158 protein-coding genes, 5 tRNA genes and 1 pseudogene are annotated in these 190,979 nt (G+C 69.7%); 91 read left to right on the top strand and 73 right to left on the bottom strand.

All coding sequences use genetic code 11. The features are described 5' to 3' along the window. A pseudogene (locus KAH28_RS07585) lies at positions 1-377 on the bottom strand (hypothetical protein); the annotation flags it as partial. Between the two features lie 181 nt (positions 378-558). On the opposite strand from KAH28_RS07585, the gene KAH28_RS07580 reads away from it, so the two are divergent. From KAH28_RS07580 to KAH28_RS07560, 5 genes are all read left to right on the top strand, one after another. Next, the gene (locus tag KAH28_RS07580; RefSeq protein ID WP_290575381.1) at positions 559-2,166 is read left to right on the top strand and encodes a SulP family inorganic anion transporter; all 1,608 of its coding nucleotides are present in this window, start codon (positions 559-561) and stop codon (positions 2,164-2,166) included. A gap of 64 nt (positions 2,167-2,230) precedes the next feature. Beyond that, complete coding sequence (locus KAH28_RS07575) at positions 2,231-2,710, top strand: acyl-CoA thioesterase (protein WP_290575380.1); 480 nt, start codon at positions 2,231-2,233, stop codon at positions 2,708-2,710. 62 nt (positions 2,711-2,772) lie between these two features. Next, the gene (locus KAH28_RS07570) at positions 2,773-3,210 is read left to right on the top strand and encodes a cupin domain-containing protein (RefSeq protein WP_290575379.1); all 438 of its coding nucleotides are present in this window, start codon (positions 2,773-2,775) and stop codon (positions 3,208-3,210) included. A 355-nt stretch (positions 3,211-3,565) separates the two neighbouring features. After that, positions 3,566-5,755, top strand: a complete 2,190-nt coding sequence (locus KAH28_RS07565; RefSeq protein ID WP_290575378.1) for a TonB-dependent siderophore receptor — start codon at positions 3,566-3,568, stop codon at positions 5,753-5,755. 31 nt (positions 5,756-5,786) lie between these two features. After that, on the top strand, positions 5,787-6,446 hold the full coding sequence (locus KAH28_RS07560; protein WP_290575377.1) for a class I SAM-dependent methyltransferase: 660 nt from the start codon (positions 5,787-5,789) through the stop codon (positions 6,444-6,446). A 56-nt stretch (positions 6,447-6,502) separates the two neighbouring features. On the opposite strand, the gene KAH28_RS07555 is transcribed toward KAH28_RS07560, so the two are convergent. Together KAH28_RS07555 and KAH28_RS07550 are read right to left on the bottom strand one after the other, a co-directional pair. After that, positions 6,503-7,423: a hypothetical protein gene (locus KAH28_RS07555; protein WP_290575376.1), complete on the bottom strand. Its 921-nt coding sequence runs from the start codon at positions 7,421-7,423 to the stop codon at positions 6,503-6,505. Then, positions 7,420-8,742 (bottom strand): glycosyltransferase, encoded by a 1,323-nt coding sequence (locus KAH28_RS07550; protein WP_290575375.1) that lies wholly within the window; start codon positions 8,740-8,742, stop codon positions 7,420-7,422. The genes KAH28_RS07555 and KAH28_RS07550 overlap by 4 nt, the downstream gene beginning before the upstream one ends. A 190-nt stretch (positions 8,743-8,932) precedes the next feature. Between KAH28_RS07550 and KAH28_RS07545 the strand changes: the two genes are divergently transcribed. After that, the gene (locus tag KAH28_RS07545) at positions 8,933-9,541 is read left to right on the top strand and encodes a pyridoxal 5'-phosphate synthase (RefSeq protein ID WP_290575374.1); all 609 of its coding nucleotides are present in this window, start codon (positions 8,933-8,935) and stop codon (positions 9,539-9,541) included. A gap of 49 nt (positions 9,542-9,590) precedes the next feature. Here the strand turns inward: KAH28_RS07545 and KAH28_RS07540 are convergent, their stop codons facing one another. The 5 genes from KAH28_RS07540 to KAH28_RS07520 all read right to left on the bottom strand — a co-directional run bounded on the left by KAH28_RS07540 (position 9,591) and on the right by KAH28_RS07520 (position 15,684). Further along, positions 9,591-10,799: an HlyD family efflux transporter periplasmic adaptor subunit gene (locus KAH28_RS07540; protein WP_366918143.1), complete on the bottom strand. Its 1,209-nt coding sequence runs from the start codon at positions 10,797-10,799 to the stop codon at positions 9,591-9,593. After that, on the bottom strand, positions 10,796-13,159 hold the full coding sequence (locus tag KAH28_RS07535) for an ABC transporter permease (protein ID WP_290575384.1): 2,364 nt from the start codon (positions 13,157-13,159) through the stop codon (positions 10,796-10,798). The genes KAH28_RS07540 and KAH28_RS07535 overlap by 4 nt, the downstream gene beginning before the upstream one ends. Beyond that, positions 13,159-13,818, bottom strand: a complete 660-nt coding sequence (locus tag KAH28_RS07530) for an ABC transporter ATP-binding protein (protein ID WP_366918146.1) — start codon at positions 13,816-13,818, stop codon at positions 13,159-13,161. The genes KAH28_RS07535 and KAH28_RS07530 overlap by 1 nt, the downstream gene beginning before the upstream one ends. A 77-nt stretch (positions 13,819-13,895) precedes the next feature. After that, the gene (locus KAH28_RS07525) at positions 13,896-14,792 is read right to left on the bottom strand and encodes a cation diffusion facilitator family transporter (RefSeq protein ID WP_290575371.1); all 897 of its coding nucleotides are present in this window, start codon (positions 14,790-14,792) and stop codon (positions 13,896-13,898) included. A gap of 97 nt (positions 14,793-14,889) precedes the next feature. Next, positions 14,890-15,684 carry a Crp/Fnr family transcriptional regulator gene (locus tag KAH28_RS07520; RefSeq protein WP_290575370.1) on the bottom strand — a complete coding sequence of 265 codons (795 nt, stop codon included), beginning with the start codon at positions 15,682-15,684 and terminating at the stop codon, positions 14,890-14,892. Positions 15,685-15,840: 156 nt separating this feature from the next. Between KAH28_RS07520 and KAH28_RS07515 the strand changes: the two genes are divergently transcribed. Next, on the top strand, positions 15,841-16,833 hold the full coding sequence (locus KAH28_RS07515) for a zinc-dependent alcohol dehydrogenase family protein (RefSeq protein WP_290575369.1): 993 nt from the start codon (positions 15,841-15,843) through the stop codon (positions 16,831-16,833). 8 nt (positions 16,834-16,841) lie between these two features. Here the strand turns inward: KAH28_RS07515 and KAH28_RS07510 are convergent, their stop codons facing one another. From KAH28_RS07510 to KAH28_RS07500, 3 genes are all read right to left on the bottom strand, one after another. Further along, the gene (locus KAH28_RS07510) at positions 16,842-17,261 is read right to left on the bottom strand and encodes an Hsp20/alpha crystallin family protein (protein ID WP_290575368.1); all 420 of its coding nucleotides are present in this window, start codon (positions 17,259-17,261) and stop codon (positions 16,842-16,844) included. A 114-nt stretch (positions 17,262-17,375) separates the two neighbouring features. Next, complete coding sequence (locus tag KAH28_RS07505; RefSeq protein ID WP_290575367.1) at positions 17,376-18,011, bottom strand: response regulator; 636 nt, start codon at positions 18,009-18,011, stop codon at positions 17,376-17,378. Further along, complete coding sequence (locus KAH28_RS07500; protein WP_290575366.1) at positions 18,008-19,534, bottom strand: PAS domain S-box protein; 1,527 nt, start codon at positions 19,532-19,534, stop codon at positions 18,008-18,010. The genes KAH28_RS07505 and KAH28_RS07500 overlap by 4 nt, the downstream gene beginning before the upstream one ends. Positions 19,535-19,664: 130 nt before the next feature. On the opposite strand from KAH28_RS07500, the gene KAH28_RS07495 reads away from it, so the two are divergent. Both KAH28_RS07495 and KAH28_RS07490 read left to right on the top strand, forming a co-directional pair. Further along, positions 19,665-20,600 carry a universal stress protein gene (locus KAH28_RS07495; protein ID WP_290575365.1) on the top strand — a complete coding sequence of 312 codons (936 nt, stop codon included), beginning with the start codon at positions 19,665-19,667 and terminating at the stop codon, positions 20,598-20,600. Positions 20,601-20,627: 27 nt separating this feature from the next. Continuing rightward, a complete protein-coding gene (locus tag KAH28_RS07490; RefSeq protein WP_290575364.1) occupies positions 20,628-21,515 on the top strand; it encodes a universal stress protein in 888 nt (295 codons plus the stop codon). 33 nt (positions 21,516-21,548) lie between these two features. Here KAH28_RS07490 and KAH28_RS07485 read toward each other — a convergent pair whose 3' ends face one another. The 4 genes from KAH28_RS07485 to KAH28_RS07470 form a co-directional block, all read right to left on the bottom strand. Further along, positions 21,549-22,262 carry a DUF2470 domain-containing protein gene (locus tag KAH28_RS07485; protein ID WP_290575363.1) on the bottom strand — a complete coding sequence of 238 codons (714 nt, stop codon included), beginning with the start codon at positions 22,260-22,262 and terminating at the stop codon, positions 21,549-21,551. 11 nt (positions 22,263-22,273) lie between these two features. Next, a complete protein-coding gene (locus tag KAH28_RS07480; protein ID WP_290575362.1) occupies positions 22,274-23,587 on the bottom strand; it encodes an HmuY family protein in 1,314 nt (437 codons plus the stop codon). Continuing rightward, positions 23,584-25,707, bottom strand: coding sequence for a TonB-dependent receptor (locus KAH28_RS07475; RefSeq protein WP_290575361.1), 2,124 nt, complete (start codon positions 25,705-25,707; stop codon positions 23,584-23,586). Before KAH28_RS07475 ends, KAH28_RS07480 begins: the two co-directional genes overlap by 4 nt. Before the next feature lie 261 nt (positions 25,708-25,968). Then, the gene (locus KAH28_RS07470; protein ID WP_290575360.1) at positions 25,969-27,219 is read right to left on the bottom strand and encodes a cation:proton antiporter; all 1,251 of its coding nucleotides are present in this window, start codon (positions 27,217-27,219) and stop codon (positions 25,969-25,971) included. Between the two features lie 114 nt (positions 27,220-27,333). On the opposite strand from KAH28_RS07470, the gene KAH28_RS07465 reads away from it, so the two are divergent. From KAH28_RS07465 to KAH28_RS07455, 3 genes are all read left to right on the top strand, one after another. Then, positions 27,334-28,725, top strand: a complete 1,392-nt coding sequence (locus tag KAH28_RS07465) for a dicarboxylate/amino acid:cation symporter (RefSeq protein WP_290575359.1) — start codon at positions 27,334-27,336, stop codon at positions 28,723-28,725. 431 nt (positions 28,726-29,156) lie between these two features. Next, complete coding sequence (locus KAH28_RS07460; RefSeq protein ID WP_366918145.1) at positions 29,157-30,029, top strand: MBL fold metallo-hydrolase; 873 nt, start codon at positions 29,157-29,159, stop codon at positions 30,027-30,029. A 154-nt stretch (positions 30,030-30,183) separates the two neighbouring features. Beyond that, positions 30,184-30,678 (top strand): hypothetical protein, encoded by a 495-nt coding sequence (locus KAH28_RS07455; RefSeq protein ID WP_290575357.1) that lies wholly within the window; start codon positions 30,184-30,186, stop codon positions 30,676-30,678. 164 nt (positions 30,679-30,842) lie between these two features. Here KAH28_RS07455 and prpF read toward each other — a convergent pair whose 3' ends face one another. The 4 genes from prpF to KAH28_RS07435 form a co-directional block, all read right to left on the bottom strand. Beyond that, on the bottom strand, positions 30,843-32,021 hold the full coding sequence (gene prpF / locus KAH28_RS07450) for a 2-methylaconitate cis-trans isomerase PrpF (protein ID WP_290575356.1): 1,179 nt from the start codon (positions 32,019-32,021) through the stop codon (positions 30,843-30,845). Between the two features lies 1 nt (position 32,022). Continuing rightward, positions 32,023-34,620 (bottom strand): Fe/S-dependent 2-methylisocitrate dehydratase AcnD, encoded by a 2,598-nt coding sequence (acnD, locus tag KAH28_RS07445; RefSeq protein WP_290575355.1) that lies wholly within the window; start codon positions 34,618-34,620, stop codon positions 32,023-32,025. Between the two features lie 226 nt (positions 34,621-34,846). Continuing rightward, positions 34,847-35,389 (bottom strand): YiiD C-terminal domain-containing protein, encoded by a 543-nt coding sequence (locus KAH28_RS07440; protein WP_290575354.1) that lies wholly within the window; start codon positions 35,387-35,389, stop codon positions 34,847-34,849. Positions 35,390-35,709: 320 nt separating this feature from the next. After that, positions 35,710-35,786, bottom strand: a tRNA-Met gene (locus KAH28_RS07435). A gap of 197 nt (positions 35,787-35,983) precedes the next feature. Between KAH28_RS07435 and KAH28_RS07430 the strand changes: the two genes are divergently transcribed. From KAH28_RS07430 to KAH28_RS07405, 6 genes are all read left to right on the top strand, one after another. Further along, positions 35,984-36,799 (top strand): sulfatase-like hydrolase/transferase, encoded by an 816-nt coding sequence (locus tag KAH28_RS07430; protein WP_366918144.1) that lies wholly within the window; start codon positions 35,984-35,986, stop codon positions 36,797-36,799. Positions 36,800-36,869: 70 nt separating this feature from the next. Then, positions 36,870-45,536 (top strand): type I polyketide synthase, encoded by an 8,667-nt coding sequence (locus KAH28_RS07425; RefSeq protein WP_290575352.1) that lies wholly within the window; start codon positions 36,870-36,872, stop codon positions 45,534-45,536. Positions 45,537-45,539: 3 nt separating this feature from the next. Then, the gene (locus tag KAH28_RS07420; RefSeq protein WP_290575351.1) at positions 45,540-50,504 is read left to right on the top strand and encodes a type I polyketide synthase; all 4,965 of its coding nucleotides are present in this window, start codon (positions 45,540-45,542) and stop codon (positions 50,502-50,504) included. A 43-nt stretch (positions 50,505-50,547) separates the two neighbouring features. Continuing rightward, positions 50,548-52,152, top strand: a complete 1,605-nt coding sequence (locus tag KAH28_RS07415; protein WP_290575350.1) for an alkaline phosphatase family protein — start codon at positions 50,548-50,550, stop codon at positions 52,150-52,152. A 9-nt stretch (positions 52,153-52,161) separates the two neighbouring features. Continuing rightward, positions 52,162-52,464 carry an acyl carrier protein gene (locus KAH28_RS07410; protein WP_290575349.1) on the top strand — a complete coding sequence of 101 codons (303 nt, stop codon included), beginning with the start codon at positions 52,162-52,164 and terminating at the stop codon, positions 52,462-52,464. Then, complete coding sequence (locus tag KAH28_RS07405; protein ID WP_290575348.1) at positions 52,461-53,330, top strand: alpha/beta hydrolase; 870 nt, start codon at positions 52,461-52,463, stop codon at positions 53,328-53,330. The genes KAH28_RS07410 and KAH28_RS07405 overlap by 4 nt, the downstream gene beginning before the upstream one ends. Here the strand turns inward: KAH28_RS07405 and KAH28_RS07400 are convergent. Then, the gene (locus KAH28_RS07400) at positions 53,327-54,112 is read right to left on the bottom strand and encodes a CatB-related O-acetyltransferase (RefSeq protein ID WP_290575347.1); all 786 of its coding nucleotides are present in this window, start codon (positions 54,110-54,112) and stop codon (positions 53,327-53,329) included. The two genes, KAH28_RS07405 and KAH28_RS07400, sit on opposite strands and share 4 nt — an antisense overlap. A 359-nt stretch (positions 54,113-54,471) precedes the next feature. Between KAH28_RS07400 and KAH28_RS07395 the strand changes: the two genes are divergently transcribed. Both KAH28_RS07395 and KAH28_RS07390 read left to right on the top strand, forming a co-directional pair. Continuing rightward, a complete protein-coding gene (locus KAH28_RS07395) occupies positions 54,472-55,386 on the top strand; it encodes a PHB depolymerase family esterase (RefSeq protein ID WP_290575346.1) in 915 nt (304 codons plus the stop codon). Between the two features lie 105 nt (positions 55,387-55,491). Further along, positions 55,492-56,574 carry an IS630 family transposase gene (locus tag KAH28_RS07390; RefSeq protein WP_290575345.1) on the top strand — a complete coding sequence of 361 codons (1,083 nt, stop codon included), beginning with the start codon at positions 55,492-55,494 and terminating at the stop codon, positions 56,572-56,574. Here the strand turns inward: KAH28_RS07390 and KAH28_RS07385 are convergent. The 13 genes from KAH28_RS07385 to KAH28_RS07325 form a co-directional block, all read right to left on the bottom strand. Continuing rightward, the gene (locus KAH28_RS07385; RefSeq protein WP_290575344.1) at positions 56,571-57,479 is read right to left on the bottom strand and encodes a sulfotransferase; all 909 of its coding nucleotides are present in this window, start codon (positions 57,477-57,479) and stop codon (positions 56,571-56,573) included. The two genes, KAH28_RS07390 and KAH28_RS07385, sit on opposite strands and share 4 nt — an antisense overlap. Next, on the bottom strand, positions 57,469-58,962 hold the full coding sequence (locus KAH28_RS07380; protein WP_290575343.1) for a hypothetical protein: 1,494 nt from the start codon (positions 58,960-58,962) through the stop codon (positions 57,469-57,471). The genes KAH28_RS07385 and KAH28_RS07380 overlap by 11 nt, the downstream gene beginning before the upstream one ends. Next, positions 58,959-61,304, bottom strand: a complete 2,346-nt coding sequence (locus KAH28_RS07375) for an HlyD family efflux transporter periplasmic adaptor subunit (protein WP_290575342.1) — start codon at positions 61,302-61,304, stop codon at positions 58,959-58,961. Before KAH28_RS07375 ends, KAH28_RS07380 begins: the two co-directional genes overlap by 4 nt. A 2-nt stretch (positions 61,305-61,306) precedes the next feature. Continuing rightward, positions 61,307-62,656, bottom strand: coding sequence for a TolC family outer membrane protein (locus KAH28_RS07370; protein ID WP_290575341.1), 1,350 nt, complete (start codon positions 62,654-62,656; stop codon positions 61,307-61,309). 79 nt (positions 62,657-62,735) lie between these two features. Beyond that, positions 62,736-63,929, bottom strand: coding sequence for a cyclopropane-fatty-acyl-phospholipid synthase family protein (locus KAH28_RS07365; protein ID WP_290575340.1), 1,194 nt, complete (start codon positions 63,927-63,929; stop codon positions 62,736-62,738). A gap of 95 nt (positions 63,930-64,024) precedes the next feature. Continuing rightward, on the bottom strand, positions 64,025-65,119 hold the full coding sequence (gene ychF, locus KAH28_RS07360) for a redox-regulated ATPase YchF (RefSeq protein WP_290575339.1): 1,095 nt from the start codon (positions 65,117-65,119) through the stop codon (positions 64,025-64,027). Positions 65,120-65,128: 9 nt separating this feature from the next. Beyond that, on the bottom strand, positions 65,129-65,719 hold the full coding sequence (gene pth / locus KAH28_RS07355; RefSeq protein WP_290575338.1) for an aminoacyl-tRNA hydrolase: 591 nt from the start codon (positions 65,717-65,719) through the stop codon (positions 65,129-65,131). Between the two features lie 21 nt (positions 65,720-65,740). Next, a complete protein-coding gene (locus tag KAH28_RS07350; protein ID WP_290575337.1) occupies positions 65,741-66,409 on the bottom strand; it encodes a 50S ribosomal protein L25/general stress protein Ctc in 669 nt (222 codons plus the stop codon). A gap of 127 nt (positions 66,410-66,536) precedes the next feature. Continuing rightward, entirely contained in the window at positions 66,537-67,490 is a 954-nt protein-coding gene (locus KAH28_RS07345; protein ID WP_290575336.1) for a ribose-phosphate diphosphokinase, read from the bottom strand. A gap of 98 nt (positions 67,491-67,588) precedes the next feature. Continuing rightward, positions 67,589-67,663: transfer RNA gene (locus tag KAH28_RS07340), tRNA-Gln, on the bottom strand. Positions 67,664-67,685: 22 nt separating this feature from the next. After that, entirely contained in the window at positions 67,686-68,573 is an 888-nt protein-coding gene (gene ispE / locus KAH28_RS07335) for a 4-(cytidine 5'-diphospho)-2-C-methyl-D-erythritol kinase (protein WP_290575335.1), read from the bottom strand. Continuing rightward, complete coding sequence (lolB, locus tag KAH28_RS07330; protein WP_290575334.1) at positions 68,570-69,184, bottom strand: lipoprotein insertase outer membrane protein LolB; 615 nt, start codon at positions 69,182-69,184, stop codon at positions 68,570-68,572. The genes ispE and lolB overlap by 4 nt, the downstream gene beginning before the upstream one ends. Next, positions 69,181-70,983, bottom strand: coding sequence for a tetratricopeptide repeat protein (locus KAH28_RS07325; RefSeq protein ID WP_290575333.1), 1,803 nt, complete (start codon positions 70,981-70,983; stop codon positions 69,181-69,183). The genes lolB and KAH28_RS07325 overlap by 4 nt, the downstream gene beginning before the upstream one ends. Positions 70,984-71,107: 124 nt before the next feature. On the opposite strand from KAH28_RS07325, the gene hemA reads away from it, so the two are divergent. The 10 genes from hemA to KAH28_RS07275 all read left to right on the top strand — a co-directional run bounded on the left by hemA (position 71,108) and on the right by KAH28_RS07275 (position 81,401). Then, positions 71,108-72,364 (top strand): glutamyl-tRNA reductase, encoded by a 1,257-nt coding sequence (gene hemA / locus KAH28_RS07320; protein ID WP_290575332.1) that lies wholly within the window; start codon positions 71,108-71,110, stop codon positions 72,362-72,364. 41 nt (positions 72,365-72,405) lie between these two features. Beyond that, positions 72,406-73,494 carry a peptide chain release factor 1 gene (gene prfA, locus KAH28_RS07315; RefSeq protein ID WP_290575331.1) on the top strand — a complete coding sequence of 363 codons (1,089 nt, stop codon included), beginning with the start codon at positions 72,406-72,408 and terminating at the stop codon, positions 73,492-73,494. Further along, complete coding sequence (prmC, locus tag KAH28_RS07310) at positions 73,491-74,336, top strand: peptide chain release factor N(5)-glutamine methyltransferase (protein ID WP_290575330.1); 846 nt, start codon at positions 73,491-73,493, stop codon at positions 74,334-74,336. The genes prfA and prmC overlap by 4 nt, the downstream gene beginning before the upstream one ends. A 38-nt stretch (positions 74,337-74,374) precedes the next feature. Next, a complete protein-coding gene (locus KAH28_RS07305) occupies positions 74,375-74,788 on the top strand; it encodes a M67 family metallopeptidase (protein ID WP_290575329.1) in 414 nt (137 codons plus the stop codon). A 56-nt stretch (positions 74,789-74,844) separates the two neighbouring features. Further along, entirely contained in the window at positions 74,845-76,548 is a 1,704-nt protein-coding gene (locus tag KAH28_RS07300) for a proline--tRNA ligase (protein WP_290575328.1), read from the top strand. Further along, on the top strand, positions 76,514-77,098 hold the full coding sequence (locus KAH28_RS07295; protein ID WP_290575327.1) for a transglycosylase SLT domain-containing protein: 585 nt from the start codon (positions 76,514-76,516) through the stop codon (positions 77,096-77,098). The genes KAH28_RS07300 and KAH28_RS07295 overlap by 35 nt, the downstream gene beginning before the upstream one ends. An 89-nt stretch (positions 77,099-77,187) precedes the next feature. Next, complete coding sequence (locus KAH28_RS07290; RefSeq protein ID WP_290575326.1) at positions 77,188-79,560, top strand: penicillin acylase family protein; 2,373 nt, start codon at positions 77,188-77,190, stop codon at positions 79,558-79,560. Between the two features lie 162 nt (positions 79,561-79,722). Beyond that, a complete protein-coding gene (locus KAH28_RS07285) occupies positions 79,723-80,448 on the top strand; it encodes an outer membrane beta-barrel protein (protein ID WP_290575325.1) in 726 nt (241 codons plus the stop codon). A 12-nt stretch (positions 80,449-80,460) separates the two neighbouring features. After that, positions 80,461-81,072 (top strand): NAD(P)H:quinone oxidoreductase, encoded by a 612-nt coding sequence (gene wrbA / locus KAH28_RS07280; RefSeq protein ID WP_290575324.1) that lies wholly within the window; start codon positions 80,461-80,463, stop codon positions 81,070-81,072. Next, on the top strand, positions 81,069-81,401 hold the full coding sequence (locus KAH28_RS07275) for a DUF2069 domain-containing protein (protein WP_290575323.1): 333 nt from the start codon (positions 81,069-81,071) through the stop codon (positions 81,399-81,401). Before wrbA ends, KAH28_RS07275 begins: the two co-directional genes overlap by 4 nt. Here KAH28_RS07275 and KAH28_RS07270 read toward each other — a convergent pair. Beyond that, positions 81,396-82,067: a DnaA/Hda family protein gene (locus KAH28_RS07270; protein ID WP_290575322.1), complete on the bottom strand. Its 672-nt coding sequence runs from the start codon at positions 82,065-82,067 to the stop codon at positions 81,396-81,398. The two genes, KAH28_RS07275 and KAH28_RS07270, sit on opposite strands and share 6 nt — an antisense overlap. A 2-nt stretch (positions 82,068-82,069) precedes the next feature. Continuing rightward, on the bottom strand, positions 82,070-83,116 hold the full coding sequence (locus tag KAH28_RS07265) for an AI-2E family transporter (protein WP_290575321.1): 1,047 nt from the start codon (positions 83,114-83,116) through the stop codon (positions 82,070-82,072). Between the two features lie 154 nt (positions 83,117-83,270). Between KAH28_RS07265 and purM the strand changes: the two genes are divergently transcribed. Genes purM through KAH28_RS07250 form a run of 3 tightly spaced genes read left to right on the top strand, consistent with a single transcriptional unit; the run spans position 83,271 to position 85,737 of the window. Further along, on the top strand, positions 83,271-84,305 hold the full coding sequence (gene purM, locus KAH28_RS07260; RefSeq protein ID WP_290575320.1) for a phosphoribosylformylglycinamidine cyclo-ligase: 1,035 nt from the start codon (positions 83,271-83,273) through the stop codon (positions 84,303-84,305). Then, on the top strand, positions 84,302-84,961 hold the full coding sequence (gene purN / locus KAH28_RS07255) for a phosphoribosylglycinamide formyltransferase (protein ID WP_290575319.1): 660 nt from the start codon (positions 84,302-84,304) through the stop codon (positions 84,959-84,961). Before purM ends, purN begins: the two co-directional genes overlap by 4 nt. Positions 84,962-84,963: 2 nt before the next feature. Continuing rightward, positions 84,964-85,737, top strand: a complete 774-nt coding sequence (locus KAH28_RS07250) for a DUF3108 domain-containing protein (RefSeq protein ID WP_290575318.1) — start codon at positions 84,964-84,966, stop codon at positions 85,735-85,737. 3 nt (positions 85,738-85,740) lie between these two features. Here KAH28_RS07250 and KAH28_RS07245 read toward each other — a convergent pair whose 3' ends face one another. The 4 genes from KAH28_RS07245 to KAH28_RS07230 all read right to left on the bottom strand — a co-directional run bounded on the left by KAH28_RS07245 (position 85,741) and on the right by KAH28_RS07230 (position 88,845). Further along, positions 85,741-87,090: an MBL fold metallo-hydrolase gene (locus KAH28_RS07245; RefSeq protein ID WP_290575317.1), complete on the bottom strand. Its 1,350-nt coding sequence runs from the start codon at positions 87,088-87,090 to the stop codon at positions 85,741-85,743. Between the two features lie 73 nt (positions 87,091-87,163). After that, complete coding sequence (locus tag KAH28_RS07240; RefSeq protein ID WP_290575316.1) at positions 87,164-87,553, bottom strand: S4 domain-containing protein; 390 nt, start codon at positions 87,551-87,553, stop codon at positions 87,164-87,166. Positions 87,554-87,563: 10 nt separating this feature from the next. Next, positions 87,564-88,310 (bottom strand): phosphoadenylyl-sulfate reductase, encoded by a 747-nt coding sequence (locus KAH28_RS07235; protein WP_290575315.1) that lies wholly within the window; start codon positions 88,308-88,310, stop codon positions 87,564-87,566. Between the two features lie 91 nt (positions 88,311-88,401). Continuing rightward, positions 88,402-88,845 carry an FxsA family protein gene (locus KAH28_RS07230; RefSeq protein WP_290575314.1) on the bottom strand — a complete coding sequence of 148 codons (444 nt, stop codon included), beginning with the start codon at positions 88,843-88,845 and terminating at the stop codon, positions 88,402-88,404. A 101-nt stretch (positions 88,846-88,946) separates the two neighbouring features. Here KAH28_RS07230 and mltF point away from each other — a divergent pair, with 101 nt between their 5' ends. Continuing rightward, a complete protein-coding gene (gene mltF / locus KAH28_RS07225) occupies positions 88,947-90,299 on the top strand; it encodes a membrane-bound lytic murein transglycosylase MltF (RefSeq protein ID WP_290575313.1) in 1,353 nt (450 codons plus the stop codon). A gap of 164 nt (positions 90,300-90,463) precedes the next feature. Further along, the gene (locus tag KAH28_RS07220; RefSeq protein WP_290575312.1) at positions 90,464-91,861 is read left to right on the top strand and encodes a metallophosphoesterase family protein; all 1,398 of its coding nucleotides are present in this window, start codon (positions 90,464-90,466) and stop codon (positions 91,859-91,861) included. Positions 91,862-91,867: 6 nt separating this feature from the next. On the opposite strand, the gene KAH28_RS07215 is transcribed toward KAH28_RS07220, so the two are convergent. Next, positions 91,868-93,202, bottom strand: a complete 1,335-nt coding sequence (locus KAH28_RS07215) for an MFS transporter (protein ID WP_290575311.1) — start codon at positions 93,200-93,202, stop codon at positions 91,868-91,870. A gap of 154 nt (positions 93,203-93,356) precedes the next feature. On the opposite strand from KAH28_RS07215, the gene KAH28_RS07210 reads away from it, so the two are divergent. Next, positions 93,357-93,662 (top strand): hypothetical protein, encoded by a 306-nt coding sequence (locus tag KAH28_RS07210; RefSeq protein WP_290575310.1) that lies wholly within the window; start codon positions 93,357-93,359, stop codon positions 93,660-93,662. Positions 93,663-93,723: 61 nt separating this feature from the next. On the opposite strand, the gene KAH28_RS07205 is transcribed toward KAH28_RS07210, so the two are convergent. The 4 genes from KAH28_RS07205 to KAH28_RS07190 form a co-directional block, all read right to left on the bottom strand. Continuing rightward, on the bottom strand, positions 93,724-94,569 hold the full coding sequence (locus tag KAH28_RS07205) for a PHP domain-containing protein (RefSeq protein WP_290575309.1): 846 nt from the start codon (positions 94,567-94,569) through the stop codon (positions 93,724-93,726). Positions 94,570-94,632: 63 nt separating this feature from the next. Beyond that, positions 94,633-96,843 (bottom strand): PQQ-dependent dehydrogenase, methanol/ethanol family, encoded by a 2,211-nt coding sequence (locus KAH28_RS07200; protein WP_290575308.1) that lies wholly within the window; start codon positions 96,841-96,843, stop codon positions 94,633-94,635. A gap of 77 nt (positions 96,844-96,920) precedes the next feature. Then, positions 96,921-97,595, bottom strand: a complete 675-nt coding sequence (locus KAH28_RS07195) for a glutathione S-transferase (protein ID WP_290575307.1) — start codon at positions 97,593-97,595, stop codon at positions 96,921-96,923. A gap of 26 nt (positions 97,596-97,621) precedes the next feature. Next, entirely contained in the window at positions 97,622-98,677 is a 1,056-nt protein-coding gene (locus tag KAH28_RS07190; protein ID WP_290575306.1) for a M14 family zinc carboxypeptidase, read from the bottom strand. A 101-nt stretch (positions 98,678-98,778) separates the two neighbouring features. Between KAH28_RS07190 and KAH28_RS07185 the strand changes: the two genes are divergently transcribed. Beyond that, positions 98,779-99,684, top strand: coding sequence for an alpha/beta hydrolase (locus tag KAH28_RS07185; protein WP_290575305.1), 906 nt, complete (start codon positions 98,779-98,781; stop codon positions 99,682-99,684). Positions 99,685-99,729: 45 nt separating this feature from the next. Further along, positions 99,730-100,953 carry a saccharopine dehydrogenase NADP-binding domain-containing protein gene (locus KAH28_RS07180; protein WP_290575304.1) on the top strand — a complete coding sequence of 408 codons (1,224 nt, stop codon included), beginning with the start codon at positions 99,730-99,732 and terminating at the stop codon, positions 100,951-100,953. Between the two features lie 16 nt (positions 100,954-100,969). Here the strand turns inward: KAH28_RS07180 and KAH28_RS07175 are convergent, their stop codons facing one another. Further along, positions 100,970-101,980 (bottom strand): AraC family transcriptional regulator, encoded by a 1,011-nt coding sequence (locus tag KAH28_RS07175; protein ID WP_290575303.1) that lies wholly within the window; start codon positions 101,978-101,980, stop codon positions 100,970-100,972. 97 nt (positions 101,981-102,077) lie between these two features. Here KAH28_RS07175 and KAH28_RS07170 point away from each other — a divergent pair, with 97 nt between their 5' ends. The 4 genes from KAH28_RS07170 (at position 102,078) to KAH28_RS07155 (ending at position 106,421) form a co-directional block, all read left to right on the top strand. Further along, positions 102,078-102,989, top strand: coding sequence for a sterol desaturase family protein (locus KAH28_RS07170; RefSeq protein WP_290575302.1), 912 nt, complete (start codon positions 102,078-102,080; stop codon positions 102,987-102,989). A 27-nt stretch (positions 102,990-103,016) separates the two neighbouring features. Beyond that, positions 103,017-104,606 carry an FAD-binding oxidoreductase gene (locus KAH28_RS07165; protein ID WP_290575301.1) on the top strand — a complete coding sequence of 530 codons (1,590 nt, stop codon included), beginning with the start codon at positions 103,017-103,019 and terminating at the stop codon, positions 104,604-104,606. 60 nt (positions 104,607-104,666) lie between these two features. Beyond that, a complete protein-coding gene (locus KAH28_RS07160; RefSeq protein ID WP_290575300.1) occupies positions 104,667-105,743 on the top strand; it encodes an aldehyde reductase in 1,077 nt (358 codons plus the stop codon). Between the two features lie 75 nt (positions 105,744-105,818). Next, positions 105,819-106,421, top strand: coding sequence for a hypothetical protein (locus KAH28_RS07155; protein WP_290575299.1), 603 nt, complete (start codon positions 105,819-105,821; stop codon positions 106,419-106,421). 3 nt (positions 106,422-106,424) lie between these two features. On the opposite strand, the gene KAH28_RS07150 is transcribed toward KAH28_RS07155, so the two are convergent. Next, positions 106,425-106,889 carry a thioesterase family protein gene (locus KAH28_RS07150; RefSeq protein WP_290575298.1) on the bottom strand — a complete coding sequence of 155 codons (465 nt, stop codon included), beginning with the start codon at positions 106,887-106,889 and terminating at the stop codon, positions 106,425-106,427. Positions 106,890-106,936: 47 nt separating this feature from the next. Between KAH28_RS07150 and KAH28_RS07145 the strand changes: the two genes are divergently transcribed. Beyond that, positions 106,937-107,587 carry an arylesterase gene (locus KAH28_RS07145; RefSeq protein WP_290575297.1) on the top strand — a complete coding sequence of 217 codons (651 nt, stop codon included), beginning with the start codon at positions 106,937-106,939 and terminating at the stop codon, positions 107,585-107,587. 33 nt (positions 107,588-107,620) lie between these two features. Here the strand turns inward: KAH28_RS07145 and KAH28_RS07140 are convergent, their stop codons facing one another. From KAH28_RS07140 to KAH28_RS07130, 3 genes are read right to left on the bottom strand one after another with little or no spacing between them, the layout of a single operon-like run. Further along, the gene (locus KAH28_RS07140) at positions 107,621-108,403 is read right to left on the bottom strand and encodes a TIGR01458 family HAD-type hydrolase (protein ID WP_290575296.1); all 783 of its coding nucleotides are present in this window, start codon (positions 108,401-108,403) and stop codon (positions 107,621-107,623) included. Positions 108,404-108,453: 50 nt separating this feature from the next. Then, entirely contained in the window at positions 108,454-108,825 is a 372-nt protein-coding gene (locus tag KAH28_RS07135; RefSeq protein WP_290575295.1) for a DUF2237 domain-containing protein, read from the bottom strand. A 19-nt stretch (positions 108,826-108,844) separates the two neighbouring features. Next, a complete protein-coding gene (locus KAH28_RS07130) occupies positions 108,845-109,393 on the bottom strand; it encodes a gamma carbonic anhydrase family protein (RefSeq protein WP_366918142.1) in 549 nt (182 codons plus the stop codon). A gap of 88 nt (positions 109,394-109,481) precedes the next feature. Between KAH28_RS07130 and KAH28_RS07125 the strand changes: the two genes are divergently transcribed. After that, a complete protein-coding gene (locus KAH28_RS07125; protein WP_290575293.1) occupies positions 109,482-110,270 on the top strand; it encodes an SDR family NAD(P)-dependent oxidoreductase in 789 nt (262 codons plus the stop codon). Here the strand turns inward: KAH28_RS07125 and KAH28_RS07120 are convergent. After that, positions 110,212-111,717: a PLP-dependent aminotransferase family protein gene (locus tag KAH28_RS07120; protein ID WP_290575292.1), complete on the bottom strand. Its 1,506-nt coding sequence runs from the start codon at positions 111,715-111,717 to the stop codon at positions 110,212-110,214. The two genes, KAH28_RS07125 and KAH28_RS07120, sit on opposite strands and share 59 nt — an antisense overlap. A gap of 93 nt (positions 111,718-111,810) precedes the next feature. On the opposite strand from KAH28_RS07120, the gene KAH28_RS07115 reads away from it, so the two are divergent. Together KAH28_RS07115 and KAH28_RS07110 are read left to right on the top strand one after the other, a co-directional pair. Further along, the gene (locus KAH28_RS07115) at positions 111,811-112,083 is read left to right on the top strand and encodes a hypothetical protein (RefSeq protein ID WP_290575291.1); all 273 of its coding nucleotides are present in this window, start codon (positions 111,811-111,813) and stop codon (positions 112,081-112,083) included. A gap of 4 nt (positions 112,084-112,087) precedes the next feature. After that, positions 112,088-112,705, top strand: coding sequence for a class I SAM-dependent methyltransferase (locus tag KAH28_RS07110; RefSeq protein WP_290575290.1), 618 nt, complete (start codon positions 112,088-112,090; stop codon positions 112,703-112,705). An 18-nt stretch (positions 112,706-112,723) separates the two neighbouring features. On the opposite strand, the gene KAH28_RS07105 is transcribed toward KAH28_RS07110, so the two are convergent. From KAH28_RS07105 to KAH28_RS07095, 3 genes are all read right to left on the bottom strand, one after another. Beyond that, on the bottom strand, positions 112,724-113,263 hold the full coding sequence (locus KAH28_RS07105; protein ID WP_290575289.1) for a DUF4334 domain-containing protein: 540 nt from the start codon (positions 113,261-113,263) through the stop codon (positions 112,724-112,726). A gap of 53 nt (positions 113,264-113,316) precedes the next feature. Next, positions 113,317-116,790 carry a methylmalonyl-CoA mutase family protein gene (locus KAH28_RS07100; protein WP_290575288.1) on the bottom strand — a complete coding sequence of 1,158 codons (3,474 nt, stop codon included), beginning with the start codon at positions 116,788-116,790 and terminating at the stop codon, positions 113,317-113,319. A 101-nt stretch (positions 116,791-116,891) separates the two neighbouring features. Next, a complete protein-coding gene (locus KAH28_RS07095) occupies positions 116,892-117,698 on the bottom strand; it encodes an ion transporter (RefSeq protein ID WP_290575287.1) in 807 nt (268 codons plus the stop codon). Between the two features lie 145 nt (positions 117,699-117,843). Between KAH28_RS07095 and KAH28_RS07090 the strand changes: the two genes are divergently transcribed. Both KAH28_RS07090 and KAH28_RS07085 read left to right on the top strand, forming a co-directional pair. Then, positions 117,844-119,283, top strand: coding sequence for a dihydrolipoyl dehydrogenase (locus KAH28_RS07090; protein ID WP_290575286.1), 1,440 nt, complete (start codon positions 117,844-117,846; stop codon positions 119,281-119,283). 164 nt (positions 119,284-119,447) lie between these two features. Then, positions 119,448-119,861, top strand: a complete 414-nt coding sequence (locus KAH28_RS07085; protein ID WP_290575285.1) for a sulfur transferase domain-containing protein — start codon at positions 119,448-119,450, stop codon at positions 119,859-119,861. A gap of 28 nt (positions 119,862-119,889) precedes the next feature. Here the strand turns inward: KAH28_RS07085 and KAH28_RS07080 are convergent, their stop codons facing one another. From KAH28_RS07080 to KAH28_RS07065, 4 genes are all read right to left on the bottom strand, one after another. Continuing rightward, on the bottom strand, positions 119,890-122,160 hold the full coding sequence (locus tag KAH28_RS07080; protein WP_290575284.1) for a TonB-dependent receptor: 2,271 nt from the start codon (positions 122,158-122,160) through the stop codon (positions 119,890-119,892). Between the two features lie 61 nt (positions 122,161-122,221). Next, positions 122,222-122,506, bottom strand: coding sequence for a hypothetical protein (locus KAH28_RS07075; protein WP_290575283.1), 285 nt, complete (start codon positions 122,504-122,506; stop codon positions 122,222-122,224). Between the two features lie 121 nt (positions 122,507-122,627). Further along, on the bottom strand, positions 122,628-124,163 hold the full coding sequence (locus tag KAH28_RS07070; protein ID WP_290575282.1) for a protein adenylyltransferase SelO: 1,536 nt from the start codon (positions 124,161-124,163) through the stop codon (positions 122,628-122,630). Between the two features lie 7 nt (positions 124,164-124,170). Further along, the gene (locus tag KAH28_RS07065; protein WP_290575281.1) at positions 124,171-125,370 is read right to left on the bottom strand and encodes a PQQ-dependent sugar dehydrogenase; all 1,200 of its coding nucleotides are present in this window, start codon (positions 125,368-125,370) and stop codon (positions 124,171-124,173) included. Positions 125,371-125,535: 165 nt separating this feature from the next. Between KAH28_RS07065 and KAH28_RS07060 the strand changes: the two genes are divergently transcribed. Further along, positions 125,536-125,724 (top strand): PLDc N-terminal domain-containing protein, encoded by a 189-nt coding sequence (locus KAH28_RS07060; RefSeq protein ID WP_290575280.1) that lies wholly within the window; start codon positions 125,536-125,538, stop codon positions 125,722-125,724. Beyond that, positions 125,721-126,674, top strand: coding sequence for a hypothetical protein (locus tag KAH28_RS07055; protein WP_290575279.1), 954 nt, complete (start codon positions 125,721-125,723; stop codon positions 126,672-126,674). Before KAH28_RS07060 ends, KAH28_RS07055 begins: the two co-directional genes overlap by 4 nt. 21 nt (positions 126,675-126,695) lie before the next feature. Here the strand turns inward: KAH28_RS07055 and KAH28_RS07050 are convergent, their stop codons facing one another. The 7 genes from KAH28_RS07050 to KAH28_RS07020 are packed head-to-tail and all read right to left on the bottom strand — an operon-like array spanning position 126,696 to position 138,688. Then, a complete protein-coding gene (locus KAH28_RS07050) occupies positions 126,696-127,112 on the bottom strand; it encodes a tetratricopeptide repeat protein (protein ID WP_290575278.1) in 417 nt (138 codons plus the stop codon). Next, positions 127,109-131,149, bottom strand: coding sequence for a cellulose synthase subunit BcsC-related outer membrane protein (locus tag KAH28_RS07045; protein WP_290575277.1), 4,041 nt, complete (start codon positions 131,147-131,149; stop codon positions 127,109-127,111). The genes KAH28_RS07050 and KAH28_RS07045 overlap by 4 nt, the downstream gene beginning before the upstream one ends. Next, on the bottom strand, positions 131,146-132,303 hold the full coding sequence (gene bcsZ, locus KAH28_RS07040) for a cellulose synthase complex periplasmic endoglucanase BcsZ (protein WP_290575276.1): 1,158 nt from the start codon (positions 132,301-132,303) through the stop codon (positions 131,146-131,148). The genes KAH28_RS07045 and bcsZ overlap by 4 nt, the downstream gene beginning before the upstream one ends. Then, complete coding sequence (gene bcsA, locus KAH28_RS07035; RefSeq protein ID WP_290575275.1) at positions 132,296-136,633, bottom strand: UDP-forming cellulose synthase catalytic subunit; 4,338 nt, start codon at positions 136,631-136,633, stop codon at positions 132,296-132,298. The genes bcsZ and bcsA overlap by 8 nt, the downstream gene beginning before the upstream one ends. A 53-nt stretch (positions 136,634-136,686) precedes the next feature. Beyond that, the gene (locus KAH28_RS07030) at positions 136,687-137,130 is read right to left on the bottom strand and encodes a hypothetical protein (protein WP_290575274.1); all 444 of its coding nucleotides are present in this window, start codon (positions 137,128-137,130) and stop codon (positions 136,687-136,689) included. After that, positions 137,127-137,624, bottom strand: a complete 498-nt coding sequence (locus KAH28_RS07025; protein WP_290575273.1) for a hypothetical protein — start codon at positions 137,622-137,624, stop codon at positions 137,127-137,129. Before KAH28_RS07025 ends, KAH28_RS07030 begins: the two co-directional genes overlap by 4 nt. Before the next feature lie 50 nt (positions 137,625-137,674). After that, positions 137,675-138,688: a 2-dehydropantoate 2-reductase N-terminal domain-containing protein gene (locus tag KAH28_RS07020; protein ID WP_290575272.1), complete on the bottom strand. Its 1,014-nt coding sequence runs from the start codon at positions 138,686-138,688 to the stop codon at positions 137,675-137,677. 167 nt (positions 138,689-138,855) lie between these two features. On the opposite strand from KAH28_RS07020, the gene KAH28_RS07015 reads away from it, so the two are divergent. From KAH28_RS07015 to KAH28_RS06955, 13 genes are all read left to right on the top strand, one after another. Beyond that, the gene (locus KAH28_RS07015) at positions 138,856-139,692 is read left to right on the top strand and encodes an outer membrane lipoprotein-sorting protein (RefSeq protein ID WP_290575271.1); all 837 of its coding nucleotides are present in this window, start codon (positions 138,856-138,858) and stop codon (positions 139,690-139,692) included. 3 nt (positions 139,693-139,695) lie between these two features. Then, positions 139,696-142,419, top strand: coding sequence for an MMPL family transporter (locus KAH28_RS07010; protein WP_290575270.1), 2,724 nt, complete (start codon positions 139,696-139,698; stop codon positions 142,417-142,419). Between the two features lie 81 nt (positions 142,420-142,500). Then, entirely contained in the window at positions 142,501-143,346 is an 846-nt protein-coding gene (locus tag KAH28_RS07005) for an NAD(P)-dependent oxidoreductase (RefSeq protein WP_290575269.1), read from the top strand. Further along, complete coding sequence (locus KAH28_RS07000; protein ID WP_290575268.1) at positions 143,343-143,879, top strand: GreA/GreB family elongation factor; 537 nt, start codon at positions 143,343-143,345, stop codon at positions 143,877-143,879. Before KAH28_RS07005 ends, KAH28_RS07000 begins: the two co-directional genes overlap by 4 nt. A gap of 13 nt (positions 143,880-143,892) precedes the next feature. Next, positions 143,893-144,381 (top strand): hypothetical protein, encoded by a 489-nt coding sequence (locus tag KAH28_RS06995; RefSeq protein ID WP_290575267.1) that lies wholly within the window; start codon positions 143,893-143,895, stop codon positions 144,379-144,381. A gap of 108 nt (positions 144,382-144,489) precedes the next feature. Beyond that, on the top strand, positions 144,490-144,690 hold the full coding sequence (locus tag KAH28_RS06990; protein WP_290575266.1) for a DUF2061 domain-containing protein: 201 nt from the start codon (positions 144,490-144,492) through the stop codon (positions 144,688-144,690). A gap of 94 nt (positions 144,691-144,784) precedes the next feature. Further along, positions 144,785-145,567 carry an SDR family oxidoreductase gene (locus KAH28_RS06985; RefSeq protein ID WP_290575265.1) on the top strand — a complete coding sequence of 261 codons (783 nt, stop codon included), beginning with the start codon at positions 144,785-144,787 and terminating at the stop codon, positions 145,565-145,567. Positions 145,568-145,622: 55 nt separating this feature from the next. Continuing rightward, positions 145,623-146,483, top strand: coding sequence for a DUF3450 domain-containing protein (locus tag KAH28_RS06980; protein ID WP_290575264.1), 861 nt, complete (start codon positions 145,623-145,625; stop codon positions 146,481-146,483). Next, positions 146,480-147,847, top strand: a complete 1,368-nt coding sequence (locus tag KAH28_RS06975) for a MotA/TolQ/ExbB proton channel family protein (protein WP_290575263.1) — start codon at positions 146,480-146,482, stop codon at positions 147,845-147,847. Before KAH28_RS06980 ends, KAH28_RS06975 begins: the two co-directional genes overlap by 4 nt. Continuing rightward, positions 147,840-148,394, top strand: coding sequence for a MotA/TolQ/ExbB proton channel family protein (locus KAH28_RS06970; RefSeq protein WP_290575262.1), 555 nt, complete (start codon positions 147,840-147,842; stop codon positions 148,392-148,394). The genes KAH28_RS06975 and KAH28_RS06970 overlap by 8 nt, the downstream gene beginning before the upstream one ends. Beyond that, positions 148,391-148,798 carry a biopolymer transporter ExbD gene (locus KAH28_RS06965; RefSeq protein WP_290575261.1) on the top strand — a complete coding sequence of 136 codons (408 nt, stop codon included), beginning with the start codon at positions 148,391-148,393 and terminating at the stop codon, positions 148,796-148,798. The genes KAH28_RS06970 and KAH28_RS06965 overlap by 4 nt, the downstream gene beginning before the upstream one ends. A gap of 5 nt (positions 148,799-148,803) precedes the next feature. Beyond that, a complete protein-coding gene (locus KAH28_RS06960; RefSeq protein ID WP_290575260.1) occupies positions 148,804-149,487 on the top strand; it encodes an energy transducer TonB in 684 nt (227 codons plus the stop codon). Further along, positions 149,466-152,054: a DUF1329 domain-containing protein gene (locus KAH28_RS06955; RefSeq protein WP_290575259.1), complete on the top strand. Its 2,589-nt coding sequence runs from the start codon at positions 149,466-149,468 to the stop codon at positions 152,052-152,054. The genes KAH28_RS06960 and KAH28_RS06955 overlap by 22 nt, the downstream gene beginning before the upstream one ends. A gap of 3 nt (positions 152,055-152,057) precedes the next feature. Here KAH28_RS06955 and KAH28_RS06950 read toward each other — a convergent pair whose 3' ends face one another. Further along, positions 152,058-152,522: a hypothetical protein gene (locus tag KAH28_RS06950; RefSeq protein ID WP_290575258.1), complete on the bottom strand. Its 465-nt coding sequence runs from the start codon at positions 152,520-152,522 to the stop codon at positions 152,058-152,060. 202 nt (positions 152,523-152,724) lie between these two features. Between KAH28_RS06950 and KAH28_RS06945 the strand changes: the two genes are divergently transcribed. The 4 genes from KAH28_RS06945 (at position 152,725) to KAH28_RS06930 (ending at position 156,362) form a co-directional block, all read left to right on the top strand. Next, positions 152,725-154,056, top strand: coding sequence for an AarF/ABC1/UbiB kinase family protein (locus tag KAH28_RS06945; protein WP_290575257.1), 1,332 nt, complete (start codon positions 152,725-152,727; stop codon positions 154,054-154,056). A gap of 115 nt (positions 154,057-154,171) precedes the next feature. Next, on the top strand, positions 154,172-155,533 hold the full coding sequence (locus KAH28_RS06940; protein ID WP_290575256.1) for a DUF1329 domain-containing protein: 1,362 nt from the start codon (positions 154,172-154,174) through the stop codon (positions 155,531-155,533). 74 nt (positions 155,534-155,607) lie between these two features. Then, on the top strand, positions 155,608-156,108 hold the full coding sequence (locus KAH28_RS06935; RefSeq protein WP_290575255.1) for a DUF2505 domain-containing protein: 501 nt from the start codon (positions 155,608-155,610) through the stop codon (positions 156,106-156,108). Positions 156,109-156,125: 17 nt separating this feature from the next. Next, positions 156,126-156,362: a DUF2970 domain-containing protein gene (locus KAH28_RS06930; RefSeq protein WP_290575254.1), complete on the top strand. Its 237-nt coding sequence runs from the start codon at positions 156,126-156,128 to the stop codon at positions 156,360-156,362. Positions 156,363-156,395: 33 nt separating this feature from the next. Here the strand turns inward: KAH28_RS06930 and mutS are convergent, their stop codons facing one another. Then, the gene (mutS, locus tag KAH28_RS06925; protein WP_290575253.1) at positions 156,396-158,939 is read right to left on the bottom strand and encodes a DNA mismatch repair protein MutS; all 2,544 of its coding nucleotides are present in this window, start codon (positions 158,937-158,939) and stop codon (positions 156,396-156,398) included. Between the two features lie 86 nt (positions 158,940-159,025). Between mutS and KAH28_RS06920 the strand changes: the two genes are divergently transcribed. The 7 genes from KAH28_RS06920 (at position 159,026) to KAH28_RS06890 (ending at position 165,396) form a co-directional block, all read left to right on the top strand. Next, positions 159,026-159,511, top strand: a complete 486-nt coding sequence (locus KAH28_RS06920; RefSeq protein ID WP_290575252.1) for a CinA family protein — start codon at positions 159,026-159,028, stop codon at positions 159,509-159,511. A gap of 39 nt (positions 159,512-159,550) precedes the next feature. Next, the gene (gene recA / locus KAH28_RS06915) at positions 159,551-160,576 is read left to right on the top strand and encodes a recombinase RecA (protein WP_290575251.1); all 1,026 of its coding nucleotides are present in this window, start codon (positions 159,551-159,553) and stop codon (positions 160,574-160,576) included. Further along, positions 160,551-161,027 carry a regulatory protein RecX gene (locus KAH28_RS06910; RefSeq protein ID WP_290575250.1) on the top strand — a complete coding sequence of 159 codons (477 nt, stop codon included), beginning with the start codon at positions 160,551-160,553 and terminating at the stop codon, positions 161,025-161,027. Before recA ends, KAH28_RS06910 begins: the two co-directional genes overlap by 26 nt. A gap of 83 nt (positions 161,028-161,110) precedes the next feature. Next, positions 161,111-163,741: an alanine--tRNA ligase gene (alaS, locus tag KAH28_RS06905; protein ID WP_290575249.1), complete on the top strand. Its 2,631-nt coding sequence runs from the start codon at positions 161,111-161,113 to the stop codon at positions 163,739-163,741. Between the two features lie 2 nt (positions 163,742-163,743). After that, positions 163,744-164,979, top strand: a complete 1,236-nt coding sequence (locus KAH28_RS06900; RefSeq protein WP_290575248.1) for an aspartate kinase — start codon at positions 163,744-163,746, stop codon at positions 164,977-164,979. A 43-nt stretch (positions 164,980-165,022) separates the two neighbouring features. Continuing rightward, entirely contained in the window at positions 165,023-165,220 is a 198-nt protein-coding gene (csrA, locus tag KAH28_RS06895) for a carbon storage regulator CsrA (protein ID WP_290575383.1), read from the top strand. A gap of 83 nt (positions 165,221-165,303) precedes the next feature. Then, positions 165,304-165,396, top strand: a tRNA-Ser gene (locus KAH28_RS06890). A gap of 289 nt (positions 165,397-165,685) precedes the next feature. Here the strand turns inward: KAH28_RS06890 and KAH28_RS06885 are convergent. Beyond that, positions 165,686-166,543 carry a DUF4382 domain-containing protein gene (locus tag KAH28_RS06885; RefSeq protein WP_290575247.1) on the bottom strand — a complete coding sequence of 286 codons (858 nt, stop codon included), beginning with the start codon at positions 166,541-166,543 and terminating at the stop codon, positions 165,686-165,688. Between the two features lie 112 nt (positions 166,544-166,655). On the opposite strand from KAH28_RS06885, the gene pilB reads away from it, so the two are divergent. The 7 genes from pilB to tadA all read left to right on the top strand — a co-directional run bounded on the left by pilB (position 166,656) and on the right by tadA (position 172,797). Beyond that, positions 166,656-168,392: a type IV-A pilus assembly ATPase PilB gene (gene pilB / locus KAH28_RS06880; protein ID WP_290575246.1), complete on the top strand. Its 1,737-nt coding sequence runs from the start codon at positions 166,656-166,658 to the stop codon at positions 168,390-168,392. 138 nt (positions 168,393-168,530) lie between these two features. Beyond that, entirely contained in the window at positions 168,531-169,748 is a 1,218-nt protein-coding gene (locus KAH28_RS06875; protein WP_290575245.1) for a type II secretion system F family protein, read from the top strand. A gap of 2 nt (positions 169,749-169,750) precedes the next feature. Then, a complete protein-coding gene (locus tag KAH28_RS06870) occupies positions 169,751-170,605 on the top strand; it encodes an A24 family peptidase (RefSeq protein ID WP_290575244.1) in 855 nt (284 codons plus the stop codon). Then, positions 170,602-171,252, top strand: coding sequence for a dephospho-CoA kinase (gene coaE / locus KAH28_RS06865; protein ID WP_290575243.1), 651 nt, complete (start codon positions 170,602-170,604; stop codon positions 171,250-171,252). Before KAH28_RS06870 ends, coaE begins: the two co-directional genes overlap by 4 nt. 57 nt (positions 171,253-171,309) lie before the next feature. Next, positions 171,310-172,083 (top strand): cell division protein ZapD, encoded by a 774-nt coding sequence (gene zapD / locus KAH28_RS06860; protein WP_290575242.1) that lies wholly within the window; start codon positions 171,310-171,312, stop codon positions 172,081-172,083. Further along, entirely contained in the window at positions 172,080-172,289 is a 210-nt protein-coding gene (locus tag KAH28_RS06855; RefSeq protein ID WP_290575241.1) for a DNA gyrase inhibitor YacG, read from the top strand. The genes zapD and KAH28_RS06855 overlap by 4 nt, the downstream gene beginning before the upstream one ends. Before the next feature lie 7 nt (positions 172,290-172,296). Continuing rightward, positions 172,297-172,797: a tRNA adenosine(34) deaminase TadA gene (gene tadA, locus KAH28_RS06850; RefSeq protein ID WP_290575240.1), complete on the top strand. Its 501-nt coding sequence runs from the start codon at positions 172,297-172,299 to the stop codon at positions 172,795-172,797. Here tadA and KAH28_RS06845 read toward each other — a convergent pair. From KAH28_RS06845 to clpB, 3 genes are read right to left on the bottom strand one after another with little or no spacing between them, the layout of a single operon-like run. Beyond that, positions 172,786-173,193, bottom strand: coding sequence for a YeeE/YedE family protein (locus KAH28_RS06845; RefSeq protein ID WP_290575239.1), 408 nt, complete (start codon positions 173,191-173,193; stop codon positions 172,786-172,788). The genes tadA and KAH28_RS06845 overlap by 12 nt on opposite strands. After that, positions 173,190-173,630 carry a YeeE/YedE thiosulfate transporter family protein gene (locus tag KAH28_RS06840; protein WP_290575238.1) on the bottom strand — a complete coding sequence of 147 codons (441 nt, stop codon included), beginning with the start codon at positions 173,628-173,630 and terminating at the stop codon, positions 173,190-173,192. Before KAH28_RS06840 ends, KAH28_RS06845 begins: the two co-directional genes overlap by 4 nt. Positions 173,631-173,672: 42 nt before the next feature. Continuing rightward, positions 173,673-176,309: an ATP-dependent chaperone ClpB gene (clpB, locus tag KAH28_RS06835; RefSeq protein WP_290575237.1), complete on the bottom strand. Its 2,637-nt coding sequence runs from the start codon at positions 176,307-176,309 to the stop codon at positions 173,673-173,675. 125 nt (positions 176,310-176,434) lie between these two features. Between clpB and KAH28_RS06830 the strand changes: the two genes are divergently transcribed. Beyond that, complete coding sequence (locus tag KAH28_RS06830; RefSeq protein WP_290575236.1) at positions 176,435-177,172, top strand: LOG family protein; 738 nt, start codon at positions 176,435-176,437, stop codon at positions 177,170-177,172. Between the two features lie 6 nt (positions 177,173-177,178). Here the strand turns inward: KAH28_RS06830 and KAH28_RS06825 are convergent, their stop codons facing one another. Beyond that, entirely contained in the window at positions 177,179-177,415 is a 237-nt protein-coding gene (locus KAH28_RS06825) for a hypothetical protein (RefSeq protein WP_290575235.1), read from the bottom strand. 178 nt (positions 177,416-177,593) lie between these two features. On the opposite strand from KAH28_RS06825, the gene KAH28_RS06820 reads away from it, so the two are divergent. From KAH28_RS06820 to KAH28_RS06805, 4 genes are all read left to right on the top strand, one after another. Further along, complete coding sequence (locus tag KAH28_RS06820; RefSeq protein WP_290575234.1) at positions 177,594-179,066, top strand: nodulation protein NfeD; 1,473 nt, start codon at positions 177,594-177,596, stop codon at positions 179,064-179,066. Positions 179,067-179,075: 9 nt separating this feature from the next. Continuing rightward, positions 179,076-179,861 (top strand): slipin family protein, encoded by a 786-nt coding sequence (locus tag KAH28_RS06815; protein WP_290575233.1) that lies wholly within the window; start codon positions 179,076-179,078, stop codon positions 179,859-179,861. Positions 179,862-179,907: 46 nt separating this feature from the next. Continuing rightward, positions 179,908-179,983: transfer RNA gene (locus KAH28_RS06810), tRNA-Ala, on the top strand. A gap of 50 nt (positions 179,984-180,033) precedes the next feature. Then, entirely contained in the window at positions 180,034-181,257 is a 1,224-nt protein-coding gene (locus KAH28_RS06805; protein ID WP_290575232.1) for an acetylornithine/succinyldiaminopimelate transaminase, read from the top strand. Here the strand turns inward: KAH28_RS06805 and KAH28_RS06800 are convergent. Further along, positions 181,254-182,039 carry a general secretion pathway protein GspB gene (locus KAH28_RS06800; protein ID WP_290575231.1) on the bottom strand — a complete coding sequence of 262 codons (786 nt, stop codon included), beginning with the start codon at positions 182,037-182,039 and terminating at the stop codon, positions 181,254-181,256. The two genes, KAH28_RS06805 and KAH28_RS06800, sit on opposite strands and share 4 nt — an antisense overlap. A gap of 1 nt (position 182,040) precedes the next feature. Beyond that, positions 182,041-183,801, bottom strand: a complete 1,761-nt coding sequence (locus KAH28_RS06795) for an AAA family ATPase (RefSeq protein ID WP_290575230.1) — start codon at positions 183,799-183,801, stop codon at positions 182,041-182,043. A gap of 160 nt (positions 183,802-183,961) precedes the next feature. Between KAH28_RS06795 and KAH28_RS06790 the strand changes: the two genes are divergently transcribed. From KAH28_RS06790 to KAH28_RS06775, 5 genes are all read left to right on the top strand, one after another. Then, positions 183,962-185,173, top strand: coding sequence for a site-specific integrase (locus KAH28_RS06790; protein WP_290575229.1), 1,212 nt, complete (start codon positions 183,962-183,964; stop codon positions 185,171-185,173). Between the two features lie 3 nt (positions 185,174-185,176). Continuing rightward, a tRNA-Arg gene (locus KAH28_RS06785) sits at positions 185,177-185,252 on the top strand. Positions 185,253-185,805: 553 nt separating this feature from the next. Beyond that, positions 185,806-186,444 (top strand): helix-turn-helix domain-containing protein, encoded by a 639-nt coding sequence (locus tag KAH28_RS17445; RefSeq protein ID WP_366918141.1) that lies wholly within the window; start codon positions 185,806-185,808, stop codon positions 186,442-186,444. A gap of 54 nt (positions 186,445-186,498) precedes the next feature. After that, the gene (locus KAH28_RS06780; RefSeq protein WP_290575228.1) at positions 186,499-187,872 is read left to right on the top strand and encodes a conjugal transfer protein TraH; all 1,374 of its coding nucleotides are present in this window, start codon (positions 186,499-186,501) and stop codon (positions 187,870-187,872) included. Between the two features lie 4 nt (positions 187,873-187,876). Next, a partial coding sequence (locus KAH28_RS06775; RefSeq protein WP_290575227.1) for a conjugal transfer protein TraG N-terminal domain-containing protein occupies positions 187,877-190,979 on the top strand: 3,103 nt, incomplete at its 3' end.

Here is a 190,979-nt window from a genome sequence, read left to right as displayed (position 1 = left end):
TTTACGATCCGGTTGTATAACGCCACGTCATCGCTAACCTTAACATAATACGTTGCCATCTCCACAAGTCGCTCCAAATGGAGGATCGGAGCCCAGCTCGTCGTTGCCTCATTGGAGTAATCGATATCGGTCCAATATCCTCCACTGTTCCAATCGGTCGCATGAATATTAGAGGTATTAAGATCCGCCCGCATTCTGCCCATAATCACATCAAAATCATCCGCTTTGGCAATCGGGGCTAGCCATCCAATGGCCAGGGCCAGAAGCACCAGAAATCTCGCATACCGTTTATCAACGATATTCATGTGCGGAAACATGGAAGTGCCCTTGGCAGATACGCGTATCGAAAATTTATTTAGCATGTCAGTTATTTCCATTTCTCCTTTCCTCTTTACACTGCCGGATGTCAAATGTCCAACCTTGCCGCCTTCTGCATGGCTCCTGCGAAATGAAGGTAGGATACGAATTAATTCTTGAAAGGGGTCGCAATCAAAAGGGATTCTGGGATAGTCCGCCGCGTTTTACCCTTAGCAAACGACGAATAACCGGAAATTTCCCATGCACAAAACCAACAAGCTATTCAAACTTGCGATCGAGCGGCCCCGCAATGTAAAGAACGACATCCTTTCGGGGCTCACCGTAGCGCTTGCCCTGATTCCCGAGGCCGTGGCCTTTTCGTTTGTGGCGAAGGTTGACCCGAAGGTTGGGCTCTATGCCGCCTTCATGATGGGGCTCATTACCGCAATCTTTGGTGGCCGGCCCGGCATGATTTCCGGCGCCACCGGCGCGGTCGCCGTAATTTTCGCCCCGTTGATGTTGGGCCTCTACGGGGAAGGATTGACCACCGAAGCCGCCACGGGCTACCTCTTTGCCGCCGTCATCCTGATGGGCATCATCCAGATGCTGTTTGGTGTCCTCAAACTCGGCAAGTTTATCCGCCTCGTGCCGCATCCCGTCATGCTCGGCTTCGTGAACGGGCTGGCCATTATCATTTTTAAGTCGCAGTTCGAGATGTTCTACGAAGGGCACGGCGAGGAAGCGCATCTGCTGGCACAAACCCCGTTGCTGATTATGTGCGGCATGATTACTGCCACCATGCTCATTAGCTTTTTCCTTCCGAAGCTCACCAAGGCCATCCCCGCAACGCTCGTGGCGATCGTCACCGTCACCGTGGTTTCGATTCTACTCAAACATTTCGGCATTCACGAATCCCGCACCGTACTCGATTTTGTGCAGGGCATGGATCCCACCAAGGAAACCATAGCCGCCTCGTTGCCCACCTTTGCCATTCCGAAGGTTCCCTTCAACTGGGAAAGCATTAAGCTGATCCTGCCGTTCTCCGTGCTCGCGGCCGCCGTCGGCCTGATCGAGTCGCTGATGACACTCACGCTGGTAGACGAAATCACCGAAACGCGTGGGCGCGGCAACAAGGAGTGCATTGGGCAGGGACTGGCCAATCTGGTCAACGGCTTCTTCGGCGGCATGGGCGGCTGCGCGATGATCGGCCAGAGCATGATCAACGTCGGCAACGGCGCGCTGCATCGGCTCTCCGGCGTGGCGACGGCGCTGTTCCTGCTGTCCTTCATCCTGTTCGGCTCGGCGCTCATCGAGCGCATTCCGCTCGCCGCGCTGATCGGCGTGATGTTCGTGGTGGCCGAGAAGACCTTCGAGTGGGGCAGCTTTCGCCTCTTCGGCAAGGTCCCGCGCGCGGATGTGCTGGTGGGCCTGCTGGTGGCCGCGGTCACGGTGGCGGTGGACCTTGCCGCGGCGGTGGTGGTGGGCGTCATCGTGTCGGCGCTGGTGTTCGCCTGGGAGCACGCCAAGCAGGTGCGGGTGACCGCGCGCGAGACCGCCGATGGCCGCAAGGTGTACGACGTCGAGGGCACGATCTTCTTCGCCTCGGCCGCGGGCTTCCAGGAGCAGTTCGTGCCGCGCGACGACCCCGACCGGGTCGAGATCGACTTCCGCAACGCGAAGCTGATGGATCATTCCGCCATCGAGGCCGTCAACGGCCTCGCGGAGCGCTACCAGCGGGCGGGCAAGCATCTGTCGCTGCGCCATCTCAGCCCGGACTGCACCGAGCTCATGGACAAGGCCCGGCGCATGATCGTGGTCGACTACCACGAGGATCCGCGCTACCGCGTGGCCGACGACAAGCTTGCCTGAGGGCCGGCCGCATCCCGCGTCACCGCTGCACTACTACCGACCGACCCCGTTCGAGGAGCACGCCGTGCGCAGCACCATCCGAAGCCTTCACGGTCTGACCCGGCCGCAGCTCGGCCTCCGCGAAACCCTCGTGCTGGACATGCGCGTCTGGCCGGGTGATCTCAACATCGGCCTGCACATGGACAACGTGCGCTACCTGCAGCTGATGAACGAGGCGCGCAACCTGTTCTTCCAGCGCACCGGCATCCGCCGCGTGTGCCTGCGCCGTCGCCTGGGACTGCCGCTGGCGTCCTGCGACATGCGCTATCGACGGCCGCTCCACGCCGGCCAGCGCTACCGGCTGTCCACCCGCATCGTGGACTGGGACGAGCGGCGCTTCGAGATCGTCCAGCGCTACGAGCGCAAGGGCGAGCTGATCGCGGAGGGGCACTTCCACAGCGCATTCACCCAGGCCGGGAAGGTGGTGGCACCGGCCGACGTGTTCGCCGCGATCGCGACCGCACCGGCGCCGGCGACGCAGCCCGGCGCAGCGCCGGAGGGCTGACGGACCGCGGATGGCACGGCTCTGGCGTGCGGTAGCGGACACCGTCGCCAGGGAGCCCGATCATGCGCACGCCGTTCCGCCTGTCCGCCGCCGTCCTGTTGCTGTTCGCGCCCGGCTGGGCCGTCGGCGAGCCGGCCATCGAGGTCATCCAGGCCGAATCGCAGCCCTGGTACGAGGCCGAGGACCGCGCCGTCGCCCGCGAGCTGGCGAGCCCGCGCAACTCCCGGGCGCGCGAGATGAGCATCGCCGAGATCCGCGTGCCGGCGGGCGTGGCGGTCAGGCCGCACCGGCACGACTGGGAAGAGACCTACCTCGTGCGCGCCGGCAGCGGCGTCATGATGCTGGAGGACGCCGAGCGCGCCGTCGGCGCCGGCGACAGCATCGTCATCCGGCGCAACGAGTGGCACGCCATCCGCAACACCAGCGAGGGGAGCGACCTCGAGCTGATCGTCGTCTGCACGCCGGCCTGGCGCGCGGACGGGCTGGTATTCGAGCGCTGACGGACCGGCGCCGTCCGGCGCGCTGGCGTACGGTGGCGGCACGCCGGGAATCGTCCCGGTGTCGGGCAGGGCGCCGGCACGCCCTTCTGGTGACGGGAGAACGGGAGAATGGGCATGGAAGCTTTCGGCATCCTCGGCTTCGTCTTCGGGCTCATCGCGTTCGCGCGCGTCGCGACGCTGGAGAAGCGGCTGCGGCGGAACGGACTGCTGGGCGAGGGCGAGTAGCGCGCGCCGGTTCGGCCGTCAGGTCGCCGGACGGGCGCGGGAGCGGCCTGCGGGCGGCATCGTCTGCACGAAACGCAAACGAGAAGATGACGCATTATCATGCGCGGCTGATTCGAACGCTGTGTGCGCCATGCTGTCCAATTCCCGACCGGCCGGATCGTCTCCGGCACTGCTCGCCCTTGCCTTCGCCGCCTGCGCGGCCACACTCTCCGGCCCGCTGTCGGCCCAGCTCGATGCGTCCGCGGAGGCGGATGCCGGTGAGACCGAGGGCGACAACATGGACGAGATCGTCGTCATCGGCGGCGAGTTCCAGCGCTACTCGGCGATGAAGGCCGACGCGCCGATCATGGAAACGGCGCGCTCGGTGTCCATCGAGACCCAGCTGGACCTCCGCAACAAGGGGGCGCTCGATCTCGTGGACGCCTATCTCTACAGCGCCGGCGTCTTCGGCGAGACCTACGGCTATGCCACGCGTGGCGACTGGGTGAAGGTGCGCGGCCTGGATGCGCCGGAGTATCGCGACAGCCTGCAGGCGCTCTTCGGCAGCTACAACAACACGCGCCCGCACCCCTACGCGCTGGAGCAGGTGGAGGTGCTCAAGGGGCCGGCGTCGGTGCTCTACGGCCAGGGCTCGCCGGGCGGTCTGGTCAACGTGGTGAGCAAGCGCCCCCGCACGGACATGCAGTCCGAGGTCTTCCTGCGCTACGGCAACCGCGACCGCTGGGAAACCGGTGCCGACATTGGCGGTTCGCTGACCGCGGACGACACGCTGCTCTACCGGCTCATCGCCGTCGGACGCGACAGCGACACGCAGGTCGACTACATCCAGGACGACACCGCGCTGTTCGCCCCCTCGCTGAGCTGGCGCCCGTCGGAGCGAACCGAGATCACGCTGCTGGGCAGCTTCCAGGAGACCGACAGCCGGGCCGGCGCCCAGTTCGTGCCCATCGCCGGCACCCTGCGGCCGGCCCCGAACGGGCGCTTCATCGATGACAGCGCCTTTCTCGGCGAGCCGTCGTTCGACCGCTACGACACCCGCAAGAACTCGGTGACGGTACTGGCCAATCACGTCTTCAACGCGGTGTGGTCGCTGGAGACCACGGCCCGCTGGACGGCGGGCAAGGCCGACTACAACCAGGCGTGGCCGTCCTTCATCGGCGGCGACCGCTATGTGCGCAACCCCGACGGCAGCCTCTACGGCGACGGCCGCGTGCCGCGCACCTTCTACACCAGCGATGCCGAATCGAACCAGCGCGCCGTGGACACGCGCCTGCACGCCGACTTCACGCACGGCGCGGTTCGGCACGAGCTCATGATGGGCGTGCAGTACCAGCACGTGACCACCGAGAACGACAGCGCCAACCTCTACGCCTACGGTTACGATCCGGCGACCGGGCAGCCCGACGACACGGTCGGCGACACCTTCTGGATCGACCTCTTCGACCCCACCTACGGCAATGTGCCGTCGCAGGCGGCTTTCGACGCGGCGTTCACGGACGGGCCGGAAGCCACCACCCGCGACCTCGGCGTGTACGTGAACGATCAGGTGCATGTCGGCAATCTGCGCATCACCGGTGGCGCGCGCTTCGATCAGGTGCGCACCGACGACGGCACGCAGGAGCAGGACGAGACCGCGGTCAGCTACAGCGGCGGTCTGCTCTACACCTTCGCCAACGGCATCGCGCCCTACGTCAGCTATGCCGAATCCTTCGAGCCGGTGCTCGGGGTCGACAACGTCACGCAGCGCGCACTGGAGCCGCGCGAGGGGCGCCAGTACGAGGCCGGCATCAAGTACCGCGCCAGCGGCTTCCCGCTGCAGGCGACGCTGGCGGCCTTCGACATCAAGCAGTCCAACCTCGCGACCCCCGGCGGCCTGCCGGACGCGCCGTCGCAGCAGGAGGGCGTCGCCAACGTCGAGGGCGTGGAACTGGAGACGCTGACCCGCTTCGGCGATTTCACGCTGGAGGTCAACGCCAGTCATCTCGATACCGAGAACGCCAACGGCTTCCGCTTCGCGTCCATTCCGTCCGACCAGGCTTCGGCGTGGCTCGGCTACCGCGTCGGACCCGATGTCCGGGGCATCCGCGCCGCCGCGGGCGTGCGCTACATCGGCGAGAGCCGCGACGGCGCCGACAACGTGCGCACGCCGTCCTACACGCTGGGCGATCTGATGCTGGGCTACGGCTTCGGGCGCTGGGATGTCAGCCTCAACGTCCGCAACGTCACCGACAAGGAGTACCTGGTGAGCTGTCTGGCGCGCGGCGACTGCTACTTCGGCGAGCGCCGGCAGGTGGTTGGCACCATCCGCTACGCGCTCTAGGCTCGGCGCACCGCACACCGAGGGCGCTCCCATGTCCAGCCGCACCATCCAGGTCACCGACACGCTGCACCGCTACCTGCTCGAACACTCGCTGCGCGAGCCGGATGTCCTGCAGCGCCTGCGCGCCGAGACCGCCGGCATGGCCGAGCGCAACATGCAGATCAGTCCCGAGCAGGGGCAGTTCATGCAGATGCTGCTGCGGCTGATGGGCGCGCGGCGGTGCCTGGAGGTCGGCACCTTCACCGGCTACAGTGCGCTGGCCATGGCGCTGGCGCTGCCGGAGGACGGGGACGTCGTCACCTGCGACCGCAGCGCGGAGTACACCGCGGTCGCCCGGCGCTACTGGTCCGAAGCCGGCGTCGACGACCGCATCGCGCTCATGCTCGGGCCGGCCGCCGAGTCGCTGGCCACCCTGGAGGCGCGCGAGGGCGGCGGCTACGACTTCGCCTTCATCGACGCCGACAAGACCGGCTACGCCGACTACTACGAACGCTGTCTGCGACTGCTGCGGCCGGGCGGCCTGATCGCCGTCGACAACACCCTCTGGGACGGCCGCGTGGCCGACGACGACAACCCCAGCGAGGACACCATGGCGCTGCGCGCCTTCAATCGCGCCGTGCACGCCGACGAGCGCGTGGATCTCTCGCTGGTCCCCATCGGCGACGGGCTGACCCTGGCGCGCAAGCGCTGAGCGTCAGGCTACGGGGAGGCAGGACACGTCCGCCAGCGACGTGGCGAGCCGGTCGGCTACCACGAACCCTTCAGCGTGACCGTGCCCTGGCAGTAGCGATAGCCGTCGCCGGCCGGGCCCGCGTCGAGGCCGCCGGAGTTCATGCAGGCCGCGCGGCTTTCCAGGCCGACGTGATCATTGAACCATCCCCGCCAGACGAGCTCTGCGTGGTAGAGCGCCTTCTGCTCCCCCCGGTTGACGCGCTGGGTGCCGCCCCCCAGCTCGATCGACACGTACCAGCGGTCCCCCAGTACGGGGCGGCGGTAGGTGCCGAGGAGCAGGTGCTCGTCCATGCGGCGCGGCGAGAAGTAGCCCGCGGCGTCGAAGTCCGAGCGCAGCAGACGCGATCGCAGCTCGACGAGCCAGCGCTGATCGGCGGTCGGCTCGATGAGCAGGCGGCCGACCGCGATGCCGCGTCGGTTGTCGTCGCCGAGCCACTGGCGGGTATAGCCGCCCACGAGCGTGATGCCCCGCCAGGGACCGAGATCGAGGGAAACACCCGTGCTGCGCAGGTCCCACCGACGATCGATGGCCGCGAGCGTGTCGATGATGCCGCGGCTGGCCGAGAGCTCGAGGTACAGGGGTGCCCGGAAGTCGTGCGTCAGCAGGGCCTCCCCGAGCAGCGGCGACCAGCGGGAGCCCGAGAGCTGGGTTGCCCGCGCGCGCAGCCGGGTGGCAGTGTCCGGTCGGTGCTCGACACCGACGCGGGCGAGTCCGAAGGCGGTGCTGTCGCCCGGTTCGTGGAGATGCCAGTAGCCCAGGCCACCGTTGACGGCGGTATCGCCGTCGCCGATCGCGGTGCTGCCGTCGGCGGTCACCCGGTACTGGGTGGCGCCGTCGCTGTCGTCGCTGACCCATTGCTCCATCGCCGGTTCCATGGCGGCGGCGGGCGCCACCAGTGCCAGCGCGAGCAGCAGGGTCGGGCGCATGTGGATCACCAGCTCTTCCTGAAGTTGAGAAATTCGGAGAAGTAGCCGGCGAGGCTCGCGGGCGAGAGGATCATCTGATAGGCCAGCACGTAGCCTAGAAACCCCATGACATTGCGCCGGACGTGCAGTCCGGCGGTGCGGAACACGCGATGCTGCTTGGCCAGCATCACCAGGCTGATGGACAGCGCCAGCGGGATCAGCAGCAGCGTCAGCAGCCCGACCACGGCGTAGAACTGGAAGAACACCGCCGCGATCACGCCGGGCAGGAAGACCAGGAAGTACACCAGGTCGAGATAGGGGAACAGCAGGTTGAGGTAGATGAAGGGCAGGTTGAGGCGCGGACGGATCAGCACGCCCGGCCATTGCCGGAATGCCTCCATCAGGCCGCGCGCCCAGCGCTTGCGCTGACGGATGTAGGCGCCGAGCGTCTCCGGGACGTTGGTGAAGGCGAAGGCGTTCTCGGCGTAGCCGACCCGATAGTCGTGGCTGATCAATCCCCAGGTCAGCACGATGTCCTCGCCGACCGTCTGCGTCCAGCCGCCGATCTCCTCGAGGCGGGCCTTGTCGTAGATCGAGAACGCCCCCTGCGCCACCATCGTGCCCTGGTAGAGCGACTGCACGCGCTTCACCACGGCGATGCCCTGGAAGTAGTCCCACTCCTGCATGCGGGTGACGAGGTTGGTGCGCGAATTCCGCACCAGGATGGTTCCGGCCGTGGCGGCGGTATTGGGCGGACTGTTGATGTGGTTCAGCGCGATGTTGCGCAGCGCGTCGCGATACAGATAGGTATCGGCATCGAGCGATACGACGTGTGCGAATCGGGCTTCGGCAAGGCCGGCGTTCAGCGCATTGGCCTTGCCCCCGTTCCGCGGCATGCGGAGCACGCGCAGCGTCATGGCCGGCGGAAGGGCATCGCCGGACGCGCATGCCTCGGTCCGTGCGACGGTGGCATCGGTGGAGCCGTCGTCGATGACGATGATCTCGATCGCAGCCGGGTAGTGCTGCGCGATCACCGAGCACAGCGTTTCCGCGATGTGCCGCTCTTCGTTGAAGGCGGCGATCAGCACGCTGAGCGGCGGCGGGTCGGTGACGCGCCATTGTGTCGGACGCCGGTCGAGCAGCATGCTGCCGAGCATGAAGGCGTTGGCGAACCCCGGGATCAGGGCGATGCCGGCGACGGCGATCCAGGCGCCGGCAGTGCCGACGAGTGCCGTCAGGTCCGCGATCCAGGGCAGCGCCAGCCAGGTGCTCACGCCGCACCAGGTCACCGCGAAGCCCAGTGAGAGGAACAGCTTGTAGCGGACCTGGAGGTAGAAGCGATGGGACACGGGCGAAACGGGATCTCGGTAGATCGCACGATCAGGCAATGGCTTTCCGTGGCACCGCTGCCGGACTCGTCGCCCCGGGCCGATACCGGGAGTGTGACCGCGGTATCGTGGCTGCGGGCTGACGCTGATCAATGCGTGCCGCAGAGGATAGCGGTACGGTGCCTGCAACGGTTGCTGGAACGAGGTGCGGATGGCGGAGAGCACACCCCCGGAAGGACCGCTCGCCGAGGCGATGGTGCGCCTGCGCGGGCTCATGGACCAGGCCTTCAGCCAGGGCGAGAAGGAGATCACCAGTGCATCGCTGGCGACCGCCGATGCGCACGGACGGGTCTCCATCCGCACCATCTTCATCGCCCATACCGAGGACGACGGTCTCGTCTTCTTCGCCAGCCGCAACAGTGGCAAGGGCATCCAGATGGCCGAGAACCCGCGTGTGGCGCTCTGCTTCTTCTGGCCGGTGATGCAGGAACAGGTCACCGTGGAGGGGCAGGCGGACGTTCTGGACGAGGCGGAGTCCGACCGCTACTGGCGCTCGCGCCTGCGCGACGACCAGCTCGGTGCCTGGGTGTCCGAGAGCACGCGGGATGCGGTCGCGGAGGCGAAGCCGCGCGAGAATCTCCGGGAGATGAAGCACCGCTTCCGCGAGGAGCGCGTGCCGCGCCCGGACGCCTGGCGCGCGTACCGCATCCGTCCCGACTACATCCGCTTCTGGGCCACCGGCTGGCACCGCGTGCACAAGCCGGTGCGCTATCGGTGCGACGCCGACGGGCAGTGGACAGTCAGCGAGGAATCGCTCTGAGGGCACCGCTGCGCGTGCGATGACATCGCGGCGGTGGGGCCGGCCGGGGTCAGGACGCGTTCGCGACCGCCACGCGGGTTCCTTCGGAGAGCCGGTCCCCGGGATGCGTGATCACCATGGCGCCTTCGCGCAACCCTTCCAGGATCTGCGTGTGCAGCCCGCTGCGGCGGCCCGTGGACACCGTGCGCATGCGGGCGCGGCCATCCTCGACGGCGAAGACCCGCCATCCGTCGTCCTGGCGGAACAGCGCGCTGGTGGGAATCTGCAGCACGTCGTCGCCTTCCCAGAGGATGAAGCGTGTCTCGACACGGTAACCGTCGCCGAGCCGCTGCCATTGCGCCCGCGGCGATTGCAGCTCGACCCAGACCGGCACGCGCTGCTCCTCGACGCCCAGTGCGGAGATGCGCGTGAAGCCGGAAGGCTGGACCCGGCTCACCGTGCCTTCCAGGGGGGCATCGCCGCCCCAGTGATCGATGACGACGCGCATCCCCGGGGCGACCCGCACCGCGTCGGTGGACAGCAGGTCGGCGCGGACCTCCAGCCGATCGAGCGCGCCCAGCTCCAGCAGCGCCTGACCGGCACTCACCGGGCCGGCGCTGACGCGGTGGCGTCGCAGGATCACGCCCGCAACCGGGGCCTGCAGATCGACAGTGGGCCGGTCCGGGGAGGCGTGCTCGCCATCGGCGACATCGACCAGGACGCGTGCCGCCAGCAGCTCGTGGCGCGCGGTCTCGACATGGCCGCGCGCCGCGCGCACGGCCGAACGCGCTGCGTCCTGCTGCGTCCGCATTCGGTCGAGCGCCGCGCCGGACACGCTGCCCCGCTGGAAAAGGTCGGCGTTGCGCCGGTATTCCGACTCCGCGAAGGCGCGCTCGGCTTCGCGCGTCTCCAGGGTGGCGCGGGCACTTTCCAGACGGGCCTCGGCAGCGGCGACCGCGTCGCGTGCCTGCTCGCGCGCGCGGCTGTCGAGTGCCGGCGAGGGCAGTGGCTCGAGCTGCGCCAGCCGGTCGCCGGCAGCGACCCGATCGCCGACCTCCAGTTCGATGCGCCGGAGGTAGCCGCTGATCGGTGCGGCGATCTCCCAGGGGTTGCGCAGCAGGGTCCGTGCTTCCTCCTCGATGCTCTCGACGAAGGGAGCGCGCACGACGGTGGCCGTGCCGACCTCCACCGGCGCGGGCCGGAACGCGACCGCGAGGAGCGCCATCGCCGGAACGATCGCGATGAGGATCAGAAGGTGTCGTCGCTTTCGCATCGTCATTCAGCCGTCTTCAGGGCGGTGAGCATGTCCATGGCGCGCAGCCGCTGCACGACCAGCGCAATGGACATGGAAAAGGCGAGTCCCACGCCGAGCGCCGAGAACGCGAGCGCCTGGCGGGAGATGATGAAGGGCACGCGGAACAGCTCGGTGCTCATGGCCGTGGTCAGGAGCCACGCCAGGATCGCCCCGAGTACCCAGCCCAGCGGGATGGCGAGCAGGGTCAGCAGCGCCACTTCGCCGATCACGATCCACGCGGTTTCCCCGCGCGTGAAGCCGAGCACGCGCAGGGTGGCGAGCTCGCGGCCGCGTTCGGCGAATGCGATGCGCGCGTTGTTGTAGACCACCGCGAAGGTGATCGAGCCGGCCAGCAGCAGCAGCACGCCCATCATGATCAGGACGGTGTCCGCGATGTAGCGGCGGATCTCGCCTTCGGCCTGTGCCACCAGGCCGATGCCGGCGATGCGCGGAATTTCCCACAGGCTGGCGGTGAGCGCGTCCTGCCGCGATTCGTCGATCAGCAGCCAGGCGCCGGAAATGGCCGGGCCCTCCCGCATCACGCGGTTCAGGGCCCGCCGCTCCATGTAGGCACCGAGGCCGACCGGTTCGCTCACGGTGGCGGCCAGCGTGATCGGGATCGTCCGGCGCCGCCCCTCCAGTGTTTCGAGGATCAGCCGCTCTCCGGGCTGCACGCGCAGATAGTCGGCGAGATGGTCGGTCATGACCAGACCCTCCGCGGGGAGCGCCATGGTCGCGCCGTGCCGGTCGATGAGGCCGCGCAGCCGGGGCCGCGCGTCCATGCCCTGCACGGCGATCTGGTAGTCGCGCGTGGCGCTGCGCAATCGCGCCGGAACCGCCCGGAAGGGCTCCACGTGCAGCACGCCCGGCTCGTGGCGGAGCTCGCCGACCGCGCGCGCGGGCGTGGGCTCGGTGAAGCTCAGCACCACGTCCATCTTCTGCACCAGCCGGTACTGGACGTCGATGAGGTGATCGACCGCCCCGAACTGGTAGCTGCCCACCAGCATCAACGCCGCCGAGAGGGCGACGCCGGTCACCGACAGTCCGGCCTGGACCCGGTGCCGGGCGAGATTGCGGAGAATGATGCGGGTCGACTGGTCGAGCCAGCCCGCCAGGCGCGTGGTGGCGAAGCGGCCGCGACGGAATCGCTCCGGCGCGGGCGGGCGCATCGCCACCGCCGGCGCCAGCACCACCGCCGAGCGCACGGCCCGGAAACTGCCCAGCGCGGCCGCGGCGGCGGCCACGCTCACGCCCAGTGCCACGACCCAGGGCTGCAGCCGGAGACGCATGTCGGGGAAGCGGAAGTACTCGGTATAGACGCCGGTCAGCGCATCGGCAGCCCAGGCGCCGAAGGCGACGCCCAGCGCCGAACCCATGGCGACGATGGCTGCAGTGAGCAGACCGTAGTGCAGCGCCAGCTCGTGATTGCGGTAGCCGAAGGCCTTCAGCAGCGCGATCTGCTGGCGCTGGGTGCGCACGATCCGGCCGACGAGCATGTTGAGCAGGAAGGCGGAGACGGTCAGGAAGATCGCGGGCAGGGCCACTGCCATGGTGCGCAGCTGGCGCAGCTCCTCGCTCAGGAAACGGTGAGAGGTCTGCTGCTCGCGGTCCCGGGCGCCGAGCGCGCCGTAGCGCTCCAGGATGCGGTCGAGCGCATCGATCACCGGCTCGGCGGAGGCACCGGCCTGGAGCGTCAGCGCGACATCGTTGAAGGCGCCGTCCATGTCGAGGGCGTTGGCGAGCGCCCGCCGGTTCATCCAGAGCACCGCGAATCGCTCGTAGTCGGGCATGAGATCGGCCGGGCCGATCTGGTAGATCCACTCCGGGGACAGGGCCACTCCACTGACGGTGAGCGTTTCGAGGCGACCGTTGATGATGGCCGCCAGCCGGTCGCCGGCGTGCAGATCGTGCGCTTCGGCGAAGGGCTCGCTGATCACGGCACCGTCCCGGCTCAGCGGGAGCGGCAGAGTGCCCTCGCGCAGATGCAGGCGATTGACTCGCGGCTGGCGGCCGTCCGGCAGCGAGATCAGCTGACCGCGCACCGGGTCGCCGAACCCCGGGACCTCGATCCGGACCGCAGCGGTCACGCGTGTCTCGACCAGGTTCACCCCGGGAATGGCATTGATGCGGTCCGCCACCCCCTCGGGCGCCCGCTTGAGCGTCGCGAACACCTCCGCGAAGTCGTTCTCCCGGTAGAAGCGGTCCCGGCTCTCCGCGATGGTGTCGAGGGTGGTGACCGCGATGATCAGCGTCATCACGCCGCCGGCGATGACCACCGCGATGGCCGCCGCCTGGCCGCGCAGCGCGGCGAGATCGCGCAGGAGCTTGCGGTGGAGGGCGTGCATCACCAGTGCAGCTGCTCGGGCGTGACCCGGTTCGCGTTGACCTGCACGTCCGCGACGCGGCCGTCGCTGAGCCGGATGACGCGATCCGCCATCTCGCCGATGACCATGTTGTGCGTAATGATCACCGTGGTCGTGCCCAGTTCGCGGTTGATGCCGGCGATTGCCTGGAGAACGCGGATCCCGGTCTTCGAGTCGAGCGCGCCGGTGGGTTCGTCGCACATCAGCAGGGTCGGGCGCTTGGCAATGGCGCGCGCGATGGCGACGCGCTGCTGCTCGCCGCCGGACATCTGGGAAGGGAAGTGGTCCATGCGCGCTTCCAGTCCCACCATGGTCAGCGCGTCCTCGGGCCGCATCGGATCGCGCGCGATGTCGGTGACGATGGCCACGTTCTCGCGCGCCGTCAGGCTGGGAATGAGGTTGTAGAACTGGAACACGAAGCCGACGTGGTCACGCCGGAAGGCCGTCAGCGCCCGCTCGGAGGCCGTCGCCAGATCGGTGTCGCCGTAGCGCACCGAACCGGCACTGGCGTTGTCGAGGCCGCCGAGAATGTTGAGCAGGGTGGATTTGCCGGAACCGGACGCGCCCAGCATGACCACCAGCTCGCCGGCGTGCAGGTCGAGATCGACGCCGCGCAGCGCGCGGATCTCGACCTCACCCATGGTGTAGACCTTGGTGACATCGCGTACCGAGAAGACCACCGGGCCGCCGGTCGTGGCGCCATCCGCCCCGGAGGCGGTCACTGCGGGTCGCCGGGAACTGCCTCCCGTCCGGCGTCGATGCCCACGAACACCTCGCCGACGCTGTCGATGTCCGCCCGGAGACCGTGCCGCACCGCAACGCATATGGCGTGGGCCTCGCCGGCGGTGATCGCCGGATCGATCCGCACGCGGATCGTCACCAGCGTGCGCGGTCCCATCCGGCGGGTCCGCAGATCGGAGATTCCCAGGACGCCGTTGACGCGCAGCGCCGATGCGCGGATGCCCGCGAGACCGTCGGCATCGAGCCCGGTATCGACCAGCTCGCGCCCGGCCTCCCATCCCAGGCGCCATCCGATCGCGCCGATCATCAGGGCCACCACCAGTGCCGCCACGCCGTCGAGCCAGGGCAGGCCCGCCATGGCGCCGAGAACCCCGAAGATCACCACCAGCGAGGAGAGCGCGTCGCTCCGGTGATGCCAGGCGTTGGCGCGCAGCATCTCCGACTCGGCGCGCACTGCGACGCGCGCGGTGCCCTGGTAGACGCCCTCGTTGGCGACGACCGAGAGCACGGCCACCGCCAGCGCCAGCCAGCCCGGATCGCCGTGCTGATCGGCGAGCAGCAGCCGCAGGACCGCGTCGTAGGCGAAGCCCCCGGCGACCAGCAGCAGGATGGCGGCCAGCGCCAGCGTCGCCGCGGTCTCGAAACGCGCGTGGCCGAAGGGGTGATTGCTGTCGGGACCGCGGGCGCCGATGCGCGCGGCGCCGAGGATCAGCCCGTCGCTGGCGAGGTCGGAAAGGGAGTGCACGCCGTCGACCACCAGTGCCTGGGACTGCCCGACGACACCGCCGACGATCTTCACCACCGCCAGCACGGCGTTGACCGCCGCCGCCACGATGGTGATGCGGCGCTTCTCGCGATAGGCGTCAACGGGCATTGCTGGTGGCGCTCCCCCGGCGGCATCCGGCCCCGATCGCGGCCTTTCCGGAGCCTGCCTGCAGCGCCGGTCGGTAGCAAGTGCCGCGGGCATCGGGCTATGCGGCGCGACGGGCGAATGCGTCCTCGTCCACCGGGGACGGCAGGGCCACCGCGGCGGCCAGCTCGGCGAGCGCGGCCTTGTCGTCGATGAGGATGCGCTGCCGGTCGGTCCGGATGAGGCCCCGTGCGGCGAAGCGCGTGATGACGCGCGACACCGTCTCCGTCGCCAGGCGCAGGTAGTTGGCGATGTCGCGCCGGGTCATCGGCAGCTGGATGGCACCCGAGGGGGCGGCCGGCAGCCGCGCCTGCATGTGGAGCAGGAAGGCGGCCACGCGCTCGTCGGCGGTGTTCTCGCCGGCGAGCGCCTGCGCCTCGGCCAGGGCGTGGCTCATGCGGCGCGTGAGCCGGCGCATGAGCAGGGGCGTGCGCTCCATCATGGCCAGCACGCCATGGCTGGGCAGCGCGCATACCTGCGACGGCGTCACCGCCACGGCGCTCACCCGGTGGTGGGCGGTATCGAGCGTATCGATGCCGATGATGTCGCCGGGCAGATATAGCGCGCGCACGCGCTCGGAACCGTCGCGGTCGATGGTGCAGGTCTTGATGCAGCCGGAACGCACGAAGTAGAGCGTGTCGGCGGCATCACCGGCCTCGAACAGGGCGGTACCCGGCGCGCGGAGCGTGCGTCCCGGCAGCATCATGTTCCGCCAGTCTGCGAGCGTGTCGCTGTCCGCGCCCCGTACCAGGCAGCGCGCGTGCACCGGGCAGAAGTGGCAGTCGGGCGATCCGCCGCGGCCGGCGGTGGCGCATGCGGTGGAACGAAGGCTCGGGTCGGTGCTCGTTGCGGACATGGCGGTTCTCCCTGAAGACGGCGTCAGGTTCGCTCACCGGTGGCACGGCCACTATCCGGTATTCCCGAAGGCCCGATGTGGAAACTACGTAGTGCGCTTGCCAAGCGCGGTCGGCGCCGGCTACAACGAAGGCCGACGACATCTTCGGGAAGCGCCATGCAGGCTATGGTTCTCGAGCGGCCGGGCACGCCGCTCACGCTCCGGGATCTGCCGGATCCGGAACCGGGCAGACAGCAGGTTCTGGTGCAGGTCCACGCCTGCGCGGTCTGTCGCACCGATCTCCACGTCGCGGACGGTGAGCTGCCCGATCCGGTACTGCCGATCATTCCCGGACACGAGATCGTCGGCCGGGTGGCGGCGGTCGGACCGGATGTCGACCGCTTCCGTCCCGGCGATCGGGTCGGCATTCCCTGGCTCGGCTGGACCTGCGGCGAGTGCCACTATTGTCACGGTGGGCACGAGAACCTGTGCCCGGACGCGCGCTTCACCGGCTATCAGCTCAACGGCGGTTACGCCGAGCGCGTCGTGGCGGACCAGCGCTTCTGTTTTGCGCTGCCCGATGCATACGACGACGTCGCCGCCGCGCCGTTGCTCTGCGCCGGCCTGATCGGCTACCGCGCACTGATGATGGCGGGCGAGGGGCACCGCCTCGGCATCTACGGCTTCGGCGCTGCTGCGCACATCGTTGCCCAGGTCGCGGTGCACCAGGGTCGCCACGTCCACGCTTTCACGCGGGCCGGCGATCGTGCCACGCAGCATTTCGCGCGCGGCCTCGGCGCGATGTGGGCCGGGGGCTCCGACGAGGCGCCGCCCGAACCGCTCGATGCGGCGCTGATCTTCGCCCCGGTCGGCGAGCTGGTGCCGCTGGCACTGCGCGCGCTGGTTCCGGGTGGACGCGTGGTGTGCGCGGGCATTCACATGAGCGATATCCCGTCCTTCCCGTACGCCGATCTGTGGATGGAGCGCAGCATCTGCTCGGTGGCGAATCTGACGCGTGCCGACGCGGATGCCTTCCTGGCGCTGGCGCCGCTGGTGCCGGTACGGACGACTACCCGGACTTACGCGCTGGCGGATGCCAATCAGGCACTCGACGATCTGCGCAGTGGCAGGCTGTCGGGCGCGGCCGTCCTCGTTCCCGGCCGCGCCTGAGGACACCGTCAGCCGACCGCGATCCGCTTCGGCCCGGCGTGTGAGATCTCGGTCTTCGGCAGGGTGACGCGCAGGACGCCGTCCCTGCACTCAGCGGCGACTTTCTCCTGCACGACGTTCTCGGGCAGGTTGAAGCTGCGCTCGAAGCGGCCGTAGAAGCGTTCGACGCGATGATGCTTCTCGCCCTCGTCCTTCTTCTCGTGCTTGCGCTCGCCGGCGATGGTGAGCACGCCGTTGTCGACATTGACCTCGATGTCCTTGCGATCCATGCCGGCCAGCTCGGCGGTGATGGTGTAGGCCTTGTCGGTCTCGCTGATGTCGACCGTCGGCAGCCAGGCCTCGTCGGCGAAGGTGCGTGCCGGCGCGCGGTTCTGTCGGGCGAAGAGCTGATCGAGCTCGCGGAAGGGATTCCAGTGCGTGAGTTCCATGACGCTTTCTCCGTATCGGTTGCGCGCCGCCAACCACGGCGCCGGCATCACGGTCTTCCCATCGGGGCGCGGCCGCATTGATCTGGATCAAGCGGGACGCCGGATCATCCGCCGCTACTCGGCGGCGGGCAGGGCCTCGCGCACCACCAGCATCATCTGCACCAGCTGGGCGAGGGAGCGCGCATCCATCTTGCGCATCACCTGCGCCCGGTGCTGCTCGACGGTGCGCTCGCTGATGTCGAGCTCCAGGGCAGCGGCCTTGTTCGCCTGACCGTCGACCAGGCGCCAGGTGATGTCGCGCTCGCGCGGGGTGAGCAGCTCGTAGCGCTGCAGCAGGGCTTCGCGCTGCGCCAGCCGCGCCCGCGTCTCGCGATCCTGGTCGAGGGCCCGCTGCACGCGGCGGATGAGCTCGTCGTCGTTGAACGGCTTCTGCAGGAAATCCACGGCGCCGGCGCGCATCGCCTCCACCGCCATCGGGACGTCGCCGTGGCCGGTGATGAAGATGATGGGCAGGAAGCAGCGTCGCCGGTTGAGCTCCTTCTGCAGCTCGAGGCCGCTCATCCGCGGCATGCGCACATCGAGCAGCAGGCAGCCCGGGCTGTCCGGATCGTAGGCCTCGAGGAAGGCCGTGGCACCGTTGTGGACGGTCGAGCGGATGCCCACCGATCGCAGCAGGAGCGCGATGCTGTCGGCGACCGGTGCCTCGTCGTCGACGATGAACACCGTGCTCTGGTCGGTCTCGTTGCTCATGGCGTGCCTTCGCTGGAATCGGTCGGGAGCGTGAGACGGAAGGTGGTGCCCCCGCGTGCATTGATCTCGAACCGCAGCGCGCCCTGATGGGCGGCGACGATGGAGTGGCAGATGGACAGGCCGAGGCCGAGGCCTTCCTGCTTGGTGGTGTAGAACGGCTCCCCGACATGCCCGGCGGCATCGTCGGCGATCCCGGGCCCGCTGTCCGCCACCGCCACCTCGACGGTGTCGGCACGATGGCGGGTGATGATCTCGATGCGATCGTCGCGCGAGCGCTCGAGCATGGCGTCGATGGCGTTGCGAAGCAGGTTGAGCAGCACCTGCTGGATCTGGATGCCGTCGGCCTGCACGGCCGGCAGGTCCGCGTCCAGATCGAGCACCAGCTCGAAACCCGCCTGGCGGATCTCGGGCTCGCACAGCGGCACCACCTCCCGCACCAGCGCGCTGCAGTCGACGTGCTCGCGCACTTCGCCGCGCTTGCGCAGCAGGGCCCGCAGACCGCGGATGACCTGTCCGGCGCGCTCGCCCTGATCGGCGATGCGGGAAAGGATGTCCTGCAGTTCGTCCGACGACACCGAGTCGGCCGCCACCATCCGGCGCGAGGCATGTGCATAGCTAACGATGGCGCTGAGCGGCTGGCCGAGCTCGTGGGCGATGCCGCTGACCATCTCGCCGAGGGTGCCGAGACGACCGACGTGAGTCAGACGCGTGCGCAGCTCTTCCGCCTCGCGCGTGGCGCGGAGGAGCGGGCCGCGGTCCATCAGCGCGACGATGACCATCAGCGGGGTGTCCTCGCTGTCGCTGTCGCGCCCGACGGCGGCGTGCATGTGCACGTGGATGGTCCCGCCCTCGGCGTCGACGAAGCGCAGCGGGCGCCGGGCGCTTCCGCCGTCGCGCACCAGCGACGTCAGGATGCGTTCGCCGTCGATACGATCGTCATCGTGCATGAGCTCAGCGATGGGGCGGCGCAGCAGCGCCTTGTCCGTCATCCCGAACAGCGCGCAGCAGGAATCGTTGACTTCCAGGAGGGCGCCCGCAGCGTCGGTCACGACGAAGGCCATTGGCGCGTTGGCAAAGATCAGGCGCAGCTCCTGCGCCTGACGGCGCAGCCGTGCCTCCTGCCGCTTGCGCACGGTGATGTCCCGCAGGATGCCGACGAAGCCGCTGCCCTGCTGGCTGACGAACTCGCCCACCGACAGCTCGATGGGAAAGGTGGAGCCGTCCTTGCGCTGCGCGGTGACTTCGCGTCCGATCCCGATGATGCGGGCTTCTCGGGTACGCCGGAAGCGTCCGATGTACTCGTCGTGCGCCGAGCGATCCGGATCCGGCATCAGCATGCTGACGTTGCGGCCCAGCACCTCGTCCGGCGTGTATCCGAAGAGGCGCTCCGCGGCGCTGTTGAAGCGGGTGATGCGCCCCTCGGGCGTGATCAGCACGATGGCGTCGACCGCTGCGTCGAGCAGGGCGTCGAAGCGGTCCTGGGCGGCGCTCGGGGTGTGCGGGGCGTCGGTGCGGGCGGCCATGACCGAAGTCTAGCGCGGTCGCCCCGGGATTCGGCGGACCGCTACGCACCATTGATCCAGGTCAACGCCGGCGCGCGCACCAGGCCGGACACTGCCGCGCAGAGCCCATCACGTCCGGGAGTCCGCCCGCATGCCCACGTACCACCGCATTCTCGTCGCGACCGATCTCTCGCGCACGGCCGCAGCCGCACTGTCCGTGGCGGCGCGCATCGCCCGTCGCGACGGCGCCGAACTCCACGTGCTGCACGTTCGGCTGGCGGTGAACGATATCGTGAACACGCTGGGACCCGACAAGGGCGCGCCGCAGGACGTGCTCGGCGATCACGCGGTTCGTGCCTGGATCCGCTCCGCCGGTTGCGATGGCGAGGTGCAGGCCACGCGCGTGCTCTCCGGCGGCCTTTCGGCCGCGCCGCAGATCGTCCGCTACGCGCAGGAGCAGGGCATCGATCTCATCGTCATGGGCAGCCACGGCCGTTCCGGTGCCGCGCTCGCGGTGCTCGGCAACGACGCCCAGGCGGTGCTCCGGCAGGCGGACTGCTCGGTGATGGTGGTGCGGCCGGACATCCAGCGGGAAACGCTGCGCCGGATCCTCGCGCCGGTGGATCTGTCGGCGCACTCGGCCGCGGCGATGCGGCGCGCCGCCGACATCGCTGCACAGAGCGGTGCCGCGCTTGAGGTCCTGCTGGCGGTGGAGCCGCTTGCCCTGCCGCCGTTCATCGCGCCGGTGCTCGACAGCGCCCAGAACACGGAGAATGCGCGCAACGCGCTCGCCGCGTTCGTGGGGGAGGCACACCTGCCGGTCGCCGCGCGCCGCGTGCTGGTCCAGGGTGTGGCCCATGCCGCCATCGTCGAGCATGCCCGCCGGCAGGAGACCGATCTCATCGTCATGTCGCATGCCGGCCTGAGCGCGATCGAGCGCCTCTTCCTCGGCAGCGTGACCGAGCGGGTGCTGCGCACGGCGCCGTGTGCGGTGCTGGTGCACCGCGAGGCCGAGCATGCCGCGGTCGTGCCGGCGGGCACTGCGCGGCCGGAAGGCGCGGCGGCAGCCGTCCAGCACCCCACCTGAACGACGCATCCGCCCCGGGAGCATTCCATGGCCCTCTACCAGCGCATTCTTCTCGCCACCGATTTCTCGCCGCATTCGCGTCGCGCGATGGCGCTGGCACGGACGCTTGCCCGCGCCAGCGGCGCCGAGCTGCACGTGCTGTACGTGAACGTGCTCTCCTCGCTGCATACCGAATACCGTGGCCTCGCCGCGACCGACGAGTACACCCGCACGCTGATCGCCGCTGCCGAGGAAACGCTCCACGGCATTCCCGACGCCCGGCGCCTGGTCACCCGACGGGTGGTTCGCACCGACGAGTCCCCCGCACGGGCCATTCTCGAGTACGCCGGCGAGCAGGGTGCCGATCTCATCGTGGTCGGCAGCCGCGGTCTGGCCGGCATCAAGCGCGTGCTGCTGGGCAGCGTCGCGGCGAAGGTGGTGCATGCCGCGACGGTGCCGGTGCTGGTCGCCGGACAGGGGGCCGGTGCGGCCGACGACACCGAGGAGGCTCCTCTGCGTCATTTGGTGGTGGCCACCGATCTCTCGGACGCATCGCGCCCGGGCGTGCTGCACGCGGCCGACATTGCCGTGCAGCACGGTGCGCGCCTGACGGTCGTCCACGTACTGGTGCCGGCGACAGTGGATCCCTATGACCCGGGCGCGCCGGTGCCCAGGACCGAGCCCGACAGGGCACGGGCGTCGCTGGCGCAGTTCATCGCGGAGCTGGAATTGCCGGTCGATGCCGAGCAGGACGTCGCCATCGGCCCGGCCGATGCCGAGATCGCCGCTGCGGCCGTACGGCACGAGGCCGATCTCCTGGTGGTCGGCAGCCACGGCCGCTCGGCCGTGCAGCGCGTGCTGCTGGGCAGCGTCGCGGACAAGGTCGTGCGCGTTTCCGCGTGCCCGGTGCTCGTCCATCGGCCGCGCCCGGTGTAGCGGCCGGGCGTCCGCCCGAGCGCCGGCCGGCGCTCAGGCGCTCGCGCGCGCCTGCTGTGCCATGGCCACCAGCGCCTTGCGCACGTCGGTGGGTGTGGTGGCGGGGGCATCGAATTCGAAGCGCAGCATGCGCTTGCCGACGAAGAGCGCGAAGCCGTGCGTGTCCACCGCCGCCATGCGCGGGTCCTGCTCGCCGCAGTCGACGCCGATCATGCGGCAGTAGTCGCGCATGGCGTCGACGTGGTCCTCGTTCATGTGCCGGACCATGTGCGCTTCGGCCTCCGGCGCGAACTCGGCGCCGGTCAGCACGTCGCCGGGCTGATACCAGTGGATGCGCCCGAAGCCGCCGATGTAGCGCAGGCGGGTGGGCGTGATCCGGTAGAACGCGAAGTCGTGCGTGCGGTGATAGTCGGTGGCGTGCGGAAAGCGCCGGTAGTAGCGCTCGGCGACGCCGTCATCATCCGTCGGTCGGGCTTCGCCGACGATGGTGAGACGACCCGTTTCCTGCACGTCCGCACCGCCCTCGAGGACGATCAGCGAGACGCGCGGGTCGGCGTGCAGATTGCGCGTGTGCTCGGCGATGTCGCTGATCAGGATGACGGGTGCGCCCTCGGCGTCCGGGGCGAAGGTCACCACCGAGCCGAAGGGGGCGCCGTCCAGTCTGGCGGAAAGGGTGGAGAGAACGCCCTGATGGCTGCTGGCGTAGAGCAGGCGGGCGGCATCGCGGTCATGGGTCTCGTCGGACATGGTGGTGCTCGTCAGGGCGCCGCAACGGGCGCGTACTCGATGCGGTACTGGGCCGATTCGCCGTTGTCATCGTAGTAGGCGCGCACGCGCAGCTTCCAGAAGTTGCCGTCGCGCCCGCGCAGTACGTACACGACGTCCCGGGGGTAGATGTGATGGATGCCTTCGCCGTCGTTGCAGAAGCTGGAGTAGTAGTACCAGCCGTAGTCGCCGGCGCCCGGGCCGCAGCCGGCGCCGTGCTGCGGGTCGGCGGGCGGGTAGGTGACGAAGGCGAGGGCGTCAGCGGTGTCGGCGTGCCACTCGGCATCGGCATCGGCATCGGCCGCGGCGATGGCAGCCCAGTCCGCTGCCTCGCGATCGTCCAGCGCGACATCGGCGGGGCCGGACGCGCCGCCGTTCATGCGGATGTCGGTGCGCTGCAGCGCCAGGTCCCAGCCGGGGTCGCCGGCCGGATCGGCGGGTGCCACCTGCTGGGCATTGGTGAGATCGAGATGGACCCAGACATCGTCGGCCGCGGCATCGACCACGGCGATGGTGCTGTCGGCACCGTCCTCGAAGGTGGCCCTGCCCAGGGGCGCGACGCCACCGCTGCCGCCGCCGCCGGGGGCGCTGCAGTCGTCGCCGGGAATCTCGGCGATGGCGAACTGCGGATGCCCCGGCACGCCGTCGCGGGTGAAGCCGGTCATGCGCAGCTTGTAGGTGCGGCACTCGACCGTGCTCAGGAAGTAGGCGACGTTTTCGCGCGCAGTGATCGTGCTGCCCTGCAGCCGGCCGGTGTCGTGGTACCAGCCGTGGTCACCGGCGCCGGTGAGCGGGTTGGCCCGCTGGTCGGCCTCGGGATGGGTGGTCATGGCGTAGTCGGGTCCCGAGGCGAAGGGGCCGCCGGCGGCGTCGGTGGTGTAGGACACCGCGCTGCGCGGAGGCGCCTCCGCGGCGTCGTCGAAGGGATAGGGCGTGCCGTCGTCCACGCGGTCGCCGTAGACGGTCACCGGGTCGCCGGTGGGCGGCGAGCCGGACGCGCCGCCGTTGAGCTTGATGTCGCTGCCCCGGAAGGCGATGTCCCACGCATCGGAGCTTTCCGGTGCCGACGGCGTGACCTGGGTCTGCGTCTCCAGGTCGATGTAGACCCAGTTGCTGCCGGTGGCGTCGATGGTACCGACGTAGTGGGTGCCGTCGGCGCGGAAGCCGGCCTGTGCGCCACCCGGGCCGGGCAGCGCTGCATCCGGTCCGCCGTTGCCGTCGTCACCGCTGTCGTTGCGTGGCGAGATGTCGCTGCCGCAGGCGGCGAGGACGAGTACGGTCAGTGGCCAGGCGTGGCGTGCTTTCATCGGAACAGTTCCTTGCGCAGCTCGAGATAGACGGCGCGCGGCTGGATGGGCAGGAAGCGGGGATCCCCCTCGTCGAGCAGGTTGTCGACGCCGACGGCCAGATCGAACCACTGCCATCCGTTCCACTCGGCACGCAGCGCGAACAGCGCATAGGGATCGGCGGTGCCCGTCGGCGTCGGCGCGCCACCGGTGTCGATGTCGAGGCCGAACCGGCGCTCGCCGACCCAGACACCGCGCACGCCCAGCGCCCAGCGCTCCCGCTCGAAGCGCGCGGCGGCATTGACGCGGTGTTCCGGCCGGCCGCTCAGCGGCTCGCCGGTATCGCGGTCCTCGGCGTCGACATAGCCGTAGCCGAGACGCAGCGCCAGCGGTCGCCACGGCTGCCATTCGGCCTGGATATCGCCGCCGGTGATGCGGGCGCGGGCGACATTGCGATAGCTGAACAGGATGGGCGGGCCGTCCTCGATCTGCACGATCTCGATCAGATCGTCGACGTCGTGATGGAAGACGCTCAGCGACAGCGACGCGGTATCGGCGGGATACCAGATGGCGCCCAGGTTGTAGCCGTTGCTGCGTTCGGGCTCGAGGTCCGGATTGCCCTCGACCCGGTAGCCGACGCCGGGGTTGTCGAAGCGCAGCAGCAGCTCGCGGAAGCTGGGGGCGCGGTAGCCCCGGCCGTAGCCGGCGCGCAGGACCCAGGCGTCGGTCAGGTCATAGCGCAGGTTGAGCTTCGGCGACCACTGGCGGCCGAACTGCGAATCGCGGTCGTGGCGCAGCCCCGGCACCACGGTGAGGCGGCCGTCGAGCAGGCGTATCTCGTCCTGCACGAACAGTGCCTGGCGGTCGCGTTCGCCGGTCTGGTCGAGGCGGTCGGCGTCGAGCTCCTCGTACTGGTGCTCGGCACCGATGGAAACGCGATGGCGGCCGATGCGGTGATCGAGCTGACCGCCCACGGTGTAGAGGTCGTCGTAGGTGCGCTCGTCGACATCGTCGGCGTCGGTGCCCGGCACCTCGGATACGTACTGGTCGTAGAAGCGCGTGTAGTAGGCGTCCAGCCGCAGGTCGGTATCACGACCGAGGGCGATGCGGGGCGACAGGGCGGCGCGAAGCTCCTCGGTGCGCTTGCGCACCTCGGTGAGTGCGCTGCCGGTGCCCGGGTCGAGGCGCTCGGTGTCGTCGAGGGCGTAGTCGAAGCGCGCATCGATGGTGACGGTGTCGGTGGCGTCGAGCTGCTGGTGCGTCGAGAAGTACCGGCCGTCGGCCTCGGGGCCGTCGGTGGCGGGGGTCGAGGCATCGAGATCGAAGGATTCGCGCGTCACCGCGCCGCCGCTCACGCTGCCGCGCCAGGCGCCCCGATTCCATCCGAAGTCGCCGTAGGCTTCCAGGTTCTCGTCACCGTCGCCGCGCACGGTCAGGCTGGCGCCATCACCGCCCGAGCGGGTGATGATGTTGATCACACCGCCGAGTGCGTCACTGCCGTATAGCGCGGAAGTCGGGCCGCGCACGATCTCCACGCGCTCGATTGCGGCGGTGCGGAATCGCGTCAGATCCAGTGCGCCGTCGATGCGCCCGACGACGCGCAGGCCGTCGATGAGCACGAGGACATGCTCGGACGACAGGCCCTGGATCTCGATGTCGACGCTCTTCCCGCGGCCGGCGACCCGCGCCACGTGCAGGCCGCCTTCGCGTTCGAGCAGCTCGGCGAGATTGCCGGCGCCCGATGCGCGGATGTCCGCGGCCGTGATCAGGCGGACTTCGACCGGGCTGTCCACGATGCGGTGCGCGGTGCGCGTGCCGGTGACCACGATGGTGTCCAGGGTGCCGACGTCGGCGGGCTGCGCCTCGGGCGCGGCCGGCGGGGGCGGGGGATCGTCCTCCGGAGCGCGCACCGAGATGGTGGCGGGCAGGCGGGCCGAGGGCGCCTCGCCGACGGCACCGACGCGGGCCTCACCGTCGACGATGCGGCCCGACAGCCCGGTCCCGGCCAGAAGCGTGCGCAGTGCGACGCCGGGCGCGAAGGTGCCGGTCAGCGCGTTGCCGCGCTGCCCGCGTATGGCGTCCGGCGCGTAGTGAAGCGGGATGTCGGTGGTCGCCACGAAGGCGGTCAGTGCCTCGCGCATGGGGAGCGCGGGCTGATCGAAGCGATGAGTCGGTTCTTCCGCAGCGTGCGCGGATGCCAGCAGCACCGTCGCGAGGGCGGCCGCGGCAGCCGGAAGAAGAGGAAAGCGCGTCCGCATGCTGTTCGAGCGTTACCGGGTTCGCCGTGCGCGGGCACGGGCGCAGGTGCGAGAACGAGCGCACGGAACGCGCTCGCCAAGAATGATGCGAACCATTATCACTCACGATTGAAGAAAATACGAGCCCGGCCGGCGCGTGATGGCCTAGTCGCGGGGACGTTGCAGCCGGCGCGGGATCCAGGTGGGGCGCCGCTTCCGGGCCGGAAGGACCTGCTCGTGCCCGGTGCCGCCGCGTTCCGACCGGCGCACCGCCGCGCGCGTACCGACCGGCCCGGTGAGCTCGAACACGATGGTCGCGAATACCACGGTGCTGACGAGGCGTGCGCCATCGGGGAGCTGCTCGGCGGCCACCAGGGCGAGGCCCAGCGCGACGCCCGCCTGCGGCAGCAGGGCGACGCCGAGCCATGCGGCTTCGCGTCCGGGCAATCCCGCGCGGCGGCCGCCGAGCCATCCGCCCAGCACCTTGCCCGTGGTACGCAGCGCGATGTAGGCAATCCCGAGCCCGCCCGACAGCAGCAGCGCCTCGAGCTCGAACGATGCCCCCGCGAGCAGGAAGAAGATCACGAGGAAGGGCTGCTCGATGTTCTCGATCTCGTGGAAGGGGCGCTCGTGGTGGCGTGCCAGGTTGGCGATGACGCCGCCCACGACGACGGCCGCCAGGATCTCCGAGACACCGAGATAGTGCGCCGAGGCGGTCGTGATGAGGACGATCGCCAATGCCTCCTCCAGGCTCGGTCGGCCGGGTTGGATGCGGCCGCTGAGCGCGGCGGCCGGGAGGCCGATCGCGGCTCCGAGGGCGATCGCGCCGCCGATCTCGAAGAGCGCCTCGCCGAGCGCGAATCCGGCGCCGCTGCCGGTGGCGAAGCTGAGCGCGAGGCCGAAGGCAGTGAGCGCCACTACGTCGTCGATCGCGACCACGCCGACCAGCAGGCGCGAGAAGCGCCCCGAAGCGCCCAGCTCGTGCACCACCGCGACGGTCGCGGCCGGCGCGGTGGCGGTGCCGATGCCCGCCAGCACCAGCGCCACCGGTACGTCGAAGTCGAGCAGGATCAGGCCGCCCGCGATCAGTGCGAAGGTGACCGCCGCCTGGCCGATGGCCACGATCACGACCGTGCCGCCGACGTCGCGCAGGCGCTCCCGCGTGAATTCGCCGCCGATCAGGAAGCCGATCATGACGAGGGCGAAGCTGGAGACGATGGGGAACCAGGTCGCCCGGGCATCGGGCAGCAGATCGAGCCCCACGGGGCCGATCGCTACCCCGAGGCAGAGCAGGATGGTGACGCCGGGCAGGGGCGTCCGCCGGCCCAGTGCTTCCGCAGCAAGGCCGACGAGCAGCAGGACCCCGAGCGTGAGCTCGGTGATCACGAGGTCGGAAGCCGGGGGCCAGTCGATCATGGTGTGGGCATGGTCGGAGTGCGGCGTGGGCGCGGACGCTGATCTGGATCATGGGCGCGGGCCCGCTATTCTGATGAGCTATCGCGGTATCCACTCCCGTTTCGACGCTGCGCCATGGCGACGCCTCTTGAGCATATCCATCCCCGCAATCTGAAGCATCTCGCCGACCGGCTGCAGGGCCTCGTGCGAACCCGGCTGTGGGCACAGGTTCTGGTCGGCATGGCGCTCGGCATCGCCGTGGGCATCGCGATCGGCCCCTCGTTCGGATGGCTGGCGCCGCGGACCGCTTACGTGGTCGGCGAATGGCTCGCGCTGCCGGGACTGCTCTTCCTGGCGCTCATCCAGATGATCGTGGTGCCGCTCGTGCTCAGTGCCATCGTGTGCGGCATAGCCGCGACCGCTGATCCCGGGCAGTTGCGCCGCGGCGGCCTGTGGCTGGTGGTGTACTTCGTGGTGACCTCGATCATCGCGACCTCGCTCGGCATCGGGCTGGGACTGATCATCGAGCCGGGAAGCTTCATCGCGGCTCCGGTCGGGGCAGCCGACGCGATTCCCGAGGTGAGTGGCGAGGCACCGGTAGTCGCCTTCGACGCCTTCCCCTCGCAGCTGGTCTCGATCTTCCCGAGCAACGCCCTCGGCGCCATGGCCGACGGCCAGATGCTGCAGGTCGTGATGTTCGCGGTGCTGATCGGCGTGGCGCTGGTGTCGCTGCCGGCGGCCACGGCCAGGCCGGTGCTCGATTTCCTTTCCTCGCTGCAGGCGCTGTGCATGACCGTGGTGGGCTGGGCCATGCGCCTGGCGCCGCTGGCCGCCTTCGGTCTCCTGGCGCGTCAGATGGCCGGTACCGGTCCGGCCGCGCTGCTCGGGCTGGGTGCCTACATCGGCGCCGTTCTGCTCGGGCTGCTCTGCCTTCTGGTGCTCTACGCCGTGATCGTGCGGGTGCTGGGCGACGGACGGCCGCTCCGTTTCCTGACGCAGAGCGGCGAGGCGCAGCTGCTGGCCTTCTCCACGGACAGCTCGGCCGCGACCATGCCGGTGACCATCCGGGTGGCAGAGGAGCGGCTCGGTGTGCGGCCGTCGGTGGCGCAGTTCGTGATCCCCATCGGCGCCACCGTCAACATGGGAGGCACGGCGCTGTATCAAGGTCTCGCGACCGTATTCATGGCGCAGGTCTACGGCATGGATCTGCCGCTGGCGGCACTGGTCGCGCTGGTCGTCACCGCGCTGGGCGCTTCCATCGGCACTCCCGCGACGCCGGGCGTGGGCATCGTGGTGCTGGCCAGCGTGCTGACCAGTGCCGGGGTGCCGGTGGCCGGGCTCGGCCTGATCCTGGGCGTGGATCAGCTCCTCGAGCGCTTCCGCACCGTGCTCAACGTCAGCGGCGATCTCGCCGCATGCACGGTAATGGAGCGCTGGCTGGGCGGCGGACCCGCGCCGGGTGCGGAGCAGCACGACCTCCCGGCGGTCGATGGCCCCCGGCTGACCGGATCCGGCCCGGCCGATTGATCGTGGTGCGCGCGTTGATCCAGATCAACGCACGCGGCATCACCCGTTCCTAGGATGGTTGCGTGCGGTCGGAGTGCCGGCCGGTATCGACAGGAGTTCCGGATGGGATGGGTCGCGAACAGCTTCGGTGACGTGGGGGCACGCTCGAAGGGTTTGCGCATCCGGATGCTCGGCCCGCGCTCCCCTCGCAACGGCTGGCATCCGCTTCCCGCGGAGATCGGAGTGACGACCCTGGACGCGGATGCGAGAGACCGCGCGACGGGTACCACTGCCAGTGCCGCCCGGAACAGCGCGGAACGCAGGGGGGTGCACCTGGTGCACCCGGCCGGTCCGGCCGCTCTCCGGACCTCCGCGACGATATCCGCCGTCTCCGACCGCGCACCTCATCACCCGCGCACCGATGCGTGGTCCCGTCGAAGCGGAGCGGCATGATGCGGAAGCCCACCATCGACCCTCTGTTCGATCCTGCCACCTTCACGATGAGCTATGTGGTGGGGGACCCGGAGACCGGCGTGTGCGCGGTCATCGATCCGGTTCTCGACTACGATCCGGCCAGCGGCCGCACCGCCCGTCGCAGCGCGGATCAATTGATGGACATGGTGCGGGCGCGCGACTACCGGGTGGCGTGGATCCTCGAGACGCACGCCCACGCCGATCACCTGTCCGGCGCGCAGGTGATCAGGGAGCGCCTCGGCGGCAGGATCGCCATCGGGGAGCACATCCGGGCGGTCCAGGCGCGTTTCGGGCCACTCTTCGATTTCGGTCCGGATTTCGCCACCGATGGCTCGCAGTTCGATCACCTCTTCGCCGACGGCGACGCCTTCACCATCGGCGGCATCGAGGCGACGGTGATGCATACGCCCGGCCATACGCCGGCCTGCGTCAGCTACTGCATCGGCGACGCATGCTTCGTGGGCGACACGCTCTTCATGCCGGATTACGGCACCGCGCGGGCCGATTTTCCCGGCGGGGATGCCCGCACGCTGTTCCGGTCCATCCAGCGGCTGCACGCGCTGCCCCCGGAGACGCGGCTGTTCATGTGTCACGACTACCAGCCGGGCGGCAGGGCCGTGCGCTGGGAGACGACCGTGGCGGACAGCCGCGCCGACAACCGGATGGTGCGCGACGGCGTGGAAGAGGATCTCTTCGTGGAGCATCGCAATGAGCGCGACAGCACGCTGCGGGCACCCGCGCTCATCCTGCCGTCGCTGCAGGTCAACATCGCGGCCGGCCGTCTGCCGGAGCCCGAGGGCAACGGCATCCGTTATCTGCGCATCCCGCTCGATCAGCTCGGCAGCGGCTGAGCATCGCGGAGCGGGGCCGGGATTCATCGGAATCCGCTGATCCAGCCGGCCCCGACGTTCATCGGTGCGGGTATGCCGTGGTCGCGCACGGCCTGCAGTCTCGTCCCGACGTCCCGCCGTGGGAGGCGGCCAGGCGGCGTCGGGCGAGAGCGCAATGGCGGAAAGGCAATGCAAGGGGTGGCGCCGCGCAGCGTCGGCGGGGGTGGGAGCGCTGGTGATGGCGGCCGCGGCTGCAGCGAGCACGCCGGCCCATGCCGAGCAGCGCAGCATGTATGCCGCGATGGCTTACAACAGCGGCATGCTGGGGGTGCGTCTCCTTCTGGACGATGACCGCCGCGGCGCCCGGCTGCTGGACCGCGCCGCGGTCAACGGCGATGCCGCCGCACAGTTCAACCTGGGCGTTGCCTATGCCCAGGGCCGCATGACCGGACAGCCCGACCCGCAGTCGGCACTGCTCTGGTACAGGCGCGCCGCGGAAGCGGGATATGCGCGCGCCGCCTACAACGCGGGCGCCATCTTCGCCAATGGCGATCTCGGTACTGTCGACATGGACCGCGCCGCGGTCTGGATGCGCACGGCGGCCGACCTGGAGCACGAAGGCGCCAGGCGCTGGCTGGAACGCGCCGAGGGCTATCGCTGCTACTGCTGATCGGGCGCGGCGCATGCCCGGTCGGAGCACGGGGTCGGCCGTGTCCGGTGGCCACGAGCCGCAGTGGACGCCGCAGGTGCGGTCGCGGACAGCGGTGGCGCGCCTCCCGGTGCGCGATCCCGTCCGGGAGCCGCCGAAGCCGCGGCCGGTGACGTGTCCCTGCGCTAGAAGGTATCTCCGGGAACGCGCACCCAGCCTTCCATCAGCACGCGCGCCGAGCGGCTCATGATGGCCTTGGTCGCACTCCACTGGCCGTCGATCTGCTTCGCCTCGGCACCGACGCGGAGCGTGCCGGAGGGATGGCCGAAGTGCACCGAGGTGCGCTCGCCGCCGCCGGCGGCCAGGTTGACCGTGGTCCCCGGAACCGCGGCGGCCGTGCCGATGGCCACGGCGGCGGTGCCCATCATGGCGTGGTGCAGCTTGCCCATGGACAGCGCGCGCACGTTGAGATCGATGTCACCGGCCGCGATCTGCTTGCCGCTGGAGGCCGTGTAGCCGGCCGGCGGCGCGACGAAGGCGACCTTCGGCGTGTGCTGGCGGTTGGCTGCTTCCTCGACCTTGTCGATCAGCCCCATGCGCACCGCGGCGTGGGCGCGGATGGTCTCGAACATCGCCAGCTGCTCGGCGTTCTCGTTGATTGCCGGCTGCAGCTCGGTGCCGGTATAGCCGATGGCGTCGGCGTCCACGAACACCGTTGGGATGCCGGCGTTGATCATGGTGGCGCGCAGCGTGCCGACGCCCGGCACCTCCAGATCGTCGATGACGTTGCCGGTGGGGAACATGGCGCCTTCGCCGTCGGCCGGGTCCATGAACTCGATGGCGACCTCGGCGGCGGGGAAGGTCACGCCGTCGAGTTCGAAGTCCCCGGTTTCCTGCACGGCGCCATCGGTGATCGGAATGTGCGCGACGATGGTCTTGGCGATGTTCGCCTGCCAGATGCGCACCGTGCAGTGCCCGTCGTCGGGGATGCGCGCGGCGTCGATGAGCCCGTTGTTGATGGCGAAGGCACCCACCGCCGCGGTCAGGTTGCCGCAGTTGCCACTCCAGTCGACGAAGGCCTTGTCGATGGAGACCTGGCCGAACAGGTAATCGACATCGTGATCCGGACTGTTGCTCTTCGACAGGATGACGGTCTTCGACGTCGACGAGGTCGCCCCGCCCATGCCGTCGATCTGCTTGGCGTAGGGGTCCGGGCTGCCGATGACGCGCAGCAGCAGCTTGTCGCGCGCCTCCCCGGGCACCTGCGCGGCTTCGGGCAGGTCCTGCAGCCGGAAGAACACGCCCTTGCTGGTGCCACCGCGCATGTAGGTGGCGGGAACGCGGATCTGCGGTGCGTGCGGCATGTCAGGCGGCCTGTTCGGATTCGAGGAAGTCCTGCGCGAAGCGCTGCAGCACGCCGCCGGCCTCGTAGATGTGCACTTCCTCCTGGGTGTCCAGACGGCACGTCACCGGCACTTCCAGCGCCTCGCCATTCTTGCGGTGAATGTGCAGCGTCAGCGTCGCGCGCGGTGCGGGGGTACCGGATACATCGAAGGTCTCGCTGCCGTCGATGCCCAGCGTCTTGCGCGTGGTGCCTTCCTGGAACTGCAGCGGCATCACGCCCATGCCGATGAGGTTGGTGCGGTGGATGCGCTCGAAGCCCTCGGCGACGATGGCCTCGACGCCGGCCAGGCGCACGCCCTTGGCGGCCCAGTCGCGCGAGGAGCCCTGGCCGTAGTCGGCGCCGGCGATGACGATGAGCGGCTGCTTGCGCTCCTGGTAGGCCTCGATGGCCTCCCACATGCGCATGACCTTGCCGTCCGGCTCGAGCCGCGTCAGCGAGCCCTGCTTGACCTCGCCGTCGACCACTGCCATCTCGTTGATCAGCTTGGGATTGGCGAGCGTGGCGCGCTGGGCGGTGAGGTGGTCGCCGCGGTGCGTGGCGTAGGAGTTGAAGTCCTCCTCCGGCAGGCCCATCTTCGCCAGGTACTCGCCGGCGGCGCTGTCCGGAAGGATGGCGTTGGACGGCGACAGGTGATCGGTGGTGATGTTGTCGCCCAGCACGGCCAGCGCACGCATGCCCTTGAGCGAGGGCGCGGTGGCCAGCTCGCCCTCCCAGTAGGGCGGGCGGCGGATGTAGGTGCTCTGCGGACGCCAGTCGTAGAGCGGGCTGATCTTGTCGCCGTCGACGATCTTGAAGTTGAACATCGGCTCGTAGACCGTGCGGAAGTGTTCCGGCTTCACCGCGCTCTTCACCATGGCGTCGATCTCGTCGTCGCTCGGCCAGATGTCCTTCAGCGTGACCGGATTGCCGTCGGCGTCATGGCCGAGCACGTCCTTCTCGATGTCGAAGCGCGTGGTGCCGGCGATGGCGTAGGCCACTACCAGCGGCGGCGAGGCCAGGAAGGCCTGCTTGGCATAGGGATGGATGCGGCCGTCGAAGTTGCGGTTGCCGGAGAGCACGGCCACCGAATACAGATCGCGGTCGATGATCTCCTGCTGGATGTCGGGGTCCAGCGCGCCGCTCATGCCGTTGCAGGTGGTGCAGGCGAAGGCGACGATGCCGAAGCCGAGCCGGTTCAGCTCGTCCTGCAGGCCGCACTCCTCCATGTACAGCTTCACCGCCTTGGAGCCCGGCGCGAAGGAGCTCTTCACCCAGGGCTTGCGGGTGAGCCCGCGCTGGTTGGCGTTGCGGGCCAGCAGGCCGGCGGCGATGACGTTGCGCGGGTTGGAGGTATTGGTGCAGCTGGTGATGGCGGCGATGATGACGGCGCCGTCCGGCATGCTGCCGTCCTCGGGCAGCTCGACCTTGCCGGAGATGCCGGCCTTGGCCAGGTCCGCGGTCGACACGCGCGCATGCGGCCGCGACGGGCCGGCGAGGTTGCGCGTGACGCTGGACAGGTCGAAGCGCAGCACGCGCTCGTACTCGGCGCTGGTCAGGTCATCGGCCCACAGGCCGGTGTGTCTGGCATAGCGCTCGACCAGATCGACCTGTTCCGGGGTGCGACCGGTCAGCTTGAGATAGTCGATGGTCTGCTCGTCGATGTAGAACATCGCAGCGGTGGCGCCGTATTCCGGCGTCATGTTGGAGATGGTGGCGCGGTCGCCCAGCGACAGGGCCGAGGCGCCCTCGCCGAAGAACTCCAGATAGGCCGACACGACCTTCTCGTTGCGCAGGAACTCGGTCAGGGCCAGTACGATGTCGGTGCTCGTCATGCCGGGAGCCGGCTTGCCGGTGAGCTCGACCCCGATGATGTCCGGCAGGCGCATGTAGGACGCGCGCCCCAGCATCACGCTCTCGGCCTCCAGGCCGCCGACGCCCACGGCGATGACGCCGAGGGCGTCCACGTGCGGGGTGTGGCTGTCGGTGCCGACCAGCGTGTCGGGGTAGGCCACGCCGTCCACTGCGTGCACGACGGGCGACATCCGCTCCAGGTTGATCTGGTGCATGATGCCGTTGCCCGGCGGCACCACGTCGACGTTCTCGAAGGCCTGCTTCGTCCAGTCGATGAAGTGGAAGCGGTCCTCGTTGCGGCGGTCTTCGACGGCGCGGTTCTTCTCGAAGGCGTCCTCCTCGAAGCCGGCGTGCTCCACGGCCAGCGAGTGGTCGACGATCAGCTGGGTCGGCACCACCGGGTTCACCTTGGCCGGATCGCCGCCGCGCTCCGCGATGGCGTCGCGCAGGCCGGCGAGGTCGACCAGCGCCGTCTGGCCGAGGATGTCGTGACAGACCACGCGCGCCGGAAACCAGGGGAAGTCGAGATCGCGCCGGCGCTCGATGAGCTGCTTCAGCGCGTCGGTCAGCATGGCCGGATCGCAGCGCCGCACGAGATTCTCCGCCAGCACGCGCGAGGTGTAGGGGAGGGTGTCGTACGCGCCCGGCTTGATGGCGTCGACGGCGGCGCGCGCGTCGAAGTAATCCAGATCGGTGCCGGGCAGTGCCTTGCGGTATTCGGTGTTCATGACCATTGCGATTCAGCGTTCCTCTATAGATGCCGTGCCGACCGGTCGTCAGCGCGGTGGCCTGCGGCGGCAGCCGCGGCGCGGTGAATGGGCGCAGGCACTGACGCTCGTCACTCGGAGAATGTGACGCGGGCGTACGGGCCGCATTCGGCGGGGCGCAATCTTGCCATTAAAACGCTCCGCGCCGGTAACCGCGCGGCATATGCGCGGTCGGCGATACCCCTGCTCAGCGCCTGCGGGGGCGCATCTGATAGGTGGCGCGGCTGTGTGCCACCGCCTCGCCGCGGGCGTCGGTCAGCGCTCCCCGCAACTCGAAGTCGGCGCGCCCCTCGGCGAGGGTCTCGGCCTCGATGCGCTGCGCCTCGGCCGGATCCAGGGCAAGCTCGACCGTGACATCGGTCTTCGCCGCCCGCTCGAAGCGGAGATCGAGCTCCGTGACAATGGGAATGAAGCGGCGCATGCCGAAGGTAGCCAGCATCAGCGGGCCGCCGGGAAACTCCGCAAGCGTGAACAGTGCCCCTGCATACATGGTGCCGATGTGATTGACGTTGCCGCGCAGCGGCATGCGGCAGACGACCCGACCCGGCTCCAGCGCGACAACCCGGACCCCGCTGCGCCGCACGAACGGGATCACCAGGCGGGAGAAATGCTTGAGCAGCAGCGGCTGCACCTTCTCGTCGACCGCCCGCTCGATATCCGCAACCGGCACACCCCAGTCACCGGCGCGCGCCACCGCCTGCTGCAGCCCCACCTGCAGTTGTTCCCGCATTGCCATTCCCTTCGATCTCCTTGCCGGCTCCGGGAGCCGTCATCCGTGCCATCGGTAGCGGTGCCGGCCCGGCGCCGGAAAGCCGTGCCGGACGGGCGCCGCATCGCCTCGAGCGACCATTATGCGCAACCCGGCCGACCCGGCAGCCGCCCGGATGAATGGTGCAGGGGGATCGCGCCCGTCTCCGGACGCCAACGATGCGGCGCCACCGCGAGTGAGGGGCAAACGTCGCGCGTGCCGGGAGCGGGCAATGCCGCGCGGCCTCTGCGGCACGCGAACCGGCTTCCGGAAGCGCGTGCGGCGAGGGCTTCGATAAGAGGTGGTAGCAAGGGCGGGGCTCGAACCCGCGACCTCGGCATTATGAGTGCCGCGCTCTAACCAGCTGAGCTACCTTGCCGAAGGGCCGCGATTCTAGCCAAACGTGGCGGCGGCCGCCAGTGGCGGCGGATGGATGGCGGGGCGCGGCACGCGGTGTGCATGACTGCGCAGGAATATCGGCGAATCCCTACACCGGGGAAGGGTTACTAGCGTTATCGTGGGCACCCCGTGGTAGGCTCTCAATCGACCGTTCAGTCGGAACCTTTCTCATTCGTGATCCCGAATAATCTCGTATACATCGTCATGGACAGCTGCCGTTTCGACAGCTGGCAGCGTGCAAGGACGCCGAGCATGGACCGGCTCGGCGAGGGGGCGCGGCGCTATTCGTATGCGTCGTGGACCTCACCTTCGCACTACACCTATCTGATGGGCATGATCCCGCACACGTCGCCGCGCGGTGTGTTCGCGTCCGAGGTCTACAAGAACGACTTCGCGCTGTGGGTCGATCGCCTGGGTATCGACGGTCTGTCCTTCAAGAGCTTCGTCCCGCAGCTGTCGCTGCCGCATGTGCTGCAGGAGCAGGGCTACCGGACGGTTGCCCGGGTGTCGCTGCCGGTGCTGAACCCGCAGTCGCACCTCAACCGGCACTTCGACGACTACAAGCTGATGGACGACCACAACGACTTCGCCGGCATGGTCGAGGGCATGGCCTTCGATGAGGACGAGCCGTCGTTCTACTTCTGCAATCTCGGGGAGACGCACTATCCCTACATGCTCGACGGCGACAGCCTGCCGCACATCTCGGGCGTGCACGGGGTGTTCAAGCGCATGGATGACGAGCTCGGCGCACAGGCCGACGACCGCTTCTTCGACGAGACGCAGATGCACGATCTGCACGCACAGCAGGTGAAGACGGTCGAGCACGTCGACGGTGTGCTCGATGCGCTGATCAGCAAGGCGCCGGTCAACACGCATTTCATCGTCACCGCCGATCACGGCGAGTGCTTCGGCGAGGGCGGTTATTTCGGGCACGGCCCGATCAATCACGAGAAGGTCATGGAAGTGCCCTTCCTAGAGGGCAAGAAGCGCTAGCACGGCGGGTCCGGCGGCGCGCGCGATATTGCATTTTCCGCCCGTATTCGACGGGGATGAGGTTAAGATCATGACGGAACGCAGCACGTTCGACGTCATTGCTTTGAATCCGGCGGGCTGGTCGCATCCCGGCGTGGCCGTTTCCGCAGCTCGCGCCGGCGCCGTCGGTGTCATCGATTGCGAGTTCGCCGGGGACGCCGCCCATGCCGCAGCCCTGTTCGCGCGGCTGGTGGCGGAGAGTGCCCACGGCGGCATCGGCATCAGGGCGGTGCCGGAGACGGCCGACCTCGCGCGGGACATGCTCGCCGCGGCGCCTGCCGACCGGCCCCTGACGATCATCGCCGGCGGACCCGGCGAGGACGCCGTGAAGCTGGCCCGCGCGCTGCGCAAGGCGCGCGGCGAGGGCAATCCCGGCGACCGGCTGCTGCTGGAGGTCACCCACGCCGACGTCAAGCTGGGGCAGCTCAAGCCCGACGGCCTGGTCGCCAAGGGTTTCGAGGCACCGGGCTGGGGCGGTGAGGATTCCAGCTACATCCTGGCGCAGAAGCTGCTGGCCCGGTCCAGCCTTCCGCTGCTGGTGCGCGGCGGCATCGGTCCCCATGCCGCGGCGGCCCTGCGCGCCGCCGGCGCCGCCGGCGTCGTGCTGGACGATCAGCTGCTGCTCTGCGACGAGGCGCCGCTGGAGACCGACCTCAAGAAGGAGATCGGCCGTCTCAACGGTTCCGAGAGCCGCAGCCTGGGTGAGCTGCTGCATGCCCCGTGCCGCGTCTACGCGCGACCGGGCAGCGAAACGATCGACAATGCGCAGAAGCTGCTGAATCAGGCCGAAGCCGACGATGCCGCTCCGGCGGCCTGGCGCAAGCAGCTCGCGCCGCTGGTCGGCTGGGACGACGGGCAGCTCCGCCCCATCGGGCAGGGCATCGGCGTGGCGGCTGCCATGGCGCAGCCGCGCGTGGCGCGCGTCATCAAGGCGATCCGCAAGCAGAGCTTCGCTTCGCTGCGCATCGCGGCGCAGCAGCGTCATCTGGACGAGGACGCACCGCTGGCGCAGTCGCACGGCACGCGCTATCCACTCGTGCAGGGTCCCATGACGCGGGTGTCGGACAGCGCGCAGTTCGCGGCGGATGTCGCGGGCGGCGGCGCTTTGCCGTTCCTGGCACTGGCCCTCATGCGCGGCGAGCAGGTCGACGAGCTGCTCGCCGAAACCGCCGAGAAGGCGGGCGATCTGCCGTGGGGCGTGGGCCTGCTCGGCTTCGTGCCGCAGGCGCTGCGCGACGAGCAGTGCGAGGCGGTCTGGAAGCACAAGCCGCCGTTCGCGCTGATCGCCGGCGGGCGGCCGGACCAGGCGGCGCAGTTCGAGTCGCGCGGCATTCCTGCCTATATCCATGTGCCGGCGCCGCAGCTGCTCAAGATGTACTACGAGCAGGGTGCGCGTCGCTTCGTCTTCGAGGGGCGCGAGTGCGGTGGCCACATCGGTCCCATCGCCAGCTTCCCGCTGTGGGAGCAGATGATCGCGGCGCTGCTGGAGGCGGTCAGCGAGAAGGACGCCCACGAGGTGCACGTGCTCTTCGCCGGCGGCATCTCGGACGATGTGTCCGGCGCCATGCTCTCGGCGCTGACGGCACCGCTCGCCGAGCGCGGCATCCGCGTCGGCGGCCTGATGGGCACGGCGTACCTGTTCACGAAGGAGATCGTCAGCAGCGGCGCGGTGGTGCAGGGCTTCCAGGACGAGGCGCTGGCCTGCCGGCACACCGCGAGCCTGGAGACGGGGCCGGGGCATGCCACGCGCTGCGTCGATACCGCCTTCGCGCGCGAGTTCCACGAGCGCCGGCGCGAGCTCATCCGTGCCGGCCAGCCGGCCGAGGAAATCCGCGATGCGCTCGAGGATCTGAACCTCGGCCGCCTGCGGCTGGCCTCCAAGGGCCGCACGCGCAACGACGCCGGCGAGATCGTCGAGATCGATGCCGAGCAGCAGAAGACCGACGGCATGTACATGATCGGCCAGGTCGCGACCATGCGTGATCGGGTCGTCTCCGTCGCCGATCTGCACGAGACGGTCAGTGCCGCGGGAACGCGGCGCCTGGTCGACCTCGAATCCGCGGTCGAGGCGCGCGTGCAGGCCGCGGCGCCGTCGGACGTGGCGGTGGTCGGCATCGGCATGGTCATGCCCAGCGCCGACGACGCCGACACCTTCTGGCACAACGTCATGCAGAAGGTCAGCGTGGTGCGCGAGGTGCCGCGCGAACGCTGGGACTGGCGCCTGTACTTCGATCCCGATCGCGAGGCGCGCGACAAGATCTACTCGAAGTGGGGCGGCTTCCTCGACGAGATCACCTTCGATCCGCTGCGCTTCGGCATTCCGCCGCGCTCGATGAAGTCGATCGACCCTATGCAGCTGCTGTCGCTGGAAGCGACCGCGCGTGCGCTGGCCGATGCCGGCCTCGACGAGGACTTCGATCGCGAGAACACCTCGGTGATCCTCGGCGCCGGCGGCGGCGTCGGCGACCTCGGCATGCAGTACGGCGTGCGTTCCGAGCTGCCGCGCTTCGTCGAGATTCCGGACGATGCGGTCTGGGAGCGCCTGCCCGAGTGGACCAACGAATCCTTCTCCGGCGCGCTGCAGAACGTCGCGGCCGGGCGTGTCGCCAACCGTCTGGATTTCGGCGGCCTGAACTTCACCATCGATGCCGCCTGCGGCTCCTCGCTGGCCGCGGTCACGCTGGCCACGCAGGAGCTGGAGACCGGGCGCTCCAGTGTCGCCATCGCCGGCGGCGTGGACACCGTGCAGGGGCCGCACGGCTTCCTGTGCTTCGCCAAGACGCAGGCGCTGTCGCCGCAGGGCAAGGCGCGCACCTTCGACAAGAACGCCGACGGCATCGTCATCTCCGAGGGCGTGGCGCTGGTCGTGCTCAAGCGCCTGGCCGACGCCGAGGCCGACGGCGACCGCATCTACGGCGTCATCAAGGCCGCCGCCGGCTCGTCCGACGGCAAGGCGCTGGGCATGACCGCGCCGCGGCCGGAAGGCCAGATGCGCGCCCTGGACCGGGTGTACGCCAAGGCCGGCTTCGGTCCGGGCTCGGTGGAGCTGGTCGAGGCGCACGGCACCGGCACACTGGTCGGCGACCGCGCCGAGGCCGAGACCATCACGCGCACCTGGGCCGACTACGGCGCGCCGCCCAAGAGCGTGGCGCTGGGCTCGATCAAGACCATCCTGGGGCACACCAAGTGCGCGGCCGGCGTCATCGGCCTCATCAAGGTCGCGCTGGCGCTGCACCACCGGGTGCTGCCCGCGCACGTCGGGGTCGAGGATCCCATCGACGCCATCGGCTCGCCCGACTCGCCGGCCTATCTGCTGGACAACCCGCGGCCGTGGCTCCGTCATCCGGACCATCCGCGCCGTGCGGGTGTCTCCGCCTTCGGATTCGGCGGCACCAACTTCCACGCCGTGCTCGAGGAGTACCGGGGCGGTTACGCCGTGCCGGAGCCGGCCGGCGCGCGGCAGTGGCCGTGGGAGCTGTTCCTGTTCCGGGCCGGCGATCGCGATGCGCTGCGCACCCAGGTCGAGAAGCTCGACAAGGCGCTGGCCGCCGGCGACGAGCTGCCCGTTTCCGAGATCGCGCACACCCTCGCCGCCGAGGCGGAGAAGGTGCGCGATGCCGCCTGTGCGGCGGCCTTCGCGGCCGACAGTCACGCCACCCTGCGCAAGCAGGTGGCCGGGCTGCGCGCGCATCTGGCCGAGGGCGCGGCGCTGCCGCCGGGCACGGTCTGCAATCTGGATCGCAAGCCGCGGCAGAAGATCGGCTTCGTGTTCCCGGGGCAGGGCGCCCAGTCCGTCGGCATGGGATGCGAGGCCGCGCTCTACATCGACGAGCTGCGCGACGCCGTGGAGCGCGCCGGCAGCGTGCTCGCCGACACCTTCGAGCGCCCGCTGGCCAAGCTGATGTGGCCCGAGGCCGCCTTCAGCGACGCCGAGCGCGATGCGCAGCAGAAGGCCATCACCAACACCCGCCACGCGCAGCCGGCCATCGGCACGCTGTCGCTCGGCTATCTCGACTTCCTGCGCCGGCTGGGCGTGACGCCGGCGGCCGTTGCCGGCCACAGCTACGGCGAGTACACCGCGCTGCACGCTGCCGGTGTCATCGATGCCGACGACTTCCTGCGCCTGTCCGCCGCGCGCGGTGCCGCGATGGCCGATGCCGCTGAGGGTGCCGACGGCGCCATGGCGGCCGTGCAGGCTTCGCGCGAGACGGTCGCGTCCCTGATCGAGGGCGGCGGCCGGGTCTGGATCGCCAATCACAATGCGCCCGAGCAGGTCGTGATCTCGGGCGAGGCGTCGGCGGTCGATGCCTGCATCGAGAAGGCCAAGGCGCGCGACATCCGTGCCACCCGGCTGCCGGTTTCCGGCGCCTTCCACACCGAGCTGGTCGGCAGTGCCCAGGGCCCGCTCAGCGCCGCCATCGACGCCGCACAGTTCGGTGCGCCGGCGTGCGCGCTCTACGGCAACAACGGGCAGGCCTATCCGGATGACGCCGGCGCCATCGTCGCGCAGCTGAAGGGCCATCTGCTGTCGCCGGTGGAGTTCGTCGGCGAGATCGAGGCGATGGCGGCCGATGGTGTCGACTGCTTCATCGAATGCGGCCCACGCGCCATCTGCGCCGGCATGATCCGCGCGACGTTGCCCGGCAGCGATGCCGCCGTGATCAGCATGGACGGTACCGGCGGCGGCCTGCGCGGTCTGCTCAACGCACTGGCCGAGATCACCTGTGCGGGTGTCGATGTTCCGGTCAGTGCGCTCTACGAGAAGCGCGGCATCGCCAGGCATACGCTCGCACAGCTGCCGGCACTGCTGACGCCGCCGCAGCTGGCGCCGACCACCTTCTTCCTCTCCGGTGGCTGCGCGCGTCCGATGAACGACGAGCAGCGCCGCGCCAACACGCTGCCGGCGCTGCTGCTGGAGGACAAGGAGGCCGCGCTGGAGCGCGCCGCCGCCGAACGCCAGAGCCAGGCCGCGCCCGCGGCCCCTGCGCAACCCGAAAGCGCTCCGGCAGCCGCGCAGGCTCCGGCAATGCCGCAGCCGCAGGCTGCCGCCGCGCCGGTCACCAGCCAGTTCGGTCAGGAGGCGCTGGTCGCCTATCAGCAGACCATGCAGCAGTTCCTGGCGCTGCAGGAGCAGGTGATGACCCGGGCACTGTCGGGTCAGCCGGCGGCGACGTCCGGCCTGCCCGCGCAGATGCCGGCCATGCCGCAGCCGCAGGCGCCCGCCATGGCGCCGCCGCAGCAGGCGGTCCCGCCGCAGGCGGCGCCCGCGATGCCCGCCGCCGATGCCGCGCAGTCCGCGCCGACGGCGCCCGCACCGGTCGCGGCCGCGCCGGCGGCACCGGCCTTCGACGCGAAGGCAGCGCTGCTGGCGCTGGTCGCCGACCGCACCGGTTATCCGGAAGAGATGATCGATCCGGAGGCCGATCTGGAAGCGGACCTGGGTGTCGATTCGATCAAGCGGGTCGAGATCGTGGGCGCCTTCGCCAAGGAGGCACCGCAGGCCATTCATGACGCCATGCAGGCGGACATGGAACGCTTCACGCGTGCCAAGTCGCTGCAGGCGGTGCTCGACGCGCTGCCCGAGATCGCTGCCGCACCGGCAGCTGCGGTTACGGCAGCGCCGTCGGCTGCCGTTTCGGCGGCGCCGGCCTTCGATGCGAAGGCGGCGCTGCTGGCGCTGGTCGCCGACCGCACCGGCTATCCGGAGGAAATGATCGATCCCGAGGCCGATCTGGAAGCGGATCTGGGTGTGGACTCGATCAAGCGGGTCGAGATCGTGGGTGCCTTCGCCAAGGAGGCACCGCAGGCCATCCACGACGCCATGCAGGCGGACATGGAACGTTTCACGCGGGCCAAGTCGCTGCAGGCGGTGCTCGATGCGCTGCCGGCGATGGAGGCGGCCGCGCCCGCGGCGCCGGCCGGTGCCGCCGTCGCGGTCGATACCGCGGCTGCCGCCGACTTCGACGGCAAGGCCGCGCTGCTCGCCCTGGTGGCCGACCGGACCGGTTATCCGGAAGAGATGATCGACCCTGAAGCCGATCTCGAGGCCGACCTCGGCATCGACTCGATCAAGCGCGTCGAGATCATCGGCGCCTTCGCCAAGCAGGCACCGGCGGCGATCCACGACGCCATGCAGGCGGACATGGAGCGCTACACCCGCGCCAAGTCGCTGCAGGCGGTGCTCGATGCATTGGCCGAGGTGCCCAGCGGGGCGGCGCCGGCTGCCGCGCCCGTCGCGGCCGCTGCACCGGCCGCCGCGAGCGCGCCCGCGGATGCCGAAAGCGACGGGCCGCTCGGGCGCTACGTCATCCGGCCGCGCGAGATCGCGCCGGTCGGCGAGCGTGCAACGCTGTCGGGCACGGTGCTCGTGCTCGGCGAGGACGAAGGCGGTGCGCATGCCGCTGCGCTGCGCGCGGAGCTCGACAAGGCCGGCCTCGTCGCCGTGTTCTCGACGGCCGGGGACGAAGCGGGCATTCGCGACGTCGTGGCGGGCATCGACGGCCCGGTCGCCGGCGTCATCCTGCTGCACGGGCTGCGCACGGCAGACACGGACGATCTCGTCGCGCAGCTCGCTGCCGGCCGGCCGGCCGTGACGGCCACCTTCGCCTGCCTGCGCGCCTTCGGCGAAGCGGCATCCGGTCTGCGACTGGTGGTCGCCACGCGTCTCGGCGGCACGCTGGGGCGCGATGCCTTCTCCGACGGTCCGGCGGTCGCCGGCGGCGTCGTGGGGCTGCTCAACTGCGCCCGCCGCGAGCTGCCCGATGCCCATCTGATGCCGGTGGACTTCAACGGCCAGACGCCGGAGAGCGTCGCGCGGCTGCTGCTCGACGAGCTCGCCAGCACCGAGGCGCTGCCGGAAGTGGGCTATGTCGGTGATGCGCGCTACACCTCGGCCACGGTGGCCGAGCCGCTGCAGGACACGCGCTTCGCGCCGCATCTGGAGCCGCAGGGCGACTGGGTGGTGCTGGCCACCGGCGGCGCCCGCGGCATCACGGCCAGCATCCTGCGCGAGATCGCGCAGCCCGGCATGACCATGGTGCTGGCCGGCCGCAGCGCGCTGCCGGAGGCCGAGGCCGACGATCTGGCGGCGGCGTCCGACGAGGCCGCGCTCAAGAAGGTGATGGTCGAGCGTGCCAAGGCGCAGGGCGAGAAGCCCAAGCCGGCCGAGATCGACCGTGCCGTTGCACGCGTGCTCGCCGACCGCGAGATCCGTGCCGCGGTGGCCGGTCTCGAGGCGGCGGGCGTGACCGTCGACTACCGTGCCGTGGACGTGCGCGACGCCGACGCGGTCGCGGCGCTGGTCGGCGAGATCTACGCCACCCATGGTCGCCTCGACGCGGTTGTTCACGGCGCCGGGGTCATCGAGGACAAGCTGCTCGCCGACAAGACCGAGGAATCCTTCGCGCGCGTGTTCGCGACCAAGGTGGACTCCGCCGTCGCGCTGGTGCGCGCGGTCGATCCCGAATCCCTCAAGCTGATGGTGATGTTCACCTCGGTAGCCGGACGCTACGGCAACCGCGGGCAGGCCGACTATGCGGCCGCCAACGAGGCACTCAACCGCATCGCCTGGCAGCTGTCGCGGCAGTGGAGCCAGGTCCGCGTGGTCTCGCTGAACTGGGGACCGTGGGACGCGGGCATGGCCACCGACGCCGTCAAGCAAGCCTTCCGGAGTCAGGGAATCATTCCGATTCCGCTCGCCGACGGCTGCCGCTACTTCCTGCAGGAGATCGCCTACGGGCCGCGCCACGAGGTCGAGATCGTCGTCGGCGACGGTCCCTGGCAGCAGGGCGAGGGCGGCGCACCCGCCGCGGCCCGGCCGCTGGGCGCGCTGCCCATGGTGCGCTCGGAGCTGAAGATGGGCGCCGGCGGCGCGCTCGAGCTGGATCAGGCGATCTCGCTGCAGAGCGATCCGTGGCTGGTGGACCACCAGCTCGACGATACCGGCGTGGTGCCGGCGACCATGGCGGTCGAGTGGATGGCCGAGGTCGCGGAGGCGGGCTGGCCGGGCTGGCGCGTCGCCGAGATCAACGACGTCCGCGTGCTGGCCGGTATCCGGCTGCTGGACTGCGAGCCGCGCCAGCTGCGCGTGCGGGCGCGGGCATCGAGCCATTCCGACGCGGCGTCGCAGGTCCTGAAGCTGGAGATCGTCGATACCGGCAACAAGAACCGGGTCTGCTACCGCGCGTCGCTGCGCATTGTCGAGCGGCTGCCGGATGCCGAAGCGGCGCCGGCAGTGGCCGACCTCGGCGAGGTCAAGCTGCTGCCCGCGCCGGAGGCCTACGACCGGCATCTGATCCACGGGCCGCGCTTCCATCTGCTGCAGGATGCGCTGCGCATCTCGGATGTCGGCATCGATGCGCCGGTTGGGGTGAGCACCCCGCGCGGTCTGGACATCGCCGGCGACGAGTGGGTGCTGGATCCGGTGCTGATGGACTGCGTCGCGCAGCTCGCCTGGCTGTGGTCGCGTCACCGCTTCGATACCTCGGCGCTGCCCTCGGCCTTTGCCAGCATCCGCCGCTATGGCGCACCCGCCGCGCCGCAGCAGCTGCGCCTGGTGTGGCGCGCGCGGAGCGACTCCACCGCCGAGTACACGCACTACGATGCCTGGGTGATCGACGAGCAGGATCGCGTGCGGCTGGTCTTCGAGGACGCCGAAAGCACGGGCTCGAAGGCGCTCGGCCGCATGGTGAGCGGCTGACCGATGGCCGCAACGCCCGCCGACATCGCGATTGTCGGCGTCGCCGGGTGCTACCCCGGCGCCGCCGACGCGCGCGCGTTCTGGCGCAACATCCTGGACAAGGTCGACGCCGTCGGGCCGGCGGATGCTGACTGGACCGGCCCCTACCTGGATCCGGACAGCGGCGACAGCGACCGCATCTACACCAACCAGGGCGGATTCCTGCGCGATCTCGCGACCTTCAATCCGGCCGACTTCGGGATCATGCCGTCGTCCATCGACGGCGGCGAGCCCGATCACTATCTGGCCCTGAAGCTGGCGCAGGATGCGCTGACCGATGCCGGCTACCGGCGCGGCGGCTACGAGCCGGAGCGCGCCGGCGTCATCCTGGGGCGCGGCACCTACATCAACCGCGGCTACACCACCGTCATGCAGCACGGCATGGCGATCGACCAGACGCTGGAGGCACTGAAGACGGCGCGGCCGGATCTCACCGCCGCGGATCTGCAGGCGCTGCGGCGCTCGCTGCGCGCGCAGCTGCCCGCCTTCAACGCCGAGATGGCGCCGGGCGTCATCCCCAACGTCACCACCGGGATCATCGCCAACCGGCTCGACCTGATGGGGCCGAACTACATCATCGACGCGGCCTGCGCCTCGTCGCTGATCGCCGTCGAGCTCGCCGTGCGCGAGCTGCATTCGGGGCGCTGCGACATGGTGCTGGCCGGCGGCGTGCAGGCGCACACCGCGCCGCAGCTGTTCATGGTGTTCTGCCAGCTCAACGCGCTGTCGCGCGGCCGCATCCGCCCGTTCTCGACCGAGGGCGGTGGCACGCTGCTGGGCGAGGGCGCCGGCATGCTGGTGCTCAAGCGGCTGGCCGACGCCGAGGCCGCCGGCGACCGCATCTATGCCGTCATCAAGGGGCTCGGAACCTCCAGCGACGGTCGCGCGCGCGGCCTGCTCGCGCCGCGGCCCGAGGGCGAGGTGCTGGCGCTGCGCCGCGCCTACGAGGCGGCCGGCGTCGACCCGGCGTCCGTGGGGCTGATCGAGGCGCACGGTACCGGCATCCCGATGGGCGACAAGACCGAGGTCGAGTCGCTGGCCGAGGTCTTCGGTGCGCGCGAGGGCCACGCGCCGCGCGTCGCGCTGGGCTCGGTGAAGTCCAACATCTCGCACTGCATCCCGGCGGCGGGCAGCGCCTCGCTGATCAAGAGCGCTCTGGCGCTGCACCACAAGGTGCTGCCGCCCATGCTCTGCGACGAGGTCGATCCGAAGCTGCAGATCGAGCGCACGCCGTTCTACATCAACACCGAGACGCGTCCCTGGGTGCACGGCGGCAGCGCGCCGCGCCGCGCCGGCGTCAACGCCTTCGGCTTCGGCGGCATCAACGCGCATGCCGTGCTCGAGGAGTACCGCCCGTCGCGTGCGGAGGCGCAGATCTCGGTGTCGCCGCAGTGGGAGATGCCGTCCGAGGAGCTGCTGCTGTTCGCTGCCGCCGGTCACGATGCGCTGCTGCAAGCCGTCGATGACACGGTGGCACGCCTGCGCGCCGAGCCCGGCGTCTCGCTGGCCTGCGTGGCGCGGGCGCTGGCGCAGCGCGCTGGCGCGGCCACCGACGCCGAGGCGGGCCGCCATCGTCTGGCGATCGTGGCCGCGGACGTCGACGCCGCCCTCGGCCAGCTCGGCAAGGCGCGCGAGCGGCTGGCCGACGGCAAGGGCAGCTTCCATACCCGCAACGGCCAGATGTGCGCCGGCGACCAGCCGCCCGCGGGCAAGCTCGCCTTCGTCTTCCCGGGCGAGGGCGCGCAGTACGCCGGCATGCTGGGCGACCTCGTGGTGGCCTGGCCGCAGGTCCGGGAGTGGCTCGACTTCCTCGACCGCATCTTCGCCGAGGGCCGCGACTACCGGCCCAGCGACGCCATGATGCCGCCGCCGACCGGCCTGAGCGCCGAGCAGCGCGAGGCGCTGGACACCGCGCTCTACGACATGGACCTGGGGTCCGAGTCGGTCTTCGCCAGCAGCCAGGCCTTCGCGGGACTGCTCGCGGGGCTGGGCATCCGGGCCGACATGATGGTGGGTCATTCCACCGGCGAGAACAGCGCGCTGGTGGCCTCCGGTGTCATCCGGCCCGAGGACCGCGAGGCGCTCGCCGGCATGGCCTTCGAGCTCAACCGCGTGTACCGGCGTGTCGAGGGCGAGGGCAAGGTGCGCCACGGCAGCCTGCTGACCGTCGGCGCGCTGGGGCAGGATGAGCGCAACGCCGCCATCGCCGAGCTGTCCGACCGGCTCTGGCTGGCGATGGACAACTGCCCGAACCAGGCGGTGCTGTTCGGCGACAAGGCCGATATCGAGCAGGCCCACGCGGCACTGACCGCGGCCGGCGGCATCTGCTCGGAGCTGCCCTTCGGCCGCGCGTACCACACGCCGCTGTTCGCGCCGGTGGCGGAAGCCTTCGTCGACTACTACGCGAGCATCGACGTGACCGCGCCCGAGACGCCGCTCTACAGCTGTGCCAGCGCGGCGCGCTTCCCGGCCGAAGCGGACGCCATCCGCGCGCTCGCCTGCGGCCAGTGGACCGCCCCCGTGCGCTTCGTCGACACGGTGCGCCAGCTCTACGCCGACGGCGCGCGCACCTTCCTCGAAGTCGGGCCCAGCGCCAATCTCACCGGCTTCGTCGGCGACATCCTGCGCGAGCACAGGGACGCCGTGGCGCTGTCGTGCAACAGTCGCCGGCAGCCCGACAATCGCCACTTCCTCAGCACGCTGGCCCGGCTGTGGAGCCTCGGGCACACGCTGCGACCGGAGGCCCTGTTCGCGCATCGCGGACTGCCGGAGATCGATCTGGATGCCGCGCCCGAGGCCGCGAAGCCGGGACCGACGCTGAACCTGTCGATGCCGTTGCTGCGCTTCACGGCGGACATGCTGCCGGCTATGCCCGAGCCCGAACCGGCGCCGGCACCGGCGCCTGCGCCGGCACCCGCGGCACCGGATACGACAGCCGCGGCCGCGCCGGCGTCGCCGGCCGGAACGCCGGCACCCGCAGCATCGCCGGCACCGCCACCGGCCGCGCCGGAGGATCCGCGCACGGCGTGGATCCAGAGCCACTTCGCGCTCATGCAGCAGTTCCTCGAGAATCAGCAGCGCGTGCTGGCGGTCGCAGCCGGCGGCGCGCCCGCGGGCACGGCTGCGCCGGCCACCGCCGCGGCGCAGCCCGCGACGCCGGCCGCTGCAGACCGCCCGGACCCCTTCCCGCTGCTGGGCGAGGTCGTCGAGGAGAGCGCCGAGCAGCTCGTCATCCGGCGCGTCTGCACGATGGCGAAGGATCCGTACCTGGCCGACCACACGCTGGGCGGGCAGCCTTCGCTGCACGACGGGACGCTGCTGCCGCTGCCCATCGTGCCGTTCACGTTCTCCATGGAGACGCTCGCCGAGGCCGCCAAGCGCATGGCCGGCGAGGGCGCGCGCTTCGTCGGCATCGACAACGCCCGCGGCAGCCGATGGCTGGCGCTGGAAGGCGAGTCGCTGGCGCTGCGCATCGTGGTGACGCCGGGCACCGAAGCCGGCACCTACTCGGGGCGCATCTTCGCGGAGATTCCGGGAGCGCGCATGGACGGCGGCATGCTGGTGTTCGAGGGCATCGTCCGCTTCGCCGAAGCGCTGCCGGCCGCGCCGGAGCCGATCGCCTGGACCTCGGGCGAGGGGCGCGCCGCGGTCAACAATCCGGACGGCGAGCTCTACGACCGCGGCATGTTCCACGGTCCGCGCCTGCAGGGCGTCCGGCGCCTGCTGCGCTGGTCGGACGAGGCCATCGAGGCCGAGATGGAAGTGCTGCCCGCGCACGATTATTTCGCGCATACCACGCGGCCGGAGTTCCAGTTCGACGCCGCGCTGCTCGACGCCGCCGGTCAGCTCGCGGGCTTCTGGATCAGCGAGAAGTTCGGCTGGAAGCACAACGTGTTCCCGTTCCGGGTCGGCTGCTTCCGCGTCCATGCACCGACGCCGCCTGCCGGGACCCGCCTGATCGGGCGCGCGACCATGCGCATGAGCAGCGAGTCCACGCTGGAGGCCGAGGTCGACATCATCCTGCCCGACGGCACGCTGCTGGCGCGGGCCACCGGCTGGGAGGATCGCGAGTTCGAGGTGCCGGACCGGCTCTACCAGTACCGACTGAAGCCGACCGAGCGCTTCCTGTCGTTACCGGCCGTCATGCCCTTGCCCGAGGGCTGGTTCGCGCGCCACGTGCCGGCGTTCCCGGAGCATTTCCTGGACGGTGGCGGCGGCATCTGGAAGCACGGCCTGGCGCACATGGCGATGAACGAGACCGAGCGCGCCCAGTTCTATGCGCTCCCGGCCTCGGGCAAGCGGCGCGAGGAGTGGGTGCTCGGGCGCTTCGCGGCCAAGGAGGCCGCGCGCGACTGGATCGCCGCGCACTACGGCCTGCAGCTCGCCAATGCCGATATCGAGGTCACCACCGACGAGGCGGGCGCGCCGTCGCTGCGCTGCCCGCTGGTGGGCGACCGTCCGCTGCCGTCGATCAGCCTGGCGCATTCGCGCGGGCATGCGGTGGCCTGCGCGGTGCCGCCCGGACTGACGGTCGGCATCGACTACCAGGGCCTGGAGCGCGTGCGCTTCGAGGATGTCGTCTCCGGCGCGCTCGCGCCCGCCGAGCAGGCGCTGCTGCCGGCGTCCTCGCCACAGCGTGACGCCGCCGTGGTAGCGTTCTGGGTCGCCAAGGAGGCAACGGCGAAGGCTCGCCGGACCGGGCTGGAAGGCACGCCGCTCGACTGGCACGTGATCGGCGCCACGCTCGACGAGCGCGGCAATGGCACGGTCCGGGTGGAACATCACGGGCAGCAGACGGCCGTGCTCGTCGTGCGCGTATCGGACACCGCCATCATGGCGGTGGCCGCGGATGCGGCCCGGCCGGCCGCCGCGCCGCTGCTCGGAGCGGTGGCGCCGGCGAGTGGCGAAACGGCCGCAACCTTGCATTAGTCAACCACGTACGTCTCATTCTCAGCCCCCGCGGAAGGCAGGCATGTCCAAGACTTCGACGTTGTTCATCGGCCTCGACGGTTGCACCTACACCGTTCTCGACCATCTGGTCAGCGACATCCCCGGCACCGGGGTGGTGATGCCCTTCATGAAGAAGCTCATGGACGAGGGTGCGCGCGCGAAGCTGCGCAGCACGCCCAATCCACTGACACCGCCGGCCTGGACCTCGGTGCAGACCGGGCGCGGACCCGGCGTGCACGGCGTGTTCGATTTCATCCGCTCCGAGGACAAGGGCGGCGAGGTCTACTGGACGCTGTACGACAGCCGCGACATCGACGCCGAGACCATCTGGGCGCTGGCCTCGCGCCAGGGCAAGACGGTGGCCGCGCTCAACTTCCCGCTCACCGCGCCGCCGCCGGACGGCGTCAACGGCTGCACGGTGCCCGGCTTCATCCCGGCCAAGCACCTGCGCCGCAACACGCATCCGCGCGAGCTGTTCGAGCGCATGAAGCAGGAGATTCCCGGCTTCGACCCGAAGGAGCTGGCGTGGGACTTCGAGGCCGAGAAGCAGGCCATGGAGGCCCTCGACGAGGATGACACCGAGGCCTGGGTGCGCTACCACCTGCCGCGCGAGGAGCAGTGGTACAAGGTCGCCGACTACGTCCTGCGCAACGAGCAGCCGGACCTGATGGCGATCATGTTCGACGGCGTCGACAAGATCCAGCACCAGGCCTGGGAGTTCCTCGATCCGGCGCTGCTGCCCGAGGAGCCAACGGCCTGGCAGGCGCGCATGCGCGACGTCTGCGTCGAGTACTTCCGCAAGCTCGACGGCTTCATCCAGTCGCTGGTGGAGACCGCCGGCCCCGACGTGCAGGTCTACTTCGCGTCCGACCACGGCTTCACGGCGACCACCGAGGTACTGCGCATCAACACTTGGCTGGGCGAGAAGGGCTACCTGACCTGGGCCAAGTCGGATGACTCGCCGCAGGCCATGCGGCGCGAGGCTTCCGATTTCGCCAACCTCGACTGGGACAAGACCGTTGCCTACTGCCGGACGCCGTCGTCCAACGGCATCCACATCCGCGTGGCGCGCAACCCCGGCGAGGCCGGCATAGCGCCCGAGGAGTACGAGCGCTTCCGCGACAAGCTGATCGAGGATCTCGAGAGCATCCGCAACGACGACGGCGAGCAGGTGGTCACCGATGTCCTCAAGCGCGAGGAATGGTTCCCCGGCGCCCACATGGACAAGGCCGCGGACCTGACCCTGGTGCTGCGCGATCACGGCTTCGTGTCGATCCGCAACTACTCGCCGGTGGTCGTGCCGCGCGAGCGTCCGCAGGGCACGCATCATCCGGACGGCATCTTCATGGCGTGGGGCCAGGGCATCAAGGCCGCCGGCATGACTCCGCGCCGCCGCATCGTCGACGTGCCCGCCACGCTGCTGTACAGCATGGGGCTCTCCGTGCCCGAGGACGTCGAGGGCAAGGTGCCGAAGCCGTTCTTCGACGGTGCATGGCTGGAGTCGCATCCGGTTACCATCGGCGCCGCGACCCTGGCCTCCTCGGGACAGCGCGAGATCGAGGAGATGGACGACAACGAGAAGCAGCAGATCATCGAGCAGCTGCAGATGCTCGGCTACATGGAGTAAGGACGCGTCATGAGTACCGCCACCGACACCAGCATTCCGCCGGAAGCCATCCTGGCGCGACTCAAGGACGTGCTCGAGGACTTCATCGAGGACTGGGACACCGAGCTGGACGCTCCCATCGGGCGCGAGACCATGCTGCTCGGCGACCTCGAGTTCGAGTCCATCGACATCATCCAGCTTGTCGTCGCCATCGAGGAGGCCTTCGGCAAGCGCAAGCTGCCCTTCGAGCAGCTGCTCATGAAGGACGGGCGCTACGTCGACGACCTCTCGGTCGGCCAGATCGCGGACTTCCTGCACCAGCAGTTTTCATGAGCTTCCTGCAGGCCGGCGACGCCCGGCTTGCCTGGCAGCAGATGGGCGAGGGGCCGGACGTCGTGCTGGTGCACGGCCTCGCCACCAACCGTGCGTTCTGGTATGCCTCGCTGGCGCAGTCGCTGCGCGATCGCTATCGCGTGACGCTCTTCGACCTGCGCGGTCACGGCTACTCCAGCCGCCCCGCGAGCGGCTACAGCGCCACGGCCATGGCGGCGGATCTGGCCGCGCTGGTGGACGGTCTGGCGCTCGCGCCGGCGGCCGTGATCGCCCACAGCTACGGCGGTGCGGTGGCGCTCGAGTACGCGCTGTCCGCGCCCGACGCGGTGCGCGGACTCGTGCTGATGGATGCACGCATCAACACGCTGCAGCCGCGCCAGTGGCTCAGCGACGGCGGCAAGCTCAGCGCCTTCGACAAGGAGATGGCCGCCGCCGACGGACGCGACTGGGAGTCCGAGCCGCAGCTGGGGCTGACCTTCCTGGAGTCGATGGCACGGCTGCGCGTGGAAGGCTACGAGCCGCAGAACCGCGACATCTTCACGCCCTTCGGTCAGGGCAAGAGCGGCCTGCGCGGCGCGCGCGCCTTCTGTCGCCTGATGGACGAGACCACGATGCGCGAGGACGCCCTGGTCCCGGGCGCGGACCGCGACGCCATCGCCGGATTGCGGATGCCGCTGCAGCTGCTCTACGGCGGCAATTCGCACAATCTGCCGAGTGGCGACGCGCTGGCGGAGTGCGTGCCGCAGTCCGAGTACCACCGGCTGCCCAATGTCGGCCACTTCTTCCCGCTGAGCCATCCGGAGATGGTGACGCCGCTGGTGAGGGCCTTCCTCGAGCCGCTCGACGGTGCCGCGGCGTCGGTCTAGGCCGCGGCGTCGTAGAGCGGCTCGTCGACCCGCTCGATCCGGAAACGACCGCCGTCGAGCGGGGTCACGCGATAGGCGTCGGGCTGCAGTGTCGCCAGTCGACCATCCGCGGCGGCCTCCTCGAAGTAGGCCAGCGTGTGCTCGACCCGCGAGAAGTCGACGCGATGCTTGTGGGGGGCGAGGTCGTAGCGCCACCATTCCAGTTTCATCATGCGCTCGACGATGTTCTCGCTGAAGCGCAGGCGTCGCACGCAGGCCGGTGACCCGAAGACGATGCTGTAGGGCGGCACGTCGCGCGTCACGACGGCACGTGCGCCCACTACCGCGCCGTCGCCGATGGTCACGCCGCGGCTGACGAAGGCGCCGGCGCCGATGTAGGCCTCGTGGCCGATGGTGGTCACGCTCGGCACGCCCGCCGCGTAGTGCACGGCCTCGCTGCCGTCGGGTGCGAGGCGCTCGAACTCCGGCTGCTCGTACATGCTGGGCAGCTCGTTGGGACGGGTGAAGGCGAAGGGGTGGTTGCTGAACCAGTCCTGGGGGTGCTCGGGCGGCCCCAGGATCACCGACTCGCCGATCTGGCCGTAGCGGCCGACACGGCACCGGTACATACTGGTGGTCATCAGGCCGTTCACCAGCGTGAACGCGCCCACCGCACAATCCTTGACGCGACGCGGGTCGAAGATGAACGCTGGCCGCTCGTACAGCAGGGCGCCCTTGATGGTCCTGCCTTCCACGACGCTCAGGCCATGACGCTTGAGCGCATCCGGTCCGCCGATTTCCATTCCGACCCCTGTCCGACTGGCGTCCCCGTTGTGTGTCGCGTATTTCTTTTTATGGGCCATAAGTTAGCCGCCGTCCGGCGTGCGACTAATGGCGAAACGGCGCGACCTTTGTAGGGAATTATCAATTACGCATGCGTAATGCGCGGTCCTCACGCATCAAGGGGCCCATCTGCCGCGCAAACGTGGTGGCGGATGGCGAGGGGACGACGGGTTCAGCTGGACGACAGGGTGCGATGCCGCATCATGTGACTGATCGACTGCGGAATCGGGCACCCGCAGGTCGCTACGGTATGCCCCGCCCTCGGACCTTCGTGATGCTGGTAGGCTCCGGGGGCATTGATCGGCCTGGAGGCTGCTGCATGACCACCACGCGTACCAAGCTTGCCGGATTCGGATCCCTTCTCTGCGCGGCGCTGCTGGTCGGAGCATGTGCGATGAACAGCGCCCCTGCGCGCGCCGCCGACGCCTGCGCGGAACGCGGCAGCGCCACCGAAGGTTCGCTGAAGCACGGCGGACGCGATCGCACCTATCGGCTGTTCGTGCCTTCCGGCGGTGGCAGCGAGCTGCCGCTGGTGGTCGCCATGCACGGTGGCTGGGGCACCGGCGAGAGAATGGCGGAGCAGACCGGTCTCGACCGTGCCGCGAGCAAGCACGGATTCGCGGTGGTCTATCCCGACGGCGTATGGCGGTCCTGGAATGCCGGAAGCTGCTGCGGCAAGGCGGCATCCGGCAAGGTCGACGACGTCGGCTTCATCCGCTCGCTGGTCAAGGAGCTCGGCGGCTCCTCGTGCATCGACGATTCGCGCGTCTACGGCACCGGGTTCTCCAACGGCGCCATGCTGACCAATCGCATCGCGTGCGAGGCACCGGATCTGTTCAACGCCATCGCGCCGGTTTCCGGTGGGCCGATGAGGGACAACTGCCCCGAGAAGCCGGGCGTGCCCGCGCTGCTGATGGTCGGTCGCGAGGACGAGCGCATCCCCTGGAACGGCGGGGTGTTCGACGAGACCTACCGCCCGTCGATCGCGGAGCAGGTCAAGGTGCTGGCCAAGCGCAATCGCTGCGAAGACGCCCAGGCCAAGGTCGCTGGTACCTCCGATCTGTGCGAGCGCCGGTCCAGCTGCGCCGGCGGCACCGTGCGCTGGTGCATCATCGACGGCGTCGGCCACCAGTGGCCGGGCGGGCAGACCATCCTCAAGCTGATGCTCGGTCCCAACCGCGATGTCCTGGACGCATCCGACACTATCCTCCGCTTCTTCAAGGAAGCTGACTGAGGTGCGGCGCGCGGGCCGCGCCTGCGCCTAGTGTAACGTCCCAGAAGAAACTTCTCTTCCATTTCGCGGTCTAAGGGGCATCCTTTGGCGGATTGGGAGTGCGGGATGGCGAGAGCGAGAAGGTCGCTGGACATCACGGGCGAGGAGCGCGAGCAACTGGACGCGATTGCGGCGTCACGCAGTTTGCCGGCGGCGCTGGTCCGTCGGGCAAAGATTGTGCTGTTGACCGAAGACGGGTTGAGCGATCGCGAGGCGGCGCGGCATCTGGATATTTCGCAGCCGACCGTGAGTCTTTGGCGACGTCGGTTTCGCACGGGCCGGATTGCCGGCCTGCATGATGAGATGAAACCGGGGCGACCGCGTACCCAAGACGATGATCAAGTCGCGCAGTTGCTCAACACCGTTCTGTCGACGCAGCCTGACGCGGGCACGCACTGGAGCGTACGCACGCTGGCGGATTCCACCGGCATGAGCAAGAGCACCGTGCAACGCTACTTGGCGCTGTTCGGTGTGCAACCCCACCGCTCCCAGTCATTCAAGCTGTCGAACGACCCCTTCTTCATCGAGAAGGTGCGTGACATCGTCGGCTTGTACCTGGATCCGCCGCACAACGCCATGGTCTTGTGTGTCGATGAGAAGAGCCAGTGCCAGGCGCTGGAGCGGACTCAGCCGGTACTTCCTCTGGGCCTGGGGTATGTCGAGGGCGTTACTCACGACTACGTTCGCCACGGGACGACAACCCTCTTCGCGGCGCTTGATGTGGCCACCGGCGAAGTCATGACGCAATGCAAGAAGCGCCACCGACATCAGGAATACCTGTCGTTCTTGCGGCACATCGATCAGAACGTCCCCGCCAACCTGGATATTCATCTCGTCGTCGATAACTACGCAACCCACAAGCACCCGAAGGTCAGGGCCTGGCTGGCCAAGCGCCCGCGTTACCACGTTCATTACACCCCCACCTATGCGTCCTGGCTCAACCAGGTCGAACGCTGGTTTGGGCTGATCACGCAGAAGGCCATTTGCCGCGGATCCTTCAAAAGCGTTCCAGATCTGGTCAAGCGCATTGAGAGGTACGTCGAGCACTACAACACCAACGCGCGCCCTTTCGTTTGGACCGCAACGGCGCAATCCATCATCGACAAGATCGAACGTGTTTGCAAAGTTATTAATGGGACAACACACTAGCGCAGGCCGAACTCGCGCGCCAGCGTCCGCACTTCGGGCGCGAAGCCGACGCCGTCGTCGCGCCAGCTCAGTGGCGCCGACAGATCCGCGACCGGCGCCAGCCGTGGCGCGAATCCGGGCGATGCGTAAAGGCCTGTATCGACCCCTCCGGGCGCCTCCGCCGGACCGGGATGGCAGAAGGGCGAGCGCTCTGGGCGCAGCATGTCGGCCGTGCCGCTTTCCATCGCCGGCCAGCCCAGCCAGTCGACCAGCGCGTCCAGGTGCGGCTCCGGGTCGCGCGCCAGGGCATGCCAGTCGATGCGGCGGTAGCGCGCCGGTGGCAGCGCTTCGCAGGCGCGCCGGATGGTGAGATGGATGCGCAACCAGGCGAGCTGCGGATCGAGCACGGCGCGGTCGTGCCCGGGGCCGAAGTCGTGGTAGTCGGACGGTATGAACCAGGCCTGGCGCTGCGCGTCGACCATGCGTTCGCAGTCGGGCACGGGGTGGTGCACAAGGTGGATGATGCGCGTATCCGGCAGCGCATCGAGCAGGCGTTCGAGCTCGACGATGCGCCAGACCGCGTCGGTGTCGAAGGTGACCATGGCGGCGGGCGCGAGCCGATCGGCGAGCTCGCCGGCCAGCCCCGGCAGCGGCCGGTCTTCGCGCCGGAAGAGCCAGTGGTCCGCATCGGCGATGGCCTCGGCATCCTGTCCACCGAAGCAGTGGAACGCGATCGCGCGTCGCCAGCCGTCGGTGAGCGGGGTGCTGCCGCGCTTCTCCAGCACACCCAGGGCGTGGGGCGTGGTGGCGCTGCCCAACCGCAGTGCCGGCACGAAGGCGCCCGCGGGGTGCCCGCCGAGCATGGCCCCGAGGCGTGCCGGATCGGGGCCCGGCGTGCCGAGGACGATGACCGGTTCAGGCCGCACGGTGGTCCGCTGCGGCAGCGTGCCGGCCGAGATAGATCTCGCAGCCGCCGCGCGGATTGGCGGCGTACTCCCAGCCACTCTCCCGTTCCATCGCCATCATTGGCCCGAAGACGTTGGCGGTGCCGACGAACAGGCCGTGCGGGCTGGACGCGAAGGTGCGCACCCCCCAGTTGTACTTGTTCCCGAAACCGCTGCGGGTGACCGGCTCCCAGCGCAGGCCATCGGGCGAGCGCCACAGCCCGAAGCCGCCGAAATGGCGGTTGACCTGCTCGGTTCCCCAGCGGTGCAGCTGCACCAGGGTATCCTCGGGCCAGACGTGCGTGGGCAGGTAAGGCAGCATGTTGGCCCAGTTGAGCGTGCCCATGTAGAGCCAGCCGTCGTGCACGCACATGCGCCAGAAGTAGCCGGTGAACAGGTTGTCGAAGCCCGGCGAGTAGCCCGAGAGCGGCACCTTGGCGCCCTCCGGCGTGATGCGGGCATTGCCGATGAGCAGTTCCCAGCTGTCGTCCGGCCAGACGCGGATCAACTCCGACGCCGCCGGGCCGATGTCGAAGCGGCGGTGGTAGCCGCCGTTGGCAACGCCGCTGCAGACGTAGAGCGCGCCGTTGAAGGCGCACATGGCGCCCAGTACCTCGTTGTGGACGCCGCGATAGGCACCGCGCTGCAGCACCCGCTTCCAGCGATAGGGCGGTCCGCCCTCACCGTCGGTCTTCCAGAGCTCGAAACCGGTGAAGGGGTTGACCGTTCCGGCGTACAGATGATCGTTGAAGGTGCCCATCTCGAACACCGTTACGTTCGCCAGGTTGCCGAAACCGTCCTCGCTGGCGGCGTGCCATTCGCCCGACCGAAGATCGTCGGCGGCGTAGATCACGGAGGTGCTGCTGACGCTCTCCTGTGCCTGAGCCGTGATCCCGGGATTGGAACCGGTGGGGGTCGTGTGCAGGCGCCCCTTGAAGGGCTGCAGCGTCCGGAACGAGCGGACCGATTCATCCCACGGCGGCCGCGGAACCGAATGGAACGTTTCGCCGTCCTCGCTGCGCAGGATGTCGGGCGGCTCGGTCATGATCGGCGCCCAGGTCGACACGTAGATGCAGGGATGCGGGTCGCCGGGTGCCTGGTGCACGGTCATGCCGCGGTAGCCCACGTAGCGCGGCACCAGGCGCTGGTTCCGGCCCTCCGACCAGGGGGCGCGGTATATCCGCTCCCACAGGTCCGATTCGGGGGTGTAGCGCCATATCTCGGCCCGCCGGTCGACGTCGTAGAGGTCGGCAGGGCAGTGCACCGGCCACGGCTTGAGATCGGGCAGCGGGCTGGTCGCGCCGATCATCGCGAAGGCCGCGCGCGTGGTGCCGACGAACAGGCGGCCGCGGAACCACGCCATGCTGTGCGCATAGTTGTTGTAGCCGTCCCCGAATCCGGACGGCGCGGTCAGGCGGAAATCCTCGGCCCGCAGGCCCTCCGGCTTGCTGCCGCGCAGCCTCACGGCAGCCAGGACCAGACCTGGACGGTGACGAAGCGCACCAGCGCGCGGGTGAACACGACGATGGCGGGGTAGCGCTGTCCCTCGATCTTGGCCTGACCCGTCATGCCGGGCAACACGGCGCCCCCGGTGTCGTGCAGCTCGGCGCGGACGCGGATGACGTGACCGTACTCGCTGTCCTCCGCTGCAGGGGCGATATGCGTGACCCGGCCGCCGACCGTGTCGACCGGCTGCGACCATACGCGCAGTCGCACCGGCGCGCCGATCTCGACCTCCTCGGCCGACGCTTCGGGCAGCAGGATCTCGGTGAGCAGGGTCTCGGTGTTCTCGATCTCGGCGATCAGGTCGCCCCGTTCCAGGTACATGCCGCGCGCGAACAGCAGATCGCCGGAGACGATGTGGCCGTCGATCGGTGCGCGCAGGCGCGCATCCTCGACCTGCTGCTGGTTGTACGCGAGCTGGGCACGGGCGCTCTCCAGCTCGGCCTCGAGCGCTTCGATGTTCTCGTCCCGGGTGCCGCTCTTGACCAGGGTCAGCGAGGCCTCGGCCTCTGCGAGCTCCTGCGCGCGCACCGCCGCGTTGGCGAGGGCGGCCTCGTGATCCTGCGGCGAGATGGCCTTCTGCTTGAATGCACGCTCGGCGCGCCGCGCCTCGGCCTTGGCGTAGGTGTAGCGCTCGCGCGCGGTCGCGACGCGCTGCTCGGCGGTGGCGACCTCCTCGTCGCGCGCACCGGCCTCGGCCAGCCGCAGCTGGGCCTCCAGACGTGCCACGTCGGCGCGGCTGCGCGCGACCTGGGCCTGGAAGGCCTCGTCGCCGAGCTGCACGATGACGTCGCCCTCGGTGACCGCGTCGCCCTCAGCCGCGAGGACCTCGCGCACGTCACCGGGCAGCGTCGCGCGCACCTCGGCGCGGTCGTAGGGCAGGACGGTGGCGCGGCCCGCCGGCTCGAAGCGGTACGGCCACATGGCGAGGATGGCGAGCAGCCCGATCAGCAGCCACTGCCGCGCGGAGGGCGCCTTCGGCGCGGCCCGCGCCGCGCGCAGACCGCCGCCGATGTGACCGCGCTTCGAGCGCACGCGCCGCACGCTGTTCCAGAGCAGGAACGCGAACACCGCCGCGAACACGAGAACGCCGGTGCCGCCGTACCCGCCCGCGATCCAGCGTCCCGGATAGAGCAGGATGAGAACCACCACCGCCGCGATCCACAGGAAGGAGGCGAGGCCGTACAACGCCAGCGCGCGGCCGTTGCGCACCTGCTGGGTGGCCCACGGCCGCTGGAAGCCGAACAGGCGGATGATGGCCTGCTCGCGCAGGTCGGGCATGCCGAGCCGGTGCGCCAGCCAGTGGTAGCCGTCGAGCCTGGCGAGCGGGTTGAGCCGCAGCAGCAGCACGATGAGGCTGACCACGGTCAGCCCGAGGAAGATGACCGGCAGATAGGTGGCGCCGCCATGCGTCAGGAACCAGCCCAGCATCGCCCCGAGCAGCAGCCACAGCACGGCCAGCGGTGCGGACAGGATGACCCGTACCCGGTCCTTCCGGTCGACCCGCTCCGCCGGGCCCTCGGTACTGGTGTAGAGCGAGGGCACGATGCCGCCGACGAGGCGGATGCCGAAGCCGGGCCATTCCCCGCTCGCGCGGCGGATGGTGGAGGCGCGAGCGCATTGCGTCAGCACGTTGACGAGCACCGCAGCGGTGAGCGCGTTGATCAGGAGCCTGAGCGGCTGTGCCAGCTCCAGCGCATCGCGCGCGGCATCCCAGCGGTTGGTCCACAGCCCCCAGAGCCCGCCGACGGCGAGCAGCGCCATGAGCAGGGGCAGCAGCGGAATCCACAGGGGCCAGCTCAGCAGATGGCCGAGGCTGCCGGCGATGCGCGCGGGCAGGGATACCGCCAGTCCGACACCCTCGCCACGATGGCTCGCCTGGCTGCCGCCGACACCGCCCACTCGGCCGTAGCCGGAGAGCGTGCCGGGCATGGTGGACGAGGGCACCGCCTCGGCGTCGCGCTCGTCGGCATCCCAGGCCGACGCGTGCTCGCGCCGGGTCTGCGGCGGTACCGGGAGGGGCTCCTCGGTGCCCGGTTCCAGGAGACCGGCGATGGACAGCTCGTTGGCGAAGGCCTCCAGCTCGCCGGTACTGACCTCGCGCGCCAGTCGCGTGGTTGCCGACTCGCGGCGCTGGGCGGCGTCCTGATAGCCGTCGAAGCACTCCGCGACCTGCAGCTCCCAGGGCTCGAGGCGGAAGCTGCGTCCGCGTTCCGGGACGTACACCCGGACGAACGGACCCTCGGCATCGTGACCACGATCGGCAACGGTGCCGGTGAAGCGGCGGAAACGCGGCTTGTCCATGCCTATTGAAGCGTCCGGTTGAGATTCTCGAGGTCGGTCACCGTGACCACACCGGCGGCTTCGCGCAGGCGCAGGAGACCGAGAAGATAGTTGTAGCGTGCGCGCGAGAGGTCGCGCTCGGCGCTGAAGCGTGCGCGCACGGCACCGAGGTAGTCGGCGGCGGTACGCGAGCCGACCTCGAAGGCGACCTGCGCCGAGGCTTCGGCGGAGCGCGCCGAGTCGACCGCGCGCACCAGGGCGTTCGCGCGGGAGTGCGCGCTCCGGGCATTGAGGAAGGCGGTGCGGGTGGCGAGACGCGCGTTGGAGCGCGCACCGTCGGTGGTGTGGGCCTGCGATTCGGCGCGCGCCTGCGCCTGCCGGACGCGGGAGCTGATCATCCCGCCTTCGTAGAGCGGAATGGTGAGCATCAGGCCGATGCGCGAATCCTCGTCCTCGCGCTCTCCGGTGACGCCGTCATCGGCGTCGAAGTAGAGGTGCGAGCCCACCAGGTCCAGGGTCGGCAGCCGCGCCGACCGGGCAATGGTCGTGTCCAGTTCGGCCAGTCGAAGGCCCACCGTGGCGGCGAGCAGGTCGAGATTGTGCTGGTCCGCCCTGGCGAGCCAGCTCTGCAGGTTCTCGTTCTCCATAGGCGGCAGATTCGCGTCCTCGGGAAGCGCGGCGATGCGCTCGATGCTGCGGCCGGTCAGCAGCTCCAGTCGCGTCTGCGCGATCTCCACCGTGTTCTCGGCGGCGATCTCTTCGGCGAGGACGCTGTCGCGCTGCGCCTCCACGGCCTGAAGATCGGTTTCGGCGATGAGACCGGAATCGAAGCGGCCCTGCGTCTGCTCGTACTGCCGCTCGATGGCGGCCTTCTCGGCACGGATGAGGGTGAGATCGTCCTGCGCCGACAGCATGCCGAAGTAGGCCTCGGCGGAGCGCACCATGAGATCGTGCCGTGCGGCGGTGAGGCGCAGTCGCGCACGACTGACCTCCAGCTCGGCGCGATCGAGTCCGAGCAGCAGCTCGCGGCGGTAGATCGGCTGCAGCAGCGACGCGCCGTAGGCGTAGCGGTTGTAGATGTCGTCGCGCTCGACGTCCTGCACGCCGTAGAAGTTGCCGTCGATGGATCTGCGGATGCGGTTGTACTGTCCCTCGAGGCTCAGGCGCGGGAGCAGGCGGGCAAGGGCCTGCGGCTTGGCCTCGGCGGTGGCGCGATACTCGTCCAGCGCGGCCTGATAGCGGTGATTGTTGTCCAGCGCGGCACGGTAGACCACGCGCAGATCGTTGGGCGCGCCGTCGGCGTTGATCTGGGCTGCGAGCGGTCCGGCCAGAGCTGCCAGCAGGAAACCGGACAGGAGGCAGCCGCCACGCATGGCGGCTCGCGGGTGAATCCGCATCGTGGAACCGGGGGAACTTGGAAAGCTACGAGTTGACGGGATTCGCGGGAGGCTGTCAACCCGCTGAACTATCGGAAAAAAGATATGCGCGTGTCAGTGGAATGCGGGCCTGGTCGCGGGTGAGCTGAAGATGGAACACCTCCAGACCGCCCCAGCGGAAGGTGCCCTCCGACGCCTGCAGGTAGAAGCGCCACATCCGGCAGAAGCGTTCTCCCATGATGCGCGCGATCTCGGCCCGGTTGTCCTGGAAGCGCCGGTGCCAGTGGGCGAGGGTCTCGGCGTAGTGCAGACGCAGCACCTCGAAGTCGGTCATCACCAGCCCGCTTCGTTCCACGGCGGGCATGACCTCGGAGGCGGCGGGGATGTAGCCGCCCGGGAAGATGTACTTGCGGATCCACGGGCTGCCCTCGTCGGGCCGGTGCGCACTGCCGATGGTGTGCAGCAGCGCCACGCCGTCGGGTGCCAGAAGCTCGCGCACGCGCGCGAAGAAGGTGTTGTACTGCGGTCGTCCGACATGCTCGAACATGCCGATGCTGACGACGGCATCGAAGGTGCCGCGGGTCCTGCGGTAGTCCTCCAGCCGGAAGGTGACCCGGTCCTCCATGCCGGCTTCGCGCGCCCGCTGCTGAGCGACCTCGAGCTGACGCTCCGAGAGCGTGATGCCGGTGACGTGGACATCGTGGTTGCGGGCCAGGAACAGCGCGTTGCTGCCCCAGCCGCATCCGATGTCGAGCACGTGCGCGCCCGGCCGAAGGTCGAGCTTGCGCGCGATCAGGGCGCACTTGGCTTCCTGCGCGGCCTCCAGCGACATGTCCGGGTCGGGGAAGTAGGCGCAGGAATAGTGCAGTTCGCGGTCCAGGAAGAGGCGGTAGACCGGCGTATCGATGTCGTAGTGATGGCTGATGTTGCGGCGCGCGCTTATCGCCGTGTTGAGCTCGCCGAGGCGCGCGCGCACGATCCGGAGCTGGCGGCTGGCGCTGGACAGCAGGCCGTTGGCGTTGCGGATGGCCACCTCGATGACCGGCAGCAGCTCGTCGTTCTCGGGTTCCCACAGGCCGTCGACATAGGCTTCCGGAAAGCGCATCCGCGGGTCCTTGAGTACCCAGCGGAGCGCCGCTTCCGATGCAAAGCGGATCCGGGCCCGCGGCGCGCCGCGGCCGATGGTGACGGACTTGCCGTCGGGGAGATCAATATCCAGGCTGCCGGCCGTGAGCTTGCGCGACAGCCATCCCAGAACGAGCGGCGTCATGCGGTTGATTCCCTGTGACCCGGGAAAAAGCTAGCGCCGTACCGGCGTGCTTGCAAGCGTCGCCCGTGGCCCGCGGCACGCGCCGCGGCGGGTGCTCAGACGTTGAAGCGGAAGTGCATGACGTCGCCTTCGGCGACGTGATAGTCCTTGCCCTCGAGCCGCCAGCGGCCGGCATCCTTGGCGCCGGCCTCTCCGCGATGCGCGACGAAATCGTCGTAGGCGACCACTTCCGCGCGGATGAAGCCCTTCTCGAAGTCGCTGTGGATCACGCCGGCGGCCTGCGGCGCGCTGGCACCCCGCCGGAAGGTCCAGGCGCGGACCTCGGTCTCGCCGGCGGTGAAGAAGGTCTGCAGGCCGAGCAGCTCGTACGCGCCGCGAATGACGCGGTCCAGCCCCGGTTCCTCGAGCCCGAGGTCGGCGAGGAATTCCGCGCGATCGTCGTCGTCGAGCTGGGAGAGCTCGGCCTCGATGCCGGCGCATACCGGTGTGACCACCGCACCCTCGGCCGCGGCATGGTCCCGCACGCGCGCGAGCAGCTCGCTCTCGTCGTGGAGGCCGGCCTCGTCGACGTTGGCGATGTACATCAGCGGCTTCGCCGTGATCAGGAAGAGCTCGCGGAGCCACGGTCGCTCGGTGTCGTCGACGGCGAGCGTGCGTACTGGATGGCCGGCGTCGAGGTGGTCGCGCACGCGGGTGAGCAGGTCGGCCTTGGCGCGGGCGGTCTTGTCGCCCGACCGGGCCACCTTGACCACGCGGTCGAGGGCGCGGGTCACGGTGTCGAGGTCAGCGAGCGCCAGCTCGGTGCTGATCACCTCGATGTCGCGGATGGGATCGACCGAGCCCGAGACATGGATGATGTCGTCGTTCTCGAAGCAGCGCACGACGTGCGCGATGGCGTCGGTCTCGCGGATATGCCCGAGGAACTGGTTGCCGAGCCCTTCGCCCTGGCTGGCACCGGCAACCAGGCCGGCGATGTCCACGAACTCGACGGTGGTCGGGACGACCTTCTGCGGGCGCACGATGTCGGCAAGCGCCTGCAGCCGCGGATCGGGCACCGTCACCACGCCCACGTTCGGATCGATGGTGCAGAAGGGGTAGTTCTCCGCGTCAATGGCGGCGCGGGTGAGGGCGTTGAAGAGCGTGGACTTGCCGACGTTCGGCAGGCCGACGATGCCGCAGCGGATGGCCATGCGGGTTCCCTAGATGCGTGCCGGGTCGGTGTGGAGCTGCGTGCAGGCCCGGTCCCAGCCCTGGCTGAGCAGCGTGTCCAGTGCCTCGGCCGCGCGCACCAGAGCGTCGCCGATGGCGCGCGACTGTTCCGGAGTCGGCTTGGCGAGGACGTAGTTCATCACTTCCTGCTGTTGGCCGGGGTGGCCGATGCCCACGCGCAGGCGCAGATAGTCGGGACCGCCCAGGTGACGATGGATGTCGCGCAGGCCGTTGTGCCCGCCATGACCGCCGCCGCGCTTGAGGCGCGCGGCGCCGGCCGGGAGGTCGAGATCGTCGTGCACCACGAGGATCTCATGCGGCGCGATCTTGTAGAAATCGGCCAGCGCGCGGACCGACTGCCCGCTGCGGTTCATGAATGTGGCCGGCTTGAGCAGCCATATGTCCTGGCCGTCCGCCTGCAGACGCGCGGTCTCACCGGAGAATCGTGTCTCCTTCTTCCAAGGTGCGCCGACATGCTGCGCGAGCGCGTCGACGAACCAGAATCCCGCGTTGTGGCGTGTGGCCAGGTAGCCGGCCCCGGGGTTGCCGAGGCCGGCGATCAGACGAATGGGCTGCGTCATGCCGATGCAGTCCGGACCGGATCAGTCCTCGCTGTCCTCGTCCTTGGTCTCGTCCTCGGAAGCGTCTTCGCCCTCCGGCGTCTCGCCCTCGGCTTCCTCGTCCTCGTCCTTCATCTTGCGCGGAACGTGAATCGAGGCCACTGCCGAGTCGTGCTCGTGCTTGAGGTCGTAGAGCTCGACCCCCTTGGGCAGCACGAGATCGGAGAGGTGCACGGTCTCGTCGACATCGAGCTTGGAGACGTCGACCTCGATGTACTCCGGCAGGTCACCCGGGAGACACTCGACCTCGACGTCGTTGAGCAGATGCTCGAGCACGCCGCCGCCGGTCTTCACGCCGGGCGCGGTTTCCTCGCCCTCGAAGTGCAGCGGGACGCGCACGCGGATGGCATGGTCGGCCTGGACGCGCTGGAAGTCGGCGTGCAGCACCTGCTGACGGGCCGGATGACGCTGCACGGCCTTGATGACCACCTGCTCCTTCTTGCCGTCCACGTCCAGCGTGAGGATGTGGGAATAGAAGGCCTCGTAGCCCATCTGCCGATAGATTTCCTTGTGCTCGACAAGGATGGACTGGGGCGGCTTCTCGCCGCCGTACACGATGGCGGGCGTCCAGCCGGTCTTGCGCAGACGGCGGCTCGCACCCGTTCCTTGCGCATCACGCGACTTCGCCACCACGACGAATTCGTCACTCATGGTTTGGCTCCAAAAGGGGAAGAGGCCCTGACGGCCCGCGACCAGGCCACCAGGGGGCGCGCAGTGTAGAGGAAGCGCCGGTGACACGCCACTGCGCGCGGGTCCGCGGGGCCCGCGCAGTGGAGCGCTAGTCGGAGTACAGCGAGGAGACCGACTCCTCCGCCGAGACGCGCCGGATGGCCTCGGCCAGCAGCGCGCCGATGGAGAGCTGTCGGATCTTGCCGCTGGCGGCGGCGCGCGTGCCGAGCGGGATCGAGTCGGTGACCACCAGCTCGTCGATGGTGGAATTGCTGATGTTGTCCACCGCGGCGCCGGACAGCACCGGATGCGTGACATAGGCCACCACGCGGAGGGCGCCGGCCTCCTTGAGGGCGTCGGCGGCCTTGGCAAGCGTGCCGGCGGTGTCGACCAGGTCATCGACCATGACGCAGGTCTTGCCGCGGACGTCGCCGATGATGTTCATGACCTGCGATTCGTTGGCACGCGGACGGCGCTTGTCGATGATCGCGAGGTCGGCGTCGTCGAGCCGCTTCGCCACCGCCCGCGCACGCACCACGCCCCCGACATCGGGCGACACGACGACCACGTTGTCGTACTTCTGTCGCCAGATGTCGCCGAGCAGCACCGGCGAGGCATAGACATTGTCCACCGGGCAGTCGAAGAAGCCCTGGATCTGGTCGGCGTGCAGGTCGACCGTCAGCACGCGATCCGCGCCGGCGGTGGTGATGATGTCGGCGCAGACCTTGGCCGAGATCGGCACGCGCGTCGAGCGCGGGCGGCGATCCTGCCGCGCGTAGCCGAAGTAGGGGATGACGGCGGTGATGCGGCCGGCGCTGGCGCGCTTGATGGCGTCGCACATCATCACCAGCTCCATCAGGTTGTCATTGGTCGGCGCGCAGGTCGGCTGGACGATGAAGACATCGCGACCGCGCACGTTGTCGTGGATCTCGACGCTGATCTCGCCGTCCGAGAAATTGGCCACCGTCGCGCCGGCGAGCGGCAGCTTGAGGTGTGCGGCGACATCCTTGGCAAGCGCCTTGTTGGCGTTGCCGGAGAAGATCATCAACTGGCCGTCGGTCATGCCTGGTGGATTGTCCGTGCGTTGTGCGGAAGGGCCGACGCCATCGCGCGGATCGCGCAATCGGAAAGGCCGCGCGCACGCGCGGCCAGTTCGTCGGATGGTTGGGGCGGATGGATTCGAACCATCGCATCACGGGATCAAAACCCGTTGCCTTACCGCTTGGCTACGCCCCATCGGAATGTCATTGCCGCGTCATTATCGCCCGACAGGGGGTGGGCTTGCCAGACGCAGCGGTGAACGGTTGGTGGCGCGGACCACCAGCGTGCGCGCCCCGGCCGGCATCCGCGACTGGGCGATGCGCGCGGCGGCGCGCTCGTGGAATGTCGCGTAGCAGGCGCTGCCGGTGCCGCTCATCGCGACCGGAACGCCTTCGCAGGCCCCCGCGAGTGCCTTCATGGCGTGGTCGACCTCGGGTGCGAGTCGTCGCGCCACCGGCTCGAAGACGTTGCCGCACCGGCCGGACGTGAAGTCGGCCATGGTCACCGGGGGGCAGTCGCGGCGCAGTGCCGGATCGCGGAATGCGGCGGCGGTCGCCACACCGGCTCCCGGCAGCGCCAGCAGCAGCCAGGGTTCGTCGGGCGTCTCGTCTCGCAGCACCTCGCCGACGCCTTCTGCCCAGCAGGCATGGCCGTGCACGAACACCGGAATGTCCGCGCCGAGCGCAAGGCCGAGTGTGGCGAGCTCGGGCGACGACAGGTTGCAGCCCCACATCGTGTTGAGTGCCACCAGCACGGTCGCGGCATTGCTCGATCCGCCGCCCAGCCCGCTGCCGGCCGGTATGCGCTTGTGGATGGTGATATCGGCACCGAGCCGCGCCCCGGTGGCGTCGCGCAGGGCGCGCGCCGCGCGCTGCGCGAGATCGGCCTCGGGCGGCACGCCGGGCGGCGCTCCCCGGCCGGAGATGACGCCGTCGTCGCGCGGCGCGATGGTCAGCTCATCGCCCCACTCGAGGAACTGGAAGAGCGTCTGCAGGCGGTGGTAGCCGTCGTCGCGGCGTCCGGTGATGTGGAGGAAGCGGTTGATCTTGGCGGGCGCCGGCCATCGCGCCGCTCCGAAGGCACCATCGGCGAGATCGTCGCTCACGGTGCGCCGCGCGTCACGCGCTGCCAGCGATCGACGCGGAGCAGTACATCGAGATCGTCATCGCCGGACAGGCGCATGCGCGCGGGCAGGGCGGTGCCGTCGACGTCGGTGTAGTCGATGAACGCGATGGTCCAGCCGCCCTGGGTCAGTTCGGCCAGACGCCCGTCGGCATTGAAGGAATAGCTCGCGGCCGTGCCCGGCATGGGCAGCCCGATTGCCCAGTAGCGCAGCCCGCCGATCGGCAGCTGCCAGCCGAGATTGCGCTGCATCCAGGGGCCGGGGGCGTCCGTCTCGATGGTGCCCTCGCCGGTGCGGATGCGGACCGCGGAAGGGGTTCCGGAAAGCGCCACCGCACCCGAGCCGAAGGGACCGCTGGCGCGCGCCGAGAAGCGCTCGCCGTCCTGTCGCCAATGCAGCTGGGCGCTCGCGATGCTGCCGGTGCTGAGGCGGCCGCTGAGCGTGAAGGCGGCGACGTCGGCGATCGCGGCACGGTGCTGGAGCCATTGCGCGCTGCGGTCGGCATCCGGACGGACCGCCACCGGAGCCGGCGGCGCGCAGGCCGTGACCAGCGCGAGGGCGGCGACGGCGGGCAGCAGCCGGAGCCGGTTCACGGGGTCAGGCGCTCGACGGTCTCGCGCAGCGTGGGATGATCGGGATGCTCGGCAAGTGCCTCGTCCCATACCGAACGGGCGCGCTCGCGCCTGCCGAGGGTCCACAGCACCTCGCCGAGGTGTGCGGCCACTTCCGGGTCCGGATAGTCGCCGTGCGCGCGTTCGAGATAGGTCAGCGCCTCTTCGGCGTGGCCCTGCTTGAACAGCACCCAGCCCATGCTGTCGATGATGGCCGGATCCTCGGGCGACAGTTCCAGGGCGCGGCGGATGTAGTCCTCGGCTTCCTCGAGCCGTTCGCCGCTGACCGCCAGCATGTAGCCCAGCGCGTTCAATGCGGCTGCGTTGTCGGGGTTGTCGTCGATGATCGCGCGGAGCTCCGCTTCCGCGGCATCGGGCGCGCCGTCCTGCTCGAGCGCGAGCGCATAGGTGTAGCGCATCTGGGTGTCGCGCGGGTAGGCCGCCACGCCGCTTTCGAGCAGGTCGACGGCGGCCGAGAAGGCGCGCTCGCGCACCAGCAGCTCGCCCTCGGCGCGCAGCAGCCGGGCCGCGAGCCCGGGATTCTCCTCGCGGAGCCGCTCAAGGCGCTTGCGCGCCTCGGCGATGCGCCCGGCTTCGGCGTCGATGCGCGACAGGCGCAGCCCCGCGCGCAGTGATTCCCCGGCGTCGGCGGCGCGCCGGTACCAGTCCGCTGCGGTGGCCGGATCGGCCCGGTCCTCGGCGAGCATGCCGAGCTGCAGCGCCGCCTCGGCACGATCGCCGTCCTCGCTCTGCCAGACCCGCTCGAGCGCGTCGCGCGCCGCCGGGTCATCGCCCTGTTCGCGCGCCACGGTGCCGAGCGCGAGCAGGGCGTCGCGATCATCCGGGCGCGACTCGAGGAGCACGCGGAGCTGCTCGCGCGCGGCAGCCGGTGCGCCTGACTGCCGCAGAAGCTCGGCGAAGCTCCTGCGGATGGCGAGGGGCTCCTGTGCATCGGACAGGCGCGACTCGACCGCCTCGACGGCGTCCTCGACGCGGCCTGCGCGCAGCAGTGCCCCGGCCAGCAGCAGCAGTTTCTGGTCGCCCAGCGCCTCGTCGGTCTGGTCCAGCGCGCGTTCCGATGCCGCGGCGGCTTCGTCGAAGGATTCGAAGGAGAACGCCAGCAGGCCGAGGGCGTATTCGGCGTCCGAACGCTCGGCCGGGGTGACGGCGTACTGCTCGACGGCCTCGCGGACGAGCGACAGCGCCAGGTCGCGGTTGGACTCGATGTCGCTCAGCGCGCGCGCCATTGCCTGAAAGACCGTGTCGGGTCCCTCGTGCGTCTCGACGAGACGCCCCAGGTGGCCGCGGGCGGCCTCGGCGTCCCCGGCCTTCACCGCCAGACGGAGCAGCAGGCCGTGGCTCTCGGGAGTCGACTCGCCGGAGGTCTTCCACAGGCGGCCGAGTTCGAGTGCGAGATCGTCGCGGCCGGCGGCCAGTGCCTCGCGGATGCCGTGGCGGGCGATGGTGGGATGGTTGTAGATCGCGGCCGCGTCGCGCAGGGCCAGTGCCGCGGTCTCGTGCTGTCCGCGGGCGCCGGCGATCTCGCCGAGCAGGACCTTGCGGTAGAAGCGGCTCTGTGTGCTCTCGGCGGTGTCCTGCCGCTCTGCGACGGGGGCGCGCAGCACGTCGCTGAGCAGTTCGCCCTCGTCATCGGCGGGTGTCGGTGGCGTCGCGTCGCGCGCGCCGGGAAGGCTCGCGCAGCCCGCGAGGAGCAGCACGGCGGGGCCCGGCAGCCAGCTGGCGGCCCTGACGCGTCGATGGGAGCGGCGTACGCTTTGCATGCCCGGAGGATACCGGAGAAGCTGCGCGGCACGCGCCGGTGCATGGCACGGCACTGCGACGGCGGCGGACAGTTGAGCGGTCCGCTTCAGTGCCGGACAATACGCGCTCTCAGCAGGAATCGCCATGGCCCTGATCGCGCTCGGTTTGAGCCATCACAACGCCCCGGTGGAAGTGCGCTCGCAGCTCGCCTTCACCGAGTTCGAGGCACCGGACGCGCTGGCGCGTCTCCGGGCACGCGAGGGCGTGCGCGAGGCGGCCCTGCTGTCGACCTGCAATCGCACCGAGGTGCTGGGCGTGCTCGACGCCAGCGCCGAGGACATCGTTCCGGAATGGTGGGCGGCCGAGCGCGGCGTGCGTCCCGAAGATGTGCGGAGCCATCTGCGCGTGCACCGGGATCTCGCTGCCATCCGGCACAGTCTGCGGGTGGCATCCGGTCTCGATTCGCTGGTCATCGGCGAGCCGCAGATACTCGGACAGATGAAGCAGGCCTACGCCATGGCCGAGGAGACCGCGACCACCGGGCCCATCCTGTCGCGCCTGTTCCAGCACGCCTTCGCAGTGGCCAAGTTGGTGCGCAGCCAGACCGAGATCGGCGCGCACCCGGTGTCGGTGGCCTACGCGGCGGTGCAGATGGCCAAGCGCATCTTCACCGATCTCAGCGAGCAGACCGCGGTGCTGATCGGTGCCGGCGAAACCATGCAGCTGATCGCGCGGCATCTGCGCGCGCAGGGCGTGACGCGCATCATCGTGGCGAACCGCACCATCGCCAGGGCCGAGCATCTGGCGCGCGACGTGCACGGCTATGCCATCGCGCTGGCCGATCTGCCGGAGCGTCTGTCCGACGCCGATCTGCTGGTGGCCAGCACCGCCAGCCGCGATCCGGTGGTGGGGATCGACGCGGTGCGTCACGCGCTGCCGCGCCGTCGCCACAAGCCGATGTGCATGATCGATCTCGCCGTGCCGCGCGATATCGACGCCCGCGTGGCCGGTCTGGACGACGTCTTCCTCTACACCGTCGACGACCTGCGCCAGATCATCGCCCGCAACATGGACCTGCGCCAGCAGGCGGCCGAGCAGGCCGAAGCACTGGTCGCCGACCGCGCCGACGCTTTCAACCATTGGCTCGAATCGCGCGAGGTCGCCGGCACCATCCGCGCGCTGCGCGCCAGCAGCGCCGAGCAGCGCGACGATGTACTGGCGCGCGCCCGGCGCCGCCTGGCGGCCGGCGAGGATCCGGAGGCGGTGCTCGAGTACGCCACGCGCATGCTGGCCAACCGCCTCGCGCACGCCCCGTCGCGCGCGCTGCGCACGGCCGATCCGGTCGAGCAGGCGCTTCTCAAGTCGGCGGCGCGTAAACTCTTCGACCTTTCCGAAGACTAGCCTTCCGGCCGGGGCGCTCAGCGCCGACCGGCCCCGACTGCATGAGCCCGAATCTCCTCGACAAGATCCGTCGTCTCGCCGACCGCCGCGAAGAGGTCGCCGCCGAGCTGTCCGACCCGACCGTCGCCGAGGACGCGCAGCGCTTCGCGCGCCTCGGGCAGGAGTACGCGCGCCTGGAGAGCCTGTCGGAGCACTACGCCGAATGGCTGCAGCTGGGCGAGGAGGCCGACAACCTGCAGTCGCTGCTCGACGACCCCGAGATGGGCGAGATGGCGCGCGAGGAGCTGGATGCCGCGCGCGACCGACGCCAGGCCGTCGAGCAGGAACTGCTCGGCTTCCTGGTGCCGCCCGACGCGCGCGACGCGGCCAACGTCTTCCTCGAGATCCGCGCCGGCACCGGCGGCGACGAGGCGGCGCTGTTCGCCGGCGATCTCTACCGCATGTACGCGCGCTACGCCGAGGCGCAGGGGTGGCAGGTCGAGATCCTGTCGGCCAGCGAGGGCGAGCACGGCGGCTACAAGGAGATCATCGCGCGGGTGGCCGGCGCCGGCGTGTTCGCGCGCCTGAAGTTCGAGTCCGGCGGCCACCGCGTCCAGCGCGTGCCCGAGACCGAGGCCGGCGGCCGCATCCACACCTCCGCCGCAACGGTGGCGGTGATGCCCGAGCGCGAGGAGATGGAGGCCATCGAGATCAACGCCAACGATCTGCGCGTGGATACCTATCGCTCGTCCGGCGCGGGCGGCCAGCACGTCAACAAGACCGATTCCGCCGTGCGTCTCACGCATCTGCCCACCGGCATTGTCGTCGAGTGCCAGCAGGAACGCAGCCAGCACAAGAACCGCGCCCGCGCCATGGCACTGCTGCAGGCGCGCCTGGAGGAGGCCGAGCAGTCCCGCCGCGATGCCAGCGAGGCCGCCACCCGTCGCAAGCTCGTCGGCAGCGGCGATCGCTCGGAGCGCATCCGTACCTACAACTTCCCGCAGGGGCGGGTGACCGACCACCGCATCAATCTCACGCTCTACCAGCTGGAGCGCGTCATCGCCGGCGATCTCGATCAGGTCATCGAACCGCTGCGCACCGAGCACCAGGCCGATCAGCTCGCCGCGCTCGCGGACAGCGACGGCGCATGATGGGCGACGGCCCTAGCGAAACCGTCGGCCAGCTCCTCAGGGCCGCGCGTGATCGACTGGGCGCGCGGTCGGAGAGCGCGGGACTCGACGCCGAACTGCTGCTGGCCGCCGCGCTCGGCAAGCCGCGCTCCTTCCTCTATGCCTGGCCCGATCACGTGCCCACCGCCAGCGTGCGCGAACGCTTCGATCACGCGCTGACCGACCGCCTGGAGGGGCAGCCGGTGGCCTACACGCTCGGGGTCAGGGAGTTCTTCGGCCTGGAGCTGGCGGTCTCGCCGGCGGTGCTCATTCCGCGTCCGGATACCGAGCTGCTGGTCGAGCACGCGGTCGCGCACATCGATGCGGGGCACGCGGTGGCGGATCTCGGCACTGGGAGTGGCGCGATCGCGCTGGCGGTGGCGCACGAGCGTCCCGGTGCGCGCGTGCTGGCCACCGATGCCAGCCCCGCGGCCCTGGCGGTCGCACGCGCCAACGCGCGCCGGCTCGACCTGCGCGTGGACCTGGTCGCGGGCGACTGGTGCGCGCCGCTGGCGGACGCCAGCGTCGACTGCCTGCTCTGCAATCCGCCCTACATCGCCGAGGGTGATCCACACCTCGCGGCGCTCTCGGCCGAACCCGCGTCGGCGCTGGTATCGGGCCGCGACGGGCTCGACGCGCTGCGCGCCATCGTCGCGCAGGCGCCGCGCGTGCTGCGGCCGGGCGGGCGCATCGTGCTCGAGCACGGCTTCGAGCAGGCGGCGGCGGTGCGTGCGCTGCTCGCGGAGGCCGGCTTCCGGGACATCGACAGCGAACGCGACCTCGGCGGTCACGAGCGCATCAGCTTCGGGCGGCTTCGCGACTGACGCCGCCGCAACACGATCCAGACGAGGAAACGGAGGAGATGACCGAGACCGTGACGCTGCCGCGCAGCACCGCCATCCAGCTCATGCAGCAGGCGCAGAACCGGCCCGAGGAGGAGGTCTGCGGCCTCATCGCCCGCGGCGATGACGGCTGGCGGGTCTACCCGGTGGCCAATGCTGCCGCCGATCGCACGCGTACCTTCGACATGGAGGCGCAGGCGCTGGTGCGTGCCCAGCGCGCCATGCGCGAGCGCAGCCAGACCCTGTGGGGCATCTACCACTCGCATCCGCAGGCCGCGGCCGAACCCTCGGCCGCCGACCTAGAGCAGGTGGGCTATCCGGAAGCCGTGCAGATCATCATCTCGCTGGACATCCGCGGCGTGCTGCAGCTGCGCGCCTGGCGCACGGACGGGGCGGGTGCGCGCGAGCTGCGGCTCGAGGTCCGCGACGACTGATCCGCGGACCGGCGCCGCTACAATGCAGTCCCATTTGCCGTAGAGCGCTGCCTTCCATGCGACTGTCCCGAATGCTGGTGCCGACGAGCCGCGAGACCCCGGCCGAGGCCGAGCTCGTCTCGCATCAGCTCATGCTGCGCGCCGGGCTCATCCGGCGGCTGGGCTCCGGGCTCTACACCTGGATGCCGATGGGCCTGCGCGTGCTGGCGCGCATCGAGGCCATCGTGCGCGAGGAGATGGACCGTGCCGGCGCCCAGGAAGTGCTCATGCCGTCGGTGCATCCCGCCGAGCTCTGGCAGCAGAGCGGGCGCTGGGACGCGATGGGCCCGGAGCTGCTGCGCATCAAGGATCGGCACAAGCGCGACTTCTGCTACGGCCCGACGCACGAGGAAGTGGTCACGCAGCTGGTGAAGCAGGACGTGCGCTCGTGGAAGCAGCTGCCGCTGAACCTCTACCAGATCCAGACCAAGTTCCGCGACGAGATCCGGCCGCGCTTCGGCCTCATGCGGGCGCGCGAGTTCGTCATGAAGGACGCCTACTCCTTCCACGTCGACGGCGATGACCTGGCGCGCGAGTACGCCAACATGCGCGCCGCCTACCAGCGCATCTTCGAGCGCTTGGGCGTCGACTACCGGGTGGTGCAGGCCGATACCGGCGCCATCGGCGGTACCGCGTCCGAGGAGTTCCACGTGCTGGCGAGCGCCGGCGAGGATGCGCTGGCGGTGTCCGACGGCAGCGACTACGCCGCCAACGTCGAGGCCGCGGCCTGCGGCGCACCGGGGCCGCGTCCCGACGCGGCGGCGGAATGCGCCGAAGTCGCTACGCCCGGCAAGGCCACCTGCGAGGACGTCGCCGAGCTGCTCGGGATCCCCCTGGAAACCACCATCAAGCTGCTGGTGGTGGAGGGCGCCGACGGCGGTCTGGTGGCGCTGGCGCTGCGCGGCGATCACGAGCTCAACGACGTCAAGGCCGAGAAGCATCCGAACATCGCCGCGCCCCTGAAGCTCGCCGAGCGCACCCGCATCGCGGAGGTCTTCGGCTGCGAGGCCGGTTATCTGGGCGTGCGCGGTTGCCCGATCCCGGTGATCGCCGACCATGCGGCAGCCGCGCTCGCCGATTTCGTGTGCGGTGCCAACAGGGTGGACTACCACCTCACCGGCGTGAACTGGGGACGCGACGCCGCCGAGCCGGCGGTCGCCGATCTGCGCAACATCGTCGAGGGCGATCCCAGTCCGGACGGCCGGGGCTGCATCCGGTTGCTGCGCGGCATCGAGGTGGGCCACATCTTCCAGCTCGGCGACAAGTACGCGCGCGCCATGGAGCTGAGCGTGCTGGATGCCGAGGGGGCGTCGATCACGCCGGTCATGGGCTGCTACGGCATCGGCGTGTCGCGCATCGCGGCGGCGGTCGTCGAGCAGTGCCATGACGAGCAGGGCATCCGCTGGCCGCAGAGCATCGCGCCCTTCGAGCTGCTGATCTGCCCGATCGGCATGGACCGCTCGGATGCCGTGCGAGAGGCCGCCGAGAGCCTGTACGCGGCCGCGGATGCCGCCGGCATCCGCGTGCTGCTCGATGATCGCGGCCTGCGTCCGGGCGTCATGTTCGCGGACAGCGAGCTCGTCGGCATTCCGCATCGTGTCGTCATCGGCGACAAGGCGCTGGCCGACAATGCCTTCGAGTACCGCCGCCGCACCGAGGCCGATGCCGAGCGCATCGCCGCCGACAATGCGACCGTTCTGGCGCGCGTGCGCGCTGGCTAGCGCGCTGCTCGCGCTGGTCGGCGCGCCGGCCTTCGCCGAGCGCGCCGACCAGCGCGAGGACCCGGCGCTGCGTGCCGCCCTGGCCGAGGCGGTGGCCGAGGCCGAGAGCTTCGAGCATCGCTTCGACGCCGAGGTCTGGCTGATGGACATGGCGCAGCGGCTGCGTCCGCGCATGCCCGATCGCGAGGATCGCCTGAGGCTGCTGCGTCTGGTGCATGCCGAGGCCAAGCGCGCGGACGTACCGCCCGAGCTGGTGCTGGCCGTCATCGAGGTGGAGTCCGGTTTCGAGCGCTTCGCGATCTCCAGCGCCGGTGCGCGCGGGCTCATGCAGGTCATGCCGTTCTGGCTCGACGAACTTGGACGCCCCGAGGACAACCTCTTCGACATCGCGACCAATCTGCGCTACGGCTGCACCATCCTCGCGCACTACCTGGACGTGGCCGACGGCCAGTGGTACCCGGCGCTGGCGCGCTACAACGGCAGCTTCGGGCAGGCCTGGTATCCGGATCGCGTGTTCGCGGCGCTGGAGGCGCGCTGGTACGCGCAGTGATGCCGGAAGCGGCCACTGGCCGGCCCGGCGGATGCGTGGCAAGGTAGCCGTGGAGAGAGCCCGCCACGCGGGCCGCGGGGAGACACATCATGCTGCGCTGGATCGGGCGCCTGCTGGCGCTGGCGGTGACGCTGGTGGTCGTGGTGACGGCCGCGACCGGAATCCTGCTCTGGGCGAGCCTGCCGAAGCACGAGGGCGAGCGCCGTCTGCCCGGCCTGGGCGAACGGGTCCTCGTCGAACGCGACGCGCTCGGCGTTCCCACCATCAACGCGGCCACCCGCCTGGATCTGGCACGCGCCACCGGCTACGTCCACGCTCAGGAGCGCTTCTTCCAGATGGATCTGGCGCGCCGCGGCGGAGCGGGCGAGGTTGCCGCGCTGGTCGGCAAGGCGGCGCTGCCGTTCGACCGCCGCCGCGCCATCTATCGCTTCCGGGCCCGCGCGCGCGATCGGATGCTGGACCTGCCGCAGGCACAGCAGGATCTGCTCTATGCCTACGCCGATGGCGTCAACGCCGGCCTGGCGGATCTCAACGCGCAGCCCTTCGAGTACCTGCTGCTGCGCGCGGCGCCCGAGCCGTGGACGGCCGAGGACAGCCTGCTGGTCGCGGCATCGATGTACTTCGTGCTCACCGACGAGCGCGCCGAGCGCGCACTGCGCCTGGAACGGCTCGAGGCCGCGACGCCGCCGGCGCTGCACCGCTATCTGGTGCCGGAGACGACACCGTGGGATGCGCCCCTGCTCGGCGAGCCCGGGGCGCTGCCCGAGCCGCCCGCGGCGGATGCCTACGATCTGCGCGCCATGCCGCCCGCCTGGTTCGAGGGCACGCCCGCGGCGATACGACATCTCGCCGGGCTCGGCAGCAACAGCCTTGCCGTGTCGGGGGGTCACACGGCGGATGGTCGCGCGCTCGTGGCCGGCGACATGCATCTCGACCTCGGCGTGCCCAATACCTGGTTCCGGGCCCGCATGCGCGTGCCGGCCGACGATGCGGAGACGGGGCTCGATCTCAACGGCGTGACGCTGCCGGGCCTGCCGTTCCTGATCGCGGGCAGCAACGGGCGCGTGGCCTGGGCGTTCACCAACAGCTACGGCGTCTGGTCGGAGCGCATCCGGCTCCGGCGTGACGGGCAGGGGAATGTCCTCGGACCGGAGGGTCCGGTGCCGGTCACCGATCACCAGCACCGGATCACGGTCGCCGGCGGCGGCACGCACACCGTGACGGTGCGCGAGACGCCGTGGGGGCCAGTCCTGCCGGGCGACGATGCCGGTCCGGCGCATGCGCTGCGCTGGTTGCCGCTGGTGCCCGGCGTCCTGAATCTCGACATCATGGCCATGGAGCGCGCCGAAGGCATCGAGGAAGCGCTGGCGGCGCTCAACGGCGCCGGCATTCCGCCGCAGTCGGCACTGATCGCGTCGCGCGACGGCCGCATCGCCTGGACCATCGCCGGACGCATGCCGCGTCGCGCCGGGCCGGCTCCGCAGCGACCGGTTCCGTCGACCGCGCCGCGTCCGTGGCAGGGCTGGCTGGACGATGACGCCTATCCCCGCATCGTCGATCCGCCGGGCGGGCGGCTGGTGGCGGCCAATGCCCGCCTGGTGGACGGCGAGGCCCTCGCCATGATCGGGGACGGCGGCTACGCATTCGGTGCGCGCCAGCAGCGTCTGCGGGAACTGGTGAACGATGCCGATGCCCCGGTCGCGCCCGCCGATGCCCTCGCCATGCAGGGCGATGTGCGCAGTCGCTATCTGGACGCGTGGGCGGCGGTGCTGCGTGCCGCGCTCGACGATCCGGCGGCGGCGTCCCACGCCTGGGCGCCGGAGGTGCGTGCGGCGCTGGACGGCTGGGAGGCGCGGGCGGTGGTCGACGATCCCCTCTACCGCCTGGTCCGCCTGTGGCACGACGCCACGCACAACCGGGTCATGCACGCACTGACCGCGCCGGTGCGTGCCGAACATCCCGGTTTCGCCATGCACGGCTTTCCGGTCGCGCAGGCTGCCGTTCTCGACCTGGCGCGCCGGCAGCCGCCACACCTGCTCGATCCGCGTCACGACAGCTGGCCCGCTTTCCTGCTTGCGGTGATGGACGGCGTCATCACCGCCGACGCCGAGACCGGTTCCGTCGACTGGCGCGCCCGATCCTGGGGCGACAGCAACCGTCTGGCGATGCGCCATCCGCTCAGCGGGGCGCTCCCCGGTCTGCACCGCCTGCTGGACATGCCGGAGCGTGCACTGTCCGGCGACAGCGATGTGCCGCGTGTCCAGGGCCCGGGCTTCGGCGCGTCGCAGCGCATGGTCATCACGCCCGGCGACGAGGCATCGAGCCTGTTCCACATGCCGGGCGGGCAGAGCGGGCACCCGCTGTCGGCACACTACCGCGATGGTCATCGGGCCTGGGTCGAGGTCGCGGAGACGCCGCTGCTGCCCGGCGAACCGGTCGCGCGACTCACGCTGCGGCCGTGACGTCGGCGCTCGCGGATGTGAAATGCAGTCGCTTGCTTTAGGCTTACGGCATACTCGCGCCGGCAAGGGGGTCCCGTTGGTCAACGGGGCAACACGCGCCGGTGCCGGTCGTGGTTTCCGGGGATCATCAGAACTAGATTCAGTAGTCGAACGGGAGGTTTCATGCGCAGCTTGATCAATGTTTCGGCCGTCGCGCTGCTCGCGGCCGGTGTGGCAACGCCGGCCATCGCGCAGGACGAGGGAGGGGGCATGTCCCCGTTCTCGTCGATCGATGCCTATCTGATGCATTCGACCATCGACAACGACACCAGCGCCACCGGCATCGATGACAGCGAGATCGGCGCCGGCATGCGCCTGCGTCTCGGTCTCGGCGACTGGATCTTCCTGTCCGGCGGCTTCCAGAGCGTGCGCGTCAACAATCCCGAGCTGCAGAACGGCAATACCGGGCAGGGCGATCAGACCCGCCGCTTCCGCGAGCAGTACTTCGAGGGCGGCCTGCGCTACGGCTTCGGCGAGCGCGACACCGTCACGGTATTCGCCACCGTCGGCGACTTCCGCGCCAAGTGGAGCGGCGATGTCGTGGTCGGTTCGGCCAGCGAGGACGGCTCGGGCCTGATCTACGGCGGTGGCGTGCAGTGGGCGGTCGTGCCCGGGTTCCAGGTGAACGCCAGCTACCGGCGGTCCGACGAGTTCGATGCCGGGGACTTCGACGAGATCACCGCGGGCGGTGCGCTGCAGATCTCCAACTCGTTCGCGCTGGTGGCGGAATACCGCATGGCCGGCTTCGAGATCGAGGATGCCGAGAACGGCGGCGACCTGCAGTTCGACGATATCCGTCTCGGCATGCGCTTCAGCTTCCAGGGCGCGCAGTCCGACAGCTTCTACTAGGCGCGTCCGGCCGTGCCGTCGTCGCCGTCATGCGCGCTGCTGGTGCTGTTCTACTCGCGCAACGGCGGCACGGCCCGGCTGGCGCGTGAGGTCGCGCGCGGCGTCGACAGCGTGCGTGGCTGCAGCGCGGTGCTGCGCACCGTGCCGCCGGTGTCGCCCTCGACGGAGGCGGTCGATCCGCCCGTGCCGGACGATGGTCCTCCATATGCCGAGTTGACCGATGTCGAGCGATGCGACGGGCTCCTGCTCGGCAGTCCGACGCGCTTCGGCAACATGGCGGCGCCGCTGAAGCACTTCCTCGACGGCACGTCCGCCCAGTGGCTGTCCGGAACGCTCGCCGGGAAGCCGGCGGGCGTGTTCACCTCGACGGCCAGTCTGCACGGCGGCCAGGAGAGCACGCTGCTCTCGATGATGATGCCGCTGCTGCATCACGGCATGGTCATCGCCGGGCTGCCGTACAGCGAGCCTGCGCTGAGCGCCACGCGCAGCGGCGGGACGCCCTACGGCGCGTCGCACTGGGCGGGCAGCGAGGGCCGCGATCTCGACGATGACGAGGCCGCCCTGGGGTATGCGCTCGGCGCCCGCGTGGCCGGGCTGGCGCAGCGACTGGCGGATCGGCGATGACCCCCTCCCGGATACCGTGGCTGCTGAACCTGCTGCTGGTTGCCGGTACGCTGGCGTCGCTGGCGGCAGCCGGCCCGGTGGGCTGGTTCGGCATGATCCCGCTGGTGGCGATGCTGCCGTGGCTGCTGCGGGCGCGGCGCTACGTGCACGCGCTGCTGAGCATGGTGATCGTGCTCTACATCGGCGTGGGCCTCGCATTCCGCGATACGCCGGCGGGCATGGCGCTGGCCTGGTGCGGTGCGGGGGTGTTCCTCGCCGCCATCGCCTTCGTGCGCATGTCGGCGACCGAGGCGCGCCGGGCGCAGGCGCGGGAAGGCTCGGCGCTATAGCGCGCCGCCGAGGACACTGCGCGCGAAGGGCGCGCTGACGCGTCCGCGCTTGGCGGCCAGCGCGGCGATGTCGAGCCGCTCCAGTGCAACTTCCAGGGCGCCCGGGTCGCGTCGGAGATGACGCAGCATCCAGTCCACCGCGGCATCGGCCAGCGCCAGACCGCGCTGCTCGGCGCGCAGTCGGAGCCAGTCGCGCAGCGCCTGTTCGTCGAGCGGCCGCAGCCGGTAGAGGGCGCACTGCGTGAGTCGGGTGCGCAGATCGCGCAGCAGATCGGCGAGCGCTCCGGGCTCGTGACGTGCGCTCAGCACTATCGGCAACCCGGCGGCGGCGCGCGCGTCGATCACGCGCAGGAGCGCAGTCGCGGCCTCGTCCCGTCCGCCCAGGCAGTCGACATCATCGATGCCGAGCCAGCTGGCGGCTTCCGCGCCATCGAGGATGTGGGGTGTCTCGGCGAGGGACAGGCCCGACAGGCACAGGGCCCCGGGCCGGGCGCGCGCCCGTGCGCGCAGGAGGTGGCTCTTTCCGACACCGGCGGGGCCGGTGAGGAAGAGCGCGCCGCGTTCGCTGCGCAAGGCGTCCAGCGCGGCCGCATTCGATCCCACGACGAAGTCCTGCAGGCTCGGCGGACTGCGCCGCGCCACCACCAGGGGCAGCTGCTCGGTCACGCTCAGTCGTCTGCGGCGGGCGGGTCGGCGCTGGCGCCGGCGTAGATCGGGCTCTGCAGCCAGCGGGCCTTGGCGTGACGCATCATGACCGCGATCGCGGCGGAAGCGGGCAGACCGAGCAGGACGCCGACGAAGCCGAAGAGCTGCCCGCCGGCGAGCACCGCGAAGATCACGGCCACCGGGTGGAGCCCGATGCGGTCCCCGACCAGCGTGGGCGTCAGCAGGGCCGTTTCGAGGACCTGGCCGACGCCGAACACCAGCAGCACCCACAGGATGGGCAGCAGGGCCTGTTCCTGGAAAAGCATCGCGATCACGGCCGAGATGAGCCCCACGAAGAGGCCGAGATAGGGCACGAAGCTGACCACGCCGGCGCTGATGCCGATGAGCAGCGCCAGATCGAGGCCCACCAGCCACAGTCCGGTGGTGTAGATCAGCGCCAGTGCCGCCATCACCAGCAGCTGGCCGCGCAGGAAGCCGGCCAGCACATCATCGGTCTCGGTGGCGATCTCGCGCACCTTGCCCACCACCGAGCGCGGGATCATGCCGTCGATCCATGCCACCAGGCGGTCCCAGTCGCGCAGCAGGTAGAAGGTCACCACCGGCACCATCAGGACGTTGACGAACAGGGTCAGGAGCGCGCCGCCCGACTGCGTCGCCTTGAGCAGGACATCGCGGGCGATGCTGCCGGCCTGCTGCCAGTTGTCGCGCACCAGGCCGCGCAGGCTCTCGCTGTCGATGCGGCCGCCCTCGGGCAGGACCACGCCGATCGCGGGCAGCGCGGTGTCCTGGAACCATTGCAGGTATTCCGGCAGGCGCTGCAGGAATACCTGCACCTGCTGCTGGAGCATCGGCACCAGCAGCGCGAGCACCAGCAGCGACCCCAGCGTGATCGCCGTGAACACGACCACCACGCCGCCGGTGCGCGAGAACCGCATGGCCTCCAACCGGTCGACCAGCGGATCGCCGAGATAGGCCAGGGCCCCGCCCAGCACGAACGGCAGCAGGATCGGGGCGAGCAGCCACAGCAGGACCAGTAGGCCGATGCCCACGCCCAGCCAGATCCATGCTTCGGTACGCTGCGAAATCGGGTTTGCGGACATACTGGCGGGCGGAAGGCGCGGCAACGAAGCGCGCTGCCGCAGGTGGGACGCGCCTGCAATAATAGCGCTCCCGATCGCTTTCTTCCGCAGCCGTGCGGCCCTCATGAGCAATAGCCCGCTGACTTACCGTGATGCCGGTGTCGATATCGATGCCGCCGACGCGCTGGTGACCGACATCAAGCGCCTGGTCGCGCCCACCCGGCGCCCGGAGACCATCGGCGGCGTCGGCGGTTTCGGCGCGCTGATGCGGATTCCGGCCGGCTACCGCGATCCGGTGCTGGTATCCGGCACCGACGGTGTGGGTACCAAGCTCCGCCTCGGCATCGACTCGGGCCAGGTGCGCGGACTCGGCGTCGACCTGGTCGCGATGTGCGTCAACGACATCCTCTGCCTGGGTGCCGAGCCGCTCTTCTTCCTCGACTACTACGCCACCGGCAAGCTCGACCGTGCCACTGCCGCTGAGGTGGTCGCCGGCATCGCCGACGGCTGTGTGCAGGCAGGTTGCGCGCTGATCGGCGGCGAGACTGCGGAGATGCCGGGCATGTACGGCAGCGGCGACTTCGATCTTGCCGGTTTCGCGGTCGGGGTCGTCGAGGGCGACGCGATCATCGACGGCAGTCGGCTCGTGCAGCCCGGGCACGTGCTCATCGGCCTGCCGTCGTCGGGCCTGCATTCCAACGGCTACTCGCTGGTGCGCGCCATCGTCGCGCGTCAGGGAGCGGGCCTCGATGCGCCGCTCGGCGAGAGCACGCTGGGCGCGGCGCTGCTCGCGCCCACGCGGATCTACGTGCCGGCGGTGCGCGCCCTGATGGCATCGGTGGCGGTGCACGGCATGGCCCACATCACCGGTGGCGGCATCACCGACAACGTCCCGCGCTTCCTGCCCGACGACTGCGAGGCGGTGATCGATGCCGCGAGCTGGGAGCGCCCGGCCATATTCGACTGGCTTGCCGAGCACGGCGGCGTCAGCGACAGCGAGATGCTGCGCACCTTCAACTGCGGCATCGGCTTCGTGCTGGCGGTGGCGGCCGACGATGTCGACACGGCGCTGCGCGTGCTGCGCGATGCCGGCGAAGCGCCGACCGTCATCGGCTCGGTGCAGGCAGCCGACGGGAAGCGGGTGCGCTACACCGGATGACGGCACGGCTGTGCGTGGTGGTTTCCGGCCGCGGGCGCAATCTGCGCGCACTGCAGGCCGCATGCGATGCCGGCGCCATCGACGGCCGCATCACGCGCGTCATCGGCAATCGGCCGGACGCGCCGGCACTGGCCTTCGCGCGCGAGGCGGGCCTGCCGGTGCAGGTGGTGGACGACCGCGCCCATGCCGATCGCGGCGCCTTCGACCGCGCGCTCCGGGCGGCGATCGCCGACGCGGCGCCCGACTGGGTGCCGCTGGCCGGCTTCATGCGCATCCTGGGTGACGAGCTGGTCGAGGCCTTCGCCGGGCGCATGCTCAACATCCATCCATCCCTGCTGCCGCGTCATCGCGGTCTGCACACCCATCGCGCCGCGATCGCGGCGGGCGATGCCGAGCACGGCGCCAGCGTGCACTTCGTCACCGGCGAGCTCGACGGTGGCCCGCTCATCATTCAGGGGCGATGCAGCGTCGAGGCGGAAGATGACGAGCAGAGTCTTGCGCGGCGTGTGCTCGAGACCGTGGAGTTGCGCATCTATCCGCAGGCCGTGGCGTGGGCCTGCGCCGGGCGCCTCCAGTGCCGCGACGGTCACGCATGGCTCGACGGTTCGGCGGAAGGCATGCCGAAGACCATGGACGATCTGGAACAGGATTTCTGAGCATGCGCATGCAACGATGGGTTCAGGCGGCGACGCTGGCCGCGGCAGCGGTGGGGCCCGCCGGTGCCGCCGGCGGCGGTGGCGTCTCGGTCGGTGCGGCCGGCGATGCGGTCGACATGCTGCCCACCTTCAAGGCGGTGTACGCGGCCACCTGGAACGGCATCAAGCTGGGCGAGATCACGCTCGAGCTGGAGCGCGAGGGGACCTACTGCTACCGCTACCAGTCGCACGCCCGGCCGCGCGCCATGGTGCGCATGTTCTACGGCGAGCCCGCCGAAACCAGCCATTTCTGCCTCGTCGACGGCGCGGTCAAGCCGGTGCGCTTCCGCTTCGATCACGGCGACGACAGCTACGAGCTCGATTTCGACACCGTCGACAGCGTCGTGCGCGGCGCGGGCGAGACGCGCGAGCTGCCCGACAATGCCCAGGACCGCTTCGGCATGCATCAGGCCGTTCGCGCCTGGATCATGCGGCAGGCGCCGGAACCGCCCGCGGGCGACTTCACCTTCTCGATGGTGGAGGACGACCGCATCGCCGAGTACACGCTGCGCGTGACGGGCGAAGAGTCGGTGAAGGTGCCCGCCGGCAGCTACGACGCATTCCTGCTGGAGCGCATCGATCCGCGCCGCATCGGACGATTCTGGGTGGCGCCGGGTGCCGACTACATGCCGGTGAAGGTCGAGAACGGCAAGGACGGTGATGTCCAGCTCACCATGGAGCTGCTGCGCTACACCCCGAAGGACGATGCGCCCGAGGCGTCGGCCGGCGAGAGCTGACGCTCAGGTCCCGTCGGCGGTCGCCTCCAGGCGGCCCTCGTCGCGCAGCTTCTCGAGGTGCGCGTTGATGTTGAGCCGGGCGAGCGGCATGAGGAACGCCGGCGTGTCGGCGCCGTAGATGGTCTCCAGCATGGCGTCGACGTCGGCCCCCCCGGCGTGCAGCGCGAGCACCTGCGATTCGCGCTGACGGCGATGGGCGAGCGTCTGGGCCAGCTTCCAGGTGCCGCCCATGGCCATCCCGTGGGACGGCACGATGACCGCCGGGTCGAGGTCGATCACGCGCTCCAGCGAGCGGAAGTAGGCGGCCATGTCGCCCTCGTCGCCACCGACCACCACCGTGCCGATGCCCTGGATGAGGTCGGAGACCACGCACCAGGCGCGCGAATCGGGCAGCGGCGCCAGCTGTCCGGCGTCGTGGCCGGGCACCGCGATGACGCGCACCGGTTCCGTCATCCAGCGGCCGATGGTGTCGCCTTCGGCGAGCTCCCGGACGGTGATGCCGTCGAACCAGTCGGTACCCTCGCGCGCCGCGATGCGCGTGCGCGTATCCGCCGAGCAGAGCAGCGGGACGCCGCGCTCGCGGGCCAGACGGTTGGCGCGCTCGTTGTGGTCGGGATGATGATGGGTCAGCATCACTGCATCGAGCGGCCAGGGCGCCACCGTGGCGTGCAGGCGTTCGAAGGCATCCTCATCGGCCGGTGAGGGATCGACCAGGATGCCGCCGCTGTCGCCATCGACGATGTAGAAGCAGTTGGTGTGCTGCGCCGGCGGGATGGTCTTCGAGTGCACGGCCAGGATGCGCAGGCCCGCCACCGGCTCGTACCAGGCGGTGGCGCCGTCGCTTCCGAAGCGTTCGCGGAAGTCGGGCGCCGCGGGCTGCTCGGCGTCGCTGGCCAGCGCCTCCAGCACCGCCAGGGTCGGGGGCGCGCACAGCAGCCGGCCGCGCCGCCACTGGTTCAGCCATTCCTCGGGCGTGCGCCAGTCGGTCTCGGTGATCTCGTCCGCCTGCAGGGCGAGCGCCGGCTCGACGCGCAGCGTGATGCAGTAGAAGCGGGTCGCGAAGCGGTGCGGCGCGAAGCGCGGCGTGGTCGCACAGCCGAGTTCCGCGATGTCCGCCACCTGATGGTCGGCCAGCATGCCGGCGATATCGACGCCGATCTCTTCGTGGACTTCGCGCACCAGCGCGCGCTGGAGCGCGAGCGCGACGTCCTCGTCGTCGCGTCGGTCCTCGGGGTCGACCTTTCCGCCCGGGAACGCCCAGTATCCGGGGAAGGCCTTCAGCTGCTCGTGGCGCCGCGCCAGCAGGACGCGGCCCTCGTGGAGGATGACGCCTGCGGCGGCGTCGTGGATCACCGATGACATGCGGAGCGGGAAAGCGTGAGGGCGGACGGAGCAGGGTAACGCACGGGCGATACCGGGCGGTTGCTCATCGGCCCTTGAGATTCTGCAGGGCGCGGCGCTGCTTCTTGTCCGGCCGGCCCGTCGGTGTCGGGGCCCGGCGTGCCCGGCGGTCGAGGCGCTCCTGTTCGCGTGCCGCCGCGCTCTCGGCGAGCTCCTCGTAGAGCTGCTGGGCCTCCGGGGCGCCGCGACGCTGATCAGACAGGCCGCGCACCACGATCTCGAAGGTTTCGTTGCCGCGCCGTATGCGCAGGCGGGCTCCGCTGCGCACCTGCTTGCCGACCTTGGGGCGCTCGTCGTCGTAGCGCACATGACCCGCCTCGATGGCCGCCCGCGCCATCGAGCGGGTCTTGAAGAAGCGCGCGGCCCAGAGCCACTTGTCGAGGCGGACGCTGCCGCCGTCGTCACCGTCGCTCATGATGTCGCGGTCAGAGGTGCAGCCCGCACTCCGTCTTGGCCTTGCCCTGCCAGCGTCCGGCGCGTCCTTCGCCCTTGACGGTGCAGTGCACGCAGCCGATCGACTGATAACCCTCCGCCACCAGCGGATGGAAGGGCAGGTCGTGCTCGGCGATGTAGGCGTCGCGCTCCTCGCGCGTGACGTCGATCATCGGGTTGAACTTGAGGATCCCGCGGCGCCACTCGAATATCTCCATGCCGGCGCGATTGTCGGTCTGCCAGCCCATGAGGCTCGACACCCAGACATCGTACTCCGGCTTGGCCGCCTCCAGCGGCTCGACCTTGTTGACCGCGCAGCAGAAATCCGGGTCGCGCTCGTAGGTCTTGTCGTCGCGCGTGAACTGGTGCTTCCAGTCCTCCGCGCTCAGCGAGAACACGTCCAGGCCGAACAGCTCGGTCAGGTAGTCCTTGTAGGCCAGCGTTTCCGGGAAGTGGTACCCGGTATCGATGAAGGCGATGCGCTGCTCGGGCCGGACGCTGTGGATGATGTGCAGGAAATACGCCGAGGTGGCGGCGAAGGACGACGTCACCAGCACGCGGCCCGGCTCGAAGTCCTTGTACAGTCGCTGCAGGCGCTCGCGGAAGTCGAGCGGCGCATAGTCGGCGTTGAGCTGCGCGATGCGCGCCTCGCTGGGCGCGGAGCGCGACGGATCGGCCCCCGCGGTGCCCGGATGCACGGTCGGCGTGTCGCTGACGCTCTGGATGGCTTCGAATCCCATGCCGCGTATTGTAGGGATATGCGCCGGCTTTAAAACCGAACGGGCGCAATATCTTTATTGTTATGCCGTCAGGGAATGATGGCGCGCCCGCTCAGTCGCCGGGCGGGTCGCGCCGGTCGACGCGTTCGCGGACCACGACCTCCTCGAACTCGCCCTCGATGATGACGGGCTCGCGCAGGTCGGGGCGGGCGCGCCGCACACCGGCATCGGCGGCTCGCGAGGCGGGCGCGCGCAGCCAGGGCAGGAGAAGCACGAGCCCGATGGCATCCGATATCGGCCCCGGAAGGATGAGCAGGGTGCCGGCCGCGAACAGGAGCAGGGTGTCGAGCAGCGTGCGCGTGGGCAGTTCATTCTGCGCCATCGCCGTCTGGATGCGCTGGATCGCGCGCCACCCGCTGCGCCGCATGATGATCACGCCGAGCGCGACGGTGGCGAGGAACCAGAGCAGTACCATGCCACCGCCGATCGCATCGGCGATGCGGGCGGTCAGCAGGATCTCCAGCACAAGCCAGACGATGACGAACAGAAGGGGCATGAGGGCCTCGTTCAGCGAGTTGAACAGCGTAGCAATAGCGCTGGACAAGGGATAGCACGGTGCTAGGGTCGGGGCGTGTCTGAACGGGGGAATCGCGCATCATGCAACGAAGGATCTTCTGCCTCGCAGTGTCGCTGGCGGGGACCGTTGGCCTCCCGGCCTGCGGGGGTACCGGCGAGGCTGGCCTGGCCCCGCCGTCGGAGACCGGCACGCTGCGCGTCGTGACGCGCAACGCGCCGACCGCGTACGTCATGAACGCTGCCGGCAGCCCATCGGGCCCCGAGCACGATCTCGTCGCGGCCTTCGCCGGGGAGCGGGGATGGGACGTGACGTGGCAGGTGGAGATATCGACCGGTGACGTGCTGACCGCGCTCGAGCAGGGCGATGCCCACATCGCTGCCGCCGGCCTGACGCATACGGCGTCCCGGGATGCGCGCTTCCACGGCGCCGGGATTTACCACCGGATCACCGAGCAGCTCGTGTGCCAGCGCGGCAGCGTCCGCGCCGATGCCGTCGATGATCTGCCCGCCGATCTCCGCATCGTGGTGGGCGAGGGCACGGCCTACGCCGAATCCCTGGAAGCACTGCTGACCGGCGACGATGCCCCGGCCTTCGAGACCGACGACAGCCGGGGTACGGAGCGCCTGCTGCAGCGGGTCGCCGAGGACGGCGGGTTCTGTACCGTGGCCGATTCCACCATCGTGGCGATGAACCGTCGCGTCTTTCCGGCACTCGATGTCGTGCTCGATCTGGGGGTGCCGCGCCAGCTCGGCTGGTACAGCGCGGACGAGGGGATGGCGGCCGAGGCCGCCGCGTGGATGGCCGGCGAGACCGGCGCACGGGCGGTCGCGACCATCGACGAGCGCTACTACCAGTACATTCCGGAATTCGACTTCGTCGACATGCGTGCGCTCAAGCGGCGCATCGACTCTCGGCTGCCGGACTACCGCCGCTACTTCGAGAAGGCTGCGGCCAACACCGGTCTGGCGCCGGACCTGCTGGCGGCGCTGTCGTATCAGGAATCGCACTGGGATCCGGAGGCCAGGAGTCCGACCGGGGTGCGCGGCATCATGATGCTGACCCGGCGCACCGCGAAGGCGCTGGGCGTGGAGGATCGACTGGACCCCGCACAGGCCATCGACGGCGGCGCGCGCTATCTCGCCGATCAGCGCGAGCGGTTGCCGGAAGCCATCCCCGAGCCGGACCGCAGCTATCTGGCGCTGGCCGCCTACAACGTTGGCCGCGCGCATCTGCTGGATGCGCGCAAGCTGGCCCGCGATCTCGGCCGCGATCCGGATTCCTGGGCGCACATGCGCGAGGTGCTTCCGCTGCTCACCGAGCCGCGCTACTACAAACAACTGAAGTACGGATACGCGCGCGGTCACGAGCCGGTGCATTACGTCCAGCGCATCCGCAACTACCGCGACGTCATCGCCTCCGGACTAGAGCGGTAACCGGCGGCGCGGCTGTCACGGAAGCGTCACGCGCGGTCCCGACAATCCCCCACCTTTCGGTGCGGGGATCCGCCATGACGCATGGGGCAGGAGGGCCGTTCGGCCGCCGCCAATTCCTTCTCGCCGGCGCTTCTGCCGGTGCCACGGCAGTCCTGCCCGGACTGATGGCGGGTTGCGGCGGCGGCGGTGGCGGAGAGAGCGGCGACGTGATCGCGGCGGTCAACGGCGCCGCGCACGACGCGGGCGGCATCAGCGCAGACGGACTGGCGCTGCCGCGCGGCATCCACGCCAGCTTCAGTGCCGATCCGCGCAGCACCCGCACGCTCACCTGGTTCACCGACACCGGTTCCGACCCGGGCAGCATGGTGGAGTACGGGCCGGTGACGCCGGACATGGATGTGGAAGCGGTGCAGGGCGCTCCCTTCCCGGCGCGCACCGACGGCACGGTCGATCCGGTCCACGGCGTCGATGCCCTGACTCACCGCGTCACCGCCAGCGGGCTCGATCCCGCGCTCCCCGTGCGCTACCGCGTCGGCGCGCCGGGCGCGTGGTCGAGCGTCCGGGTGCTGCCCGCCGCTCCCGCCGCGCCGGATCGCTTCCGCTTCTGCCACTTCGGGGACTCCGGGGTCACGGCACCGGCCGGCTGGGTGCGCGACGGGGTCATGACCGTGCAGCCCGATTTCGTGATCATCGCCGGCGACCTTTCGTACGCCGACGGCGATCAGCCCGTGTGGGACGAATGGTTCCAGCAGATGCAGCCGCTGATGGCCACCGTCCCGGTGATGGCCAGTCCCGGCAATCACGAGAACAAGGATGCCAACGGGCGCGGCTATCTCTCGCGCACGACCCATTTCGAACCGCCCGGCGCCCGCGGCTGGTACAGCTTCGACTACGGCCGCATGCACTTCGTGGCGTCCACGGGGGGCGCGTTCGCGGCGGATCTGCGCCTGCCCGCGGAGATCCTCTGGCTCGAGCAGGACCTCGCGCGCGCGGCCCTGCGCCGCGCCGCGGGCGAGATCGACTTCATCGTCTTCTTCAACCACTTCACCATCTGGACCGACCAGGAAGGGCGCAGCCCCAACGATCCCCTGCTGGTCGTGCTCCTGGAGCAGATCCTGCTGCGCTACGGCGTCGATCTGGTGGTGGTCGGGCACGATCACATCTATCAGCGCTCGCACAAGATGGCGTACGGACGACCGGCCGAGAACGGCTACGTCCAGATCACGCAGGGTGCCGGCGGGAAGTCCATGCGCGGCTTCGACCCGATCAGTGAATGGTCCGCGTCCGCGGAACGCCGCTACAGCTTCTGCGAGTACGACGTCGAGCCGGAGCGCGTCATGCTGCGCACCTGGGCCGTCGACGACACCGCCAACGAGCGGGCCGGCGGACTCGAACTGATCGACGAGCTCAGCATCGGCCTGCGCAACCTGGTGTTCCGCAACCGGGCCGCGGCGTCACCGCGCGGGTCGGCCGAATTGCTGCCCGACATCGAGGCGATCCGGCGCAACACGCTGGCGCGCAACCGGCGCGATTGCCCGGCGGACGGCCACACGCACCGCTGAACGCGATCAGCTCCGTGGTTCGCGCCAGCGCGTGGCGACGGCCTCGCCGCGGTCGGTATCGACGCGGGCCGTTACCACCAGCGCTGCCGCGAACAGCAGCACGCAGAAGACGATGGCATCGGCGAGACCGAACACGGCCTGGATGATGCCGAGCCCGACCATCCCGAACACCGCGGCGAGCTTCGCGACCATGCCCCATATGCCGAACATCTCGGCCGCCTTGCTGCGCGGTGTCAGCATGCCCACCAGCGCGCGGCCGGCGGACTGGCTGGAGCCCAGGCTGAGACCCGACAGCACGCCCGCGAACAGGAAGACGTACTGCGCTTCCCAGGCAACCCCGAAGAGCGTGTTCGCCACCGCCGCGACCGTGGGGGTCTGCCAGATCGCGACGATGGCCGCGATCCACAGCGCGAGCGTGGACAGATAGACCGCCTTCGCCCCGATCCGGCTCTGCAGGAAGCCGAACGCGATGGCGCCCACCGTGGCGGTGATCTGCACCGTTACGAACATCGCCACGCGCACCGACTCGTCCCAGCCGATCACCTGCGCCCCGTAGATGAACGCGAAGCTGATGACGATGTAGATGCCTGCCATCACGAAGAAGATGGACAGCATCAACAGGCTCAGGTCGCGGAAACCGCCGAGCCCGCGCAGGGTCGCGCGCACGCGGCTCGTGCCCAGCGCCAGCCAGGACGTGCCGGGCACCGGTGCGCGCCGGCGCCCGCGCTCGCGCACGAACGCGAAGGTGGGAATCGCCGCCAGCAGGAAGAAGACCGCCGCGAACGGTCCCACCCAGCGCACGGTATCGAAGTTCTCGACGCTGACCTCGCCGAGGAACGCCAGGGCGAAGGCGGTACTGACCAGGCCGCCGACATAGCCCATGCCCCAGCCCAGGCCCGATATCCAGCCCAGCGAGCGCGCCGGGCCGAGACCGGGGAGGAAGGCGGACACGAAGCTCTCGCCGACGCCGTAGAAGAAGTTCGACAGCACGATGAGCAGCACGCCCAGCCAGGCCATGCCCGGCTCCACGAAGAAGAGCAGGGCGGTGGTGGCGACGGTGCCCAGATAGCTCGCGAACAGGAAGCGCTTGCGCGTGCGCGTGGCGTCCATGATGGCGCCCGCGATCGGCGCCGCCACCACCACCATCAGTGAGCTGGCGGCCAGCGCCAGACTCCACAGCAGGTTGCCCATGCGGTAGTCGGGGGCGTCACCCACGATCACGCGCGTGAAGAGATCGCCGTAGATCACGGTGATGATCAGGAGGGTGTACGCCTGATTGGCGAAGTCGAACATGCCCCAGCCGACGATCTCGCGGGCGGGGGCCAGCTTGCGCGTGACCATGGGAAGGGGTCCTAATAGGGCGCGGGCAGCGTGCGGCGTCCGGTCAGGACCGGTTCACCGAGCGCTGCTAGCTTAGCGCTTGTCCCGCAAAGGGACAGTCCGTCGTCCGGCGGACTGCTGAACAACCACGCAACACGATTCGAGGGAGGTCACGATGTCGATTCATACCATTACCACGCGCGCTCTTCTGCTTGCGGTTCTCGGGCTCTTCGGTCTCACCGCCTGTGGTGGCGATGATTCCGCCGAGCCGTCGGAAACCATGGAAGAGGCCGGTGACGCCATTGAGGAGAGCACCGATGACATGCACGACGGTGCCGAGGAAATGGGCGACAGCATGGGGGACGCCATGGACGAGACCGGCGACGCCATGGAAGAGGGCGTAGAGAACGTCGAGGAAGGCGCCGAGGAAATGGGCGAGAGCATGGAAGACGCCATGGACGGGGACGACAGCACCAACTGATCATTCCCTCGGGCGTAGTGCCCCCGGGCGGGCGGATCCGACGCGGTCCGTCCGCCCTTTTTCATGCTGGCGGCATCGGCATCGGCCAGGCCGGCAGCGCCCACACCGGCGTCAGATCGGGTGGCAGCGGTGGCAGTCCGCCGAGCCGGATCCAGCGCTGATCGGGGTCATGGAAGTCCGATCCGGCGCTGGCGGCCAGGCCGAGGCGGCGACAGGCCGCGACGATGCGACCGCGGGCGGTGTCGATCGGCGCCGCGGTGCTGATCTCGGCGGCGTCGCCACCGGCGGCCGCGAAGGCGGCCAGGGTGCGCTCCCGGCGCGCGTGCGTGCCCCCGTAGCGGAGCGGGTGGGCGAGCACGGCGATGCCGCCGGCGGCGTGGATGGCCGCAACCGCCTCGGTGCAATCCGGCCAGTCGATGCGCCCGGCCGCCGCGCGTCCGTCGGCCAGATGGCGACGGAACGCGCTGCGCATGTCGCGCGCCACGCCGTCGGCCACCAGCAGCCGCGCGAAGTGCGTCCGGGTGAGGCCGTCGTGCCCGGTCAGCTCGCGGCAGCGCGCGAGCGGATCGCGCACGCCCGCAGCCGCGAGGCGCTCGGCGATGCGTTCGGCGCGTGCCGAGCGGCGGCGCGCGATATCCGCCAGCAGATCGAGCAGCGCCGGCGTATCCGGGTCGATGCCGAGCCCGACGACGTGAACGTTCTCGCCCGCCAGGGTGCACGACAGCTCGCTGGCATCGATCAGGGCGAGATCGTGTGCTTCGGCGGCCGCGCGAGCCTCGGCAAGACCGCGCACGGTGTCGTGGTCGGTGAGGGCGACCGCGCGCAGCCCGGCGCCGGCCGCCCGCGCCATCAGCGCGGTCGGGCTCAGCACGCCGTCGGAGGCGCGCGAGTGCAGGTGCAGATCCACCCACCCGCAATCGCGCTTCGGGTCCGGGACCGGTGACGGCGCGCTCACGGCGTCAGCCGACCCTCATCCGGCGGCGTTCTTGAGCCACTCGAGCAGGCTGACGATGCCGCTGACCACGGTTGCGGCGAAGCTGTAGGCGGCGCTCTTGATGGAGCCCCAGAGGGTGCCCTCGTTGCGGCGCCGGTCCAGTTCCTGATGACCGAGCTCGATGAGATAGGCATGGATGGCCATGGCTTCTTCCTCGTCGAGCGTATCGGCGAAACCGGGCATGCCCTCGTCGGCCTGCGCGCCACCGAGCACGATGCCGAGGAAGTTCCGGTGCGTGGTGGCGTCCATGGTGCGCAGATCGGCGATGTTGGGGTGGCTGATCCCGCGCGGGCCGTGGCAGTAGACGCAGTAGTGATGGTAGAGCGCATTGCCTTCATCGAGGGTGTCGCTGCTCGCCGTCGATTCCGGCGGCTCGGGTACGCGCTCCTGGCGGCGCACCGGCGGCAGCTGGCCGCCCGCGTCCAGCTTGAAGGTCATCAGGCGACCCTGCGTGGAAGGTGCCTCCAGCGTGTTGCTCGCGAATCCGAAGGACATGCCGAAGGCGCCGCCCCAGCCGACCAGGATGCTCACGTACTGCTCGCCATCGATGGTGTACGTGACGGGCGAGCCGATGATCCCCTGCTGGGCGTCGAAGGACCAAAGGATGTCGCCGCTGGCGGCATCGATGGCGCGCACCTGACCGCGGCCGGTGCCGTCGAAGACCAGACCGCCGCCGGTGCACAGCGCGCCGCTGTTCCACGGACTGCCGGCATCGGCACGCCAGACGGCTTCCTGCTTGATCGGGTCCCAGGCGAGCAGGAAGCCCGCTGCCATCGCCGACCCCACCTTGCTGACCAGCTCGGCGTCCATCCATGGCGGCACGGTGATGTCCTTCATCACATCCATGCCGACGTTCCAGAACTCGGGCTCGTACTCGAAATCGGCGTCGGCGCGGTACACCATCGCGAGCTGGCGTGCCGGGATGTAGACATAGCCGGTGTCCCGCGAGTAGCACATCGGCTGCCAGTTGTGGCCGCCCATGGGCGAGGGGAACTGGTAGACCGGGCCGTCGCTGTAGTCGTTGTCGGTCTCGATCGGGCGCCCGGTCTGCATGTCGATGCCCTCGGCCCACGACACCGGCACGTAGTTCTCGGCCGAGATCAGCTCGCCGGTGGCGCGATCCAGCACGTAGAAGAAGCCGTTCTTGGGCGCCTGCATGATCACTTCGCGCTGCTCGCCCTCGATCTCGAGGTCCGCGAGGATCAGGTGCTGGGTGGCGGTGTAGTCCCAGCCGTCGCCGGGGGTGGTCTGGTAGTGCCAGACGTATTCGCCGGTGTTCGGATCCAGCGCCACGATCGAGGACAGGAACAGGTTGTCGCCGCCCGACGGGCTGCGCACGTGCTTGTTCCAGGGCGTGCCGTTGCCGACGCCGATGTACAGCAGGTCGAGCTCCGGGTCGTAGGCCATGGAGTCCCAGACCGTGCCGCCGCCGCCGATCTCCCACCAGGGGCCGCCGCCCCAGGTTTCGGCGGCCCTCTCGAGGATGGGGTTCTCAAAGGGCTCGTCCGGGTTGCCCGGCACGGTGTAGAAACGCCACAGCATCTCGCCGGTCTCGGCATCGTAGGCGCTGATGTAGCCGCGTACGCCGAGCTCGCCGCCGCCGTTGCCGATGAGCACCTTGCCGTTCACCACGCGCGGGGCGCCGGTGATGCTGTAGGGCCGCTCGAGATCGACGGTGAGCTTGTCCCAGATCACCGAGCCGTCCTCGGGGTCGAGCGCGATCAGGCGCCCGTCGATGGTCCCGACGTAGAGCCGGCCCTTCCAGACCGCCATGCCGCGATTGACCACGTCGCAGCACATGTACTTCGCGCGCGAGCGGTCCACGTCCAGGTCGTTGCGCCAGATCACCTTGCCGGTGCGGCCGTCGACCGCGATGACCTCGCTGTAGGTCCCGGTGAAGTAGAGGATGCCGTCGATGACCAGCGGCGTGGCCTCGAGCCCGCGCTTGGTGCCGAGATCCGTGTACCAGGCCAGGCCCAGACGGTCGACGGTCTCGGTGTTGACGGCATCGAGCGGACTGTACCGTTCCTCCGCGTAGTTGCGGCCGTGGCTGATCCAGTTCCCCGGCTCACTGTCGGCGGCCATGATGCGCGTGCCGTCGACATCCAGTGACGCCGGTGCACCGACGGTGAAGGCGCACAGCAGGAAGCCCGCGCAAGACCGCAACGGAAGGAAGGAACGTGCCATCGAGTGTCTCCTGAGCCGGTTGACCGCGACTTTTATGAACAGCTGTTTATTTTAACGCAACGCCGTTGCAGCGACGTTCACGAAAGCAGGGCGTAGGGCCCGCCCTTGTCGAGCGCGCGCTGGTAGGCGGGGCGCGCCCGGGCGCGTTCCACGAAGTCCGCAATGGCGGGGCGCGCCTTGCCGCCGTCCGTGGTGGCGCGCGCCGCGGCGGCCTCGAGCGGAAAGCTCATCAGGATGTCCGCGGCGCTCCAGTCGCTGCCCACGAAGTGCCCGGTGGCGGACAGGCTGGACTCGATGTAGTCCAGATGCAGATCGAGCTGGGGGCCGAGGAAGCGCGTCATGAAGTTCGATTCGATGCCGCGCATCAGCGGCCGCATCAGGCGCGGTGCCTGCTTGGGCAGCTGGCTGAAGACCAAGCGCATAACCAGCAGCGGCGCGATCGAGCCTTCCGCGTAGTGCAGCCAGTGCCGGTAGCCGAGGTGCTCCGCGGTGCCGGGTGCCGGCGCGAGGGTGCCGTCGTCGAAGCGTTCGACCAGATACTCCACGATGGCGCCGGACTCGGCCACGACGGTATCGCCGTCGGTGATCAACGGCGACTTGCCGAGCGGATGGACCTGCTTCAGCTCGGGCGGTGCCAGCATGGTCTTGGCGTTGCGGTTGTAGCGGCGGATCTCGTACTCGGCGCCGAGCTCCTCAAGCAGCCAGAGGATGCGCTGCGAGCGCGAGTTCTCCAGGTGGTGGACGACGATCATGCTCTCTCCCCGTTGTGAATCGCCGGTCAGTGTGCCGGTTTCGGGCGATCGGCGTACCAGTGGTCGAGGGCGGCGCGTTCGCTGTCCCGGCGCGCCTCGCCGCGCGGCACCCAGTGCCGGTGGGAGCGCGCCGCCTGCACCAGGAATTCGAGAAGCGTGGTGTGCTGGCGCAGGATGCGCCGATGCCGGTGCGGCGAGAGCGGATTGAAGATGCCGAGCAGACTGAACAGCTGCGAAGGCGACTTCTTCACCCAGAGCCAGGACCCCATCTCCAGCGTGAGCGGGAGAAAGAGCGGTGCATGCGCGCGCTCGCGGCTGCGCAGGTAGAGGTGGTCCCAGAGATCGCCGTGCGTGGTGTAGCGGTTGGCCTGCGGCTCGATCAGGTAGATGCTGTGATACGGATGCGCGTCGCGGAAGCGGCAGCGCAGCGCGTAGATCTCGGCGAGGCACTCGATGGGCGCCAGGGTGTGCGCGTAGGGGAACCACAGGCGATCGCGGGCACCGAAGCCGGAGTGGCAATCGAGGCTGAGCGCGAAGGGCTGGCTCAGCAGGCGCGATTCGACCACATCGCACACCGCGCGCGCCTCGGGTGCCATGCCGGCATCGCGTGCACCGCGATACCACGGCAGGTGCGTCGACAGCCGCTGTCCGCCGAGCAGCAGTGGCGTGCGGTCGCGGGCTTCCACCGGCGCATTGCGCATCAGGTCGATGCCGTCGGGGTTGCTGCGCCGGCCGGCCCGCATGCCGCCCGGGTTGACCAGCGGCATGAAGACCAGCCGCAGGTGCTGCAGCGTTTCCTGCAGACCCGCGTCCCAGTCGAGCCGCTCGACGAGACCCTGGAGGAAGGCGAGCACCACCTGGCTTCCGATGCGCTCGACGCCGTGCACGCCTCCGAAGAAGCCGATCGCCGGCGCATCGGGCGCCGTGCTGCCGAGCTCGACGCAGTGCAGGGGGAGGTCGTCGCGGTCGACGTGCGCGACGATGTCGGCACGCAAGTGGCGGGCGCCGCGCGCCAGCAGGTACTCGAGGTGGTGCAGCTCGGGGAGGGTCCCCGCGCGCTGCAACGGGGACAGGTGCTTCACCGCATTCGCCATTGCTTGCCGGTGTGCGCATCATAGCGGCGCCGCTTGATGGGGCGGTTACAGGCCTGCATCCCGTTGCGCGGCATGCGCGTATAACCCCCATGACCCGATCCCCGCTCCCCCGCGGCGCACGCTCTGCGCTCGCCCTGATCGTCGCGCTGGCCCTGGCGGCCTGCGCGACCCACATCAACCGTCCCGCAGCCCGGTCAACCGCCGCCCCGGACCGTTTCACCTACAGCGTCGATGTCCAGCGCCGCTATACCCCGCCGGACTGGCCCGAGACCCTGTACGCGGACCTCTACCGGCCGGAGGCGCCGGGAGCGCGCCCTGCGGTACTGCTGGTCCACGGCGGCGGCTGGGAAGGCGGCGAGCCGGACGACATGCGCGGCATTGCCGAGCGGCTGGCCGAGGCCGGCTTCGTGGTGATGAATGTGGCCTACCGCCTCGCGCCGGCGTATCGCTTCCCGGCGCCCCTGCACGACCTTCAGGCGGCGGTGCGCTGGCTGCGGACCCACGCCGGGGAGCTCGGTGTCGACAGCGCGCGGATCGCGGGCTTCGGCTACTCCGCGGGCGCCCATCTGGTGGCGCTTCTGGCCCTGGCGCCGGCGACGCCGGCGCTCGATGCGCCGCACGGCGGTCCGGATACCCGGCTGCAGGCGGTCGTCGCCGGGGGAACGCCCACCGACCTGCGCAAGTTCGACGGCGGCCGTCTGGTGCCGCAGTTCCTGGGCGGCACGCAGGCAGAGGTCGCCGATCGCTATGCGTTGGCGTCACCGGCGGTCCATGTCACCCCCGAGGCACCACCGTTCTTCCTCTATCACGGCGGCAGCGATCTGCTGGTGTCCGTGGATCACGCCGAGGATCTGTTCGAGCGTCTGCAGGCGGCTGGGGTCCCGGCCGAGTTCTTCCGCATGCATCTGCGCGGTCACATCGCTGCCTTCCTGACCGACGGTACCGCGCTTGAGCGCGCCATCGGGTTTCTCGACCGAACCCTGCCGCACCGCTAGGCATCGGCCATGCACAATGACGCGCTCACCCCGGGGGAGCGCGTCATGCCGCGTTACGACATCGTTGTGTTCGGTGCCACCAGCTTCGTGGGCCGGTTGGTCTGCCGTCATCTGCTGGCACGGCACGGAGCGCAGGGAGAACTGCGCTGGGCGATGGCCGCCCGCTCGCGCGAGCGTCTCGAGGCCGTGCGTGCCGAGCTCGGCCCGGACGCGGCCGCCGTGCCGCTGGTGATGGCGGATTCCGGCGACGAAGTCTCGCTGGGCGCGATGGTGGGGGCGACCCGGGTGGTGCTGTCGACGGTGGGGCCCTATGCGCTCTACGGATCGCTGCTGGTACGCCTCTGCGCCGAGCAGGGCGTCGACTACTGCGACCTCACCGGCGAAGTGCCGTGGATGGCGCGCATGCTGGCGGCACACGGCGATACCGCGGCGCGGAGCGGGGCACGCATCGTGCACTGCGCCGGCTTCGACTCGGTGCCTTCCGATGTCGGCGTGCACGTGCTGCAGCGCGAAGCGGCCACGCGTCTGGGAGCGCCCTGCACGCGCGTCGGGATGCGGCTGAAGGCGGCGAGCGGCGCCTTCTCCGGCGGCACCGTTGCCAGCCTGCTGAATGTGCTGCGCGAGGCCCGTGCCGACGACGAGACCCGCGCGCTGCTGGCGGATCCGTATGCGCTCTGCCCGCGCGAGGGCCGCCCGTCGACCGAGCAACCGGAAGTCGGCCTGACGGCGCGCGATGCCCTGTCCGGTGGCTGGATCGCGCCCTTCATCATGGGCGCCATCAATACCCGCGTGGTGCACCGCTCGCACGCGCTGCGCGCCCACGCCTGGGGTGCCGACTTCCGCTACGACGAGGCGGTGATGACCGGAGGCGGCGTCCGGGGCTGGATGGGCGCTGCCGGCATGGGCGCCGGTCTCGGTGGCTTCATGGCGGCACTGTCGGTGCCGCCGACGCGCTGGCTGCTGGAGCGCTTCGTGCTGCCGGCGCCTGGGGAGGGGCCGTCCCCGGAAGCGCAGGAGCGCGGCTTCTTCGACATCCGCCTGTTCGGCCTCACCGCCGACGACGCATCGCTGCAGCTGCGTGTCACCGGCGACCGCGATCCGGGCTACGGGTCGACCTGCAAGATGATCGGCGAGGTCGCGGTGGCGCTCGCCGACGGCATCGGCGAGTACCCGGGCGGCGGCTTCTTCACGCCTTCCGTGGCGCTCGGCGATGCGCTCGTCGAGCGCCTGGAGGCGCACGCCGGCATGACCTTCGAGGTGATCGACTGAGCCGACGGCTGCCGGCTCACAGACCCGCGCGGTAGCGCAGCGGGCTGCAGCCGCTCCAGCGACGGAAGGCGCGCGTGAAGGCGCTCTGCTCGGAATAGCCGAGCAGGTGCGCGATCTCGCCCAGCTGAAGCCGGCGGTCGGCGAGATGGTCGCGGGCAAGCTGGTAGAGGCATTCGTCGCGCAGGACCCGGAAGCGCAGGCCCTCGGCCGCCAGACGCCGGTGCAGGCTGCGCGTCGACAGGTGCAGGCGGGCGGCGACCGCCTCGGCGCCGGCGTTGCCGTCGTGCAGCAGGGCGGGGATCAGCGCGCGGATGCGGTCGCTGAGCTCGCCGCGCGGCGGCAGGTGGGCGAGCTGTCGTTCGGCCTGCTCGCGCAGCAGCGCCAGCAGATGGGGGTCGGGACTGCGCAGGGGCAGGCTCAGCCAGGATGCGGGCACCAGAACGCGGGTGGCGTCCTGCGCGAAGCGGACCTCGCATCCGAGCACGGCCTCGTACGGGGCGACATCGGGCGGCCGCGGATTGACGAAGTCGATGCGCCCGGCGGCGAGATCGGCGCGTCCCGTCATGTCGCGCGCCAGCTGGACCAGTGCGGTGATGGCGGTCTCGTCGACCAGCGCACCCGGTCTTCCGTTCTCGGTACCCCATTCCAGCACCAGATGACGGTCGATCGCGCGCACGCGCAGCGGGCTGACGTCGTAGAACAGGCGCTCGAACTCGCGCAGCCGCTGCAGCGCCGCGCCCAGATGCGGGCATGCGAGCAGGACATAGCCCATCAGTCCGAAGTGCGAGGGCGTCACGCGGCGGCCCAGGTGAAGGCCGAGCAGCGGATCGTCGAGGCGGCCGGCGGCGTGCTCGAGCATGGTCTTCCAGCGCGCCACCGGGAATCGCGTCGGGGTTTCGGCGTGCCCGGACGGCGCCGGCGCACCAAGCGCGTGCGGCGCATCGATGCCCTGCTCCGCGAGGTAGTCGTAGAGCAGCAGCACGTAGCTGTTCGGTATCGCGCCGCGCAGCGGCTCCGGAGCGGTCATGGCGCAAAGTGTCAAAAATCGGGCCGGCCGGGTCAATCCCCGGCGGTCGCGATGGCGCATAGTGCCGACGAAGCGTGATAGCGAGGAGACCCCACGCATGGAAGCCATCATCGATCAGGTGCACGCCCTCCTGGGACCGCACGTCGACTGGAAGCAGGTGCTGCTCACCGTGATGGTGCCGCTGTTCCTGGCGGCATTCGGCATCGAGTACGCGGCGATGCGCGCGCGCGGACGGACCGAGTCCTTCGAGTGGCGCGACATCCTCACCAATCTCGGCCTGGGCGGCAGCTACCAGATCTTCGAGAGCATCGCGCATCTGCTGGTGACCGGCGCGGCCGTGGTCTGGCTCTACCAGTTCCGGCTGTTCGACATTCCGGTGGATGCCTGGACCATCCTGCCCATCTTCATCGGCGTGGAGTTCTGCTACTACTGGTTCCATCGCGGCAGCCATCGCATCCGGTGGTTCTGGAGCGCGCACGTCGTGCATCACTCCAGCGAGCGTATGAACATGACCACCGCCATGCGCCAGAGCCTGCTGTACTCGATCACCGGCTGGTGGCTGTTCTTCATGCCGCTGGTGCTGCTGGGCGTGCATCCGGCGGTGGTGTTCTTCCTCTACGGCGTCAACCTGACCTACCAGTACTTCGTGCACACCGAGGCGGTCGGCAAGCTGCACCCCTGGATCGAGTACTGGTTCAACACGCCCAGCCATCACCGCGTGCATCACGGCAAGAATCCGCAGTACATCGACCGCAACTTCGGCGGCGTGCTGATCTGCTTCGACCGCTGGTTCGGCAGCTTCGAGCCCGAGGACGAGAAGGTCGTCTACGGCATTCCGCGCCAGATCCGCAGCCACAACATCCTGACGCTGAACTTCCACGAGTTCCGCGACATGTGGCGCGACGTGCTGCGCCCCGGGCCGCTGACGCAGCGTCTCAAGCACCTCTGGAAGCCGCCCGAGTACGTGCGCCCCGCCGATGACACCGCATCCCGCCCTGCGGCATCCTGACGCTGCCGCGGCACGGGCGGGGAGACCATGACAACGAAGACGCGCAACCCCACCGGCTGGGGCTATGTCGAGGACGCGCTGGATGCGCGCGAACGCAAGGCGCTGGTGCCGATGGCCGGCGCGCTGTTCGGGGGCGCGCTCCCCGATGCGGCGCCGGCCCCGCCGGCCGCGGACATCGCGCTTCCGCGCACCCGCGTCGCGGTGCCGACATCGCTGGCGGACACGGTCAGCGACGACCACGCCGCGCGCGTGCTGCATGCGCGCGGCCGCAGCTTCCCCGATCTCGTCGATCTGCGCGGCGAGCACCTCGGGAACGTCCCCGACGCGGTGGCGACGCCGCGCGACGAAGGCGAACTGCTGGCGGTGCTCGACTGGTGCGACAGCCGGAACCTGGCCGTGATCCCCTTCGGCGGCGGTTCCAGCGTGGTCGGCGGCGTGACGCCCGAAGGAACCGACGCCTTTCCCGGCGTCGTCACGCTGTCCCTGCAGGCGATGAACGCCGTGCACGACATCGATGCCCGCGCCGCCAGCGTGCACGCCGGCGCCGGCATCCTCGGGCCCGATCTGGAGACTGCGGTGAAGGCGGAAGGGCTCGCGGTGCGCCACTTCCCGCAGTCTTACTTCCACTCCTCGCTGGGCGGCTGGGTGGCGACGCGCGGCGCCGGGCACTTCTCCACCCAGCACGCCAAGATCGAGGACCGCGTGCAGGCACTGCGCATGGTGCTGCCGGACGGGCGTGTCGCCGAGACCCGACGCCTTCCCGCCGGCAGCGTCGGGGTCGACCCGAATCGTCTGTGGTGCGGTTCCGAAGGGACCCTCGGCATCATCACGTCGGCGTGGCTGCGCTGCGTGCGGACGCCGACGGCGCGCGACGGCTGCGGCATCGCCTTCGAGCGCTTCGAGGACGCCCTGGAGGCCGCGCGCACCATGCTGCAGGCAGGGCTGTATCCGACCCAGCTGCGCATTCTCGACCCCTACGAGCACATGGTGTCGCGCATGATGGCCGGCCGCAGCGCGCGCGGCGCCCTCATGGTGCTGGCCTTCGAGTCGGCTGGGGCGCCGGTGGCGCCGCTGATGGCGGCTGCGTGCGATATCGCCGCGCAGCACGGCGGAGCCGCCGAAGCGCGCGACGGCGACGAAGCGACCGGTGACTGGAAGAACACCTTCTTCCGGCAGCCCTACCTGCGCGACGCCATGCTCGACCACGGCGCACTGCTCGACACCTTCGAGACCGCCGTCACCTGGTCACCGGTGCCGATGGCCTACCACGGCATCCGGCAGGCCGTGCTGGATGCGCTGGGCCGCGAGTGCGGGGGCGGGGCGGTGACCTGCCGCGTGACGCACGCCTACCCGGACGGCTGCTGCCTGTACTTCGGGTTCTTCGCCGCCGGCGAGCGCGCGGCGCTCAAGTCGCAGTGGCAGGCGGTGCGGGACGCCGCCGCCGAGGCGGTCATCGCGCACGGCGGAACCGCATCGCACCACCACGCCATGGGCCGCCTGCACCGGGGCTATGCCCGCGCCGAGCTGCCCGAGGCCTTCATCGATGCGCTGCACGGCGCCCGCGCCCGGCTGGATTCGGCGGGGCGCATGAACCCGGGATTGCTGCCGGCGCCCTGACAGCGCCGCGCACCGGGGTTTAATATTGCACTGCACAAATTCCTGCGCGAGCGCAGTGCCATGACCGAGATCGATACCGAGGCTCCCGTCTGCGTCACCGGTGCGTCCGGATACATCGCCGGATGGATCGTGCGCTATCTGCTCGAGGCCGGGCATACCGTGCACGCCACCGTCCGCAATCCGGCCAAGCCGTCGGCGGTGGCGCATCTCGAGCGCATCGCCGCCGAGACGCCGGGCACCCTCCATCTCTTCGCCGCCGACCTCAACACGCCGGGCAGCTTCGACGCCGCCGTGGCGGGCTGTCAGCTGGTCATGCACACCGCGTCGCCGTTCGTGCTGAGCGGCTACCGGGACGCCGAGTCCGCGCTGGTGCGGCCGGCCGTGGAAGGCACGCGCAACGTGCTGGCAGCGGTGGACCGGACCCCGTCCGTGCGTCGCGTGGTGCTCACCAGCAGCGTCGCGGCGGTGTTCGGCGACAACATCGACATCCGCGACACGCCGGCGGGCGTGTTCACCGAGGCGCAGTGGAATGCCAGCAGCAGCGTGCGCCACAACCCCTACCAGTACTCCAAGGCCGCGGCCGAGCGCGTCGCCTGGGACATCTGCGCCCGACAGGACCGCTGGGACCTGGTCGCGATCAACCCGGCGATGGTGTTCGGCCCGTCCCTCACGGCCAGCAGCCAGTCGGGCAGCATCGACACGCTGGTGCAGCTCGGCGACGGCCGGCTGCGCGACGGCGTGCCGCGCCTGAGCATGGGCGTGGTCGATGTGCGCGACGTCGCCCAGGCACACCTGCTGGCCGGATCCCGGCCGGATGCGGAAGGGCGCTACATTCTCTGTGCCGGCACCCGCACGATGCTGCAGATGGCGACCAACCTGCGCTCGCGTTTCGGTGACCGCTACCGCTTCCCGCGCCGCGAGCTGCCCAAGTCGCTGGTGTGGCTGGTCGGTCCGCTGAAGGGGCCGGTGACGCGCCGCTTCGTCACCCGCAACGTCGGCATCCCGCTGCGCTTCGACAGCGGCCGCAGCAAGGCGCTGGGGATCCGCTACCGCGAGCCCGAAAAGACCATCGCCGAGCACTTCGAGCAGGCCGTGCGCGACGGTCTGCTGAGCCGCGATCGCAGGGCGGCTGCCTAGCCGGCTCCTGCAACACGCGCGTCATGCCGGCGTGACAGGCTTGCAACCGGGCTTTCACGAACAGGTAGACGCGTCATGCGCGCGAAGGATCCCACTGCCGCGCGAGCGCGCGGCGAAGGCTGGCTGCATTTCCGCAAGTGGTTGCGGCACGGTCGCTCGGTGGCGGCGCTGACGCCTTCGGGACGGGCACTGGCAGTCGCCAGCTGCGGACGCATCGACGGCGAGCGGCCGCAGGTCATCGTCGAGCTGGGCGCCGGCACCGGCGCGGTCACCCGGGCCGCCGCCGCACGCATGCACCCGGACAGCCGCCTGATCGCGATCGAGCAGGATCCGGACTTCGCCCGGATGCTCGATGCCTCGGTTCCGGGAGCCGAGGGGGTGTGCGGCTCCGCCGAGGATTTCGCGGGCGTTCTGGATGCGCGCGGGATCACCGCTGTCGACGTCGTGCTCAACGGGCTGCCCACGCCGAGCCTGCCGGCCCCGGTGCGCGACCGCATCTACCGCGATCTGTCGTCGATGCCGGGTCGACCCTGGGTATCGCAGATCACGGTGATGCCGTGGGTGTTCCAGCGCTTCTACCGCGGCTTCTTCGAGGAGGTCAGCTTCGAGCCGGCCTGGGCCAACCTGCCGCCCGGCGGCGTCTATCACTGCCGCGGCCTGCGCGTCGGCGCGGCCTGAGGCTCAGCCGCCGGCCGCTCGGCGCCAGGCGGCGAGATCGGTCTCGATGCCCGGCGCGCCGGTCTCCAGCGCTGCGCGGAAGGCGTCCGGCACGGCGCGCTTGCGCAGGGCCGAATCGACCACCACGTAGACGGTTTCCGCGCTGGCCAGGGCCGCCCCGTCGTCGGCGCGGGCGAAGTCCACGCCGAGCCGGAACGAGGTGTTGCCGATGTGCGCCGCGCGCACGGCGGCGGCGATGACATCGTCGAAGCGCGCCGGTGCCCGCCACTCGATGGTCTGGCGCACCAGCTGGTAGTCCAGCCGGCCGGCGACGAAGTCGTCCCCGAAGCCGAGCGCGCGCACGAACTCGGTGACCGCCACCTCGACGTACTCGCCGTAGCGGGGGTTGAAGACCACGCCCTGCGCGTCGCACTCGGCGTAGCGGACGCGCAGCAGGCACCGGAAGGGGTCAGCGTCGGCGCCGGTCATCGGATGGATGCGTGCACGGCACGTTGCCGTGGGGGATGATCACAGGCATGAACATCATTCTGCGTCAGATGGCTGCAGGATGCCGGCGCGCGGTGCCGGCGCTGCTGCTCGGCCTGCTCGCGGGCTGCGGCAGCGGCGGCGGATACGACGGCCCCGATCTCCCGCCCCTGGCACCGGATGCGACCGTGCTCGCGTTCGGCGACAGCCTCACCTACGGCACCGGCGCCGACCGGGACGAGGCCTATCCGGCCCAGCTCGCGAGCCTGATCGGCCGCGAGGTGGTCAACGCCGGCATCCCCGGCGAGACCACCGGCGAGGGGCTGGCCCGGCTGCCGCGCACGCTGGAGGCGGTGCGCCCGGCGCTCGTGCTCCTGTGCCTCGGCGGCAACGACATGCTCCGGCGCCAGAGCCGGAGCGCGATGGACGCCAACCTGCGGGCCATGATCGATACCGTCCAGCGCCGCGATATCCCGGTCGTGCTCATCGCGGTGCCCGCCCTGCAGGGCTTCTCGCTGCAGCCCGAGCCGATCTACGGTGTGATCGCCGACGACCACGACCTGCCGCTGGAGAACGACATCCTCGCGGAGGTGCTCGCCCAGGACGGGCTCAAGTCGGATCGCATCCACCCTAATGCGCGCGGCTATCGGCGCATCGCGGAGGCGCTCGCCGATCTGCTGCGTGCCGCCGGAGCGGTGTAGGCAGACGCCGGTCGGTGCCACTGCCGGGCCGGGCTATCGCGCGCGATCGTTCGCGAGGCCCAGCCAGCCCGGCAGGGCGGCGATGCTGTCGATGATCGCGTCGGGCCGCACCTCCGAGCGCGCGACCAGCGTGTCGCGGTACTTGCCGGTGCGGACCAGTACGCCGTGCATGCCGGCACCCTGCGCGCCGCCGATATCGCTCTCGATGTCATCGCCGACCACGATCACGTGCGCGGGGTCGACGCCCATGTCACCCGCGGCGAGCGCGAAGAAGGCGGCATCGGGCTTGCCGACCACCGTGGCCGCGCGCCCGGTCGCCGCTTCCAGCGCGGCGACATAGGCGCCGATGTCCAGGCGCAGTCCGTCATGGGTCTGCCAGTACCGGTTGCGGTGCAGCGCCACCAGTTCCGCGCCGGCCATCAGTGCCCGGAACAGGCGCTCGAGGAGGGCGTGATTCCAACGCTCGCCGATGTCGCCGATGAGCACGCAGTCGGCATCGTCTCCGTCCGCTGCGCCGAAGGCGCTGAACTCGGGCCGGATGGCATCCGCGACCGCGAACAGCACCCGGCGCGCGCCGCGCGTCTCGAGGTAACGGCGCGCCGCGGACACGGCGCTGAAGATGGCACGGTCCGGGATATCCAGCCCCATCGCGCGCAGGCGCTCACCGAGCTGCGCGGCGGTGCGGGTGCTGGTGTTGGTGACGAAGCGGACGGGCAGCCCGGCGTCGTGCAGCTGCTCCAGCGTTCGCCCGGCACCCGGCAGGGGCGCGTCGTCGACGTGCAGCACGCCGTCGATATCCAGGAGGACGCCTTGCACGGAATCGTCGGGCTTCATGCCCGCGTTGACGCAGGAAACGTACCAGCGCGCTACTGCAGCGCGTGCCGGCGAAGCGTGTCGATGTCGATGACCGTCAGCGTCTCGATGCTGCACGCTTCCAGCACCACCGGTGGCGCGACGCCGGCGGCCTCGGCCTCGGCCCAGCGCGCGGCGCACAGACACCAGCGGTCACCGGCGGCGAGGCCGGGGAAGTCGAACTCGGGGCGCGGTGTGGCGAGGTCATTGCCGCGTTCGCGCGTATAGGCGAGGAACTCCTCGGTGAGGATCGCGCACACCGTGTGCAGGCCCGGATCGCCCGGTCCGGTGCGGCAGCTTCCGTCGCGGTAGGCGCCGGTCACCGGATTGCGGCAGCACTCGGCGAGGGGGCTGCCCAGCACGTTGTGCCGGGATCTCTGACTCATGGGCAGTGCTCCGGGTCGATCAGCGGGGCGCGATCGCGCGCAGGCCCGCGAGGTAGCGGCGACCGTTCTGGGCGTAGTGCGCCGCGGAAGCGGCGATGTTGCCGCGGTCCTGTTCGGTGGTTTCGCGTACCACCTTGCCGGGTGCTCCCATGACCAGCGAGTTGTCCGGGATCTCCTTGCCCTCGGTGATGAGCGCGCGCGCCCCGATGATGCAGTTGCGGCCGATCCGGGCGCCGTTGAGGATCACCGCGCCGATGCCGATCAGTGTGTTGTCGCCGATCGTGCAGCCGTGCAGCATGACCATGTGACCCACGGTGACGTCGCGTCCCACGTGCAGCGGGAAACCGGGATCCGCGTGCAGGACGCTGCCATCCTGGATGTTGCTGTTCTGGCCGATGCTGAGCGTGTCCGCATCGCCCCGCAGGGTGCAGCCGAACCAGACGCTCGCGCCGGCGGCGAGGCGCACATCCCCGATCACGGCCGCATTCTCGGCGACGAATACGCCCTCTTCGGGGCACTGCGGCGCGATCTCGTCGATGCTGTAGAGCAAGACCGGTCTCCTTCCCATGTCGAGGGCGCACTATGCCGGCACGCCGGCGGCGCCTCAAGCGCGGCTGCTGCGGCATCATGGCGCCGGGTGCACGAGGAGACGCGACATGACCGCTCTTGCCGGCAGGACGGTATGGGTGACGGGCGCATCGGGTGGCATCGGCGAAGCGCTCGCGCTCGCGGCCGCCAGACGGGGCGCGCGCCTCGTGCTGTCGGCGCGGCGCGAGGACGAGCTCGCGCGCGTGGCCGCCGGCTGCGGCGAGCACGCCGAGTGCGCGGTCCTGCCGGTCGATCTGCTGGCCTTCGATGCCGAGGCTGTCCGCCGGCAGGCCGAGGATCTGCTCGGCCCCGTCGACATCCTGATCAACAATGCGGGCGTCTCGCAGCGCAGCCTGGTGCGCGATACCGACATGGCGACCTATCGGCATCTCATGGAGCTGGACTTCTTCGCGGTGGTGGCGCTGAGCCGGGCCGTGCTGCCCGGGATGGTGGCGCGGGGCGGGGGGCACATCGCGACCGTCAGCAGCGTGGTCGGCCACATCAGCTCGCCGCTGCGCAGTGGCTACGCGGCCGCCAAGCACGCGCTGCACGGATTCTTCGATGCGGCCGCGGCCGAGTACTGGGACGAGGGCGTGCGCTTCACCATGGCCTGTCCGGGCTTCGTGCAGACCCAGGTATCGGTCAACGCGCTGACCGGCGACGGCCGTCCCAACGCGCGCATGGAAGCGGGCACCGCCGGCGGCATGCCCGCCGCCGCGTGTGCCGAGCGCATACTGTGCGCCGTCGAACGCGATCGCTACGAAGTGCTGATGGGGCGCGAGCGCGCCTATGTCCATCTCAAGCGCTGGGCGCCGGGCCTTTTCGCGCGTCTGCTGCGCCGTGCCCGGATGCAGTGAGGCGGGCGTTCTCGGCGAGCATGCGGTCCGCCAGGTCGCCCAGGGCCGCGAGCGCGTCGGCCATCGCGGAGGACCATGGATGCCCCAGGCTGAGCCGGATGCAGTCCCGGAAGCCGCCCGTGGCCGAGAAGGCGAATCCGGGCATGACGACGATGTCACGGGCCATCGCGCGCTGGTAGAAGGCGTATCCGTCGAGCGCGTCGGGCAGCTGCAGCCACAGCAGGAATCCGTGCACGCCGGGTGCAATCCGGGTGCCGGCGGGAAAGCGACGGGCGATCAGGTCGAGCGCGCGCGCCCGGGTATCGCCGAGGGTGTGCACCATGCGGCGCATGTGCTGCTCGTAGCTGGCTTCGCGCAGGCTGAGTGCCAGCGCCTTCTGGTTGAGCAGTGGAGCGCCCCATGACTGTGCGATGCGGTCGCGCAGCACGGCGTCGTGATGGGGGCCGGCGATGATCCAGCCGACCCGCAGACCGGGCGCGAGCACCTTCGAGAAGGAGCTGCAGTAGATCACCGTTCCGGTCTGGTCATGGGCCTTCAGCGCGCGCAGTCCGGCGCCGGCGTGGCGGGCATACTCGCCGAAGACATCGTCCTCGATGATGGTGACGCCGTATCGCGCGGCGAGCGCGACCAGTTCGCGCTTGCGGCTCTCGCGCATGCACGCCCCCGTCGGATTCTGGACATTGGCCGACAGCACCAGGGCGCGCGGCGGTGCGCTCGCGCACATCGCCGCGAAGGCGTTTGGGTCCAGCCCTTCGGTCGGATCGGTGGGCAGCTCCCGGATACGCAAGCCGCAGCTTGCCGCGGTCATCAGCAGGCCGTAGTAGGTCGGCGATTCGAGCGCAACGAGATCGCCGGGCGAGGTGACGGCGCGCAGCGCCAGCGCCACCGCATCGGCAGCGCCGCCGGTGATGGTGATCGCGTCCGGGTGCACGGTGCAGCCCGCGTGCGCCATGCGCCCGGCGATCGCGGCGCGCAGCTCCGCGAGCCCCTGCCCGGAGAGGCCGCCCAGCAGCGTTTCTCCCTCGCTGTGCGCCAGACGGCCGATGCGCCGGGCGATGGCGCGGAGTGGCAGGAGCGTCGGTGCCGGCACCGCCTCGCCGAAGCTGAAGCCCCGACCTCGTACTGAGCGGGACAGGATGTCGCCGATCAGGCCCTCGATCGCCGGTATGCGATCGTGCTGCGGCGGTTCGGAACGCGCCGGTGCCGGCAGTCGGGCGGGGTGGCGCGCGAAGTGTCCCGACTGCGGGCGCACCGTCACGTAGCCGTGCGACTCCAGCAGGCGCATGGCCGCCAGCGCCGTCGTCATGCTGACACCCTCCTGGCGGCTGAGACGCCGCACCGACGGCAGTCGCTCGCCGGCGGCGATGGCGCCGTCATCGATGGCGGCCGCAATGCGGCGCGCGATGGCCGCGAAGCGGGTGGCGCCGTCGAACTGTTCCGGTGGCATTCGGCGAATCTGTATCTGTTCCGGTTCGGGCCGCTCCGGGAGACTACGCCCGCCTTTCGTCGATGGAAAGGCGCACGCATCGGAGAGTCCGCCATGATCCAGGCACTTCCACGCCTGCCGTCCCTTCGCTCGATCGTCCTCCCGCGCGGTGTGCGCGGGCGACAGGCGGGTGCACTGCGCGCGCCCGCGCGCGACACGGTCATCACCGTGCTGGTCGCACTGGCTGGCGCGGTGCTGCTGGCGCTGGCCGTTTCGGCCCTGTCGGTGGCCGGATGCCGGCGTGGCGCGGTGTCATACTTCCACACCGCGCAGCCGTGCAGCTCCGCGCCTTATGGCCCGGCCGCGCGCTCGATACGCTCGGAGTGATCGCATGAACCCCTATGACCGATACATCCTTCCGGCGCTGCTCGACGGCTGCTGCGGCATGAAGGCGATCCAGCGCCAGCGCGCCGCGCTCATCCCGCGCGCGCGGGGACGGGTGCTGGAGATCGGCATCGGCACCGGCCGCAACTTTCCGTTCTATCAGCCGCAGGCAGTCGAAGCGCTGGTCGGCCTCGATCCGGCCGAGCAGATGAACGGCAAGGCGCGCAAGCGGGCCCGGGCGGCCGGCATGGCGGTGGAACTGATCTCGGTCTCCGCCGAGGGCATTCCCGCCGACGACGACAGTTTCGACACGGTCGTGTGCACCTTCTCGCTGTGCACCATTCCCGACCCGGTGGCCGCCCTCAACGAAATGCGACGGGTGCTGCGGCCCGGTGGCGACCTGCTGTTCAGCGAGCACGGCCTGGCGCCGGATGCCTCGGTTCAGCGCTGGCAGCACCGACTGACGCCGGCGTGGAGCCGAATGGCCGGCGGCTGCCAGCTCGATCGCGACATTCCCGGGCTCATCGCCGAGGGCGGATTCGCCGTGCGCGACATGGACGCGCGCTATCTGAAGGGGCCGAAGCCCTGGACGTACGTGCGCACCGGGAGTGCCCGCGCCGCCTGACGTGGCGCGGCCTGCCGGTCAGTAGCGGTCGCGGCGCAGCAGGAAGAACAGGGTCTGATCCATGCCCTTCATGTCCATGGCGCCGAGCACGGTGTCGTCGTCCACCCTGCGGAAGACGTCGTGGATGGGGCGCTGGTCGTAGCACATGGTGGCGCTGACCTTGCCGCGGTACTCGGTCATGCGCAGGCGCGCCTTCGACGTGCTGGTGGCGAGAAGGCCCTGCGTGGCGCGGAACAGCTTCGCCGAGACATCGTTGTTGAGCTGCGGGAAGCGCAGGCCCAGGGCCAGCGGCATCAGGGCAGGGTTCAGCTTGCGGATCCCGCCGGACCCGGTGTGGAAGAGCAGGGGGTGGACGTTGTCGGCATCGACGAACTCCTTGCCGTACCAGCCGAAGCGTTCCAGCACGCCGTCCAGGGCATGCCCGGTGGTGAATCCGTCCCCGCGCCAGCAGCCGATCATCGACGCCGCGTCGACCGGGTCGAGGCGGTCGTAGAGTTCGAAGGCGGCCTCGGTCGATTCGCGACCGGTTCCGAGTTCAGCGACTGCGTCGAATGCCATGGCGTGCTCCGCGAAGATCCGGCGGGCGCCGCAGCGCCCATACCGGACGGATGTTACATGTTGCGGCGGTATTCGCCACCGACGTCGTAGAGGGCGTGGCTGATCTGACCGAGGGAGTGGTACTTCACCGCCTGGATCAGGCTCTCGAAGGTGTTCCGACGCGCAGCGGCCGTCTGCTGCAGTGCGGCGAGAGCATCCCCGGCTACTGCGTTGCGCGCTTCCCGGAAGGCCTCGACATTGCGGATCTGGTCGCGCTTCTCCTCCTCGCTGGAACGGATCAGCTCGATCTCGGTGGTGATCTCGCCGCCACTGTCCCTGGCCAGGAAGGTGTTGACGCCGACCAGCGGCAGCGAGCCGTCGTACTTCTTGTGCTCGTAGACCATCGACTCGTCCTGGATCTTGCCGCGCTGGTACATCGTGTCCATGGCCCCCAGCACGCCACCGCGCTCGCTGATCGCCTCGAACTCGCGGTAGACGGCCTCTTCCACCAGATCGGTCAGCTGGTCGATGAAGTAGCTCCCCTGCCAGGGGTTCTCGCACTGGTTGACGCCCAGCTCCTTGTTGATGATGAGCTGGATGGCGACCGCCCGGCGCACCGATTCCTCGGTAGGCGTGGTGATGGCCTCGTCGTAGGCGTTGGTGTGCAGGCTGTTGCAGTTGTCGAGCAGCGCGTACAGCGCCTGCAGCGTGGTGCGGATGTCGTTGAACTGGATCTCCTGAGCGTGCAGTGATCGCCCGGAGGTCTGGATGTGGTACTTCAGCATCTGGCTGCGCGCGGAGCCGCCGTAGCGCTCCTTCATCGCCCGCGCCCAGATGCGGCGTGCGACGCGGCCGATCACCGAATACTCCGGGTCCATGCCGTTGGAGAAGAAGAACGACAGATTGGGCGCGAAGTCGTCGATGGCCATGCCGCGCGCCAGGTAATACTCGACGATGGTGAAGCCGTTGGAGAGGGTGAAGGCGAGCTGGCTGATGGGGTTCGCGCCGGCCTCGGCGATGTGGTAGCCGGAGATGCTCACCGAGTAGAAGTTGCGCACCCTGTGATCCACGAAGTACGCTTGGATGTCGCCCATCATGCGCAGCGCGAACTCGGTCGAGAAGATGCAGGTGTTCTGTGCCTGGTCCTCCTTGAGGATGTCGGCCTGCACGGTGCCCCGCACGGTGGACATGGCCTCGGCCTTGATGCGCGCGTAGGTCTCGGCGTCGACCACCTCGTCGCCGGTGACGCCGAGCAGGCCGAGCCCGAGCCCGTCGTTGCCCGCCGGCAGGTCGCCGGAGTACTGCGGCCGTGCGCGCTCCGCGTAGATCTCGGCGATCCGCTTCTCGGCCGCTTCCCAGCGCTTCGGGTCCTCGCGCAGGTACTTCTCGACCTGCTGGTCGATGGCGGTGTTCATGAACATCGCCAGGATCATCGGCGCGGGGCCGTTGATGGTCATCGACACCGACGTCGTCGGTGCGCACAGATCGAAGCCCGAGTAGAGCTTCTTCATGTCGTCGAGCGTGGCGATGGATACGCCCGAGTTGCCGACCTTGCCGAAGATGTCGGGACGCTCGGCCGGATCCTCGCCGTACAGCGTCACCGAATCGAAGGCGGTCGACAGGCGCGCCACGTCGTTGCCCTGCGACAGGTAGTGGAAGCGGCGGTTGGTGCGCTCCGGCGTGCCCTCGCCGGCGAACATGCGGATGGGGTCCTCGCCGCTGCGACGGTACGGGTAGACCCCGGCGGTGTAGGGGTAGGCGCCGGGCAGGTTCTCGCGCATCAGGAAGCGCAGCTGCTCGCCCCAGTTGCCGGTCCGGGGCGCGGCGATCTTGGGGATCTGCTGGTGCGACAGCGATTCGCGGTAGTTCTCGACCTTGATGGTCTTGTCGCGCACCTTGTATTCGTTGACGGGATCGGTGACGGCCTTGTAGCGCTCCGGCCAGCTGCGCAGCGCGTCCAGCGCCTCGGCATCGAGGCTGTCGAGGGCGTCCTGGTAGCGTTGCCGCAGGGTCTGCAGGCCGGCGTCGTCGCCGCTGGCGAGCAGCCTGTCCTTGGGATAGGCGTCGAGCGGGGCGGGCAGCGCCGGGTCCTCGAGGTCCGCCAGCACGGCGTGGAAGTGCTGCGCGCGATCGGCCGCTTCCACCTGTTCCTCGATGCGGGCATTGACCGAGCGGCCGGATTCGGCGATCTCGGCCAGGTAGCGGTTCCGCGCGGGCGGGATCAGGACGGTCTCGCGCGGTTCCTTCAGTTCGGTGTTGACGTCCGGGGTCCACTCGTCGGCATCGAGCTCGAGCTTCTCGCGCAGCAGCCGGCAGAGGTTGGCGAACATCCAGGTCACGCCCGGATCGTTGAACTGGCTGGCGATGGTCGGATAGACCGGCACCGCGTCGTCGGCCAGCGAGAAGGCGACGCGGTTGCGCTTCCACTGCTTCCGGACGTCGCGCAGCGAATCCTCGGCGCCGCGGCGGTCGTACTTGTTGAGCGCGATCAGCTCGGCGAAGTCGAGCATGTCGATCTTCTCGAGCTGGCTGGCCGCGCCGTAGTCGCTGGTCATGACGTACATCGGGAAGTCGACCAGATCGACGATCTCCGAATCGCTCTGACCGATGCCGGCCGTTTCCACGATCACCAGATCGAAGTCCTGCGCGCGCAGGTAGGCGATGGCGTCCTGCAGCACCTCGGTGGTTGCGGCGTGGGCGCGGCGCGTGGCCATCGAGCGCATGTAGATGCGTGTCGAGCGCAGGCTGTTCATGCGGATGCGGTCGCCGAGCAGCGCGCCGCCCGACTTGCGGCGGGTGGGGTCGACCGCCAGCACCGCGATGCGCTTGTGCTCGAAGGCGCCGAGGAAGCGGAGCAGCAGCTCGTCGACCACCGACGACTTGCCGGCGCCGCCGGTGCCGGTGATGCCCAGCACCGGCGTCTTGCCACCGGCGAGCTGCCACTGCTTGTGGAGCTGGCCACGCTGCTCGTCGTCGAGCGCGAAATCCTCGATCGACGACAGCGCTGCCGCGAGGCCGAAGTCGTCGTCGGCGCGCTTGGCGAGCGCATCCGGATCGGGCGCCTCGAACTTGCGCGCGGCCCGTGCCGCCTGTGCGCGCGCGACCAGGTCGTCGATCATGCCGTCGAGGCCCAGCTTGGCGCCGTCGTTGGGGTGGTAGATGCGCGCCACGCCCTTGCCGTGGAGCGCATCGGCTTCCTCCGGCGTGATGGTGCCGCCGCCGCCGCCGAAGACCTTGATGTGCCCGGCGCCGCGGGCCTCCAGCATCTCGACCATGTAGGCGAAGAACTCGTTGTGCCCGCCCTGGTAGCTGGACAGCGCGATGGCGTCGGCGTCCTCCTGGATGGCCGCGCGCACGATGTCCTCGACCGAGCGGTTGTGCCCGAGATGGATGACCTCCGCGCCGCGCGCCTGGATCATGCGGCGCATGACGTTGATGGCCGCGTCGTGGCCGTCGAAGAGGCTGGCGGCGGTGACGACGCGCAGCGGGCTCTGGTCGACCGCCTGCTGCGGGGCGCTGTCAGGGGTACGGGCTTGCTTCTGGGACATGGCGGGCACTCAAAATGAATCCGGATTCACAAAAGTGAGTATGCCTGCCGGTGCCGTGGCCGTCCACCGCCGAACGGCTTAGACGCGCCGCCGGGGCGGCGTCAGCCCGCGGGGTCGTCGGCTGCGTTGCTGCCGCGGCGGGCGGCGTCCTCGGCGACGTCGCGCTGGTGGATCGCCTCGCGGATCTGGTCGAGGTTCTCGCGCAGGATGTCCGCCACCAGCTGATCGGTACGCGGATCGTTGAGCACCTCGAGCACCACGTTGAGCGTGGTGTCGGCGCTGACGCTGGCGACATCGCGGTAGAAGGGCAGCTTCGACAGGTACCCCGTGCGCGAGTCGTCGGCCACCTTCTCGAGGATGGTGGTGACCAGGGTCTGCCGGTTGCCCTCGATGGCGCGCGCCACGTTCCGCGTGTAGTGCCCCTTCTGCAGCACCTCCGCGACCTCGCCGATGACCGCCACCGTGATCGGCCGCTTGATGACACCGATGATGGTGTTGGAGAAGCGCCGCACCAGCCGGTAGACGAACTCATCGCCGAGCGCCCGGTCGGCCGCGCGGCCGAGGCGCGACAGCAGGATCACCACCCGTATCACGCGCAGCAGGCGCAGTCCGCGCAGTGCCGGGTCCGACACCGGGATCATGCCCAGCACCTCGTACCAGCGGTGCAGCGGGAAGTTCGCCGGCCACCCGGCTTCGCGCCAGCGGTAGAGGAACTCGATCAGGAAGATGCCGCAGACGACGTAGTCCCCGATCACGATCCATCGCATGGTCTCGGGTGACACGTCGCCGAAGGTGGCCCAGCTCAGCACGGCCACCGACAGCACGGCGAGCGCCAGCATGGCCCAGTCGACGATGCGTACCCGCTCGCGCCCGAAGACGGCGTTGAAGCTGGGATCCTGGCTCGACATGGTGTGGTCTTGTTGCTCTTTGTGCGGCACGCTAGGCCCGCGCCCGACGACGGTCAAGCGCCGATCGCTCGCGTGGCGGCCGCGGCCGGCTGCGGCGGCGCCCCACGCGGAAGGCTTCCGCGCATCTTCTGGAGGGATCATCGGCATGACCGTACGGCAATGCGATGTCGCCATCATCGGCGCGGGAACATCGGGCATGGGCGCCTACCGCGCGGCCCGCGCGCACAGCGATTCGGTGCTGCTCATCGAGGACGGCCCCTACGGCACGACCTGCGCGCGGGTGGGCTGCATGCCGTCGAAGCTGCTCATCGCCGCTGCCGGGGCGGCGCACGGTGCCCGCGAGGCCGGCGGCTTCGGCATCGACGTGGACGGCGTGACCGTGGACGGCCCGGCGGTCCTGCGCCGGGTGCGATCCGAGCGCGACCGCTTCGTCGGCTTCGTGCTCGACGCCATCGAGGGGTTTCCGGAAGCCGACCGCATCCGCGCACGTGCACGCTTCGAGGCTCCCGGCGTGCTCGCCCTGTCTGACGGCAGCCGGATCGAGGCGGGGCGGGTGGTGATCGCCACCGGCAGCACGCCGCAGCGCCCGGGTGCGCTCGGCGCGCTCGATGCGGCGCGCGTGGACACCAACGACACCATTTTCGAATGGCCCGATCTCCCGGAATCGGTGGCCGTGTTCGGTACCGGGGTCATCGGACTGGAGCTCGGGCAGGCGCTGCACAGGCTGGGGGTGCGCACGCGCATCTTCGGCCGCAGTCGCCGGATCGCCGGGATCTCGGACCCGGAGGTGGCGGACTGCGCGCGGGGCGTGCTCGAGCGCGAGCTCGATCTCGCGCTCGGCAGCGAGCTGCTCGCGATCACCGATGAGGGCGACCGCTTCCGCGTCCGGTGGCGCGCGGACGACGGCGAGCACGAGGACACCTTCGCGCGGGTGCTGGCCGCCACCGGCCGGCCGCCCAATCTCGACGGCCTCGGGCTCGAGGCGGCCGGCATAGCGGTCGATGGTCGCGGGATTCCGCTGCACGACGCGCACACCGGTCAGTGCGGGGACCAGCCCGTGTTCATCGCCGGCGACGTCAACGGCGACAAGGCGCTGCTGCACGAAGCGGCGGACGAGGGGCGCATCGCCGGCGACAACGCGGGACGCTGGCCGGATGTCCGCCCCCACGCGCGTCGCACGCCGCTCGCGGTGGTGTTCTGCGAACCCCAGGTGGCGTCGCTCGGCATGTCCTTCGTCGGCATGTGCGAGAGCGGCATCCGTTTCGCGGTCGGCCAGGTCGATTTCACCGGGCAGGGGCGCTCGCGCGTGATCCGCGAGAACGCCGGGGTGCTGCGGGTCTACGGCGAGCACGACAGCGGCCGCCTGCTCGGCGCCGAGATGATCGGTCCGCGTGCCGAGCATCTGGGGCACCTGCTGGCCTGGGCAGTCCAGTCCAGGATGACGGTGCAGGAAGCCATCGCCATGCCGTTCTATCATCCCGTCATCGAGGAAGGCCTGCGCACGGCCTTGCGCGATCTCGCGCATGCCCTGGCGCAGGGGCCGGCACCGGTCGCCGGGTGCAGCGTGTACGGGCCGGGTGACTAGCGTCCCCGCGACCCCGCAGGGTGGTCGTGGCGAGCGGCCTGTCCGGGGAGGCGGCGATGCCGAATCGATGCCGTCCGAGGGAGCGCCCTCGGGCGCATCGCACGGCCATAAAGTTGATACTTCAGGTGAGAATGATGCTCAAGAGTCTTGATTTACCGAATGAAATGCGCGTCTCTGACACGATGCTGTCGGCGGGCCAGCCGGACGCGCTGCAGTTCCGGGCCGCGGCCGAGGCCGGCGTGCAGCACGTCATCAACCTGCGCCCGATCCAGGAGCAGGGCGAGGACCAGGCGCCGATGATCGAGGCGCTCGGCATGCAGTATCACCTGCTGCCGATCGCGAGCCAGAACGATCTCAACCCGCAGACCGTGGCGATGCTCGACGGCATCCTGCGCGAGGTCGGCGATGCGCCCACCGTCTTTCACTGCGCGTCCGGCAACCGCGTGGGCGCGCTGCTGGCACTGCACGCGGCGTGGCACGAGGGCAGGGACGTCGAGAGCGCCCTCGAGATCGGCCGGCGCGCCGGCCTGACCAAGATGGAACCGATCGTGGCGCAGCTGCTTCAGCAGGGGCAGTAGCCGCGCCCGATCGCTTGCCGTCGGGACCTCAGTCCCCGGCGGCGAACTCGAAGCGCAGACCGACGAACAGCGATCGACCGGGCCGCGGCGCCACGTCCTTCAGGAAGGAGGTGGCGTCGCGCTGGGTCTCGTCGAGCAGGTTCCGCCCGCGGGCGTACACCGTCATCGTCCCGGCCGCCGTGGGCACCGCGTAGCCGATATCGGCGGAGAGCTCGCTGTAGGCCGGTGTCGCGGTCTCAAGCGGCGCCGTGCGGTCCTGCTCCGTGACGCGGGTGAGCGCGACATCGAGCGACACCGCCCCGACGCGGGCATCCGCGCCGATGCCGAAGCGGGCGGGCGTGATTCGCGGCAGGTTCTCGCCGCTGTCGCGCAGCCGACCGCGCACGAGATCGCCGAAGGCGCGGATGCCGAGGCCGCGGCCGGCGTCGTCGATCAGCACGAAGCGGGTCTCGGCCTCAGCGCCGTAGAGCTCTGCACCGCTCTGTGCATAGTCGAGCAGCAGGAACTCGCCCTCCGGATCGAAGACGCCCTCGGCATTGACGCGATCGGCCTCGCCGTCGCTCGCCGGGTTGCCGCTGCCGTCCGCGTTCAGGCCGTCGTCGACTTCATGCGCGTAGATGTAGTCGTCGATCCGGTTGTAGAACGCGGTCAGTTCCCAGGTCCAGCGCCCGTCGTCGCGCCCGAGGCTGACATCGATGTTGTTGGCGGTCTCGGGGTCGATATCCTCGTCGCCGCGCTCGAAGGCCGAGGTCGCGATGTGCGGACCGAAGGCGTAGACCTCCTCGATTGCCGGCGCGCGCTCGGCGCTCTGGGCATTGACGCGCAGATGGAGATGCTCGGCGACGAGGAATGACGCGCCGGCCGACAGGCTCACCGTGGTGAAGCGGGTCCGGAACTGCGGGCCCTCCGGATCGTGGCGCGTGCGGTCCACCCGCGCGCCGAGCTCCAGGCGGTGTGCGCCGAACCGGTAGCCCTCGACCAGGAACAGGCCGGCTGCATCGGTCTCGGTGGGGGCGACGAAGGCCTCTTCGCCGATGGCGTCGTAGTCGCGCTGGCGCAGCTGCAGGCCGGCGACGCCGACCCAGTCGCCGATGGCGACGTGCTCGAGCTCGAAGCGCGCCTCGGTCTCGGATACGTCGAAGGTGGTGCCGACGGCGCCGCCGGGCTCGATCTCGCGATGCTCGTAGTCGTTGACGCCGATGCGCGCCTCCGCCCGCGCGACACCGGGGAGCGGTGCGCGCAGCAGGCCGCGCAGATCGACGCGGGTCTGCTCGAGATCGATGCGGACGCCGTCGTGGTCGTGCGCCTCGTGCTCCTCGTGCGCCTCGTCGTGCGTATCCTCCGCGTGGGCTGCCTCGTCCTCGTGCGCTTCCTCGTCGCCGTGGCCGTGACCGTGTCCGGGCACCCCGTAGTCGGTCGTGAAACGGCTGACGGCTGCGCCGATCATGCCGCGCTCCGCGGCCCAGGCTGCCGAAACGCCGACACGCTCACTGGTCAGGCTGCTGTTGTCGAGCACGCCGCGCGCGCCGGATTCGGTCGCCTCGTCCGCGTGCTCGTGCTCGTGCTCGTGCTCGGCGTGCTCGTCGTGGTCCTCCCCGGCGTGCTCGTCATGATCGTGTGCATCATGGTCGGCGCCGGCGCGCTCGGCGAAGCCGGGAATCTCGAAGTCGTCGGCGTCGCGGCGCGAGTAGCTGGCGCCGAACTGCCAGTTGCCGACACCGTAACGGCCGCGCAGCGCGCCGCTGGATTCATCGGCGTTGTCGCCGTAGGAGAGGTCCCCGCGCAGATGCAGTCCGGGCGTGACGGTATCGGGAAGACGGTCGTCGACCACATTGACGATGCCCGCCGATGCCGAGCCGCCGTAGATGAGGGTTGCCGGGCCCTTGATGACCTCGATCTGGTCGGCGGTGAGCGGGTCCACGGCGACGGCGTGGTCGGCGCTGATCGCGGAAGCGTCCATGGTGCTGATGCCGTTGCTGAGCACCTGCACGCGCGCACCGCTCTGGCCGCGGATCACGGGACGGCCGACGCCGGGTCCGAACGAGGCGTTGGCAATGCCGGGGCGGTCGGCAAGCACATCGCCGATGGTGCCGCGGCGGCGACGGTCGAGCGCATCGCCGGCGAGCAGGTCGACCGGCTGGACGAGCTCCTCTGCGCTGTGGCGGAAGGGACTGGCGGTGACGACGATCTCGTCGAGCTCGGCGGGTGACGCGCCGTCATCCGCGCCGTGGAGCGGGAGCGGCAGAAGCTGGGCGGCCAGCGCAACGGCTGACGCGCCGAAAGCGGAATTTCGGGACATGGTCATCGATCACGGATGCGGTGAACGCACTGCCGCCGGTGGCGGCAGGTGGCGGCTGGAATCAGGCCGCGTGCGTCGGGGGACCGCGGATCGACAGGTGGCAGCGCGGGGCGGCGGGCCGCTCGCGCCGGCGCTGCATGCCGGGCGCTTCGGCCACGTGGCGGTCGCAGGACGCGACCGGTACGGCGGCGATGCCGGGTGCATCCAGCCGCTTGGCATGCAGACAGACTTCGCACAGCGGTTCGTCGGCAGCGCCCAGATGCTCGGTGGCGTGCGCAAGCGCCAGCCATTGCCCAAGCACCAGGGCAATGGCGAGGATCAGGGTCCTGATCGGGCGCGACGGCATGGCGGTGTGCGAGTGCTCGGCTGGGCACGGGCGCCCGAGGACACGCCGTGCGGGGCATTGACGTTACAGCATGATAGGACGATGACGCTGCACTGCACCATAGCGGCGCGGGGCGCGCCGGTCAGGAGGAGCAGCTCACGCTGAGACCGGCGGCCCAGTCGGGCGGTGGCGCGTCCAGATCCGCGCATTCGGGCTGCTCGTCGAAGGGGCGGCGCAGGCAGTCCAGCAAGCGATCGAGTGGCGCCGGGTCACCGGATTCCGCTGCCGAGATGGCGTGCTGGGCCAGCCAGTTGCGCAGCACGAAGCGCGGGTTCGTGCGGCGCATGCGGTCGCGGCGGGCGTCGTCGTCGCTGTGCTCCGCCCGCAGGCGTTCGCGATAGCGCGACAGCCACCCGGTGGCCGCTTCGTCCTCGCCCAGATGGTCCGCCAGCGGATCGCCCCCATCGATGCGCAGGTCGGCGAGGGCGCGGAAGGTGCGCGCGAAGTCGGCGTCGCTGGCCTCCATGCGTTCGAGCAGGTCATTGACCAGCGCGTCGTCGCCGTCCCGCGCCTCGCGCAATCCCAGCTTGTCGCGCCAGATGGCGAGCGCGGACGCGGAGTAGGCCGATGCGAACGCGTCGAGAACGGGTTGCGCGAGCGCGATGCGCTCGTCGTTGTCCGCGCCGTCGTCCGCCACCAGGCTCAGGCAGGCGGAGATCATGCGCGCGCAGTTCCACTGCGCGATCGCCGGCTGCCGGGCGTAGGCGTAGCGGCCCTCGTGGTCGCTGTGATTGCAGATGTGGGCGCGGTGGAAGCGCTCCATGAAGCCGTAGGGGCCGTAGTCGATGGTCAGGCCCAGGATCGAGAAGTTGTCGGTATTCATCACGCCGTGGCAGAAGCCGACGCCCTGCCACTGCGCGACCAGGCGCGCGGTGCGCGCCACGATGTCCGACAGCCATGCCCGGAAGCCTTCCGGCGTCGGCTCGAGATCCGGCCGGAAGCGGGCCAGGGCGTGCGTCGCGAGGGCGCGCAGATCCTCGGTGCGCCCGGTGGCAGCGAGGTATTCGAAGTGGCCGAAGCGCAGGTGACTGGGCGCGACCCGATAGAGCACCGCGGCGCGCTCGACGGTTTCGCGCTGCACCGGCGTGTCGGAGCCCACGATGGCCAGTGCCCGGGTGGTGGGAATGCCCAGCGCGTGCAGGGCCTCGCTGGCCAGGTATTCGCGCACGGTCGAGCGCAGGACGGCACGGCCGTCGGCGAAGCGCGAGTAGGGGGTGGGGCCGGCACCCTTGAGCTGGAGTTCCTGATCCTGTCCCCGGTGGTCGCGCAGGGTGCCGATGATGGTGGCGCGGCCGTCGCCGAGCTGCGGCACGAAGATGCCGAACTGGTGGCCGGCGTAGACGCTCGCGAAACCGTCCGTGCACGCGGCGGCGTCGCCGCCGCCCGCGGTTGCCGCCAGCGCATCGCGCGTTTCGGGGCCGTCCTCGATGCCGAGGTCGGCCGCCAGCTCGGTGTTGAGGTGCAGCAGCCGCGGCGCGTCGAGCGGCTTGATGGGGACCTGCGCGCCGAAGGCCGGCGCGCCCTCGGCATCCCTGAAGGTCGCGATGGCCGGCGGCGCCAGTCGCCGGGGCCAGCCGGTGGTCATTGCGTCGGGTTCACTGATCGGGGTCGCGGGCATGGTGACGCTATCCGCTGCGGACGAGGCGTACCACCTTACCGTTCGGCGCGTCGGTAAGGATGACGATCGCGCCGTCGGGCGCCTGCGTGACGGACCGGATGCGGCCCAGCTCGTTGACAAGGACACGGTCGGTCTCGACCAGCGTGCCGGTATCGCGGTTCCACTCCAGCCGCGAAAGCAGCTGGTAGGCCAGCGCGCCGACCAGAAGATCGCCGCGCCACTCGGGGATCGCCGCATCCTGATCGACGAAGACCATGCCGCTGGGCGCGATCGACGGATCCCAGTACAGCTGGGGCTGGGCGAGGCCCTCGGCGGCCTCCGGACCGATCTCGCCGCCCCGGTAGTGCTCGCCATAGGTGATCTCGGGCCAGCCGTAGTTCGTGCCCGCGACCAGGATGTTGACCTCGTCACCGCCGCGGGGGCCGTGCTCGTGCGTCCAGACCGCGCCGCTGTCGGGATGCAGCGTCATGCCCTGGATGTTGCGGTGGCCGTAGGTGAAGACCGCAGCATCGGCATCCTTGCGGTCCGCGAAGGGGTTGCCGGGCGCGGGCGCCCCGTCGGTGGTCAGTCGCAGCACCGTGCCGATGTGGTTGCGCAGGTCCTGGACGGCGGCGTTGTCCGCAGCCTCGCCGATGCCGCGGTCGCCGACCGCCACGTAGAGGTAGCCGTCGCGGTCGAAGACCATCCGCCCGGCGAAGTGGCGGCCACCGGGATGACAGGCGTCGGCGACCAGGATGTCCTCGGCGTCCGCCAGGCTGGCGCCATCACCCTTGTCGACCAGCTTCGCGCGGGTTACCGCCGTGGTCGCGCCTCCGCCCGGGCAGCGCCGGGCGTAGGAGAGGTAGATGCGGTCGTTCGCGGCGAATGCCGGATCCAGCGCGATATCCAGCAGGCCGCCCTGGTTCTCCGCGAACACTTCGGGAACGCCTCCGACGGGCTCGCTGACGTCGCCTGCGGGACGCACCACGCGCAGACGGCCGGGGCGTTCCGTGACCAGTGCGCGGCCATCGGGCAGGAAGGCGATGCCCCAGGGGTGTTCCAGGCGGTCGGTGATTGTCTCGGCGGTGATGCCGTCGGGCAGAGGCGCTTCCTGTCCGTCCGCGTGGGTAGGGGTTGCGCGGTCGTCGGTGACACCGGGCGCCGTGTTGCCGCAGGCCGTTACCAGGAGCAGCGGCGGGAGAACGAAACGTGCGGAGAGTCGGGTCATGGCACCGCGAACGGTCGGTGGGCGGGCCGCGACTGCCAGTCGGCAGGCGGGTGTTCCCCTAATAGACAACGGTTGTCCGTCGAAGTGCGGTATCGCGCGCGACCAACGGCATGGACAGCGCGTCGGGTACGGTTATGCTGGCGCGACCATAGGGAGAAGCGAAGCATGTTCGACAATCTGGGCCTCCTGGGTATCATCCATCTGGTGGTCGTCATCTGGGCCGTGCTGCACATCGTGCAGAGCACCTCCGACACGCTGCCGAAGGCGCTCTGGATCGTGCTCGTGCTGGTGCTGCCGGTCCTGGGCGTCATCGTCTGGTTCTTCTTCGGACCGCGCGGCAGGCGGATGGCATGAGCGTGCTGCACCGACGCACTGCCGGGTTCGTGCTCGCCGCTTCGCTGATGCTGGCCGGTTGCGGCTCCGAGAGTGATCGCATCGACGTCGATCTCGACGGCAGCGGGGAGAACGCGGTCGCCGGCATCTACCGGGTGACGCTGTCCTCGACCACGGGCAATTCGCGGGACGAGGACTGGCTCTTCCTGCTGGCGGCTCCGCAATCGACCGTCGAGCCGGTCGCGCGCATCGCCGGATACGATCGGAACGATCCCCAGCGCATCATGGTCGGGCAGTACCGCCAGGGCGTCGGCCAGACGCTCACCGGCGCGCTGCGCTTCTACGACATCGTCACCGAGGAGATCGAGGAGCCGTCCGAGGACCCGGAAGTCGAGGAGCCGGTGATCACCGAGATCGAGGTACGACGCACCCGGTCGCTCACCCTCAGTGGCGTGTTCGATCCGCGCAACACGCTCGATGCCACCTTCACCGGCCAGAGCGAGGACGGCGACAGCGTCGGCGACGGCCGTGTCTACGGCGAGTATCAGGAGCGCGCCTACGAGCGCCTCAGTTCGGTCGCGGCCATCACCGGCGACTGGCGGCGGCAGGACGAATTCGGCTTCGATGCAGTGACCTTCAACTACGGCGGCGATACCGGGGTCTTCGGTCTGGCGCCCGATCCGGTCTCGGGATCGCAGTGTCGCTACGACGGCCGCTTCTCGCTGATCAACGCGCGCTTCAACATCTACGCGATCAGCATGGATCAGAGCGGCTGCGGCACCACCGATACGCCGGGCGGCACGCCGCCGCTGCGCACCATGCAGGGGCTGGCGACCCTGCGGGACATCCCGGTGGGCGAGGATCCGGAGGACGCCCGCGAGATGCTCATGATCATGGGCTCGGCGCCTTCGCTCGACGACGGTCTCGCCGAAGGGCGGGTCTTCCGGCTGGAGCGCAGTACCGGACCCTGAGCCGCTACGGTCGCGCCGGCCTCAGGGCCAGAGCGCAGGCGGTGGCGGCGGGATGCGGATGGGCTCGCCTTCGTCGTCGCGGCGCTGGCGGCGCTCGACGTCGCCGGCCTGCACCAGGCGCGCCAGCCACTGATCGGTGGCGCGCAGGTTCTGCTCGATGGCGGGGTCACCCGGTGCCAGGCGCGCGGCCCGGCGCAGCAGCGACTGCGCGCGCTCCCAGTCACCGCCTTCGGCGTAGGCGACGGCGAGGTTGTTGAGCACGACCGGGTCGAAGGGATTGCGTCCCAGGGCCTGCTCGAGCTGCGCCACGGCCCGAGCGATCTGGCCGTCGGCGAGCAGCTCCGCGCCGGTCGCCGGCGTTCCGGATGCCGCGGCGGCGCCGTTCGAGAACGCCAGCGCCAGCAGCATGGCGCCGGCCGCATGCCGGAATCGCGTCATGATCCGCTCCAGTTGTAGTACGCCGGGAGCAGGCGGGGTGCATCCGGCACACCGATCTGCTCGCCGAAGAAGTAGCGCAGGAAGCCCGAGAACTGGTATTCGGTGTAGTCGCGCGCGTTGTCGCTGGCGATGGCACCGCCGACGAAGAAGCGGCTGGACAGCCGGTACTCGAGGCTGCCGCCGAAGGCGTAGCCGAGGCCGCTCTGCGAGCCGCTGGGGTATCCACCGACCAGCGCGCTGTCGGGATTGATGTCGATCAGGTCCTCGATCTGGTCCTGCAGGTCGGCGTTGTTGGGGAACAGGGGCGCGCCGTCCTCCTCGAAGCTCTGCAGGCCGACGGCGCCGTGGATGCGCCACACCATGCGGTCGTGATGCCCGGTCAGCTCGACCGGGACGCCCACCGAGAGGAAGGTCTGCGGCGAGAAGTAGCCGCCGTGACCGAGCGTGAAGTGGCGGCGGTTCTTGTCGTAGAAGAAGGTGGTGATGTTGATGCCGTAGGTCAGTGACAGCGCCCGCGCCCGCAGCGCACGGAAATAGGCGCCGCCGCCGAGCTCGAAGGCGTTGTTGTCGTCGGTGTTGCGGCCGTCGTAGTAGCTGAAGCCGCCGTTGACGTAGATGCCGAAACTGTCGAGGTCGTAGGCGAGGTCGACGCGCGCCTTGCTGCGGTTGACGGCACCGAAGTTGACCCCGCTGAGCGGGTCGCGCGTCCCGGCGTAGCTCAGCACGCTGTCCGACACCGGGCGACGCGAGAGCGACAGGTCCAGCTTCCAGCGCCCGAAGCTGGGGCCCCAGTAGAGGCCGCCGCTGAGGCGCTCCTCGGCGAAGCCGAGCGGCGTGCTGCCGATGTCGGCGTGGAAGCTGCCCATCCGGTAGGTCACGCCGGCCGCGATGCCGCTGTCCTGCTGCGCGAGGTCGAGGTCGTCGGGACCACCCTCGATCAGCGCCAGGGTGCCGAAGCGCAGGCGCCGGTCGCCCTCGACCTCGCCGCCGTCAATGATCACCGGCACCACGCGCAGCCCGAAGCGGCCTGCGCTGGTTGCCGACGACTGCAGCTCGAAGGGCGTTTCGATATTGAACAGCCGCGACAGTCCGTCTTCTCCGTCGCGGACCCGGCTGTGCAGGCCACCGCCGGCCCAGCCGCTGGTCGATGCGCGGAGGCGGGAGATCGCGCGTCGGCGCGATCGCTCGGGGTCGTCCGGGTCCGCCATCGCCGCCCGCGCCGGCGTATCGTCCGGCTCGGCTGCCGGGCGGGGCGCGCGCGTCAGTCGATCGGCGGCGCGCAGCCGCACGCTGTCCCGGCTGTCGTCCGGCGCCGCGACCGCGGGGCGCGGCCCGGAGCGCTGCAACGCGCTGCTGCTGCGCAGCGACTGCGGCACGGCATTGCCGTCACCGCCCTCGTCGGCGGGCGGTACCGGTCGAGAGAAAGGGCCGGGGCGTGGGCGCAGCACGCGTTCGGGGGCGTCGGGGTTGCGGCCCTCCATGGCGTCGCGTACCGGTCGCGGCAGCAGCGGTTGCGCGCTGTCGGCCTCCGAAATGGTGGCGAGACGCGGCGGTTGCAGGAAGGCATCGCCGTCCGGCCGGCGCGCCCGACGGTCCGCGGCGCGCTCGTAGTAGCGCAGGGCGCGGCCCTGGTTGCCGCGCGCTTCGGCCAGTCGCGCCGAGAAGGTGTCGAGGGCGGCATCCTCCGGACGCGCGTCACGGGCGTCGGCGATGGCGGCCTCGGCCGCTTCCAGCTCGCCGGCTGCCAGCAGCGCATTGATGCGCGCGTCCACGAGATCCGGGCCCGGGTCCGGCGTCTCGGTCAGCAAGCCCTCGTAGATCGCCAGCGCCTCGTCGTGGTCGCCCGCGGCCTCGAAGATGCGTGCCAGCGCCATCTGCACGCGCGACTCCCGCGGCCGGCGCCGCACGACGTCGCGCATGACCTCGTAGGCCTCGGCGAGGTCGCCGCGCTGGCGCGCGCGGTCCGCGAGGCTGATGCGGAAGCCGACGATGAGATCCTCGAGCTGGGCCGACTGGGCCGGGCTCAGATCCTGGCGCAGCAGATACTCGGCCTGGGCCTCGAACTCGGCGCGCTGGCCGAGCTCGAGTAGCAGACCGGCATACTGCAGCCGCTCCCCGATGCTGCCGGGCTGGTCGGCGAAGGCGCGTCGCAGATAGCCGAGCGCGCGCGCCGGGTCGCCGAGATCGGCCCAGCCTCCCGCGAGCAGGCCGGCGAACGCCGGGTCCTCGGCGGCGGCGGCGTCGGCCTTGCTCATCGCCTCGAAGGCGAGCGCGAAGTCGCCGGCCTGGCGGGCGATCCCGGCGCGCTCGACCTGGTACTGCACCCAGGCGCGCCGCTGCAGGGTCCGGGCATCCCGGTCGCGCGCGCGCGCGGGCAGCGTCTCCAGCGTGCGCAGGACTTCCAGCCAGCGTCCGGCGTCGGCGAGGGCGTAGGTCTGCGCGACGGTGACCTCGGGCAGGTCGGGGTGCGACTGGACCAGTCCCTCGATGAGCTGGTCGGCGGCGTCGGCCTGATCGGTGTCGCGCAGGATGCGCGCGAGGTCGAGTCGCGGCCACGGCGAGTCGGGGTCGAGCGCGATGGCTTCGCGCAGCAGGCGCTGGGCCCGATCGCGCTGGCCGGCCGCGTCGGCCTCGGCGGCACGCTCGCGCAGAGCGCGGGCGCGGGCCGGGGCGACCGCGGCCGCGACATCCGGCGGGCCGCCGGCGGCCAGGCGCTCGGCCTCGTCGAGCCGGCCGGTCTGGATCAGGATGCGCGCCAGCAGCGCGGTGGCGTCGGCATTGCCGGGGCGCGCCTCGAGGACGGCGCGGGCCATGGCCTCGGCCTCGTCGACGTCGCCGATGCGCAGCAGCGCGTCGGCGTAGGGCAGGCGCAGCGTGGGGTCGGCGTCGGCGGGCGCTTCGACGAAGGCCTGCCGGAAGCGCTGCACGGCAACCGCGTCGTCGTCCTGCTCGAGCGCGCTCTGGGCGCTGCGGAAGCGCAGGAAGAAGCGCGCGCTGCGTGCGGCCTCGCGCCACCGCGAGGCGGTGCCGGGCTGTGCGCGCATGGCCTGTTCCAGCAGCTCGAGCGCCGGCTCGAGCTGATCGCGGCGCAGGCGCACGAGGCCGAGCCCGCCGAGGGCATCGGCGTTGCGCGGCTTGTTCTCCAGCACGCCGGCGAAGTGCTGCTCGGCGTCGTCCAGGCGGCCTTCGTCGAGTGCCGAGAAGCCGGCGCGGATGACGGCATCGCGCTCGGCCTGACGCGGATCCGGGCGCTGCTGGACGAGACCGGCCCGCTTCTCGGCGACGGTGTCGTCGCGTCCCACCGCTTCCAGGTAGCGATCGAACAGCGGGAGGTCGGCGGCCCGGGCATCCAGCCAGACCAGCGCCTGGCGCCAGGCGCGCCCGGCCTGTTCGCGCAGCATGTTGCGCTCGTACAGATCAGCCAGACTGCGGATGCCGGTGCGGCGCGTGGCTTCGTCGTAGGTCTGCACGCGCGCCCGCGCCAGCGTGAAGCGCGGGTCGCCGGGATTGCCCGCCTCCAGGGTCTCGAGTTGCTCGAGGGCGACCGCGCGCTGATCCGGGATCCCGGCCAGGACCTCGTGGTACTCGCGCGACAGCTCGGCGCTCGGCGGCGCGCCGTCGAAGGCCTCGCTGTAGGCATCGAGGGCGGCCTCGGGGCGGTCGTTGCCGGCGAGCTGCCGGGCTTCGGCGAGCAGGTCGGGGTCGACCGCGTCAACCGCGTCGCGCTCGCGGTAGCCGCGGAGCCAGCGCGATTCGGGATTGAGGGATTCCAGCCGGTCGGCGAGTTCGGCGGCCTGCTCGGGTTCGCCGGAGGCCTCCAGCAGTGCCGCGAGACGGCCGAGGGCCTCCTCGTTGTCCGGATCGGCGGCGAGCACGCGGTCCCATGCGTCGCGGGCGCGACCGGGCTGATCGCGCTGCTCCCAGTAGCGCGCCTGCTCGGCAAGCTGGCGCACCGCGGCATTGCCGTCCTGGGCGGCAGCAGGCTGCCAGTTCCCCGCGAGGCAGCAGCAGAGCAGCAGTGCGGTGAAGCGTTTCATGAGGTCTCCCAGGCCGGTATCAGGCTTCCGTCGGCACGGAACCGGAAGCGGCCCTCGCGCACGCCGGTGGCGAACAGCGCGAGCATCTGATCGTAGTAGCGCGCCGGCCGGCCGTAGAGGCCGCGCACGCGCTGGTTCTCGGCGCGCGCCGCGAAGCGGTCGGCGATGTCGCCGTGGCCCATGCCTTCGAGCCAGGCGGCCGCCACCAGCTGGAAGCCCGGCGGCCCCTCACCGGACAGCGCGGCGCTCGCGACATCCCACTTCTCGGGCATGAAGCCGTTGCCGGCGATGATGCGGACCGCCGGAATGAGCGATCCGCGCATGCGGTCGAGGATGGGCAGTCCGGGGACCTCCATCGCCGCCCACAGGAACACGCGGACGGCGTCGTAGCTGCCGCGCGTGCCGTGTTCCGGATCGGGCCGGTAGCCGCCTTCGCCCAGCTGCACCCAGTCCGGGGGCAGGCCGTTGGGCGCGATCACGTCGAGCGCCTGCACCGACTCGGCGAGGATGGCCGCCCAGGGCCCGTCGGCATCGTGCTGCGCCAGATAGTGCAGCTGGAAGGGTGGTACGTAGCTCGGGTTGAGACGCGCGGTACCGTCCGAGACAAAGCCCTCCGGGCCGGGCAGCAGCACCTGCCGTGCATCGATGACGGCGGTCTCGCGCTCGCGCACCATCGCCAGCAGCCGCTCGGCGAGCTCGCGGTACTCGGGACGTTCCCAGAGGCGCGCGGCCTCGAGCAGGCTGTAGGCGATGAACAGATTGGCGTCGGAGGCCGGATTCGGGTCCAGGATCTGCCAGTTCCCGGTCTCGGGATGCTGGCCCCAGAGCCAGGCCGGCAGGTGCTGGCCGAGGTCGCCGCCCGCGAGGTTGTCCTGCGTCCACTCGAGGATGCGGGAAAAGCGGGCGCGATCATTCGCCACGAGCGCGAAGAACAGACCATAGGCCTGCGCCTCCGACACGGTCCGCGCGTTGTCGGTCCAGTCGACGACGCGGCCGTCATCCTGGATGAAGCCGTCGGCGAAGCGATCCCACAGCGGCCAGCCATGACTGCGGCCGTCGCCTTGGAACAGCGTCAGCGCACCCGCGGGAACGCTGGCCAGCAGGATCATGGCGGCAACGGCGGCCCGGCATGCACGCAGGACGGCTTCAGGCATCGCCTTCCAGCCGTCGACGCGCCCGACCGCGCAGCAGGACGCGCAGCACCCAGATCGCGAGCAGTCCGACGAAGGCGAGCAGCAGCAGCATGACCCACGGGCGCTCGCCGACCCAGAAGCGCACGGCCCAGTCGAGCGGCATGGTGCCGACCGCGTACTGCGGGCCGAGCAGATAGGACGACACGCTCTCGCCGTCGGCGAGGCTGACGTCGCCGCCCATGAACTGGGCGCGGCCCGGATCGAGCAGGATGCGGGCAGTGTCCATCACCGAGGCGCGCGAGCCCGACGTCACCATCACCACGCTGCGGCCGCTCGCGAACGGCGATTCCGCGGCGACGATGGCGCCCAGCCGGTTGCCGGCGCTGTGCACCACGCGGGCGGCGTAGGTGCGCGCGGCTTCCGGATCGCGGCCGTCCATGCGCGCGAACATCTGCTCCAGCGGGTCGGCGCGCTGCAGGTTGACCTCGTCGCCCTTCATGCGCAGCGGCAGCGGGATCTCGGCACCACTGGTCGCGGAGAGCCGCTCGCTGCCGCCGACATAGAGCAGGTCGCGGTCGTAGTCGTTGTCCAGCGCGGTCTCGGTGAGCACCTCCGCGCGCGACAGCACGGCACCGGTGCTGCGGCCGAGGAAGCCGGCGAGGGTGAGCGCGGCCGACAGGTCCTCGGCGACCGGGTCGCGCGGCAGCACGAAGGCCATCTCCGCGCCGTCGGCGTGGCGGGTGAAGGGGAAGCCGCCGTCGGCGAACAGCGCCAGATTGGGCAGTCGCGCGTAGTAGGCGTGCCGCGGGAATTCGACATCGAGCCCGCGATCCACCGAGGCGCGGAGCAGCGCCGGGTCGAAGACCTCGCAGTACTTGGTCTGCCCGCGGATCAGGTCGAATTGCAGCGCCAGCTGATTGCGGTACTCCAGCGCCGATGTCGGGAGCTGGGTGCGGATGTCGCGCTCGACCGCCCGGCCGGAGTCGTCATGGATCCGGACGTCGTCGATGAACTGGCCGTTGAGGCGGATGCCGAGCATCGAGCGGTCGCTGATGCCGGCGCCGGCGCGCGCGGTCAGGTCGAGATCGATGAAGCTGGCCTCGGCGAAGAACAGGTGCGGCGCGAGCCGGAACTCGAATCGCAGCGCCGCGGGCGACAGGCCGGACGCCGACAGGCCGCTGCGCGCGAAGGGCTCGAGGGGGATGTCGTCGCCCGGCGACAGCCAGCGCGGCGCCTGGTTGGCGGGCAGGGGCTTGGGGGGTGTGAAATCGGTGACGCGCGCGCTCGTGCCGCGCATCGATACCTCGCCGTAGGCCAGCGCCTGTGCGGCACGCCGCAGGCCGGCCGCGTCGCGCGCGCTGATCAGCAGGACCTGGAGCAAGGGGTTGTCGGGATGCTCGACCACCCGGATCTCGGGCTCCTCCGGAATCGGGATGTCCTCGAAACCGTCGATGTCGCGGGTCGACGTGCGCATCGCGACCACGTGCATGTCGGCATCCGGCAGCGCGCCGAACGACACCGGGAACTCGGCGCCGCGCCAGTCGGCGAGCATGCCGAACCACGAGCCGAGCGTGGTCGCGGCGGCGATGATGGCGTTGTCGCTGCCGTCCGGCAGCACGACCGGCAGGCGCAGCCGGCGCTGGTCGGCGGCGTCGAAGAAGGGCGCCGGCATGCGCTCGAGGTCGGGCCGTAGCGGCAGGGCGGCCAGTTCGAGATGGAGCCGGCTGTCGCCGCCGATCTCGACCCACAGGCTCGGATGCGTGGGATCCTCGCACTCGTCGCGGGCGTAGCTGGCGACCGAATGGAACGCGAGCTGGTTGTAGCGCAGGAACAGCTTGGGATCGATGGCGATGGTGCGGGTGTTGCGATCGGGGGTCTCGCTGTCGAGCTTCCAGCTGTCGATGGTGTCGCCGTTGAACTGGATGTTGAGCTGGCTGATGTCCGGGCGCAGCGAGGGCGAGAAGCGGTAGCCGAGCTCCAGCCGGGCGTCGGTGACGACCTGGTCGTCGCGCAGCGACAGCGGCAGCGACCGGGTGGCGGCGACGTTGCGCATGCGCATCGGGGACTCGGCACCGAGGTCCGAGATCGAGAGCGTGCGCGTCTCGTCACCCAGCCGGGTGACCGGGGCGGGGTCATCCGCCTGGGCGCGGACCGGGGCGCTCTGCGCCAGGCCGAGCGCGATGGCCGCGAGCGCGAGCAGCGCTGCGGATGAGGTCGTTCGTCTGCGGAAGGGAGAGCGCATGCTGGAGAGAAGCCACCGGAGGAAGATGAAGAAGCCTTCGTAGCCAAAATAGACCACGTGCCGGAACGCCCGCCAGGGTCGGTCGAGACGGGTGCGGTCGCGCCAGCGCAGCCAGGCGTCGGCGCGCCCGTAGATCGCGTACACCAGCTGGCGCTCCTGCTGCAGGCTGAGGGCGTCGAAGGCCACCGCCACCGAGCCTTTGTCATTGCGCAGCACGGTTGCCGGCGTCCAGACCTCGGCGAACTCGGGGATCAGCGCCAGCTGGATGCGGTCGCCGGGGTGCAGGTTGAGGCCGGCGGGCACATGGAAGGCCGCACCGCCGTAGGAGAGGTTCTGGGTGATGCTGTCGTAGGCGGTCTCCGCCCCGTCGCGCGCGATGCTGACCGGCACCTCGCACGCCACGCGCACCGAGTGCCGGACCTGGCGCCGCTCGGACGCCACCCGCAGCGCCGCGCCGATGAGGATGAGGTTGAAGATGGTCCATCCCATGGTGACGAACAGCGTGTCGACATCGGGACTGAAGAAGAAGTAGCGCACCAGGCCGACGAGCACGCCGACCATGTTGAATAGGAAGATCCAGAGATAGGGCTTGGCGATGTCGCGATCGAAGTAGTCGCGGTCCACGATGCCGCCCTTGGCGGTGACGTTGAAGGCACCGGAGCGCGGACGGATCAGCGCCACCGTCGTGGGCAGGAGGATGAAGGCCGCCAGCACGGTCTCGTAGACCTCCGCGAAGAAGGAGTGGCGGTAGTTTCCCTGCAGGCGCGAGTTGGTGAGGATGGCGCACAGGAGATGGGGGACCGCGAAGGAGACGATCATCAGGCCCTGGGCATTGATGATGCGCGCGTCCAGCAGCAGGAACGCGAGCGGCGCCATCAGGAACACCAGGCGCGGAAAGCCGTAGAAGAAGTGCAGCATCGCCGTGGCGTAGCACAGCCGCTGGCCGAAGCCGAGGCCGCGTCCCAGCAGCGGGTTGTCGAGTCGGAAGATCTGCGCCATGCCGCGCGCCCAGCGGATGCGCTGACCGATGTGGGCCGACAGCGACTCGGTCGCGAGTCCGGCGGCCTGCGGGATGTTGATGTAGGCCGTGCGCCAGCCCTGGCGGTGCATCTTCAGCGAGGTGTGGGCGTCCTCGGTGACGGTCTCCACCGCCACGCCGCCGATGCCCTCGAGCGCGGTACGCCGGATGACCGCGCAACTGCCGCAGAAGAAGGTCGCGTTCCAGTAGTCGTTGCCGTCCTGCAGCAGGCCGTAGAACAGCTCGCCCTCGTTGGGGGATTCGCGGAACACATCGAGATTGCGCTCGAAGGGGTCGGCCGAGAAGAAGTGGTGCGGCGTCTGCACCATCGCCATCCTGGGATCGGCGACCAGCTGCCCGGTGGCGACCTGCAGGAAGGAGCGGGTGGGAATGTGGTCGGAATCGAAGATCGCGATCAGCTCGCCGTCGGTCTTGGTGAGCGCGTGATTGATGTTGCCGGCCTTGGCGTGCTTGTTGTCCGGCCGGGTGACATGGCGCGCCCCGACGCGTTCGCAGAAGCGCGCGAAGTCCTCGCGCCGTCCGTCGTCCAGCACGTGCACGCGCAGCTTGTCGGCCGGCCAGTCGAGATCGAGGGCCGCGAGGATGGTCGGCCGGACAACCGACAGCGACTCGTTGTAGGTCGGGATGAAGACGTCGACCGTGGGCCAGTTCTCGATGTCGTCGGGCAGCGGAACCGGCTTGCGCTTCAGCGGGTGCAGGACCTGGAAGAAGCCGAGCACGAGAATCAGCCAGGCGTAGAGCTCCGCGGCGAGGAGGCCGGCCGCGAACAGCAGGTCGACCGCGCCGAAGGTCGGGCCGATGGGCAGGGTCTCGGTGACGCGCCAGTAGATGTATCGCGTCGTGGTCAGCGTGGAGATCGCCATCAGCGCATAGGACGGTCCCCATCCGCCGGGCATGCGCTTGAGAACGATGGCCGCGATCACCGCGACCACGCCCACCACCATCTGCCAGTAGAGCGCGAGCTTGGCGGTCACGAACATCCAGCCCGTCGCCGCGAGTAGGATCAGCGCACACGCCAGCAGCAGGCGCGTGCCGAAGCCGATTCGCGAAGAGTGCGCGGTGCGCGTCATGGAGCGGACCCGGGGAGGCGCCGCGCGCGGTCAGGGGCGGCCAATGCGCGGTCTCAGCTCTGGCTGTCGCTGTCCAGGCGGGCGAAGAGTTCGCCCAGCGGGAGCGTGCGCAGCTGCTCTGCGTCCAGCGGGGCCGATTCCGGATGCGCATGGCCATCGCGTGCATCCGCGGCGGCGCTCAGGGCGGCGAACAGTTGCGAGAGCGATTCGGCCTTGCCGCTGCGCGCGGCGTCGGGCGCCGCATTCGACTGGGGCGTGCGCCTGTCGCGCGACCGCACCAGCCCGAGACGCCGCACGACCTGCTGCGGTCGCGAGGTCGTCGCGCGCTCGTCGCGAGCCGCCGGATCGGCCTGCGCCGGCTCGCTGGTGGGGGCAGCATCGACGGACGGTGAGGGGGCCGGTCGGCTGTCACCCGGGCGTGCCGCGAATTCGCGGTAGCGGCCCTCCATCCCCTGGGTCTGGAACAGGTTCTCGATGTCGCGGCGCGAGCCCTTCATGCCTTGGTCTCCCTGGCTGCCGCGGCGAAGTGCGAGCGGTGCGCGAAGCGGTACCGCAGGCTGTGCCCGTCGTCGCTGTCGACGCTGCGCACATCGAGCGTGTCTCCGGCACCCAGATGCTGGAGCCACTCGGCGAGAATGCCCTCGAACAGTCCCTCGCTCCAGACACCGTGATCGGCTCCGAACCAGGCCTGGAGGGGCGGTGCGCCGTGCACGAAGACGATCTCGCCACCCTCGGGCTCGGCGCGGAGCGTGCCCCAGTCGGCTTCACGGAAGGCGCTGTCGGCTGCCTGCTCGAACTCGGCGAGGGTCGCGCATTCGGGCAACGGGTGCCATCGCGCCAGGATCCGTCCGGATTCGAAGGCGAGGCTGCGGAGCTGCGCGCTCTCGGCATGCTCGCCGACCACGCCGACGAGCGCTCGCAGGACCTCGGCAGCGGCCCGGTCTCGCGGCCGGTTGCGATAGTAGTCGATCGCGTCAGATTCGATGGTCATGGCTTCCCCTTCGCCGGAAGTCTAAGGCATTGCCACGCCGGGAAAAAGCGTCAGTCCGGACGGACGGTGAGCTGACGGCGATCCATGGCGGCCTCCAGCATGTCCGCCGTCATCGGAATCCGGGTCTCCCCGCGCTCGGCGGCGGTGACCAGCTCGACGATGCGCTGGTTGCGCTCCGCCGCGAGACCGTTGCGCCGCGCCAGCCCGGCGATCTCGCCGCTGAGCAGGTCGATCTCCGTGCGGCGGCCGTGCGCGAGGTCGCTGACCATCGACGGATAGGCGCCGTCGCCGAGGCCCAGTCGCCAGGCCGCGAGACGCCAGGCAGCGCCACCGTTGTGCCGGAGCAGGCGCAGGAAGACCGTCAGCGGGACGCCCACCGGAACGCTGAAATCGATACCGGCGGTGCGCAGCACCTCGGCGCCTTCGTCCAGCAGGTCCGCGTACACGGCGCGCAGGCCGGGCACGGTAAGCACTTCGCGGAAGGTGCTGTGGGTCAGCGCCGCAATGCCGGCGGACAGATTGAACAGCAGCTTGCCCCAGGCGGCGGCCTCGCCGCGTGCGGCGCGGACGCGCAGGCCGGAGCCGCGGAACAGCGCGACCGTCGCACCGTGCTCGCGCGGGATGCCGATCTGCGGGCGCGCGCTGACCCGGGCGTGGAGCGGCTCCAGCAGCTGGGCGTTGAACAGGATGGTGGCCGGCAGCACCGGATGGCCGGGGAAGCGTTCGCGGATCCGGCGCAGCGCGCCCACGCCGTTGAGCGTGGATACGAGTGGGGTGTCCGCCCGCATGTCGGCGGGCAGCCCGTCGAGCGCCGCATCCAGGTCCGGGTGCTTCACGCAGATCAGCACCTGACGGACCTCGTCCGGGTCCGCCGAGGTCGTCAGCAGCGGTCGCGGCCCCGCCAGCGCGGGGCCACCGGTGACGCGTTCGACGGCGATGCCCTCGGCGGCGGCAACGGCGGGCAGGTCGTGCCGCGTGCACTGCAGTCGCAACGGTCGGCCCGCCGCGCCGAGGTAACCGGCGATCACGGTGCCGACCGCACCGGGTCCGACAATCAGCAGCATGGGTGCCCTCGGGATGCGCAGACCGGCATCATTTGTACCGGCTTGCGGCGCGCGGCACCAGTCCGGCGGGTGGAATCGCTTGCCGGCACCGGTGACGCGCTACAGTGCGCGGGCGAACGAAACCAAGTCGAAAGCCTGGGAGGGCGCGCATGCGGGGGAAGAGATCGATGTCCGGGCGGGCATTCGCGGTGGCCATTGCGCTCGCCGCGGGGGGCGCGTCGGCCGACGCCGGCGATACCGGGGCCGCTGTCGAGCACGACGACGCGGCGGTCTCGGACGCGGCCGATACGGCGGCGACCGCCGACAGCGTCATGCGCTGCATGCGCGAGAACATTCCGGAGCGGCTGCGACTGCGCGAGCTCCGGCTGCGCACCGAAGGCGGCGATGACGATGGCCGGGAGCTGCGCGCGCTCGTCTATCTCAGGCGCAACGAGGGGCGGGCCGCGATGACGACCTACGTCGAGGCTCCCTCCGACATGGCCGGCACGGCCTACCTGTGGCGGGAGCTGGAATCGCGCGACGAGACCTTCGTCTTCATCCCCGAGCTCAATCGGGTGCGACGGGTGATCGGGAGCGGGGCCGACAGCGGCCTGTTCGACTCCGAATTCAGCATGCGCGACCTGCAGCAGGCGCAGGGCGCCTTCTCCAGCGGCGAGCAGAGCCTGACCGGGAGCGATGCGCTCGACGGTCGGCCGGTGTGGCGCATGCGCTTCGTGCCGGGGCCGGAGGAACCGACCGTGTACCTGCATGTCGACGCTGCGGTGGATCAGGCCTCGTGCGTGACGCTGCAGGCCGAGTTCGTCGACGGCAACGGCGTCGTCAAGCGGTTCAGCGCGGACCCCGAGAGCCTGCACGCGGCCGGCGGCGTCACCTACGCCAGACGGCTGCGCATGCACAATCTCCGCAACCAGCGGACCAGTCACGCCGAGCTCTCCGAGCTGGAGCTGCCCGAGTCGCTGCCGCAGCGCATCTTCCTCCCCAACGCGTTCTTCCTCGGACGCTGACCCATGGGGTGGCTGGACGCGATGCTGGCGCGGCCGCGACTGGTGGTCGCGGCCGTGACCGTGGTCAGCGCCCTGTCCGCGATCACCGTTGCGCTGACGCGCGATGCCGACGGCCCGCTGATCCGCGTCGATACCGACCTCGACGCCCTGCTGCCGGCCGATGCAGCCGAGACGGAGAGCATGCAGCGGCTGGAGGCCCGCTTCGGTGCCACCGATGCGCTGCTGGTGAGCGCACGCCACGACGACCTGTTCAGTGCCGACGGGCTGAACGCGGTGGCCGCTGCGCACGACCGCGTTCGCGCGCTGCCATCGGTGCGGTCGGTCAACTCGCTGGCGTCCGCGCCGAACCTGCTGCTCAACAGCCCCGATGACGCGGTGCTGGATGTCGGTTCGGTGACCGAGCAGTACCGGCGCGACCCCGAACGGCTCACTACCATTGCCGACAGCGCCCGTCGCAACCCGATGCTGGCCGGCGTGCTGTTCAGCGCCGACCCGGACGCGGCGGCCTTCATCGTCACGCCGGTGGACGGTCTCGAGGGCAGCGGCGTGCAGGCGCTTGCGGAGGCGGTGCGTATCGAGGTCGCGGCGGTGACCGGCTTCCACGATGTCGCGACCACCGGAACCGGGCTGGTCGATGCCGCCACCACGGATGCCATCTGGGACGGTCTGCTGCGCACGCTGCCGGTGGCGGTGGCGCTGGTCATCGGCCTGCTGGCGCTGTCCTTCCGCAGCGCCCTGGTGGTGCTGCTCGGTGCCATGAGCATCGGCGTTTCGCTGCTCGTGATGTGGGCGGTGGGCGCGCTCGCCGGCCTGTCGCTCAACATGGTGTCGGCGATCGCGCCGCCGGTGGTGGTGGCCTTCGGGATCATGTTCAGCATCCACATGGTGTCGGAATGGCTCCGGCACGATGTCGGCGAGAGCACCGGCCGCGCGCGCCGCGCGGTGGGGGCGGTGGCGGTGCCGCTGCTGCTCAACGGGCTCACCACGTCCATCGGGCTGGCGGCGCTGGCGCTGTCACCACTTCCCGCCGTGCGCGACTTCTCGCTGCTGGCGGTGACCGGCGTCCTGTCGCTGACCGTGCTCAGCGTGAGCTACCTGCCGGCGCTGCTGCTGCTCATGGGCATGCACATCGGTGCGCGGCCGCTGCTGGGCGAGAGCATCGCGCGGCGCGTGGCCGATCGTCTGGCGCGCTTCGATGTGCGCTGGCGCGTGCCCATCGTGGCTGCCGCGCTCGGCGTGCTGGTGGCCGGGGCACTGCTCGCGCAGCGCGTCGAGCCGGGGTCGTCCTACATCGCGAACTTCAGTCCCGACGCACCGGTGCGCGCCCAGTACGAGCAGGTCAACGCTGATCTGGGGGGCGCCAACACCATCGCGGTGCTGCTCGAGGCGCCGCTCGATCATGTGCTGCTCGAGCCGGACATCGCGCGCGCGGTCGGGGATTTCGTGTCCTGGGCCCGCGAGCAGCCCGAGATCGGAGCCGCCGTCAGTTACGTCGACCATCTGCAGGTTCTGAATGCGGCCATGCAGCCGGACGCGGGTGGTGCGCTGGCATACCCGGAAAGCACGCGGCTGGCACGCCAGCTGCTGAGCTTCGGCGGCAACGATGCGGTGCGCGGCCTGATCGATTCCCGGCAGCGCAATGCCGTGGTGCCGTTGCGCATCAATGTCGATCACAGTGCGCAGGTCAGCGCGCTGGTCGAGCGCATCCGGACGCGACTGGCGACGCTGCCGCCGGCGCTCAACGCGGAGGTCACCGGGGCCCCGGTGATGGCGGCCAGCACGGTCACGCGCGTGGTCGACCGGCAGTGGCTGTCGGTGGGGGCCGCACTGCTTGCGATCCTGCTGGTGCTCTACGCGCTCTTCCTGTCGCTGCGCGCCGCGCTGGTGGCGATGATCCCCAATCTCATCCCGGTGGCGGTCTACTTCGGCCTCCTCGGGATCAGCGGCATCGGACTCAACCCGGCCACCAGCCTCGTGGCCTGCCTCGTGATCGGGGTGGCGGTGGACGATACCATCCATTTCCTGGCGCGCTTCAATGCCGAGGCCCGGGCGCGCGGCAGCGAGGATCAGGCGGTCAGTCACGCCCTGGGCACGGTGCTGCGCCCGGTCTCGCTGACCACGGCGGCGCTGTGCCTCAGCTTCGGCGCCTTTCTGCTGTCGCCGCTGGTGTCGCACGCCGAGTTCGGCGCGCTGGCGGCGCTCGCGCTGCTGCTGGCCTGGCTCACCGACATCCTGGTGACGCCCGCGCTCGGCTCCATGGTGCGGATCGTGACACTCTGGGATCTGCTGCGGGTCGACCTGGGTCAGTCGCCGCAGTACACCATCCCGCTGCTCAACGGCCTCAGCAACCGCCAGGCGCGCCTGTTCGCGCTCACCGCGCACTACGAGCGCGTGCCGGCCGGCACCGATATCGTCATCGAGGGCGAGATCTCCGCCGACATCTGGGTGTGCGTCGACGGGCAGCTCGAAGTGTGGGTCGAGCGCGAGGGGCAGCGGCGCACCATCAACAGTCTGTTCCGCGGCGCCACGCTGGGCGAGGCGGGCTACTTCGGACAGCGTCGCACCGCGTCGGTGACCACGCGCCGCGACACGCGCCTGCTGCGCTTCAACGCCAACGACCTCGAGCGGCTGCGCCGACGGCACCCGCGCATCGCCGCCATCGTGCTGCGCAACCTCAATCGCATCCAGGCCGAGCGCCTGGCGCACGCCACCTCGATGCTGCGCTAACACCGTAGCGTCACGCCCGCGGTCGACGATGCCGCCATAATCGGCGACCGAACACGAACCCACGCAATCGGGAGACACTGCATGAGCCTGCAAGGCAAGACCCTGTTCATCTCCGGCGGCAGCCGCGGCATCGGCCTCGCCATCGCCGTTCGCGCAGCCCGCGACGGTGCCAATGTCGCCGTCGCCGCCAAGACCGACCAGCCGCACCCCAAGCTGTCGGGCACCATCCACACGGCGGCGGACGCCATCCGCGAAGCCGGCGGGCAGGCGCTTCCGCTGCTCTGCGACATCCGCGAGGAGGAGCAGGTCACGGCCGCCATCGAGAAGACCGTGGAGACCTTCGGCGGACTGGACATCCTGGTCAACAACGCCAGCGCAATCTCGCTGACCGGGACGATGCAGACCGACATGAAGCGCTACGACCTGATGAACCAGATCAATGCGCGCGGCACCTATCTCTGCGGCCAGAAGGCCATCCCGCATCTGCGCAAGGCGGAGAATCCGCACATCCTCACGCTGTCGCCGCCCCTGGATATGCGCAGCAAGTGGTTCGCGCCGCACGTGGCGTATTCCATCGCCAAGTACGGCATGAGCCTCTGCACGCTGGCCTGGGCGGAGGAGTTCGCCAGGGACGGCATCGCCGCCAATGCCTTGTGGCCACGCACCGGCATCGCCACCGCGGCCATCGAGATGCTGGGAGGCGACGAGCTCGCCAAGCGGTCGCGGGCGCCGGAGATCATGGCGGACGCTGCGCACGTCATCCTGTGCAAGGACAGCCGCAGCTTCACCGGCCAGTTCTGCATCGACGACGTGGTGCTCCACGACAGCGGCGTGCGCGATTTCTCGGGATACCGCCGGGCCGACGTCGACGAATCGGAGCTGATGCCCGACTTCTTCGTTCCGGACGACCTGCCCAAGGTGACATGAGTCGCTGGCGGCCGCCGAACACCGAGCGCGCGTCGCCCTACGTCACTGCCGATGGTCTGGCGCGGCTGCAGGCCGAGTACGACCATCTGTGGCGCGAGCGCCGGCCCGCCGTGGTGCGGGCGCTCGCGGCCGCCGCCGCGGAGGGTGATCGCTCGGAGAACGCCGAATATCAGTACCGCAAGAAGGAGCTCGGGGAGATCGATCGCCGCGTGCGTTATCTGCAGCGTCGCCTGCCGCAACTCCGCGTTCCGCCGCTTCCGGACGATCCCGGCCGCATTCACTTCGGCGCCGCGGTCCGCATCTGCGTGGACGGCGATGCCGAGCGCACCCTCCGGCTGGTGGGGGCGGACGAGACCGATACCGCCAGCGGGTGCGTGTCGGTCGACGCACCGCTGCCGCGCGCGCTGCTCGGCCGTCGCGAGGGCGACGTGTTCCATCACGCGGCGCCCGGCGGCGAACAGGAGATCGAGGTGCTGAGCGTGGCCTATGCGGAACCCGCAGACGCGCGAGCGGTCAATGATGACCCGGATTGAGAGGAGCGGGTGCATGCGCGGATGGCTGTCGATGCTGGTACTGGCGGTGACCGTCAGCGGGTGCGTGACCGCGACGCCGTACCAACCCGCCGACGGCGGCTACGGCTACGCCGATCAGCGCATCGAGGACAGGCGCTTCCGCGTGACCTTCTCCGGCAACGACGCCACCCCGCGGGCCCGGGTCGAGAACTACCTGCTCTTCCGGGCGGCCGAGATCACGCTGGCGAACGGCGGCACGCATTTCCTCATGGGCGACGTGGCCACCGAGTCGCAGACCAGCTACACGCAGACGCTCGATACCCGCTTCGGGTTCGGGTACTACTCCACCTTCGGCGGTGCCGCGGGGCTGGGTGTCGGCACCAGCACGCCGCGATCGACCCGCTACGACGCGCAGGCCTACATCGTCGTGCTCGAGGACGATCAGGGCCGCGACGACCTCAAGGCCTTCGATGCGCGGCAGGTGCAGCAGCACCTCGGCCCGACCATCGTGCGCCCGGAATAGGGCCCGCGAACCGGCGATAGCCCGCCACTATCCGGAGCATCGCGACGGACGCATTGATTAGCGAATGAGAATCACTATCATGCGTGCATGCCGAAGCGGAGCACAGCCATGACCAAGACGATCTCATTCGCGATAGTCCACATGACGGTGGCGTTCACGGTCGTCTACCTGATGACCGGCAACGTCATGGCCGGTGGTGTGGTGGCGCTGATCGAACCGATGTGCAATACCGTCGCATACCACTTCCACGAACGCTTCTGGGCGCGTCGTGGGCGCGGGGGCGGGGATCCCGCCCCCACCGGCGCCTGATCCCGCCGGAGGCGCGGTCTACTGCGTCCGTCGTAGTTGTCGGTGCGAACGGGAATGCTAGAGTCCCTCGCAAAGATCCGGAGGAGATTCCCACTTGACGCATCGCAGCGTGCTGGTGACCGGCGCTTCGGCCGGTATCGGCCGTGCCACGGTCCTGCGCTTTCTCGCCATGGGCTGGCAGGTGGGGGCGATCGACCGTGACGGCCGGGCGCTTGCCGCGCTCGAAGCCGAGGCCGCCAGCGAGCGCCTCTGGACGGAGGCCGTCGACGTCACCGACGCTGACGCCTACACCGCAGCGCTTCGCGGCTTCATGGAAGCCACCGGCGGCCGGCTGGACGTGCTGGTCAACAATGCCGGGCTGGTGTGCGCCGGGGACTTCGAATCGATCGACTGTTCGCATTACGACCGCCTCATCGACGTGAACGTGAAGGCGGTCGTGCGCGGCTGCCATATCGCGCTGCCGTTCCTGATGACCACACCCGGCGCGCGCGTGGTCAATCTGTGTTCGGCGTCGGCCGCATACGGCGTACCGTCCTACGCGGTCTATTCGGCCAGCAAGTTCGCGGTGCGCGGACTGACCGAGGCGCTGGACGCGGAGTGGCGCCGCCACGGCATCCGCGTGACGGCGGTGTGGCCGCTCTTCACAAGGACGGCGATGACCACCGGCATCCATCAGCCGGCGATACTCGAGCGGCTCGGCGTGCGCCTGGATGCCGGTGACGTCGCGCGCGTGGTGACGCGTTCGGCGACGTGCCCGCGCTGGTGGCCGCAGGTCCACTGGAACGTTGGTCTGCAGGGCATGCTCGTGGTGCTGACGACGCGTTTCCTCCCGGCCTGGCTCAACCGCATCTTCATGCGCGAGCTGGGGGACTACTGACCGCATTGCCCGCCATGGTCGTGACCTTCATGCATTCACCCGCAGGACTTCCGCAATGACACGCCCCTCCAGCAACCGGCGCGCACTCGCCTTCATGGTCGGCGCCGCACTCCTCTGGCCCGGCGCGTCGGCGCAGGCCCAGGATGCCGGCGACGCGGTCGATCGGACGGCGGCGCAGCGGCGCGACGACGCGCGCTCCCAGGACCGTATCGATCAGGTCGACGAAGCCACGCGCGAGGCGCTGCAGGCCTATCGCTCCGCGGTATGGGAGACGCAGCAGCTCAACGTCTATGCCGATCAGCTGCAGGAGCTGATCGACCAGCAGGCGGCGGAGCTCGAGTCGCTGCGCGAGCAGATCCGCGAGCTCGAGCTCACCGAGCGCGAGATCATGCCGCTGATGCTGCGCATGATCGACGCGCTGGAGCGCTTCGTGGCGCTCGATCTGCCGTTCCGTCAGGAGGAGCGTCGCAAGCGGCTCGAGGGGCTGCGCGATGCCATGTCGGACCCCTCGGTTTCGGTGGCGGATCGCTATCAGAAGGTGCTCGAGGCCTATGCGGCCGAGTCGGACTATGGCCGCGGCATCGGTCACGAGCGCGCCGAGATCGACGGCCGCGTGCACGACATCCTGCGGGTCGGGCGGGTGGCGCTGTACGCGCTGTCGCTCGACGGCAGCGAGGTCAGGCGCTGGGACGCGGCTTCCGAAGCCTGGGTCGACATGCCCGGGCACTACATTCCCACCGTGCGCCAGGCGCTGCGCGTGTCGCGCGAAGTGATCGCGCCCGAGCTGCTGCTGCTGCCGGTGTCGGTGCCGACCGCCGACGGCGATGCCGGCACGCTGCCGGCGCTGGACGCGGTGGAGGCCGCGCCGGAGGCCGCCGCGGGCTCGGGTGACGACGACGGGGAGGAAACGCCATGATCCGCCGCCACTGCACCATCGCCACGCTGCTCGCCGGCATGCTGCTGACGGCGCTGCCCGCCGCACCGGCGGTCGCGCAGGACATGGCCAGCCTGCTCCAGGAGATCCGCGAATCGGGTCGCCAGCAGCAGCGCATCAATCGCGAGCGCGAGCAGCGCTTCATTCGCGAGCGCGACCAGCAGCAGCAGCGTCTGCGGGAAGCCCGGGCCGAGCGCGATGCCGCCCGTCGGCGCGCGGAGCAGGTACGCGCCGAGTTCGAGCAGGGCCAGGAGCAGATCAACGCGCTCAAGGAGGAGCTCAACGCCGCCAGCGCCGATCTAGGCCGGCTGTTCACGGCGGCGCGCAGCACCGCGGGCGATCTGCGCGAGAAGGCCCAGACCTCGCCGGTGACGGCGCAGGTGCCCGAGCGTCTCGAACAGCTCGGCGCCATCGCCGACAACCCCGCGCTGCCCAGCATGGCGCAGCTCGAGGATCTCTGGTTCCTGCTGGTACAGGACATGACCGCCACCGGGCGGGTGGCGCGCTTCGAAGCACCGATCACCGACATCTTCGGCAACGAGCGTTCGGCAGAGCTCATCCGGGTCGGTGATTTCAGCGCCTTCACTGCCGATGGTTACGTGCTCCTGCCCGAGGGCGGCACGGTGGCGCAGTTGCTGCCGCGGCAGCCGGGCGGCAGCTATACCGACGCTGCCGAGGACTTCTTCGCGGCCGAGCCGGGCAGCGTGCAGCCCGCGCTCATCGATCCGTCGCGCGGCCGGCTGCTGGAGGTCGAGGCCGATCGGCCAACGCTAGGCGAGCGCGTCGACCAGGGCGGCGTGGTCGGCTACACCATCCTGGCCATCGGTGCGGCGGGCCTGCTGTTGGCGGTGGCGCAGCTGGTCTATCTGGCCCTGGTGGGCGGGCGCGTGCGCCGACAGCTCGACGCCACCGATCAGCCGCGCGACGACAATCCGCTCGGCCGGGTCCTCGGCGCGGCATCCGACGGCACCGGCAGCGACGATCCCGAGCTGCTCGAGCTGCACCTGTCCGAGGCGGTGGTCAAGGAGACGCCGCGCCTGGAGCGCTTCCAGTCGCTGCTCAAGCTGTTCGTGGCGGTCGCGCCGCTCATGGGGCTGCTCGGCACCGTCACCGGCATGATCCTCACGTTCCAGTCGATCACGCTGTTCGGCACCGGTGACCCCAAGCTCATGGCGGGCGGCATCTCGCAGGCGCTGGTGACCACGGTACTGGGCCTGTGTGTGGCCATTCCACTGCTCTTCCTGAATTCGCTGCTGGGTGCGCGCTCGCGCGTGCTGGTGCAGACGCTCGATGAAGAGTCGGCGCTGGTGCTCGCGCGCAGGCTCGAGGGGCAGGGTCGTGCTTGAGGCGCTGCTCTGGCGCATAGCGGGCAGCGGGCCCCTGGCGCGCGTCGCCGACTTTCTCGATGACGGCGGGCCGGTGCTGCTGCTGGTCGGTGCCGCGGGTCTGCTGCTCTGGGTGCTGATCCTGGAGCGCTGGGTGTACTTCCGCTTCGTGTTCCCGCGCATGGAGCGCGAGCTGATCGCGCAGTGGCGCGAGCGTGCCACGCACCGGAGCTGGAGCGCCCGTCGCGTGCGGGAGGTGATGATCCGGCGGGCGCGCGAGCGCCTGGCGGCGACCCTGCCGCTGATCCAGACGCTGATCGCGGCCTGTCCGCTGCTCGGCCTGCTCGGCACCGTGACCGGCATGATCGCGGTCTTCGACGTCGTCGCGCTGGTCGGCACCGGCGACGCCCAGGCGATGGCGGCGGGGGTCTCGCGCGCCACCATCCCGACCATGGCGGGCATGGTGGTCGGGATCTCCGGCCTGTTCCCGCTCTACCGTTTCACCGCGGCCGCCCGTGACCGCGCCGAACGCCTGTCCGAGGCGCTCGACACGAGGGGTACGGCATGAAGATGCGGCGCCACACGCAGACCAGTGAAGATGCCGGCATCGATCTGACGCCGATGCTGGACGTGGTCTTCATCATGCTGATCTTCTTCATCGTGACCACGACCTTCGTCCGCGAGGCGGGCATCAACGTCAACCGGCCGAGCGCCGAGACCGCGGAGCGGCAGGACCAGCAGACGATCCTGGTGGCGATCTCCGCCGAGGACGAGATCTACATCGATGGGCGTAGCGTCGACATCCGCGGCCTGCGTGCCGAAATCGAGCGTCTCAAGGGCCAGGCACCGGACGCGACCGTGGTGGTGCAGGCCGACCAGGATGCCGGCGCCGGGGTCATGGTCCAGGTGATGGACAAGGCGCGACTGGCGGGGGCGCGCAATGTGGCCGTGGCCGCCGAGACGCCCCGATAGCCGCGATGTCGCTGCGCGTCGCGATACTGCTGCCGCTGGCGCTGTTCATCATCGTCGGCCTGTTCTGGCTGATGCAGTGGATGATCGCGCCCGGCGAGGTGGTGCGCGTCGAGCGCGAGGAGCTTCCCGGCATCGAGATCGTGCGCGTCGAGGAGGAGGAACCGCCCACCAGCCGGCCCGATGCCAGTCCGCAGTCGAGCCCGCCGCCGCCACCGCCCACGCCGCCATCGCTGCAGCGCCCCGATCTGCCTTCGGTATCGGTGCCGATGCCGCAGGCGCCGTCGGTGAGCGAGGTCGCCGCGCCGCTGTCCTTCTCCGGCAGCCAGTCGCTGTCCAGCGGTGAGTTCGGTGGCTTCGCCGGCGGCACCGGAAGCGGCGCGGGCGATGGCTACGGTTCCGGCAGCGGTTTCAAGGGGCGCGAGCTGGTCCCGCTCTCGACCGCCCGCCCGATGATGCCCGAGTGGGCCTGCGATCAGGAGATCGAGGGCTGGGTGGAGGTCATCTTCACGGTCATGCCGAACGGCCGCGTGCAGGACGTGCGCATCATCGACGCCGACCCCAAGGGCGTGTACGAGACCGCCGCCATCCAGTCGGTATCCAACTGGATCTACCAGAGCAGCAGCCGCGCGCGGGAAGTCAAGCAACGCATCGAGATGGATCCGGCTGAATGCGCCTACGACTACCGGTGACGACGACCGTGCCTCGCATCGCGCTGCTGGTACTGACCGGCATCGCCGCCCTGATGCCGGTGCACGCCCAGCAGTATCGCAGCGAGGTGCGGGTTCTCGACACGCCGCCCGAGCAAAAGCCGAAGGCCGATCCGGAGAAGCTGCTGCGCGAGGCGGGCAGCGCCTACGAGCGCGCCATGCTGTTGCGCGAGCTCGCCGGCAGTGCCGCCGGTCGCGGCGAGTACGATCGCGCCGCCGAGCTGCTCGGCAGGGCGATCGGGGAGAACGCGCTGTCGGGTCCGGCCCAGCGGGCGATGGAGGAGCAGCTCTCCCAGCTGCTGGTGGCATCGGGCGATCCCGATGCCATCATCCGCGGTCTGGAGTCCGAGGTCCGCGGCAATGCCGGCGCGCCGGCCGCCCAGCAGGCGGCACTGGGTTCCGCCTATGCCGCCAAGGAGCGCTACCGCGACGCGCTGCCGCTGCTGCAGCGGGCCGTTGCGCGTTCCCCCGAGCCGCAGGAAAGCTGGCTGCGCGCGCTGCTCGCCACCCAGATCGGCCTCGGTCGCACCGGCGACGCCGCCGCGACGGTGGACCGCCTGCTGGTGCGCAATCCCCGGGAGGCGGACTACTGGCATCAGGCGGTGGCGCTGCATCTCAAGGCCGGCAGCGAGCGCGATGCCCAGGCGGCGCTGGAGGTGGCGGCGCGGCTCGGCTATGTATCGGACGCCGGGCAGCGTCAGCAGCTGGCGGCGCTGGTGGCGCGCATCGGCGCTCCCTACTACGCCGCCACGCAGCTCGAGGACTGGATGGAGCGCGGCGCCGTGCCGCGCAATCGCGGCACTTTGCGCGCGCTCGCCAACTACTGGATCGCCGCGCGCGAGGACGGGCAGGCGGTGGACGCCATCGACCGCGTGCTGGCCACCGGCAGCGACATCGAGCTGCTGCGCCAGCTCGGTCAGCTCCACATGGACCGCGAGGACTACGGCGAGGCGGCGCGCGCCTTCGCGCGCGTGACCGAGGCGCGTCCGGGCGATGCCGCGACCTGGATGTCACTGGCGGTGGCCCGCTATCAGGTGGCCGATATCGAGGGTGCGCTCGCAGCGTTCCGCAAGGCCGCGGCATCCGACGGCCAGGCGGCGCTGGCGGCGGACTGGATCGAGTATCTGGAGAGCGGCCGGGCCCGTGAGCAGGCGATGGCCGCCGCGTCACGACGCGCGCGCCAGCGCGGCGATACCGAGGACGAGATCGCGCGTGCCGTGCTGGGCGAGCCGGTCTCGCTGGGCGAGGGGGCGTCGGGCAGCGGCTCCGCGGGCACGCCCGGCGGGCTGACACCGGTGGGCGCCGATGCCGGGCCCAGCGCCGATGGCGTCATTCCGGCCTGGCAGGGCGGCATTACGCCGGAACACTGGCCCGAGGGATACGCCGAGAGCGAGCGTCTGGTCGACCCCTTCGCGACCGACAAGCCGGTTGCAACCGTTACCGCCGACAACATGGCGGAGCATGCCGAGTACCTCAGCGACGGCCACAAGGCGCTGCTGCGTCGCTATCCGGACTACCGCATGAAGGTGTATCCGACCCGCCGCAGCGTGTCGTATCCGGAGCGGATCTATCGCGCCACCCGCGACAACGAGGGAAGCGCCCGCCTGGTCGGCTCGGACACGCTGGAGGGTGCTTCGCTGGGGTTCCCGTTCCGCAGGCCGGAGTCCGGCGTCGAAGCGATGTGGAATCATCGCGTGCGCTATCGCGGCGACTCGGTGATGGCGCGCACCCAGCAGGCCGTGGTCTATCCCGATGGCCGCCGCACCGACGAGCTGTTCCAGACCGAGCGCGTGTACTTCCGCTACGCGAACCTCGACGATCCGGTGGACATCGACAACCAGAACATCCTGCTCTACTACCTGAGCTGGTTCTCGCGCGATCGCTACGGCGTCGACTTCGCGGCGCTGGTGCACGAAACCGCCGACGGCGCGGACAAGGGGCGCGCGGTCTGGGTCATGCCGCCGCGCGCCAACCGCCTCTTCCGCATTCCGCCGGTGGGGTACGACCAGCCGTTCCCGGGCTCGTCGGCGGTCTACTTCGTCGACATGGTCGACATGTACAACGGCGCCTTCGACCGCTACAACTGGAAGCTGGTCGGCAAGCGCCAGTTGCTCGTTCCGTACAACGGCTACCGGCTGGTCGACGGATCGGTCGGGCTCGACGACCTGCTGCAGGGGCGCTTCCCGAACCCGGAGCCCATGCGCTACGAGCGCCACCGGGTCTGGGTGGTCGAGGCCACCGAGCGCGCGGGCACCTCGCACAGCTTCGGCAAGCGCGTGTTCTACATCGACGAGGACAGCTGGAACGTGGTCCTGGTCGAGAACTACGACCACGACGGCGAGCTGTGGCGCTTCCAGGAAGGGCATCTGGTGCCGCAGTACAACGTCCAGGCGGCCAATGCCATGCCGGTGGTGACCTACGATCTGCGCGACGGCCGATACTTCATCAATCGCATGGCCATGGAGACCGAGCCCGCCGAATTCGGCGTTCCGGGCATTCGGGCCTCGGACTATCTGCCGTCGGCCGTGAAGTCGCGCTACGCGCGCTAGCGATCAGGCGCCGTCCCGGCGCTGGGCATCGAGCTCGTCGGCGATGAGGCGGGCGAGGTCGGGCAGCAGGCGGTCGACATCCTTGCCGGCACTGCCGCGCATGCGCTCGTAGAGCGATTTCACGACCCGGTTGCTGGAGGCGCGCGCGCGCCGGTCGGCCACCGCGATGAGCGCCTCGCGCGCGCTCGCCGAGCGCGCGTCGAGGAAGCGTGCGAAATCCGGCTCGGCGGCCGGATTCCACTCGGCGTAGTGCGGGTCGAGCGCGTCCAGGAACTCCGGCAGCAGCCGGCGCGCCGCCGTGTCGAGAAGATCCGGCCGCTGCCGTTGCGCGGCGTGTACCGCCGAGCGCAGCGCGAAGCCGCGGACTCCGCCGGTATCGCTCACGAAGGTCTGGATCATGACGCTGCAGCCCGTCACGATCTGGCCTTCGCGCGGGCTGTTGAGGATGCGTTCACGAAGCTGGGTCATGGAAACGGTCGCTCGATGAGATCGGCGGCATGCTAGCCGGAAACACGATGCCGCGTCGGTGTGCCCGCGATCGATTCGGTGCGGGCATACTGTCGCGCACTCACCTTGGGAATCGCCTTCGGATATGGGGAGCGAAGACGACAAGCCGCGCCGCGCGAGCATGGATCGGTTGACCACCCGCCCGATGGCGCGGAACTGGGCGATGACCCGGCTGGGGATGGGCACCGGCGCCCGGTTCGCCGCCCACAGCTTCGGCAATCTGTTCCGCGATGCCTCGCATCGCAAGGATGCCGATCGCGACTTCTACCGCGACGAGGCCGGGAAGCTCGCCGACGCGCTGGGCAATCTCAAGGGCAGCGTGATGAAGGCGGGGCAGATGCTCTCGCTCTACGCGCAGTACTTCCTGCCGCCGGAAGCGGTCGACGTGCTGTCCGGGCTGCAGGACGACACCGCCCCGGTCTCGTGGTCGGTGATCGAGCCGGTGCTGCAGCGCGGACTGGGCGACAAGCGGCTCGCCGAGATCGAGGTGGACCGCCGGCCACTGGCGGCCGCGTCGCTCGGACAGGCGCATCGGGCCCGCCGGCGCAGCGACGGTACCGAGCTGGTGCTCAAGATCCAGTATCCGGGCGTCGGCGATGCCATCGAGAGCGACGTCCGGACGCTCAAACGGCTGCTCAGCATGACCCGGCTGGCGCCACGCGGACTCGACATGGAGCCGGTCTTCAACGAGGTGCGCGAGATGCTGCACCGCGAGGTCGACTACGCCAGCGAAGCGCGCTACACCAAGGATTACGCGCGCCGCCTGGCCGACGATGCGCGCTTCATCGTGCCACGGGTGTACGACGAGTATTCCGCCGACATGGTGCTGGCGCTCTCCTACGAGCCGGGCGTGAGCATCCGGCACGCATCGGTGGCCGCGCTGCCCCAGGACACGCGCAACGACATCGCCTACGCCTTCATCGAGATATTCCTGCGCGAGTTCTTCTCGTGGGGCATGGTGCAGACCGACCCGCATTTCGGGAACTACCGCATCCGCCTGGCCGACGACGCGCCGCCGCGCATCGTGCTCCTCGACTTCGGCGCCACCCGCATATTCGGTCGTGGTTTCATCGAGGGCTACCGGCGGCTGCTGTCGGGCGCGCTGTTCGGCCCCCGCGACGACATCTTCGAGGGCGCGATGCAGATCGGCCTGATGGAGGCGGATCACCCGCGCGCGGTGCTCGATGCCTTCGCCGAGCTGGTCGAGCTCATCATGGAACCGTTCCGGCAGCCGGACGAGGCGGGCGCCAATCCGGAACTCCTCACGCCGGACGGTGCCTATCGTTTCGCGGACTCGGATCTGCTGCCGCGCGCGGCACAGAAGGTCGCGCGCAACTCGCTCTCGCGCTGGTTCCGGGTGCCGCCGCGAGAGATCGTCTTCCTGCACCGGCGACTGGCCGGTGCATTCATGGCCTGCGGCGTGCTCGGCGCCGAACTCAAGGGACGTGCGATGCTGATGGAGGCGCTTGGCATCGACGACCCCAACCCGAGCTGATGCCAGCGCTGCTGGAGGCCGGAATCAACACGCTGGCCGGAACAGCCATGTTCGAACCAACGGCGGCTCCGGTATACTTAAACGACTGTTTACCTTAACTAACAGGAGACACCCCATGACCCTAGGTAGGACCACACTCGCGATCGCTGCGAGCGCCGTCTGGGCGTTCTCGACGAGCGCTCCAGCGGCCGTTTCCGCGGATGAAGCCAAGCGGCTGGGCGGTGAGCTCACGCCCATCGGCGCCAACCCGGAAGGCAACGAGGCGGGCACCATCCCGGCATGGGAGCCGCAGGAGAAGAAGGGGCCGCTTTCGGGCGAGTACCCCGCCGATCCCGAGATCGATGCGGAAGAGCCGCGGCTGACCATCACCGCGGAAAACATGGACCAGCATGCGGACAAGCTGTCCGAGGGACACAAGCTGCTGCTCGAGCGCTTCCCGGACAGCTACAAGATGAACATCTACCCGACCCATCGCATCGCGAACTGGCCGGACGAGATCAAGGAAGCCACCAAGCGGAACGCGACCAAGTGCGAGTTCCGCGGGCCGGACGACATCACCAACTGCGAGATCGGGTTCCCGTTCCCGATTCCGCAGACCGGCGCGGAAGTGATCTGGAACCACAAGCTGAAGTGGCGCGGCAACAACGCCCGGCGCTACAACAACCAGATGATCGTGCAGCCGGACGGCGAGTATCAGTTCACCAAGATCGTCGAGGACGTGACTTTCAGCTATGCGAACGTCAACGATCCGATTCCGATCGAGGACGGGCAGGGCGAGTACCTGCGCTATCTGTCCGAGACGGTGGCGCCGGTGCGACTGGCGGGCACTTTCATCCTGGTGCACGAGAAGGTCGGTACCGGTGAGGCAGGGCGTCGCGCCTGGCTGTATTCGCCGGGTCTGCGCCGCATCCGTCGCGCGCCGTCGGTGTGCTGCGACAACCCGTATGAAGGCACCGACGGGCACCAGTTCTACGATCAGGTCGACATGTTCAATGGCGTCCTCGAGCGCTTCAACTGGAAGCTGCTGGGCAAGAAGGAGATGTACGTCCCGTACAATTCGCACAGGATCTCCGGCCCGGACACCAGCTATGACGACCTCGCTTCGCCGCGCCACCTGAATCCGGAACTGCCGCGCTACGAGCTGCATCGCGTCTGGGTGGTCGAGGCCGAGAACAAGGAAGACCTGCGCCATACCTTCGGCAAGAAGGTGCTCTACATCGACGAGGACAGCTGGAACATCGTGATGATCGACAACTACGATCATCGCGGCGAGATGATGCAGTTCCAGGAGGGCCATCTCTCCTTCGCGCAGAACATCCTCGCGACCGGCACCAGCCCCGAGGTGATCTATCACCTCAACACCGGGCGCTACTTCCTCACGGCGCTCGCCAACGAGGATCGCCCGATCGACAGCACCGTGACCTACGACGACAGCTTCTTCACCGCCGCAGCGGTGCAGCGCAAGACCTCGCGCTGAGCCCGTAGTCGCGTTACCCGGCCGCCGGGCCAAGGCCCGGCGGCTTTTTTGTGGACAACTGACGGATCTCGTTCATGGCAACCGTGGAACGCACCCAGTATCTCGACTTCGACGACGACTGCGGCACCGTCCTCCGCATGCTGACCGACGCCGACTTCTACCGCGCGAAGTACGAGGCACTGGGGTTCGAGGGGCTGCAGATCACCATCGAGACACCCGAAGACGCCGATTTCGGGGTGCTGGCGCGCTACCGGACCGAATCCGAGCTGCCGCTGCCATCGTGGGCGCGCAAGGCACTGCCCGATACCATCCGTGTCGAGCAGCGCGACTGCTGGGACAGGACCCGCTCGTGCGGCAGCATCGAGATCGGCATTCACGGCGCGCCGGTGCGGATTTCCGCCCGCATGACGCTGACCCCCTACGAGGGCGGTGCGCGGAATCGGGTGGACTGGGCATTCGGCTGCCGCGTGCCGGTGATCGGCAAGCGGGTTGCCGAGCTGGTGGCCGAGGACGTGTGTGCCAAGGCGGAGCGCGATCACGCCTTCGTGCGCGCACAGATCGCACACTATCGCTGATCGACTATCATGCGGGCATGAGCAGCGAAGGTCAGAACGGCAACGGCGGGCAGGCGCCCCTGCGCTTCATCGAACTGCTGCAGGCGGTGGCGGCCGCTCTCCTGGGGGTACAGAGCGAGCGCGCCCGCAAGCGCGATTTTTCCCGTGGCAAGCCGATGCACTTCATCATCATCGGCGTCCTCGCGACCATCGTCTTCGTGCTGACGATCACCGGTATCGTGCAGCTGGTGTTGCACCTTGCCACCGGCAGTTGATGTGGCACCCGCGGCACGGTATCGCGCAGCGACTCAGTCGACGAGGCCCCTGAGCCGATAGAGCGTTTCCAGCGCGTCGCGGGGCGTGAGGCTGTCCGGGTCGACATCGGCGAGCGCCCGGCGCAGCGGATCGTCCGCCGCGGCGAACAGCGGCATCTGCCCGGCCGGATCGGCGGCCCCGGTCGGTGCCGGATCGGCAGACGATTCGAGCCGCTCCAGCACATCGCGCGCGCGCGCCAGCACCCGGGCGGGTACGCCCGCCAGCCGCGCAACCTGGATCCCGAAGCTGCGACTGGCGGCACCGGGGCGCACCTGGTGCAGCAGCACGAAGCGATCACCGTATTCCGCGGCTTCGAGGTGCAGGTTGCCGACGCCGTCGTTGTGCTCGGGCAGTTCGGTGAGCTCGAAGTAGTGGGTCGCGAAGAGGCACAGGCAGCGGTTGCGCGCGGCGAGCGCCTCGGCGCAGGCCCGCGCCAGCGCCAGGCCGTCGTAGGTGCTGGTGCCGCGGCCGATCTCGTCCATCAGCACCAGACTGTGCGCGTCGGCGTGATGCAGGATGTGTGCGGTCTCGGTCATCTCCACCATGAAGGTGGACTGGCCGCCGGCCAAATCGTCGGCGGCGCCGATGCGGGTGAAGATCCGGCGGATGTCGCCGACCCGCGCGGACTCGGCCGGGACGAAGCTGCCCGCGAGCGCCATGACCACGATCAGGGCGGTCTGTCGCATGAAGGTCGATTTGCCGCCCATGTTCGGGCCGGTGATGACCTGCATGCGCGTGCCCGCGTCGAGCGTCACGTCATTGGGCACGAAGGGATGGTCGGCGATGGCCTCGACCACCGGGTGGCGGCCGCCGGTGATCGCCACCGCGGCCTCCTCGCCCAGCTCCGGCCGCGCATAGCCGCAGGCCGCGGCGCGTTCGGCGAAGCAGGCCAGCACGTCGAGCTCGGCGAGGGCGCTGGCGGTGGCGCGCAGGGCCGGGAGCTCGCCGACCAGGCGGTCGAGCAGGTCGTCGAACAGCGCCCGCTCGCGCGTCAGTGACCGCTCTCGGGCGGACAGCACCTGGTCCTCGAAGCGCTTGAGCTCCTCGGTGATGAAGCGCTCCGCATTCTTCAGCGTCTGCCGGCGGGTGTAGTCGGTGGGCGCCTGCGCGGCCTGCGCGCGGGATATCTCGATGTAGTAGCCGTGCACCCGGTTGTAACCCACGCGCAGCGTGTCGATGCCCGAACGCCTGCGCTCGCGGGCCTCGAGCTCGGCGAGGAAACCGTCGGCATTGGTGGACAGCTCGCGCAGTCGGTCGAGCTCCTCGTCGTAGCCGGCCGCGAACACGCCGCCGTCCTTGACCTGGGCGGGCAGGGTCTCGGCCAGGGCGTCGCGCAGCCAGGCGGCGAGCTCCGGATGCGGCCCCAGGTCGGTTGCCAGCGCCTGCAGGCGCGCGCAGTCCAGGGGCTGCAGGCGTTCGCGGATCTCGGGGAGCGCGTCCAGGGTCTCGGCGAGACTGGCGATGTCGCGCGGCCGGGCGCTCTTCAGCGCCACGCGTGCCAGTGCCCGTTCGATGTCGTGCACCGGTTTCAGCGCGCCGCGCAGCGCGTTGCAGCGAGCGCCGTCGCTCAGCCGGGCGACGCTGTCGTGGCGGGCGCCGATCTCCGCCCGGTCGCGGAGCGGCTGGGCCAGCCAAGCGCGCATGAGGCGGCTGCCCATGCTGGTCATGCAGGTATCGAGCACGCCGACCAGGCTGTGGCGCTCCTCGCCCGACAGGCTGCTGGTGATCTCCAGGTTGCGCCGGCTGCCGGCGTCGATGTGCAGCGCGCGACCGAGATCCTCGGTACGCAGCGCGGTTACGTGCGGCAGGGCGCTGCGCTGCGTCTCGCGCACATAGGCGAGCAGCGCTCCGGCGGCGGCGATGGCCGCGGGCTGATCCTCGCAGCCGAAGGCGCGCAGGTGCTGCGTCCCGAGCTGCGTGCACAGCAGGCGATAGGCGGTGGTCGGATCGAAGTGCATCCGGTCCCAGCGCACCGCACCCGCTTCGTCGCGGTCATCGGACGTCAGCAGCTCCGCCGGCTGGATGCGTGCCAGCTCGGCATCGACGGCACCACGGTCGTCGGTCTGCAGGCAGTGAAAGCGCCCGGCTGCCAGATCGAGCCACGCCAGCCCGTGGGCGCCCCGCAGCTCGCAGCGTGCCGCCAGCAGCGTCGCACGGGTGGGATCGAGGAGCGCGTCGTCGGTGGCGGTGCCGGCGGTGAGGATGCGCACCACCTCGCGCTCGACCGGGCCCTTTCCGCCCGGCGGCGTCATCTGCTCGGCGATGGCCACCGACTCGCCCATGCGCAGCAGGCGGGCGGCGTACTGCTCGGCGGCGTGCACCGGGACACCCGCCATCGGGATGGGGGCGCCGGCCGACTCTCCGCGCTTGGTGAGGGTCAGCGCCAGCAGTCGCGCGGCGCGCTTCGCGTCGTCGTAGAACAGCTCGTAGAAGTCGCCCATGCGGAAGAACAGCAGCCGCTCGGGGTGCTGCGCCTTGAGGCGCAGGTACTGCTGCATGACCGGGGTGTGCGCGTCGATTCCGGGGGCTTCGGGCATGGAGACGGGCGAAAGGGCGGGACTCGGCGCCCGGGGGCGCGCGGAATCGGCGATGCTAGCATGGCCCCTCCGGAATTCACGGCCTCATGAGCAGCCCCGATCCGATTCCCGAAACGGTCGCGCGCATCGCCCGGATACTGACGGCGCGCGGGCAATGGCTGGCGACGGCGGAGTCGTGCACCGGCGGCGGCATCGCCACCGCCTGCACCGATCTCGCCGGCAGCTCGGGCTGGTTCGAGCGCGCCATGATCAGCTACAGCAACCGTGCCAAGCAGGAGATGCTGGGGGTCGATCCCGGGCTCATCCGCGACCACGGCGCCGTCAGCGAAGCGGTCGTGCGCGCGATGGCGACCGGCGCGCTGCAGTACGCGCCGGTGCACTGGAGCATCGCGGTGAGCGGCATCGCAGGGCCGTCCGGCGGCTCGGCGGACAAGCCGGTAGGAACGGTCTGGTTCGGCTGGTCGGGACCGGACGGCACCGATGCCGAATGCCGCGTGCTCCCCGGCGACCGGGCGGCAGTGAGAACCGCCACCGTGGCGCACGCGCTGGCCGGTCTTCTCGCGCGGCTGTGAAATAATCGACGGCCACCACATCACCCGACGCAGGCAGGCATGGACGACAACCGCAAGAAGGCACTGGAAGCAGCGCTGTCGCAGATCGAGAGGCAGTTCGGCAAGGGCGCCGTCATGCGCATGGGCGCCGACGATCCGGCGCGCGACGTCGCCACCGTCTCGTCCGGGTCGCTGTCCCTGGATGTCGCGCTCGGCATCGGCGGGCTGCCGCGCGGCCGCGTCGTCGAGATCTACGGGCCGGAGTCCTCGGGCAAGACCACGCTGACCCTGCACGCGGTTGCCGAAGTGCAGAAACAGGGCGGGGTGGCGGCCTTCGTCGACGCCGAGCATGCCCTCGACACCAGCTATGCCGAGAAGCTGGGCGTGAAGGTGGACGACCTGCTCATCTCGCAGCCCGACACCGGCGAGCAGGCGCTGGAGATCGCCGACATGCTGGTGCGCTCCGGCGCGGTCGACGTGGTGGTCGTCGACTCGGTCGCCGCGCTGACGCCCAAGGCCGAGATCGAGGGCGAGATGGGCGATTCGCTGCCCGGCCTGCAGGCGCGGCTGATGAGTCAGGCGCTGCGCAAGCTCACCGCCAACATCAAGCGCACCAACACGATGGTGATCTTCATCAACCAGATCCGCATGAAGATCGGCGTCATGTTCGGATCGCCGGAAACCACCACCGGCGGCAATGCACTCAAGTTCTACTCCTCGGTGCGTCTCGATATCCGCCGCATCGGCACGGTCAAGAAGGGCGACGAGGCGATGGGCAACGAGACCCGCGTCAAGGTCGTCAAGAACAAGCTGGCGCCACCGTTCCGCCAGGCGACCTTCGAGATCCTGTTCAACGAGGGCATCTCGCGGCTCGGCGAGCTCATCGAGCTGGGCGTCGAGAACAAGCTGATCGACAAGTCGGGCGCCTGGTACGCCTACAACGGCGACAAGATCGGGCAGGGCAAGGAGAACGCCAAGCAGTACCTGCGCGACAATCCGGAGGTGGCCGAAACCATCGAGCAGGCCCTTCGCGAGCAGCTCCTGCCCAAGCGCAAGAAGCGTGAGGAAGCGACCGAGCAGGAGTAGGGGCGAGCAGCCCGCGTCGGCCAAGACGCGGGCCGTCGACCTGCTCGCGCGCCGCGAGCACGGCGCCCGCGAGCTGCAGCGCAAGCTGACCGCACGCGGCGTCGATGCCGACGAGGCCGCCGAGGCGGTCGATGCGCTCACGCGCGACGGCTGGCAGTCCGACGAGCGCTACGCGCGCGCGGTGATCCGGGCGCGCGCCGGTCAGGGCTACGGGCCGCGCCGGATCCGCTGGGAGCTGGGCGGCGCCGGCATCGCGGACGGCGCCGTCGCGGCCGCCTTCGACGCGGAGGCCATCGACTGGCTGGACGTGGCGCGGGAATGGTTCGCGCGTCGCCACACGCCCGGCACGACTCCCGCCGAGCGCGCCAGGCACTGGCGGCGGCTTGCCGGACGCGGCTTCGACGAGGGCACGGTGCGCGCGGTGCTGGGCGATGCCCCGGAATTCGAGTAGCGGGCGGGCGGCCGCGCCGGAGAGACCGCGTCCGAGCGGACGCATCGGATAAGATTACGGGCTTTGGCCCGCACCGCGGACTCATGGACAGCAATACCCTGCGCAGCCGTTTTCTCGCCTTCTTCGAGGCACGCGACCATCGCGTGGTGCCCTCGGCCTCGCTCGTGCCCGCCAACGACCCCACGCTGTTGTTCACCAACGCGGGCATGGTGCAGTTCAAGGATGTCTTCCTGGGGCGCGAGCAGCGCGACTACCGGCGCGCCGTCAGCAGCCAGCGCTGCGTGCGCGCGGGCGGCAAGCACAACGATCTCGAGAACGTCGGCTACACCGCCCGGCATCACACCTTCTTCGAGATGCTGGGCAACTTCAGCTTCGGCGACTACTTCAAGCGCGAGGCCATCGTCTACGCGTGGGAGTTCCTGACCGGGCCCGACTGGCTCGGCCTGCCCGCCGACAAGCTGCTGGCAACGGTCTACGCCAGCGACGACGAGGCCTACGCGGTCTGGCGCGACGACATCGGTCTGCCCGAGGCGCGCATCCTGCGGATCGGCGACAAGCCCGACGGCGGATCCGACAACTTCTGGCAGATGGGCGACACCGGCCCCTGCGGCCCGTGCAGCGAGATCTTCTACGATCACGGCCCGGAGGTCGCGGGCGGCCCGCCCGGCTCGCCGGAGGAGGATGGCGACCGCTTCATCGAGATATGGAATCTCGTGTTCATGCAGTTCGACCGCAGCGCCGACGGCACGCTGACGCCGCTGCCGGCGCCCAGCGTCGATACCGGCATGGGCCTGGAGCGGCTGGCCGCCGTGCTGCAGGGCAAGCACTCGAACTACGACACCGACGTCTTCCAGCGCCTCATGGCGGCGGCGGCCGAGACCCTGGACATCCCGCAGGACAACGGCGCCTCGCTCAAGGTGATCGCCGACCATATCCGCGCCACCTGCTTCCTGATCTGCGACGGCGTGCTGCCGTCCAACGAGGGCCGCGGCTACGTCCTGCGCCGCATCATCCGGCGCGCGGCGCGGCACGGGCACAAGCTGGGCGCGCGCGGTCCCTTCCTGCACCGCATGGTCGCGCCGCTGGCCGAGATCATGGGCGAGGCCTACGGCGAGCTGGTGCGCGAGCGCGACACGCTCGAGCGCGCCATCCGCGGCGAGGAGGAAGCCTTCGCGCAGATGCTGGATCGCGGTCTGCGCCTGCTCGACGAGTCCCTGCGCGATGTGCAGGGCGACCAGCTGCCGGGCGAGGTCGCCTTCCACCTCTACGACACGCACGGCTTTCCGGTCGACCTGACCGCCGACATCCTGCGCGAGCGAGGCATGAGCGTCGACATGGCCGCCTTCGAGCAGCACATGGAGGCCCAGCGCGCCCGTGCGCGCGCCGCCAGCCGCTTCGAGGGCGACTATTCGGCGCTGCCCGAGAATCTGGGCACTTCCGCCTTCACCGGCTACGAGGCCACCGGACACGGTGCCACCGTCACTGCGCTGCTGCGCGACGGCCAGCCGGTGGACGCGGTCGAAGCGGATCCCGAGCGCGAGGTCGTCGTGTTCCTCGACCGCACGCCGTTCTACGCCGAGTCGGGCGGGCAGGTCGGCGACCACGGACAGCTCAGCGCGCCGGGCAGCCGCTTCGCGGTGCGCGATACGCGCGCGCTGCGTCCGGGCACCCCCGGCCACATCGGCACGCTCGCGGAGGGGCGCCTGCGCGTCGGCGATGCGGTCAAGGCCGAGATCGACGCCGAGCGCCGCGCGCGGGTGGTGCGCAACCATTCGGCGACCCATCTGCTGCACACCGCGCTGCGCAATGTGCTGGGCAGTCACGTGGCGCAGAAGGGCTCGCTGGTGGCGCCGGAGCGTCTGCGCTTCGACTTCTCGCACCCGCAGCCGGTGACCCCGGAGGAGCTGCAGCGCATCGAGGACGAGGTCAACGCGCAGATCCGCGCCAATGCGGCGGCCCGCACCGACGTCTGCCCGTACCAGGAAGCCATCGACCGGGGCGCGCTGGCCATGTTCGGCGAGAAGTACGGCGAGACCGTGCGCGTGCTCGCGCTCGGCGACTACTCGGTGGAGCTCTGCGGCGGCACCCACGTGGCGCGTACCGGTGACATCGGCGCCTTCCGCATCGTGCACGAGGGCGGTGTTTCCGCGGGCGTGCGCCGGATCGAGGCGATCACCGGCGATGCCGTCATCGACCACATGCGCCGCACCGAGCAGACCCTGCGCGACGCGGCGGCCCTGCTGCGCGCGACGCCGGACGACATCGTCGCCAAGCTGGAAAGCTTCGTGCAGCGCAACCGCGAGACCGAGCGCGCGCTCCAGCAGGCGCGCGACAAGCTGAGCCAGAGCGCGGGCGGCGATCTCGTCGCCGGCGCGCAGGACGTGGCGGGGGTGAAGGTGCTCGCCACCCGCGTCGAGGTCGACGACGCCGGCGCGCTGCGCGGCATGCTCGACAAGCTCAAGGAACGCCTGGGCAGCGGCATCATCGTGCTGGGCGCCGAGAAGGACGGCAAGGCGGTGCTGATCGCGGGCGTGACCAGCGATCTGACCGACCACGTGCAGGCGGGCGCGCTCATCAAGCACGTTGCCGGACAGGTGGGGGGCAAGGGTGGCGGCCGGCCGGACATGGCCCAGGCCGGCGGACCGCAGCCCGAGCACCTCGACGGCGCGCTGGACAGCGTCGCCGGCTGGGTCGCGGCGCAGCTCGGAAGCTGACCATGGCCCTCATCGTCCAGAAGTACGGCGGGACCTCCGTCGGCGACATCGCACGCATCCGCAACGTCGCGCAGAAGGTGGCGGCCGCGCGCGCACGCGGCGATCAGGTCGTGGTGGTGGTATCGGCCATGTCGGGCGAGACCAACCGTCTCATCGGGCTGGCGCAGGAGATCAGCGACCAGCCGGACCCGCGCGAGTACGACCAGATCGTCGCCACCGGGGAGCAGGTCACCATCGGCCTGCTCGCGCTGGCGCTGCAGGCGATCGGGGTGCCGGCGCGTTCGTTCCTGGGGCATCAGGTGCCGATCCGTACCGACAGCGCCCACAGCAAGGCACGCATCGCCGGCATCGACGGCGATGCCATCCGCGCCGGGCTCGATCGCGGCGAGGTCGCGGTTGTCGCCGGCTTCCAGGGCGTCGACCCCCGCGGCGACATCACGACGCTGGGGCGCGGCGGCTCGGACACCACCGGTGTTGCGCTGGCGGCGGCACTGGGTGCCGACGAGTGCCAGATCTACACCGACGTCGACGGCGTCTACACCACGGATCCGCGCGTGGAGCCGCGTGCGCGGCGGCTCGAGCAGATCACCTTCGAGGAGATGCTGGAGCTCGCCAGCCTCGGCTCCAAGGTGCTCCAGATCCGCGCCGTGGAATTCGCCGGCAAGTACCGGGTACCGTTGCGCGTGCTGTCGACTTTCGACGAAGGTCCCGGCACGCTGATCACTCTCGACCAGGAGGCCGAAGGCGTGGAAAGTCCGCTGATTTCCGGAATCGCATTCAACCGCGACGAGGCGCAGGTGACGCTGCTCGGCGTTCCGGATCGGCCCGGCATCGCGGCTCGCGTGCTGGGTCCGGTGGGCGCGGCCAACATCGAGGTCGACATGATCGTGCAGAACGTCGGTGCCGACGCCACCACCGACTTCACCTTCACGGTCCACAAGAACGACTATGCGCGCGCGCTGGAGATCGTCGGCCAGATCTGCCGCGATCTCGGTGCCCGCGACGTCAAGGGCGACGACAACATCGCCAAGGTCAGCATCGTCGGTGTCGGCATGCGGAGTCACGCCGGCATTGCGTCGCAGACCTTCGAGGCGCTCGCGGCAGAGAACATCAACATCCGCATGATCTCCACCTCCGAGATCAAGATCTCGGTGGTGATCGAGGAGAAGTACGTCGAGCTCGCGGTGCGCAGTCTCCACCGCGCCTTCAAGCTGGACGAGCAGCCTCCGGCGGGGTAGCGGACATGCCCCGTCGAGTGGCGACTACCGGAGGGCGATGCGCGTGCTGATTCTGACGCGGCGGGTGGGCGAAACACTGAAGATCGGCGACGACGTGACGATCACCGTTCTCAGCATCAAGGGCAATCAGGTGCGCGTGGGCATCGAGGCGCCACCCGATGTCACCGTGCATCGCGAGGAAGTCGTCGAACGGCTGCGCCAGGGCGAGGCACCGCGCCGCAGGAACGGGGACGGCGACTAGGTCGCCGCACCCGAAGACAGAGCGCGCGGGAATCTTTACAATGCGTTCCGACGCGTCCCCGGGGCGCGTCCCCGAGCTGATACGGAGAGATGGCCGAGTGGCTGAAGGCGCTCCCCTGCTAAGGGAGTATGGGGTTTATAGCCCCATCGAGGGTTCGAATCCCTCTCTCTCCGCCAAATGATTTGCTCCGGTGGCCGGTCCGCTTCGTTCGCGAAGCGCGAAGGCCTCCGGATTCGAACCCTCGATAGACCATGCCCGGGTTCGACCACCCGGCGGAGCCGGGGGGCGCGAAGCGAAGCGTAGCCCGGAGGGCGGGGGCGCAGCCGCCGCAATCCCTCTCTCTCCGCCATTCGGCGCTGAACTGCGCATTGCGCGGGCTGTTCCGGGCCAGGCGCCCGCAGGCCCGAAACCTTCCCGTCGTTCTTCCGCAGGCCGTGCCCGTTCCGGCGCTCGCGCGCCGCCGGCCTAGGGGAAGTCGCGGGTGACCGTTTCGCCCGCGCGCAGGCGCACGTTGGCCGTGGTCTCGAAGGTGATGTCGGTATCGACCTCGTCGGATTCGGGATCGTCCACGGCGGCATCGCAGGTCACGGCGGCGGTGTACTCGCCGGCTTCGAGGGCGCCGATGCGGTAGCCGCGTCCCGTCGGATCGGCGATCGACGCGACGGTCGATGCCAGGGGCGGGTTGTCGTCGGCAAGGCCGGCCGGATCGCGGTCGAAATCCTCGAACAGATAGACCGCGGGCAGGCAGCCGGCCTGGTTGAAGATGGCGGGGCCGATGACACCGCTCAGGGTCGCGCGCTGATCGTTGATCACCGCACGCAGCGAGGGATCGAAGCGCAGCTGGCCGTCGGCGATGTCGTCATCGTCCTCCCTGACGCTGCGCCGGAGGTCGAGGTCCAGCAGCAGTGTCTCGCTGCCGAGGTCGTCGATGCCGAATGAGACTGCCACCTCCGCCGTGTCCTCGACGTAGGCGAGCTGGAGCTGGTCGCCGTTCTCGCGGGCGACCGGGAGCGATTCGCCGGGAGCGCGCTCATCGGTCTCGAAACGCAGACGGATGCCGGTGTAGTCGCCGGAGTCGATGCCGGCATCCTGCAGCAGGGTGGTGGTGTTTCCGTTGCGGAGCGGCACGATGTCGACGACCCGCGGCGGGTCGAAGTCGAATTCGGTATACGAGCCGTCCGAGCCCTCGATGTCAACGCCGCGCAGGGTGATCTCGAAGCGGGTCAGGCCGTCGGCCGGCGCATCGGTGATCAGTACCGTGACGTCGCCCTGTTCGCATGCGGACACCAGCGGTAGCAGCAGGAGGGCGGCGGGCACGCGCATGGGGTTCTCTCGGCGGACGGGCGGGGGCTCTGGGGCGGGGATACGGCGGTGCGCGCGTTGACGTCGCATCGCGCACCCCACACTATAGTTTCAGGTCATTCTAGGTGCATGCATGGCGGTCAATCCGCAGACCATCACGGCGAACAAGGGCTACCTGGGCGGGCTGGCGCGTCGCATGGTGAGCGAGGGCGTCCTCAGCGAGGATCAGGCCCACGGTGCCCAGCAGCAGTCGCAGAAGGGCGGGGGCTCGCTGATCGCCTATGCGGTCGAGCAGAAGTGGGCGAGCCCGAAGCGCCTGGCCGCGGTAGCGAGCCGCGAGTTCGGTCTTCCGCTTGCCGATATGGCGAGCATCGAGGTGGACACCGCCCTGGCCCAGGACATGGGCGAGAAGCTGCTGCGCAAGCACCGGGCGGTACCGCTCTACCGACGCGGGAAGCGGCTGTTCGTGGCGATCTCGGACCCGTCGCAGGTGCATGTGCTGGAGGAGATCAAGTTCGCGACCGGTCAGCAGGTCGAGGCGATCGTCGTCGAGGACGACAAGCTCGGCAAGGCGCTGGACGGTGCGCTGTCGGCAGTGGATGCCGCCAATCTGTCAGGGGACGACACGGGGCTCGAGGAGCTTGTCCTGGAATCGGAGGACAAGAACGAGCAGTCCCTCGATGCTGCGCAGAACGAGGCCGACGATGCGCCGGTCGTCCGCTACATCAACAAGATCCTCCTGGAGGCCATCCGGCGCGGGGCGTCCGATATCCATTTCGAGCCGTACGAGCGCTTCTACCGCGTGCGCATGCGCGTCGACGGCGAGCTGCACGAGTTCGCCAAGCCGCCCATCCAGATGGCCAGCCGGCTCGGCGCGCGCGTCAAGGTGCTGTCGCGTCTCGATCTCGCCGAGCGCCGCGTTCCGCAGGACGGACGCATCAAGCTCAAGCTGTCGGCGCAGCGCTCCATCGATTTCCGCGTCAGCACCTGCCCGACGCTGTGGGGCGAGAAGATCGTGCTGCGCATCCTCGATTCCAGCAGCGCCACGCTGGGCATCGATTCGCTCGGCTACGAGCCGGAGCAGCGCGAACTCTACGAGCGCGCGCTGGCACGGCCTCAGGGCATGATCCTGGTCACCGGTCCCACCGGGTCGGGAAAGACGGTGTCGCTCTATACCGGGCTCAACATCCTCAATACCGAGGGCGTGAACATCTCCACGGCCGAGGACCCCGCGGAAATCAACCTGCCGGGGGTGAATCAGGTCAATATCAACCCGCGGGTCGGATTGACATTCGCCTCGGCGCTGCGCGCCTTCCTCCGCCAGGATCCCGACGTGATCATGGTCGGCGAGGTTCGCGATATCGAAACCGCCGAGATCGCCATCAAGGCCGCCCAGACCGGCCACCTGGTGCTGTCGACCCTGCACACCAACGATGCGCCGCAGACGCTCACGCGTCTGCTCAACATGGGCGTGGCGGCGTACAACATCGCGTCCAGCGTCACTCTCATCATCGCCCAGCGACTGGCACGCAAGCTGTGCCCGGAGTGCCGCAAGCCGGCGGACATTCCGCGCGTCGAGCTCGTCAAGGAAGGCTTCACCGAGGCGCAGATCGACGCCGAGGGCTTCCAGATCTTCGAGGCGAACGGCTGCGACGAATGCAACAACGGCTACAAGGGGCGTACCGGCGTGTACCAGGTCATGCCGGTCACCGAAGCCATCGGGCGGACCATCATGGAGGGCGGGAATGCCATCGACATCGCGGAGCAGGCGCAGAAGGACGGCGTGTCGGATCTGCGCCAGGCCGCGCTCCGGAAAGTCGCCGCCGGCATCATCGATCTCAAGGAAGCCAATCGCGTGACTGTCGAGTAGGGGGCGCGTCTCGCGCCGTTTCGCGGTCGCCGCGGCACAGGGATGCCGCCGCAGCAGCGGCGGACCAGCGATTAGACTGCCGTTCAGTGCGACCGATCCGTTGCGCGGACGCGCCGAGCCGTATCGTCCGGAGAGACCATGGCACAAGCAGTAGGCAAGGACGTGCTCTTCCGCTGGGAAGGCACGGATCGCAAGGGAAAGCGCGTCAAGGGGCAGACCAGCGGTCGAAGCGAGACCGACGTCAAGCGGGCGCTGCGCAAGCAGGGCATCAATCCGCTGCGGGTGCGCAAGCAGTCGAGCCTGTTCGGGTCGGGCAAGCGCAAGATCAAGTCCGAGGACATCGCCGTCTTCTCGCGCCAGATGGCCACCATGATGGCGGCAGGCCTGCCGCTGGTGCAGGCGCTGGAGCTGGTCGGGCAGGGGCACGAAAACCCGACGATGGGCGAGCTTGTCCTCGCTCTCAAGACCGATGTCGAGGCGGGCAACTCCTTCGCCGAAGCGCTCGGGCGGCACCCGGTGTACTTCGATGACCTGTTCGTGAACCTGGTGGATGCCGGCGAGAAGTCGGGCACGCTCGAGACGCTGCTCGACAAGGTTGCGCTGTACAAGGAGAAGACCGAAGCCATCCGCAAGAAGGTCAAGAAGGCACTGACCTACCCGGCGGCAGTGGTCGCGGTGGCCTTCATCGTGACCGGCATCCTGCTGTACTTCGTGGTGCCGCAGTTCCAGGATCTGTTCCAGGGCTTCGGGGCCGACCTGCCGGTGTTCACCCTCATGGTGATCGCGCTGTCGCAGTTCGTTCAGGAATGGTGGTGGGTCATCCTGCTCGGGCTGGGCGCCACTGCCTACGGGTTCACCTTCATCAAGAAGCGCTCGCCGGCATTCCGGCGGCTGCTCGACCGCATTGCGCTGCGTCTGCCGATCGTCGGCGTCATCCTTCACAAGTCCGCGCTGGCCCGATACCACCGCACCCTGTCGACCATGTTCGCGGCCGGCGTTCCGCTGGTGGAGGCGCTGGACCCGGTGGCACGCGCCTCCGGCAACATCATCTTCGAGGAAGCGGTGTACGGTATCCGGGACGAGGTGGCCAGCGGTACCCAGCTCTATCAGGGCATGCAGGGTGCCGGACTGTTCCCGCCGATGGCGACGCAGATGGTCGCGATCGGTGAGGAATCCGGCTCGCTCGACGCCATGTGCGCCAAGGTGGCCGACTACTACGAATCCGAGGTGGACGCGATGGTGGATTCGCTGTCGAGCCTGCTCGAGCCCCTGATCATGGTGGTGCTCGGCATCCTTGTCGGCGGTCTGGTGGTCGCCATGTACCTGCCCATCTTCCAGCTCGGCCAGGTCGTCTGACCGTGGTGCTGGTCGACTATCTCGCCGCCTCGCCGGCGGTGCTGGCGGCGTGCTGCTTCCTCCTCGGGCTCGCGCTGGGCAGCTTCCTCAATGTCGTGATCCTCCGTCTGCCGGTGATGCTGGAGCAGGGCTGGCGCGAGGAGGCACGCATGGTGCTGTCGCATCCGCAGCAGGTGGAGGACGAGCGCGTGACGCTGGCCCGGCCGGCATCGCGCTGCCCGCACTGCGGGACGGCGATCCCGCCCTGGCGCAACATTCCGGTGCTGTCGTGGGTCCTGCTGCGTGGTCGCGCCGCCTGCTGCGGCAAGCCGATCTCGGTGCAGTATCCCCTGGTGGAGCTCGCGGCCGGGCTGCTCGCCATGGCGTGCGCGCTCCGCTTCGGCATGTCGTGGGAACTCGCAGCGGCGCTGGTCGTCGCGATGAGCCTGCTGGCGGCGGGAGTCATCGACTGGAACACGCAGCTTCTGCCCGACAACATCACGCTGCCGCTGATGTGGCTGGGGCTGCTGGTCAATGTCGGCGGGTTGTTCGCGCCGCTCGCCGATGCGGTGATCGGCGCCGCGGCCGGCTACATGGTGCTGTGGACGGTATTCATGGCCTTCAAGCTGCTGACCGGCAAGGAAGGCATGGGATTCGGCGACTTCAAGCTGCTCGCCGCCCTGGGCGCATGGTTCGGCTGGCCGGCGCTGCCCATGCTGCTGCTGCTGTCCTCGGCGGTCGGTGCCGTCGTCGGCATCGCGATGCGCATGAGCGGGCAGCTCGCCGCCGGACATCCGATGCCGTTCGGTCCGTTCATCGCCGGCGCGGGGCTGGTCTGGCTGCTGGTGCCGATGGCAGCCGGCGGCGTGCTGCTGTGAGCCTCGTCGTCGGCCTGGGCGGGGGCGTCGCGAGCGGGAAGTCGACCGTGGAGCGCGCATTCGAGGCCCGGTCGGTGCCGGTGATCGATGCCGACCGCGTGGCCCGCGACGTGGTTATGCCCGGTGAGCCCGCGCTCGACGCCATCGCGGACGCCTTCGGCGCCGAGATGATCGCGCCGGACGGCGGGCTCGATCGGGCGCGCATGCGAGCGCTGGTATTCGCGGACGATGCCGCCCGCCGTCGGCTGGAAGCGATCACGCATCCTGCCATCCGGTCCCGTCTCGAGGACTGGCGGCAGGGACTGCGCGCGCCGTACGGAGTTCTGTCGGCGGCGATCCTGGTGGAATCCGGGCTCTCGCGGCTCTGCGACCGCCTGCTCGTCGTCGATGCACCGCGGGAAACACAGCACGAGCGCCTGGTTGCCCGCGACGGCATCGACGCAGCGTTGGCGGAGCGCATGCTCGCCGCACAGGCCGACCGCGACACCCGGCTTGCCGCTGCACACGACGTGCTCTCGAATCACGGCGACCTCGCCGCGATCGACGACATGGTGGAACGCCTCCACGACTTCTATTCCCGCATTGCCGCCGGCGCGCTGTCTCCGGACGAGCGTCTTCGCCTGGGCGGGCCGGGCGTGGCGCGTTGAAAGGGTGATGCCGGGCGCGCACAATGCGGCACTCCTGATGGTTCGACCGGAGAGCGTGTGAGCCAAAACGACTGGCTGGCGTTCGAGCAGCCACTCAACGAGCGTGTGCGCACCTTTCTGCGGCTCGAGACCCTGTTCGCGCAGTACGCCCATCACGCCGGCGACGATTCCGAGTGGGGACTGCGTGCGAGCATGCACAGCCTGCTGGACATCCTGTCGGTGGTCTCGCGGTCGGATCTCAAGGTCGAGGTCGTCAAGGAGCTCAGTGAGCAGCACGCCGCACTTTCGCGACTGTCCGAGCGCGAGGGGGTGGATCAGTCGCGCCTGCAGGCCACGCTGCGGGAGATCGACTCGGTCATGAACGCGCTCAATGCGCTGAGCTCCCAGTTCGCGCAGCAGGCGCTGCGCGAAAGCGAATTCCTGGTATCGATCCTCAATCGGGCGACCATACCGGGCGGCACGTGCGGCTTCGATCTGCCGCTGCTGCATCACTGGCTCAACATGCCCGAGGCCAGGGCGCGTCGCGATCTGGAAGCCTGGTATGCCGACCTCGACGCCTTCCAGCGGGCGATCTCGCTCTATCTGCAACTGTTGCGTTCGAGCACCACGGCGCACGATTGCCGGGCGGAGCAGGGCACGCACATTCACACTCCCGAGCGTACCTATGCGCTGGTGCGGGTGCTGATGCCGCGTGGCAGCCTGGTCTATCCGGAGATCAGCGCCGGGCGCCACCGTTTCTCGATCCGCTTCCTGGCCTGCAGCGACGTCAATCAGCGGCCCCTGCAGAGCGATGACGACATCACCTTCCGGCTGCAGTGCTGCGTGCTATGACCGACAAGTCCGGAAGCGGCTCGCAGCAGGGGGTATGTCCGCAGTGCGGCGAAGCCGCCGCCATGAGCGCGCAGAACCCGTGGCGACCGTTCTGCTCGAAACGCTGCAAGCTGGTGGATCTCGAGGGCTGGTTCGCCGAGCGTCACGTCATCCCCGGACCGGATGACGAGCTGCCGCCCGGATCCGATACCGGCAGCATGCACTGATCGCCGCATGATCGCGGCCGATGGTGAGCGCGACCGGCACTGGATGCGTCGCGCGCTCCGCGCGGCGCGTGACGCCGGCAGGCGCGGCGAGGTGCCGGTCGGCGCCGTGGTCACCATCGACGGCAGGCACGTTGCGACGGCCGCCAATCGCCCGGTTGCCGGACACGATCCGAGCGCCCACGCCGAGATCCGGGCCCTCCGCGCGGCAGGCCGGAGGCTCGGCAACTATCGGCTCGACGGTGCCACGCTATACGTCACGCTCGAGCCCTGCATGATGTGCGCGGGGGCCATCCTGCATGCGCGCGTCTCGCGGGTGGTGTTCGGGGCGTACGACCCCGCAGCAGGCGCGGTGGTGTCGCGCTACACCCTGCTGGCCGAGCCGCATCATCACCGTCCTCCCGCCTGGAGAGGCGGTGTTCTCGCGGATGCGTGCGGCGAGGTCCTGCGCGCCTTCTTCCGGACACGCCGCGCGCCGACCGACGATATTCCGGAGGCGTCAGTTCCTTAACCGATCGTGTGCCAGCGCGCCGGCGGCCATTGCCGCCACGAAGGCCGCGATGGCCGGAAGGCCGCTGGCGAGATCGGCCAGCGCCGGTCCCGGGCACAGACCGGCGATGCCCCAGCCCACACCGAACAGCGTGGCGCCGAGCATCAGATCGCGGTCGATGTCGCGCCGCTGCGGCAGATGGAAGTCGGTATCCAGGAACGGACGTCCGCGCCGGCCGGCCAGCGCGAAGCCCGGAACGGTCACGCACAGTGCGCCTCCCATCACCAGGGCCAGCGTCGGATCCCAGGCGCCGGCGACATCCAGGAACCCGAGCACCTTCGCGGGGTCGCTCATGCCCGAGAACGCCAGGCCGAACCCGAAGATGATGCCCGCGATGGCTGCGGTCAGGATCTTCATGCAGGGCTGCCTCCACCCAGCATGTGGCGGGTGATGAAGACGGTGATGGCCGCGACCGCCATGAAGACGCCGGTCGCGATCAGCGACCGGGTGGACAGGCGCGCGATTCCGCACACGCCGTGGCCGGACGTGCAACCACTGCCCATCCGGGTGCCGAAGCCCACCAGCAGACCGGCCGCGATCATCGCCGGCAGGCCGACCTGCGGCCGCACCACGAGGCCGCCTCCGCTGACCAGATCGAACAGCAGCGCCCCCGCGGGCAGACCGAGGAGGAAGGCGATACGCCATGCGCGTCCGCCTTCCGGACGCGCCTGCAGGCTGGTGCCCAGCAGGCCGCTGATGCCGGCGATGCGACCGTGCATAAGGAGCAGGAACAGAGCGGCGGCCCCGATGAGGAGGCCGCCGCCGAATCCGGTCAACGGGGTGAAGTCGGTCATTCCGGCCTCTTAGTAGAGAATGAGAATAAGGTTATACCGGAATCATGCGGAATCTGCGACCGTGTCGCCGGCTTCGGCGGCGGCATCCCGTACGAACCGGATGCCGCCGTCCTCGGCGAAGACCCGGATGCGGTCCCCGGCCACGAAGCTGCCGTCGAGCAGTTCCCGCGCCAGCGGGTTCTCCACCATCGTCTGCAGGGCCCGCTTCAGCGGTCGCGCGCCGTAGACCGGATCGAAGCCCGCTGCGGCGAGCTGATCGAGCGCACTGTCGTCGAGGGTCAGTCCGATCTGCCGCTCGGCGAGCCGGGTCACGAGCATCTGGGCCTGGATGCGCGCGATGTCGCGGATCTGCGCCTGGTCCAGCGCGTGGAACACCACCGCTTCGTCGATGCGATTGATGAACTCGGGCCGGAACTGCTGGCGGACGACTTCCATGACGGCGGCCTTGATCCCGGCGTAGTCCTCGGTGGCGCCGATGTCCTGGATCAGCTGTGATCCCAGATTGGACGTCATCACGATCACCGTGTTGCGGAAGTCGACGGTGCGGCCCTGGCCGTCGGTCAGGCGCCCGTCGTCGAGCACCTGCAGCAGGATGTTGAAGACATCGGCATGGGCCTTCTCGATCTCGTCCAGCAGGATGACCGAGTAGGGGCGGCGCCGCACGGTCTCGGTGAGATAGCCGCCTTCCTCGTATCCGACGTAGCCCGGAGGCGCGCCGATCAGCCGTGCCACGCTGTGGCGCTCCATGAACTCGCTCATGTCGATGCGCACCATCGCTTCCTCGGTATCGAAGAGGAAGGCCGCGAGCGCCTTCGACAGCTCGGTCTTGCCGACACCGGTGGGCCCGAGGAACAGGAAGGAGCCGATGGGGCGGTTCGGGTCCGACAGACCGGCGCGCGAGCGCCGGATCGCATCCGCGACCGCGCTGACGGCTTCGTCCTGGCCGACGACGCGCCCGTGCAGCGATTCCTCCATGCGCAGGAGCTTGTCGCGTTCGCCCTCGACCAGCTTGGCGACCGGAATGCCCGTCCAGCGCGCCACGACTTCCGCAATTTCCTCGTCGGTGACCGCAGTGCGCAGCAGGCGGGCGCCGTGCTCGGCGTCTTCGGGCGCTTCCTCCTCGGCGGCCTGCTCGGCGGCGAGTTTGCGTTCCAGCTCCGGAATGGTGCCGTACTGCAACTCCGCCATGCGGGTCAGGTCGCCCGCGCGCCGGGCCGCCTCGAGATCGGTGCGCACGCGCTCAAGCTGCTCCTTGAGGTCCTGGCTGCCCGCAACCTCGGCCTTCTCGGCCTGCCAGCGCGATTCCAGCTCGCCGAACTCGCTCTCCAGCTTGGCGATCTCCTCGTCGAGCGTGGCGCGGCCGCGGCGGGCGGATTCATCCTCGTCGCCGCCGATCGCCTCGCGCTCGATCTTGAGCTGGATCAGTCGCCGCTCCAGACGATCGAGCGCCTCCGGCTTGGAGTCGATCTCGATGCGGATGCGCGACGCTGCCTCGTCCACCAGGTCGATGGCCTTGTCGGGCAGCTGCCGGTCGGTGATGTAGCGGTGCGACAGCTTGGCCGCCGCGATGATGGCGGCATCGGTGATATCGACGCCGTGATGAACCTCGTAGCGCTCCTTGAGCCCGCGCAGGATGGCGATGGTGTCCTCGACCGAGGGCTCGTCGACCAGCACCTTCTGGAAGCGGCGCTCGAGCGCGGCATCCTTCTCGATGTGCTTGCGGTACTCGTCCAGGGTGGTGGCGCCGACGCAGTGCAGCTCGCCGCGCGCCAGCGCCGGCTTCAGCATGTTGCCGGCGTCCATGGCGCCCTCGGCCTTGCCGGCGCCCACCATGGTGTGCAGCTCGTCGATGAACAGGATGATCTGACCTTCCTGCTTGGCAAGGTCGTTGAGCACGGCCTTGAGGCGTTCCTCGAACTCGCCGCGGTACTTCGCGCCCGCGATGAGCGCGGCCATGTCCAGCGACAGCACGCGCTTGGACTTCAGCGATTCCGGCACCTCTCCGTTGACGATCCGGGAGGCGAGGCCCTCGACGATGGCGGTCTTGCCGACGCCGGGCTCGCCGATGAGGACCGGATTGTTCTTGGTGCGGCGCGACAGCACCTGCACGACGCGGCGGATCTCCTCGTCGCGGCCGATGACCGGATCGAGCTTGCCGGCCTCCGCGCGCTGGGTCAGGTCGACGGTGTACTTGTCGAGCGCCTGGCGCTGCTCCTCGGCGTTGGGGTCGTCCACATTGGCGCCGCCGCGGATCTGTTCGATGGCCTTGTCCAGCAGTTCACGGCGCACGCCGGCATCGCGCAGCAGCTCGCCCAGCCGGTCCTTGTCATCGAGCGCGGCCAGCGGGAACAGTTCGCTGGCGATGTACTGATCACCACGCTTCTGGGCGAGCCGGTCGCACAGATTGAGGATGCGGCCGAGCTCTGGGGACACGCCGACCTCGCCGGTGGCCTGCTTGAGCGTGGCGAGCTCGCCGAGTGCCCGGGCCAGCGCATTGCGCAGGCGCGCGATATCGGCGCCGCCCGCCTGGAGCAGGGCCGGAATGCTGCCGCCCTGGGCGTCCAGCATGGCCTGCATGAGGTGCAGGGGGGCGATCTGGGCGTGATCGCGCCCCACCGCGAGCGACTGGGCGTCCGCGAGTGCCTGCTGGAAGTGACTGGTGAGCTTGTCGGTACGCATGGTGACCCCCACACGAAAATGTCGTGAAGTCAATGTTGGGGTGGGGACGGTGGGTTCAAGGCTGCATCGGCGCAGCCGGTGGCTTTGGCGTAGGGTGTGCGTCCCCTCAGCGAGCGGCAGTCGGCATGCAGACCACCAAGGCCTACAAGAACAACGAATTCCTGATGAGCGAGGAGGCTCGTACGGTGCGCATCCTGTGCGAGTACCTCGAGCCGCAGCGGCGACTGGCGCAGCAGAACATCGATCGCGCGGTGGCATTCTTCGGCTCCGCGCGGGCGCGCCCATTCGGTGAGGGCGATGCACCGGACGGCGGCGTCGACTACTACGCACTGGCGGTCGAACTGGCCGAGCGGGTGGCGAACTGGACGGTCGAGAAGCACCGTCCGCGCGATCGCTACTACCTGGTCACCGGTGGGGGGCCGGGGATCATGCAGGCGGTGCACGAAGGCGCCGCGCGCGTGCACGCAGCGCTCAATGTGGGGCTGAACATCTCGCTGCCGTTCGAGCAGCACGTGAACGATTTCCTCACCCACCAGAACGCCTTCGAGTTCCACTACTTCTTCATGCGCAAGTTCTGGTTCATGAACCTCGCGCGCGGGGCGGTGGTGTTCCCGGGCGGTTTCGGGACGCTCGACGAGCTCTTCGAGCTTCTCACGCTGGTTCAGACCGGCAAGGCCGACCGCATGCCGGTGGTGCTGTTCGGCAGCGCCTTCTGGGAGGCAGCCATCAACTTCCCGCTGCTGGCGGAGCAGGGGTTGATCAGCGAGGGCGATCTCGCCCTGTTCGCGGTCTGCGACGATGTCGACAGCGCGTTCCGTCACCTGGTGACCGGACTGGAGCCGGCCGCGCCGCCCCAGCCCTGAACGGGCTCAGTCGTCCCCGAAGAAGAGGTCGTCCTCCTCCAGCAGACGGCGCAGAGCGCGTTCCTCGCGGAACCGCTCCACGTCGCGCCAGTCGCGCAGCCGTACCCCGGGGGGCGCAGCGCTGCGCTGCGACGTGGCGTCCGCGTTCTCCTCGGTGTCTTCCGACCAGGAATCCGTGGATGCGTCGTCGTAGTCGGTATCGTCGAATTCGGACTCGGGGCGTGCCTTCTTCTTGGCGGCCATCGGCAATGTCGGGCGGAATGGTGACGGGGTTTCCGAGGCGTCTTTTAGCAGTGTTCCGGCTCGGAAAAAAGAGGGGGAGCGCGAGAATGTGCGGGTGCGGTACACGGGCCGCGCCTCCGGGCGCGCGGTGTCGAGGCAGGGCGCGCATCGGCGGGGCGCGGGGTGCTAGTCTCCCGGCATGAAACGCGTGACCGCGATGCTGTCGGTATGGGCGGGTCTCTGCCTCCTTGCGCTGGGGGTCTCGGGCAACGGCGGGACCGCGGCGGGTGATGCGGAAGCGCGCGCGCAGGTCGCCGTCATCACCATCAACGGGCCGATCAGCCCGGCGACGGCGGACTATCTGGAGAGCGCCCACGAGGAGGCCCTCGCCGACGGGGCGACCGCGGTGGTGATCGCGCTCGACACCCCGGGCGGACTGGTTACCGCGATGCGCGACATGATCCAGCTCGTGCTGCAGTCGCGCGTGCCGGTCATAACCTGGGTCAGCCCCGAAGGCGCGCGGGCGGCGAGCGCGGGCACCTATCTGCTCTACGCCTCCCATGTGGCCGCGATGGCACCGGCCACCAATGTGGGCGCGGCCACCCCGGTACGCATCGGGGGCGCGCCTTCGGAACCCGGCCCGCGATCGCCGGGCGGCCCGGACGAGGCCCCCGACGAGGGAGCCGGCGACGGTGACTCGGGCGCCGGCGACGACGATGCACGGCCGACGGACGAAGGCGGAATGAGTGCCGGCGAAAAGAAGGCCGTCAACGATGCCGTTGCCTACATCCGCAGTCTGGCCGAGCGCCGTGGCCGCAATGCCGACTGGGCCGAGCAAGCGGTCCGCGAGGGCGTCAGCATCTCCGCCGACGAGGCCCTGGAGCGCAACGTCATCGACCTCGTGGTCCCGACGCTGGCCGGTCTGCTCGACGCGATCGATGGCCGCGAGGTGACGCTTGCCGGCGGCGCCACCCGGACGCTGACGCTGGAGGACGCCGAGATCCGCCGCTACGACCCCGGCTGGCGCTATGAATTCCTGGCGATCATCACCAATCCCACCATCGCCTATGTGCTGATGATGATCGGCATCTACGGGCTGCTGCTGGAGGGCTACAGCCCCGGCGCCATCCTGCCGGGGACGGTGGGGGCGATCTCGCTGCTGCTGGCGCTGTACGCGTTCCAGCTCATGCCGGTGAGCTACGTCGGCCTCGGTCTGCTGGTGCTGGGCATCGTCCTGATGATCGCGGAGGCGCTCGCGCCCAGTTTCGGCATACTCGGTTTCGGCGGGCTTGCCGCCTTCGTGCTGGGATCGGTATTCCTGATGGATACGGACGTGCCGGGCTACGACATCCATCTCGGCGTCATCGTCGGCCTGTCGCTGGCGTCGGCGCTGCTGCTGGGCATCACCCTCTACCTGCTCTACCGGTCGCGGCGCGCGCGCGTGACCACCGGCGACGAAGGCACGGTCGACGGGCAGATCGGCAGCGTGCTCTCATTCTCCGGGGGCAGCGGCTGGATGCTGCTCAACGGCGAACGCTGGCAGATTCGCTCCGGCGATGCGCTGCAGGCCGGACAGACCGTGCGCGCCATCCGTCACGACGGATTCACGATCGAAGTGGAAGCTGCCGACCATCCCCTCGACACGCCCCCGGCGCCGGTCGATACCCGATAGGAGATCGCGATGTTCACGAGCTTGCTCACCCTGGCCGTCGTCCTGCTGGCCATCATCGCCTCGGCCTTCAAGGTGCTCGCCGAGTACGAGCGCGGCGTCATCCTCACGCTCGGACGCTACACCTCGATGAAGGGCCCGGGCCTGATCATCGTCATCCCGGTGCTGCAGCGGATGCTCAAGGTGGATCTGCGCACCGTGGTCATGGACGTACCGCCGCAGGACGTGATCTCGCGCGACAACGTGTCGGTGTCGGTCAACGCGGTGGTCTACTTCCGCGTCATGGACTCGTCGAAGGCCATGCTCCAGGTCGAGAACTACTACGAGGCCATCAGCCAGCTGGCGCAGACCACGCTGCGCTCGGTGCTCGGCCAGCACGAGCTCGACGAGATGCTGACCGAGCGCGACAAGCTCAACCAGGACATCCAGAAGATCCTCGACGAGGCCTCCGAGCCCTGGGGCGTGAAGGTCGCCAATGTCGAGATCAAGCACGTCGACCTCAACGACTCGATGATCCGCGCGATGGCGCGCCAGGCCGAGGCCGAGCGCTCCCGCCGCGCCAAGGTCATCCACGCCACCGGCGAGCAGGAGGCGGCCGAGAAGCTCAGTCAGGCCGCCAAGCAGCTGTCGTCCCAGCCGCAGGCGCTGCAGCTGCGCTACATGCAGACGCTCATCGATGTCGCGGGCGACAAGAACTCGACCATCGTCTTCCCGCTGCCGATGGATCTCATCACGCCCTTCATGGAAAAGGCCAGGTCGCAGGCCGATGCCGCGAAAAACGACAGCGAAGCGGGCTGACCCCCCTGGCATTTCGCGCATTGCCTGCTAAAATGCGCGGCCTCGTGGGGCGGTAGCTCAGCTGGGAGAGCGTCGCGTTCGCAATGCGAAGGTCGGGAGTTCGATCCTCCTCCGCTCCACCACATCATCAGAGCCGGCCGCGGGCCGGCTTTTTTGTTTCCGGTTACCGTCCATGTCACACGCCGACTCCGCACCGTCGTCGATTACCGCAGCGCGGTACCACGACCTCATGGTTCCCAACTACGCGCCGGCCGATTTCGTGCCGGTGCGCGGCCGGGGTGCGCGCGTGTGGACCACCGACGGGCGGGAGCTGATCGACTTCGGTGGCGGCATCGCGGTGAACAGCCTCGGGCACTGCCACCCGGCGCTGGTGGAGGCACTGCACGAGCAGGCGCAGCAGCTCTGGCACGTCTCCAACGTGGTCACCAACGTGCCGGCGCTCGCGCTCGCGGACGCCCTCTGCCAGGCGACCTTTGCCGAGCGCGTGTTCTTCTGCAACTCCGGGGCCGAGGCCAACGAGGCCGCGCTCAAGCTGGCGCGCCGGCGCGCGGCCATGGTGCACGGCGCCGACAAGCACGAGATCATCAGCTTCAGCGATTCCTTTCACGGGCGCACGCTGTTCACGGTGAGCGTGGGGGGACAGCCGAAGTACGCGGAGCACTTCGGACCGCTGCCGGGCGGCATCCGGCACCTGCCGTACAACGATGCCGCGGCGCTGGAGGCGGCGGTCTCGGACCGGACCTGCGCGGTGATCGTCGAGCCGATCCGGGGAGAGGGCGGTGTGGTGCCGGCCGACCCCGCGTTCCTGGCTGCGGCACGGCGCGCATGCGAAGCGCACGACGCGCTGCTGATCTTCGACGAGGTCCAGAGCGGCGTCGGCCGCACCGGCAGTCTCTACGCGTACACGCAGTCGCCGGTGGTGCCGGACATCCTCACCACCGCGAAGGGGCTGGGTGGCGGATTTCCCATCGGCGGCATGCTGACCACCGCGGCGATCGCGGAGCATCTCCCGGTCGGCAGCCACGGCACGACCTTCGGCGGGAATCCCCTCGGCTGCGCGGTCGCGCGGCGGGTGCTGGATATCGTCAACGAGCCCGGCTTCCTCGCCACTGTCGGCGAGAAGGGCGCGGCGATGGCCCAGGCGGTTGCGCGCATGGGGCGTCAGCACGGCGTCTTCGAGGCGGTGCGCGGGCAGGGGATGCTGCTCGGCGGCGTCACTGCGCCGGCGTGGCGCGGCCGCGCGCGCGATATCGTCGCGGCGGGGCACGAAGCCGGCGTGTGGTGCCTGGTGGCCGGCGGCGACGTGGTGCGCTTCGCGCCGCCCCTGGTGCTGGATGACGACGAGATGCGCGAGGGTCTGGAACGGCTCGACCGCGCGCTCGCCGGCCTGCGCTAGCGTTCCAGCGCGCGCTTGACGAGCCGGTCGCGCCAGCGCACGACCAGGCCGTCGGGAACGATGTCCGCGATCATTCCGCCGTCGGGAAGGCGCTCGCCGATGCCGTAGCGGCGGCCGCCCACGCGCACGAAGCGGCGCTCGGGGTCGTCGTCGTAGACGTGCACCTGGATGGTGAATGCCGGGAGATCGCTCTGCGCGGCTGGCAGCATCGGCTCCGGGGCCGTCTCTGCCGATGATGGCGGAGGCGTGGATGCCGCCGAGGTGGCGCGGTCGCTGCCGGCATCGGCATCGCGGTCCACTCCGGTTCGGGCGCTCGTGCCGCTACCCGCGACGAAGAGGTCCTGCGGTTCGAGGGCGACCGCACCGCTGCGCCGGGCGGCGGCGCTCGGGCCCTGATCGCCCTCGACCCCGGGGAAGAGCGCATCCAGCGACCGGAGGCGGGCGCCGTCGGCAAGCTGCGCACGCGGAATCGGGGCGTCGGCTTCGGCCTCGGCGCTGGCGGGAGCGACGGGTGCCGGGTCGGGAGTGGATGCCGGCCGGGTCACGGGTGGCGTTCCGGCGGAGTCGGATCGGGCGGGTGCGTCGCTCGCGCGCTCGGGCAGGAATGCGTAGAGCAGGGCGGCCAGGCCGAGCACGGCGATGCCGATGGCCACCCAGCGCGGTGCCGTCGCGGTGCGCCTGCGGCTTGCCCGCAGCGGACTGGTGATCACGCCGCGCCCGGGCGGGCGGCCGAGGCGGCGCTCATCCTCGGCACGGCGAAGCGCATCCAGGATGTGGGACATGTCAGCCGCCCTCCGCCGTGCGGGCGAGCATCGGGCCGGTGCCCGGGCCGAGCGCGCGCAGCAGCACGATCCGCGTCTTCTCGCCGACCCGGCCGTCCACCGTCAGGCCCTGGGCGCGTTGGAAGGCCTCGACACGCGATTGCAGTTCATCGTCATAGGTGGCGGGGTCGTCGCCCGGAACGGGCTCGCCGGTCGCATCGGCAAGGCTGCGGCGCAGCCAGGCAACCTCGGGCCCGCTGTCGCCCGGGCCGAGCACCGCCGAGCTCCCTTCCGGGCGCCACACGATCAGGAAATCGCCGTTCCACAGCCGGTCGAGGGCATCGCGTTCGATCTCTTGCCAGCCGTCGGCCGTCGCGATCGTGGCGCGGGGGCCCGCAAGGCTGCGCAGCAGCGCGTGGCGCCGCACGCCGTCGGGGCCGATCAGCGTCAGGATCGCGGGGCGGCCGTAGCGCGCGAGCGTGCGCCAGTCACCCTTGTCGCGCAGGCAACGCAGGCGGTAGTCGGTGATGGCCTCGCAGACCGGGCGCTCCGCCGGCACGCGGATTCCCGTGTCCCACATCCCGAGCAGCATGCCGACCTGATCGCCGAGCGGCGGCAGGACATCGAACCAGCCGGCATTGGTGCCGACCCCGCGTACCTGCTCCACGGGTGTCGCGCCACCGGTGCCGCTGCCCTGCTCGCTGCCGGTCGCGGACAGGCTGCTCAGGCCGGTCGCCATGCGCAGCTGCGGCGCCGCCGAGCCCGGGGTGGTGCGCTCGAGTGCCGAGGCCTGCTTCGGCGGGGCCGGGCCGGGCTCGTGCACCGATGCCGCGGCGATGTCCGGCGGCGACGCAGCATCGTCCCCGGGTGCCGCACGCCACACCCAGGCCACTAGCAGCATGCCCGCCAGCGCCACTCCGGGCACCCAAGGGAGCGAGCGGCGGAAGACCCGCGCGGGCGCACCGTGCTCGTCCCGCATACGGGGCGCGGTGCTGCGCGCGGCTTCGCGCACCATGTCGGTGGTGACGTCCCGACTGCCTGCGGAGTAGGCCGCGAGCAGGGCGCGGTCGCAGATCACGTTGATGAGCCGGGGGATGCCGCCGGAGTACCGGTAGATGGTGCGCACCGAGCGCGCATCGAAGAGATCCGGTTCCCCACCAACTACCCGCAACCGGTGCGCGATGTATGCAGCGGTCTCGTCGCTGCTCAGCGCGGCGAGATGGAACCGCGCCGTGATGCGCTGTGCAAGCTGGCGCAGTCCGGGACGCGCCAGCAGCTCGTCGAGCTCGGGCTGGCCGATGAGCATGATGCGGAGCAGCTTCTGCTTGCTGGTCTCGAGATTGGTGAGGAGCCGGACCTGCTCCAGCAGATCCTCGGACAGATTCTGCGCCTCGTCGATGATCAGCACGGTCCTGCGACCGGCGGCATGGGTCGCCAGCAGATGCCGGTTGAGCGCGTCCACCAGCTGCTTGGGAGACCCCGGGTCGGGGTACGCGACGGCGAGCTCGTCGCAGATCGACTGCAGGAATTCGGTCGTGGTCTGGCGCGGGTTGAGGATCAGCGCGACATCGACCTCCGGCATCTGCTGTTCGAGCAGGGTACGGATGACGGTGGTCTTGCCGGTCCCGACCTCGCCGGTGAGCTGCACGAAGCCGCCCGACTCGCCGGTGCCGTAGAGCAGATGCGCGAGGGCTTCGTGATGATGCGGCGACAGATAGAGGAACGCCGGATCGGGCGTGATCGAGAAGGGCGGCTCGCTGAAGCGGAAGAAGTGCGTGTACACGGTGGGAACCGGGCGCCGGTCGCGTATGGCGTCCCCGGCAGGAGTCGAACCTGCGACCTATCGCTTAGGAGGCGGTCGCCATGGGGACTATATCTGTCTGTTTTACAGGCTATTTGTAGTAGAGTTCAACCGGTCCATTTGCTCTACATTTGCTCATTGGATGGCTTACTACAAGAAGCGTCAATGGTACACGCTGACCACGTACAAGGATGGTCGGACGAAAAGGACTCTGAACGTCCGCCACGACTTTCGTGTCGTGCTTCCCGGCGGCCAGCGAGTGACCCGCACCTTCAAGAATCTGGACGCAGGCAAGCGCTGGGTCGCCGAGCAGGAGCGTCTGATCGAGCTCGGTGCCGATGCCCTCGGCGTAGAACGTTCCCGGGACGTAACAGTGGGGGCCATCCTGGATCGCTACATGAGGGAAGTCGCCGTGTCCCTGAAGTCCATGCGTGCCGCCAAGGGCTGTGCCGATCCGCTGCGTCGCGAGCTCGGCCAGATTCCGCTGTCGGCGCTGACACCCGAGCGTGTTGGTGAGTATCGCGACACCCGCTTGAAGCAACGACGCCGTCGCGGGGGAGGCACGAAGGAGGCGGAGGCCGTCGAGCTGGATCGGATGATCCAGCCATCGACGGTAAAGAAGGAGTTGGCCTTCTTGTCTCGCGTCATCGATGTTGCAACCAAGGCTTGGGGGTATCGCCTTCCGTTAGGTAATCCAGCGCGCGGCGTGGACCGGCCATCCGAGGGCGATGGCCGTGATCGTCGCCTTGTCGGGGACGAAGAGTCGCGCCTATTGGCAGCTGCGAGCGGGAATCCGGTGTTACGCAACGCGATCATTCTCCTGATCGAGACGGCAGCCCGTCGTGGTGAGCTGTGGGCGGTCGAGTGGCGGGATATCGACTATGAAAGTCGGACCCTTCACCTTCGCGCAGAAGATCCGGGTGCGGCCAAGACGGGTACCGCAAAGACGCGTCGCGTAGTGCCGCTGACGCCCAGGGCCGTCGAAGCCTTCAAGGCGCTGGAGCCGAAACGCAAGAGCGATCGTCAGGGCCGCGTCTTCCGCATTGAGCCCAGCTCCGTGAGTCAGGCTTTCGGCCGCGCCTGCGCGCGTGCCGGAATCGATGAGCTGACGCTTCACGACCTTCGGCACGAGGGCACTTCGCGGCTGTTCGAGCTGGGTCTGAACATGATGGAGGTATCCGCCATCACGGGACACAAAACTCTGGATATGCTCAAGCGGTACACTCAACTCCGCGCCGAGCAAATCGGCAAGCGCATGGAAACGCTTCTCGCGCCGGAGTCCAGTGATGCAGCCGTTGAAGTGCAGCTCGCTGCGATCCTCAAGGAGCTGGAGTACCTTCGCCACCAAAAGTAGCCCGCCCCGGTAGCTCAGCGGATAGAGCGCGCGCCTCCTAAGCGCGGGGTCGTAGGTTCGATTCCTACCCGGGGCGCCATACTTTTCGAGGACCTAACGCGCCGAGAATCAGCGCAGTCCCCCGAAGCACCGTTTATCGGTTAATTAATACCGTTCATCGGTAGCCGGGCGCGCAAATTTGCGAACTTGTCGGCAACGCGTGCGTTTTGACGTGACGCGCCCGCGTGATTGTTCATGCACCAAGCGCGGTCTGTGAACAAACCCGTAAAGGTGCAGCGTAAATCGCTGATTTGTAAGCAAATATATGCCTGCGCCTGCTGCTAGGATCTCCGCAATGCGGAACAAAGGTAGGCAAGGCAATGCGGATGGACCGAGACGATGACGATGAGGTGATTGACCTCGCCCGGCTGGCCTCAATGCTCGGCCTCTCGCCGGCGACGATATTGACGCTCCGCTCGCGGGATCCGGAGCGCGTGCCGCCGGCATGGCGGACACGCCCACTAAGGTGGGTCCGCGGTGAGGTATCGCGCTGGCTGCGCGCGCAGGCGGAGGCAGAGGCAGCTCGGATTGCCACTCTCGGGCAGCCGGTGTCCCGGTCGCGGATTGGCGGCGCTCGCTAGCCTGGAGCTGGCATGTCCATCCGTGCCATGCATTGGGGGTGGGCGCAGTCACTGCCGCCTACGCAAAAGCTCGTGCTGATGGCGATCTGCGATATCGCCGACGATGATGGATTGGCATGGCCATCCATACGCACGATCGCGAAGAAGTGCTGCGTCGGTACACGCACTGCGCAGCGCGTTCTACGAAAGCTGGAACAGGACGGATACCTGGCGCGGTCGTCGCGCACCACTTTGGCCGGGAGGACAACCTCCAACGCATACCAACTCGCCCTCGCAAGGGAGGGCGTCAAATTGACACCCTCCCCACCGCAGTCTCGCAGGGAGAGTGACACCAGTGGCAGGGGGAGGGTGTCAGCAGTGACACCCTCGGGGGTGACACCCATGTCACCCCCAGAACCACCAAAAGAACAATCAAAGGAACCCGCGCGCGCGCGCGCGAAGGTGAGTTCGCCGGCTGCGGCGCGGACATGTATGAGCGCCGAGGACCAACGTGCGGTCGCCGCAGCGCTGCGCGATCTCGCGCCTGAGGAGCAGCAGCGAGTCGTGGGAGAGCTCGCCGAGGGGATGCGGTCTGGCTCGATCCGAGAGCCCACGCGATGGGTCGACGCCGCCGTATCCCGGATCGCTGGACAGCGTGGGCCGGTTGCATGAGGACGAGGCGGGCACGGTCCTGGACCCGCAAGCGAGGCAGTGATGAAAAAAGCAATGGTGATCGCAACAATGGTGGCCGGCATGGCGATGCCGGCGGTGTCGATGGCTGATTGGGCCGACGACTGGTTCGACCAGTCGACGAGCACGAGCAGCGGCAGCTACAAGAACCAGCAGCGCGGCTTCTACACCGCCGGCGGCTTCTCGGGGCGCTGGCGGATGTCCAACGACCCGCTGGTCACCGCCACACCGCCGCGCATGGAAGTCGGCTGCGGCGGCATCGATCTGTTCGGCGGCGGCCTGAGCTTTCTCGATGCTGAGTACATCGTCGAGAAGTTCGAGCGGATCATTCAGGCCGCACCGGCCTTTGCCTTCGACATGGCCATGTCGCAGTACTGCCAGCAGTGCAAGGACACCATGAACACGCTCACGGCGATCGCCGATCAGCTCAACTCGATGCAGATCAACGATTGCCGCATGGCCAAGCGCCTGGTGATGGCGGTGGGCGAGGACAAGAACGTCATGCGCGAGATGGCCAGCGAAGCCGGCGCCGACTTCCTGCTCGGCGAGGGCTTGTCCAAGAACAGCCAGGACATGCAGGAGGACGTGCAGGCCGCCCAGGGCAAGGCGCCCGATAACCTGGAGATGGCCATCAAGGATTGCCCCCAGGTCTTCCAGGATGTCTTCACCGATGGCAGCGTGCTGCGCAACGCCACCGAGCTGGTGGGCATGCACGAGTTCGCGGATCTCATGCGCGGGCTGGTCGGGGATGTGCGCATCACCTACAACGAGACGCAGCGTCAGTTCCAGGTCGATGAGATGACGGCCTGCTCGGCCAACGAGCAGGTCAGCGGTGCCGACTTCTTCGCCGGCAACGTGCTGGAGAAGGACGCCGACGATAATTGCAGCCCGAGCGGCATGCGGCCGGTGCGCGAGAGCGTGGCTGATCGGCTGCAGGCCATCGCGACCAAGATCGAGAACACTGGCGGTAATCCGAATCTCTCGGCGGAGGAAATCGCGTTCATCAATGCCGCCGGTTTCCCGGTGCTGCGGCTGCTGTCCGACAGCGTGGTAAAGCGCAACACCGAGGCGATGGTCGATGTGCTGGCCGAGCCGGTGGGCTATGCGGTGAGCTACCGCATGCTCATTGATCTGTGGGATGTGCTGCGCTTTGCGATCAGCAAGGCCAATGAGGTCGAGGCCGATGCGAGTACGTCGAGCGGCGCCGGCACGAGGTGCCAGGCAGGCTTGGTCAAGGAAGGGACGGAAGCCGTCAAACGCCTGGAGCCGCGCATCGGCGAGCTGGCGCTGGAGGCGCGCAACGGCTGGCGGGGCTACCTCAAGGAGCTGCAGGGTCAGCTGGCGGCCACGCGTGCCTTTCAGGCGGACTACGAGCGCCGCCTGAACCGGCTGAGCCTCACCCAGGAGTAGCGCGATGCGCCGGCTCTCGGGTCTGCTGCTCTGGTTGGCGCCGCTGCCGGCGATGGCAGTGGAAATGGACTTCTACACCTACAACGGTTTCGAGGAAACCGTGGGAGCGTTCCAGCGGCTGGCGCTGATCTTCAGCGACAACCGCATCCTCATCATCGCCGGCATTCTCGCCGCCCTCGGCCTGGTGCTGGGCGCCGGGCGCATGGCCTACAAGGGCCTGAGCGGCCAGGAGAGCGACCCGCGCAGCTATTTCATGCCGCTGCTGATCGGCGTGGCCGTGTTCAAGGGCGCGGTGATCCCCACGGGCACCGTCCACGTGTTTGATCCCGTGCGCAACGGCTATGAGCCGGTGGGCGGGGTGCCCGTGCTGGTGCTGGTGGTGGCGGGCGTGCTCAACAAGATCGAGCGCGCGATGATCGATGTGGTGGACACCGCCTCAGCCGGGGTGACCTTCGCCGAGGTCGGGGGGCCGCTGGAGTTCAGCCTGGCCAAGGCCGCGGTGAGCAGCGACGTGGAGGATTGGTATCTCCAGCAGAGCGCCATCGAGTACTACCTGTCCTGCGGCCGGTTGGCCATGGGCGCATCCGATGGCGGCAACATGCGCCAGCGGCTGATGCACGACAGCACCGATCTCATGGACTCCTTTGCCGAGTGGCAGCACAACATCGTCTCGACGATGTACTACCCGCCCGGCAATGACGAGGGCGAGCTGCGCACCTGCCGGGAGGCCTGGAGCGGGACCAATGGCCTGCAGGCCCGGCTGACGGATCCCAGCACCTTCGCCGCGATGACCGAGAGCATCTGCGAGCAGGCCGGCTTCAACATGAGCGACGGCGCGCAGGACGCGCAATGTCGCACGGCGCTCCAGGACACGGCGCTGCTCTATGAGGTGCCGATCGGCAACGAGCTGCCCTTTCTGCGCTCGGTGGTGCTGGCCGAGGCCACCGCCAAGGCGCTCAACAGCGACGACTACCAGCGCAGCGTGCGCACCCTGAGCTCGCGCGCGGCCATGGCCGAGGGTCTGGGCGCGGCCGAAGCGCTCAACGAATGGGTGCCCAAGATCCGGGCCTTCATGCTCGCAGTGGTGCTGGGCCTGGCGCCGATCATGCTGGTGCTGATCGTCACACCGCTGATCGGCCCGGCCATCGTGATGATGGCCGGCTTGCTGCTGTGGGTGACGCTGTGGGGCATCAGCGACGGCATCGCCCACCAGATGCTGCGCGATATGACGCTGGACGCCTGGCGCGAGATTGCCCGCAACAACTTCGGCGTGCAGGCCATCCTGATGACGCCCGAAGGCGCGGTGAAGGCGCTGGCCACCTACGGCAAGGGCCGCGGCGTGGCGCTGATGATGGCCACGGTGCTGTCCTACGGCATCTTCAAGGTCGGCGGCTTCGCCCTGGCCAGCCTGGCCGGGCAGTTCCAGGGCCGCATCGAGGGCCTGGGTGAGCAGGCCGGCCGGCAGTCCATGCTGCCCGAGGAACAGGCCGGCATGAGCCGAAGCTTGTTCGGTGCCCCTGCGGCCGCCGCAGCGGCCGCACAGGGCTTTGGAGCGGCCTCCATGGGCGTGGGGGGCGGCATGGATGCCGTGCGCGGCTTTGGCGCTGCCAATCAGTACATCGACGAGCGTCAGCTCGGCGGCGGTTCCTTCATGGCCGCGGGTGCTGCGGACACCGCCGGCACGCTGGGCCGCGTGGAAGGCTTGCAGGCCGCCTCAACGCAATTCGGCGCCGGGGGCGCCACCGAAGTCGCACGGACCGAAGCGGCGATCGGGGCCGAGCGCGGCGGGGCGGCGGCGCAGACCATCGACAGCTTCGGGCCGGGCGCGGGCAGCCGCACCGGCACCGGTGAGGGGATCAGCAGCTTCACGAGCGCCGGCGGCACCGTGCAGGCGGCCGAGGAATACGGCACCGCCGACATGGAGCAGGCCGCTTTTGCCGGGCGCGGCTATGACGTGGAGCGGGCACGCTTCACCGAAGCCGCCGCGGGCGGGGATCTCGCCGGCGGTATCGAGCAAAGCGCGCGCCAGGACGTGGCCAGCCAGTTCGGCCGGGCGGGTGCGGCAGCCACGCTGGCCAGCAATCTCGGCATGGATCCACAGAGCATCCAGGATCGCGTGCAGATTGAGCAAGCCAAGGAAGGCGCGCGCATCACCATGCCGGTCACCGATGAGACCCGCGATGGGCTCATGCAGTATCTCGGTGACCAGGGCGCGCTGAGCGCCGGCCAGATGGCCATGATGGAGAGCCGCGACGGCAGTGTGAGCTTCCCGATGGGGCCGGACGGCACCGCCGGCGCGGCGCAGTTCAACGCCCTGTCCGAAGGCCAGGTCGGTGCCTCCACGCGGGTGGACTACAGCGCCACGCAGGACTACACCGACCGCACCAGCTACGGCGACAGCGAGCAGATCATCGATCCGCTGTATCTGCGCAATGACACAGCGGTCGAGACGCTCAAGGACGTGCTGAACGGCGACCCGCTGCACGACCTTGAACGCAGCGATTTCCAGATGCTCGCCAGAACCTACGCGGAGCGCATGGAAGGAGAGGGCCTGGATCTCGATGCGAACGCGGCGAGATTCGAGCGTGATGGCGTAGAGGGCTCATTGCCCGCCAAGATCGCCGGGCTCAACGTGGGGTCCGGGGTGACAACCGAAGATGGTGCGTCGCAGGACCCGATTATCACCGGCATGGCCGATACGGTGCGCGAGAACCTGACGGGTGCGCAGGACTCGGCGATCGACCGTTTCGGCGATCCATCGCAGTGGGACGCCGACACCCGCGAAGCCGCCCTCGATCACGTGGCGCAGCTCTGGCATCACAGCAATGAGCTGGAGATGAATCATTACGAGAGCGCGGCGATGGAGCGCACCGAGCGGCCGGCGGATCTCGCCGATGAAGGCACCTGGCGCGAAACCGCGCGGGACGGCGCAGACAGCGCCGAGCGCGGCTTCTGGTCCGCCTACGAGGGCGCGGTGGACGCCACCAGCCAGGGCATCGAGCATGCCGCCGGGTGGTTCAATGAGCGCATCGCCGGCTGGGGCGGCGATGAGCCGCCGCCGCCGGTTGAGACAGGGGGAGTTATGAGCTGGCCCCTTCTATCTCCGG

This window comes from Algiphilus sp., assembly GCF_023145115.1.
Classification (GTDB): domain Bacteria; phylum Pseudomonadota; class Gammaproteobacteria; order Nevskiales; family Nevskiaceae; genus Algiphilus.
The sequence above is the reverse complement of the archived record's forward strand: the minus strand, read 5'-3'. Positions and strand labels throughout refer to the sequence as shown.

Bases quoted from the DNA above. Each gene is read 5' to 3' on its own strand.
- KAH28_RS07465 (WP_290575359.1), top strand. From the start codon at position 27,334: ATGGCGACGCCTCTTGAGCATATCCATCCCCGCAATCTGAAGCATCTC.
- KAH28_RS07105 (WP_290575289.1), bottom strand. From the start codon at position 113,263: ATGGCATTCGACGCAGTCGCTGAACTCGGAACCGGTCGCGAATCGACC.
- KAH28_RS07025 (WP_290575273.1), bottom strand. From the start codon at position 137,624: ATGACCATCGAATCTGACGCGATCGACTACTATCGCAACCGGCCGCGA.
- KAH28_RS07160 (WP_290575300.1), top strand. From the start codon at position 104,667: ATGACCGAGATCGATACCGAGGCTCCCGTCTGCGTCACCGGTGCGTCC.
- KAH28_RS07370 (WP_290575341.1), bottom strand. From the start codon at position 62,656: ATGCGTGGCGGCTGCCTCCTGTCCGGTTTCCTGCTGGCAGCTCTGGCC.
- purM (WP_290575320.1), top strand. From the start codon at position 83,271: ATGAGCAATAGCCCGCTGACTTACCGTGATGCCGGTGTCGATATCGAT.
- KAH28_RS07200 (WP_290575308.1), bottom strand. From the start codon at position 96,843: ATGGCACGTTCCTTCCTTCCGTTGCGGTCTTGCGCGGGCTTCCTGCTG.
- KAH28_RS07130 (WP_366918142.1), bottom strand. From the start codon at position 109,393: ATGGGAAGGAGACCGGTCTTGCTCTACAGCATCGACGAGATCGCGCCG.
- KAH28_RS07495 (WP_290575365.1), top strand. From the start codon at position 19,665: ATGCCCACGTACCACCGCATTCTCGTCGCGACCGATCTCTCGCGCACG.
- KAH28_RS07240 (WP_290575316.1), bottom strand. From the start codon at position 87,553: ATGAGCGACGGTGACGACGGCGGCAGCGTCCGCCTCGACAAGTGGCTC.
- KAH28_RS07480 (WP_290575362.1), bottom strand. From the start codon at position 23,587: ATGAAAGCACGCCACGCCTGGCCACTGACCGTACTCGTCCTCGCCGCC.
- KAH28_RS07110 (WP_290575290.1), top strand. From the start codon at position 112,088: ATGAACCCCTATGACCGATACATCCTTCCGGCGCTGCTCGACGGCTGC.
- KAH28_RS06980 (WP_290575264.1), top strand. From the start codon at position 145,623: ATGACACGCCCCTCCAGCAACCGGCGCGCACTCGCCTTCATGGTCGGC.
- KAH28_RS07275 (WP_290575323.1), top strand. From the start codon at position 81,069: ATGACCCCCTCCCGGATACCGTGGCTGCTGAACCTGCTGCTGGTTGCC.
- KAH28_RS06975 (WP_290575263.1), top strand. From the start codon at position 146,480: ATGATCCGCCGCCACTGCACCATCGCCACGCTGCTCGCCGGCATGCTG.
- KAH28_RS17445 (WP_366918141.1), top strand. From the start codon at position 185,806: ATGTCCATCCGTGCCATGCATTGGGGGTGGGCGCAGTCACTGCCGCCT.
- KAH28_RS07175 (WP_290575303.1), bottom strand. From the start codon at position 101,980: ATGACCGCTCCGGAGCCGCTGCGCGGCGCGATACCGAACAGCTACGTG.
- KAH28_RS07405 (WP_290575348.1), top strand. From the start codon at position 52,461: ATGAGCTTCCTGCAGGCCGGCGACGCCCGGCTTGCCTGGCAGCAGATG.
- KAH28_RS07415 (WP_290575350.1), top strand. From the start codon at position 50,548: ATGTCCAAGACTTCGACGTTGTTCATCGGCCTCGACGGTTGCACCTAC.
- KAH28_RS07390 (WP_290575345.1), top strand. From the start codon at position 55,492: ATGGCGAGAGCGAGAAGGTCGCTGGACATCACGGGCGAGGAGCGCGAG.
- KAH28_RS07060 (WP_290575280.1), top strand. From the start codon at position 125,536: ATGTTCGACAATCTGGGCCTCCTGGGTATCATCCATCTGGTGGTCGTC.
- KAH28_RS07530 (WP_366918146.1), bottom strand. From the start codon at position 13,818: ATGGGTGAGGTCGAGATCCGCGCGCTGCGCGGCGTCGATCTCGACCTG.
- KAH28_RS07515 (WP_290575369.1), top strand. From the start codon at position 15,841: ATGCAGGCTATGGTTCTCGAGCGGCCGGGCACGCCGCTCACGCTCCGG.
- KAH28_RS07135 (WP_290575295.1), bottom strand. From the start codon at position 108,825: ATGAGTCAGAGATCCCGGCACAACGTGCTGGGCAGCCCCCTCGCCGAG.
- KAH28_RS06885 (WP_290575247.1), bottom strand. From the start codon at position 166,543: ATGCGCGTGCCCGCCGCCCTCCTGCTGCTACCGCTGGTGTCCGCATGC.
- clpB (WP_290575237.1), bottom strand. From the start codon at position 176,309: ATGCGTACCGACAAGCTCACCAGTCACTTCCAGCAGGCACTCGCGGAC.
- KAH28_RS07030 (WP_290575274.1), bottom strand. From the start codon at position 137,130: ATGAAGGGCTCGCGCCGCGACATCGAGAACCTGTTCCAGACCCAGGGG.
- KAH28_RS07180 (WP_290575304.1), top strand. From the start codon at position 99,730: ATGCCGCGTTACGACATCGTTGTGTTCGGTGCCACCAGCTTCGTGGGC.
- KAH28_RS07235 (WP_290575315.1), bottom strand. From the start codon at position 88,310: ATGGGATTCGAAGCCATCCAGAGCGTCAGCGACACGCCGACCGTGCAT.
- KAH28_RS07295 (WP_290575327.1), top strand. From the start codon at position 76,514: ATGCGACCGTTCTGGCGCGCGTGCGCGCTGGCTAGCGCGCTGCTCGCG.
- KAH28_RS07395 (WP_290575346.1), top strand. From the start codon at position 54,472: ATGACCACCACGCGTACCAAGCTTGCCGGATTCGGATCCCTTCTCTGC.
- KAH28_RS07510 (WP_290575368.1), bottom strand. From the start codon at position 17,261: ATGGAACTCACGCACTGGAATCCCTTCCGCGAGCTCGATCAGCTCTTC.
- tadA (WP_290575240.1), top strand. From the start codon at position 172,297: ATGATCGCGGCCGATGGTGAGCGCGACCGGCACTGGATGCGTCGCGCG.
- KAH28_RS06900 (WP_290575248.1), top strand. From the start codon at position 163,744: ATGGCCCTCATCGTCCAGAAGTACGGCGGGACCTCCGTCGGCGACATC.
- mltF (WP_290575313.1), top strand. From the start codon at position 88,947: ATGCAACGAAGGATCTTCTGCCTCGCAGTGTCGCTGGCGGGGACCGTT.
- hemA (WP_290575332.1), top strand. From the start codon at position 71,108: ATGGCCCTGATCGCGCTCGGTTTGAGCCATCACAACGCCCCGGTGGAA.
- KAH28_RS06780 (WP_290575228.1), top strand. From the start codon at position 186,499: ATGGTGATCGCAACAATGGTGGCCGGCATGGCGATGCCGGCGGTGTCG.
- KAH28_RS06995 (WP_290575267.1), top strand. From the start codon at position 143,893: ATGCGCGGATGGCTGTCGATGCTGGTACTGGCGGTGACCGTCAGCGGG.
- KAH28_RS07540 (WP_366918143.1), bottom strand. From the start codon at position 10,799: ATGACGATGCGAAAGCGACGACACCTTCTGATCCTCATCGCGATCGTT.
- prpF (WP_290575356.1), bottom strand. From the start codon at position 32,021: ATGCCGCACGCACCGCAGATCCGCGTTCCCGCCACCTACATGCGCGGT.
- KAH28_RS07545 (WP_290575374.1), top strand. From the start codon at position 8,933: ATGGCGGAGAGCACACCCCCGGAAGGACCGCTCGCCGAGGCGATGGTG.
- KAH28_RS07485 (WP_290575363.1), bottom strand. From the start codon at position 22,262: ATGTCCGACGAGACCCATGACCGCGATGCCGCCCGCCTGCTCTACGCC.
- KAH28_RS06805 (WP_290575232.1), top strand. From the start codon at position 180,034: ATGTCACACGCCGACTCCGCACCGTCGTCGATTACCGCAGCGCGGTAC.
- KAH28_RS07375 (WP_290575342.1), bottom strand. From the start codon at position 61,304: ATGGACAAGCCGCGTTTCCGCCGCTTCACCGGCACCGTTGCCGATCGT.
- KAH28_RS06815 (WP_290575233.1), top strand. From the start codon at position 179,076: ATGTTCACGAGCTTGCTCACCCTGGCCGTCGTCCTGCTGGCCATCATC.
- prfA (WP_290575331.1), top strand. From the start codon at position 72,406: ATGAGCCCGAATCTCCTCGACAAGATCCGTCGTCTCGCCGACCGCCGC.
- KAH28_RS06945 (WP_290575257.1), top strand. From the start codon at position 152,725: ATGACCCGGCTGGGGATGGGCACCGGCGCCCGGTTCGCCGCCCACAGC.
- KAH28_RS07425 (WP_290575352.1), top strand. From the start codon at position 36,870: ATGACGGAACGCAGCACGTTCGACGTCATTGCTTTGAATCCGGCGGGC.
- KAH28_RS07100 (WP_290575288.1), bottom strand. From the start codon at position 116,790: ATGTCCCAGAAGCAAGCCCGTACCCCTGACAGCGCCCCGCAGCAGGCG.
- KAH28_RS06830 (WP_290575236.1), top strand. From the start codon at position 176,435: ATGCAGACCACCAAGGCCTACAAGAACAACGAATTCCTGATGAGCGAG.
- KAH28_RS06800 (WP_290575231.1), bottom strand. From the start codon at position 182,039: ATGTCCCACATCCTGGATGCGCTTCGCCGTGCCGAGGATGAGCGCCGC.
- KAH28_RS07535 (WP_290575384.1), bottom strand. From the start codon at position 13,159: ATGCACGCCCTCCACCGCAAGCTCCTGCGCGATCTCGCCGCGCTGCGC.
- KAH28_RS06940 (WP_290575256.1), top strand. From the start codon at position 154,172: ATGACCCTAGGTAGGACCACACTCGCGATCGCTGCGAGCGCCGTCTGG.
- KAH28_RS07215 (WP_290575311.1), bottom strand. From the start codon at position 93,202: ATGGTCACGCGCAAGCTGGCCCCCGCCCGCGAGATCGTCGGCTGGGGC.
- KAH28_RS07070 (WP_290575282.1), bottom strand. From the start codon at position 124,163: ATGCCCGCGACCCCGATCAGTGAACCCGACGCAATGACCACCGGCTGG.
- KAH28_RS07470 (WP_290575360.1), bottom strand. From the start codon at position 27,219: ATGATCGACTGGCCCCCGGCTTCCGACCTCGTGATCACCGAGCTCACG.
- KAH28_RS07150 (WP_290575298.1), bottom strand. From the start codon at position 106,889: ATGACCGGCGCCGACGCTGACCCCTTCCGGTGCCTGCTGCGCGTCCGC.
- KAH28_RS06935 (WP_290575255.1), top strand. From the start codon at position 155,608: ATGGCAACCGTGGAACGCACCCAGTATCTCGACTTCGACGACGACTGC.
- KAH28_RS07085 (WP_290575285.1), top strand. From the start codon at position 119,448: ATGCGCGTCTCTGACACGATGCTGTCGGCGGGCCAGCCGGACGCGCTG.
- KAH28_RS07570 (WP_290575379.1), top strand. From the start codon at position 2,773: ATGCGCACGCCGTTCCGCCTGTCCGCCGCCGTCCTGTTGCTGTTCGCG.
- KAH28_RS07005 (WP_290575269.1), top strand. From the start codon at position 142,501: ATGAGCCTGCAAGGCAAGACCCTGTTCATCTCCGGCGGCAGCCGCGGC.
- mutS (WP_290575253.1), bottom strand. From the start codon at position 158,939: ATGCCCGAAGCCCCCGGAATCGACGCGCACACCCCGGTCATGCAGCAG.
- KAH28_RS07525 (WP_290575371.1), bottom strand. From the start codon at position 14,792: ATGCCCGTTGACGCCTATCGCGAGAAGCGCCGCATCACCATCGTGGCG.
- KAH28_RS06950 (WP_290575258.1), bottom strand. From the start codon at position 152,522: ATGACCCAGCTTCGTGAACGCATCCTCAACAGCCCGCGCGAAGGCCAG.
- KAH28_RS07580 (WP_290575381.1), top strand. From the start codon at position 559: ATGCACAAAACCAACAAGCTATTCAAACTTGCGATCGAGCGGCCCCGC.
- KAH28_RS07440 (WP_290575354.1), bottom strand. From the start codon at position 35,389: ATGCGGGAACAACTGCAGGTGGGGCTGCAGCAGGCGGTGGCGCGCGCC.
- KAH28_RS07195 (WP_290575307.1), bottom strand. From the start codon at position 97,595: ATGATCGTCGTCCACCACCTGGAGAACTCGCGCTCGCAGCGCATCCTC.
- KAH28_RS07460 (WP_366918145.1), top strand. From the start codon at position 29,157: ATGCGGAAGCCCACCATCGACCCTCTGTTCGATCCTGCCACCTTCACG.
- KAH28_RS07065 (WP_290575281.1), bottom strand. From the start codon at position 125,370: ATGACCCGACTCTCCGCACGTTTCGTTCTCCCGCCGCTGCTCCTGGTA.
- bcsA (WP_290575275.1), bottom strand. From the start codon at position 136,633: ATGACGCGCACCGCGCACTCTTCGCGAATCGGCTTCGGCACGCGCCTG.
- KAH28_RS07500 (WP_290575366.1), bottom strand. From the start codon at position 19,534: ATGGCCGCCCGCACCGACGCCCCGCACACCCCGAGCGCCGCCCAGGAC.
- KAH28_RS07410 (WP_290575349.1), top strand. From the start codon at position 52,162: ATGAGTACCGCCACCGACACCAGCATTCCGCCGGAAGCCATCCTGGCG.
- KAH28_RS07350 (WP_290575337.1), bottom strand. From the start codon at position 66,409: ATGAGTGACGAATTCGTCGTGGTGGCGAAGTCGCGTGATGCGCAAGGA.
- KAH28_RS07045 (WP_290575277.1), bottom strand. From the start codon at position 131,149: ATGAAACGCTTCACCGCACTGCTGCTCTGCTGCTGCCTCGCGGGGAAC.
- KAH28_RS06875 (WP_290575245.1), top strand. From the start codon at position 168,531: ATGGCACAAGCAGTAGGCAAGGACGTGCTCTTCCGCTGGGAAGGCACG.
- KAH28_RS07475 (WP_290575361.1), bottom strand. From the start codon at position 25,707: ATGCGCGAGGCACTGACCGCCTTCGTGGCGACCACCGACATCCCGCTT.
- KAH28_RS07170 (WP_290575302.1), top strand. From the start codon at position 102,078: ATGGAAGCCATCATCGATCAGGTGCACGCCCTCCTGGGACCGCACGTC.
- KAH28_RS07305 (WP_290575329.1), top strand. From the start codon at position 74,375: ATGACCGAGACCGTGACGCTGCCGCGCAGCACCGCCATCCAGCTCATG.
- KAH28_RS07290 (WP_290575326.1), top strand. From the start codon at position 77,188: ATGCTGCGCTGGATCGGGCGCCTGCTGGCGCTGGCGGTGACGCTGGTG.
- KAH28_RS07220 (WP_290575312.1), top strand. From the start codon at position 90,464: ATGGCGGGTTGCGGCGGCGGCGGTGGCGGAGAGAGCGGCGACGTGATC.
- KAH28_RS07115 (WP_290575291.1), top strand. From the start codon at position 111,811: ATGATCCAGGCACTTCCACGCCTGCCGTCCCTTCGCTCGATCGTCCTC.
- KAH28_RS07565 (WP_290575378.1), top strand. From the start codon at position 3,566: ATGCTGTCCAATTCCCGACCGGCCGGATCGTCTCCGGCACTGCTCGCC.
- KAH28_RS06820 (WP_290575234.1), top strand. From the start codon at position 177,594: ATGAAACGCGTGACCGCGATGCTGTCGGTATGGGCGGGTCTCTGCCTC.
- KAH28_RS07560 (WP_290575377.1), top strand. From the start codon at position 5,787: ATGTCCAGCCGCACCATCCAGGTCACCGACACGCTGCACCGCTACCTG.
- KAH28_RS07050 (WP_290575278.1), bottom strand. From the start codon at position 127,112: ATGACGCGATTCCGGCATGCGGCCGGCGCCATGCTGCTGGCGCTGGCG.
- acnD (WP_290575355.1), bottom strand. From the start codon at position 34,620: ATGAACACCGAATACCGCAAGGCACTGCCCGGCACCGATCTGGATTAC.
- bcsZ (WP_290575276.1), bottom strand. From the start codon at position 132,303: ATGCCTGAAGCCGTCCTGCGTGCATGCCGGGCCGCCGTTGCCGCCATG.
- KAH28_RS07055 (WP_290575279.1), top strand. From the start codon at position 125,721: ATGAGCGTGCTGCACCGACGCACTGCCGGGTTCGTGCTCGCCGCTTCG.
- KAH28_RS07300 (WP_290575328.1), top strand. From the start codon at position 74,845: ATGCGACTGTCCCGAATGCTGGTGCCGACGAGCCGCGAGACCCCGGCC.
- KAH28_RS07250 (WP_290575318.1), top strand. From the start codon at position 84,964: ATGCGCATGCAACGATGGGTTCAGGCGGCGACGCTGGCCGCGGCAGCG.
- KAH28_RS06825 (WP_290575235.1), bottom strand. From the start codon at position 177,415: ATGGCCGCCAAGAAGAAGGCACGCCCCGAGTCCGAATTCGACGATACC.
- KAH28_RS07165 (WP_290575301.1), top strand. From the start codon at position 103,017: ATGACAACGAAGACGCGCAACCCCACCGGCTGGGGCTATGTCGAGGAC.
- KAH28_RS07490 (WP_290575364.1), top strand. From the start codon at position 20,628: ATGGCCCTCTACCAGCGCATTCTTCTCGCCACCGATTTCTCGCCGCAT.
- KAH28_RS07080 (WP_290575284.1), bottom strand. From the start codon at position 122,160: ATGTCCCGAAATTCCGCTTTCGGCGCGTCAGCCGTTGCGCTGGCCGCC.
- prmC (WP_290575330.1), top strand. From the start codon at position 73,491: ATGATGGGCGACGGCCCTAGCGAAACCGTCGGCCAGCTCCTCAGGGCC.
- KAH28_RS06840 (WP_290575238.1), bottom strand. From the start codon at position 173,630: ATGACCGACTTCACCCCGTTGACCGGATTCGGCGGCGGCCTCCTCATC.
- KAH28_RS07520 (WP_290575370.1), bottom strand. From the start codon at position 15,684: ATGTCCGCAACGAGCACCGACCCGAGCCTTCGTTCCACCGCATGCGCC.
- KAH28_RS06965 (WP_290575261.1), top strand. From the start codon at position 148,391: ATGAAGATGCGGCGCCACACGCAGACCAGTGAAGATGCCGGCATCGAT.
- KAH28_RS07210 (WP_290575310.1), top strand. From the start codon at position 93,357: ATGTCGATTCATACCATTACCACGCGCGCTCTTCTGCTTGCGGTTCTC.
- KAH28_RS07455 (WP_290575357.1), top strand. From the start codon at position 30,184: ATGGCGGAAAGGCAATGCAAGGGGTGGCGCCGCGCAGCGTCGGCGGGG.
- KAH28_RS07095 (WP_290575287.1), bottom strand. From the start codon at position 117,698: ATGTCGAGCCAGGATCCCAGCTTCAACGCCGTCTTCGGGCGCGAGCGG.
- KAH28_RS07230 (WP_290575314.1), bottom strand. From the start codon at position 88,845: ATGCCCCTTCTGTTCGTCATCGTCTGGCTTGTGCTGGAGATCCTGCTG.
- KAH28_RS07285 (WP_290575325.1), top strand. From the start codon at position 79,723: ATGCGCAGCTTGATCAATGTTTCGGCCGTCGCGCTGCTCGCGGCCGGT.
- KAH28_RS06955 (WP_290575259.1), top strand. From the start codon at position 149,466: ATGCGCCTACGACTACCGGTGACGACGACCGTGCCTCGCATCGCGCTG.
- KAH28_RS06790 (WP_290575229.1), top strand. From the start codon at position 183,962: ATGGCTTACTACAAGAAGCGTCAATGGTACACGCTGACCACGTACAAG.
- KAH28_RS07000 (WP_290575268.1), top strand. From the start codon at position 143,343: ATGAGTCGCTGGCGGCCGCCGAACACCGAGCGCGCGTCGCCCTACGTC.
- KAH28_RS07420 (WP_290575351.1), top strand. From the start codon at position 45,540: ATGGCCGCAACGCCCGCCGACATCGCGATTGTCGGCGTCGCCGGGTGC.
- KAH28_RS06930 (WP_290575254.1), top strand. From the start codon at position 156,126: ATGAGCAGCGAAGGTCAGAACGGCAACGGCGGGCAGGCGCCCCTGCGC.
- KAH28_RS06920 (WP_290575252.1), top strand. From the start codon at position 159,026: ATGAGCAGCCCCGATCCGATTCCCGAAACGGTCGCGCGCATCGCCCGG.
- KAH28_RS06855 (WP_290575241.1), top strand. From the start codon at position 172,080: ATGACCGACAAGTCCGGAAGCGGCTCGCAGCAGGGGGTATGTCCGCAG.
- purN (WP_290575319.1), top strand. From the start codon at position 84,302: ATGACGGCACGGCTGTGCGTGGTGGTTTCCGGCCGCGGGCGCAATCTG.
- KAH28_RS07185 (WP_290575305.1), top strand. From the start codon at position 98,779: ATGACCCGATCCCCGCTCCCCCGCGGCGCACGCTCTGCGCTCGCCCTG.
- KAH28_RS07325 (WP_290575333.1), bottom strand. From the start codon at position 70,983: ATGCAAAGCGTACGCCGCTCCCATCGACGCGTCAGGGCCGCCAGCTGG.
- KAH28_RS06845 (WP_290575239.1), bottom strand. From the start codon at position 173,193: ATGAAGATCCTGACCGCAGCCATCGCGGGCATCATCTTCGGGTTCGGC.
- alaS (WP_290575249.1), top strand. From the start codon at position 161,111: ATGGACAGCAATACCCTGCGCAGCCGTTTTCTCGCCTTCTTCGAGGCA.
- KAH28_RS07345 (WP_290575336.1), bottom strand. From the start codon at position 67,490: ATGACCGACGGCCAGTTGATGATCTTCTCCGGCAACGCCAACAAGGCG.
- KAH28_RS07145 (WP_290575297.1), top strand. From the start codon at position 106,937: ATGAACATCATTCTGCGTCAGATGGCTGCAGGATGCCGGCGCGCGGTG.
- KAH28_RS06960 (WP_290575260.1), top strand. From the start codon at position 148,804: ATGTCGCTGCGCGTCGCGATACTGCTGCCGCTGGCGCTGTTCATCATC.
- KAH28_RS07010 (WP_290575270.1), top strand. From the start codon at position 139,696: ATGGGGTGGCTGGACGCGATGCTGGCGCGGCCGCGACTGGTGGTCGCG.
- KAH28_RS07075 (WP_290575283.1), bottom strand. From the start codon at position 122,506: ATGCCGTCGCGCCCGATCAGGACCCTGATCCTCGCCATTGCCCTGGTG.
- KAH28_RS07120 (WP_290575292.1), bottom strand. From the start codon at position 111,717: ATGCCACCGGAACAGTTCGACGGCGCCACCCGCTTCGCGGCCATCGCG.
- KAH28_RS07505 (WP_290575367.1), bottom strand. From the start codon at position 18,011: ATGAGCAACGAGACCGACCAGAGCACGGTGTTCATCGTCGACGACGAG.
- KAH28_RS07015 (WP_290575271.1), top strand. From the start codon at position 138,856: ATGTCCGGGCGGGCATTCGCGGTGGCCATTGCGCTCGCCGCGGGGGGC.
- KAH28_RS07090 (WP_290575286.1), top strand. From the start codon at position 117,844: ATGACCGTACGGCAATGCGATGTCGCCATCATCGGCGCGGGAACATCG.
- KAH28_RS07365 (WP_290575340.1), bottom strand. From the start codon at position 63,929: ATGACGCCGCTCGTTCTGGGATGGCTGTCGCGCAAGCTCACGGCCGGC.
- KAH28_RS06990 (WP_290575266.1), top strand. From the start codon at position 144,490: ATGACCAAGACGATCTCATTCGCGATAGTCCACATGACGGTGGCGTTC.
- KAH28_RS07020 (WP_290575272.1), bottom strand. From the start codon at position 138,688: ATGCTGCTGATTGTCGGACCCGGTGCGGTCGGCACCGTGATCGCCGGT.
- KAH28_RS07400 (WP_290575347.1), bottom strand. From the start codon at position 54,112: ATGGAAATCGGCGGACCGGATGCGCTCAAGCGTCATGGCCTGAGCGTC.
- recA (WP_290575251.1), top strand. From the start codon at position 159,551: ATGGACGACAACCGCAAGAAGGCACTGGAAGCAGCGCTGTCGCAGATC.
- KAH28_RS07125 (WP_290575293.1), top strand. From the start codon at position 109,482: ATGACCGCTCTTGCCGGCAGGACGGTATGGGTGACGGGCGCATCGGGT.
- ychF (WP_290575339.1), bottom strand. From the start codon at position 65,119: ATGGCCATCCGCTGCGGCATCGTCGGCCTGCCGAACGTCGGCAAGTCC.
- pth (WP_290575338.1), bottom strand. From the start codon at position 65,719: ATGACGCAGCCCATTCGTCTGATCGCCGGCCTCGGCAACCCCGGGGCC.
- KAH28_RS07155 (WP_290575299.1), top strand. From the start codon at position 105,819: ATGCGCGCGAAGGATCCCACTGCCGCGCGAGCGCGCGGCGAAGGCTGG.
- pilB (WP_290575246.1), top strand. From the start codon at position 166,656: ATGGCGGTCAATCCGCAGACCATCACGGCGAACAAGGGCTACCTGGGC.